This is a genomic window from Roseovarius sp. EL26 (assembly GCF_900327775.1).
Classification (GTDB): domain Bacteria; phylum Pseudomonadota; class Alphaproteobacteria; order Rhodobacterales; family Rhodobacteraceae; genus Roseovarius.
Genome location: NZ_OUMZ01000007.1, coordinates 1 through 226,360, shown reverse-complemented (window position 1 = coordinate 226,360; position 226,360 = coordinate 1). Strand labels below are relative to the sequence as shown.

Annotated in this window: 240 protein-coding genes, 2 tRNA genes, 2 rRNA genes, 2 pseudogenes and 1 riboswitch; of the genes and pseudogenes, 114 read left to right on the top strand and 132 right to left on the bottom strand. The window is 53.7% G+C overall.

The genetic code is table 11. The features are described 5' to 3' along the window. Nucleotides 1-209 precede the first annotated feature (209 nt). Both D9A02_RS08965 and D9A02_RS08960 read left to right on the top strand, forming a co-directional pair. The gene (locus D9A02_RS08965; protein ID WP_162933017.1) at nt 210-794 is read left to right on the top strand and encodes an OmpA family protein; all 585 of its coding nucleotides are present in this window, start codon (nt 210-212) and stop codon (nt 792-794) included. Then, nucleotides 785-1,546 (top strand): caspase family protein, encoded by a 762-nt coding sequence (locus D9A02_RS08960; protein WP_120500651.1) that lies wholly within the window; start codon nt 785-787, stop codon nt 1,544-1,546. Before D9A02_RS08965 ends, D9A02_RS08960 begins: the two co-directional genes overlap by 10 nt. Here the strand turns inward: D9A02_RS08960 and D9A02_RS08955 are convergent. The 3 genes from D9A02_RS08955 to D9A02_RS08945 form a co-directional block, all read right to left on the bottom strand. Beyond that, nucleotides 1,508-2,287, bottom strand: a complete 780-nt coding sequence (locus D9A02_RS08955) for a family 16 glycosylhydrolase (RefSeq protein WP_162933016.1) — start codon at nt 2,285-2,287, stop codon at nt 1,508-1,510. The two genes, D9A02_RS08960 and D9A02_RS08955, sit on opposite strands and share 39 nt — an antisense overlap. A gap of 149 nt (nt 2,288-2,436) precedes the next feature. Further along, entirely contained in the window at nt 2,437-3,909 is a 1,473-nt protein-coding gene (locus tag D9A02_RS08950; protein WP_162933015.1) for a hypothetical protein, read from the bottom strand. Nucleotides 3,910-3,956: 47 nt separating this feature from the next. Beyond that, nucleotides 3,957-5,645: a DUF3131 domain-containing protein gene (locus tag D9A02_RS08945; protein ID WP_120500648.1), complete on the bottom strand. Its 1,689-nt coding sequence runs from the start codon at nt 5,643-5,645 to the stop codon at nt 3,957-3,959. Nucleotides 5,646-5,785: 140 nt separating this feature from the next. On the opposite strand from D9A02_RS08945, the gene D9A02_RS08940 reads away from it, so the two are divergent. From D9A02_RS08940 to D9A02_RS19560, 4 genes are all read left to right on the top strand, one after another. Beyond that, on the top strand, nt 5,786-7,747 hold the full coding sequence (locus D9A02_RS08940; RefSeq protein WP_120500647.1) for an ATP-binding cassette domain-containing protein: 1,962 nt from the start codon (nt 5,786-5,788) through the stop codon (nt 7,745-7,747). 109 nt (nt 7,748-7,856) lie between these two features. Then, nucleotides 7,857-9,029 (top strand): hypothetical protein, encoded by a 1,173-nt coding sequence (locus D9A02_RS08935; protein WP_162933014.1) that lies wholly within the window; start codon nt 7,857-7,859, stop codon nt 9,027-9,029. 194 nt (nt 9,030-9,223) lie between these two features. Next, the gene (locus tag D9A02_RS08930; protein WP_120502452.1) at nt 9,224-9,586 is read left to right on the top strand and encodes a hypothetical protein; all 363 of its coding nucleotides are present in this window, start codon (nt 9,224-9,226) and stop codon (nt 9,584-9,586) included. Nucleotides 9,587-9,619: 33 nt separating this feature from the next. Beyond that, nucleotides 9,620-9,832 (top strand): hypothetical protein, encoded by a 213-nt coding sequence (locus D9A02_RS19560; protein ID WP_120500645.1) that lies wholly within the window; start codon nt 9,620-9,622, stop codon nt 9,830-9,832. Between the two features lie 417 nt (nt 9,833-10,249). Here D9A02_RS19560 and D9A02_RS08920 read toward each other — a convergent pair whose 3' ends face one another. Beyond that, complete coding sequence (locus D9A02_RS08920) at nt 10,250-12,220, bottom strand: AsmA family protein (protein ID WP_120500644.1); 1,971 nt, start codon at nt 12,218-12,220, stop codon at nt 10,250-10,252. Between the two features lie 99 nt (nt 12,221-12,319). Between D9A02_RS08920 and rimO the strand changes: the two genes are divergently transcribed. Further along, nucleotides 12,320-13,696, top strand: a complete 1,377-nt coding sequence (gene rimO / locus D9A02_RS08915; RefSeq protein WP_120500643.1) for a 30S ribosomal protein S12 methylthiotransferase RimO — start codon at nt 12,320-12,322, stop codon at nt 13,694-13,696. 338 nt (nt 13,697-14,034) lie between these two features. Here the strand turns inward: rimO and D9A02_RS19210 are convergent, their stop codons facing one another. The 3 genes from D9A02_RS19210 to D9A02_RS08900 form a co-directional block, all read right to left on the bottom strand. After that, complete coding sequence (locus D9A02_RS19210) at nt 14,035-14,295, bottom strand: DUF6455 family protein (protein WP_162933013.1); 261 nt, start codon at nt 14,293-14,295, stop codon at nt 14,035-14,037. 81 nt (nt 14,296-14,376) lie between these two features. Then, the gene (locus D9A02_RS08905; protein ID WP_120500641.1) at nt 14,377-14,733 is read right to left on the bottom strand and encodes a YigZ family protein; all 357 of its coding nucleotides are present in this window, start codon (nt 14,731-14,733) and stop codon (nt 14,377-14,379) included. Next, nucleotides 14,733-15,443: a M48 family metallopeptidase gene (locus D9A02_RS08900; protein ID WP_120500640.1), complete on the bottom strand. Its 711-nt coding sequence runs from the start codon at nt 15,441-15,443 to the stop codon at nt 14,733-14,735. Before D9A02_RS08900 ends, D9A02_RS08905 begins: the two co-directional genes overlap by 1 nt. A gap of 117 nt (nt 15,444-15,560) precedes the next feature. On the opposite strand from D9A02_RS08900, the gene D9A02_RS08895 reads away from it, so the two are divergent. After that, complete coding sequence (locus tag D9A02_RS08895) at nt 15,561-15,815, top strand: hypothetical protein (protein ID WP_120500639.1); 255 nt, start codon at nt 15,561-15,563, stop codon at nt 15,813-15,815. A gap of 16 nt (nt 15,816-15,831) precedes the next feature. Here the strand turns inward: D9A02_RS08895 and D9A02_RS08890 are convergent, their stop codons facing one another. Further along, nucleotides 15,832-16,509 carry a beta-ketoacyl synthase N-terminal-like domain-containing protein gene (locus tag D9A02_RS08890; protein WP_254054591.1) on the bottom strand — a complete coding sequence of 226 codons (678 nt, stop codon included), beginning with the start codon at nt 16,507-16,509 and terminating at the stop codon, nt 15,832-15,834. Nucleotides 16,510-16,888: 379 nt separating this feature from the next. Between D9A02_RS08890 and D9A02_RS08885 the strand changes: the two genes are divergently transcribed. From D9A02_RS08885 to D9A02_RS08875, 3 genes are read left to right on the top strand one after another with little or no spacing between them, the layout of a single operon-like run. Further along, nucleotides 16,889-17,467 carry a nitroreductase gene (locus D9A02_RS08885; protein WP_120500637.1) on the top strand — a complete coding sequence of 193 codons (579 nt, stop codon included), beginning with the start codon at nt 16,889-16,891 and terminating at the stop codon, nt 17,465-17,467. Further along, nucleotides 17,452-18,165, top strand: a complete 714-nt coding sequence (locus tag D9A02_RS08880; RefSeq protein ID WP_120500636.1) for an EI24 domain-containing protein — start codon at nt 17,452-17,454, stop codon at nt 18,163-18,165. The genes D9A02_RS08885 and D9A02_RS08880 overlap by 16 nt, the downstream gene beginning before the upstream one ends. Nucleotides 18,166-18,198: 33 nt before the next feature. Then, a complete protein-coding gene (locus D9A02_RS08875; RefSeq protein ID WP_120500635.1) occupies nt 18,199-18,867 on the top strand; it encodes a metallophosphoesterase in 669 nt (222 codons plus the stop codon). A 44-nt stretch (nt 18,868-18,911) separates the two neighbouring features. Here the strand turns inward: D9A02_RS08875 and D9A02_RS08870 are convergent, their stop codons facing one another. Then, nucleotides 18,912-19,187: a DUF1467 family protein gene (locus tag D9A02_RS08870; RefSeq protein ID WP_120500634.1), complete on the bottom strand. Its 276-nt coding sequence runs from the start codon at nt 19,185-19,187 to the stop codon at nt 18,912-18,914. Beyond that, a complete protein-coding gene (gene mce / locus D9A02_RS08865) occupies nt 19,187-19,591 on the bottom strand; it encodes a methylmalonyl-CoA epimerase (protein WP_120500633.1) in 405 nt (134 codons plus the stop codon). Before mce ends, D9A02_RS08870 begins: the two co-directional genes overlap by 1 nt. A 146-nt stretch (nt 19,592-19,737) precedes the next feature. Here mce and D9A02_RS08860 point away from each other — a divergent pair, with 146 nt between their 5' ends. Beyond that, complete coding sequence (locus D9A02_RS08860) at nt 19,738-20,445, top strand: response regulator (protein ID WP_120500632.1); 708 nt, start codon at nt 19,738-19,740, stop codon at nt 20,443-20,445. 41 nt (nt 20,446-20,486) lie between these two features. On the opposite strand, the gene aspS is transcribed toward D9A02_RS08860, so the two are convergent. The 4 genes from aspS to D9A02_RS08835 all read right to left on the bottom strand — a co-directional run bounded on the left by aspS (nt 20,487) and on the right by D9A02_RS08835 (nt 24,905). Beyond that, nucleotides 20,487-22,262, bottom strand: coding sequence for an aspartate--tRNA ligase (aspS, locus tag D9A02_RS08855; protein WP_120500631.1), 1,776 nt, complete (start codon nt 22,260-22,262; stop codon nt 20,487-20,489). A gap of 171 nt (nt 22,263-22,433) precedes the next feature. Then, nucleotides 22,434-23,078 (bottom strand): aminotransferase class IV family protein, encoded by a 645-nt coding sequence (locus D9A02_RS08845; protein WP_120502451.1) that lies wholly within the window; start codon nt 23,076-23,078, stop codon nt 22,434-22,436. Then, nucleotides 23,033-24,157, bottom strand: coding sequence for an aminodeoxychorismate synthase component I (locus D9A02_RS08840; protein ID WP_120500629.1), 1,125 nt, complete (start codon nt 24,155-24,157; stop codon nt 23,033-23,035). The genes D9A02_RS08845 and D9A02_RS08840 overlap by 46 nt, the downstream gene beginning before the upstream one ends. Before the next feature lie 85 nt (nt 24,158-24,242). Then, nucleotides 24,243-24,905 carry a CPBP family intramembrane glutamic endopeptidase gene (locus tag D9A02_RS08835; RefSeq protein ID WP_120500628.1) on the bottom strand — a complete coding sequence of 221 codons (663 nt, stop codon included), beginning with the start codon at nt 24,903-24,905 and terminating at the stop codon, nt 24,243-24,245. A gap of 128 nt (nt 24,906-25,033) precedes the next feature. Between D9A02_RS08835 and carB the strand changes: the two genes are divergently transcribed. After that, entirely contained in the window at nt 25,034-28,330 is a 3,297-nt protein-coding gene (carB, locus tag D9A02_RS08830; RefSeq protein WP_120500627.1) for a carbamoyl-phosphate synthase large subunit, read from the top strand. A gap of 397 nt (nt 28,331-28,727) precedes the next feature. Here the strand turns inward: carB and D9A02_RS08825 are convergent, their stop codons facing one another. The 15 genes from D9A02_RS08825 to D9A02_RS08755 all read right to left on the bottom strand — a co-directional run bounded on the left by D9A02_RS08825 (nt 28,728) and on the right by D9A02_RS08755 (nt 43,165). Further along, nucleotides 28,728-30,389 (bottom strand): ABC transporter ATP-binding protein, encoded by a 1,662-nt coding sequence (locus D9A02_RS08825; protein ID WP_120500626.1) that lies wholly within the window; start codon nt 30,387-30,389, stop codon nt 28,728-28,730. A gap of 3 nt (nt 30,390-30,392) precedes the next feature. Next, on the bottom strand, nt 30,393-31,457 hold the full coding sequence (locus tag D9A02_RS08820; protein WP_120500625.1) for an ABC transporter permease: 1,065 nt from the start codon (nt 31,455-31,457) through the stop codon (nt 30,393-30,395). Nucleotides 31,458-31,469: 12 nt separating this feature from the next. Next, the gene (locus D9A02_RS08815; RefSeq protein WP_120500624.1) at nt 31,470-32,426 is read right to left on the bottom strand and encodes an ABC transporter permease; all 957 of its coding nucleotides are present in this window, start codon (nt 32,424-32,426) and stop codon (nt 31,470-31,472) included. A gap of 605 nt (nt 32,427-33,031) precedes the next feature. Then, nucleotides 33,032-34,342, bottom strand: a complete 1,311-nt coding sequence (locus D9A02_RS08805) for a replication-associated recombination protein A (protein WP_120500622.1) — start codon at nt 34,340-34,342, stop codon at nt 33,032-33,034. Between the two features lie 2 nt (nt 34,343-34,344). Beyond that, nucleotides 34,345-35,724, bottom strand: a complete 1,380-nt coding sequence (locus D9A02_RS08800) for a trypsin-like peptidase domain-containing protein (protein WP_120500621.1) — start codon at nt 35,722-35,724, stop codon at nt 34,345-34,347. Between the two features lie 130 nt (nt 35,725-35,854). Continuing rightward, nucleotides 35,855-36,271 (bottom strand): 50S ribosomal protein L17, encoded by a 417-nt coding sequence (gene rplQ, locus D9A02_RS08795; protein ID WP_120500620.1) that lies wholly within the window; start codon nt 36,269-36,271, stop codon nt 35,855-35,857. 131 nt (nt 36,272-36,402) lie between these two features. Further along, on the bottom strand, nt 36,403-37,419 hold the full coding sequence (locus tag D9A02_RS08790) for a DNA-directed RNA polymerase subunit alpha (protein WP_120500619.1): 1,017 nt from the start codon (nt 37,417-37,419) through the stop codon (nt 36,403-36,405). Between the two features lie 116 nt (nt 37,420-37,535). Next, nucleotides 37,536-37,925 carry a 30S ribosomal protein S11 gene (rpsK, locus tag D9A02_RS08785; RefSeq protein WP_085807362.1) on the bottom strand — a complete coding sequence of 130 codons (390 nt, stop codon included), beginning with the start codon at nt 37,923-37,925 and terminating at the stop codon, nt 37,536-37,538. Nucleotides 37,926-37,938: 13 nt separating this feature from the next. Continuing rightward, the gene (rpsM, locus tag D9A02_RS08780) at nt 37,939-38,307 is read right to left on the bottom strand and encodes a 30S ribosomal protein S13 (protein ID WP_120500618.1); all 369 of its coding nucleotides are present in this window, start codon (nt 38,305-38,307) and stop codon (nt 37,939-37,941) included. 203 nt (nt 38,308-38,510) lie between these two features. Beyond that, nucleotides 38,511-39,155 carry an adenylate kinase gene (locus tag D9A02_RS08775; protein WP_120500617.1) on the bottom strand — a complete coding sequence of 215 codons (645 nt, stop codon included), beginning with the start codon at nt 39,153-39,155 and terminating at the stop codon, nt 38,511-38,513. Further along, entirely contained in the window at nt 39,152-40,516 is a 1,365-nt protein-coding gene (gene secY, locus D9A02_RS08770; protein ID WP_120500616.1) for a preprotein translocase subunit SecY, read from the bottom strand. Before secY ends, D9A02_RS08775 begins: the two co-directional genes overlap by 4 nt. Nucleotides 40,517-40,628: 112 nt before the next feature. After that, nucleotides 40,629-41,102 (bottom strand): 50S ribosomal protein L15, encoded by a 474-nt coding sequence (gene rplO, locus D9A02_RS08765; RefSeq protein ID WP_120500615.1) that lies wholly within the window; start codon nt 41,100-41,102, stop codon nt 40,629-40,631. 177 nt (nt 41,103-41,279) lie between these two features. Further along, nucleotides 41,280-41,423 carry a hypothetical protein gene (locus D9A02_RS19205; RefSeq protein WP_162933012.1) on the bottom strand — a complete coding sequence of 48 codons (144 nt, stop codon included), beginning with the start codon at nt 41,421-41,423 and terminating at the stop codon, nt 41,280-41,282. Nucleotides 41,424-41,538: 115 nt separating this feature from the next. Beyond that, nucleotides 41,539-41,922 (bottom strand): ectoine synthase, encoded by a 384-nt coding sequence (locus D9A02_RS08760; protein WP_120500614.1) that lies wholly within the window; start codon nt 41,920-41,922, stop codon nt 41,539-41,541. A gap of 211 nt (nt 41,923-42,133) precedes the next feature. After that, entirely contained in the window at nt 42,134-43,165 is a 1,032-nt protein-coding gene (locus tag D9A02_RS08755; protein ID WP_120500613.1) for a GlxA family transcriptional regulator, read from the bottom strand. 202 nt (nt 43,166-43,367) lie between these two features. On the opposite strand from D9A02_RS08755, the gene D9A02_RS08750 reads away from it, so the two are divergent. Then, nucleotides 43,368-44,978 carry an ABC transporter substrate-binding protein gene (locus tag D9A02_RS08750; RefSeq protein WP_120500612.1) on the top strand — a complete coding sequence of 537 codons (1,611 nt, stop codon included), beginning with the start codon at nt 43,368-43,370 and terminating at the stop codon, nt 44,976-44,978. 168 nt (nt 44,979-45,146) lie between these two features. Then, a complete protein-coding gene (locus D9A02_RS08745) occupies nt 45,147-46,205 on the top strand; it encodes a proline racemase family protein (protein WP_120500611.1) in 1,059 nt (352 codons plus the stop codon). 214 nt (nt 46,206-46,419) lie between these two features. Here the strand turns inward: D9A02_RS08745 and D9A02_RS08740 are convergent, their stop codons facing one another. Together D9A02_RS08740 and D9A02_RS08735 are read right to left on the bottom strand one after the other, a co-directional pair. Beyond that, nucleotides 46,420-46,923 carry a hypothetical protein gene (locus D9A02_RS08740; RefSeq protein WP_120500610.1) on the bottom strand — a complete coding sequence of 168 codons (504 nt, stop codon included), beginning with the start codon at nt 46,921-46,923 and terminating at the stop codon, nt 46,420-46,422. Between the two features lie 167 nt (nt 46,924-47,090). After that, a complete protein-coding gene (locus D9A02_RS08735) occupies nt 47,091-47,336 on the bottom strand; it encodes a hypothetical protein (protein ID WP_120500609.1) in 246 nt (81 codons plus the stop codon). 402 nt (nt 47,337-47,738) lie between these two features. Between D9A02_RS08735 and D9A02_RS08730 the strand changes: the two genes are divergently transcribed. Next, a complete protein-coding gene (locus tag D9A02_RS08730; RefSeq protein ID WP_120500608.1) occupies nt 47,739-48,356 on the top strand; it encodes a d(CMP) kinase in 618 nt (205 codons plus the stop codon). On the opposite strand, the gene D9A02_RS08725 is transcribed toward D9A02_RS08730, so the two are convergent. Then, nucleotides 48,353-49,726: a DUF3179 domain-containing protein gene (locus D9A02_RS08725; protein WP_120500607.1), complete on the bottom strand. Its 1,374-nt coding sequence runs from the start codon at nt 49,724-49,726 to the stop codon at nt 48,353-48,355. The two genes, D9A02_RS08730 and D9A02_RS08725, sit on opposite strands and share 4 nt — an antisense overlap. Before the next feature lie 264 nt (nt 49,727-49,990). On the opposite strand from D9A02_RS08725, the gene D9A02_RS08720 reads away from it, so the two are divergent. Both D9A02_RS08720 and D9A02_RS08715 read left to right on the top strand, forming a co-directional pair. Then, a complete protein-coding gene (locus D9A02_RS08720) occupies nt 49,991-50,308 on the top strand; it encodes a polymer-forming cytoskeletal protein (protein WP_120500606.1) in 318 nt (105 codons plus the stop codon). Between the two features lie 132 nt (nt 50,309-50,440). Further along, nucleotides 50,441-50,833, top strand: a complete 393-nt coding sequence (locus tag D9A02_RS08715; RefSeq protein WP_120500605.1) for an ankyrin repeat domain-containing protein — start codon at nt 50,441-50,443, stop codon at nt 50,831-50,833. A gap of 26 nt (nt 50,834-50,859) precedes the next feature. Here the strand turns inward: D9A02_RS08715 and D9A02_RS08710 are convergent, their stop codons facing one another. The 3 genes from D9A02_RS08710 to D9A02_RS08700 form a co-directional block, all read right to left on the bottom strand. Beyond that, nucleotides 50,860-52,083, bottom strand: a complete 1,224-nt coding sequence (locus D9A02_RS08710; protein ID WP_120500604.1) for a RidA family protein — start codon at nt 52,081-52,083, stop codon at nt 50,860-50,862. 133 nt (nt 52,084-52,216) lie between these two features. Further along, nucleotides 52,217-52,705, bottom strand: a complete 489-nt coding sequence (locus tag D9A02_RS08705; protein WP_120500603.1) for a YHS domain-containing (seleno)protein — start codon at nt 52,703-52,705, stop codon at nt 52,217-52,219. Between the two features lie 121 nt (nt 52,706-52,826). Continuing rightward, complete coding sequence (locus tag D9A02_RS08700) at nt 52,827-53,729, bottom strand: LysR substrate-binding domain-containing protein (RefSeq protein WP_120500602.1); 903 nt, start codon at nt 53,727-53,729, stop codon at nt 52,827-52,829. 156 nt (nt 53,730-53,885) lie between these two features. On the opposite strand from D9A02_RS08700, the gene D9A02_RS08695 reads away from it, so the two are divergent. The 9 genes from D9A02_RS08695 to D9A02_RS08655 all read left to right on the top strand — a co-directional run bounded on the left by D9A02_RS08695 (nt 53,886) and on the right by D9A02_RS08655 (nt 62,151). Beyond that, nucleotides 53,886-54,887 (top strand): isopenicillin N synthase family oxygenase, encoded by a 1,002-nt coding sequence (locus tag D9A02_RS08695; protein WP_120500601.1) that lies wholly within the window; start codon nt 53,886-53,888, stop codon nt 54,885-54,887. A gap of 391 nt (nt 54,888-55,278) precedes the next feature. Next, on the top strand, nt 55,279-56,961 hold the full coding sequence (rpsA, locus tag D9A02_RS08690; RefSeq protein WP_120500600.1) for a 30S ribosomal protein S1: 1,683 nt from the start codon (nt 55,279-55,281) through the stop codon (nt 56,959-56,961). A gap of 314 nt (nt 56,962-57,275) precedes the next feature. Next, nucleotides 57,276-57,557 (top strand): integration host factor subunit beta, encoded by a 282-nt coding sequence (ihfB, locus tag D9A02_RS08685; RefSeq protein ID WP_120500599.1) that lies wholly within the window; start codon nt 57,276-57,278, stop codon nt 57,555-57,557. A gap of 1 nt (nt 57,558) precedes the next feature. Beyond that, complete coding sequence (locus D9A02_RS08680; RefSeq protein ID WP_120500598.1) at nt 57,559-57,909, top strand: lipopolysaccharide assembly protein LapA domain-containing protein; 351 nt, start codon at nt 57,559-57,561, stop codon at nt 57,907-57,909. A gap of 9 nt (nt 57,910-57,918) precedes the next feature. Further along, nucleotides 57,919-58,566 (top strand): phosphoribosylanthranilate isomerase, encoded by a 648-nt coding sequence (locus D9A02_RS08675; protein WP_120500597.1) that lies wholly within the window; start codon nt 57,919-57,921, stop codon nt 58,564-58,566. Continuing rightward, entirely contained in the window at nt 58,563-59,012 is a 450-nt protein-coding gene (locus D9A02_RS08670; protein ID WP_120500596.1) for a GNAT family N-acetyltransferase, read from the top strand. The genes D9A02_RS08675 and D9A02_RS08670 overlap by 4 nt, the downstream gene beginning before the upstream one ends. A gap of 52 nt (nt 59,013-59,064) precedes the next feature. Next, nucleotides 59,065-59,694, top strand: coding sequence for a class I SAM-dependent methyltransferase (locus tag D9A02_RS08665; RefSeq protein ID WP_120500595.1), 630 nt, complete (start codon nt 59,065-59,067; stop codon nt 59,692-59,694). 83 nt (nt 59,695-59,777) lie between these two features. Further along, nucleotides 59,778-61,007, top strand: coding sequence for a tryptophan synthase subunit beta (gene trpB, locus D9A02_RS08660; protein ID WP_120500594.1), 1,230 nt, complete (start codon nt 59,778-59,780; stop codon nt 61,005-61,007). Nucleotides 61,008-61,332: 325 nt separating this feature from the next. Beyond that, nucleotides 61,333-62,151 (top strand): outer membrane protein, encoded by an 819-nt coding sequence (locus D9A02_RS08655; protein WP_120500593.1) that lies wholly within the window; start codon nt 61,333-61,335, stop codon nt 62,149-62,151. Nucleotides 62,152-62,227: 76 nt separating this feature from the next. Here D9A02_RS08655 and rpmD read toward each other — a convergent pair whose 3' ends face one another. The 11 genes from rpmD to rpmC form a co-directional block, all read right to left on the bottom strand. After that, the gene (gene rpmD, locus D9A02_RS08650) at nt 62,228-62,416 is read right to left on the bottom strand and encodes a 50S ribosomal protein L30 (RefSeq protein ID WP_085807386.1); all 189 of its coding nucleotides are present in this window, start codon (nt 62,414-62,416) and stop codon (nt 62,228-62,230) included. A 12-nt stretch (nt 62,417-62,428) separates the two neighbouring features. Beyond that, the gene (gene rpsE, locus D9A02_RS08645) at nt 62,429-62,992 is read right to left on the bottom strand and encodes a 30S ribosomal protein S5 (RefSeq protein WP_120500592.1); all 564 of its coding nucleotides are present in this window, start codon (nt 62,990-62,992) and stop codon (nt 62,429-62,431) included. A gap of 105 nt (nt 62,993-63,097) precedes the next feature. Next, nucleotides 63,098-63,457, bottom strand: a complete 360-nt coding sequence (rplR, locus tag D9A02_RS08640) for a 50S ribosomal protein L18 (protein WP_120500591.1) — start codon at nt 63,455-63,457, stop codon at nt 63,098-63,100. A 12-nt stretch (nt 63,458-63,469) separates the two neighbouring features. Next, a complete protein-coding gene (rplF, locus tag D9A02_RS08635) occupies nt 63,470-64,003 on the bottom strand; it encodes a 50S ribosomal protein L6 (protein WP_120500590.1) in 534 nt (177 codons plus the stop codon). A gap of 13 nt (nt 64,004-64,016) precedes the next feature. Then, nucleotides 64,017-64,409, bottom strand: a complete 393-nt coding sequence (gene rpsH / locus D9A02_RS08630; RefSeq protein WP_120500589.1) for a 30S ribosomal protein S8 — start codon at nt 64,407-64,409, stop codon at nt 64,017-64,019. Between the two features lie 13 nt (nt 64,410-64,422). Then, a complete protein-coding gene (gene rpsN, locus D9A02_RS08625) occupies nt 64,423-64,728 on the bottom strand; it encodes a 30S ribosomal protein S14 (protein ID WP_085807391.1) in 306 nt (101 codons plus the stop codon). A gap of 21 nt (nt 64,729-64,749) precedes the next feature. Then, nucleotides 64,750-65,313, bottom strand: a complete 564-nt coding sequence (gene rplE, locus D9A02_RS08620; RefSeq protein WP_120500588.1) for a 50S ribosomal protein L5 — start codon at nt 65,311-65,313, stop codon at nt 64,750-64,752. Continuing rightward, nucleotides 65,306-65,617 carry a 50S ribosomal protein L24 gene (gene rplX / locus D9A02_RS08615; RefSeq protein ID WP_120500587.1) on the bottom strand — a complete coding sequence of 104 codons (312 nt, stop codon included), beginning with the start codon at nt 65,615-65,617 and terminating at the stop codon, nt 65,306-65,308. The genes rplE and rplX overlap by 8 nt, the downstream gene beginning before the upstream one ends. 1 nt (nt 65,618) lies before the next feature. Further along, nucleotides 65,619-65,987 carry a 50S ribosomal protein L14 gene (gene rplN, locus D9A02_RS08610; RefSeq protein WP_085807394.1) on the bottom strand — a complete coding sequence of 123 codons (369 nt, stop codon included), beginning with the start codon at nt 65,985-65,987 and terminating at the stop codon, nt 65,619-65,621. A gap of 77 nt (nt 65,988-66,064) precedes the next feature. After that, nucleotides 66,065-66,295, bottom strand: coding sequence for a 30S ribosomal protein S17 (gene rpsQ, locus D9A02_RS08605; protein ID WP_120500586.1), 231 nt, complete (start codon nt 66,293-66,295; stop codon nt 66,065-66,067). A gap of 13 nt (nt 66,296-66,308) precedes the next feature. Continuing rightward, entirely contained in the window at nt 66,309-66,512 is a 204-nt protein-coding gene (rpmC, locus tag D9A02_RS08600) for a 50S ribosomal protein L29 (protein WP_085807396.1), read from the bottom strand. Nucleotides 66,513-66,785: 273 nt separating this feature from the next. On the opposite strand from rpmC, the gene D9A02_RS08595 reads away from it, so the two are divergent. Beyond that, complete coding sequence (locus tag D9A02_RS08595; protein ID WP_120500585.1) at nt 66,786-67,607, top strand: cyclopropane-fatty-acyl-phospholipid synthase family protein; 822 nt, start codon at nt 66,786-66,788, stop codon at nt 67,605-67,607. 241 nt (nt 67,608-67,848) lie between these two features. On the opposite strand, the gene D9A02_RS08590 is transcribed toward D9A02_RS08595, so the two are convergent. The 15 genes from D9A02_RS08590 to D9A02_RS08520 form a co-directional block, all read right to left on the bottom strand. Continuing rightward, nucleotides 67,849-68,340 (bottom strand): SHOCT domain-containing protein, encoded by a 492-nt coding sequence (locus D9A02_RS08590; protein ID WP_162933011.1) that lies wholly within the window; start codon nt 68,338-68,340, stop codon nt 67,849-67,851. Nucleotides 68,341-68,672: 332 nt separating this feature from the next. Then, complete coding sequence (locus D9A02_RS08585) at nt 68,673-69,293, bottom strand: 2OG-Fe(II) oxygenase family protein (RefSeq protein WP_120500583.1); 621 nt, start codon at nt 69,291-69,293, stop codon at nt 68,673-68,675. A gap of 43 nt (nt 69,294-69,336) precedes the next feature. Next, entirely contained in the window at nt 69,337-70,164 is an 828-nt protein-coding gene (locus D9A02_RS08580) for a phytanoyl-CoA dioxygenase family protein (RefSeq protein WP_120500582.1), read from the bottom strand. A 196-nt stretch (nt 70,165-70,360) separates the two neighbouring features. Beyond that, entirely contained in the window at nt 70,361-70,774 is a 414-nt protein-coding gene (gene rplP, locus D9A02_RS08575) for a 50S ribosomal protein L16 (protein WP_120500581.1), read from the bottom strand. Between the two features lie 13 nt (nt 70,775-70,787). Further along, nucleotides 70,788-71,510, bottom strand: a complete 723-nt coding sequence (gene rpsC / locus D9A02_RS08570) for a 30S ribosomal protein S3 (RefSeq protein WP_085807726.1) — start codon at nt 71,508-71,510, stop codon at nt 70,788-70,790. Further along, nucleotides 71,510-71,890 carry a 50S ribosomal protein L22 gene (rplV, locus tag D9A02_RS08565; protein WP_085807727.1) on the bottom strand — a complete coding sequence of 127 codons (381 nt, stop codon included), beginning with the start codon at nt 71,888-71,890 and terminating at the stop codon, nt 71,510-71,512. The genes rpsC and rplV overlap by 1 nt, the downstream gene beginning before the upstream one ends. A gap of 3 nt (nt 71,891-71,893) precedes the next feature. After that, nucleotides 71,894-72,172 carry a 30S ribosomal protein S19 gene (gene rpsS / locus D9A02_RS08560; protein ID WP_085807728.1) on the bottom strand — a complete coding sequence of 93 codons (279 nt, stop codon included), beginning with the start codon at nt 72,170-72,172 and terminating at the stop codon, nt 71,894-71,896. 3 nt (nt 72,173-72,175) lie between these two features. After that, nucleotides 72,176-73,018, bottom strand: coding sequence for a 50S ribosomal protein L2 (gene rplB / locus D9A02_RS08555; protein ID WP_120500580.1), 843 nt, complete (start codon nt 73,016-73,018; stop codon nt 72,176-72,178). A gap of 477 nt (nt 73,019-73,495) precedes the next feature. Continuing rightward, nucleotides 73,496-73,792: a 50S ribosomal protein L23 gene (locus tag D9A02_RS08550; RefSeq protein WP_120500579.1), complete on the bottom strand. Its 297-nt coding sequence runs from the start codon at nt 73,790-73,792 to the stop codon at nt 73,496-73,498. Further along, nucleotides 73,789-74,406, bottom strand: coding sequence for a 50S ribosomal protein L4 (rplD, locus tag D9A02_RS08545; protein ID WP_120500578.1), 618 nt, complete (start codon nt 74,404-74,406; stop codon nt 73,789-73,791). Before rplD ends, D9A02_RS08550 begins: the two co-directional genes overlap by 4 nt. Continuing rightward, on the bottom strand, nt 74,406-75,143 hold the full coding sequence (rplC, locus tag D9A02_RS08540) for a 50S ribosomal protein L3 (protein ID WP_120500577.1): 738 nt from the start codon (nt 75,141-75,143) through the stop codon (nt 74,406-74,408). Before rplC ends, rplD begins: the two co-directional genes overlap by 1 nt. A gap of 13 nt (nt 75,144-75,156) precedes the next feature. Beyond that, nucleotides 75,157-75,465: a 30S ribosomal protein S10 gene (gene rpsJ / locus D9A02_RS08535; protein ID WP_057795293.1), complete on the bottom strand. Its 309-nt coding sequence runs from the start codon at nt 75,463-75,465 to the stop codon at nt 75,157-75,159. A gap of 165 nt (nt 75,466-75,630) precedes the next feature. Next, the gene (locus tag D9A02_RS08530; RefSeq protein WP_120500576.1) at nt 75,631-76,179 is read right to left on the bottom strand and encodes a hypothetical protein; all 549 of its coding nucleotides are present in this window, start codon (nt 76,177-76,179) and stop codon (nt 75,631-75,633) included. Between the two features lie 309 nt (nt 76,180-76,488). Continuing rightward, the gene (gene tuf / locus D9A02_RS08525) at nt 76,489-77,664 is read right to left on the bottom strand and encodes an elongation factor Tu (protein WP_120500575.1); all 1,176 of its coding nucleotides are present in this window, start codon (nt 77,662-77,664) and stop codon (nt 76,489-76,491) included. Nucleotides 77,665-77,830: 166 nt separating this feature from the next. After that, nucleotides 77,831-78,526, bottom strand: a complete 696-nt coding sequence (locus D9A02_RS08520; RefSeq protein WP_216824956.1) for a hypothetical protein — start codon at nt 78,524-78,526, stop codon at nt 77,831-77,833. 105 nt (nt 78,527-78,631) lie between these two features. On the opposite strand from D9A02_RS08520, the gene D9A02_RS08515 reads away from it, so the two are divergent. Further along, nucleotides 78,632-79,984, top strand: a complete 1,353-nt coding sequence (locus D9A02_RS08515) for a cytochrome P450 (protein WP_120500574.1) — start codon at nt 78,632-78,634, stop codon at nt 79,982-79,984. A gap of 54 nt (nt 79,985-80,038) precedes the next feature. Here the strand turns inward: D9A02_RS08515 and D9A02_RS08510 are convergent, their stop codons facing one another. Both D9A02_RS08510 and D9A02_RS08505 read right to left on the bottom strand, forming a co-directional pair. Further along, nucleotides 80,039-80,512, bottom strand: a complete 474-nt coding sequence (locus D9A02_RS08510; RefSeq protein ID WP_120500573.1) for a tRNA (cytidine(34)-2'-O)-methyltransferase — start codon at nt 80,510-80,512, stop codon at nt 80,039-80,041. Between the two features lie 161 nt (nt 80,513-80,673). After that, entirely contained in the window at nt 80,674-82,980 is a 2,307-nt protein-coding gene (locus D9A02_RS08505; protein ID WP_120500572.1) for a DNA topoisomerase IV subunit A, read from the bottom strand. Between the two features lie 145 nt (nt 82,981-83,125). Here D9A02_RS08505 and D9A02_RS08500 point away from each other — a divergent pair, with 145 nt between their 5' ends. Together D9A02_RS08500 and D9A02_RS08495 are read left to right on the top strand one after the other, a co-directional pair. Further along, nucleotides 83,126-83,743: an SH3 domain-containing protein gene (locus tag D9A02_RS08500; protein WP_120500571.1), complete on the top strand. Its 618-nt coding sequence runs from the start codon at nt 83,126-83,128 to the stop codon at nt 83,741-83,743. Between the two features lie 136 nt (nt 83,744-83,879). Further along, nucleotides 83,880-84,710, top strand: coding sequence for an SDR family NAD(P)-dependent oxidoreductase (locus D9A02_RS08495; protein ID WP_120502450.1), 831 nt, complete (start codon nt 83,880-83,882; stop codon nt 84,708-84,710). A gap of 39 nt (nt 84,711-84,749) precedes the next feature. Here the strand turns inward: D9A02_RS08495 and D9A02_RS08490 are convergent, their stop codons facing one another. Then, complete coding sequence (locus D9A02_RS08490) at nt 84,750-85,193, bottom strand: nucleoside deaminase (RefSeq protein WP_120500570.1); 444 nt, start codon at nt 85,191-85,193, stop codon at nt 84,750-84,752. Nucleotides 85,194-85,385: 192 nt separating this feature from the next. Between D9A02_RS08490 and D9A02_RS08485 the strand changes: the two genes are divergently transcribed. The 4 genes from D9A02_RS08485 to D9A02_RS08470 all read left to right on the top strand — a co-directional run bounded on the left by D9A02_RS08485 (nt 85,386) and on the right by D9A02_RS08470 (nt 88,014). Further along, nucleotides 85,386-85,592, top strand: a complete 207-nt coding sequence (locus D9A02_RS08485) for a twin transmembrane helix small protein (RefSeq protein WP_120500569.1) — start codon at nt 85,386-85,388, stop codon at nt 85,590-85,592. Between the two features lie 4 nt (nt 85,593-85,596). After that, on the top strand, nt 85,597-86,169 hold the full coding sequence (locus D9A02_RS08480; RefSeq protein WP_120500568.1) for a cob(I)yrinic acid a,c-diamide adenosyltransferase: 573 nt from the start codon (nt 85,597-85,599) through the stop codon (nt 86,167-86,169). A gap of 160 nt (nt 86,170-86,329) precedes the next feature. Further along, nucleotides 86,330-87,088, top strand: coding sequence for an electron transfer flavoprotein subunit beta/FixA family protein (locus D9A02_RS08475; RefSeq protein ID WP_120502449.1), 759 nt, complete (start codon nt 86,330-86,332; stop codon nt 87,086-87,088). Beyond that, the gene (locus D9A02_RS08470; RefSeq protein ID WP_120500567.1) at nt 87,088-88,014 is read left to right on the top strand and encodes an electron transfer flavoprotein subunit alpha/FixB family protein; all 927 of its coding nucleotides are present in this window, start codon (nt 87,088-87,090) and stop codon (nt 88,012-88,014) included. Before D9A02_RS08475 ends, D9A02_RS08470 begins: the two co-directional genes overlap by 1 nt. Before the next feature lie 68 nt (nt 88,015-88,082). Here D9A02_RS08470 and D9A02_RS08465 read toward each other — a convergent pair whose 3' ends face one another. Both D9A02_RS08465 and D9A02_RS08460 read right to left on the bottom strand, forming a co-directional pair. Beyond that, complete coding sequence (locus D9A02_RS08465; protein ID WP_216824955.1) at nt 88,083-88,472, bottom strand: VOC family protein; 390 nt, start codon at nt 88,470-88,472, stop codon at nt 88,083-88,085. 127 nt (nt 88,473-88,599) lie between these two features. Then, a complete protein-coding gene (locus D9A02_RS08460) occupies nt 88,600-89,448 on the bottom strand; it encodes a DUF6473 family protein (protein WP_120500566.1) in 849 nt (282 codons plus the stop codon). A gap of 157 nt (nt 89,449-89,605) precedes the next feature. On the opposite strand from D9A02_RS08460, the gene D9A02_RS08455 reads away from it, so the two are divergent. After that, nucleotides 89,606-90,481: a 3-hydroxybutyryl-CoA dehydrogenase gene (locus D9A02_RS08455; protein ID WP_120502447.1), complete on the top strand. Its 876-nt coding sequence runs from the start codon at nt 89,606-89,608 to the stop codon at nt 90,479-90,481. 819 nt (nt 90,482-91,300) lie between these two features. Here the strand turns inward: D9A02_RS08455 and D9A02_RS08450 are convergent. The 4 genes from D9A02_RS08450 to D9A02_RS08435 form a co-directional block, all read right to left on the bottom strand. Further along, complete coding sequence (locus tag D9A02_RS08450) at nt 91,301-93,094, bottom strand: DUF3604 domain-containing protein (protein WP_120500565.1); 1,794 nt, start codon at nt 93,092-93,094, stop codon at nt 91,301-91,303. A 4-nt stretch (nt 93,095-93,098) separates the two neighbouring features. Beyond that, complete coding sequence (locus tag D9A02_RS08445) at nt 93,099-95,015, bottom strand: DUF3604 domain-containing protein (protein ID WP_120500564.1); 1,917 nt, start codon at nt 95,013-95,015, stop codon at nt 93,099-93,101. A 70-nt stretch (nt 95,016-95,085) separates the two neighbouring features. Next, the gene (locus D9A02_RS08440) at nt 95,086-95,853 is read right to left on the bottom strand and encodes a hypothetical protein (RefSeq protein WP_120500563.1); all 768 of its coding nucleotides are present in this window, start codon (nt 95,851-95,853) and stop codon (nt 95,086-95,088) included. Next, nucleotides 95,853-96,824, bottom strand: coding sequence for a transporter (locus D9A02_RS08435; protein ID WP_120500562.1), 972 nt, complete (start codon nt 96,822-96,824; stop codon nt 95,853-95,855). Before D9A02_RS08435 ends, D9A02_RS08440 begins: the two co-directional genes overlap by 1 nt. A gap of 141 nt (nt 96,825-96,965) precedes the next feature. On the opposite strand from D9A02_RS08435, the gene D9A02_RS08430 reads away from it, so the two are divergent. Beyond that, the gene (locus tag D9A02_RS08430; RefSeq protein ID WP_120500561.1) at nt 96,966-97,610 is read left to right on the top strand and encodes a Crp/Fnr family transcriptional regulator; all 645 of its coding nucleotides are present in this window, start codon (nt 96,966-96,968) and stop codon (nt 97,608-97,610) included. A 475-nt stretch (nt 97,611-98,085) separates the two neighbouring features. On the opposite strand, the gene D9A02_RS08425 is transcribed toward D9A02_RS08430, so the two are convergent. Next, a tRNA-Met gene (locus D9A02_RS08425) sits at nt 98,086-98,162 on the bottom strand. A gap of 268 nt (nt 98,163-98,430) precedes the next feature. Between D9A02_RS08425 and D9A02_RS08420 the strand changes: the two genes are divergently transcribed. Both D9A02_RS08420 and D9A02_RS08415 read left to right on the top strand, forming a co-directional pair. Further along, on the top strand, nt 98,431-99,390 hold the full coding sequence (locus tag D9A02_RS08420; protein WP_120500560.1) for a hydrogen peroxide-inducible genes activator: 960 nt from the start codon (nt 98,431-98,433) through the stop codon (nt 99,388-99,390). Between the two features lie 190 nt (nt 99,391-99,580). After that, nucleotides 99,581-100,048 (top strand): Hsp20 family protein, encoded by a 468-nt coding sequence (locus D9A02_RS08415; RefSeq protein ID WP_120500559.1) that lies wholly within the window; start codon nt 99,581-99,583, stop codon nt 100,046-100,048. 72 nt (nt 100,049-100,120) lie between these two features. Here D9A02_RS08415 and D9A02_RS08410 read toward each other — a convergent pair whose 3' ends face one another. Next, nucleotides 100,121-100,669 carry a helix-turn-helix domain-containing protein gene (locus D9A02_RS08410; RefSeq protein WP_120500558.1) on the bottom strand — a complete coding sequence of 183 codons (549 nt, stop codon included), beginning with the start codon at nt 100,667-100,669 and terminating at the stop codon, nt 100,121-100,123. 107 nt (nt 100,670-100,776) lie between these two features. On the opposite strand from D9A02_RS08410, the gene D9A02_RS08405 reads away from it, so the two are divergent. Continuing rightward, nucleotides 100,777-101,481, top strand: a complete 705-nt coding sequence (locus D9A02_RS08405) for an AzlC family ABC transporter permease (RefSeq protein ID WP_120500557.1) — start codon at nt 100,777-100,779, stop codon at nt 101,479-101,481. Then, a complete protein-coding gene (locus D9A02_RS08400) occupies nt 101,474-101,767 on the top strand; it encodes an AzlD family protein (protein ID WP_120500556.1) in 294 nt (97 codons plus the stop codon). The genes D9A02_RS08405 and D9A02_RS08400 overlap by 8 nt, the downstream gene beginning before the upstream one ends. Nucleotides 101,768-101,823: 56 nt before the next feature. Here D9A02_RS08400 and D9A02_RS08395 read toward each other — a convergent pair whose 3' ends face one another. Together D9A02_RS08395 and D9A02_RS08390 are read right to left on the bottom strand one after the other, a co-directional pair. Then, nucleotides 101,824-102,588, bottom strand: a complete 765-nt coding sequence (locus D9A02_RS08395; protein ID WP_120500555.1) for a class II aldolase/adducin family protein — start codon at nt 102,586-102,588, stop codon at nt 101,824-101,826. A gap of 135 nt (nt 102,589-102,723) precedes the next feature. Beyond that, nucleotides 102,724-104,196, bottom strand: coding sequence for an NAD-dependent succinate-semialdehyde dehydrogenase (locus D9A02_RS08390; protein ID WP_120500554.1), 1,473 nt, complete (start codon nt 104,194-104,196; stop codon nt 102,724-102,726). 91 nt (nt 104,197-104,287) lie between these two features. Between D9A02_RS08390 and D9A02_RS08385 the strand changes: the two genes are divergently transcribed. Continuing rightward, nucleotides 104,288-105,076 (top strand): alpha/beta hydrolase, encoded by a 789-nt coding sequence (locus D9A02_RS08385; RefSeq protein WP_120500553.1) that lies wholly within the window; start codon nt 104,288-104,290, stop codon nt 105,074-105,076. A gap of 69 nt (nt 105,077-105,145) precedes the next feature. Here D9A02_RS08385 and D9A02_RS08380 read toward each other — a convergent pair whose 3' ends face one another. Further along, nucleotides 105,146-106,093 (bottom strand): L-threonylcarbamoyladenylate synthase, encoded by a 948-nt coding sequence (locus tag D9A02_RS08380; protein WP_120500552.1) that lies wholly within the window; start codon nt 106,091-106,093, stop codon nt 105,146-105,148. 133 nt (nt 106,094-106,226) lie between these two features. On the opposite strand from D9A02_RS08380, the gene D9A02_RS08375 reads away from it, so the two are divergent. The 6 genes from D9A02_RS08375 (at nt 106,227) to D9A02_RS08350 (ending at nt 111,241) form a co-directional block, all read left to right on the top strand. Beyond that, entirely contained in the window at nt 106,227-107,945 is a 1,719-nt protein-coding gene (locus D9A02_RS08375) for an acyl-CoA dehydrogenase (protein WP_120502446.1), read from the top strand. Nucleotides 107,946-107,961: 16 nt separating this feature from the next. After that, nucleotides 107,962-108,987, top strand: coding sequence for an MBL fold metallo-hydrolase (locus D9A02_RS08370; protein WP_120500551.1), 1,026 nt, complete (start codon nt 107,962-107,964; stop codon nt 108,985-108,987). Nucleotides 108,988-108,989: 2 nt separating this feature from the next. Beyond that, nucleotides 108,990-109,439, top strand: a complete 450-nt coding sequence (locus tag D9A02_RS08365; RefSeq protein ID WP_120500550.1) for a DUF6173 family protein — start codon at nt 108,990-108,992, stop codon at nt 109,437-109,439. 92 nt (nt 109,440-109,531) lie between these two features. Next, nucleotides 109,532-109,666 (top strand): aa3-type cytochrome c oxidase subunit IV, encoded by a 135-nt coding sequence (locus D9A02_RS08360; protein ID WP_120500549.1) that lies wholly within the window; start codon nt 109,532-109,534, stop codon nt 109,664-109,666. A gap of 31 nt (nt 109,667-109,697) precedes the next feature. Continuing rightward, nucleotides 109,698-110,312, top strand: a complete 615-nt coding sequence (locus D9A02_RS08355) for a hypothetical protein (protein ID WP_120502445.1) — start codon at nt 109,698-109,700, stop codon at nt 110,310-110,312. Between the two features lie 197 nt (nt 110,313-110,509). Continuing rightward, the gene (locus tag D9A02_RS08350) at nt 110,510-111,241 is read left to right on the top strand and encodes a VPLPA-CTERM sorting domain-containing protein (RefSeq protein WP_120500548.1); all 732 of its coding nucleotides are present in this window, start codon (nt 110,510-110,512) and stop codon (nt 111,239-111,241) included. Nucleotides 111,242-111,347: 106 nt separating this feature from the next. Here the strand turns inward: D9A02_RS08350 and D9A02_RS08345 are convergent, their stop codons facing one another. Beyond that, on the bottom strand, nt 111,348-112,850 hold the full coding sequence (locus D9A02_RS08345; protein ID WP_254054683.1) for a sodium:alanine symporter family protein: 1,503 nt from the start codon (nt 112,848-112,850) through the stop codon (nt 111,348-111,350). A gap of 76 nt (nt 112,851-112,926) precedes the next feature. After that, nucleotides 112,927-113,361 (bottom strand): universal stress protein, encoded by a 435-nt coding sequence (locus D9A02_RS08340; protein ID WP_120500546.1) that lies wholly within the window; start codon nt 113,359-113,361, stop codon nt 112,927-112,929. 142 nt (nt 113,362-113,503) lie between these two features. Between D9A02_RS08340 and D9A02_RS19510 the strand changes: the two are divergent. Then, nucleotides 113,504-113,599, top strand: a pseudogene (locus D9A02_RS19510) (winged helix-turn-helix transcriptional regulator); the annotation flags it as partial. A gap of 32 nt (nt 113,600-113,631) precedes the next feature. On the opposite strand, the gene D9A02_RS08330 reads toward D9A02_RS19510, so the two are convergent. Next, nucleotides 113,632-117,207: a hydantoinase B/oxoprolinase family protein gene (locus D9A02_RS08330; RefSeq protein ID WP_120500545.1), complete on the bottom strand. Its 3,576-nt coding sequence runs from the start codon at nt 117,205-117,207 to the stop codon at nt 113,632-113,634. 147 nt (nt 117,208-117,354) lie between these two features. Between D9A02_RS08330 and D9A02_RS08325 the strand changes: the two genes are divergently transcribed. The 4 genes from D9A02_RS08325 (at nt 117,355) to D9A02_RS08310 (ending at nt 119,916) form a co-directional block, all read left to right on the top strand. Beyond that, the gene (locus D9A02_RS08325) at nt 117,355-117,771 is read left to right on the top strand and encodes a TIGR01244 family sulfur transferase (RefSeq protein ID WP_120500544.1); all 417 of its coding nucleotides are present in this window, start codon (nt 117,355-117,357) and stop codon (nt 117,769-117,771) included. Beyond that, nucleotides 117,768-118,499, top strand: coding sequence for a 2-dehydro-3-deoxygalactonokinase (locus D9A02_RS08320; RefSeq protein ID WP_120500543.1), 732 nt, complete (start codon nt 117,768-117,770; stop codon nt 118,497-118,499). The genes D9A02_RS08325 and D9A02_RS08320 overlap by 4 nt, the downstream gene beginning before the upstream one ends. A 95-nt stretch (nt 118,500-118,594) precedes the next feature. Next, complete coding sequence (locus tag D9A02_RS08315; RefSeq protein WP_120500542.1) at nt 118,595-119,671, top strand: GTP-binding protein; 1,077 nt, start codon at nt 118,595-118,597, stop codon at nt 119,669-119,671. Beyond that, a complete protein-coding gene (locus D9A02_RS08310; protein WP_120500541.1) occupies nt 119,668-119,916 on the top strand; it encodes a DUF6525 family protein in 249 nt (82 codons plus the stop codon). Before D9A02_RS08315 ends, D9A02_RS08310 begins: the two co-directional genes overlap by 4 nt. A 27-nt stretch (nt 119,917-119,943) precedes the next feature. On the opposite strand, the gene D9A02_RS08305 is transcribed toward D9A02_RS08310, so the two are convergent. The 3 genes from D9A02_RS08305 to D9A02_RS19200 are packed head-to-tail and all read right to left on the bottom strand — an operon-like array spanning nt 119,944 to nt 121,778. Beyond that, nucleotides 119,944-120,897, bottom strand: coding sequence for an ATP-binding protein (locus D9A02_RS08305; protein ID WP_120500540.1), 954 nt, complete (start codon nt 120,895-120,897; stop codon nt 119,944-119,946). After that, nucleotides 120,882-121,565, bottom strand: coding sequence for a response regulator transcription factor (locus tag D9A02_RS08300; RefSeq protein WP_120500539.1), 684 nt, complete (start codon nt 121,563-121,565; stop codon nt 120,882-120,884). Before D9A02_RS08300 ends, D9A02_RS08305 begins: the two co-directional genes overlap by 16 nt. Before the next feature lie 54 nt (nt 121,566-121,619). Then, nucleotides 121,620-121,778 (bottom strand): hypothetical protein, encoded by a 159-nt coding sequence (locus tag D9A02_RS19200; protein ID WP_162933010.1) that lies wholly within the window; start codon nt 121,776-121,778, stop codon nt 121,620-121,622. A gap of 174 nt (nt 121,779-121,952) precedes the next feature. On the opposite strand from D9A02_RS19200, the gene pncB reads away from it, so the two are divergent. From pncB to leuB, 11 genes are all read left to right on the top strand, one after another. Next, a complete protein-coding gene (gene pncB, locus D9A02_RS08295; protein WP_120500538.1) occupies nt 121,953-123,245 on the top strand; it encodes a nicotinate phosphoribosyltransferase in 1,293 nt (430 codons plus the stop codon). Nucleotides 123,246-123,313: 68 nt separating this feature from the next. After that, nucleotides 123,314-123,527: riboswitch (cobalamin riboswitch) on the top strand. Between the two features lie 101 nt (nt 123,528-123,628). Continuing rightward, nucleotides 123,629-124,036, top strand: a complete 408-nt coding sequence (locus D9A02_RS08290) for a DUF1636 domain-containing protein (RefSeq protein ID WP_120500537.1) — start codon at nt 123,629-123,631, stop codon at nt 124,034-124,036. Further along, complete coding sequence (locus tag D9A02_RS08285; RefSeq protein ID WP_120500536.1) at nt 124,033-124,842, top strand: ABC transporter ATP-binding protein; 810 nt, start codon at nt 124,033-124,035, stop codon at nt 124,840-124,842. Before D9A02_RS08290 ends, D9A02_RS08285 begins: the two co-directional genes overlap by 4 nt. Continuing rightward, nucleotides 124,839-125,774, top strand: coding sequence for an ABC transporter substrate-binding protein (locus tag D9A02_RS08280; protein ID WP_120500535.1), 936 nt, complete (start codon nt 124,839-124,841; stop codon nt 125,772-125,774). Before D9A02_RS08285 ends, D9A02_RS08280 begins: the two co-directional genes overlap by 4 nt. Further along, nucleotides 125,774-126,805 carry an iron ABC transporter permease gene (locus tag D9A02_RS08275; RefSeq protein ID WP_120500534.1) on the top strand — a complete coding sequence of 344 codons (1,032 nt, stop codon included), beginning with the start codon at nt 125,774-125,776 and terminating at the stop codon, nt 126,803-126,805. The genes D9A02_RS08280 and D9A02_RS08275 overlap by 1 nt, the downstream gene beginning before the upstream one ends. Nucleotides 126,806-127,056: 251 nt before the next feature. Further along, nucleotides 127,057-128,460: a 3-isopropylmalate dehydratase large subunit gene (leuC, locus tag D9A02_RS08265; RefSeq protein ID WP_120500532.1), complete on the top strand. Its 1,404-nt coding sequence runs from the start codon at nt 127,057-127,059 to the stop codon at nt 128,458-128,460. A 388-nt stretch (nt 128,461-128,848) separates the two neighbouring features. Then, nucleotides 128,849-130,171: a glycosyltransferase family 4 protein gene (locus D9A02_RS08260; RefSeq protein WP_120500531.1), complete on the top strand. Its 1,323-nt coding sequence runs from the start codon at nt 128,849-128,851 to the stop codon at nt 130,169-130,171. A gap of 61 nt (nt 130,172-130,232) precedes the next feature. Further along, nucleotides 130,233-130,838, top strand: a complete 606-nt coding sequence (leuD, locus tag D9A02_RS08255) for a 3-isopropylmalate dehydratase small subunit (RefSeq protein ID WP_120500530.1) — start codon at nt 130,233-130,235, stop codon at nt 130,836-130,838. 377 nt (nt 130,839-131,215) lie between these two features. Then, the gene (locus tag D9A02_RS08250) at nt 131,216-132,055 is read left to right on the top strand and encodes a hypothetical protein (protein WP_254054590.1); all 840 of its coding nucleotides are present in this window, start codon (nt 131,216-131,218) and stop codon (nt 132,053-132,055) included. Beyond that, entirely contained in the window at nt 132,055-133,119 is a 1,065-nt protein-coding gene (locus D9A02_RS08245; protein ID WP_367946763.1) for an endonuclease/exonuclease/phosphatase family protein, read from the top strand. Before D9A02_RS08250 ends, D9A02_RS08245 begins: the two co-directional genes overlap by 1 nt. A gap of 82 nt (nt 133,120-133,201) precedes the next feature. After that, nucleotides 133,202-134,308, top strand: a complete 1,107-nt coding sequence (leuB, locus tag D9A02_RS08240) for a 3-isopropylmalate dehydrogenase (protein ID WP_120500528.1) — start codon at nt 133,202-133,204, stop codon at nt 134,306-134,308. Between the two features lie 228 nt (nt 134,309-134,536). Here the strand turns inward: leuB and D9A02_RS08235 are convergent, their stop codons facing one another. Next, nucleotides 134,537-135,235, bottom strand: a complete 699-nt coding sequence (locus D9A02_RS08235) for a hypothetical protein (RefSeq protein WP_162933009.1) — start codon at nt 135,233-135,235, stop codon at nt 134,537-134,539. Between the two features lie 165 nt (nt 135,236-135,400). Further along, complete coding sequence (locus D9A02_RS19555; protein WP_367946762.1) at nt 135,401-135,475, bottom strand: hypothetical protein; 75 nt, start codon at nt 135,473-135,475, stop codon at nt 135,401-135,403. A gap of 64 nt (nt 135,476-135,539) precedes the next feature. Between D9A02_RS19555 and D9A02_RS19195 the strand changes: the two are divergent. Next, nucleotides 135,540-135,686, top strand: a pseudogene (locus D9A02_RS19195) (3-isopropylmalate dehydrogenase); the annotation flags it as partial. Between the two features lie 157 nt (nt 135,687-135,843). Continuing rightward, nucleotides 135,844-136,386 (top strand): hypothetical protein, encoded by a 543-nt coding sequence (locus D9A02_RS08225; RefSeq protein WP_162933007.1) that lies wholly within the window; start codon nt 135,844-135,846, stop codon nt 136,384-136,386. 127 nt (nt 136,387-136,513) lie between these two features. On the opposite strand, the gene D9A02_RS08220 is transcribed toward D9A02_RS08225, so the two are convergent. The 4 genes from D9A02_RS08220 to rbfA form a co-directional block, all read right to left on the bottom strand. After that, complete coding sequence (locus tag D9A02_RS08220; protein ID WP_254054588.1) at nt 136,514-137,068, bottom strand: DUF1643 domain-containing protein; 555 nt, start codon at nt 137,066-137,068, stop codon at nt 136,514-136,516. Between the two features lie 2 nt (nt 137,069-137,070). Continuing rightward, nucleotides 137,071-137,988 (bottom strand): tRNA pseudouridine(55) synthase TruB, encoded by a 918-nt coding sequence (gene truB / locus D9A02_RS08215; RefSeq protein WP_120500523.1) that lies wholly within the window; start codon nt 137,986-137,988, stop codon nt 137,071-137,073. A gap of 61 nt (nt 137,989-138,049) precedes the next feature. Beyond that, nucleotides 138,050-138,793 (bottom strand): phosphodiester glycosidase family protein, encoded by a 744-nt coding sequence (locus D9A02_RS08210; RefSeq protein ID WP_120500522.1) that lies wholly within the window; start codon nt 138,791-138,793, stop codon nt 138,050-138,052. Between the two features lie 4 nt (nt 138,794-138,797). Then, nucleotides 138,798-139,196 (bottom strand): 30S ribosome-binding factor RbfA, encoded by a 399-nt coding sequence (gene rbfA, locus D9A02_RS08205; protein ID WP_120502444.1) that lies wholly within the window; start codon nt 139,194-139,196, stop codon nt 138,798-138,800. An 84-nt stretch (nt 139,197-139,280) separates the two neighbouring features. On the opposite strand from rbfA, the gene dapB reads away from it, so the two are divergent. Continuing rightward, on the top strand, nt 139,281-140,099 hold the full coding sequence (dapB, locus tag D9A02_RS08200) for a 4-hydroxy-tetrahydrodipicolinate reductase (RefSeq protein ID WP_120500521.1): 819 nt from the start codon (nt 139,281-139,283) through the stop codon (nt 140,097-140,099). A 277-nt stretch (nt 140,100-140,376) separates the two neighbouring features. Then, nucleotides 140,377-141,042, top strand: coding sequence for a VPLPA-CTERM sorting domain-containing protein (locus D9A02_RS08195; RefSeq protein ID WP_162933006.1), 666 nt, complete (start codon nt 140,377-140,379; stop codon nt 141,040-141,042). A 117-nt stretch (nt 141,043-141,159) separates the two neighbouring features. Here D9A02_RS08195 and D9A02_RS08190 read toward each other — a convergent pair whose 3' ends face one another. Continuing rightward, nucleotides 141,160-141,339: a DUF1674 domain-containing protein gene (locus D9A02_RS08190; protein WP_120500519.1), complete on the bottom strand. Its 180-nt coding sequence runs from the start codon at nt 141,337-141,339 to the stop codon at nt 141,160-141,162. A 68-nt stretch (nt 141,340-141,407) separates the two neighbouring features. Here D9A02_RS08190 and D9A02_RS08185 point away from each other — a divergent pair, with 68 nt between their 5' ends. The 3 genes from D9A02_RS08185 (at nt 141,408) to D9A02_RS08175 (ending at nt 145,702) form a co-directional block, all read left to right on the top strand. Further along, nucleotides 141,408-142,673: an RsmB/NOP family class I SAM-dependent RNA methyltransferase gene (locus D9A02_RS08185; protein WP_120500518.1), complete on the top strand. Its 1,266-nt coding sequence runs from the start codon at nt 141,408-141,410 to the stop codon at nt 142,671-142,673. A 146-nt stretch (nt 142,674-142,819) separates the two neighbouring features. After that, on the top strand, nt 142,820-144,493 hold the full coding sequence (locus D9A02_RS08180) for an amidohydrolase (protein ID WP_120500517.1): 1,674 nt from the start codon (nt 142,820-142,822) through the stop codon (nt 144,491-144,493). A gap of 12 nt (nt 144,494-144,505) precedes the next feature. Next, nucleotides 144,506-145,702, top strand: coding sequence for a sodium:proton antiporter (locus tag D9A02_RS08175; RefSeq protein WP_120500516.1), 1,197 nt, complete (start codon nt 144,506-144,508; stop codon nt 145,700-145,702). A gap of 68 nt (nt 145,703-145,770) precedes the next feature. Here D9A02_RS08175 and D9A02_RS08170 read toward each other — a convergent pair whose 3' ends face one another. After that, nucleotides 145,771-147,177 (bottom strand): carnitine 3-dehydrogenase, encoded by a 1,407-nt coding sequence (locus D9A02_RS08170; protein ID WP_120500515.1) that lies wholly within the window; start codon nt 147,175-147,177, stop codon nt 145,771-145,773. Nucleotides 147,178-147,256: 79 nt separating this feature from the next. Between D9A02_RS08170 and D9A02_RS08165 the strand changes: the two genes are divergently transcribed. Continuing rightward, the gene (locus D9A02_RS08165) at nt 147,257-147,724 is read left to right on the top strand and encodes a DUF1203 domain-containing protein (protein WP_120500514.1); all 468 of its coding nucleotides are present in this window, start codon (nt 147,257-147,259) and stop codon (nt 147,722-147,724) included. Here the strand turns inward: D9A02_RS08165 and D9A02_RS08160 are convergent, their stop codons facing one another. From D9A02_RS08160 to D9A02_RS08150, 3 genes are read right to left on the bottom strand one after another with little or no spacing between them, the layout of a single operon-like run. Next, on the bottom strand, nt 147,725-148,255 hold the full coding sequence (locus D9A02_RS08160) for a lipocalin family protein (RefSeq protein ID WP_254054587.1): 531 nt from the start codon (nt 148,253-148,255) through the stop codon (nt 147,725-147,727). Between the two features lie 2 nt (nt 148,256-148,257). After that, a complete protein-coding gene (locus D9A02_RS08155; RefSeq protein ID WP_120500513.1) occupies nt 148,258-149,019 on the bottom strand; it encodes an SDR family oxidoreductase in 762 nt (253 codons plus the stop codon). Continuing rightward, nucleotides 149,016-149,933 (bottom strand): 3-keto-5-aminohexanoate cleavage protein, encoded by a 918-nt coding sequence (locus D9A02_RS08150; protein WP_120500512.1) that lies wholly within the window; start codon nt 149,931-149,933, stop codon nt 149,016-149,018. Before D9A02_RS08150 ends, D9A02_RS08155 begins: the two co-directional genes overlap by 4 nt. Nucleotides 149,934-150,010: 77 nt before the next feature. Between D9A02_RS08150 and D9A02_RS08145 the strand changes: the two genes are divergently transcribed. Then, on the top strand, nt 150,011-150,976 hold the full coding sequence (locus tag D9A02_RS08145) for a GlxA family transcriptional regulator (RefSeq protein WP_120500511.1): 966 nt from the start codon (nt 150,011-150,013) through the stop codon (nt 150,974-150,976). Nucleotides 150,977-150,991: 15 nt separating this feature from the next. On the opposite strand, the gene D9A02_RS08140 is transcribed toward D9A02_RS08145, so the two are convergent. Then, nucleotides 150,992-151,369 (bottom strand): MerR family DNA-binding transcriptional regulator, encoded by a 378-nt coding sequence (locus D9A02_RS08140; protein WP_120500510.1) that lies wholly within the window; start codon nt 151,367-151,369, stop codon nt 150,992-150,994. A 114-nt stretch (nt 151,370-151,483) separates the two neighbouring features. Between D9A02_RS08140 and D9A02_RS08135 the strand changes: the two genes are divergently transcribed. The 4 genes from D9A02_RS08135 to D9A02_RS08120 all read left to right on the top strand — a co-directional run bounded on the left by D9A02_RS08135 (nt 151,484) and on the right by D9A02_RS08120 (nt 154,224). Then, entirely contained in the window at nt 151,484-151,906 is a 423-nt protein-coding gene (locus D9A02_RS08135) for a PaaI family thioesterase (RefSeq protein WP_120500509.1), read from the top strand. Beyond that, nucleotides 151,906-152,415, top strand: a complete 510-nt coding sequence (locus D9A02_RS08130; RefSeq protein ID WP_120500508.1) for a PaaI family thioesterase — start codon at nt 151,906-151,908, stop codon at nt 152,413-152,415. The genes D9A02_RS08135 and D9A02_RS08130 overlap by 1 nt, the downstream gene beginning before the upstream one ends. Next, nucleotides 152,408-153,727 (top strand): MATE family efflux transporter, encoded by a 1,320-nt coding sequence (locus tag D9A02_RS08125; RefSeq protein WP_120500507.1) that lies wholly within the window; start codon nt 152,408-152,410, stop codon nt 153,725-153,727. Before D9A02_RS08130 ends, D9A02_RS08125 begins: the two co-directional genes overlap by 8 nt. Nucleotides 153,728-153,864: 137 nt before the next feature. Then, nucleotides 153,865-154,224, top strand: a complete 360-nt coding sequence (locus D9A02_RS08120) for a hypothetical protein (protein WP_254054586.1) — start codon at nt 153,865-153,867, stop codon at nt 154,222-154,224. 17 nt (nt 154,225-154,241) lie between these two features. On the opposite strand, the gene D9A02_RS08115 is transcribed toward D9A02_RS08120, so the two are convergent. Continuing rightward, on the bottom strand, nt 154,242-155,045 hold the full coding sequence (locus tag D9A02_RS08115) for an ABC transporter permease (protein WP_254054585.1): 804 nt from the start codon (nt 155,043-155,045) through the stop codon (nt 154,242-154,244). Nucleotides 155,046-155,173: 128 nt separating this feature from the next. Between D9A02_RS08115 and D9A02_RS08110 the strand changes: the two genes are divergently transcribed. Continuing rightward, a complete protein-coding gene (locus D9A02_RS08110) occupies nt 155,174-155,767 on the top strand; it encodes a GcrA family cell cycle regulator (RefSeq protein WP_120500506.1) in 594 nt (197 codons plus the stop codon). Between the two features lie 80 nt (nt 155,768-155,847). Here D9A02_RS08110 and D9A02_RS08105 read toward each other — a convergent pair whose 3' ends face one another. Genes D9A02_RS08105 through D9A02_RS08095 form a run of 3 tightly spaced genes read right to left on the bottom strand, consistent with a single transcriptional unit; the run spans nt 155,848 to nt 159,508 of the window. Beyond that, entirely contained in the window at nt 155,848-157,356 is a 1,509-nt protein-coding gene (locus D9A02_RS08105; RefSeq protein ID WP_120500505.1) for a heme biosynthesis protein HemY, read from the bottom strand. Between the two features lie 22 nt (nt 157,357-157,378). After that, nucleotides 157,379-158,728 carry a COG4223 family protein gene (locus D9A02_RS08100; protein ID WP_120500504.1) on the bottom strand — a complete coding sequence of 450 codons (1,350 nt, stop codon included), beginning with the start codon at nt 158,726-158,728 and terminating at the stop codon, nt 157,379-157,381. Nucleotides 158,729-158,788: 60 nt separating this feature from the next. Next, nucleotides 158,789-159,508 carry a uroporphyrinogen-III synthase gene (locus D9A02_RS08095; RefSeq protein WP_120500503.1) on the bottom strand — a complete coding sequence of 240 codons (720 nt, stop codon included), beginning with the start codon at nt 159,506-159,508 and terminating at the stop codon, nt 158,789-158,791. Nucleotides 159,509-159,580: 72 nt separating this feature from the next. On the opposite strand from D9A02_RS08095, the gene tsaD reads away from it, so the two are divergent. Genes tsaD through D9A02_RS08075 form a run of 4 tightly spaced genes read left to right on the top strand, consistent with a single transcriptional unit; the run spans nt 159,581 to nt 162,325 of the window. Then, the gene (tsaD, locus tag D9A02_RS08090; protein ID WP_120500502.1) at nt 159,581-160,678 is read left to right on the top strand and encodes a tRNA (adenosine(37)-N6)-threonylcarbamoyltransferase complex transferase subunit TsaD; all 1,098 of its coding nucleotides are present in this window, start codon (nt 159,581-159,583) and stop codon (nt 160,676-160,678) included. After that, nucleotides 160,675-161,634, top strand: coding sequence for an NAD(P)H-dependent glycerol-3-phosphate dehydrogenase (locus tag D9A02_RS08085; RefSeq protein WP_120500501.1), 960 nt, complete (start codon nt 160,675-160,677; stop codon nt 161,632-161,634). The genes tsaD and D9A02_RS08085 overlap by 4 nt, the downstream gene beginning before the upstream one ends. Continuing rightward, nucleotides 161,634-161,903 (top strand): YciI family protein, encoded by a 270-nt coding sequence (locus D9A02_RS08080; protein WP_120500500.1) that lies wholly within the window; start codon nt 161,634-161,636, stop codon nt 161,901-161,903. Before D9A02_RS08085 ends, D9A02_RS08080 begins: the two co-directional genes overlap by 1 nt. A 2-nt stretch (nt 161,904-161,905) precedes the next feature. Further along, nucleotides 161,906-162,325: an EVE domain-containing protein gene (locus D9A02_RS08075; protein ID WP_120500499.1), complete on the top strand. Its 420-nt coding sequence runs from the start codon at nt 161,906-161,908 to the stop codon at nt 162,323-162,325. Nucleotides 162,326-162,335: 10 nt separating this feature from the next. Here D9A02_RS08075 and D9A02_RS08070 read toward each other — a convergent pair whose 3' ends face one another. The 12 genes from D9A02_RS08070 to D9A02_RS08015 form a co-directional block, all read right to left on the bottom strand. Then, nucleotides 162,336-163,031, bottom strand: coding sequence for an ABC transporter ATP-binding protein (locus tag D9A02_RS08070; protein ID WP_120500498.1), 696 nt, complete (start codon nt 163,029-163,031; stop codon nt 162,336-162,338). Continuing rightward, nucleotides 163,024-163,740, bottom strand: a complete 717-nt coding sequence (locus tag D9A02_RS08065; RefSeq protein ID WP_174232031.1) for an ABC transporter ATP-binding protein — start codon at nt 163,738-163,740, stop codon at nt 163,024-163,026. Before D9A02_RS08065 ends, D9A02_RS08070 begins: the two co-directional genes overlap by 8 nt. Continuing rightward, nucleotides 163,737-164,669 (bottom strand): branched-chain amino acid ABC transporter permease, encoded by a 933-nt coding sequence (locus tag D9A02_RS08060; protein WP_120500497.1) that lies wholly within the window; start codon nt 164,667-164,669, stop codon nt 163,737-163,739. The genes D9A02_RS08065 and D9A02_RS08060 overlap by 4 nt, the downstream gene beginning before the upstream one ends. Further along, entirely contained in the window at nt 164,666-165,592 is a 927-nt protein-coding gene (locus D9A02_RS08055) for a branched-chain amino acid ABC transporter permease (RefSeq protein WP_120500496.1), read from the bottom strand. Before D9A02_RS08055 ends, D9A02_RS08060 begins: the two co-directional genes overlap by 4 nt. A gap of 117 nt (nt 165,593-165,709) precedes the next feature. Continuing rightward, the gene (locus D9A02_RS08050; RefSeq protein WP_174232030.1) at nt 165,710-167,011 is read right to left on the bottom strand and encodes a pitrilysin family protein; all 1,302 of its coding nucleotides are present in this window, start codon (nt 167,009-167,011) and stop codon (nt 165,710-165,712) included. Next, on the bottom strand, nt 167,008-168,342 hold the full coding sequence (locus D9A02_RS08045; protein ID WP_120500495.1) for a pitrilysin family protein: 1,335 nt from the start codon (nt 168,340-168,342) through the stop codon (nt 167,008-167,010). Before D9A02_RS08045 ends, D9A02_RS08050 begins: the two co-directional genes overlap by 4 nt. A 95-nt stretch (nt 168,343-168,437) precedes the next feature. Next, nucleotides 168,438-168,956 (bottom strand): DUF3035 domain-containing protein, encoded by a 519-nt coding sequence (locus tag D9A02_RS08040; protein WP_120500494.1) that lies wholly within the window; start codon nt 168,954-168,956, stop codon nt 168,438-168,440. Nucleotides 168,957-169,007: 51 nt separating this feature from the next. After that, nucleotides 169,008-169,478, bottom strand: a complete 471-nt coding sequence (gene lspA, locus D9A02_RS08035) for a signal peptidase II (RefSeq protein ID WP_120500493.1) — start codon at nt 169,476-169,478, stop codon at nt 169,008-169,010. A gap of 33 nt (nt 169,479-169,511) precedes the next feature. Continuing rightward, nucleotides 169,512-171,101, bottom strand: coding sequence for a bifunctional phosphoribosylaminoimidazolecarboxamide formyltransferase/IMP cyclohydrolase (gene purH / locus D9A02_RS08030; RefSeq protein ID WP_120500492.1), 1,590 nt, complete (start codon nt 171,099-171,101; stop codon nt 169,512-169,514). 33 nt (nt 171,102-171,134) lie between these two features. Next, a complete protein-coding gene (locus tag D9A02_RS08025) occupies nt 171,135-172,883 on the bottom strand; it encodes a heparinase II/III family protein (RefSeq protein ID WP_120500491.1) in 1,749 nt (582 codons plus the stop codon). Between the two features lie 273 nt (nt 172,884-173,156). Beyond that, nucleotides 173,157-173,822 (bottom strand): OmpA family protein, encoded by a 666-nt coding sequence (locus D9A02_RS08020; protein WP_120500490.1) that lies wholly within the window; start codon nt 173,820-173,822, stop codon nt 173,157-173,159. Nucleotides 173,823-173,954: 132 nt separating this feature from the next. Continuing rightward, nucleotides 173,955-174,803 (bottom strand): bifunctional helix-turn-helix domain-containing protein/methylated-DNA--[protein]-cysteine S-methyltransferase, encoded by an 849-nt coding sequence (locus tag D9A02_RS08015; RefSeq protein ID WP_120500489.1) that lies wholly within the window; start codon nt 174,801-174,803, stop codon nt 173,955-173,957. Between the two features lie 99 nt (nt 174,804-174,902). Between D9A02_RS08015 and nth the strand changes: the two genes are divergently transcribed. From nth to D9A02_RS08000, 3 genes are all read left to right on the top strand, one after another. Further along, nucleotides 174,903-175,547, top strand: coding sequence for an endonuclease III (gene nth / locus D9A02_RS08010; protein WP_120500488.1), 645 nt, complete (start codon nt 174,903-174,905; stop codon nt 175,545-175,547). Next, nucleotides 175,544-176,530 (top strand): adenosine kinase, encoded by a 987-nt coding sequence (locus D9A02_RS08005; RefSeq protein WP_120500487.1) that lies wholly within the window; start codon nt 175,544-175,546, stop codon nt 176,528-176,530. The genes nth and D9A02_RS08005 overlap by 4 nt, the downstream gene beginning before the upstream one ends. Before the next feature lie 92 nt (nt 176,531-176,622). Then, entirely contained in the window at nt 176,623-177,066 is a 444-nt protein-coding gene (locus D9A02_RS08000) for a hypothetical protein (protein ID WP_162933005.1), read from the top strand. Nucleotides 177,067-177,352: 286 nt separating this feature from the next. Here the strand turns inward: D9A02_RS08000 and D9A02_RS07995 are convergent, their stop codons facing one another. Continuing rightward, a complete protein-coding gene (locus D9A02_RS07995) occupies nt 177,353-180,304 on the bottom strand; it encodes an NAD(P)-dependent oxidoreductase (protein WP_120502438.1) in 2,952 nt (983 codons plus the stop codon). 285 nt (nt 180,305-180,589) lie between these two features. Here D9A02_RS07995 and glpD point away from each other — a divergent pair, with 285 nt between their 5' ends. Next, nucleotides 180,590-182,206, top strand: coding sequence for a glycerol-3-phosphate dehydrogenase (gene glpD / locus D9A02_RS07990; protein WP_120500485.1), 1,617 nt, complete (start codon nt 180,590-180,592; stop codon nt 182,204-182,206). Here the strand turns inward: glpD and D9A02_RS07985 are convergent. Next, entirely contained in the window at nt 182,178-183,497 is a 1,320-nt protein-coding gene (locus D9A02_RS07985) for a serine hydroxymethyltransferase (protein WP_120500484.1), read from the bottom strand. The two genes, glpD and D9A02_RS07985, sit on opposite strands and share 29 nt — an antisense overlap. A 94-nt stretch (nt 183,498-183,591) precedes the next feature. On the opposite strand from D9A02_RS07985, the gene D9A02_RS07980 reads away from it, so the two are divergent. Next, nucleotides 183,592-184,473, top strand: a complete 882-nt coding sequence (locus D9A02_RS07980; protein WP_120500483.1) for a LysR family transcriptional regulator — start codon at nt 183,592-183,594, stop codon at nt 184,471-184,473. A 287-nt stretch (nt 184,474-184,760) separates the two neighbouring features. On the opposite strand, the gene glp is transcribed toward D9A02_RS07980, so the two are convergent. From glp to fdhD, 5 genes are read right to left on the bottom strand one after another with little or no spacing between them, the layout of a single operon-like run. Next, the gene (glp, locus tag D9A02_RS07975) at nt 184,761-186,017 is read right to left on the bottom strand and encodes a gephyrin-like molybdotransferase Glp (protein WP_120500482.1); all 1,257 of its coding nucleotides are present in this window, start codon (nt 186,015-186,017) and stop codon (nt 184,761-184,763) included. Further along, complete coding sequence (mobB, locus tag D9A02_RS07970; RefSeq protein ID WP_120500481.1) at nt 186,014-186,505, bottom strand: molybdopterin-guanine dinucleotide biosynthesis protein B; 492 nt, start codon at nt 186,503-186,505, stop codon at nt 186,014-186,016. The genes glp and mobB overlap by 4 nt, the downstream gene beginning before the upstream one ends. Continuing rightward, entirely contained in the window at nt 186,502-187,158 is a 657-nt protein-coding gene (gene mobA / locus D9A02_RS07965; RefSeq protein ID WP_120500480.1) for a molybdenum cofactor guanylyltransferase MobA, read from the bottom strand. The genes mobB and mobA overlap by 4 nt, the downstream gene beginning before the upstream one ends. Then, nucleotides 187,155-187,700, bottom strand: a complete 546-nt coding sequence (locus tag D9A02_RS07960) for a hypothetical protein (RefSeq protein WP_120500479.1) — start codon at nt 187,698-187,700, stop codon at nt 187,155-187,157. Before D9A02_RS07960 ends, mobA begins: the two co-directional genes overlap by 4 nt. Next, the gene (fdhD, locus tag D9A02_RS07955) at nt 187,697-188,578 is read right to left on the bottom strand and encodes a formate dehydrogenase accessory sulfurtransferase FdhD (protein ID WP_120502437.1); all 882 of its coding nucleotides are present in this window, start codon (nt 188,576-188,578) and stop codon (nt 187,697-187,699) included. Before fdhD ends, D9A02_RS07960 begins: the two co-directional genes overlap by 4 nt. 64 nt (nt 188,579-188,642) lie before the next feature. Between fdhD and D9A02_RS07950 the strand changes: the two genes are divergently transcribed. Further along, nucleotides 188,643-189,362 carry an AzlC family ABC transporter permease gene (locus D9A02_RS07950; protein ID WP_120500478.1) on the top strand — a complete coding sequence of 240 codons (720 nt, stop codon included), beginning with the start codon at nt 188,643-188,645 and terminating at the stop codon, nt 189,360-189,362. Next, nucleotides 189,359-189,685, top strand: coding sequence for an AzlD domain-containing protein (locus D9A02_RS07945; RefSeq protein WP_120500477.1), 327 nt, complete (start codon nt 189,359-189,361; stop codon nt 189,683-189,685). The genes D9A02_RS07950 and D9A02_RS07945 overlap by 4 nt, the downstream gene beginning before the upstream one ends. A gap of 27 nt (nt 189,686-189,712) precedes the next feature. On the opposite strand, the gene D9A02_RS07940 is transcribed toward D9A02_RS07945, so the two are convergent. After that, a complete protein-coding gene (locus D9A02_RS07940) occupies nt 189,713-190,363 on the bottom strand; it encodes a peroxiredoxin (RefSeq protein ID WP_120500476.1) in 651 nt (216 codons plus the stop codon). A 437-nt stretch (nt 190,364-190,800) separates the two neighbouring features. Between D9A02_RS07940 and D9A02_RS07930 the strand changes: the two genes are divergently transcribed. Together D9A02_RS07930 and D9A02_RS07925 are read left to right on the top strand one after the other, a co-directional pair. Further along, nucleotides 190,801-192,606: an ABC transporter ATP-binding protein gene (locus D9A02_RS07930; protein WP_120500474.1), complete on the top strand. Its 1,806-nt coding sequence runs from the start codon at nt 190,801-190,803 to the stop codon at nt 192,604-192,606. Between the two features lie 313 nt (nt 192,607-192,919). Beyond that, nucleotides 192,920-193,831 carry a polysaccharide pyruvyl transferase family protein gene (locus D9A02_RS07925; RefSeq protein WP_120500473.1) on the top strand — a complete coding sequence of 304 codons (912 nt, stop codon included), beginning with the start codon at nt 192,920-192,922 and terminating at the stop codon, nt 193,829-193,831. Between the two features lie 247 nt (nt 193,832-194,078). Here the strand turns inward: D9A02_RS07925 and D9A02_RS07920 are convergent, their stop codons facing one another. Then, a complete protein-coding gene (locus tag D9A02_RS07920; protein WP_120500472.1) occupies nt 194,079-194,846 on the bottom strand; it encodes a WecB/TagA/CpsF family glycosyltransferase in 768 nt (255 codons plus the stop codon). Between the two features lie 184 nt (nt 194,847-195,030). On the opposite strand from D9A02_RS07920, the gene D9A02_RS19190 reads away from it, so the two are divergent. The 5 genes from D9A02_RS19190 (at nt 195,031) to D9A02_RS07900 (ending at nt 198,838) form a co-directional block, all read left to right on the top strand. Next, complete coding sequence (locus D9A02_RS19190) at nt 195,031-195,195, top strand: hypothetical protein (RefSeq protein WP_162933004.1); 165 nt, start codon at nt 195,031-195,033, stop codon at nt 195,193-195,195. Beyond that, complete coding sequence (locus D9A02_RS07915) at nt 195,192-196,235, top strand: DUF563 domain-containing protein (protein ID WP_120500471.1); 1,044 nt, start codon at nt 195,192-195,194, stop codon at nt 196,233-196,235. The genes D9A02_RS19190 and D9A02_RS07915 overlap by 4 nt, the downstream gene beginning before the upstream one ends. Before the next feature lie 151 nt (nt 196,236-196,386). Next, nucleotides 196,387-197,247 (top strand): glycosyltransferase family 32 protein, encoded by an 861-nt coding sequence (locus tag D9A02_RS07910; RefSeq protein ID WP_120500470.1) that lies wholly within the window; start codon nt 196,387-196,389, stop codon nt 197,245-197,247. 62 nt (nt 197,248-197,309) lie between these two features. After that, entirely contained in the window at nt 197,310-198,170 is an 861-nt protein-coding gene (locus tag D9A02_RS07905) for a glycosyltransferase family 32 protein (protein ID WP_120500469.1), read from the top strand. A 5-nt stretch (nt 198,171-198,175) separates the two neighbouring features. Continuing rightward, nucleotides 198,176-198,838, top strand: coding sequence for a DNA-3-methyladenine glycosylase I (locus tag D9A02_RS07900; protein WP_120500468.1), 663 nt, complete (start codon nt 198,176-198,178; stop codon nt 198,836-198,838). Here D9A02_RS07900 and D9A02_RS07895 read toward each other — a convergent pair. Further along, nucleotides 198,835-200,409 (bottom strand): lysine--tRNA ligase, encoded by a 1,575-nt coding sequence (locus tag D9A02_RS07895; protein WP_120500467.1) that lies wholly within the window; start codon nt 200,407-200,409, stop codon nt 198,835-198,837. The genes D9A02_RS07900 and D9A02_RS07895 overlap by 4 nt on opposite strands. 116 nt (nt 200,410-200,525) lie before the next feature. On the opposite strand from D9A02_RS07895, the gene D9A02_RS07890 reads away from it, so the two are divergent. Both D9A02_RS07890 and D9A02_RS07885 read left to right on the top strand, forming a co-directional pair. Further along, on the top strand, nt 200,526-200,951 hold the full coding sequence (locus tag D9A02_RS07890; protein ID WP_120502436.1) for a tellurite resistance TerB family protein: 426 nt from the start codon (nt 200,526-200,528) through the stop codon (nt 200,949-200,951). Between the two features lie 174 nt (nt 200,952-201,125). After that, nucleotides 201,126-201,428, top strand: coding sequence for an SH3 domain-containing protein (locus tag D9A02_RS07885; protein WP_120500466.1), 303 nt, complete (start codon nt 201,126-201,128; stop codon nt 201,426-201,428). Nucleotides 201,429-201,569: 141 nt separating this feature from the next. Here the strand turns inward: D9A02_RS07885 and D9A02_RS07880 are convergent, their stop codons facing one another. After that, nucleotides 201,570-202,085: a hypothetical protein gene (locus D9A02_RS07880; RefSeq protein ID WP_254054584.1), complete on the bottom strand. Its 516-nt coding sequence runs from the start codon at nt 202,083-202,085 to the stop codon at nt 201,570-201,572. 257 nt (nt 202,086-202,342) lie between these two features. Between D9A02_RS07880 and D9A02_RS19185 the strand changes: the two genes are divergently transcribed. Then, the gene (locus tag D9A02_RS19185) at nt 202,343-202,492 is read left to right on the top strand and encodes a hypothetical protein (RefSeq protein ID WP_162933003.1); all 150 of its coding nucleotides are present in this window, start codon (nt 202,343-202,345) and stop codon (nt 202,490-202,492) included. A 132-nt stretch (nt 202,493-202,624) separates the two neighbouring features. Here D9A02_RS19185 and D9A02_RS07870 read toward each other — a convergent pair whose 3' ends face one another. After that, nucleotides 202,625-202,954: an arsenate reductase family protein gene (locus D9A02_RS07870; protein ID WP_120500463.1), complete on the bottom strand. Its 330-nt coding sequence runs from the start codon at nt 202,952-202,954 to the stop codon at nt 202,625-202,627. Nucleotides 202,955-203,198: 244 nt separating this feature from the next. Between D9A02_RS07870 and dddP the strand changes: the two genes are divergently transcribed. Both dddP and D9A02_RS07860 read left to right on the top strand, forming a co-directional pair. After that, nucleotides 203,199-204,542 carry a dimethylsulfonioproprionate lyase DddP gene (gene dddP / locus D9A02_RS07865; RefSeq protein WP_120500462.1) on the top strand — a complete coding sequence of 448 codons (1,344 nt, stop codon included), beginning with the start codon at nt 203,199-203,201 and terminating at the stop codon, nt 204,540-204,542. Nucleotides 204,543-204,676: 134 nt separating this feature from the next. Continuing rightward, nucleotides 204,677-205,888: an alpha/beta fold hydrolase gene (locus D9A02_RS07860; RefSeq protein WP_120500461.1), complete on the top strand. Its 1,212-nt coding sequence runs from the start codon at nt 204,677-204,679 to the stop codon at nt 205,886-205,888. A 4-nt stretch (nt 205,889-205,892) separates the two neighbouring features. Here the strand turns inward: D9A02_RS07860 and D9A02_RS07855 are convergent, their stop codons facing one another. Both D9A02_RS07855 and D9A02_RS07850 read right to left on the bottom strand, forming a co-directional pair. Then, nucleotides 205,893-206,486 (bottom strand): hypothetical protein, encoded by a 594-nt coding sequence (locus D9A02_RS07855; protein WP_120500460.1) that lies wholly within the window; start codon nt 206,484-206,486, stop codon nt 205,893-205,895. A gap of 129 nt (nt 206,487-206,615) precedes the next feature. Next, complete coding sequence (locus D9A02_RS07850; protein ID WP_162933002.1) at nt 206,616-207,557, bottom strand: LysR family transcriptional regulator; 942 nt, start codon at nt 207,555-207,557, stop codon at nt 206,616-206,618. 111 nt (nt 207,558-207,668) lie between these two features. Between D9A02_RS07850 and D9A02_RS07840 the strand changes: the two genes are divergently transcribed. Continuing rightward, on the top strand, nt 207,669-210,131 hold the full coding sequence (locus D9A02_RS07840; RefSeq protein WP_120500459.1) for a CoA transferase: 2,463 nt from the start codon (nt 207,669-207,671) through the stop codon (nt 210,129-210,131). Between the two features lie 7 nt (nt 210,132-210,138). Here the strand turns inward: D9A02_RS07840 and D9A02_RS07835 are convergent, their stop codons facing one another. The 4 genes from D9A02_RS07835 to D9A02_RS07820 are packed head-to-tail and all read right to left on the bottom strand — an operon-like array spanning nt 210,139 to nt 212,655. Continuing rightward, the gene (locus D9A02_RS07835) at nt 210,139-210,915 is read right to left on the bottom strand and encodes an alpha/beta fold hydrolase (RefSeq protein ID WP_120500458.1); all 777 of its coding nucleotides are present in this window, start codon (nt 210,913-210,915) and stop codon (nt 210,139-210,141) included. A gap of 9 nt (nt 210,916-210,924) precedes the next feature. Beyond that, complete coding sequence (locus D9A02_RS07830; protein WP_120500457.1) at nt 210,925-211,119, bottom strand: 4-oxalocrotonate tautomerase; 195 nt, start codon at nt 211,117-211,119, stop codon at nt 210,925-210,927. Nucleotides 211,120-211,129: 10 nt separating this feature from the next. After that, the gene (locus D9A02_RS07825) at nt 211,130-211,621 is read right to left on the bottom strand and encodes a flavin reductase family protein (protein ID WP_120500456.1); all 492 of its coding nucleotides are present in this window, start codon (nt 211,619-211,621) and stop codon (nt 211,130-211,132) included. Beyond that, nucleotides 211,618-212,655 (bottom strand): LLM class flavin-dependent oxidoreductase, encoded by a 1,038-nt coding sequence (locus tag D9A02_RS07820; protein WP_120500455.1) that lies wholly within the window; start codon nt 212,653-212,655, stop codon nt 211,618-211,620. Before D9A02_RS07820 ends, D9A02_RS07825 begins: the two co-directional genes overlap by 4 nt. 103 nt (nt 212,656-212,758) lie before the next feature. On the opposite strand from D9A02_RS07820, the gene D9A02_RS07815 reads away from it, so the two are divergent. The 4 genes from D9A02_RS07815 (at nt 212,759) to D9A02_RS07800 (ending at nt 216,003) form a co-directional block, all read left to right on the top strand. After that, entirely contained in the window at nt 212,759-213,577 is an 819-nt protein-coding gene (locus D9A02_RS07815; RefSeq protein ID WP_120500454.1) for a LysR family transcriptional regulator, read from the top strand. Between the two features lie 75 nt (nt 213,578-213,652). After that, a complete protein-coding gene (locus D9A02_RS07810) occupies nt 213,653-214,315 on the top strand; it encodes a DUF1194 domain-containing protein (protein ID WP_162933001.1) in 663 nt (220 codons plus the stop codon). A gap of 265 nt (nt 214,316-214,580) precedes the next feature. Beyond that, entirely contained in the window at nt 214,581-215,456 is an 876-nt protein-coding gene (locus D9A02_RS07805) for a TIGR01459 family HAD-type hydrolase (protein WP_120500452.1), read from the top strand. A 103-nt stretch (nt 215,457-215,559) separates the two neighbouring features. Next, nucleotides 215,560-216,003: a MaoC family dehydratase gene (locus D9A02_RS07800; RefSeq protein WP_120500451.1), complete on the top strand. Its 444-nt coding sequence runs from the start codon at nt 215,560-215,562 to the stop codon at nt 216,001-216,003. A gap of 88 nt (nt 216,004-216,091) precedes the next feature. Here D9A02_RS07800 and D9A02_RS07795 read toward each other — a convergent pair whose 3' ends face one another. Further along, a complete protein-coding gene (locus D9A02_RS07795) occupies nt 216,092-216,979 on the bottom strand; it encodes a sulfotransferase domain-containing protein (RefSeq protein WP_162933000.1) in 888 nt (295 codons plus the stop codon). A gap of 98 nt (nt 216,980-217,077) precedes the next feature. Between D9A02_RS07795 and D9A02_RS07790 the strand changes: the two genes are divergently transcribed. The 3 genes from D9A02_RS07790 to D9A02_RS07780 are packed head-to-tail and all read left to right on the top strand — an operon-like array spanning nt 217,078 to nt 219,526. Continuing rightward, nucleotides 217,078-218,016 carry a bifunctional riboflavin kinase/FAD synthetase gene (locus D9A02_RS07790; protein WP_120500449.1) on the top strand — a complete coding sequence of 313 codons (939 nt, stop codon included), beginning with the start codon at nt 217,078-217,080 and terminating at the stop codon, nt 218,014-218,016. Continuing rightward, a complete protein-coding gene (locus D9A02_RS07785; protein ID WP_120500448.1) occupies nt 218,013-218,486 on the top strand; it encodes a YcgN family cysteine cluster protein in 474 nt (157 codons plus the stop codon). The genes D9A02_RS07790 and D9A02_RS07785 overlap by 4 nt, the downstream gene beginning before the upstream one ends. Further along, nucleotides 218,483-219,526, top strand: a complete 1,044-nt coding sequence (locus tag D9A02_RS07780; RefSeq protein WP_120500447.1) for a low specificity L-threonine aldolase — start codon at nt 218,483-218,485, stop codon at nt 219,524-219,526. The genes D9A02_RS07785 and D9A02_RS07780 overlap by 4 nt, the downstream gene beginning before the upstream one ends. 8 nt (nt 219,527-219,534) lie before the next feature. Here the strand turns inward: D9A02_RS07780 and hemE are convergent, their stop codons facing one another. Further along, entirely contained in the window at nt 219,535-220,566 is a 1,032-nt protein-coding gene (gene hemE, locus D9A02_RS07775; RefSeq protein ID WP_120502434.1) for a uroporphyrinogen decarboxylase, read from the bottom strand. 95 nt (nt 220,567-220,661) lie between these two features. On the opposite strand from hemE, the gene hemC reads away from it, so the two are divergent. The 5 genes from hemC (at nt 220,662) to D9A02_RS07750 (ending at nt 225,153) form a co-directional block, all read left to right on the top strand. Further along, nucleotides 220,662-221,621: a hydroxymethylbilane synthase gene (gene hemC, locus D9A02_RS07770; protein WP_120500446.1), complete on the top strand. Its 960-nt coding sequence runs from the start codon at nt 220,662-220,664 to the stop codon at nt 221,619-221,621. Nucleotides 221,622-221,689: 68 nt separating this feature from the next. Further along, a tRNA-Met gene (locus D9A02_RS07765) sits at nt 221,690-221,766 on the top strand. A gap of 294 nt (nt 221,767-222,060) precedes the next feature. After that, a complete protein-coding gene (locus D9A02_RS07760; RefSeq protein ID WP_120500445.1) occupies nt 222,061-222,942 on the top strand; it encodes a hypothetical protein in 882 nt (293 codons plus the stop codon). Between the two features lie 23 nt (nt 222,943-222,965). Continuing rightward, the gene (locus tag D9A02_RS07755) at nt 222,966-223,832 is read left to right on the top strand and encodes a hypothetical protein (RefSeq protein WP_120500444.1); all 867 of its coding nucleotides are present in this window, start codon (nt 222,966-222,968) and stop codon (nt 223,830-223,832) included. A 178-nt stretch (nt 223,833-224,010) separates the two neighbouring features. Then, a complete protein-coding gene (locus tag D9A02_RS07750; RefSeq protein WP_120500443.1) occupies nt 224,011-225,153 on the top strand; it encodes a DUF563 domain-containing protein in 1,143 nt (380 codons plus the stop codon). Nucleotides 225,154-225,272: 119 nt separating this feature from the next. On the opposite strand, the gene D9A02_RS07745 is transcribed toward D9A02_RS07750, so the two are convergent. The 3 genes from D9A02_RS07745 to D9A02_RS07735 form a co-directional block, all read right to left on the bottom strand. After that, nucleotides 225,273-225,809, bottom strand: a complete 537-nt coding sequence (locus D9A02_RS07745) for an acyloxyacyl hydrolase (protein WP_120500442.1) — start codon at nt 225,807-225,809, stop codon at nt 225,273-225,275. Nucleotides 225,810-226,028: 219 nt separating this feature from the next. After that, nucleotides 226,029-226,143: ribosomal RNA gene (rrf, locus tag D9A02_RS07740) — 5S ribosomal RNA — on the bottom strand. Between the two features lie 89 nt (nt 226,144-226,232). Further along, nucleotides 226,233-226,360: ribosomal RNA gene (locus D9A02_RS07735) — 23S ribosomal RNA — on the bottom strand; the annotation flags it as partial.

Here is a 226,360-nt window from a genome sequence, read left to right as displayed (position 1 = left end):
ATGAGAAAAACAGAACCTATTCGTCGGAATAACAACACCACACATACCTTTAGCCGTGATCCCGCTCAGCCTAGGGCATGAAACTTTATGGTTTATGAAGGCCAGTAATACTTTCGTTCAAAGTGTTCACAAATTTTAAGTCTGATCTGAAGGAAAAATTTACATCTGTCTTACAGACTATGGATCACATTTGGAGAAAGTCTAATCATATGAAAGTCTACCTTTCTGCTGCACTCAATTGCCTGCTGTTCGTACCCACATCTGCAATCGCTCAACAAACGGTCGAGCTGCCGGTGACTGCAGATGCTTGTGCTATACATCTGGCCTTGACCGGAGAAGTTGCGTCGCATTGCTCTCCTCCGAGTCAGTCGCTCGGCGCCGTCAGGCGTCTCCCCCCTGCCGGATTTCCTCAACATGCCGCTCCTCTAGAGACAGAAGAGCGTGGGTATTTCATCCGGTTCCCATTTAATTCCAGCAACTTAACACCGGAATATCGGGGACATTTGAGCAGGCTGGCTAAAGTCGCGAGTGCACCGAAAATGGCACAAGCTTGCATCAAACTCGTGGGTCATACAGACAGCGTAGGCGGGCCTATATTCAACAAAACCTTATCCTCAAAGCGCGCGCGCATGGTTGCCGCCTTTCTTGCAGCAGAAGGGGGCATTCCAATGGAGCGGATTATCACCGAAGCCCGAGGGGAAAAACAACCTTTGCCAAAGCTACCCGGGCCACATCCCCTTAACCGCCGTGTCGAAATCATGGCCCGACACCGGGATGGAAAAACATGCCATTAAAGGTAATACTAACCGGGGTCATTTTCGGAATTTTGGCGCAGACCTATACCGCAACACCCGAACAAGCTGGCCGCAGCCATATGTCCTTGATCATTAGTGTCGAGCAATATGACAACGTTCCCGATGTGGTAAATGCTGAACGCGATGCAAAGGCCATAGCACGGCGTCTGTCAGAGCTAGGTTACGGCGTCTTTCATTTACGAAACCCCAACCGCGATGAGCTTCTGCGCACCTTGGCAGCCATGCGTCTTGCCTCGGCAGAGGCGTCGCAAGTTGTCGTTTACCTGGCAGGGCACGGATTTCAAAACGGGGCCACTTCCTACTTCCTGACGCGCGACGTTAGACTGAACACCTCATCAGATGAATTTTCCCATGGTGCCATACCACTTCGGATGATCATCCGAGCAATTTCAGACAAACCTCGCCAAAAGATCGTTTTATTTGATGCATGCAGAACACCGCCGGAGTTAAACATCCCATCCCATCCCGCGCCTTCAACAACCATTGCGCCAGCAGGCCTCCTGTTGGCCTATGCGGCTGGAGCCGGGCAACCTGCGTTTGATGGGGTTGGGTCATTCAGCCCCTTTGCGACCGCGTTCCTCCGGCAAATGCAAACACCTGATCGCCCATTAATTGAGATCCTTCGCAATGTGCGGCTTGATGTAGTACAACAAACCGGTGGACGTCAGGTTCCATGGGTGCAATCATCATTGCTACGCCCGGCAATACTTGTGCCCCAGATACGACCTTAATCTACTTGCCTTGCAGTTCGTTTTGGACAAATAGGAAACACGGCGCACGTTTGCAGCATAGCGCTGCCGTGTATCAGCGATACCAGACCAAGAGGAAATTACTGGGTCAGAAGCCCAAAGGTTGGCGTACAAGTATCCTGGCACCTGTGGAATAGGGCCTTCTTGCGAAGTATGTTCATAAATTAACCTGCCTTCTGCATACCACCGCAGTCGGTCAGCCTCCCATTCAAAAGCGTACATTCTTGGCCGATCCGCCGCATCAAAACCCAGATCAATAAATTTGTTATATAGCTCCCCATCAACAAACCACGCCAAATGAATCTGCGTTGTATCCTTGCCAAGGAATTCGATATCAATTTCATCATGCTGAGTGCCGTAATATGGGCCAGTGTAAGTAAAAAAACCAGTGATAACCCCCGCCCCACGCGCAGGTTTGACCACGACCTCATAACGTCCAAAATGCGTTTTATCCTTACGTCTAATAGACGCCCCATCGAATTGATTTTCGGCATTATCTTTAGATGTCAGAGACAAATTAATACCATTGCCTAGCTCAACCTGATGACGACGCCAATCGGTATCAAACTTAGGATGTGTAAAATTGTAATCAGCAATCTGCCAGTTTTCTAAAACCTGGCCTTTGAAGTGATCAATAAAATTCTGTTGAGCATGGCCAACACCAATGTGGACTGTAAGACACAAAATAAACCAAACTCCAAACTTCCCCCAAACGACATTCAACGCCCCTGCCCCCTTCCCAATAACGTTAATAGTTTGTTAACGATATTGGGAAAGGGCAATCAGTTGATTAAAAATTTAAACAAATTCCCGCAAACAAAGGCATGGTTAACAGCAAACCCGCCTAAGATATTTATATCAAATATAGCCGTTTATGGGGTATGCCTGAGTTCAGGAAAGACGACAGATTTGAAATAGTTGGATAGCAATTTATACTCTCCTTCGCTAACGGGCTGCGCTCCCACGTTTCCCGCCACGGCCGCCGTCGCCGTGTTTTCGGTGGTATTAACCAGATCACCCTCTAGCTCTCTAAGGATCTCAGAAACGACATCACTTTGGTACAGCTCAGTTACGCCCTCAGTAACGTGAGGTTGCTTTATCACAACAGAGGGAGGTCCACTCGAAATACCCGTCTGTAAAACTGCAATCGCCGTTTTGGAGTCAAGTCCGACCTCTTCAATCAGATAAGCAAGTTTATGAGACAAATCTGCCCCTTTGACTTCCTCACCAGAGCTGGCCTGGTCAATCTGGGCCATTTGAGTGCCTTGCGTCAGGCCCATATTGATCTCTCCCGAATTCACTGCTGGCACTATCGGATCAGGATATGCTCCATGCCGTGCGCTCTCAATGGGGCGAACATTACCGTTAATCCTATCGATCTGAGTTCGTATCTCGTTTGCAGCATCTTGCAGTTCTTTCAAACGGCTATCCAATTCAGATGGCCTCATAGCGTCAAAATCAGTTAGCCTAGCAACGGCCGGGTAAACAGGCTCAGTTGGCACATGTGCTGTATCCATTGACATGTGGTTGGCGGGCTGTGCTGAGCGTTCCAACAAAAGTTCACGGAGAAACTTCAATTCCTCCCGAACGTCCGAAATACTAGCATCCTTCAGTTCCTCAACAATCTCATTGGTGGACCCCGATCCAAAAGCGTCAACCGCCAAAACCTGTGGTTGGGGCATTGGGGATTGCCAACTTGCCACATTCGTTACTTCAGGTTGTGACCCATCATCAAGTGAATTTGGAACTGGCCATCCCCTCGGTAAAACAGTGTAATCCTGCCGTGACATCACCCATCGCAGATATGTGACAACTGGGTGAAACCCTTCGAGGGACGCCTTGATGAGTTCGTCCTCACCGCGTCGCACAATCAACTCACCACCCGTTGCCAACAAGGCCTCGAACTGGTGATCAAGTGGTTGCAAAATACGCTCGGGCACCTGGATCTCCGACACCCCACTCGCAACAAAAAAGCGGTCTGCAGGCATGACATCTTCGAATTTTAACTGTAGCTGCCCCCGGCTTGTAAGCATCATCGACAGCCCACCCTTTCGCCCCATGCACGAATATGTGCGCGGGCGGCAGACAACCTCGAAGACATCTGAATCCAACCTGGGAGACGGTGAAAACCGCGCATACCCATCGGGATCAAAGCGAAAATACACGCCCTCGACTAGGCCTTCCTGAAAGGTGGGCCATCCGAAAGAACCACGTATGGCTTGGCGCGCTTCCTGTGCTCCAATCGCGAACAATACAGAGGTATCAAGAATGGCATTTTCAGACGCAAAGCTTTCCGATCCACGAATTTGAGATTGGCTTTGCGCCGAAAGTGGGACCGATGTCAACAAACCACCTATGGCTCCACAGATTAGACGAAGTATGCAATATCTCATCAGTAGTCGTCCCTTAATTGAACCGAATGCCGCAAGGCTGGAAGCCAGTCCTTTTCTTGTGGTGGATCCGGATAATTACGTTTTTCCCGCAAGTCTTGATCGCGGAAGGCTGTATACCAAACCTCAGTTTCCTCGACAAAAGGTGTCAAAATTTTCCCCTGAACTTTATGAAGCAAGGCAGTAAGAATGATTCCGTTGTTATTAGCCGTATAGATTGCAACACGACCTTGCCCACGCTCATATAACCCTTCAAACATTCCGTTTTCAGGGTCATAAAGTTCAATGATCGCCTCGTAGAGAACATCGGTGTATTCCGTATCCCACAACGCCCACAGGCCCAGCGCCGCCTTAGCTGCCACGGCGGCATGATCCGGGACATAATCACCGCGCGGCGTTACTGTGTTCCATGGGTAACCATCAGAAAAAATGGTGTCATACGTAAAATAAGGTGGGCCCTTTACGTTGTGCTCTGAACGCGCGGTCATGAAACCGGTGTGTCGCCAACGATTCTCCTGCACCTGATAAATCCTATCTGCGAACTCTGCGCGCCAACCATCACTATGCCGCCAATCAGGAGAGCTATCATCATGTGGCAAATCAAACCCGAGTTCCAACCCGTCCTGCAGATAAGATTCGGTCACAACATAGTTCTGAGAATGGAAAATACGTGGATCTCGCCCATCATATGGGACCTGCACCCCAAACATTGATGCTGTCAGGAACGGTTCAGCACGATGCGCCAGCAACGGCCGAAACCCCCACAAGGCAAATCCTTTGGCCGCGTATTCTTCATAACCGAGCCGACCTTCCTGCGCGTACACCGTCTCTCCGGTTTCCTTATCAACGTACGCCCCGAAAAGTAGCCCCTCGTCATCAATGATATTGCGAAAGTCCCATTTTAAGAGCACGGAATCTATGGTGTTACCAAGATAGGGATAGCGGTTGCGAACGATCCGCAACCAAACAAGAAAACGCCCGATATCCAATGCGGAAAATCCAATTTCCCCCGCCTTATTTGTATAATCCACCTTTTCACCTGTTGCCGTATTATACACTTTGTTTGGCATTTCACGGCGAAACAGCTCCAATCGCTTGATGGTGGTCAGCAAGTGAATCATACGACGGTCAAATTCAGGCTTTTCAATCAGGCACAACTCGTATGCCGCCACGATCGCCGCCATATAGGAAGCTGTATCCCACAATGTGGTTGAGGGGTAATTCCCCACGGAATTAGCCAACCCAGTCGCTTCTTGCGTGAACTTTTCGAAATAATGCCAAGCCACCTTTGCTGCTCGTATTTCCCGCTCGTTGAGGAACCCGCGACGAGCACGATGTTTTCGAACATAGCTGTTGCGCTTATCGTATCCCGAGGGAACATCATGCCCAACATCGAGTGTCGTATAATAGTTGTCAGGCATTTCACACATGCGGGGTGGCTTTTGGAGACTAGGCTCTCCGCGAGCAAGGCTGGTTGTAACAGTTGGGAGGTTGCCCCGCATCAACGCCGGAATGTCATCCAGGTTTCCACCGGCAATGATCGGAATAATTTCTTCCTCTTGCGCCAGGAAAATACTGCGCGCCGCCCAACTCACTGAATATGCAGCACCCGCCAGCATGATGGCCGCCCCCATCAACAACGTGAGGCCGAACGTCGCGGATTTACGTGTCACTCCGGGTTTCACAGGCATACTGCACTCACTAAATTACCATCAGTCCCTATCCACTTTGCCCGGTAAGCATTGAAATTGCGTAAATGCCAATCTTAATGAAAAATTAGAGACTTACAGGGATAATGCGAACCCGTTGAGTAGTAATTTTTGGGTTTCCTATGCAGCATGTACGTGATGTTAAAACGGTGGATAATGGCAGCAATCAATCGCTGACGAATACATCCGTTTCAGAAGAACAAGCCGCCCCTTTGATGCGAGACAGAACACTCCCTGCTTGGATCAAGCCGCTTGCGTTTCTTTTCACTTTTGGTACAGAAGCCTGCATCATCACGATCATACTATTGACAGTATTTTTCGATGCCCTCGTTGTAACGCAAGGGCAAACTCTGATGGCCCCCCTGCTGGTATTGCTTGGCATAGCACCACTTCTTGGTCTCGTCATCTTTGAAATTGGCTATGCCAAGGCACTGGCTGGGTACCGTCACCTGCGCCAGAAAAGCGCGGTAACTATGCGCGCTATCATTGGCGTTTTTCTGATGGCCATTCTGACTGTGATGCATCCCTTGCTGTGCCTGCCCTTCGCCACGGGCATCGCATTATGCTGGCTGGTGGTTTGGTTGGGCAATCGTACTTTATCACGTGAACCTGTTTGGGATTTTTTACCACAAGAGGCGATTTCAGTTCTTACCGGGCGAGACCAAATCGGTTTGCATTTATCGCACCGGCACGACCAAGAGCACATCTTACTGAACGCTGGTTTGCGTGGTGTCTCTTGGCTTGCATCGATAATTGGCTTTGCATGCGCAAGTTGGCTTGCCGCGGTGGGAATTCTTAACAACAGTGCGATCGTCGCCGTTGGCCTTATAAGCTTTTGGTCAGTTGAGCATTTCGGGGCCTTTTTCCTTCAACGCTCAGATGCGGACCCCGATCAAAAATACCATGCAGCAGCCGTTACACTTTTGCCTGCGCCAGAAGATATCGAAACTGCTGACGGAGATGGAGTCCAGATCCGAAACCTATCTGCATTTGCCCCTGATGGTCGCGCCTTGCTTTCTGATATCTCTCTGGATTTTGAGCCGGGCAAGGTGATTGCCCTGACCGGTGACAACTTTTCGGGTAAATCTTTGTTGATGCGCGCACTGGTAAATCCTTATGATTTAAGCAACTTGAGTGTCCGCGGTTTTGTCCGGATTGGACAGCAATATCCATGGCAAAGCCAGATACGTGATCGCAGTGTAACAGCTACATATCTTGCCCCGCGCCCATTTTTGATGCCCGGTTCAGGGTTGCAAAACCTAAGTTGCTTTGGAAATGAATTCGAACGCGAACGTGCTGAACAGATTCTAACACGGTTTGTTTTCACGTCGGACATCAGCCAACATATTTGCAAAGCACCCGATGTAAGGCTTTTAGCAGACAGCGAACAAAAAGCGCTGGGCCTCGCCCGAGCGTTTTTTTTGCGACCGCAACTTTATCTTTTTGACCGCCCGGAAGATGGTGCCTCGGAGCACGTATTGTCTGCCCTAGTTGCACGCATCAAACAAGAACAACGTTTTGGCGCAACCTTCGTGATCAGCACGGACAACAGACAGTTGCTTGATTTATGTGATGACATGGTTGTTATGTTGGGCGGGCGCGTTGTTGATTTTGGCACCGCAGACGAAATCCGCCAACAATACGCCGTCGGCTGGACACGTTTTATCGCCCCCCGTAACCAAGACAGCGAAGATGGCTTAGATAGCTGGCTACGCGCACAATTTCGCCGTGATGGCGATGATCAAAATCGTCGCAACGTCTGTGTCGTTGCCAATGAGCTTTTGGCTTTTTCATGCAAAGGGATCTCACCTGCCCTCACAACAGAAAGCCTGCGCTTTGAGTTCAAACTGTTTGAAGGGCATTGCATTTTAAGAATGCTTGACACGGACCAACCCATGTCCAGTGGAGCGCTCGAAAAGGCGCGCCACGAAATGGATACATCTTCTGACATCAAACCCTTATCCCCCCTTGCGATGGTATTGCGAGACGCCATCAGCGTTGAAACTCGCATGGAGGCAGACATGCGGGTTATCGAGGTCAAAATAGAAATTTATGATCCGCGCAAAAAGAGCATGAGAGCGTAGAATGATTGTGCGCAGACCAAATACCATACCAGTTGAAAAAGGTGGTTGGTGGCGATGGCTTTGGGCAGCATCAACTTGCCTAGCCTGCCTTTGTATATTAGGGGTCACCTTGACTTTGCTGCGCCACGTATCTGCGCCGACTGCGCATCAATATCACGCTGAACTTCGGTCATCTGACGAGACGGTTGATCTACAACTACCTGCCAGAATTCCACTCGAAGCGATAGTTGTCACCGCTGGAGAGGTTATTACCCAGGGTCAGACCATTGCAACCTTTGATCACGAATTGATGCAGCTTGAGCTCGATAATCTGAGGCGCTCTGTATTGGTTGGGTCCTCTTTACGCCACTGTCTTCTTACCCCAGACATTGCCGCACTTATGACGACGTTTCCGGCCGGTTTGGACGCTGAGAGTCAATTACAAATGCGGGCAGCTTTCAAAGATTGCAAGCTGTCACATCAGGAAAACGCGTTGCAGATACAGCGCTTACAAGATCTTCGGGATAGACAAAGTAAACGACTGATCATGCTTGGACAACGGGCCAAACTAGCCTTCGCTCTGACCTCCAAGGTCGAAGGCAAAGCCGCCACAGCCATTGAATTTTCATTAGAACAAAATCGACTGCAAAAACAGCTCACACGACTTGATTATGAGCTTCGTACTTTGTCGACAAAACAGGAGCGTGGCCTGCTGCAGCGCGCAAAAGTGATCCAACAAGACGTCAAGCAAGACCGGCAATATCAAACACTGTTGAAATCCTATCTGAATGCGCCACGGCTCCAGTCTCCTGCGACTGGAAAAGTCTTGCGCGTGCGCAGGGTGAGCAACGGTCAAAGCTTTCAACGGCCAATCACAATCGTCACCATGCAAAATTCCAGCGCGGTTTCGTACCGCGCGATATTTTACGTCCCGCAAGCGATCGCCGAATCGTTACAGGTAGATGATGAGGTCCAACTTTCCTTAACCGGACTTACCCCAGACATGAAATGGGTTACCGGAACAATTAGTCGTATAGAGTCAGCACTCCATGCATCTGTATCACTCCACGATCAGATGGTCACAGTGGATGTTGACGAAAACACAATGCGCGCCTTGGGTGGCCGTGTTGAAGGTATGGCTGCAGCGGGTGCAACAACGCACGCCGCACTCGTCGTTACGCTTGAACGACAGCGGATGAATCATGCGTTATGGCAAGCAGCTAGTGCATTAATTCTGACACGGGATTTTGAGGATTGGACGCATGCGCTATGGCCCAAAGGAAAACAGGCAGATCAGCTATAAACCTCTCAGAAGCTAACGCCTATCCTGAAGCACGACCTGTTTCGTTCCTTCAATCATATAGACCGATTCACAAATACATGTAGAATTTTCTCCAATTTTTCAGTGCATGACTACATTTAAACGCACTGACATTAACATTTGTCATCCCCTCTGCGGCAGCATCAGCCGACAAGTGACAATACCGAGGAATTTCAATGCCTGCGAAAAACTCAGAAGAAAACTTCAACAAAATCGTTGGTTCTCTGAGTGATGATGAGATCGTAACTGCAGGGAACACAGCAGATCACATCAACGGACACGCCGGTAGCGATACGCTCGCCAGCGGTGAGGGTCACGGTCTGGTCGCCGGAGATATGGTTGGCAAAGAGTGGGGCTTTGTGAACGGGCGCTGGATCTATAATCCAGAGGCCATCGTTTCGAACGGGGATGCCCAGAGCCGGGCCTATAATGATATAATTCACGCAGGCCGCGGCGACGATGTCGTCTTGGGGAACGGCGGGCATGATCAACTTTTCTCGGATTCTGGCAACGATACTGTCAACGCAGGTGTCGGCTAAGACACTGTTGACGGCGGCGACGGCAACGACCTTTTGAAACTTGAGACTGGCGATGACTTTGCCGAAGCTGGCAGAGGTGCGGACACCGTCAATGCCGGAAAGGGCAACGATGTTGTTTATGGTGACATAGCCGCGGACAATCTGCTCGCTGGCGATACAAGTACCGGCGCCTTTACACCGTCACAATTTGGCAACTCTGACGACTGGAGTACAACAATAACAGAATCCTGCCGACAAATGAGCTAGGACGTCATCGCGGGTCCTAGTGAAAGCTATACGGTGTCATTTGATCTGGAGGCAAACATGGCGGGCGGTTCGACCAGTGGTTCTGTCGAGGTACTGTGGAACGGCGATGTCATCGGACATCGTCACCACCGAAACCGGCATTTTTGAAACTCATGAATTTGAAATTCCCACAGGCTAGACTGATGGTCAGCTCACTTTCCGCGAAATCACCCCCCACTGATGGCCCAGAGATCAATACAGGCGGGCCCATTTTTCATTACAATAAAGAGGTCGCAATCGAAGGAGAGACAGTCGAAGTCGCGCATATGTCATCGGGCCGTTCACGGATTTTCTGACCAAGGCGATACAGGATTGATGACGGATATCATATCAGTTGGCGGTTGAACCGCATTTTAGGGCTCATTACCCCCATACAGATCAATCAAAAAGCTTCAGCAATTCTTTTCCTATTTCCTTTTCGATTTCCTTCTTAATCGCATCCTCAGCGGACTGACCTTCCTCAACTTTCACACCAAGTTCTTTTTCCAATGCACGGTTAATTTCCTTTTCTGCTTTGGATTTGAGCTCTTTCTTTTCCTTCTTGAAGTTCAGATCGATAGCTTTCTCTAAATCTGGCGTGATGCGTGGATTTGCCCAAGGGCCACGAATTTTGACCGGAATAGCAAAACCTCTTCGCGTCTCGCCTTCCAACAGCGTCGGGGTAAAGAGGTAATCAATATCCTGTGCGCCCAAGCCAATACGCCCTTTGCCCACGGCCTTGGCCAAAGGCAGGTTCATCAGCAGGTCATTGTTTTGCAAGTTGCCATTGTTGATATTAAAACTGGCGCTCATGCTATCAAACACTGTCGTACCGCCGGTTGCATTGCCAGATCGCATCAACTTGTCCAAATCAAAGCCACTGATCACCCCCCGGCCAGTGCTAAACGCCCCACTTCCCGACAAGCTGTTCATAATCGCATGCAGCGACGCACCAGATCCAAGAAAGTTAATATTGCCCTTGGCGGTGCCGGAAAAACGCGACACATCAATTGCATCGCTCAGGAACGTTTCCAGATTGAGGCCGGTAACATTCATTTTCCCTCCCACCGACAAGCCAGAGCGGTTGTTCATCACAAATTCGCCAGTGATGGATCCATCGTAGGCCTGTAACTCCCGCAAATCAAAGACCAGTCGTGAGCGTGTCAGGGCAATTTTGGTGCGGGTTCTTCCGAGTTTAAAATCCCCCAGATCGACACTGTCTGCGACAAGGGCAAATTCACCCTCCATCAATCCAAGAGCTCCAACATCAATCGGCTGTTTGCTCCAGCCTGAGGGCGTCTCGGCACTACCACCGCTGCCACCACTGTCAGAAGACGCAACCTCATCACCGGCACTCAATCCAGTCAGATCCAGTGCTCCAGCGCGCAGCTGCATGTTGATGTTGGGCTTTACCCCCGAGAGGTTAAGGTCAGCCGCACCCGTCAGTTGGTTTTCATCTAGTGTCAACGATGTCTCACGTAGGGCGATACGCTTGTCTTGCGTGACTGTCAGCCCCGTTTGCAGCGCCAAAGATTGGCCCAACCCCCGTGGAATATCAGCGCCAGTCCCACTCAATGATTGCAAAAAATCAGACGTGTTATTCAGATCCGCACTAAGCTGTCCAGACAGTTGCGGCGCCGTGCTAGCCCGCCCGGCAAATGAAATGCTGCCGCCGGGTGCTGTGACAGTAAAATCAAGGTTCGAAATATCACCCGCCAAGAAATCTCCCACTTTGGCAAGGTTTCCCTGCACCTCAACCGCCTTACCTTGCGGATGAAAGGCCGCCTCGAAAGTGGCGATACCATCGTAATCAGGCCAGCGAAAATCAAAATCCATCCGATCCATCTTGATCACTTCGCCTGTCGCGTGATCAGTATAAGACAAGCTGGCGTTGCTAATCAGCGCGCGGTCAAGTGTCAGGGCCAAAGGGGCAGATTCTGCAGATTCAGCCCCACCGCCAGATTGGCCAGAGGGCGCCACGCCCTCAACCCCCAACTCCCAATTGACCCGCCCATCTTTGGCACGTTCAAGATTGATCTGAGGTCGCGTCGCCTCAAGCCCGGTGATTTTTATATCACCACCCCATAACGCAGACACTGTCACGCCGATTTTCAGACTATCGGCCTGAAACATTGGCGGGCCATCAGACCAATCGGCATTTGCCACCGTAACCGCGCCAGTGCTGACACCCAAAACTGGGAAAAAACTTACTTTGGTTTCGCCGCTTAGGGTTACATTACGCCCCGTTGCACCACTGATCTGATCTGCCGCGATACGGGCAATACGGTCCCCCGGAAGCAACAGTAACGACACAAGCGCCACGATAACAACAAATACCAAAATCCCGATCAGGCGCACCACAAGCCGCATTCTGCTCTCCCTTTGTTTGTCTGAAATGTAGGGAGCCAAAGCCACGACAACAACAGGAAACCTCTTTCCGGACGGGATGGGACCGGGTATAGGCCCCCTATGAGTACAAATCCGCCTCAGCTCCGCCCCGATCTGGCCCGCGCCCGGGTTACTGAAACCCCACGCGATGGGCAGCCCTCTATTGGCATGGTATCCCTTGGGTGCCCCAAAGCGCTGGTCGACAGTGAACGTATCCTGACGCGCCTACGTGCCGAAGGTTATGGCATCTCGCCAGAATACGCCGGCGCAGATGCGGTAATCGTGAACACCTGTGGGTTTTTGGATTCCGCCAAAGCCGAGTCACTTGAGGCCATCGGCGAGGCGGTTCGCGAGAACGGAAAGGTCATTGTTACCGGATGCTTGGGAGCGGAACCGGAATACATCACCGGCACGCACCCCAAGGTATTGGCAGTAACCGGACCACATCAGTACGAACAGGTTCTTGATGCCGTGCATCAGGCGGTGCCACCAGTGCCCGACCCATTTGTTGATTTGATGCCATCTAGCGGCGTAAAACTGACGCCACGCCATTATAGTTATCTCAAGATTTCTGAGGGTTGCAATCATAAGTGCAAGTTCTGCATCATTCCTGATATGCGCGGCAGGCTGGTCAGCCGCCCAGCGCATGCGGTAGTGCGCGAGGCCGAGAAGCTGGTCGATAGCGGTGTGAAAGAATTGTTGGTCATCAGTCAGGATACCTCCGCTTATGGCGTCGATATCAAGCATGCAGAAGACCGCGATCATCGCGCCCATATCACTGATCTGGCACGTGATCTGGGACAGTTGGGGGCTTGGGTGCGCTTGCACTATGTCTATCCTTACCCTCATGTCCGCAACTTAATCCCGCTAATGGCCGAGGGGTTGATCTTGCCCTATCTGGATATCCCGTTCCAACATGCGCACCCCGATACGTTAAAGCGCATGGCCCGCCCGGCAGCCGCATCAAAAACGCTGGATGAAATTGCCGCATGGCGTCAGGATTGCCCTGACATCACCCTGCGTTCGACCTTCATTGTTGGATATCCCGGTGAAACAGAGGATGAGTTCCAAACTTTGCTCGATTGGATGGATGAGGCGCAGCTTGATCGGGTCGGGTGTTTTCAATATGAAAACGTCGATGGGGCGCGATCCAATGATCTGCTCAATCATGTCTCGGCCGAGATCAAGCAAGATCGCTGGGAACGTTTCATGGAAAAAGCGCAAGCAATATCCGAGGCCAAACTTGCGCAAAAAGTCGGTACGGTCATGGATGTCATTGTCGACGACGTCGACGAAGACGGCATAGCGACTTGCCGAACCAAAGCTGACGCACCAGAAATCGATGGCTGCCTGTTCATTGACGAGGGCACCGAGGGCATATCTGTCGGCGATATTGTTTCGGTCACCGTGGATGAAGCCAGCGATTACGACTTGTGGGGAACACTGAAACAGGGCTGACCTGTGACAATTGGGAATCAGCGGCAAAAATATTGATTTCTGTAAGGAATCTATTTACCAATTACTGTTTCAGTGCGGGGATGATTGACAAGACTATTCCCCACCCCTGCCTAACGCACAAAAAATCAGGCGTCTTTTTGAAACTTGCCCGCCTCTGTTATTTTACGGCGGGGGGAATAGCGTTGTTCACCATACAGCAATCAGAACAGGGGGATCCGCTGCACATATCAGAGTTTGGGCTCTGGCTGATTTTGATCTACCTATTGGCGGTTTTCGGCATCATATGCCAGCGTTACGGTCGCCAGAGACCCGCCATCTTGTGCCAACCCGACCTCAAATCAATCGTCGCGTCTCAACCCTGCAAATAGATTCGCATTCTGACACATTTGTGGCGGGTGTTGTGCGGGCATAAGTTGCTGTGCCAGCCATGTCTCGCAGCCATCAGGGTTTGAACATGTAGTACAGCGATGGACCGCCCTTTCGATTCTGTCGAAGGTCAGTTGGCCTTGCCTGACTTGTTCTTCCAAATCGATCTCTAGCGTATTCGCCATAGTATCGAACAATTCAACATGACGTCTGAGCTTTGCTGTATCAGTCATTATGACCTCCCTGTTGGTGCGCCCAGAAGGTTGCGCACATAGTCAGGGTAACCGGAATGGAGGGGGCAGCCTTGATCTGTGTCAAGCAACCTTGTCCTGCAGATAGGCACGGACACAGTCCTGCACATGGCGAAAGCGGTCGCCACCAAGATGTTTACCACCATACCAGCGTGTGACCACGATGATATGATCTGTGATCTCTTCGCGTTCCAGCATCCGCAAGATGATCATACCGGCACCGGATTCGCCATCATCAGCCTTCAATCCGCCTCCATCCGTCAAAAGCACGGCCCATGTGTTATGCGTTGCTTTGGCAAATTTCTTATCCCGTTTGAGGGTTTTCAAAAAGGCATCAACCTCTGCCCGACTGGCCACTGGCCCGCCGGACACCGCATATTTAGACCCGCGATCACTGATCACCCCCAACAACTGTCGCATCACAGTTGGGATGCGACCCGTCGTACCGTTTCCATACGCTGCGCGTTGGGCGGGTGCGTTCCAAGGAATTGATTGCCCGGATCCGGCAGTTGGCTAAAGAACTGTGCACCACGTACCGGGTTATAACCCGCCTTATGGGTAATAATCGTGCCCAAGGCATCAGCTTCAAGCTCGTAGTTTTTGGAATAACTACGCGCCCCGACCGAGGCACCCGCGTTTGTTGCAGCATCAATCCCCGAGGCGTTCACGCCAAGGATCGCGGCGATTCCCGCCCCGACAATAGCACCTGCCGCCGCATTTTGCTGCTGCCGACCCAGATGCCCACGAATATGGTGTGCCGCCTCGTGCCCCATCACAAACGCCAGTTCATCCTTGTTTCTGACCTGCGCAATTAGCGCTAGATTGAAAGCCAGAATCGGGCGGCCCGTTTTGTCGACCGTCTGAAAGGCATTCGGAGGCTGGTTGGGTCGGTCATCAACCACGATTTTATAGTCGCAATTTGCCCCTCTGGTACGGGCGCGACATTCGCGCTCGGCAACCGGCTCAACAGACTTAACAATTTGCACAAATTGCTGTTGTTGCGCCCGGTTCGGCTTTGTTGCCTTCGGGGCCTTTGCCGCCTGCTGTGGGGTCGGTCTTGGTTGCTGTGTCTGCACCGTAGCCCCGCAGCCTGTCAGGCCGATCATACTCACTAAAACAATCCAACGCATGTTGATCCTCACCAATTCTCTTCGCCCTATAGTAACATGCCCAAGGTCCGAGACCAGCCCCCTGATGACAAACGCGGTGTCGCTTGCAAACTTACGCCGGGCCGTTAGGATAAAACCATGTTTTCCATTGAACACGAGTTTGACTCGACCATAGTGACGCTTGTTGATGACGGTAACAGTCCTCTGCAAGAGGATGTGATCATCAACGCATTTGAAGAATGCATCACCGTAGAGCAATACGACCCGCGCACCGATCAGGTGCAAAAGGTCACGCTTTCAATCACGCAAGTCCGTGATCTGGGGGCTGCTCTGAACCTTCCCGAGGGGGTCTATGCGCTGGTCCCGCCATCGCCGGAACAGCAATCCGACTAAGCGTTCAAACACTGGATCAGGGCTTCTTTATAATAACCGATGTGTTGATGCCGCCAAATGCAAAATTGTTGAGCATCATCACATCAACATCCAAGTGCCGCCTCTGATCGGTTACATAATCCAGCTCTCCACAAAGGGGGTCACGATTTGTCAGGTTGGCAATCGGCGGAAACCAACCGCTGCGCATCATCTCTATGCCCAGCCAGGTTTCGATCACGCCGCACGCGCCAAGAGTCTGACCAAAATGCCCCTTGAGCGTATGATATGGAACGTTCTGACCAAACACAGCAGCGGTTGCTTGCGATTCAGCAACATCGCCTCGGTCTGTGGCGGTTCCGTGACCGTTAACAAAGTCGATATCGTTAGGCGAAACTCCGGCATCCTCCAACGCCAGACGCAGAGCTTTTTCCATCGTTTCCGCTGTCGGTTGTGTCACATGTTTACCATCGGAATTGGTGCCGAAACCCGCGATTTCAGCATAAATCGTCGCACCACGCGCCTTGGCGTGCTCATATTCTTCCAACACCAGTGTTCCGGCCCCTTCGCCGATGACAAGCCCGTCGCGATCCCGGTCAAACGGTCTTGGGCTCTCCATAACAACGATATGTGCGCGCACATCCAAGCGTGCCTGCAGAGTTTGCGGGCCGGTGCGCCGGATGACCCAACCACGTTTCAAGCCTGCCTGAATGATCACATATGCAATCTGATTTGTCGAAAGGCTGTTCGTTGATGAACCGATGGCATTGTTTTCAATATTTTTATGAGGAGCAGGCGTTGCGAGCGATAGTACCAACATCAAAGTGAATGTTGAAAGGGTACTAAATATTTCTTTTATAACGCGAGACCTCAGTTGATTCTTTTTCTGACAGATAACGTAATACATATACAGCCAATCAAATCGAATGCATGATCAAGCCTAAAATTGCGCCCCGCGCTTCATACAACTTGCCAAGCAACTAATTGAACTTTCCCATGTGAAGCAAAGATATTTACTAGAATTTCATCATGAGGCTTGACGACAAGCTCAAGCCCTCCGACATGTAGGGCAGTTATGATGAATAAAGGGAATGGTAATGCCTGATCTAAATCCTGCTGCACTTGATTTTTTGTTGCACCGTCGGTCACGCCCCTCAAAAACGCTAGCTTTACCTGTTCCAACACAAGAACAATTGGTTCCTATGTTGACGGCAGCAGCCCGCAGCCCTGATCACGGCAAACTGGAACCCTGGCGTTTTATCGTTCTGGAAGAGGGCGCATTGCGTCGACTGTCCAATCTTGTGCACAGCCGGGGTGAAGCTCTGGGCAAAGACAGTGCAGACATCGACAAAGCCAGCTACCAGTTCGCTAGCGCGCATCTGGTTGTTGCCGTGGTTGAATGTCAAAAATCATCAGCAAAAGTTCCTGCAATTGAACAAACCTATTCTGCTGGCGCGGTTTGTCTGGCCATGCTGAATGCCGCACTGGCATCAGGCTGGGGCGCGAACTGGCTCAGCGGTTGGGCTTCGCATGACCGTGGTTTTGTCGAGGTCGGTCTAGGCTTGAATGAGGATGAACGCATTGCAGGTTTCATTCATCTGGGCACAGAAACTACCGCCCCACCTGAACGCCCCCGCCCCAATCTGGATGAGATCACCGCATGGATGGCGGCGTAATCTTTTCGGCCTTCTTCAAGGCCATCGGACAGTTTGACGACCCTAAGTTTCGACGCGCCTTATTCATCGGCCTAGGGTTAACGTTTGCCACGCTCATTGCGATTTACGCTGTCTTTCTGACCGTGATACAGTGGTTTCTTGGCGACACAACCGCGTTGCCACTCTTGGGTGAAGTAACCTGGGTCAGTGATCTGGCAAGCTGGGGCAGTCTGTTTTTGATGCTTGGGTTGTCGGTTTTTCTGATGGTGCCTGTTGCTTCCGCCATCACGTCGTTTTTCCTCGAGGATGTCGCCAAGGCGGTCGAGGCACGGCATTACCCCAATTTACCAGAAGTCTCGCCGGTTCCGTTTTGGGAATCCATAAAAGATACAGTCAACTTTATGGGCGTTCTGGTCGGGCTGAATATCGTTGCGCTCTTTGTGTACATAATGTTTCCCCCCTTCGCGTTGTTCATTTTTTGGGGGTTGAACGGGTTTCTGTTGGGGGCAGAGTACTTCCAACTGACCGCGATGCGGCGGGTTGGACGTATCAGAGCCAAGCAACTACGCCGCAAGCATATACTGACGATCTGGGTCGCTGGAATACTTATGGCCATGCCGTTGACCATCCCCTTGGTTAACCTGATCATTCCCATTCTTGGGGCTGCCACGTTCACACACATCTTCCACATGCTGGTAAAAGATCAGACACACCCCTAGACATCAAAAGCCTGACCATGTTGAGCTGACATCATGAAAATTACTATCATCAGCGACACCCATGGCGGTCACAAAAAGTTGGGCGAGCTGAAAGGCGATGTTCTCGTTCACTGTGGTGATATTGGACATCTGATGAAGCATGATGAGGATGCCATTGAACGAATCGACACTTGGTTTGGCCAGCTGCAGTTCAACCACATCTTATGCATTGGCGGAAATCACGACTTAGCGTTGGAAAAATTCGCCCGAAATGGGAAACTACCATTTAAAAACGCAGTATTTCTTCATGATGCGGAGGCCATGATCGATGGGGTGAAGTTCTACGGATCATCTTGGGTTCCTAACCTCAGAAATCATGCGTTTTTTGCTGATTATCAAACACTTAAAGCGGCTTGGTCCAAGATCCCAAACGACACTGATGTTTTGTTCACACATACGCCACCGGCCGGGATTTTAGATGTATCCAGCCGGGGCCAAACCTTAGGATGCCAACACCTTGCTCAGCGTTTGAACACGTTAAATCTGTCACTGCACTGTTTTGGCCATGTTCATGCAAGTGCGGGCAGCTTGGTGTGCGACGGCACGACTTACGTCAATGCTTGCTCTGTTAACAGTGAATTTGAGATTGCCGCCCGCCCGTATGAGTACAGCCTTAAAACGCAAAAACTTCGACGAAAGCGACAGAGAATCTGGGGTTGGTAAGCTTTATAACGGCCCTGTTTATTCCGAGGCCACTAAAGCACCTTTCAGTTTGCCGCTCCCATTCGGTTGTATATATCCAGATCACGCACACTGATCACGCCTGAGATTATGGTCCCAGCTATGATCGCCCAAAGCACGACAGCAATACCGGTCGTGATCCAGGCCTTCTTCTTCAGGTGATGTTTCTCGGGTGATCCGGCATGGGTACCCGGCACAACATCCCCGATGTCGCCTTGCGTCTGAATGCGGATTGGGATGACTGTCAGGAACGTCATGAACCAAATCACCATATATAGAACGATACCAGAGGTGACCGCCATCAGACCTGCTCCAGCTCAACCAGGCAGCCGTTGAAATCCTTCGGATGCAGAAACAATACCGGCTTGCCATGCGCACCGATCTTAGGCTCTCCGCTTCCCAGCACACGTGCGCCGGTAGATTTCAGGTGATCACGGGCGGCGATGATATCATCGACCTCATAACACACATGGTGCATACCGCCGGATGGGTTTTTCTCAAGGAAGCCATTGATTGGGCTGTCATCGCCCAAGGGGTAAAGTAGCTCGATCTTGGTATTCGGCAGCTCGATGAAGATCACTGTGACGCCGTGATCTGGTTCATCTATTGGGGCACCAACACTGGCCCCCAGCGCATTCCGGTATTGGTCGGCGGCGGCCTCTAGATCCGGCACGGCAATTGCAACGTGGTTCAGGCGTCCAATCATGATCTGGTTCCTTGCTCATCTGTTTGACCGTCTTATGGGGGGCGTTTACCCATCTGGCAAGCGACAGAGCGCCGCAATCCCGCAGTTAACACATCATTCACCATCGCAACGTAGCGTGAGAGGGCAACCTTACGGAGGACAGGACAATGGAAGACCTGATGTTACGTCGCAATCCAACACGGGATCACCCTTTGCTGGGTTTGACGGTGCTGGTGGTCGAAGATAGTCGCTTTGCCAGTGATGCCATGCGCCTGATGTGCCTGCGCAGCGGTGCGCGTATCCGCCGGGCCGATTGCCTGTGCTCGGCCCGCAAACACCTTAAGGTTTACCGCCCATCAATCGTAGCCATTGATCTTGGCCTGCCCGATGGATCGGGGTTGGAACTGATCAGGGATCTGAGCGCGGCACGTCCACGGGTGAATGTGCTTCTCGGCATGAGCGGCGACACTAACCTGTTGAATAATGCGCTAGAGGCAGGGGCTGATGGGTTTTTGAATAAACCATTGGAGAATCTAGGCTATTTCCAGCAAACTGTACTGACACACCTTGGTGTAAATCCGCAGGCGGCAAGCCTGCGCGCCATTGAAGACCGCGGGGTTGAACCAGACCTGATCGCGTATCAGGATGACATTTCGCACGCAGCTGAGCTGTTGCAAGAACAACGGGACGAATCGTCTTTGGCCTATGCGACACAGTTTTTGCGTAGCATTGCGAAATCAGCAGGGGATACATCGTTGGAAAAAGCGGCCAAAAGCCTTTCAAAGGCAACAGCGCAAGGCTACGTGCCCAACAGTATCATCAGAGATCTGCTGTCGCTTCTCAAAAAACGTATGGCTCAGAAAGCCGCATTCTGAACCCCTACCCGCATTGCGGGCAGGGGTGGTATCAAATGTGATCAGTCCTGCGGGATAACCCGCAGGTTCAGCTCCATCAACTGATCTGGGGTCGGCTCGGATGGGGCTGCCATCATCAGGTCTTCGGCGCGTTGGTTCATCGGGAACATGATAACCTCGCGAATGTTAGCCTCGTCTGCCAACAGCATCACGATCCGATCGATACCTGCAGCACAGCCACCGTGCGGAGGGGCGCCATACTGGAAGGCGTTAACCATACCGCCAAAACGCTTTTCAACCTCATCCTTACCGTAACCCGCAATTTCAAAGGCTTTGAACATGATCTCGGGGCGGTGGTTCCGGATCGCGCCTGAGACCAACTCGTAGCCGTTGCACGACAGGTCATATTGATAACCCAACACGTCCAGCGGGTTGCCCTCGAGCGCGGCCATGCCACCCTGCGGCATCGAGAACGGGTTGTGCTCGAAGTCAATTTTACCAGATTCTTCGTCCTGCTCGTAAATCGGGAAATCCACGATCCAAGCGAATGCAAAACGATCTTTGTCGGTTAGACCTAGTTCTTCGCCGATGACGTTACGGGCTTTGCCCGCGATGGTCTCAAACGCCTTAGGCTTACCACCCAGGAAGAAGGCCGCATCGCCGACACCAAGGCCTAACTGCTGACGAATGGCCTCGGTGCGCTCTGATCCAATGTTCTTAGCCAAAGGTCCGGCTGCTTCCATACCCTCACCCTGATCACGCCAGAAGATATAACCCATGCCGGGCAGGCCTTCTTTTTGTGCAAAAGCATTCATCCGGTCGCAGAATTTGCGTGAACCGCCCTTTGGCGCCGGAATAGCGCGAATCTCAGTACCCTCTTGCTCCAGCAGCTTGGCGAAGATGGCAAAGCCCGACCCCCGGAAATGATCCGAGACCACCTGCATCTTGATCGGGTTGCGCAGGTCAGGCTTGTCAGAGCCATACCAAAGCGCCGCATCACGATACGAGATTTGCGGCCATTCCTGATCAACCGGACGACCACCGCCGAATTCTTCAAAGATCCCAGCCAGCACGGGTTGAATGGTGTCAAAAACGTCCTGCTGCTCAACAAACGACATCTCAAGATCAAGCTGATAGAAATCTGTTGGCGAGCGGTCAGCACGTGGATCTTCATCGCGGAAACACGGCGCAATTTGGAAATACTTGTCAAAGCCCGACACCATGATCAGCTGTTTGAACTGCTGTGGGGCCTGTGGCAGCGCATAGAACTTACCGGGGTGCAGACGGGAGGGCACCAGAAAGTCGCGCGCACCTTCAGGGCTGGAGGCGGTGATGATCGGCGTTTGATATTCGCGGAAATTGATATCCCACATGCGGCGGCGAATTGAGGCAACAACATCAGATCGCATAATCATGTTGCGCTGCATCACTTCGCGGCGCAGATCAAGGTAACGATAACGAAGGCGGGTTTCCTCGGGGTATTCCTGATCACCAAACACGATGAGAGGAAGCTCTTCTGAACTGCCCAAAACCTCAAGATCGCGTACGAACACTTCGACTTCGCCGGTTGGCAGTTTTGTGTTCACCAGACTTTCATCTCGGGCTTTGACCTCACCATCGATGCGAATGCACCATTCGGAACGAACGTTTTCAACGTCAGCAAATGCCGGGCTATCGGGATCACATAGAACCTGCGTTACACCATAATGATCGCGCAAATCGATAAACAGAATGCCGCCGTGGTCCCGAATGCGGTGCACCCAGCCTGACAGGCGGACAGGTTGTCCAACATTGGATTTGTTCAGTTCTGCGCATGTATGGCTGCGATATGCGTGCATGATGCCCTTTCCGGCCCCGCGTGGGGCGCTATTCCGATCGGCGTCGATACACCTTGGCCGGGGGCTAAAGTCAAGGGGGGCGGGTCAGATGACACCGCACAATTTCGAAAAAACACCGTATCTGCCAAATTCAACGCCCTAAGCCATACAAGCGGTGCTGAATATCGTGGATCAGACCATGCGGGATGGGATCAATCCGCGCAGTGAATTACCGACCCAGATCTGCCGCGCCTGATTGAGATCATCCAGCGTAATGATCTGCTCAGCGTAGCGCCCACAGGCGATCTCGCAGTGGCGGAGCACCCCCGGTAACAGTCCCGAGGTCAACGGCGGCGTGACTAATGCCCTCTTAGCTGTCTCAATAAAGATGTTTGTAATGGTTCCCTCGCACACCTCGCCGCGTTCATTCAGGAATATTAACTCGTCCACACCGGTTGGCAGATTTGCACGCGTTTGATCGTAGAGTGTTCTTTGCGTTGTCTTATAGGCCAACCAAATCGTATCGCTTTTCAGGCGTTCTGGTGCGACGGCCAGTGTCCATTTGCCCACAGGAGTCTCGCTCATCTGCGCCGTGACCAGGTCAACTTTCCCGAAGGGGTCCAGTGTCATGCGGCATCTAAGAGCGACTTCGCTGGTGATGGCGTTAGCCATGTCACAGGCCTGATCACGATCAAAAGCAATGCCAAAGGCCGCCGCCGATTTTGACAAACGTTCCAGATGCAGATCCAGCCGCATACATCCCAGCTCCGGCGCAAACCCAAAGGTTTCGATCAGTCGGAAGTTCGGGTCAGAAGGCGGGCAAAGCGGGTTTTCCATAACGCTTCCTCATATTCGCTTTCGGCGGTGCTGTCATAGACGACGCCGCCGCCCACATTCATCGTGACGTGGGTGTTCTCCATCATCAAGGTGCGGATCGCGACGTTAAACTCAGCATGTCCATCCGGTGCGGCCCAACCGATAGTACCGCAATAGATATCGCGCGCCTGATATTCCAGCTCGGCAATGATCTCCATCGCGCGCAACTTGGGGGCCCCGGTGATTGAACCACACGGGAAAAGCGCCCGGAAAATATCGGACAGTTCAGTGCCCGCATGCATCTGCCCCGCCACAAGTGAGGTCATCTGATGCACGGTCTCAAAGCTTTCAATCGCAAAGAGTTCCGGCACCTCAACACTGCCCACCTCGCAAATACGTGAAATATCATTGCGCAGCAAATCCACAATCATCAGATTTTCGGCACGGTTCTTTTCATCCGTTTGCAAAAAATAGCGGCGCCGCGCGTCTTCAGTTGCATCTTCACTGCGCGGCTGCGTACCTTTCATAGGGCGGGTTTCAACCCGGCCATCGGGTGTGGTTTTAAAGAACAGCTCGGGGGAGCGCGACAGGATATCCGGGCGGCCCGCCTCCTGTATCATCGCGCCGTAGCGCACGGGCTGAACCTCGCAAAGTGCGCGATATATTGCTTCGGCCTCACCCTGCCCCTGAACCGCAAGCGGAAAGGTCAGATTGGCCTGATAAATATCGCCCGCGCAAATATAGTCATGCACCTTTTGAAATGCTTCTGCATAGGTCTCTTGATCCCAACCTGCCGCGAATTCCGCAAACCCTGCGTCAGCTTGTGCAAGTGGATCAGCCGCCTTGGGCCCCTCATATACACCGAAGTTCAGCAAAGGCAGGCGGCGATGTTGTGGCATCAGCGCATGCAGGCGTGGCTCCAGCACATAACCCAACTCATAACTGGCATAACCTGCCAACCAATGGCCCGCCTTGCGCGCCTCATCCAGTTGTTGCAAAGCATGTGGCACATCGGCGGGTTCAGCCGCCACAATCTGCTTTATTGGCTGGGAAAAACAGCAAGGGGCCTCGGATGGGCCATGATCAAAGCGAATCTTCACGCCATGCGCTCCGTCTGGTGATGGGTGTATCTACTCGCTTGCGCGCGAAATGACAGCCATTTTTCGGTATCTGGTTTCTGAATATTCAGAAAGGCCGGGTCACGTTGCCGGAATAGAAGTAAATTCCGAGACCAAAGATGAAAACGAGGTTCCCCCCAATGGCATGTAACAGCACAGCCTGCGGAAAGTTGCGCCCAATCGCATAGGAATGCGCAAACAATAGACTGCCGCAAAAGGTCATCAATGTCACAACGATATTCCAGTACATCAGATGCGCCAGTGCAAACAACGCGCTGTTCAACACTACGGCGGCACCGGGAGATGGGAGTATGGCCTTGTACCGCTCAAAGAACAGCGCGCGATAGACAATTTCCTGTGGCAAGGCCGAAAGAACCGGATAAAGCAGCAGAATCATAAGGAGCAGTGGTAAGTTGTGCCGCGCTAGACCAAAGGCCGCATGTGGCGCAAAATATATCACCACGGCATAGCAGACCACTGCCGTCGCAGCGAAAAAGCCAAAAATCACCGCCCAGTTTATGGCCGAAAAGCCACGATATAAATCACTATAACTAAAACTCGGCGTCCGGTAGAGCAGCCAAAGCCCCAAAAGCATCAATAAAAACAACGCCGAGAACAGCCAATTTGGTGGTAAAAAGACAGCCATGATAACTGGGGAAATCACAAAAATGCCAATCATTTCCAGCCATAACAACGCATGCCGCCTCGCCTGAATTAATTGGTGGTTCATTGGTTTTGCGTCCCTCGTGGTTTCCCCTTACATAGGTGAGGCGAGATGCGCTGCCAACAAGCTCTTGCACACAGACATTTGATGTCTATAACCCGCTTCAATTTGCCAGCTGTTGACACGAGGGACCCATGCCAAAAAGAACCGATATTTCATCCATCATGATCATCGGAGCCGGCCCAATCGTCATCGGCCAGGCATGTGAATTTGATTACTCTGGCGCACAAGCCTGTAAGGCGCTGCGCGAAGAGGGTTACCGGGTCATTCTGGTAAACTCGAACCCAGCCACAATCATGACCGACCCTGAGCTGGCCGATGCCACGTATATCGAGCCGATCACGCCCGAAGTAGTTGCCAAGATCATCGAAAAAGAACGTCCCGACGCATTGCTGCCCACGATGGGTGGACAAACCGGGTTAAACACCGCACTGGCGGTGGCAGATTTGGGCGTCTTGGATGAGTTCGGCGTCGAACTGATCGGTGCCAACCGCGAAGCCATTGAGATGGCCGAAGACCGCAAATTGTTCCGCGAAGCGATGGACCGTCTGGGCATCGAAAACCCACGTGCCACAATCGCCAACACCATAGAAGAATGCATGGACGCGCTTGACGACATCGGTCTGCCTGCAATCATTCGCCCCGCATTCACATTGGGCGGCACCGGCGGTGGTGTTGCGTATAACCGCGACGATTACGAATTTTACTGCAAATCCGGGCTTGATGCCTCGCCGGTCAATCAGATCCTGATTGATGAAAGCCTGCTGGGCTGGAAAGAATTCGAGATGGAGGTCGTGCGCGACAAAGCCGACAACGCCATCATCGTCTGCGCCATCGAAAACGTTGATCCGATGGGCGTGCATACTGGCGATTCCATCACCGTGGCCCCTGCCCTCACGCTGACCGACAAAGAATATCAGGCGATGCGCAACGACTCGATTGCTGTTCTGCGCGAGATCGGCGTCGAAACGGGTGGATCGAACGTACAATGGGCAATCAATCCCGAAGATGGCCGTATGGTTGTCATTGAAATGAACCCACGCGTCAGTCGGTCTTCCGCGCTAGCCTCCAAAGCCACTGGGTTCCCGATTGCCAAGATCGCGGCGAAGCTGGCGGTTGGTTATACGCTTGATGAGTTGGACAACGACATCACCAAAGTCACCCCGGCAAGCTTTGAGCCGACAATTGACTATGTTGTCACCAAAATCCCGCGCTTTGCATTTGAAAAGTTCCAAGGCTCAGAGCCAACCCTGACCACCGCGATGAAATCCGTGGGCGAGGTCATGGCCATCGGCCGCACGATCCACGAATCTTTGCAAAAAGCGCTGGCGTCGATGGAAACGGGACTGACCGGATTTGATGAAATCATCATTGAAGGTGCGCCAGATAAGGCCGCCGTGATCAAAGCGATCAGCCGCCAAACCCCGGACCGGATGCGCACCATTGCGCAAGCCATGCGGCATGGGCTGACGGATGATGAAATTCAGAATGCGACAGCGTTTGACCCTTGGTTCCTGGCCCGCATTCGCGAAATCGTCGACGCAGAAGAAAGCGTGCGTACCAACGGCCTGCCCAACACCGAGGCCGAATTGCGCGCCCTCAAGATGTTGGGCTTTACCGACGCACGTTTGGCAACGCTGACCGGCTTTACCGAAGCGGATGTACGCCGCACACGCCAAGCGGCAGGTGTCACTGCCGTCTTCAAGCGGATCGACACCTGTGCGGCTGAATTTGAGGCGCAAACACCTTATATGTATTCCACCTATGAGGCCCCAATGATGGGCGAGGTAGAATGCGAAGCTCGCCCCAGCGAGCGCAAGAAGGTTGTCATCTTGGGCGGCGGTCCAAACCGGATCGGCCAAGGGATCGAATTTGATTATTGCTGCTGCCACGCCTGTTATTCGCTAACCAAAGCCGGTTATGAAACCATCATGATCAACTGTAATCCGGAAACGGTTTCAACCGATTATGACACCTCGGATCGTCTGTATTTTGAACCGCTGACGTTTGAACACGTGATGGAAATCCTGCGGGTAGAGCTGGAAAACGGCACCCTGCATGGTGTAATCGTACAGTTCGGTGGTCAAACTCCGCTGAAGCTGGCCAACGCACTTGAGGCCGAAGGCATTCCAATTCTGGGCACCTCGCCAGATGCGATCGATCTGGCTGAAGACCGCGAACGTTTTCAGGCACTGGTCAACCAACTGGGCCTTAAACAACCTAACAATGGCCTTGCCAGCACCGATGCGCAGGCGCTTGCGATTGCAGACGAAATTGGCTTCCCTCTGGTGATCCGCCCCTCTTACGTTCTGGGTGGCCGTGCGATGGAAATTGTTCGTGATACAGCCCAGTTGGAACGCTACATCAACGAGGCCGTAGTCGTCTCTGGCGATAGTCCGGTTTTGCTGGACAGTTATCTGTCCGGGGCTATCGAATGTGACGTTGACGCCCTGTGTGATGGCGAAAAGGTCCATGTCACGGGTATCATGCAGCACATCGAAGAGGCTGGAGTTCACTCCGGCGACAGTGCCTGCTCTTTGCCGCCGTATTCGTTGAGCGATGAAATCATCGCAGAAATCAAAAAGCAGTCCGAGGCGCTGGCTCTGGCGTTGAACGTGCGCGGCCTGATGAACGTGCAGTTTGCAGTCAAAGATGATGAGATTTACCTGATCGAGGTCAACCCACGCGCCAGCCGCACCGTGCCTTTCGTGGCCAAAGCGACAGATTCAGCAATTGCATCGATCGCGGCCCGCCTAATGGCTGGTGAGACGCTGGATGACTTTCCACACCGTGGCGATTACCCAGAAGACGCAAAACCCGGCTCCCTGCCGATGGCTGACCAGATGACATTGGCTGATCCAAATATGCCTTGGTTCTCGGTCAAAGAGGCGGTGATGCCGTTTGCCCGTTTCCCCGGCGTTGACACCATACTAGGGCCCGAGATGCGCTCTACCGGTGAGGTCATGGGTTGGGATGTCTCCTTCCCACGGGCCTTCCTCAAGGCGCAGATGGGTGCCGGTACATTCCTACCTGAAGAAGGTGCTGTATTCTGTTCGATCAAAGATTCCGATAAAACAGATCTGCTGGTTGAGACCGCGCAAACTCTGGTCGAGCTTGGCTTTACCATTGTTGCAACCCGTGGCACCGCTGCGTTTTTGGAACAGCATAGCATTGCCTGCCAGATCGTGAACAAAGTCTACGAGGGACGACCCAACATTGTTGATATGCTCAAGGATGGGCAAATTTCGTTGGTTATCAATACGACCGAAGGTGCACAAGCCGTCGAAGACAGCCGTGAAATTCGTTCCGTCGCGCTTTATGATAAGTTGCCTTACTATACGACATCTGCAGCTGCACATGCGGCAGCAATGGCAATGAAGGCCCGTCAGGAGGGTGACATCGAGGTCACACCGTTGCAGGGCACTCGTTAATCACTCGCCTCGCCTGAAATTAACTCATTGGAAAACAATGATTAATTTCAGGCCTCCGCAGCTATGCTTAACGAGCGTGGCTGCGTTGCGAAAAATGCATATATTTTGCTGCATTTTGTCATTGCGAATGCGTAAAAAAGGATTATTTGCGAGTTATCGATGCAGATGGCATCAGAATCAACAGTGCCCTTCATGTAAGGAGGCCGACATGAACCGTGACCAATTGAACCGCGAAATCCGTAACGGTGCAGGATCTTGGCAGGCACTGGCCGTTGTATACGGCCTGATCGTGCTGACGATGGTTTTATCAGCCGCATCTTAATTAGAATTTGGCCTCATAAAGAAAACGGCGGCTCCACTGGAGCCGCCGTTTTTGTTTTAAGTATCGTGTTTAGCTTTAGCTGCTGATTTTTGCAGCAGCGGCATCACCCAAATTATCAACACCGCGCTCTTCCAGAAGCGTTGTCAACCAGTTCGGATCCATTTCAGGAACCGAGCTGAGCAACAGATCGGTATAGGGGTGGTGCGGTGGCTTGAACATATCATCCTTAGGCCCCTGCTCAACCACTTTACCATGCTGCATCACAATCACTTCGTCAGCGATTGAACGCACAGTCGCCAGATCGTGGGTGATGAACATATAAGCAAGGTTCAGTTCATCCTGCAGTCGGTCCAACAGACGTAGGATACCTTCCGCAACCAGCTGATCCAGAGCACTTGTCACCTCGTCGCAGACAATAAACGTCGGCTCAGCTGCAAGTGCGCGGGCGATACCAATACGCTGTTTCTGACCGCCAGAAAGCTCTGGTGGATATCGGTTGTAGTACTTGGATGGGTCAAGTTCCATCAGGTCAAGTATCTCGTCGACCCGGTTTTTCAATGCTGCCCCGGTAAGACCAGAATAGAACTGTGCTGGTCGCCCGATGATCTCGGATATCTTCACCTTGGGATTCAAAGCTGTATCCGCCATCTGATAAATCATCTGACACTGACGTAGCTCATCCTTTGACCGGTTACGATAATCCGGTGGGAACGGTGTACCATTGAATAGAACCTCACCTTTTTGAGGGGGCAAAAGGCCCGTGATACACCGCGCGGTCGTCGATTTTCCGGAACCGGATTCACCCACGACTGCGACAGTCATACCTGCGTAGATATCGAACGAGACATCGTTCAAAATCTTCGGGCCACTGGCGTATGCCGCGTCAACGTTTTTGACCGAAATCAGTGGCGTTGTATTTTCAGGACGGTATCGTTGTGGGCTTTCAAAGCTGCGCACAGCCCAGAGGGATTTAGTGTAATCCTCTTTCGGGTTGTTAAGCATCTCTTCAGTAGAGGCTTCTTCGACTTCATTGCCTTTCAACAGAACTTTGATCGTGTCCGCCATCTGCGCCACAACAGCCAAATCGTGCGTGATATAGATTGCCGCAGTGTTGAACTGATCAACGATATCACGGATCGCGGCTAGAACCTCGATCTGCGTGGTCACGTCAAGCGCTGTGGTTGGCTCATCAAAGATGATCAGGTCAGGACGACACGACATCGCCATCGCTGTCATCGCACGCTGCAGCTGACCACCCGATACCTGGTGAGGATACCGGAAACCGATTTCATCCGGGTTAGGCAGACGCAGACGATTATAGAGGTCAATCGCGTCTTCCTGTGCTTCCATCCGCTTTTGAATACGGTATTGAATTGGCGCTTCAGTATGTTGGTCGATGATTTTGTGCGACGGGTTGAACGATGCGGCAGCAGACTGCGCCACATACGCGATACGATTACCACGCAAAGCGCGCCTTTCGTTTTCAGTCGCCGTGGTCAGCTCCATTCCATCAAACTCGATCGAGCCTTCTGAGATGCGCGTGCCATCACGGGCATAGCCCATGGCACCGGCACCAATGGTAGACTTACCAGCGCCGGATTCACCGATCAGACCCATCACCTCGCCGCGGTGGAGGGTGAGATCGACACCTTTAATGATGTCGACCCACGTTTCATCAGAATACCCCTGAATCTTCAGGTCCCTGATTTTCAGAAGAACGTCTTTGTTCTTAATCATGTCTTATTTCTCCTTCAGACCTGAGGACCGGAACAGCATCCAGTCAACAACGAAGTTGACCGCAACCGTCAGCAAAGCAATGGCCGCAGCAGGGATCAGTGGGGTAAGTTCACCAAACGAGATCAGTGTTGCGTTCTCACGCACCATTGAACCCCAGTCGGCTGTTGGCGGCTGGATACCAAGCCCAAGGAAGGACAGGCCAGCAACCAGCAGGAACACGAAGCAGAACTCCAGTCCGAATTCCGCCACCAGTGGCGCTGTCGAGTTCGGCAGGATTTCTTTGCGGATCAGATAACCTGTTCCCTCACCGCGCAGCTTGGCCGCTTCGATGTAATCCATAACCACGACATCCCCTGCGACCGCACGTGTCAAACGGAAGACACGTGGAGCATAGATGATTGCCACGGCGATGATGATCACGATCATGCTTGAGCCAAAGATTGACAGCATCAAAAGAGCAAAAATCAATGATGGGATTGACATAATCACATCGGCGAAACGCCCCATGAACTGATCAAACCATCCACCCTTTGTTGCGGCCAACATACCAGCCCCTGCTCCCATAATGAACGCAGCGATAGTTGCGGATAATGATAACCCAACAGAGTTACGTGCACCGTATACAATCCGGCTAAACATATCCCGGCCAAGCTGGTCCGCGCCCAGTAGCATGTTTTCATCTGCCGGAGCAAAAGCGGACGAGATAATCTCAGCCTCACCAAACGGTGCAATCCACGGCGCAAAGATGCCTGCGATCGCATAGGTGAAGATGATAAACATCCCGAAGGCTGCGGTCAGCGGTGCTGTCCGAAGCTCTTTGGCCGTATTGTCCGAAACCATCATGATCAGGAACTCGCGGAAGGCATAGGATACCATCGCGGCCATCGCCAGAATACCAGCAAAGATGACAACCATTTTCAGCGCACCGGTTCCGCCAACGATCCCCAAGATAAAGGAAACGAGTGTCAGCGAAAACAGCAGCAGAAAGACTGACCGCTTGTTGAAGTAGGCCGCCAGGCAGGACCCGACGAGTAGAATGGCATAGTAGCCAATTACAAAAATGCTCATGTCATCCCCTCCTTATTTCGGATGCCGCAGACGCGGGTTGGTTAGAATTGCGCCAACGTCAGCTGCAAGGTTCAGCAAGATGAAGGTCGCAGCGAAAATCAGGCAACATGCGTTCACAACGGGAACGTCGCGTTTCGCAACAGCATCTACCAATAATTGTCCGATACCGGGGTAGACGAAGACCACCTCAACCAAGACCACACCAGTGATCAGATAGGCAAGGTTCAACGCAACAACGGTGATGATCGGAGCCCAAGCATTTGGCAAAGCGTGCTTTACGATGACGCGCCATGGCGGCACACCTTTCAGGCGGGCCATTTCGATATAAGGCGAAGCCAAGAGGTTGATAATCGCGGCGCGTGTCATCCGCATCATATGGGCCGTGACCACCAGAACCATCGTCAAGGCGGGCAGGAATGTCCGGTACATCTTGTCCAAAAGTGTCATGTCATCATTCAGGCTGGCAATCGCCGGGAACATGCCCCACTTCACCGCAAAGTAAAGAATAAGGATGTAGCCGAGAAAAAACTCAGGTGATGAAATGAACGACAGTGTGACAACGTTAGCAACGCGGTCAAAGATGGAATTGCGCAGCAAGGCCACCACAACACCCAACAAGATCGAGATCGGTATAGCGATCATGGCAGCATAAGCGGCCAGGAACAGCGTATTTGCAAATCGTTCGCTGATGGCAGCAGCAACGGAATCACCCGTTACAATCGATGTACCAAAATTGAACACAACAGCCCCACGGAGCCAATCAAGGTAGCGTACGATCGCGGGTTGATCCAACCCCATCTCTTTACGCAACGCAGCAAGGTTTTCCTCGGTTGCACCTTGGCCAAGCACGGCTTGTGCAACATCTCCTGGCAGCAACTCGATCATAAAGAAAATTATGGCCGAGATCACCAACAGGATGACCAAACCTAATCCGAGCCGCTTTCCAACGAGCCCTAGTATGTCTCCCATCTGTCCCTCCTTCTGTCTGCGCAGGTCGCAAATGCCAATGATGGCCGTGCTCCGCGCCCTTACAGCGTTATTATCCTTTGCAAAGCCGAATATTCAGCCTGCTAAAGTTGGTGGCCCTGATGCTCAAATGGGATTTGCAGCACCTGGGCAATTGAAGCCTGACAAGCTCAGGCCAAACGAAATTGGCCATTCTTCACGAATGGCCAAAGAAGATTAGATTGCGTGCATTGAAGGATGTGTCCTTGCACGCTCTCCCAACACATTGGGTAGTAATTTATTGTGAAAGATTGGCATGATCCAAAACCGCGAGACGGGCCAATAGATGGTGTATCGTCTTCTTCGCTTTTTACGGCAGGATTCATGTGCACTCCCTGGTTATCTGCTGAACGCATCTCATTCTTGATGTGAGATCTCTGCCAAATCTTGTAGATCATTTAGCCCCGCGAACAGCCTGAATACGACATAGACCCAACAAAACACGAAAGGTCCGTCACATCTACCCTTTAGTTAATCAAATCATGTTTTTTTAAAATTTCCCGCTACCAAAGGCTTAAAGCATTGGTGTAACAAGGGTTTTCGCCAGAAAACACTTGACCTAAATTGGTTTACGGGTTTCGTCGAGTGCGCAATTTGGTGAAAAAATCTAACCGTTTTTTAAGCTCTCGTTCAAAACCACGCTCTACCGGGTGATAATATACGGGGCGCTTCATCGTTTCGGGAAAATAATTCTGTCCTGAAAAACCATCCTCGGCATCATGATCATAGGCATAGCCGGCTCCATAGCCCTGTTCTTTCATTAACTTGGTTGGTGCGTTCAGAATATGCTTTGGTGGTGGCTCGCTACCTGTGCGTCGGGCCTCATTTATTGCTGCCTTATAAGCCACATAGGTGGCATTCGACTTAGGTGCCAAGGCCAGATAAGTCACCGCTTGCGCCAAGGCCAGCTCTCCTTCGGGACTGCCAAGACGTTCATAAAGCTCCCAAGCGTGCATACAGATCGTTTGCGCCTGCGGGTCGGCCAAACCGATATCCTCGACAGCCATTCGTGTGATTCGCCGTGCAAGGTAGCGCGGATCCTCTCCACCGCCCAACATGCGTGCCAGCCAATAAAGCGCTGCATCCGGGTCTGAACCGCGCACAGACTTGTGCAAGGCTGAGATCAGATTGTAATGCTCATCCCCGCCTTTGTCGTACTTTGCCGCCCGTTTCATCAAACGTTTGGTCAACGCATCGGTGTTGAGCTTTCCATCAACTTTCCATGCCGCCACCTGTTCAATCAGATTTAGCAAAGCCCGACCATCACCATCGGCCATTTCCAGCAACGCTTCGCGCGCGGGCCCATCTAATGGTAAGGCACAGCTCAATTCTGATTCCGCCCGTTGCACCAACCGTTCGAGCTCAGCCAATTCCAACCGCTCCAACACCAGCACCTGCGCCCGGCTAAGCAAAGCGGCGTTGAGCTCAAACGAGGGGTTTTCCGTGGTTGCCCCGACCAGAAGAATGGTGCCATCCTCCATGTACGGCAAAAAACCGTCCTGTTGCGCTTTATTGAAGCGATGGATTTCATCCACAAACAAAAGCGTCCCCTGCCCGTTTGATCGACGCAAGCGAGCTTCCTCAAAAACTTTGCGCAGCTCAGGAACACCAGTAAAGATCGCACTGATCTGCACAAAACGCAGGTCTGTTTCATCCGCCAATAAGCGCGCGATTGTGGTTTTCCCCACTCCCGGTGGGCCCCACAATATGAGCGATGAAAGGCTGCCAGACGCCAGCATGACGCCAAGCGGCGCATCAGGGCCAAGAACCTGTTCCTGACCAATCACCTCCGCCAAACGGCGCGGGCGCAGCCGGTCGGCCAACGGATGGGGTGCGGTTTGTGGCGCGTCAGAAGTCGATGAGGAAAACAGGTCAGACATGATCAGAGCTTATAACGCAAAGACAGCCGACGCGAGCCACGCATAACATCAAGGCGCAGATACTCACGCGTCTTGCGCATCAGGGTGGCAGCCATATTGCTATTAAGGATTGGCCGCCCGTTAACTTCGGCGACTACATCCCCGTGGCGCAACCCCAAACGTGCGCCGATAGGACCGGGATCTTCGACAATCGCCCCTTCCGACATCAGCGGCAGGTTATACTCGGCAATCACCGCTGGATTGATGGTTGATAGAACCAGCTCCGGCACAGGTGATTCGCGCCCGGTTGTCATCGTGTCCCGATCTGGCGTTTCTGGTGCTGCCATCAGGGCAACCGCGATGTCCTCGCTCTGCCCATCTCGAATGCGGGTAACTAGAGATTCCTTGCCAATTCCTGCCACCGACATACGGTAAATCATCTCAGCCGGCGTATTGACCGAATAGTCATCTACTGCGGCAATGATATCACCGGATTCAAACCCGGCGTCGCGAAACGGGCTTTGCATGTGGAGTTGCGACAGGATCAAGCCACCGGGGCGATCCAACCCCAATCCATCAGCCACGTCTGAAGTGACAGTTTGGCCTGTCACCCCCGCCCAAGGGCGCTGAAACACCTCATATCCTTCGTGCATTTGAGACAGGAACTGTGCAACCAAAGCCGAGGGAATAGCGAAACCAATGCCATTCGACCCCCCTGAGCGCGACAAGATTGAGGTATTGATTCCAATAAGATGGCCTTCAATATCCACCAAGGCCCCGCCAGAGTTTCCTGGATTGATTGGCGCATCTGTCTGGATAAAATATCCCCGGCTGTTACCGGTGGCCGTGCCTGATCTGGCAAGGCCCGAGACGATCCCGCTGCTCACAGTCTGGCCCACCCCAAACGGATTGCCGATGGCCAAAACCAGCTCTCCCACTTCCACGTCATCGGAATCGCGAAGCGCTAGGTACGGTAGATTACTTGCATCTTCTAGTTTGAGAATGGCCAGGTCGCTTTCCTGATCGCCCAGCAGGACTTTGGCATCGTATTCGCGGCCATCTTGAGCGACGACACGGATTTCTGAGGCCATACCAACAACATGGTAGTTGGACACGACGATGCCATCCTCAGACAGGATAACACCGGAGCCGAGTGAGTTTTCAATACGCGGGCGCGGATTACTTAAACCTTTGAAGAAATGTTCAAAAAACGGATCGCCCTGAAACGGGCTACGCCGTCCCTGATGGATAATACGGGCATAGATGTTTACCACGGCGGGGGCCGCTTGCTTGACCACAGGCACAAAGCTCAGACTGACTTCGGCCTGCGACTTGGGCACCTGCGTTTCGGCCAAGGCAGGTGGAGCCAAAAGCATGGATAACAAAACACAAAGTCGCAGCATCAGAGCCTCTTAATTCTATGCAGGAAAGATATGAAATCTGCAGACAAAAGATACAAGGGTCTTACTCGCAAAAGAAAACCCCCGCCAAAGGCAGGGGTTCTGTTCTCAGCCGTAGCTAAAAATTCTCTTATTATTCAGCAGCTTCTTCTGCTGCAACGCGGGCTTTGTCAGCTGCGCCTTTGGCATCAACGTCGCGGTCAACGAATTCGATGATCGCCATTGGTGCCATGTCGCCATAACGGAAGCCGGCCTTCAAGACGCGGACATAGCCACCCTGACGCTCTTTGTAGCGGGGGCCAAGAATATCAAACAGTTTGCTAACGTATTGATCTTCTTTCAACTGTGCTGCGGCCTGACGACGCGCGTGCAAATCGCCGCGTTTACCCAAAGTGATCAGCTTTTCGATGATCGGGCGCAGTTCTTTTGCTTTTGGCAAAGTTGTTTTGATTTGCTCATGTTCGATGAGCGAGCCGGCCATGTTGGCCCACAGAGCCTTGCGGTGTTCGTGGGTCCGGTTCAGGCGGCGATAGCCTCGTGCGTGACGCATTGTAGTCTCCTAAGTGTTTTTTTGCTTTGTCTGGCCAGCGATGCGTGTCGCCAACTCTCCTTGGGGCGGGATTGCCCGGAATTTGCGTACAAGTTGTACAACCTGTACGCGGTTTTTGTACGTTTCTGGCTTTAGAAAGCGTCTTCGAACTTTTTCGCCAGATCTTCGATGTTGTCGGGTGGCCAGTCTTCGACGTCCATGCCGAGGTGCAGGCCCATTCCGGACAACACTTCTTTGATCTCGTTAAGCGACTTGCGGCCAAAGTTTGGCGTGCGCAGCATTTCTGCTTCGGTCTTTTGGATGAGATCGCCGATGTAAACGATGTTGTCGTTCTTGAGGCAGTTGGCCGAACGCACAGACAGTTCCAGCTCGTCCACTTTCTTGAGCAGAAGTGGGTTGAACTCGAGACCATCGTCTTCGTCCTGACGACCGGCAGCTTCTGGCTCTTCGAAGTTGACGAAGATCGACAATTGATCCTGAAGAATACGCGCAGCAAATGCCACGGCATCGTCAGGCGTCAGTGAGCCGTCTGTTTCAACTTTCATGGTCAGTTTGTCATAATCGAGAACCTGACCTTCACGTGTTGGCTGAACGTCGTAGCTGACGCGAACAACAGGCGAATAGATCGCATCAACCGGGATCAGGCCAATTGGCGCATCTTCTGGTTTGTTCTTGTCGGCGGCAACGTAGCCTTTGCCTGTATTGACGGTCAGTTCCATGAACAGATCCGCGCCGTCATCAAGGTGACAGATAACGTGCTCTTTGTTCAGGATTTCGATGCCAGCACTGTCAGTGATGTCAGCAGCCGTTACAACGCCCGGACCTTTTGCAGTGATCGACAGGCGCTTAGGCCCTTCGACTTCCATACGCAGGGCAACGCCCTTCAGGTTCAGAACCATGTCGGTGACGTCTTCACGTACACCAGCAACGGATGAGAATTCATGCAGAACGTTATCGATCTGAATGCTTGTGATGGCTGCGCCTTGCAGCGACGACAAAAGCACGCGACGCAGCGCGTTGCCAAGTGTCAGACCAAAACCGCGTTCCAGCGGCTCTGCCGTTACAACAGCTTGACGCAGCGGGTCATTGCCCGGTTTTACGTCCAACTGTGTTGGCTTGATCAGTTCTGCCCAGTTCTTATGGATCATGCTGTCCCTCCATTCTTGTTCCCGGCTCCATGTCCAAATGCCGGAAACGCCCGAGGTTACAAATTGACGGAATGGGACCGGGAAAAATCACCCAGCCCCACCCTAATAATTGCGGATTAAACCCGACGACGCTTTGGTGGGCGGCAGCCGTTGTGTGCGATTGGGGTCACATCACGGATCGAAGTGATGTTGAAACCAACTGCAGCCAGAGCACGCAGTGCTGATTCACGACCCGAACCTGGGCCTTGAACTTCGACTTCGAGAGTTTTCATGCCATGATCCTGAGCCTTGCGGCCTGCGTCTTCGGCAGCCATCTGAGCGGCGTAAGGTGTCGATTTACGCGACCCTTTGAAGCCCATGGTGCCCGCGGACGACCATGCGATAGCATTGCCCTGAACGTCAGAGATCAGGATTTTGGTGTTGTTGAAAGAAGAGTTCACGTGAGCAACGCCAGTGGCGATGTTCTTGGAGACCTTCTTTTTGGTGCGTTTGGTATCACGTGCCATTGATCAGCCCTCCTTATTTCTTCTTGCCAGCAATGGCCTTTGCAGGGCCTTTGCGTGTACGTGCGTTTGTGTGAGTACGCTGACCGCGAACCGGCAGGTTACGACGGTGGCGCAGGCCACGGTAGCAGCCGAGATCCATCAGGCGTTTGATGTTCATCTGCGTTTCGCGGCGCAGGTCACCTTCGACGTTGTATGTGGCGTCGATGTGCTCACGAACGGCCAGAACTTCAGCATCGCTGAGTTCATTTACACGACGTGAGGCGTCAATGTTGACGGCTTCGCAGATGGCTTTAGCCGAAGTGTGGCCAATTCCAGTGATATAAGTCAGGGCGATCGGGACCCGTTTGTGGGTCGGGATGTTAACGCCGGCGATACGTGCCAAGTGTCATTTTCCTTTTGCGTTGCGGGTCCGTAGTACCAGACCCTTTTTTCACAACGTAAGCCCGAAGCGTTTAAGCATCGGGCCGCAGCTGAATTCAGGTGATCGATTCTCGCCGGGGGCGACCCGGTTAAAGAATCGTATCTCTATAGAGATAGCGCTGGTTATGAGGAAATCGCGGGGCCGTCAAGACCCCGCAGAATCATTTAGCCAAGCGCGTTAGAAATCGAGGCTTTCACCTCGTCAATTTCGCCCAGACCATTGACCGACTCCAGCATGCCTTTGGCATAGTAATAGCCCAGCAGTGGTGAAGTCTTTTTGTAATATTCCATCAGGCGGTTTTTGAGGCTGTCCTCGTTATCGTCCGCGCGACGGTTAAAGCCTTTGGCCTGACCGCATTTGGTGCAGGTTTCATCGGCTGGGATCGGTTTGGTTATGTCGTTGTACACTTCACCACAGCCTGCACAGGTTGACCGTGCGGTGATGCGGCTGACCAATGCGCTGTCGTCGACTTGCATCTCAATCACGGCATCGAGTGTTTCGCCGCATTCTTCCAGCAGTTTGCCCAAAGCATCCGCCTGTGGCAGCGTGCGGGGGAAGCCATCAAAGATGAAGCCCCCACCCTTTTCGCCTTGTAGCTTTTCGCGGATCAGGCCGATCACGATCTCATCGGTGACCAGATCGCCACGCGCCATAACATCGGCAACAATTTTGCCCATCTCGGTCCCGCTATCTTTGGCTTCGCGTAACATGTCCCCAGTAGACAGTTGGGTCATGTTGCGTTCATCAACCAAGATATGTGCTTGTGTGCCTTTACCGGCACCCGGTGGTCCGAGAAGAATGATGTTCATCGACGAGCAGCTCCCTTTCTGCGAGCGCGCTTTTTACCTTTGCCGCTCAATTGTGATTTTTCGATCAGGCCCTCATATTGATGCGCCAGAAGGTGCGATTGCACTTGCTGGATTGTATCCATTGTGACCGAGACCACAATAAGAACCGACGTGCCACCAAAGTAAAACGGAATTTGGAATTGGCTACGCATAATTTCAGGTAAGAGACAAACTGCCGCAAGGTAGGCCGCACCGATGACCAGAACCCGGTTGACCACATATTCCAGATATTCGGCGGTTTTCTTGCCTGGGCGAATGCCCGGAATGAAACCGTTCTGGTTTTTGAGGTTATCCGCAACATCATCAGGCTTGAACGCCACATTGAAGGTATAGAAGTAAGCGAAGAACACGATCATCAGCGTGAAGAACGCCAGATAGAGCGGCTGACCGGGGCCAAAGTAGGCCAGAACAACCGACATGAAACCGCCAGATTGATTGCCCGAGAAGGTGCTAACGGTGATCGGCAGCAGTAGCAGTGAGCTGGCAAAGATCGCTGGGATAACACCGGCTGGGTTTACTTTAACCGGCAAGTGGCTTGAGCCGCCATCATAGACCTTCATGCCCACCTGGCGGCGGGGGTATTGAATGTGGATCTTGCGCAGGCTGCGTTCCATGAACACAACAAAGGCAATCACAGCAACAATCATCACCAAAACACTGATGATCACGGCGGGGCTAACCGCACCAGAACGACCCGAGGCAAGGAATTGCGCCAGAGCGGCAGGCACTTCGGCGATGATACCAACGAAGATGATCAGGGAAATACCGTTACCGATGCCGCGGGCGGTGATTTGCTCACCCAGCCACATCAGGAACATCGTGCCACCGACCAGTGTGATCATGCAGCTGGCAATAAAGAAGAAGCCCGGATTGGTGACCAGATCGCCCGATTGCATGCTGACGGCGAGACCGTAGGATTGCAACGTGGCCAGACCAACAGTACCGAAGCGCGTGTATTGGTTGATCTTCTTGCGGCCCTGCTCGCCTTCTTTCTTAAGCTGTTCCAATGCTGGAACCATGGCGGTCAGAAGCTGAATGATGATCGATGCAGAGATATACGGCATAATGCCCAGCGCAAAAATCCCCATACGGCCCAAGGCACCACCGGTGAACATCGACAAGATGCCGCCAATGCCGGTTGCCGCCTCTTCCATGAATTCACGCAGCGCTTGGCCATCAATACCCGGCACAGGGATGTATGTGCCCAAGCGATAGATGATCAGTACAATAAGGGTGAAAACGATGCGTTTACGGAGATCAGTTGCTTTGCCAAGCGCGGACCAGCTTGTGTTGGCCGCCATTTGTTCTGCTGCAGATACCATGAATAGGTCTCTTTCATAATCAAACGCCGCCTAAGGTCGTTTTCCGACCCAGGCGGCGTTTTAAGGAAAACTTGGGGTTTATCTAAGCGGCGCGCACGCCGCTCACAAGTTTTTATTCGGCTGCCTGCGCGGTTGTGACTGTTAGTGAGCCACCTGCTTTTTCAACTGCTTCAACAGCTGATTTCGACGCGCCGGTCACTTCGATCTTCAGTTTCGATGTCACTTCGCCTTTGGCCAGAACGCGAACACCGTCCAGCTTGCGACGGATCAGGCCGCTTTCCAGCAGCGCATCTTCAGTGATCGCAGCTTTGGCGTCGATTTTCTTGGCGTCGATGAATTTCTGGATCAGGCCCAGGTTAATAACAGCGTACTGCTTGCGGTTTGGCTTGTTGAAGCCACGCTTTGGCAGACGTTGGTACAGGGGCATCTGGCCGCCTTCGTATCCACCGATGGATACACCCGAACGGGATTTCTGACCTTTGATACCACGGCCAGCAGTTTTACCCATGCCGGAGCCGGGACCACGGCCAACGCGCTTGCGTTTTTTGGTTGCGCCAGGATTGTCGCGCAGTTCATTGAGTTTCATATCGCTTCTCCTTTGCCGGATATGCCCCCGAAGCGTGATGGGCAAACGCGGCGTTTCTTGATTAAAGGTGTGCGACCCAGTGAGGTCACCGGGCGCGTATAGACGGGATGGAGGGCGCGATCAAGACCAAAGCTGACCATTCAGCTTATAGCCAAAGCGCACGCCCGTGATGTCTGCTTATGAGTTGTCGCGTGTCTCGCGCAGATATTCTGTCCAATGTGGGATACGAGGCGGTGTCGCCGCCTTCGCCAACCGAACAATCATCAACGTCGCCGCAGAAATGACGCCCAGCGCGGGGAGAGTTTTGGTAAGAGTGGTCATAACTGTTTGCCCTGATTTTCGGCACTATGCCTTGAGGCCGCATTTAGGTGATATAGCTTTGATTCACCAACGCAATTTCAACAAAGCAGACATGCACAAATCGCATAGCAGAGACCTATTCTGGCGCGGCGTAACTTCCGTCTTTGTCATGGACTTCTTGCCCTGTCAGCGCCGGAGTGAATACGCAGACAAGACGCATATCGGTTCGGGCGCGCAGGATATGCGCCTCGTGATGATTCAGAACATAGATCGAGCCGGGCTTAAGCACGAACACCTCGCCTGTGGCGACGTTTTCAACTTCGCCCTCCCCTTCAAAGCAATAATTTGATTCGGCATGGTTTTTGTAATGCAGGTGTTGCTCAGTCCCGGCTTTGATAAATGTGTCATGCAATGAATACCCAAGCCCATCGGACGCCAATAGAATACGGCGGCTTTCGAATGTTTCACCGACCACATGTGCATCGGTTCCAAGGATCTCGGAGAGGTGTTTCACGATCATGGTATGTCCCTTCTTGATCTGGCTCTTGGAGACGCTAACAAAAAACCCAGCTTTGATGTAAGCACATTTCCAATTTCACCTGCCTCTTCGGCTGTCGAGATACGCATTGCGGAAGTGGTTGCCATTGTCCCTGCTATGACAAGTGTCAGCTTACTGTATTAATGCGGAGGATCGCCGAGAGCAGAGGCGCACTGGTGTTAAGTGCGAATAATTATCTTTGCCTTGTAAGGCGCTGTTTCCGGTATTGTTTTGGAGTTTCACCGAACCGGATTTTAAACCAGCGGGAAAAGTGGCTGCTGTCGGCAAAGCCACATTCATGGGCGATTTGGGTGACCGTGCGTTTCGAATTCATCAGCCGCCAGCGGGCGTGTTGCAGGCGCATATCGCGCCAGACCTCTTGGGGCGCAGCATGGGCATGTTCCTGGAAGGCACGGTTGAGTTGGCGAACGGTAGAGCCGAGCATTTGCGCCAGTTTCTGCGTCGTATCCGGGGCGCGCAGCTTTTGCCGCATGATTTTCACTGCCTGTGCCACCCGCCAGTTGCCGCAATCTTCGAGATCCTGATAGGGCAATCGTCCCACCTCATGTGCTGAGCGGTGCTCATCCACAATCAAGGCGGTCAGCCCCTTCATGCCGCGTGATTTGCCGCAATGCTCGATGAGAATTTCAACCGCGAGATCAATCGCCGCCGTACCACCCGGACAGGTGATGATATCATCGTCTACAACGTACAACTCATTCTCAACCGGTAAGGAATTGGGGAAACGCTCGAGAAATTCGATACGGTGGTGAACGTGTACTGCTGCGCGTTTGTTTTCTAACAATCCCGATTTAGCGATAGCAAAGCTGCCGGTACACAGGCCGATCAGTTTGACGCCGTTTTTGTGCTGTGTCTCAATAAACTTCAATGTCTCTGGGGGGATGTCATCGAGCTGATCCAATAACCCACCGACGACCACAAGATAGTCGTATTGCCCGGCCTCTGGAAAAGTCTTCCACGGAGTAATCGCCAGACCCGCACTGGAGGTGACTGGGTCAAGATTATGCGACAGCACCTCCCAATGGCAAAACACCTGCCGGCTATGATCGGCATCATCGGCTGAATGGCGCACTGCATCCACGAAGCCGGCCAGTGGCAGGATGGTAAAAGCGGGCGTCAGGATGAACCCCAATCGCAAGTCCGGGTCCCAATCCCCATGCTGCGCGAAGGGAGGCAAAGATCCCGGTTTAGGCTCTAGTGGCATCACATATGTCCGTCCTGTTCCGCTAATAGTCTAATTCATTCCTGAATATTGAGCGCAGTCCATGCTTATTCTTATCCATGGCCCCGTCAAGGTGATGGATGTCACCCAGGCCGAAACCCGGCAATCTGCGTTTTGAAAATACATTTGACTGTTCACGCCGACCGCCGGTTTCTGGGGCCCACAAAAATCAGGGAGTAAAAATATGAAACCGAAGACAAACCCAATATTAATGGACCGGCTGGCTGAAGCGGCCAAAGAGGGCAGGATTTCGCGGCGGTCATTTATGTCCACATCAATGGCGGCAGGCGTGACCGCATCCGCCGCGACCGGCCTTTGGACAACCTCGGCCAAAGCGGAACCCAAACGTGGCGGGTTATTCCGCATTGGCCAGCATGATGGCAACACATCTGATCAGCATGACCCCGGCAAGTACGTCTCGTTCGCCGATATTGCGCTGGCCCCAACGTTCCGGTCTTACCTGACAATGATCAACCCCGATCAATCCTTGGGTGGCGATCTGGCGACAGAATGGTCGGCCTCGCCAGACGCGACAGAGTGGACGTTTAAGCTCAATAAAGACGCGACATTCCATTCGGGTAAGAAGGTCACATCTGAGGATGTGATTGCCACGTTGAACCACCACCGCGGGGAAAACACTACCTCGGCTGTGGCCGCGTTCTTTACAGATGTGGCGGATATCGTGGCGGATGGTGACCACGCCGTGGTGATCAAGCTGACGGCGCCAAATGCCGATCTGCCGTGGATTATGCCGGATTATCACATGGCGATTTGCCCGGCCAATCCCGATGGGACGCTGAACTGGCAATCAGCTGATGGCAGCGGACCGTATAAGTTGGTTGAATTTGAACCCGGTGTTCAGTCCCGCCTTGTGCGTCATGACGGATGGCACGGTGAAGGCGCCTATTTCGATGAGGTGCAGTTCTTGTACATCAACGATCCGAATGCGCGTCAGACCGCGCTGGTGACTGGTGATGTTGACGCGGTCAGCCTGTTGGAAAACAAAACTATGGGCCTGCTAGAGCGCGACCCGAACCTACTGGTTGATAATGTTTCCTCGGCGCAAGCCATCACACTGGCGATGCATGTGGATCAGGCGCCGTTTGACAACAATGATGTCCGTATGGCGTTGAAGCTGGCCATCGACCGGGAGGAGATCATTGAAAAAATCACCTTTGGGGCGGCGACAATCGGCAATGACTTCCACCATGCGCCATCGATGCCGTATTTCCCGTCAGAGATCCCGCAGCGGCAGTATGATCCGGATCAGGCCGCGGCGTTGTGGAAGAAGACCGGTTTAGGCGATCAGCCGATCAACGTCTCGACCGCCGAATCCATCACGACCGGTGCAGTGGACGCGATGGTTCTTTATGCTGAGCAAGCCAAGGCGGCGGGTATCAACATCAATGTCGTGCGCGAACCAAACGATGGTTATTGGTCGGATGTCTGGCTCAAAAAACCGTTTTGCATGGTGACATGGGGCGCACGCCCAACGCCCGATGTGATGTACAGCCTGACCTACAAGAAAGGTGCACCATGGAACGAGACCCATTGGGAGAACGAGCGCTTTAATGAAGTGCTGACCCAAGCAAAAGGTGAACTGGACGATGCCAAACGCGCAGAGATGTACCACGAAATGGGCATGTTGATGCGTGACGATGGTGGGACTGTTTTGCCATATTTCCCGAACTTCGTGTCGGGCCGCCGTAAGAACGTGCAGCACATCGGTCAGCTCGCTGGAAGCTGGTCAATGGATGGTGGCCGCGCCGCCAGCCGCTGGTGGTTCGAAGGGTAATAAATTTGCCAAGGTCTGCCCAAGCGGCAGGCCTTGACCCCGCTCTTCATTCGAGGCTCAGCTTCCTTCGTCGGTATGCGTTGCCTATTCATTGCAAGTTTTAAATCTGGCTAGGGCCGGGCACGGTCCGGCATTTCCCTGATTGCCGGATAATCGTGAGGAAAGAACATGCGCTGGAACCGAGTTGTCACGGTTGTAGGGGCACATGCAGAAGGCGAGGTTGGCCGGGTGATCACCGGGGGCGTTCTGGACGTTCCCGGTGACACAATGTTGGCCAAAATGACGTACCTGCAAGCCAACGATGAATTGCGCAAATTCGTCAACCAAGAGCCACGTGGATGTGCACAAATGACCACCAATCTGTTGCTGCCGCCCTGCGCACCGGGCACGGATGCGTCGTTTATCCCAATGCAGGCGGACGGAACACATGCGATGTCGGGGTCAAACGCAATGTGCGTGGTAACGGTGCTGTTGGAAACCGGGATTTTACCAATGCATGAGCCCGAAACCGTTGTGGTGCTTGATACTGCCGTGGGCCCTGTGAAGGCGACAGCGCGCTGCGCAGACGGTAAGGTTGAACGCGTTTCTCTGGATTTTTTCCCAGCCTACGCCGAACATCTGAACGCGAATATCGAGGTTGCCGGTCTGGGGACCATTCGCGCAGATATCGCTTTTGGTGGCGTCTTTTATGTGATGCCTTCGACCGATCAACTGGGATTTAAAATCGGTCCCGATGTGGCACGGGACATGGTTGAAATAGGCGGCAAGATAAAGGCCGCTGCGCGTGAACAGATTCTTGTTCAACATCCAGAAATACCAGATTTTAATTCGATCGATTTCATCATGTTTACTGAAGTGGCAGACACTGAGAGACGGGTCATGAGAAACGCAACGATCATGCCGCCCGGACGCGTGGACCGATCACCGTGTGGTACCGGTTCAGCGGCACGACTGGCGGTGATGCATGCGAAAGGCCACGCTGGACTTGGTGAACGGTTCGATATGCGCTCGGCGATTGATTCTAGTTTTGAAGCATCCGTGCTGTCGAAAACCCGCGTGGGATCAAAACCCGCGATCATTCCGCGCATATCTGGCCGGGCCTGGATCTATGCAATGATGCAATTGGGGCGCGATCCGTCTGATCCGTTTCAGGAAGGGTATACTTTGGCAGATACTTGGGGTTCGGAAGCTGACGAGCAGAAGATGAATGGCCTTAACGATCAATGACAGGTGCTTTTGATACGTGGTGAAAATGCTTACTTCGGCTTCAGATGCAATGAAACTCTGTTACAGATTGAGGGGCTTGGGCACTCTTTTGATGCGAGTAATGTGACGTTCAGTTGTAGCTGCCAATTGTCAAAACTGACCCAATTCGTCGGCGGGTGCCGCGACGCGATCAGCAATGGCTAATTGCGCCGCATCAATTTGCCATGGCGCCGCCCTATATCAGCGCATCGTGTGCCCATTGTAGAAGTCCCTGCCGTTGGCGCGGGCGGCAAAAGATATCACCCGGATCGCAATTCGCGCGAATTTGTCCGGCATGGCGCGCAAAGGCACGCCATCGTTTGATCTGTATCGCATCCGTTTGCAGTAGGCGGCGGCCCAAATAGTAACGGCAATACCATTGAAACCACCCCCTAGGGTCCGGTCCATAGATCCACCCTTTTTCACGCCAGATCGCCAAAGGTTGCCGGCTTTTGACACCAAAATAGTTCAAAGAGGCATCTGCATGATCGGACAGTTTGGCCTCAGCAAACCACTCGGCGGGAAACTCCCCTATGCAGTCGTTGATATATTTGCCTTCAAAGACTCCCATCCTCAACATTTCAGGTGGGGTATATGCTGGGGTGAATTCAGCCGCAAACTGCTCACCCATAGGCGCATCCAATACGTAGGTATATGCGGTTTGAAAACGATCATCTACCGATATGGTTTGGAGGCTCATCTGGAAGGTCTCATACGTTGTAAATACTCTGGGGCAGAAGAATTTAATACACATTGCATGAGAAATTCATAGGGCAAGAGACAGTAATGCCTCTTGCCCCAAATACGTGTCAGCAGACAGGTCCCTGTCTGCTGGATTATTGCAACTATATAAATCCCACCAAATATTTATCCGAACGGATGAGTAATCAATAAATACAAACAGGTTAAAGCAAACACCTCAGTAACCGGCAGCCAAGACAAATCAGACATGCGCCGCCCAATCGGGCTGGTTTTGTCGTTTCGTACTGTGTCTGGCACCTCTAAAATAATAGTTGTCTCGGAAGGCTTGTTAGTTTCACGCGCACACTTGCGTCTTTCATTTGCCGGGTGGATGTTCATACAGGTCTTACTGGTTATCATGTCCCAAAACATGGGTTTCTCCTAAAAATAGAAAACTGAATATCGTACGCAGCCTATTTGAAGATGAATATCGGCACAATTTTGACGTAGTTGAACACTATTTCGCCACAATTGAACGCGCCTATCGCCATAAAGCATATAGAATACGGGATCACTGTTCCCAAATAAGCAACAGTAAAATTATGATACCATTTAAATCAATGCCTTAATTTTTTATTGTTTACATTGAATTCCCTGAAGTCATTTATCCCGGCATCAAAAATAAGGCAATCTTGACACATTTTAATTGGAGCATATTTGGAAAAAATTTGTTTTTCCGAAGACAACCAGGCGTCAAGTTTCCCTCATAGCTACTGGGTTGAGATACCGCGCCCAGTGTTCTACCCATATAGTGAGTTTGCGAGGAAGACACTGATGGCATTTACGATTGCAATAGATGGGCCAGCCGCCGCGGGTAAAGGTACCATTTCCAAGGCTTTGGCTGTGCATTTCGGATTCCCCCATATGGACACTGGTCTGCTGTATCGTGCGACCGGCCTGCAGACACTCAATGGTGCCGATCCGGTTGTCGCCGCTCAGGGGCTTGACCCCCAGGATCTGGAAGCAGACGATCTGCGCACCAGCGAGGTCGCACAAGCGGCGTCGCGCGTCGCAGCTATCCCTGAAGTTCGGCAAGCCTTGATTGACTTCCAACGCGCATTTGCCCGCCGTGATGGCGGCGCAGTTCTAGATGGGCGTGACATCGGTACTGTGATTTGTCCCGAAGCCGAAGTGAAACTGTTTGTCACTGCCAACGATGACGTGCGGGCGCGGCGGCGGTTTCAAGAATTGACATCCAAGGGACATGATCTGACGCAGGAAGATGTTCTTGCGGATCTGCAGGCACGCGATGCGCGTGACAGTGCCCGGGCCACAGCCCCGCTGAAACCCGCCGAAGATGCAACGGTATTGGATACGTCCGAGATGAGCATCGCCGATGCGATCGAGGCTGCAGCTAAGATTGCGCGGGCGCGGATGGCGCAAGGTTCCTAACCTTTGTAGATCTCGCTCTGCGTGCCGAGATAGCCATTCCAGGCAAACCAATAGGCGATATGACCAGCAACGCGCGGCAAGCGGCGGCCATCAGGGGCGATCAGCGCCTCTTCGGTGATTTGCCACTGGATTCCATCAGACGATTTTATTGCCTTGGCATTGCCTTTGAATGTTTGTCCCTTTCGTTCATAGGCACGCACCGTTCGGGTTTTGTCATCACCGATCAGAACTAAGGGGCGGCCCAACATCGTGTCGTTGATGACCTTTTTGCTGCGGAAGGCCTTGAGTGGCCAGGCCTTGGCCCCGCCAAATGCACGAATACCAAAGACATAATCCTTTTGCCGATACTGGTGCTGATCGACATTAGTGGGAAACATCAGATCGGGCGAGGAAAAGTAGTCTTGATACACAACACCTGAGCCGTAATTGCGATTGTGCCCAGTATTGACCGACAGAACCCGGGTTTGCGGGTTGCTTTGTCGCCAATCTGCCCATGTCGTAATGACGACAGGACGCTGTTGCAATTCGACCCCTTTGTTGACCAGTTTGCCCGAAACCGGCTTACCCGTGAACTGGTTCCATAAAGAGTGCGTTGCGCGGTCAAACATCAGCTTGTTGGAGCGGTAGAGAAAACCGGACGAACCAAAGACGAGCGGTTTCGAGCGGCCTTTGATGTTTGTCTCGAACAAGATGCCCGAACCGCAGAGCGTGCAATAGGCCAAGGCAACCGGCACCCCGCCGATGACCTCGTTGAACATCTCGTGCCAGCCCATGATGCGCAGAGGATAGGCCCTTGTATCGCCGTTGATAGAGACACCAAATACCAGATCATCCTGGCGCATGTAGTCGGCCTGCTTGGCGGTGATAAGGCTGGGGTTGTCGAGCGACGGAATGCCATCCTTGCGCACCCCGCCCCAAGTGATTTCCTCTAGCCGGATCGTCATCCGCTCGCGCTGCAAGTGGCGCGGTTTGAGGAAGACGTCGAAATTGGGATCAATCTGCAAGTAGATTTCACGTTTGAACGCAATCAATGACGCCTGATGCGGGATGATCTGTGGATTGGCCTCTTGCCACAGCATCCAGTCGAACCAATTGTCGCCGGGCTTGGCACCAGTGATCTCGGTCAGGGTTTCGACAAAATAGCTTTGCGGCAACTGAGCAAAGCGCATCGCCATGATCAGACCCGCAGCCAGATCGGGCTTGCCACGTTTGCGTATGGCAGTCAGCGCAGCAAAGGCCCCCTCGGGGGAGCTATTGATCGTCGCATTGAGCAGGTCAATTTCTTTGTAAACTGTTTGAGCGGTGGCGATCGTTGGAAGCAACGCTGTGCCAGCCAGGCCAGCGGTGAATTCTCGACGTGTAAACGGCATGGGGGGCTCCGGTTCTTTGTCCGGAGCATTCTGCCGGAAGTGGACATCACACGCATTAAACGTCTTAGTGAGCAGGCCTTTGCACCCGTAACATTCGGAAAAACTGCTCAATTTCTGATAAATGGGCGTATTCGTGCACCAAATGGGCAAGCTTTGGCGCAAATCAACACCTAACCCCCTGCCCTGTTGCCACTGGCCATCAAAGTCGTTCAAGCTGTCATCTCAGAAAGAATTTTAGTGCGACATTTGGAAAGGGGAGTTCAAATGACCGATTCTGTGATAGAAGAAGACCTAATCATCGAGGGCAATATTAATGCCAGCAAGGGCGATCTGGATATCAAAGGCCGGGTCACCGGGAACGTGAATGCCCATGCGGTAAAGCTGCACCTGAAAGGGTCTATAGACGGTGAACTGTCTGCAAAGGTTGTGACAATCGAAGGCAAGCACAAAGGCAGCGTTCAATGTGATGAGTTAACGCTGACCTCAACCTCGGACCTGAATGCCAAGGTTGCAGCCCAAACCATGACCACCGAAAACGGGGCTAAGATTGCGGGAACAGTGAAGGTCACCGGGAAGCAGTAGCATAACGGATCGCGCTATTGCAGTGATTACACCAACTTACCTTATTGCAAATCCCGTTCAGAAATCCTTGATGAAAGAAAGTATTCCGCTGGTACATTTAGCATTGTAACCAAATGCGGAGTTTTTTCGTGCATGCCTAAAAGAGCCAAAGAACGCGAAACGTTAGAAGAGATCTTAATCTCCTGCTCTGACACGATATTTCCCGAGGAATTGGGGGCCGCACCTGTCACTCTCAACAGTCGCGACGTTGACGGTGACACACCATTGCATGTGTTGTTATGGCGCAAAAATACATACGGCGCTCTTCTACTCATTGAGGCGGGTGCGGATGTAAACGCAGTTGGCGATATGTCTGAAACGCCTCTCCATATCGCTGTTAAAGCACAAGATGTTACTGTGATTGGCGCTTTACTGAAAGCTGGCGCAAATGTGTCATTTGTTTCTGAGTTTGGACAATCCCCCCTTGATTTAGCCAAAGACGCGGGCGGCGACATTAAAAGGGTTTTTCTGCAGTCCCGGCCCTGATGAAGTGCGGAAAAGCCAGATGGAATTCACTCAAGAATCGCAATCGCTTCGATCTCGATCACCATAGTCTCATAAACCAACGCTGGAACCGGGATGCCGGTAGTGGCGGGCCCGGGGACGGTGTAGGAGTTGGAGCGAATGAGCAGGTTTTCGTGCAACGCCTCAGCTGAGGCAGAGCCTTGGTAGAAGGTCGTGATTTTCACCACGTCATCCAGCGTTGCGCCAAATTCAGCCAGAACCCGTTTCAGATTGTCCATCGCAACGCGAGTCTGGGCGATCACATCATCTGGGTGGATCACCTTGGCTGCGCTATCAAGTGACACCTGCCCGCCGACGTGGATCACATCGTTACATAGCGTCCCGTGTTTATAGGGCAATTTGACGGTCCAGTTCCAATGCCCCTCGGGCCAGGAAAAGCGTTTCGTCAAAGGCGCCTTCCCCTCTTGCGCGCAAATGGCGGTGGCGGCGATTTTGGTCATTAACCCCTGATGCGGAAAAGACGGCACCGGTATGCCAGTTGGAGCTGGACCGGGATCGGGGAAGTAATCGGCGCGGATATTGGCGGATTTTGCCCAGTCTTCGGCAGTGCCATCACCACGGTAAAAGGTATTGACCTTAACGACATCGGACATCGTAGCCCCGGCGACGCTGAGCGCCTCGTGCAGGCGATCCATCATCAAAGCGGTCTGAGCGACGATATCATCCGGGGTATTTACCGCACCTTGTAGGGATAAGGCCGACATATCGCTGGTGAACACCATATGGCCGCAACGCAGGACGTGAGAGAAGGCTTCGGGCAGATGTGGCATATCTAGCAGATGAAATTGTTGTTTGGGAAGCCTGTCGCCGCTTTCGGCCCGCATTGCGACGCCTTCGATTTCGGTTAGCATCCCAGGGTAACACAGCTCGGGCAGGTTGATCATATTGATGACCGGCTTGGTCTTGGGGCCGATAATCTGCGCAAGGAGGTCGAATAAACGTGCCTCATCATCCGAATCACCGACATAGTAAACCACCAAGCGTACCAGATCAGAGAAGTCCGCCCCCAGATCTGTGAGTAGGTCGGACATGTAGGTCATGGAATTGTGGCATTGCTGGTCCAGATTACCAAGATTGCGCACCGTGCCGTGTGCATCCAGATCCACCTGACCGCCGGTGAAGATCAGATCCCCCGCCCGGACGGCGTGATGGTGGGTTAACTGCACTGGCCAGTTCCAGTGCCCTTTGGGAAAGCTATGTTGTTTCGCCATCTTACCACTCCATCGCTAATCTTCGATGGGATCACTCTGCTCAGAATGCCCATCTATGCAATGGTGAACTGCATGGCACGAGATAGAAACAGGGCCGCCACGGCAGCCCTGCTCTTTATTGGATTGTGACGCCTTAAGACGCGGCCAGCTCTGCTACAGAGATGCTCTCAATACGTTCCCAGCTTTCATCGGCAGTGACAGTTGTGCCTGCAACATCCTTGAGGAACAGCGCACGGGTTTGCGCATTCAGGAAGAGGAACAGCTTACCGTCGTGCACAACAAACTCACTTGGGTCGCCATCAAATTTCTTGCCGACTGACACGCCGTAGGAGCAAAAGCCGCCGTGTTGAGGCAGGTATTTTGCGGGGTTGGCCTCGAACGCCGCTTTGTTTTCAGCGCTGGCGAAGTAATAAGACGCCCCCTCATAGGCCAATCCGTGCGCCGCGGAACCATCAAGTAGTTTGCCACCATCCAGCAAAGCAACAGGGTCTGCGCCATGTACCGCCAGCGGGGCACCGGGGGCTGCGATGCCGTTGCTGACATTCAGCTCGTCTGCAGCAAAAGCAGGGCTGGCGACCAGTGGCAAAGTGGCGATAAGGGCGGTGATCATCAGGTTTTTCATAGGGTATTCCTTTCATTTCGCGCCGGTCTTCGGTGCGGTAAGATAGTAAATACGCCAGTCATCAAGAATTATTAGATCTGATAATTCCAATAATATTGCAGATCGTACAAAGCGCTGAACCTTAGGCCTTAATGCCTTCGTTGCGCGCCCGTTGCAGCAACCAGTCGCGCAGCACCTTAGCATTGGCCGGCGCATTGCGGCGGAGTTTGACATAGAAGTCCTGCGGCGTCTCAAGCCGGTGAGGCAAGATCTGCACCAATGTCCCCTGATCGATCAGGGGGCGAGTCAGACGCTCCCAGCCAAGCACGACGCCCATGTCATCCTGTGCTGCCTGCAGGGCAATGGTGTAGTTGTTGACATGCAGCCCCTCGCCCAACGCCCCATCATAGCCGAACGCCTGCGCCCACTGTGGCCAGGTGGTCCAGGTCTGGTCTTCGGCATGGAGCTGGATCAGCGGGGCATGAGCGAGGTCTGACAGGGTCTTGATCGGATATTGCTTTAAGAAGTTTGGGCTGGCCAAGGCGATGATATGATCCTTGAACAGAGATTGGCATGGCCCGGTTTCCCGGCTCATATCTGCATAACGCACGACCAAATCGCATTCCGCTGCGCTATGGGCTGTATCAGTGACCTGTTGGGTGACAACCACATGGCCATGGGTACGCCAGAATTTAGCCAAAAGCGGTGTCAACCAAAGCGATGACACTGCCGTTGTCGCCCGGATAGTGATGCCTTGTCGGGCTGATGTGGCCCGGATGTGTTGCACTGCGTCGGACATCTGGCCCAACCCGCGTTGCACAGCAAGAAACAGCGAGATGCCAGTTTCTGTCAGCTCGACCCCGCGCTGGTGACGATGGAACAGTGATTTCCCAAGCTCTTGTTCTAAAGCCTTAATTTGATGACTTACAGCAGCAGGCGTTACATTCAGTTCGGCCGCTGCCGCCTTGAAGCCTACGTGACGTGCGGCGGCTTCGAAACTGGCCAATGCGCTTAGAGAAGGTAAGCCATAGTGCTTGTCGCTCATCGTATTTTCAGCCCTGAAAATTCATATCTCTGCATAGCGCTATTTATAATCATCAATCAAGTTTTGGATTAATCTAACTAAGCCATATGGAATTTTATTGGTGTTGTCCCCTATCGGTTTTGACCGCATGTCTGCTCCATCAGAATGGAGACTGACATGACCCAATCCGCCCTAGCGCAACTTGATGACAGCCTGCGCGCCACGCGCCAATCTTTTGACAGCATCCCAGTTGTGGATGTCGCCCCCCTGCTGGATGGCAGAGATAAGATGAAAGTTGCCAAGGAAATCCGCTGGGCGCTGGCCAATGCGGGCTTCATGTATGTGAAAAATCACGGGGTTGCCGCACCAACGCTTGAGGCAGCTTTTGCACAAACCAAGAAATTCTTCGATCTTCCGCTTGAGGAAAAGATGAAGCTGCATGTCAGCAAGTCCGGCACCGCCCTGCGTGGGTATATTGAGATGTTTGGCGAAAACACCGATCCGACCAAAACCAAAGATCTGAAGGAATGCTTTGACCTGGGGCCGGAAACGCCCGGTGACACGACTCCGTTTTTTGGGGCAAACCAATGGCCTGAAAGCCTGCCAGAATTCAGCACGGCAATTTATGATTACCACGAAGAGATGAAACGCCTCTCCGGCACTTTGCTGCGCGGCATCGCGCTATCCTTGGATCTAGAGGAAACCTTCTTTGAACCCAAGATGCAAAACCCGATCAGCATTCAGCGGCTGCTGCATTATCCGCCGCAAACCGGCAAGATTGATGAAAGCGTGATGGGCATTGGCGCGCACACCGATTACGGCAACCTGACCATTCTGGCGCAGGATGATGTCGGTGGCCTGCAGGTGATGAACCGCGATGGCGATTGGGTTCAGGGCCCGCCGATTCCGGGCTGTTTTGTGATCAACATCGGCGATCTGGTGCAGCGCCTGACAAATGATGTCTATCTGGCGAACCTGCACCGGGTGGTGAACACCTCAGGCCGCGAACGCTATTCGATCCCGTTCTTTATCGATGCCGACTACGATGCAGAGTTTGCACCAATCCCCAGCTGCGTCACCGCTGACAACCCCACCAAATACGAGGCTGTCACCTGCGGCAAACACAAGTTCGGGCGTTTTGTGAAAAGCTTCCCGCATCTGGCGGCGCAGCAGGGATAACTTAGACAAAGGGTTACGCCCGACCCTGGGTGGGCGTTCGGGGTATAAAATTGGTTGGGGACGCGGGCCAGAAACAGGCCCGTTCCATGAGGAGACACATTGCAGAAACGCCCTCCTATGGGGAGGGTTGGCCATGGCCCGGGCTTAAAGCCCGGACTAAGGGCACATCACCAGCGCCAAAACCCTTATATTTCGGCTTGAAACATGGGCCGGAACCCTTTAAGTGCTTGCCTGTCGACAAGGCGGGAAACGCCGCGAAATAGAGAGATCGAGCAGGGTCGGAGCCTCCGGCCCTCTTTGTTTTGCATTCCGTCTGACCAATGAAACCCCAAGACCGGCGGAGACAACCGCACGGCCCGAAACAAAGATCTAGTTAGGAAACAGACGCCACATGGCTAATAACGTATCTATGGAGGAGTTCGAAGCCCTTCTGAACGAAAGCTTCGAAATGGACACACCCGATGAGGGTACAGTTGTCAAAGGTAAGGTCATCGCAATTGAAGCGGGCCAAGCCATCATCGACGTCGGCTACAAAATGGAAGGCCGCGTTGATCTGAAAGAATTCGCAAACCCTGGTGAAGCCCCTGAAATCGCCGTTGGCGACGAAGTTGAGGTTTTCCTGCGCTCGGCTGAAAACGCCCGCGGTGAAGCAGTCGTTTCACGCGAGATGGCCCGCCGCGAAGAAGCCTGGGATCGTCTGGAAAAAGCATACGCCGACGACCAGCGCGTCGAAGGTGCGATCTTTGGTCGTGTCAAAGGTGGCTTTACTGTTGATCTGGGTGGCGCAGTGGCGTTCTTGCCCGGCTCACAAGTTGACGTACGTCCCGTACGCGATGCCGGCCCTCTGATGGGTCTGAAGCAGCCGTTCCAAATCCTGAAAATGGACCGTCGTCGTGGCAACATCGTTGTATCACGTCGCGCCATTCTGGAAGAAAGCCGTGCCGAGCAGCGCGCCGAAGTTATCGGCAACCTGACAGAAGGTCAGGCTGTGGAAGGCGTTGTCAAGAACATCACCGAATACGGTGCGTTTGTTGACCTGGGCGGCGTTGACGGTCTATTGCACGTCACCGACATGGCATGGCGCCGTGTGAACCACCCATCTGAGATCCTGACAATTGGCGAAACCGTTAATGTTCAGGTCATCAAGATCAACAAAGAAACCCACCGCATCAGCCTGGGCATGAAACAGCTGCAAGACGATCCATGGGATCTGGTTGCTGCTAAGTATGCTCTGGAATCAGTGCACATGGGCCGCGTCACCAACATCACCGACTACGGTGCATTTGTTGAGCTGGAAGCCGGTGTTGAAGGTCTCGTACACGTGTCCGAGATGTCTTGGACCAAGAAAAACGTACATCCTGGCAAAATCGTATCGACCAGCCAAGAAGTCGAAGTCATGGTTCTGGAAATCGACGGCACCAAGCGTCGCGTATCTTTGGGTCTCAAGCAGTGCATGCGCAACCCATGGGAAGTATTCGCTGAGAACAACCCAGAAGGCGCAGAAGTTGAAGGTGAAGTCAAAAACATCACCGAATTCGGTCTGTTCATCGGTCTCGAAGGCGAGATTGACGGCATGGTTCACTTGTCCGACATCTCGTGGGACGAGCGCGGCGAAGACGCGATCCAAGGCTACAAAAAAGGCGACATGGTTTCTGCCGTTGTCTCCGAAGTTGACGTCGAAAAAGAGCGTATCTCTCTGTCGATCAAAGCCCTTGGCGGTGACAAGTTCGCTGAAGCCGTTGGCGGCGTGAAGCGTGGCTCGATCATCACTGTTGAAGTGACTGCAATCGAAGACGGTGGCGTAGAAGTTGAGTACGAAGGCATGAAGTCATTCATCCGTCGTTCCGACCTGTCGCGTGACCGTGCCGAACAGCGCCCTGAGCGTTTCAACGTCGGTGACAAAATCGACGTACGTGTGACAAACGTTGACAGCAAAACCCGTCGTTTGGGTCTGTCGATCAAAGCACGCGAAATCGCGGAAGAAAAAGAAGCTGTACAACAGTATGGTTCGTCCGATTCAGGTGCATCGCTGGGAGATATCCTTGGCGCGGCGCTGAAAGGCGACGACGAGTAAATCAACCGATTTTTCGGTTCTCAAACGGCCCTACATTTGTGGGGCCGTTTTTTTTGTGTGCTGATGGTATTTGATCGGAGAGTTGCGTCTTTTCGTACCGAATCAATGACATCGCACAACGCCATTTCCCCCAAGTGAGCGGTCAAATGGCATGCACAAATAAATATTTTCCGAAAAAATAGCCCACGGGTACAAGGAAAATCCCAATTTGCCGCCGAACTTGTGAAGCAGAGTGTTTCGATTTTTTCTTTTTTTATCTATAGTTTCTGTAATTAATAGTCGTGACATGAAACCATGCGCCTGGGGAGGAACCGATGATCCGATCGGAATTGATTGAGAAGATAGCTGAGGAAAATCCGCATCTATACCAACGAGATGTCGAGCGAATTGTGAATACCGTCTTTAACGAAATCACCACTGCTATGGCTCAGGGAAACCGGGTAGAGCTTCGCGGCTTTGGGGCCTTCTCGGTCAAGCAACGCGATGCGCGCACCGGGCGTAATCCACGCACTGGTGAATCCGTTGAAGTTGAAGAAAAACATGTTCCCTTCTTCAAAACCGGGAAACTGTTACGCGATCGGCTGAACGGGAAGTAATATGCGCTATATTCGCTACGCCTCCATCGCTATATTCGCGGTGGCCCTTATTCTTGTCGCCATGGCCAACCGCTCGATGGTCACCCTGAAGATATTCCCTGATGAGTTGGCTCATCTAGCAGCGCTAAACCCAAGCTTTCAACTGCCGCTGTTTGTTGTGATCCTTGGGGGTATTTTGCTGGGCTTGATCATCGGTTTTGTCTGGGAATGGATCCGCGAAGCGAAGGAACGCAGCGAGGCCGCGCGCCAAGCCCGTGAGATGCAACGCCTGCAAGCCGAGGTGAAGCGCCTGAAGGGCGTGCAAAGCCAGAACAAAGACGAGGTGCTGGCCATTTTGGACGAGGCCAGCTAAGACGCTTTCATGCCGTCTGATCTACGTATCAAAATCTGTGGGCTTAGCTCGCCCGAAACTGTTGCCGCAGCGGCCGCAGCTGGCGCGGCATATGTTGGCTTTGTTTTTTTTCCAAAATCTCCACGCAATATCGACATGGAAACTGCACGTCAGCTTGCTATTGGTGTGCCAGACGGGATCGCCAAAGTTGCACTGACCGTCAATGCGGACAATGCATTTCTGGATACGCTGACCGCGACTGTGCCACTAGATATGCTGCAGCTTCATGGCTCTGAAAGTGCAGAGCGCGTGTCGGAGGTTAAAACACGCTATGGTCTGCCTGTGATGAAAGCCATCGGAATAGCCGATGCTGATGACCTCCCTCAAATTGATGTCTATGCAGAGGTGGCAGATCAGCTACTGATCGATGCCAAGCCCCCCAAGGGCGCGGATTTGCCTGGCGGCAATGGCCTGACTTTTGATTGGCGCCTGTTGGCGGCGCGCAAGTACTGGCAGCGGCCTTGGATGCTGGCAGGAGGGTTAACGGCAGCCAACGTCATCGAAGCCGCCCAACGTACTGGAGCGCGACAGGTCGATATTTCCTCGGGCGTCGAAAGCGCGCCCGGTGTTAAAGACATCGATCTTATCCAAACCTTTATTAAGGCCGCACTTTCATGACCGCATTCCGCCCAGCCCGACGCGAAGATGTCCCTGCTATTGTCGAAATGCTGGCAGATGATGAACTGGGCAGCACGCGCGAACTTGAAAACCTCCAGCCGTATTATTCCGCCTTTGATGCCGTCATGTCTGAGGGTGGGAACCGCATCCTTGTGGGGGTCAACGATCAAGACCAACCGGTAGCAACCTATCAGCTGACACTGATTTCGGGGCTTTCGCTCAGCGCGGCGCGCCGGGCACAAATCGAAAGCGTGCGCGTGGCTGCCAGCCACCGGGGACAGGGCATTGGTGCGCAAGTCATTGCAGACGCGGAACATCGCGCTCGCGCGGCGGGCTGCCGTTTGGTGCAGCTGACGTCGAACCGATCCCGAGAACGCGCGCTCGACTTCTATGAGCGGGCTGGGTTTACCCCGTCTCACATCGGGTTCAAACGCTACCTCGATTGATTTCCTTGTCTCCACAATCTTTCGCTATACTGCCCAGAGGCCGGAGGAAGACATGTCAGACTATACCGCAGAACTGGGCGATGTTTACGGGGCGCAATCGCCTGCTGAAATCCAAAAGATCTATGATCAGTGGTCCAGCCGGTATGACGCCGACAATATCTCTCGTGGGTTTCGTTTACCTGCCTTGGGTGCCGGGTTGCTGGCGCAACACTTGGGGCGAACGAATGGTCCAATTTTAGATGCAGGATGCGGCACAGGCTTGGTGGCTGAAACCCTCAACCTGATGGGATATGGCCCGATCACGGGCTGCGATATATCGGCAGAGATGATTGCCGAGGCTCGTAAAACCGGGGCTTATGCGAATTTTGCACAGGCGGACATGGGCGCGGCATTGCCGTTTGAAGATGATAGCTTTGCGGGATTTGTCTGTGTTGGCTCGTTTGGCCCGGGGCATGCACCGCCTTCAACGTTGGAGCATTTGGCACGGGTGACCCGGCCTGACGGGTATGGCGTTTTTAATGTTATAGAAGCGACTTATCAGGACCAGGGGTTTCCACAGGTGATTGATCGGTTGACCGATACAGGACAGTGGGAAATCATCTATCAAAGCCCACGATTTTTGCCATTTTTGCTTGGTGAACCTGAGCTTTGGTCGCATGCCTACGTGGTGAAGATCCTGTAGCCACGTCATCTGCACCGCTTTTCGCTGGAAAATCCTGCCAGCGTCCCATATTCAAGCCAAGACCAAGATGAGAAAGAAATACTATGAATGATCTATTCAACTCGTTCATGACCGGCCCTGATGAAAAGGGCCGTTTTGGCGATTTTGGGGGGCGTTTTGTCTCTGAAACCTTGATGCCGCTGATCCTTGAACTGGAAGCGCAGTATGAAAAGGCCAAAACCGACCAAAGCTTTTGGGACGAAATGGATCATTTGTGGACGCACTATGTCGGACGCCCAAGCCCGCTTTATTTTGCGGAAGGGCTGACCGAACATCTGGGCGGCGCCAAGGTATACATGAAGCGCGACGAGCTGAACCACACCGGCGCGCATAAGATCAACAACGTTCTGGGGCAGATCCTGTTGGCGCGGCGCATGGGCAAAACCCGGATCATCGCCGAAACGGGTGCCGGCCAGCACGGTGTGGCCACGGCAACGGTTTGCGCTAAGTTTGGCCTGAAGTGCGTGGTCTATATGGGCGCACATGACGTCGAGCGCCAGAAACCAAACGTGTTCCGAATGCGCCTGTTGGGGGCCGAGGTGGTTCCAGTGACATCTGGCCGGGGCACCCTCAAAGACGCGATGAACGATGCCCTGCGAGATTGGGTCACAAACGTGCGTGACACATTCTATTGCATCGGCACAGTTGCTGGACCGCACCCCTACCCGGCCATGGTGCGTGATTTCCAAACTATCATCGGCAAAGAAGCCAAAGCACAGATGCAAGAGGCCGAGGGCCGCTTACCTGATACGATCATCGCCGCCATTGGTGGCGGGTCAAATGCCATGGGCCTGTTCTTTCCATTCCTTGACGACAAAGAGGTCAAGATCATCGGCGTTGAGGCTGGCGGCAAGGGCGTGACCAACAAGATGGAGCATTGCGCTTCATTGACGGGTGGACGCCCGGGCGTGCTGCATGGCAACCGCACCTATCTGCTGCAAGATGATGACGGGCAAATTTTGGAAGGCTATTCAATCTCCGCCGGGTTGGACTATCCCGGCATCGGGCCAGAACATTCGTGGCTGCATGAGATTGGCCGTGCAGAATATGTTGCTATCACCGACAAAGAAGCGCTGGAGGCCTTTCAGTTAAGCTGTTCAACTGAAGGTATTATTCCTGCTCTTGAGCCCTGTCATGCGCTGGCCCATGTGATGAAAATCGCACCGGAACTGCCAAAAGACCACATCATCATCATGAATATGTGCGGTCGGGGTGACAAGGATATCTTTGCTGTGGCGCGCCATCTGGGCTTTGACATGGCTGAGGCGGATTAAGCAAATACAATACCTGCAGAACGTCCGTAACGTAGAGGTGCCACGCCTTCTGCGGTGCGGCCTGCTGGTATTGTTGCACAATGCCTTTGCGAATTGCGATTGGCATGCCCTCGCATAAACAATTCCCCTCTGAACCGCTTTGAAAACTGGTAACGATGCAGCGGCAAAAGCTCTATGAGCGACCGTTGCGCTGCCCGGTAAGTGATTGATGTCACGATCTGCCCGCTCATTTGCTTGATGACATACATTCAGATACGCTTAGCATATTATTCGTATCTATTCGTTACTGGTAAGACCTTGAATTGGGACATAGGAGCATTTCAAAATGCGATTGGCAAAGGCGATCAGATCGTCCGCTGTTTTGGCGGTCACTGCTATCACTATAGTTAGTGCAAATATTCAAGCCGCGGCGGCAAATCCCCTTTCCTCGGCAGGTAACAGTTCAAATGATTGGCACTACAGCTTTACCCCCTATTTATATCTGCCAACAGCCACCGAGGGGACATCCACCATCGATGGCTCCAGCGCCGGTGTTGATTTAGACTTAGGTGATATTCTGGACATATTGCAGGGCGCGCTATCGGCGCGTTTCGAAGCATGGAAGGGGCAATTTGGGATCATTTCGGAGGGATATTTCACCTATCTGGAGGAAGATGCCACTTTGCCCGGGCCCGTTGGCGCAAATCTGGAAGTCACCGCCAAACAGGCGTTTATCAGCTTGATGGGGGCCTATCGCTTTCATGAGGGCCGCACATCCAGAGGACGCTATTCCTGGGATGTCTCTGGCGGCGTGCGCTGGAACAGCATTACACAAGACATCGATATTACTGGTACGTCACGCGCTATCAGCGTTGGTGGTACAGAAACGTGGTTTGAACCCGCTATTGGCTTACGCGCGGCCTATGAGCTTTCGGAAGATTGGACCGCTGGTGCACGTGTAGAGTTGAGTGGGTTTGGCGTGAATGGCAATGATCTGCAATACACCGTTTTGACCGGCTTCGATTGGCAGGCATGGGAAAATGTGTCACTCAAGTTCGGATATCAATGGTATGGTATCGATTTCGCGACCAACCGATCCAGCGGCAGGTTTGCCTATGACATCGATCAGCATGGCCCCTATCTGGGTGCCAGTTTCACCTGGTAGATAACAAAATAGGTCAAAAGAGAAACGCCCCGGCCATTTCTGACCGGGGCGTTCTAAATTCTACGAAGATGTGCGCTTAGTCGCGCTCTTCGATGATCTCAACCATATGCGGGATCTTGTTGATCATGCCACGCACGGCTGGTGTATCTTCCAGCTCGCGGGTTTTGTGCATCTTGTTCAGACCCAGACCGATCAGGGTCTGACGCTGTTTTTCGGGGCGACGGATCGGGCTACCGATCTGTTTGACAACGATTGTTTTAGCCATATCGAGGTCTCCTTACGCTTCCGCTTTTTCAGCGGCTGGTTTTGCATCGCGCTGCAGAATGTCTGCAACTTTCTTACCACGACGCTGGGCAACCATACGTGGGCTTGCTTCTTTTTGCAGGCCGTCGATGGTCGCACGGATCATGTTGTAAGGGTTCTGTGAACCGATCGATTTTGCAACAACGTCCTGAACGCCCAGCATTTCGAATACGGCACGCATTGGACCACCGGCGATGATACCAGTACCGGTTGGGGCTGTGCGCATAACGACTTTACCAGCGCCGTGACGGCCTTCAACATCATGGTGCAGCGTACGACCTTCGCGCAGAGGCACGCGGATCATTTGACGCTTGGCTTGCTCAGTGGCTTTGCGGATCGCTTCAGGTACTTCTTTCGCTTTACCTTTACCGAAACCTACGCGGCCTTTTTGATCGCCAACAACCACAAGAGCAGCAAAGCCAAAACGCTTACCACCTTTTACGGTTTTCGACACGCGGTTAATCGCGACTAGGCGATCCGCGAATTCTGGAGTTTCGTCGCGATCGCGACCTCCACGACGGTTGTCATCTCTTGCCATTGTGGCATCCTTTCAATCCGGCGTTCAACACGCCTATTTCTTATCGATCCCAGTGGGCGACGCCCCCGGATCATCGAGGTGGCCCTGAGCGGGCCACCTACGCTTTTAGATCTTCAGACCGCCTTCACGTGCGGCTTCGGCAACTGCCTTAACCTTACCGTGAAACAGGAAACCGCCGCGATCGAAGTAAGCTTCGGTCACACCAGCCTTCTTGGCGCGTTCCGCAATCGCTTCACCCACTTTAGTGGCTGCTGCGACATTGTTCTGACCCAGAACACCCAAATCTTTTTCAAGAGTTGAGGCTGCTGCCAGAGTTACGCCATTGACGTCATCAATCAGCTGAACGCTGATATTTTTGTTCGAGCGGTGAACACTAAGACGCGCACGTCCTGCATTAACCTTACGAAGTTTGTTCCGAACGCGCATGCGGCGTTTGATGAACAGTTGTCTTTTGCTGTTTGCCATTTTAACGCGTCCTTACTTCTTCTTGCCTTCCTTCTGGAAGATATACTCGCCTTTGTAGCGAATGCCCTTGCCTTTGTAAGGCTCTGGGCGACGCCAATCGCGGATGTTTGCCGCGACTTGTCCAACGAGCTGCTTATCTGTGCCTTCGACTACCAATTCGGTAGGCTTGGGCGCAGTAACAGTTACACCTTCCGGAACGTCAAAATCTACGTCGTGTGAGTAGCCCAGGTTCAGCTTCAGGGTGTTGCCCTGCATCTGTGCCCGGTAACCAACGCCGCGGATTTCAAGCTCTTTCTTGAAAACGTCCTTTGAACCGTGAACCATGTTGGCCACGATTGTGCGTGTCATGCCCCATTGCTGGCGAGCACGCTTTGACTTGCCGCGAGGAGTGACCACAACCACACCGTCCTGAACTTCGAGTGTAACGTCGTCAGTTGCAGTAAAGGATTTGGTTGCTTTAGGACCTTTAACTTCGATTGTCTGACCACTGACAGAGGCAGTTACGCCATCAGGCAGAGCGACAGGTTGTTTACCGATACGAGACATATCTAAAACTCCCTTAGAATACGGTGCAGAGCACTTCGCCACCAATATTGGCTGCGCGCGCTGATGCATCCGACATCACACCCTGAGAGGTGGAGACAATCGACACGCCCAGGCCCTGACGGACTGTTGGGATGTCTTTAACGCTCATGTAAACGCGACGACCAGGTTTTGAAACCCGTTTCATTTCGCGAATAGCAGGGGCGCCTTCGAAGTATTTCAGGCTGACTTCGATGGCCGGATGACCATTGGTACCCGTGGAGTCTTCGTATCCACGGATGTAGCCTTCGCCTGCCAGCACATCGAGAACGCGCACGCGCATTTTCGAGGCCGGAACCATGACGGTGGACTTGCCACGCATACCCGCGTTGCGGATACGGGTGAGCATATCGCCGATAGGATCGTTCATGTCTGTACCCTCCTTACCAGCTTGATTTTACAACGCCGGGCAACTGTCCGGCTGAACCGAGCTCGCGCAAGGCGATCCGGCTGATTTTGAGCTTACGATAATAAGCATGCGGACGACCTGTCAGTTGGCAGCGGTTGTGCAAACGAGTTGCAGAGCTGTTGCGTGGCAGTTCGGCCAGCTTCAGAGAAGCACGAAAACGCTCTTCCATCGGCTTGCTTTCATCACTGATGATCTCTTTCAGTGCAGCGCGTTTTGTAGCATATTTAGCGACCAGTTTCTGACGCTTCAGCTCACGCTCGATCATTGCTTTTTTAGCCATAATTCAATTCCTCCCGCGGCTTCAGCTGTTGAAGGGCATGTTGAAGTGCTTCAACAGTGCCTTAGCTTCAGCGTCGTTATCAGCCGTGGTTGTGATAATGATGTCCATGCCCCAGACTTCGTCGACTTTGTCGAAGTTGATCTCAGGGAATACGATGTGCTCTTTCATGCCCATGGCATAGTTGCCACGGCCGTCGAAAGATTTGCCAGATACACCGCGGAAGTCGCGGATACGAGGCATAGCAATCGTGGTCAGACGATCAAGGAATTCATACATACGGTCGCCACGCAGTGTTACCTTTGTGCCCATCGGCATGTCTTCGCGAACGCGGAAACCAGCGATAGAGTTTTTGGCACGGGTAATAACAGCGTTTTGGCCTGCGATGAGGGTCAGATCTTCCTGAGCCGATTTGGCTTTCTTGGAGTCTTTGACCGCTTCCGCACCACAACCGATGTTCAGAACGATTTTGTCCAGACGTGGGATCTGCATGTCGTTTTTATAGCCGAACTCTTCTTTCAGAGCGGCACGAATGCTGTCTTTGTACTGGGTTTTCAGACGCGGGGTGTAGTTTGCAGAATCAAGCATCGATCACGTCCCCTGTGGTTTTTGCGAAACGAACCTTTTTGCCGTCTTCAACTTTGAAGCCAACGCGGGTCGGTTTGCCGTTTTTGTCCAGGAACGCCAGGTTTGACAACTCAACAGGTACCGCTTTAGGAATGCGGCCGCCTTGGGCTGTCTGGCTTTGACGTGTGTGGCGGATCGCCATGTTGACGCCCTCCACAATTGCTTTGCCAGCAGTTGGGTCAACCGAGGAGATCATTCCCTCTTTGCCCTTATCTTTGCCAGCAATGACAACAACCTTGTCACCGGTTTTCAACTTAGCAGCCATCTTACAGCACCTCCGGGGCGAGTGAGACGATCTTCATGAAGTTCTTGGCGCGCAGCTCACGAACAACAGGTCCGAAGATCCGTGTTCCAACCGGCTCGCCTGCGGTATTCAAGATAACGGCGGCGTTACGGTCAAAGCTGATTGCTGTACCGTCAGCGCGACGGATTTCTTTTGCGGTCCGAACAACAACGGCCTTACGGACGTCGCCTTTCTTTACGCGGCCACGTGGAATGGCTTCTTTCACGGAAACGACGATGATATCACCCACCGACGCATATTTCCGTTTAGAACCACCCAGGACCTTGATGCACTGAACTCGGCGTGCGCCGGAGTTGTCAGCGACATCCAGATTGGTCTGCATCTGGATCATATGGTTTCTCCCGACCTGTGGGGGCTGTTCTCGTTAGATCCCCCAGGGTTTCGCTCAATACTGTTTGGTCTTTTGGCTTACGCCTCCAGAACCTCCCAGCGTTTCGTTTTCGATCTAGGCGCACATTCGATGATACGAACTGCATCGCCTACTTTGAAAGCGTTCTTTTCATCGTGAGCCCGGTACTTTTTGGACTTACGGATGGTTTTCTGCATCACAGGGTGTTTGAAACGACGTTCAACAGAAACAGTGATCGTTTGTTCATTGGCGTCGCTTGTCACGGTGCCGGATAGAATTCGCTTGGGCATCTGTCAGGCTCCCTTATTCTGCTGCCGCAGCAGCGGCTTTTTCGTTCAAGATGGTCAGAACACGTGCAGCTTTGCGACGTGCAGTTTTCATCTGTGCCGGGTTTTCCAGTTGGCCAGTTGCGGCCTGAAAGCGCAGGTTGAACTGCTCTTTCTTCAGGTTAACCAGTTCCTCACGGAGCTGATCCGGCGTCTTATCTCTTAGTTCAGTGGCGCTCATTCGCCTATCCTTCCTCAAAACATCAGAAGGCCCCTGTTACAGGGTCACCTTGGACCTGATGGATGAAATACAAAACACACGAATCCCGGTGACCCGGACTCCGCGCGATGTGTCCCTATAAGGGAGAGTCGTTGAGGGGGCAAGGGGTTTGTTGCGTACATGTTGTACAGGCTGTACGCGGGTTTGGTACGCAATACACTGTACCGCCCTTCTGCCCATGTAAGATGAAACAAGTCTGGACGAAACACAAGGTTTCCGTGCTAGGCTTTAGCCATGACAGACGCCATCAAATCCATGCAGCTTTATCCCCGGGCCGAGAGGCTTTTGGATGATCTGGCAGCCATCGGGATCGATGATCAGACATCCCTAGATGTAGAGACCCTCAACCGGTTTGATCAGTTGCACTATCATGGAACCGAAGCGCTGGACGTGGCAATTACCCAGACGGGAATGAAAACCGGGGAGCAGGTGCTGGAAATCGGATCAGGCTGGGGTGGATGCGCGCGCTATCTGGCGCATCGGTCCGGGGCGCATGTCACGGCGGTGGAACTGCAGGACGACTACAACCGCGTTGCGCAGGATCTGACCAACCGGACGGGGTTGGCACAAGGTGTCACCCATCTGAATGCGGATTTTCTAAAGGCGCCCCTGCCCCGGCATGGTTTTGACCATGCGGTCAGTTGGCTGGCGCTGTTTCATATTCCCGATCGAGCGCGGTATTTGGGGAAGATTTATGAGGCCTTGAAACCGGGCGGTGATTTCTATGCGGAAGATCTTTATCTGATCGCTCCACCGGATCCGGCAGAGCAAGAAGATTTTCAACGCCATCTGTTTCCAAACTCACTGATTGATATTGAGAGCTACCACGCGACGCTGCGCGATGCAGGGTTTGAGATTGCCGACAGCACTGACATGACTGAAGATTGGGCCACGTTCACGGCCACCCGCCTGAAGGCCTTTCGCGAGGGGCGCGCCGATTATGAAGCGGTCCATGGAGCCGATGGGTATCGGGTGATCGAGACGTTCTATGACAAGATGGCTGGGTATTTTGCGCGAGGATTGGTTGGCGGGATAAGATTTCGGGCGCGGCGGTAGAATTTGTCCATGCCCGGAATCAAGCGCGAAGCGCGCCGGGCAGAGCCCGACTGCCCAATGGGCGGGATCCTTTGCGAGGTTTCATTAAAAAATAATCCTAGGATCCAGGGTGCACGATAAAGTGTATTCCAAATTGCGTTGCGATGCCCACCCGCGATCGGGTATCGCCTTTTCGTTCCCAAGAGAAGCGTTGCAATGCGAGTCCTAACAGTCTTAAAACGTCAAAATTAGCTGGTCAGATCTAATTAGTCGAAGTGATAAGTGTAAATTTCCCATTAAAGTTTGTGAGCGCATTGCATTGAAACTTTATACTTCTTCTCTCGTTTTTTCCGATGAAAAAACTCCCTCGGCAATGCTTTGTTTCGGAAGGTTTCTTTAAAACGTGGTAGCTGTATTCTCTTGAAGCACCCTTATTATAGACGACTGCACTTACCGTTGTAGCCCCAAACAACGGAGAGTCAGCTGACAAATTTTCTATAATCAATTGGTTCTTGATAGACGCATACCCCAGATACAATAATACTATGACCGCGACCCACCAAAACTTTAGTATATTGAATCCTGAGTTGCCCTTTTCACTTTTGACGCTCGTGACTTCAGATGGTGACAAATCATTGCTTTGCACTGCCGTTTCAACATCACTCGATAATTCAAACTTAATCTCATCAAATTCGTCTTTGGTAATTTCACCTTTTGCAAAGCGCTCCTTTGCTATTTCTAATGCCTTAGACACAATATTTCCTTTACTGAATTCACCTACTCCACGCTATCCGCAAGATTCATTCCGATCAACATGTTCTTAAGGATTGATATTCTTCGCCTTTTCATAGGCTCATGTCTGAGTGAATGACGGATCTTTCCTACCGATTGGATCAATATTTTGCATCGACACTGATAGTGTTAGATTAGGAATCTTCAGCTAAATATAAACCCATTGAACGATCATTATGCACCGCCTGTTCGGCCCTCAATCGCTCCTTCGGAGTGTTGCCAAGATGGCCTAGGCTCCGCCTGTTCGATCCTCATTGGCTCCACAGGAGCAAATGTCGCTACGCGAACCGGATCTCACTCCCATCTATAATTAAAACTCACGCTGATGCGGTCATCTTCGGACATGTTCATTGGGACCTCGTGACGCAGCCAGCTTTCCCATAGCAGGACATCGCCGACCTCGGGTTTGACGTAGATGAAGCTTTGCAATTCGCGGCGGGCGTCTTTGACGCGCACGGGCGCAGCCATCATCATGGCGGAACGCGGATCTTCGAGCTTCAGCGCGCTGGTGTCCGCAGGCATTGACACATAGGTGGTGCCGCTGATCACGGAATGCGGATGGATGTGCGAGGCGTGCATGCCGCCCTCGGGCAGGATGTTGATCCACAGATCTTCAAGCTTTAGCGCGCGACCATCGAGATCAAACTGCAGATCTTCGGCAAAGGCGGCGACATGGGCATCTAGTGATTTCACCAAATCCGCAAAGATTGGGAACCGCCATGGCAGATCGGTCAGAGACGCATAAGAGGTATAGCCCGGATAGGCGTTGGCCTCGCACCAGTCCTGTCCGGCCTCGTCATCCTCGGCGATGGAATAGCACGATGCCTCCATCTCTTGTGGGTCAATCGGCGCGCCCTGTTCAGACAAGGCAGCGCGGTACAGGCGGGTGGCGAAGAGCGATTCAATCTGTGACATGGCGCTGTCTTAGCCCACGTTTAATGCCGTGGCGAGTGGGAGCTTAATAATCGCGCCGTTTCTTGGCCCCGTCATAGAGGATATCCGCCCAAGTCTGATTGATATGGTCGCGCATTTCCACATCCTTTGGGTCCATATCCCGTTGGGGGCGTTCAAGCCGGTCAAAATTTCCGTGCGGATCTGTGCCCCGGATCAGTTGTGCACCAGTGCGGGTGATGGTTTGGACCACATGCGGTGGCATATAGGGTTGGATCACAAAGCCGATGCGGCGGTCATTGCTTTTGTTGGGTTGCGAGGCGTGAATCACCCGGGCGCTGTGGATCGACATCTGGCCCGGGCGCAGGGTGAGCGAGACCGCTTTGCTTTCATCGACATCCTGAACCTCTTGCCCACGGGTGAGGATATTGGTCTCTCCAAAGGTGTCGTTATGATCTTTGATCTCGCCCTGAGTGCCGGGGATCATCTGCATGCAGCCACTTTCATCGTTGCTGTGCGACAGCGCGACCCAGGCGGTGACGCCTACGTGCGGCTCGAGCCCCATATAGCGGGCATCCTGATGCCAGCTGACAAAGCCGGGGTCTTTGGGTTCCTTGATAAACAGAACCGTGCCGTAGTTCAGGATATCCGGGCCGATCAGATCTTCGATGGCATCGACCAGCGTTTCGTTATGCACGATCTCATCGAGACAGGTCAGGTTCAGGTGGGCGTTGTTGCGGGCCGCTCCTTCAAAGGCTTCGGGCCATTTCTCCTCGGCTGCTTCTAGTTCCTTGCGCAAGCGCAAGGCGTCTTCTTCCGAGAACACATCGATGGGGGCGACAAAGCCATCGCGGTGAAACGCTTCGATTTGCTCAGATGTCAGCTTCTTTCCCATAAGAGACCCCTTCCCTGTTATCTGGTCAGTTCCTCTTTTGACTGTCGGAAAAATCTTGCGACATCGCAATGTCGTTTATGAAAATGTCGTTTATGAACCAGTCTCATCAGCGGCATAAACACAAAGAAAAACCCCCGCCGGTGTCCCGACGGGGGTTTCTTGATCTCAAAGGGTGGGCAGTTTGCCCACCATCCGTTTACCAGTCTTCGCGAACAACGACGCGGGTTTTCACCGGCAGTTTCATCGCAGCAAGGCGCAGGGCCTCCATGGCAATCGCTTCGCCAACACCGTCGATTTCGAACATGATGCGGCCAGGTTTGACCTTGCATGCCCAATAATCAACAGAACCTTTACCTTTACCCATCCGAACTTCGGTTGGCTTCGAGGTGACAGGTACGTCTGGGAAAATACGGATCCAGACACGGCCTTGACGTTTCATGTGACGGGTCATGGCACGACGAGCAGCCTCGATCTGACGCGCTGTAACGCGCTCAGGCTGAGTTGCCTTCAGGCCATAAGTACCGAAGTTCAGGTCAGATCCGCCTTTGGCCAGACCGTGGATACGGCCCTTATGCTGCTTGCGGAACTTAGTACGCTTTGGTTGAAGCATGTTCTATTCCTTCTCAGCGACGGCCGCCAGCGCCACGGGGCGCGGCACCACGAGGGGCAGGACCATCTTGAAGTTCTTGGGCTTTACGGTCACGGGCAGCAGGGTCGTGCTCCATGATCTCGCCTTTGAAGATCCAGACTTTGATACCGATGATGCCATAGGCAGTTTCGGCTTCGACGTTTGCGTAATCGATGTCCGCACGCAGAGTGTGCAGAGGCACGCGACCTTCGCGGTACCATTCAGTACGTGCGATTTCCGCTCCACCAAGACGACCAGCAACGTTGACACGGATGCCCAGGGCGCCCATGCGCATTGCGTTTTGCACGGCACGTTTCATCGCACGACGAAACGACACACGACGCTCAAGCTGCTGAGCGATGGATTCACCCACCAGTTCAGCGTCCAGCTCAGGCTTGCGCACTTCAACGATGTTGAGGTGCAGCTCAGAGTCGGTCATGTTCGCCAGCTTTTTACGTAGGGTTTCGATATCGGCGCCTTTTTTGCCGATGATCACGCCCGGACGTGCTGTGTGAACGGTGACGCGACACTTTTTGTGCGGGCGTTCGATGATGACACGGCTAACACCGGCTTGTTTGCACTCTTTCTTGATGAAATCGCGCATGGCCAGATCTTCCAGCAGAAGATCACCGTAGTCTTTGGTGTCGGCATACCAGCGGCTGTCCCAGGTGCGGTTGACCTGAAGGCGCATGCCAATCGGATTGACTTTGTTACCCATTAGGCTTGCTCCTCAACTTGACGAACCTTGATGGTCAGTTCTGAAAACGGCTTGCGCAGAGCGCCAAAGCGACCACGGGCCCGAGGGCGACCGCGTTTCATGACCAGGTTTTTCCCAACATAGGCTTCTGCCACGATCAGTTCATCCACATCCAAGTTGTGGTTGTTCTCAGCGTTGGCGATGGCCGACTGCAAGCACTTACGTACATCTGCCGCAATCCGCTTTTGGCTGAAGGTCAGGTCGTTAAGAGCCTTGTCTACCTTCTTGCCACGGATCATGGCCGCAACCAGGTTCAGTTTCTGCGGGCTAGTGCGAAGCATGCGCAGTTTTGCCATTGCTTCGTTGTCTGCCACGCGGCGGGGGTTCTTTTCCTTGCCCATGACTTACTTCCGCTTCGCTTTTTTATCGGCTGCGTGACCGTAATAGGTACGGGTTGGCGCATATTCACCGAATTTCTGACCAATCATGTCCTCGGAAACGTTGACCGGGATATGTTTCTTGCCGTTGTAAACGCCAAACGTCAGGCCCACGAATTGGGGCAGGATCGTCGAGCGACGCGACCAGATTTTGATAACTTCGTTGCGCCCGCTTTCGCGTGATGCTTCGGCCTTTTTCAGGACGTAGGCATCAACAAAGGGGCCTTTCCATACAGAACGTGCCATGTCTTAACGGCCCTTCTTCTTGGCGTGACGCGAGCGGATGATCAGCTTCTGCGACGCCTTGTTCTTGTTGCGGGTACGAGCACCTTTGGTTGGCTTACCCCAAGGTGTCACTGGGTGACGACCACCTGAAGTACGACCTTCACCACCACCGTGAGGGTGATCGATCGGGTTCATGACCACACCACGAACACTTGGGCGGATGCCCTTGTGACGCATACGGCCCGCTTTACCAAAGTTTTGGTTGCTGTTGTCAGGGTTTGACACGGCACCAACTGTGGCACGGCATTCCTGACGCACCATGCGCAGTTCGCCTGAGCTCAGACGGATCTGAGCGTACCCACCGTCACGACCAACAAACTGAGCATATGTACCAGCAGCACGTGCGATTTGACCGCCTTTGCCTGGTTTCAGTTCGATGTTGTGAACGATTGTACCGATTGGCATACCTGAGAATGGCATGCAGTTACCCGGCTTGATATCGGCCTTTGCAGCAGAGATGATCTGATCGCCAACCGCCAGACGCTGAGGCGCCAGAACGTAGGCTTGCTCGCCATCTGAGTACTTGACCAATGCGATGAATGCGGTCCGGTTCGGGTCATATTCGATCCGTTCAACGGTTGCCGCTACATCTACTTTGTTCCGTTTGAAATCAACGACGCGATAGAGGCGTTTCGCCCCACCCCCACGACGACGTGAGGTAATCCGCCCGGTGTTGTTCCGTCCGCCCGATTTAGTCAAACCCTCTGTGAGAGATTTGACAGGACGTCCTTTCCACAGCTCCGAACGGTCGATCAGCACCAGCCCACGCTGGCCTGGCGTCGTCGGCTTATACGACTTAAGTGCCATGCTTTCTGTCTTCCGTTAGCTAACAGCAGGCCCCTATTTGGGTGTCCCGCCTATATGTAAGGCCCCCGTAGGTGCCAAGTTTATAAGGCCCCGAAGGTCCCCGGTTCAAAATATCATGAGGCCCCGGAACGAATCCGAGGCCCTAAGACTTGGCTCGTGTAGTTCAGAGTCGCACCCGGGTCAAGCGTTTGCCCAAGAAATATTGGGGTTTCACGCCGTTTGCGGCAAAGCGCGAGCGCCAGACCGCGGGATGGCGACAGGACCTCTGTGCAGGCCCGTTTATCCCTGCCAAATCCGCGGGCTTTAGTGTGTGCCACACCCGTTGCTAAATCGCCAGCCCTCGCGGGCGGTCTGGCGATAGCGCGGCGGCCTGACGGCCTTGATTCCGCGCTAGTGTGTGGGCGGGCAAAGGCTACGCCCCAAAAGCAAAAGCCCCCGCGTGAGCGAGGGCTTTCAATCTTGTCAAAGGGATCGCAATCAGAGTCCGGTGGACACGTCGATTGTGTTGCCTTCTTCCAGTGTGACATAGGCTTTTTTCACGTCTTTACGTGTACCCATTGTCCCACGGAAGCGCTTGTTTTTACCCTTCGTGATCGTGGTGTTAACCGCTTTGACCTTGACACCAAAGAGCGATTCAACCGCCTCTTTGATCTGTGGCTTTGAGCTGGCAATGGCCACTTCGAAAACAACGGCACCATTTTCAGAGGCCATAGTTGCTTTTTCTGTGACGACCGGCTTGCGGATCACGTCGTAATGTTCTGCTTTCGCGCTCATTTCAACCGAGCCTCCAGTGCTTCGATACCCGCTTTGGTGATGACGAGTGTATCACGCTTGAGGATATCATAAACATTTGCACCCATTGATGGCAGGATATCCAGACCTTCAATGTTGCGCGATGCTTTCAGAAATTCTTCGTTGACAGATGCGCCATCGATGACCAAAGCGCGCTTCCAACCAAGGTTTTTCACCTGTTTGGCCAGAGCAGCAGTTTTGCCTTCGGTTGCCGCGTCTTCAATGACCACCAGCTCGCCTGCAGCCATTTTGGCGGACAGAGCATGCTTGAGGCCCAACTTACGGAACTTCTTGGTCAGGTCGTGGCCGTGCGAACGCACAACTGGACCTTTGTAAACCCCACCACCGCGGAAGATAGGTGCAGAACGTGCGCCGTGGCGTGCGCCGCCGGTGCCTTTCTGACGATAGATCTTCTTGGTTGAGTAGCTTACTTCGGAGCGGGTTTTAACCTTGTGCGTCCCGGCTTGCGCATTGTTGCGCTGCCAGCGAACCACGCGGTGCAGAATGTCTGCACGTGGCTCAAGACCAAAGATTTCTTCGCCCAGATCAACGGAACCGGCTTTGCCGCCGTCGAGTTTAATGACATCAAGTTTCATTATGCTTCACCTCCATCGGCGGCAACGTCTGCGGCAGGAGCCTCAGCAGCTGGAGCAGCGGCGGATTTCAGGGCAGCTGGCAGAGGTGCGTTTTCAGGGAACGGTTTCTTAACCGCATCCTTGACAGTCACCCAACCACCTTTGGAACCAGGAACAGCGCCTTTGACCATGATCAGACCACGGTCTGCATCGGTTTTCACCACTTGCAGGTTCTGTGTTGTTACACGGGCAGCACCCATGTGACCGGCCATTTTCTTACCTTTGAAAACGCGGCCCGGATCCTGACACTGACCAGTTGAACCGTGTGAACGGTGGCTGATCGAAACACCGTGTGTCGCACGAAGACCACCAAAGTTGTGGCGTTTCATGGCACCGGCGAAACCTTTACCGATCGATGTGCCGGACACGTCAACGAATTGACCGTCAGCATAGTGATCAGCAGTGATTTCTTCACCAACAGCAATCAGGTTGTCAGGCGTGACGCGGAATTCCACGACTTTACGCTTAGGCTCTACTTTGGCTGTCGCGAAGTGGCCACGCATGGCCTGGCTTACGCGCTTAACCTTGGCTGTGCCGGCACCCAGCTGAACAGCGGAATAACCGTGCTCATCTGAAGTACGCTGCGCAACAACCTGCAGAGCGTCGAGTTGAAGAACGGTCACAGGGATCTGCTTTCCGTCTTCCATGAAAAGCCGGGTCATGCCGACTTTTTTAGCGATTACACCAGAGCGCAACATTCAGGAGCCCTCCTTAAACCGAGATCTGAACGTCAACGCCAGCCGCCAGGTCGAGCTTCATCAGCGCGTCCACGGTTTGTGGTGTTGGGTCAACGATGTCGAGCAGACGCTTGTGCGTGCGGATCTCGAACTGATCACGGGATTTCTTGTTCACGTGGGGACCACGCAGAACAGTGAATTTCTCGATCTTGTTTGGAAGCGGGATCGGACCGCGAACGTCTGCACCAGTGCGCTTGGCTGTATTGACGATCTCTTGTGTGCTGGCATCCAGTACACGATAGTCAAAAGCCTTGAGACGGATGCGAATGTTTTGGCTTTGCATTTCACATGCCTTTTATTAGGCGTTGAGGTTGAGAGGAAGATCCGCGACCACCGCAAACCCTCATCGAACCCAAAAAGCGGGAAACATCCCGCCTTCATGTTCTTCTTGAGAACTCGCGCGATATACAGGGGGAAATGGGGTGTGGCAAGAGATAAAAACTAGGATCTACTCCAAGTAATATGGCTTAATCCCACACTCATCAAACCATTTGGATGGAAGAACATTGAACATGACGCTTTCCTTCAATTCATACATGCCCATCGCTCGATAGCTCCACGCATATGGAACACAATCTTTCATTGCACCTGCATGAAGATAAAACTGCCAATCTCTCGGTGCATTATGGAGCGACACCCAAAACAGGTTTTGAAACACCCTGTCAGGTTCAAACTCTGCAATAGCTTGACGGCGTAAAACCTCCGCGTAGATGCCAACGAAAGCTACGGGCAAAATTACAAATATACTGATAGAAATTGATCGCTGTGCGCACTCTCCGTATTCGGCTTTCGGAAGCCTAAGGACAATCAGGTAAACAATCAGATATGAAATCACTAAACTAAAAATGGCCAAAACAAACCAATATGGAGCGCCAAGCCGATTACCCCAAAACAATCCAAAAGCTAAAAAGCGCCCAAAACCCCCAAAGACGATGATGCTAAGAAATATTAATGTAAGAAACGGTACTACAGTTTTTATTCCCGACCTTTTCAACAAAACTCTCGGCTCCATTAGTACCGATGTTATTGGTATAAATTACGCAGAAAGTTCGTATAATTCCCTTAGACTTATTCAATATATCCCTGCCAAAGCCGCGCGCTCTTTCAATGTCATGCTTGGGGTCGCCAAATCGCCGTGCCTCGGGGCGGCGTCGTCCATTGGGCTTGAACCAATGGCGCCTCAAATGGACAACCGATGCGCGGCGGCCTGCGGCCTTGATACCGCGCGGGTTTCTAGATGCTACGGTACCAACAAAAAAGGGCTCCCTGATGGGAGCCCTTTCTGTCGTGTAATCGCTGTTGCGCGTTACGCGAGGATTTTGGCAACCACGCCGGCGCCGACGGTGCGGCCACCTTCGCGGATCGCGAAGCGCAGACCGTCTTCCATCGCAATCGGTGCGATCAGATCAACTTCGAACTTAAGGTTGTCACCAGGCATAACCATTTCTGTGCCCTCTGGCAAAGTAACAGTACCGGTCACATCCGTTGTACGGAAGTAGAACTGTGGACGGTAGTTCGCGAAGAACGGCGTGTGACGGCCACCCTCATCTTTGGTCAGAATATAGGCTTCTGCCTCGAACTTGGTGTGCGGTGTCACGCTTCCTGGCTTACACAGAACCTGACCACGCTCAACGCCGTCACGGTCGATACCGCGCAACAGGGCGCCGATGTTGTCACCAGCTTCACCACGATCCAGCAGTTTGCGGAACATTTCAACACCGGTACAGGTGGTGGTTTTGGTGTCGCGGATACCAACGATTTCGATGCTGTCGCCAACATTGATCACGCCACGCTCAACACGGCCAGTGACAACAGTACCACGACCCGAGATCGAGAATACGTCCTCAACCGGCATCAGGAATGGCTGGTCAACTGCACGTGCAGGGGTTGGGATGTATTCGTCAACCGCTGCCATCAGTTTTTTGATCGACTCTTCGCCAATCTCTGGGTTCTTGCCTTCCATCGCGGCCAGAGCCGAACCAGGAATGACAGGAATGTCGTCGCCAGGATATTCGTACGAGCTCAGAAGCTCACGGATTTCCATTTCAACCAGTTCCAGCAGTTCTTCGTCGTCAACCTGATCAACTTTGTTCATGTAAACAACCATGTGCGGGATGCCAACCTGGCGACCCAGCAGGATGTGCTCGCGGGTCTGTGGCATTGGGCCATCAGCTGCGTTCACAACCAAGATCGCGCCATCCATCTGCGCCGCACCGGTGATCATGTTTTTCACATAGTCAGCGTGACCTGGGCAGTCAACGTGCGCGTAGTGACGACCTTCGGTCTCATACTCAACGTGCGCCGTTGAAATGGTGATGCCGCGGGCTTTTTCTTCGGGCGCGCCATCGATCTGGTCATACGCTTTGAAGTCACCAAAATACTTGGTGATGGCTGCCGTCAACGTCGTCTTGCCGTGGTCAACGTGACCAATCGTGCCGATGTTTACGTGTGGTTTTGAGCGATCAAACTTTTCCTTAGCCATATCTCAGGGCACCTTGCTTTGTTGGGGGGCCAAATCGGCCCAGTGATCTTCTGTGCGCGCACATATTGAGTCGCGCACAAAAAATCAAGTAATTCAGGACATCAGGTCGCATGCCACGACCATTTTTCTGCTCTTATATTAAACTCACGCTGTGCAGAGAGGTTTATCAGCTGTCTGACACGGCCTCGGGGGCAACAGCGGTGCCATCATTCGCCGCCTCTGTCCCTGCACCAACAGGCGCTAAAGGGGTCACTTCGATTTCAGACGTCGCATCAGGTGCAGTTCCAACCAATGTCGTTTGACCTGCTTTGTCGCCACCAAACCATTCGTGTTCAAAGTTCTGCTGTGCCAACCAAACCTCAAGCAGTTTCGCGGCATTGCGGCTGAGGTTTTCCATCTGTTCCTCGGCGGTTTGTGTCAGGCCAGAGCCCAGCAATACATCCCCGTCATGGGTTTCCAGCACGGTGATCTGATGCGGTGTTTCATTCAGTTTCTTGCTGGCCTCATCATCCCAGACCGTCACTTTGAAGATCAGAACGGATTTCGGCGAGGCCACAATTGGAACGCCGGGCACGGCCAGAACATACCCTTCGATACTGATGCCCAGATGATAAAGTTTGTCGCCATCATAACGACTGTAACGTTCATCTATCGCGCCTTTAAGCGAAGCGATCCAGTCCTCGGTTTCTGCCGGACGTGAGCCGGGACCCTTGGTGATATTCGGCGCCACCACCACATTATGCCCCAGATGAAAATCGCCCAAGTTGTCCGGATCTTTATCCAGGTCATTCGGATTGGTACAGGCCACCAACAAAGAGGTCGCAAAGAACAGGCATAGCAGGCGAAGTATCGGCATTTTCATCAGGTCTCCTTACCTTTGCGATAGCGCAGGATGGGATTAGGTGCAATCATTAGCCCCAATATCAATTGCCTATTATATCTGGCCTAAGCGACCAAAAGGAGATCCATGACCAAAATCCGGCTTCCCGTCTCCGTTCCGCTTGTGTCAGAGCCGATGGGCGTTTTGACCAGCCTGGCTGCGGCGCGACGCAATATCTTATCGATCATTCCAAGTATTTCAGTAACCCAACCTATGGTTTCAGGCCGCACTGGCAAACGCTGGCATATGGTGATGGACCCGGCGGCGATCCGCCGAATGCTGTTGGAAAATCTGGATAATTACCCAAAGTCGCTTGTAACCAAGAACCTACTGAAGCCCGCGATTGGCGATTCACTGTTTATTGCTGAAGGCGCTCACTGGCGTTGGCAACGTCGCGCAGCAGCCCCTGCCTTTAGCCACCGCAACATGCTTAATCTGGCGCCCTTCATGACAGGTGCTGCCGAGCGGAGCAGTGCCCGTGTTAGGGACGCACAGGCCCAGCCGATTGATATGTTGCAAGACATGGTGAGCACCACCTTTGATGTAATCTCAGATGTGACCTTTTCGGGAGATGGGTCGTTTGATGGGGATGCCGTTCATCGCGGCATTGACGCCTACATCGAAGAGGCCGGGAAAATATCTTTGTTTGATATTCTGGGACTCCCCGATTGGGTGCCCCGACCTGGGCGAATGTTTTCTGGCCAATCTCTCAAGCAGATGAAGCACATCGCCGATGACGCGGTTGAGGCCCGGCGCAAACGCGGCCCCAAGGATGTGCCTGACCTGCTGGATCTGCTTTTGGATGGTGAGGATACAGAAACCAAACGCCGGATGAATACAGCCGAGCTGCGCGACAATCTGCTGACATTTATCGTAGCGGGGCACGAAACCACAGCGCTTACACTGGCGTGGTCGCTGTATCTGTGCGGCTTTGACCAAGATGTACAGGACCGCGCGAGGGCCGAGGCGCAAATTGTTTTGCAGGGGCGCGCGGCAACTGGTGAAGACGTGGCTAAGTTGCCGTTCATCCGTATGATCGCTGATGAAGCCCTACGGCTTTATCCGCCAGCTGGAATGATTTCGCGTACGGCGATGGCAGACGATACATTGTGTGGCCGCGAAGTGCGTAAGGGTGACACGGTGATCATTCCGATCTATGCGCTACACCGCAATCAGGTGTTATGGGAAGACGCTGATGCCTTTCGCCCGGAGCGATTTGCAGACCGCAAGGCGATTGAGCGCTATGCTTATCTGCCGTTCGGCGATGGGCCAAGGATCTGCATCGGCGCAAGTTTTGCTTTGCAAGAAGCGGTGATCATTCTGGCTACCCTTCTGTCGCGATTTAAATTCACTCCGGTCCCCGGATGCACCCCCAAACCAGTGATGATCATCACGCTAAGGCCAGAGGGAGGCGTGTGGCTAAATGCAGAGCCAGTTTGAAGTCTAGTACGCGGGCGCAGCAAGCTGTGCCGGCAAACACGCCTGCGACAGCTTTCAACCACCTAGCTGCGTACGCATAGCTTGATAAACAACTGCCGTAGCAACGTTGGCCAAGTTCAGCGACCGGACACGTTTATCAAGCATTGGTAAATTGAATACGCGGTCATCCATACCATCTAGTATAGTGGCTGGCAGACCCGCAGACTCACACCCGAAAACCAAATATGCATCACGTTGATATTCTGGGGCATAAAGGGTCTGTGCGCCGTCTTCCTCAAAGAAATACAGGCTTTCGCGCGGTGGTCTTCTGTCATCTAAAAAGCTTTGCCAGTTGTCATATTCGCACAGATCAACATGCTTCCAGTAATCCGTTCCAGCGCGCCGCACTGATTTTTCGTCAAGGGAAAACCCGTAAGGTTTTATCAGGATCAGCTCCAGATTTAATGCTACACAGGTCCGTCCGATCGCACCCGTATTGTAAGGGATTTCAGGTGTTACCAATACCATTTTCATGCGCAGGTCAGACATCAGATGTGTGGGCTTTCTAAGTCGCGGGCATAGGGTCGGCCCAACATTCGCCTCCTGTTAGCCTAACTAAGGGAACCTTAACAACGACAACTTTACTGCTGCAAGAATCGCAAGGTGCCATTCACTGTTATGGAAACGCTTTTTGTGCTCAAAGTGGATATTTAAGTAAACCTGTTGTTTCTTGGGAACCCACGCGGCGCCATGCGACCGGCGCTGGCGCGTTTGCCTTGCCATTCGGCTAGGTTTGTCTCGGTCCGGGTACGTCCGGCCGGATCAAGCCAGCTGAGACCTTCTTCCAACGCAAACGTGGTCGCGTCAGACAGGCCGCCATCTTTGTATTTCTGCAATCGCACACCTTTGCCGCGACCCATCTCGGGCAGCTCGTCCAGCGCAAAGACCAGCACCTTGCGATTTTCACCGACACAGGCGACATGATCGCCCGCTACCGGATGACAGACACTGGCGCGCACGTCGTCCTTGACGTTCAGCACCTGTTTACCCGTGCGGGTCTGGGCAATGACGTCATCCTCGGCTACGACAAACCCATCCCCCGCATCAGAGGCCACCAGCAGTTTGCGGCCAGGTGCGTGGATGAAGAGATCAACAATCTCGGCCTCGTTTGGCAGATCGACCATCAGGCGCAAGGGTTCGCCCATGCCGCGCCCGCCGGGAAGATTTGCAGCTGAAACGGTATAGAACCGCCCGTTAGAGCCAAATGCCAGCAATCTGTCGGTGGTTTCGGCGTGGAACATAAAGCGCGGACCATCACCGTCTTTGAACTTCAGCTCGCGCGTCAGATCAATGTGCCCGGTCATGGCCCGGACCCAGCCCATTTCCGAGCAAACCACTGTGATCGGCTCTTTGTCGATCATCGCTTCCAGCGGCACCTCTTCGATCTCGGTTGCCTCTGAGAAATGCGTCAGACGCTGACCACGTTCGTAATCCTTGCCAAAGGTTTTCTTAACCTCTTTCAGCTGGTCAGAAATGGCGGTCCATTGCAGATCGTCGCTTTCCAACAAATCCTCAAGCCCAGCGCGCTCTTCCATCAGGGCGTCGCGTTCCTTAGTCAGCTCGATCTCTTCGAGACGGCGCAAGGAGCGTAGGCGCATGTTGAGGATTGCCTCGGCCTGCACATCGGTCAGGCCATCGGCACCGTCGGCGCGTGGCGGCACGTAATCAGCCTCGGACGTGGCGCGGACGAAATCGCGCCCCCAGTCCTCTCGCATCAACGCATCTTTGGGGCCGTCATCATAGCGGATGATATCGATAACTCGATCCAGATTGAGAAATGCCACGATCAGACCTTCGAGCACCTCGAGCCGGTGATCGATCTTTTCCATCCGGTGTTTGGAACGGCGGACCAGAACCTCTTGCCGGAAATCGAGGAAGGCGCGCAGCACTTCCTTGAGCGAGCAGACCTTGGGTGTAACACCATCGATCAACACGTTCATGTTCAGGCTGAACCGCACCTCAAGATCCGAAGTGCGATAGAGCATGTTCATCAACACTTCGGGATCAACGTTTTTCGAGCGCGGCTCCAGAATCAGGCGCACGTCTTCGGCGCTTTCATCGCGGACATCACCCAGAATTGGGATCTTCTTGGTCTGGATTGCTTCGGCGATTTTTTCGATCAGCTTGGATTTTTGGACCTGATACGGGATCTCGGTGACAACAATCTGCCATTGACCACGGCCGAGATCTTCGACTTCCCACTTGCAGCGCAATCGGAAAGAACCGCGCCCGGTGCGATAGGCTTGTGCGATGTTTTCACGGGGCTCGACAATTACACCGCCAGTCGGAAAATCCGGGCCGGGGATATAGTTAAGCAAGGTATCATCGCGCGCATCTGGCACCTTGATGAGATGCAGGCAGGCATCAACGGTTTCCGAAATATTGTGCGGCGGGATGTTCGTCGCCATTCCCACCGCGATACCGGATGAGCCATTCGCCAACAGATTCGGAAAGGACGCGGGCAACACGACAGGTTCTGTCAGTGTGCCATCATAGTTTTCGCGAAAATCAACCGCGTTTTCATTGAGACCTGTGAGCAGCGCCTCGGCAACCACAGTCATCCGTGCCTCAGTGTAACGACTGGCAGCCGGGTTATCGCCATCGATGTTGCCAAAGTTCCCCTGCCCGTCCACGAGCGGATAGCGCACGGCAAAATCCTGAGCCAAGCGCGCCATGGCGTCATAGATCGCGGCATCGCCATGCGGGTGGTAGTTGCCCATCACATCGCCGCTGATCTTGGCCGATTTGCGGAAACCCCCATTGGAGGCCAGCTTCAGCTCGCGCATGGCATAAAGGATTCGCCGATGTACCGGCTTCAGTCCGTCACGCGCATCGGGCAAAGCCCGGTGCATGATTGTGCTGAGCGCATAGGTCAGATAGCGCTCGCCAATGGCGCGACGCAGAGGTTCAGCAACAAGTTCAGCGCCCATATTGGGGTCATCAAGTAGGTCAGTCATAGATGATGTGTAGCCCCACCAAAAGCCTTGGTAAAGCTGGTGGGGGAAAGATTTATCGAATTCCCCTGACCCTGCCCTATCGAATCATGCGATTTTGGCGTGTGGGGTAAATTGTGCTATTGTATAAAGATTGGAGGTCCACGTTATGTGGCGTTTTGTTTTAATTACTTTCGCTTTTCTTGGGTGGCTATTTTACGAACTTAGCGGTGGTGCAGATTACAAACCCCGCACTCAGTCTATTCAGGCCCGCGACAACGTTGCTGATATTCGCCCGGTTGCAAGACCGGTTCAAGTCAGTGTTGTGCGCGTTTCAACCAAAGGGAATGTCCAGCATGAGCCGGTAACGCGTTCGCTGACGTCTTTGGCCAGTCTGGCCATTGCTGAAGGAGATCGATTTGAGATCACTTTGGCCAGTGCCAGCGGTGGTACAGATGCTATGGCATCGCAAGCGGCCGCGCATGTGATCGAAACTGTTCAGGTTCCGACCGTCGCCGCTGATCCGGTCAAGATCGTTGCTGTCACGGAAACTACTGACCCGGCGGTCACACTTGAACAGGTGGTTGATGTACGCATTGTAACCGGCAGCGTCGTGAATATGCGCAGCGGCCCAGGCACTGGGTACAATCGGATCGGAAAACTGGCCAAAGGAGCTGAGGTGACCGTATTGCGTGTTCCCGGTGATGGTTGGGTTAAACTGCGTGCCCACGATACTGGCCGGGTTGGTTGGATGTCAGCACGTTTGTTGTCTGCCGCCAGCGACTGAGCACAAAGAAGCGTCTGATTGGGGTTCAGCCCCCAAACCCTGGAGGTTATTCGGGGAATTATAAAAGCTTGGCAGTTTTCATGAATTGTTAACAATGCCGATTGCATTGCACAGTGGCGCGGGCCATAGCTTTGGCATGACACAGAAATCCATTCTCATCACCGGCTGTTCCTCGGGAATTGGCTATGACGCAGCCCATGGTTTACGCGCGCGCGGCTGGCGCGTTTTTGCTTCGTGCAGAAAAAAGCTCGACTGCCAGCGTTTGCACGACGAAGGGTTTGACAGCCCGTTGATTGACTATCAGGACGAGGCCACAATCACCTCGGGACTAAATGAAGTACTGGAAGCCACAGGCGGAACTTTGGATGCCGTATTCAACAACGGTGCCTTTGCCTGTCCCGGCGCGGTCGAAGATCTGCCAAGTGATGCGTTGCGCGATATCTTTCAGGCCAATTTCTTTGGTTGGCACGAATTGTCCCGTCAGGTCATCCCTGTGATGCGGGCGCAAGGACATGGCCGGATCGTACAATGCTCCTCGGTTCTGGGCTTTGTTACACTGCCGTGGCGCGGGGCGTATAACGCGACCAAGTTTGCTGTTGAGGGGCTGACGGATACGCTGCGGGTTGAAATGCGCGACACAGATATCAAAGTAGTTTTGATTGAACCTGGCCCGGTCACTTCGGATATACGCAAGAACGCCATTCCGCATTTTGAACGCTGGATTGATTGGGAAAACTCGCCACGTAAAGCACAATATGAGGTCGGATTGCGCAAGCGTCTGTACGGGCCTGCTGGCAAAGATGCGTTTGAATTGCCAGCTTCAGCGGTGACCAAAAAGTTGGCTCATGCGATCGAATCCCCCCGCCCCCGAGCGCGATACTACGTCACCACACCGACCTATATCATGGGCACGCTGCGCCGCCTGCTGCCAACAAAGGCACTGGATTGGGTACTAGCCAAGAGTTAGAAACCTTGGAATGTATCAGCAGCTAGAATGTAGACAGGTCTATTCGGCAATGTCCTCGGCCCACAGCGCTGGCTTTTCATCAATGAAGCGCTGCATAAGGGCGATGCAATCGGCATCGTCCGCTATGATCACCTCCACACCGTTGGCACGCAAAAAATCTTCGTTCCCACCGAAGGTCTTATTTTCCCCAATGACAACCCGAGGAATGCCAAACTGGATGATCGTTCCCGTGCACATCATGCAAGGGCTAAGCGATGTGTACAGCGTCGTGTCACGGTAAGTCTTTTGACGTCCAGCTTGACGCAACGCTTCCATTTCTCCGTGCGCAATCGGATCGCCTTTTTGCACCCGCTGATTACGCCCTTGGGAGATGATTTTGCCACCACGCACAAGAACTGATCCTATCGGGCACCCTCCTTCGTCAAAACCGGCTTTGGCCTCGTCATAAGCGGTGCGGAGAAAACGCAAGTCGTCAGCTGTCATGTGGTCGCGCCCTTCAAATGGAATCCTTGGGATTAAAGCGATGCATCAACACCTGAGGTCCTGATACCATCGCGTTGCAAACTGTTTAAATTATATCATCTGCGATTTCGTTCAACGTGGCAATTTTTCCAGTTCGCTTTTTGGGCCATGCCCGCTAGATGAGAGACAGACCTGCGTTGATAGGAGCTAACCATGCGCGATGATCCTTTATTCTTTCTGGTCATAGTGGCCTGCGGGGCAGTCGCCTGCATTTTGCTATTTGGCATCGGCACCTTTGGCAAAGGTGGCGAGTTCAATCGCAAATACGCCAACAAAATCATGCGTTGGAGAATCATTGCACAATTCATTGCCATCCTGTTGATATTGGCCTTCGTCTATTTGCGCCGACAGGGAGGATAACCGCGTGGTCGTTCTGAATAAAATTTACACTAAGACCGGCGACGCCGGTGAAACCGCACTGGGTAATGGAACCCGCGTAGCCAAGCATTCAGCCCGAGTGAATGCCTATGGCACGGTGGATGAGGTTAATTCGACTGTGGGTCTTGCACGGCTGCACGCATCAGGCGAAGTAGATGAGGCGTTGGCGCGCATTCAAAATGATCTGTTTGATCTGGGCGCAGACCTGTGCCGCCCCGACATGGCAAAAGATACAGAGGCGGAGTACGCCCCCCTACGCATCAACGACACACAGGTTGCGCGTCTCGAAACTGAAATCGATGTAATGAACGAAAATCTCGAACCTCTGCGTAGCTTTATCCTACCCGGCGGGTCGGCGCTGGCCGCGCATCTTCATTTGTGCCGGACGGTTTCGCGTCGCTCTGAACGGCTGGCTGTGGAGCTGGCAGGAGAGGAGAGTGTAAATCCTGCTGCTGTTAAGTATTTGAACCGCCTGAGTGACTGGTTTTTTGTCGCCAGCCGTATGGCCAATGATGGTGGCAAAAGTGATGTACTTTGGGTGCCTGGCGCCAACCGTTAAAACCGGTTTGACGTGCGGTTATATTCAAACACGACGCCATGAGACGTAAACGTGACGATTTTACACTGTTGTCCGGGAAAACGAATCTGTATCAAGCATCCGGAGAGCTTTGAACGGGAGTCGCTTTGCGGCTTCCAATGCATATGAGGAGACCATGCAAATGAAGGTGCTCGTGCCTGTCAAGCGCGTGATTGACTACAACGTGAAAGTTCGCGTGAAAGCGGATGGATCGGGTGTTGATCTTGCCAACGTTAAAATGTCGATGAACCCATTCGACGAGATCGCCGTCGAACAGGCCATCCGCCTGAAAGAGGCCGGAAAAGCTGAAGAGGTCATCGCGGTCTCCATCGGCGTGAAACAAAACCAAGAAACGCTGCGCACCGCGCTGGCGATGGGTGCAGACCGCGCCATTCTGGTTGTTGCGGCTGAAGATGTGCATACTGACATTGAGCCACTGGCTGTTGCCAAGATCCTGGCTAAAGTCGTTGAAGAAGAACAGCCAGGTATCGTTCTGGCCGGCAAACAAGCTATCGACAACGACATGAACGCAACCGGTCAGATGCTGTCCGCCCTGCTGGGTTGGTCACAAGGTACTTTTGCTTCAGGTCTGGACATCGATGGCGACAGTGCGGTTGTCACTCGTGAAGTTGACGGCGGCCTGCAGACCATCAAAGTCAGCATGCCAACCATTATCTCGGTTGACCTGCGTTTGAACGAGCCACGCTACGCGTCTTTGCCAAACATCATGAAAGCGAAGAAAAAGCCGCTGGACGAGAAAACCGCCGCCGATTACGGCGTCGACGTCACACCGCGTCTGGAAATTGTCAAAACCGACGAACCAGAAGCACGTAAAGCAGGCGAAATCGTTGGCTCGGTAGACGAGCTGGTCGCGAAACTCAAAGAAGCGGGGGCTGTATAATGGCTGTTCTTCTTCTCGCAGAAGTCACCGAAGGCGAACTGGCGTTCGACGCAACTGCAAAGGCTGTGACCGCAGCCAAGCAATTGGGTGACATCACAGTTCTAGCCGCTGGCGCATCTGCTGCCGCTGCTGGCGAAGCTGCTGCAAAAATCGACGGCGTATCAAAAGTACTGGTTGCCGAAGATGCATCACTGGGTCACCGCTTGGCCGAACCAACTGCCGCGCTGATCGTCAGCCTGGCCGACGGTTTTGAACATATCGTTGCCCCAGCTACAACAGATGCCAAAAACGTGCTGCCACGTGTTGCGGCCCTGTTGGACGTGATGGTTATTTCAGACGCGTCCGGCGTTGTTGACGCCAACACGTTTGAGCGCCCAATCTATGCTGGCAACGCGATCCAAACTGTGAAGTCTTCTGATGGCAAGAAAGTTGTGTCCTTCCGGACCGCAACCTTTGACGCCGCTGGTGAAGGCGGTTCAGCCGCTGTTGAAACCATCTCGGCTGTTGCCAACCCTGGCCTGTCTGAGTGGGTTGAAGACAAGGTTGCAACGTCTGATCGTCCAGAACTGACCTCAGCTGGTGTTGTTGTTTCCGGGGGCCGCGGTGTTGGTTCAGAGGAAGACTTCAAACTGATCGAAGGTCTGGCAGACAAGCTAGGCGCGGCTGTTGGTGCATCACGCGCCGCGGTCGATTCAGGCTTTGCACCGAACGACTGGCAAGTTGGCCAAACCGGTAAAGTTGTTGCGCCTGATCTGTACGTTGCGATCGGTATTTCTGGCGCGATCCAGCACTTGGCCGGTATGAAAGACTCTAAGGTCATCGTTGCGATCAACAAAGACGAAGAAGCCCCAATCTTCCAGGTTGCGGACTACGGTCTGGTTGCTGACCTGTTTGCCGCTGTTCCTGAGCTGACGGACAAACTGTAAGATAATGATCGGGTGAAATTCGCCCTATGCAAAAGAGAAAGGCCCGCCGATTGGCGGGCCTTTTTTGATTATGCAGTACTGAATCCGTTGTGGATGATTTCCACCTTGTTCCCGTCGGGGTCTCGCAGAAATGCCGTAAACACGGGCATCGGATAAGCATCGCGTGGGCCGGGTGCCCCTTCATCACGTGCTCCGTTTGCCAGCCCCGCAGCATGGGCGGCTTTCACAGCCTCCTCTGAGGGCGCGGCAAAGGCCACATGTGTGCCGTTACCGCCAGTGGCAATTTCTTCATTAAAAGGCTGGAGGATCAGAAATTCTATCCGATCCTGACCGTAGGCAACAAAGCCATCACCTCCTGCGATAGCCGAAATACCAACCTCGTTGAGGACCGCATCATAAAATAATTTTGCCCGTTCTATATTGCTAGCACCAAGGCTAAGGTGATCGACCAATGCCATTGCTTATCTCCTGAGTTTTGGCGGTTTGAAACGCCTAGCATATGAATACCGTCGTGCAGTCGCTTAACGGCACCCACTTAATGTACCGATCAGTACACCATGTCAATCTTTCAACACAGATCCTACATCACGAGTCGTTGATCGGATCAGAGATCAGGCCGGAAATCACCGTTTCCAATGCCTGCGCCACTTCAACGTGCGCGGCAGGTCCCATCAGTTCTGACGCAGCGGGGGCTTCGATCTGTGAGAATACCATGCCATTCTGCCCGGATTCTTGCGCCTTCACGCTGGGTTGAAATTCAACCAGTTCTTTCACCTCAGAACGCAAACCTTCGATCATTTCGCGAGACACAAACCCCGGTTCATCTGTGATTTGCAGGCTATCATCAGCCTCCTCTGGGCTGCGCATTGAAAACCATAGCAACACAACCGGGGACTCAATACGGCTCAGCAACAAGCGCATTCGAGGTAGCCATGCCTCCGTCAACTCGTCGACCACATCTTCGAATCTCTCAGGCGACAGCGATTTAAGGTGTCGCAACATATGCCGCACAAAATGAAAGTCGGTAAAATCCACCTCTGGATAAAGCTTATGCAGTTTTTTGGAGGCCCGAACAAAACGATCATTGCGGCGTGGATGCACGCGGTAAAACCTGTTCGACATATTTTGCGCGCAAGGCAGTTGCAAAATCGTCAGCTGCGCGTTCGAGGCATATTGCAAGATCGATGGTTCATTCAGATAAACATCTGCCCCCGCATTGGACCAACCAAAATTCACACATAGCCACCCGGTCTTTTGCTCTATCAAACTCGGAAACGGCTGCGAGATGAACTTACCATAGGTATCCGTTCCGCCAAGAAAGGCCAGATAGGGCGAAATCAGTTTGCGTCTGGGCCCCCGGAACAACAATTTCGCTCCAGGATACCGGCACGGATCATAATTCAAAGTCTCCAACTCGATCTTTTCATAGGACATTTTCCCAGCACCTTTATCAACCCGGTGACAAGGATCGGGGGAACTTGTTTCGAAACTGCTAATGTGAAAATTTAATGCGAATGACAGGCTTTTACAGCGCTTGCAGCCCCCACCCGACGAGGCCTATGGTAGCGGCGAACAGCAAGAGGTCAGGGTCATGGAAATTCGTACCGTCGGTATTGTCGGGGCCGGTCAGATGGGAAACGGCATTGCCCATGTCATGGCGCTGGCAGGTTATGACGTTTTGCTCAACGACATTAGCCAGGACATGCTGGACAAAGGTCTGGCAAAGATCCACTCCAATCTGGAACGGCAGGTCAGCCGTGACAAGATTAGTGCTGATGACATGAAGGCCACCATGGCCCGGATCACGCCAACAATCAGCCTGCAAGACCTAGGACAGACCGATCTGGTCATTGAATCGGCTACTGAGCGGGAAAGCGTCAAACAAGCGATCTTTGAAAAGCTGGTCCCGTACGTACAACCCCATACGATTTTGACCTCGAACACCTCGTCAATTTCGATCACTCGACTAGCCAGCGGAACGGATCGGCCAGAAAAGTTCATGGGTTTTCACTTCATGAACCCGGTGCCTATCATGCAACTGGTGGAATTAATCCGCGGCATTGCAACCGATCAGGAAACCTATCAGGCCTGCAGCGCCGTGGTGGAAAAGCTGGGCAAAACCGCTGCATCGTCTGAGGATTTTCCGGCTTTCATTGTGAACCGCATCCTGATGCCCATGATCAACGAAGCAGTCTATACGCTCTACGAAGGGGTCGGCAATGTGACCTCGATCGATGTATCAATGAAGCTGGGCACCAATCACCCGATGGGGCCACTGGAACTGGCCGATTTCATTGGGTTAGACACCTGTTTGGCAATCATGAATGTACTGCACGACGGGTTGGCTGACACCAAGTACCGCCCCTGTCCGCTGCTGACAAAATATGTCGAAGCCGGCTGGCTTGGCCGCAAAACCGGGCGGGGATTTTATGATTATCGCGGGGAAACGCCGGTGCCAACGCGTTGATGCACAAAGTTTTAGTTGATTTATTATCAAGTCCCGCAATCCGAAGGTGCCAGATGCTGCGAGGCAAAACTTGCCCTCCAATGACAACATTTCTGAGCTTGCTGCCATTGATTCAATGATTATGTTTGGCCCAGCACCCGCAAACGGCTAGCGCATTCAAGGCCATACTGACTTACAACCTTACACGATGAACTACTCAAACATTTGGCCCCACATCGAAAGCATTCTTGTTCAAGCTAGCAATGGAATCTTGGCAAGGTTTTCGTGAAAATCAATGAAACGGTATGGTAATCCAGAAGCAATCGTTACCGGCCACCTTAAATCATGCGTCGCTGCAGTGAAAGTCATCGACAACTCTCAACGGCAGGTGACTGGACGTTGATAGAACGATCGGGCTGAGAGTTCGCACCTGCCGTTTCGACGTCGCGAGCGGGCTATGCTGCGTTTTAAGGGTTGGGACAATTGCGACCACTCGGCCCGTGCGGTGCATATGATGAATTTCTCCTCGACGCTACCACCCAAAACTCGCCAATATACTTCCAGCACCGCAGCGAAGGCGCAAAGCCTGATTAGAAAGGCGCTCGCCCTGTGTTCAAAACACTACTTCCTGCGTCAGAAATACGTTGTTTTTCAAGAGAACCGACGAGAACCGGTCGTTTGCAGCGGATGCGAACCGCATAACTAATGATCTCAAATTGAGACACTCAAATTTGCTTTTGACTTAGTATACGCGTGAAGATCGCCTACTGATACTTAATCCCCATCGTCTCGATAAGAAATCATGGTGAAACCTAGAGATTTCGTGACTAGGTTACTAACTCACCTGCCAGGAGAATACCAAATTGGTGATCCCCAGGCGCGCTCTTGTATAGTGGCAGGCACATCCTCCAATAGCGGCAATCCCGATCTTACCGCATCATAGGTCGACCAGCGGGGTGTCGGAATTTCAAGCGCACGTGCGTAATAATAAGCCCCTTCTTGTGAGTCGAACTCTGCATCTGTCCAAGATCCAATCAGTGTCGAAGCACCAATGTCATTCGTATATTTTGCCGTCTCCAGATCTACTGTATTTCCGACCGGAGCAAGTTTACCGGTGTCCAAATTAACCTCACGATCACCTGACCAAACGACGTCGACGATTTTCTCATTTGTGTCGCCAAATTTATCAACCCATCCTTTGATGATTTGAATGCGATCCAAGTTGGCCCCTATAGGGTCTTTCTCCGCATAGACCGTAAACGTCGGCTGCATGACAGCCGACTCTAATGTGCCGCCCATATGTGTCCCAGTCAAATATCCTTCTTGAGCCATTTTTATCGGATCTTCTGGGTCGCTCAATCCGTTCCCACCAAACATACGCAATTTGATGCGCGGTCCAGATGTTGCATAGGTTTCGCGTCTTTTCATGGCATCCCAGATGGCTGCACGAGTATTTTCAGTTGCCCAGACGGCCGCAAGCGACCCTATGGATAAATCCTTGCCATCAATCCAGCCAAGAACATCCCCGGTTCTGCGCCTTTCGACTGAACCATCTTCGGGGCCATGCGCACCTATGAATTGGTCCTCAGCAACAGCTGACATGAGGCCATTGTGATTGTCCGTGCCCCCAATGAAGCCATATTTAAACGGGTTAGCACCGAGTTCAAATTCACGACCCAAACCTTCGGTCAAACCACCTCTGACGAAATCTTTTTTGTGGAAAATACGGCCCGAGTTTTTTTGAATTGAATCTGCGTTTTCAAAATCTGCGAACTCATCAGCCGCCCAGAATTTACGATGAACCTCTGATCCACCTTTGACCTGCAGCATTTCAATTAAGGGTTCGAAGTGTGCTCGAGTACGTGCGTAGTCTAATGTCAGGGGGCCTCCATCACTTGTTGTATTGGGAAACATTCGTCCCTTGGACGCATTGGAATTATGTGGGATCGCAAGGAGGTGGCGCCCTTCGGCTTCTTGTTCGCGCATCCATTCCCAAAGTCCCTCTTCGGAATTCACATCGATGTAGCTCACAACTGATTTTGGCACATTCTCATCTCGGAAAATGATGTTTCGGTGAAGGTTCGCTCCATTTGGCGCTCCGGACCATTCAAAGGCGACGAAGGATGTGAATTCCCCTGGCTTATTCGCATCCTCTGCCGCTTGGACAATGATGTCCCATGCACTTTGTGCTGTGCCTGGGCCTGCGTAGAATGGTGGATGTTGTGGCGTGGTTGAGCGGTTAGATGAGATTACATATTTGAAAAACCAATTCTGCCGATCTTCGATATCTGTCATCTCGCGAAGCTCAACCAGATCATCATCGTCGTAACCCGGAGCGTCCTGGAACATAGTCGAGTACATTTCGCCAATGTACTCTGCATGATCGGTGACTGCCGCAAAGTCTAGTGGGCGCTTGTGCTGCATTACTGTCCCGTCGGGCATGGTCACGGGTTTACCCTGGGCAAAATCAAGGGCATCTGACGGCATTAGGCGCGCGCCGCCGATGTAAGCATCCAATGAAAATGCAGTATGCATATGGGTTTCACCAAAATAGGCGTTCCGGAGTGGATTCGGTTCCGCAGCGGCCGCCGTTGCTAGCAATGAAATGCAAATCGAATTCAGAAAGTGTTTCATACCGTTAGCCTTTCGGGGAATACCAAATAGGAGAAGTATAGGCGCGTTCCTGAGTGATCAATTTGACGTCAGCGGGCATATCAACTCCAAAACGCACTGCGTCATAAGCAGGCCAACGTGGTGTTGGGATTTCTATGACGCGAGCATAATAAAAAGCGTGCTGAGACGCTTCCCAATCAGGGTCTGTCCAAACCGTTCCGAGTTCAGCAGCGCCAATATCATTGGTCCAACTTGGGATGGAAAGGTCCACAGTACTACCGACCGGAGGCAGTTTGTTATCGTCACCCGGTTGACGATCACCAGCCCAGATCACGTCATGAATTTTTTCATGGGTGTCGCCTTCCTCATCGACCCATCCTTTAATGATTTGGATGCGGTCCAGATTTGCGCCGATGGGATCGCGTAGCGCATATACAAGAAATGATGGCGCATCACGACCGGCCAGATCACCCCCCATTGGCACGCCCTTGGAATAACCGATCCTCGCCAAATCCCGATGTTTGATATCATCTGAAACGAAAGCCCCGCCAAAGAATCGAACTGTTATTCGTGGGCCCGTCGTCGCGTAAACCTCGCGTCGCTCCATTGCGTCAAAGATACCAGCACGAGTGTTTTCGGTGGCCCACACTGCAGTTGGCCCGGGCGTCGCATATTGCCAGCCTTTATAACTAATACCAAGATCTTGGTTGCCTTTTGCCACTGTTGTCGCGCGAACCTCTGAGGGCTCCATCCAAGTAAAAGCACCAAAAAAGTTGTCATCAAGTTGGGTGGTTAGTCCCGTATGTATATCCGAACCACCAACAAAACCCAATTTGAAAGGGTTAACGCCATCTGACTGTTCGAATGCCAACCCATTCTTGAGCGTATTGCGAACCATTTCGGTGGCAATCATGTCGGCTGTCTTTGCCTCGGATAGGTCAAGGTTTGCCCAATCCCATCGCTCGTAATCCGCGAATTCATCAGTAGGTGACAGAACAGGGTGAGTTTCGCTATCACCCTTTGTTTGGCCAATCTCGACCAGTCTTTCCCATTGCTGCCGCGTTTTTAGGTATTCGCGGTCAAATGGGGCATTTCCATTCAAGGTATCGTTCAATGCGAACATTATGCCATTCGAAAGGTTGGGGTTGTGAGGGATGGCAAGAACATCTCCGCCTGTTTTATCTTCGTATCCTTGCATCCATTTCCAAAGGTCCCGCGGATCCGGGCTGCCCTTGGGTGGGGCCATCAGGAATGGCACGACTTGTAACGCACGCTCAGGGCCATCGCGGAAGATCACGTTGCGGTGTAGGTTGTTACCAGCCATCAGAGACGTCCATTCATACGCGATCATGGCCGTAAAGATATGCGGATCATTGAATTCTTCTGCGGCTTGCACCAAATCACGCCAAGTATTGTCGTAACCTGGCGTGCCGGGTTGATAGAGTAAGGCTTCGCTTATGGTCCCTTGGCTAAACTGCGCGATTAATTCGATACTCGCTTGTTTAGCGTCGTCACCACCTTTGGCAAAAGCATCGTGAAACTGCTTGCCCTGCGGGTCGGCCATTATGTTAGGCGCACCCTTCTTGATGTCGGTGATGACACCCATACCATCGGTGTGCTCGGTCAACATGTAAAAATCGAATGGCCGATCAAGCTTTACAGGCTGGCCTGTATTTGACGTCATTTGCTCACCTCGAGCAAAACGATACATATCGCGGGGCATCAGGTTGGTTCCGCCCCCCCCCGCATCGGCCGATAAAGCGGAATGAACGTGCGTATCCCCAAACAATACTTTGGTTGGAAAACCTCGGTTAGCATAGGGTGAGTATGGCAATCCTTTTAAATCGCCCGATGCATTGTCAACGGAGGCGGAATCTTGCGCCATAGCTGGCGAAAGATTACTGAGTAGGAAGGCCAATCCTGCCAGAAGTTGCCTGTTCATAACACTTTCCTTTCTTAAGCACGTGACGCGCGCTTTGGACCAAGTTTACGTACGGTCGCGATCAATTAGCTTAGGTTTTCGGCAAAAGAATTTTTGCCGTTAGCCCAATTGTTTCCTCCGGGCCGGTTCCGGAATCATAAAAGTTGTATTCGTAGTTGAACTGCCACTGCACTGGCACATGACTAATCGGGGTTAGCTTCGATATCTTCATTCCGACAGGAATGCTGGTGAATTCAGATTGATCCCAGTCATAGACATAGGTCATGTCAGATGTGCCTACCGACCAGCCGCTTTTTAAACTGTAGCTCATAATGGGCTGAAAAGTTGAAAGGTTTACATCTGGACGATCATCATCTCCAGTAAACGAAAAGATGTTTTGGTTGAACAAGCCAGCCAACCCCCAAGAGGGGCGAGCTACAAACCCCATTGCGGGACCGGCCCCCCATTTTTCCGCACTCACACCTGAAGATCCAGTGGGTAAAAGCGCAACGGCGCCAACGCCAATACGCCCCCAACTTTTATCAAAGGCAATTAGGTCAAACAGCGTCGCATCCCCTATCCCTGTTGACCCATTACTGTTTTGCGAAACATAGGGAAGCGTGAGACGCGCGATATGGTTTAAGTTACCTGTTTTGAACGGAACGGCGGCCCGAAATTGAACAATATTTTGAGATCCGCCCGAACTATACCTATTCGGAGTGTAGAAATTCTGAAGTTGAAATGACATGAGCGATGCGGTGGGATCGCTTGCTTTGCTGGCAAGAGACTGACCGGTTTCTTGTGCCGTAACGAAGTTCGCCAACACGCATATCGCGAAAGTCGAACCAGCAATCTTCATCAAAATACGAGTCCAATTGTCATCCAGAACTTTTCACTTTCAAAGCGCCGCTTAGCCCCAAATTCAGAGATATACTTTGTCTTGATCGACACAGGTGTTTTTCCAATGGCTGTCGAATAACTCAGGATTGGTCCAAGGCCATAGACCTCTGCTTCCAAACTACTTGCCCCCAAAAGTCGCTGGGTGTTCACAGCACCTGAACCACTATCATTCCCAATTTGGTGATAGGCGTACCCGGTAAGACCAAGCGCCAGTTTGTTTGGAAAATGACGCAGTATAGTCGCTTCCAGATGTGCCTCCGGCGCTGTCTGATAGTTGGTGGTGTCATTCTCGGCACTGAATGTCATGCCAAATGCTCCAGAATACTCCCAGCCGGTTGACGGATCAAACCATGTCATTGCTAATGTGGGATCAAATGCAAACCGGTTCTTACCCGCGTTGAGGGCATCAATGGTGCGGTTTCCAACATTGACTTGCGTCGACTGATAATGACCTGTCGGGAGAAAGAACTGCAATGCCAATGTCGTGTGAAGTTTTTTGTTTGACCAGTTGAACAAAGGCGTCACAACAAAGTCTCCGAATTCATGTTCCCCCGTATCGGTCAAGGTACCGCCAAATCCCGAAGACAGTTCTCCGGTATAATTTCCATCCGCTGATACGTAAGGTAGGTTTATATTGAGACCCAACCTCGTGTTGCCGAGTTGCGCATCAAAGACATGCGTGTAGTTCAATTTGTAAGTGAAGACATCAATATCCGGATCGGTCACAACAATGCCGCCAGCTGATAAACTTGGTGCTGTTCCGCTAAAGAAAACAAAATCGTTGTTAAGATAATCTCCGGAAGGTGGCAAAACGCCTGCCATACTATCTCTGCTACCCAGTAAATAGGTTTCAATGCCACCCTCTACCGCTTCGGCAGGCGAAGCGAAGAGTGAGAGGAATGTGGCAAAGATAGCCGCGATTAAGCGCATTGATTTAATCAATTTAATGTGCCTCTACCTGTGGTATAAAAGGATATTTGAAACGGTAACTCAATAATGTGTATCAAAATATCTAATTTTGGATATTTTGGGAAATAAACGTGCATTTTCTGGAGATGGGATAGTTGAAACTTGGAAGACTCACGATGGCTGCAAGCCTTGGACACTTCAACTGCTCAACGCATTCTTAAAGAAGTAACTAAAATCGAATTCGAAAGATCTCAAAACATCTATGCTATTGGAGATCAGAACAGAGAGCTTTATGGCCTCATCAAAGGTGTCGTAGGCGTACAAATCGACCACAGCGAAGCAGGCCTCGCACTCGGTCATATATTCGGCCCTGGTGATTGGTTTGGTGAAGCTGCTGTCATTACTGGCACAGCAAGACTTATTGGCACGATTGCACTCACGGATTGTGAGCTGTTCAGAATCACGGAAACCGGACTTCATTCCATTTTGAGAGAGCTCCCAGATTTTTGGAGGGCCTTGGGCGTCTTGTCTGCTTTAAATGGAGCGTTGGCCATTCAAGTTTCTCGTGACTTGTTGATCGCGAATACTAGGGAAAGATGCCTCACTATACTAAAACGCCTAGCAAATTCTTCTGGTCGACCCAGAGCTATTCCTCTCACGCAGGAACAATTAGCAGAAGCCTGTCGAGTATCTCGCAGCGGCTTTGCGAAATTGCTTTCAGAGCTTGAGGAAGAGGGATACGTGCGCCGAAAATACGGGCACGTAGCACTCGTTCAGAATAATAAAGATGATCAGGCTAAACATTAATGTCATCGATTTCCAATTTCTGATTTGGCAATTTTAATCGAAATTTGAACCTGCGAGTTGAAATCCCCCTGCCTGTATTAGCTCTCTGAAACACGACGCTAATTGTATCAGCCAATTGCTGCGTTGAGGGTATATTTCACCCAAGCATGAAGGATTAAGATGACAGCACTGGAAGTGTCTTAGACAGCGCTTACAAACAAACTGCGCGATGCTTTTGATGATACACCTGTTCTCATGCATCCAAGTCTCGCAGACTGCTAACAAGCGCAGGTAGAAAATCTGGCCATTGCGCTGAACGATACAGGTGCGAAAGCGGAAGCAACGACGATCATTTGGTGCCTGTTCACAGAGATACACCTGATCCCGCAGGACGGTGCACTTACAATTGAACTGGTCGGGGAATTGGCCGGTTTACTGGTATTGGAAGAGGTCAAAAACAAACAAGGCCTCCCGAAGGAGGCCTGTTCGACTAAATTGGTTGCGGGAGTAGGATTTGAACCTACGACCTTCAGGTTATGAGCCTGACGAGCTACCGGGCTGCTCCATCCCGCGCCAATTCAGGTGGCCTATGTAGCTCTGTCGTTTTAGAACTGCAATGCCAAAATGACATCTTTTTTGTAAAAATTTTCATTCCTGTACTTGGCAGTTTCCGGGTTTGTTTTTTTCGAAAAATCACCCCTAATTTCAAAGAACTTCCGCGGCTGTATGATGATGCCTTGCATCAACGAAGTACAAAATCCAGTTAACCTGCTCCAAAGTCTTTCCATCTTTTTCCATAAAATTAATTTACAAAAAGGCGCGCTTTCGACAAAAAAACCTTATGAAAATCACACTCCGCCATCTGACTTATTTTGACGCACTGTGTCAGCATGGCCATTTTGGCCTTGCTGCGGATGCCATGCATGTTTCGCAGCCCGCGCTGTCCGTCGCAATTAAAGAGCTTGAGGACATTATTGGCACAGATCTGATAGATCGAAGCCAACGCCCCTTCCTACCGACATCACATGGGCGAGAGGTCCTATTAACTGCTAAGCGCGTTTTGGCAGAACTTGACGCCCTTGAACGGGCCACAGGATTGCAGCGCGGCATTGAGGGACCGTTTGATCTTGGCGTCATTCCGACAGTTGCCCCATATTTGCTACCAATAGCGTTGGAACTGCTACAAGAACGGCTTCCAAAACTGGAAATACGCATTCGCGAGGCACAGACAGAAGTCTTACTGACCGAACTGGAAGCCAACCAACTGGACGCATGTGTTCTGGCAACGCACTCTCCTGACCCAAACCATAGGGAACACATCCTGTTTCGGGACCATTTTGTGTTGGCCTTGAGAAGTGAGCAGGCGAACGCGCTTGGCTTGGTAGATGGTAAGATCGAGCTGACAGATATGGCTCCGCTGAAGTTGTTGCTGTTATCCGAAGGGCATTGCCTGAGAGAACAGGCGCAGGACCTTTGTCGGTTCGCCACGCAGGAAGTATTGAATCAGATTGGATCAAGCTCACTGCAGACATTGGCGGGGCTGGCAACCAGCGGCTATGGGGCGACCTTACTGCCCGAGATCGCCCTTGATCAATCACTTCTATCAGGACCATTAGCCATCTTACGGCTTGCAGAGCCCGAACCCGACCGGGTCATTTCTCTGGTCAGCAAGCGCCATAATACGGCTGCGCTGGATTTGTCGGCCTTGTCCGGTGTGTTGGCAGACTCCGGGGCGCTTTGCATTTCCAAAACTCGCAAATCGCTAGCTATTCGTAGACGTCGAACAGCCGACCTGATCTGACGTTTAGCCATACTGGACCAGTGTCGATGCGATAAATCGAAAATCAGCGCCTGTTTGCATCGCAGGTCTTGAACGCCATCGTCCCCCATCCCAAGTATTCATTATCCGGTGCCGCCTAGCGGGTCGGATTACCCCGCCTGTCCCAGAAGGGAAGGCTCACATTTGGTATCGCTTTGCGAAAGGATAACCCATGCGTAATTTTGATCTTGCACCCTTGTACCGTGCCACTGTTGGTTTCGACCAGATCGCTGATATGATGGACCGCGTTTTGACCAAAGATCTGAATCAGCCCAGCTACCCCCCCTATAACATCGAAAAAACCGCCGATGATGCTTATCGCATTTCAATCGCTGTGGCCGGTTTCACCGATGCTGACTTGACTGTTGATGTCAAAGAAAGCGCATTGGTTGTCGCTGCCCGTAAGGTCGAAGACGATAGCGAGAAATCTTATCTGCATCGCGGTATTGCCACCCGCGCGTTCGAGCGCAAGTTCCAGCTTGCTGATCACGTCCGCGTCACCGGTGCCAGCCACGCCGACGGCATGCTGCACATCGATCTCGTGCGCGAAATCCCTGAAGCTCTGAAGCCACGCCGGATCGAGATCCAAAGCGGCGGCGTCACCGAAAAAGATGTCGTCGACGCCAAAGCGGTCAACTAATCCCAACTTCGCAGCAACAGGCGTCCCGGATCATGCTGGGGCGCCCTATTTCACACCGTTTGGTTAACGCACCTAGCGTGAACTCTCCATCACCAGTAGCAAAGTGGCTGTGTCCGAGGTCGCCTCATAAGAATGCGGTACATTCGACGGGTAGCGATAATAATCACCTGTCGCCAAGTCCTCGGAATGGCCAACCGGTCCAACTCGCACAGATCCATCACAAACAATCACATGTTCCACCGTGCCTGCCGGGTGCGGTTCAGCCATACGAGCAGAGCCCTTTGTCAGGTTGACCCGGTACAGGTCCCGGCGATTTGTCGGGGCGCATTTCGCCAGTAAAACCGCTGAAAATGCAGAATGATCAGACGACAGCCGCTCCCCTTCCCCCGCCCGGATCAACTGGCTGTGCGGAATGGTGTTTTCAAACAAGAAGCTAAATGGCACATCGAGCGCCGCAGCAATCGCCCACAGGGTTTCGATACTCGGATTGCCATTGCCCGCCTCCAGCTGGGAGATGGTCGACTTGGCTAAACCGGCCTTAACCGCCAGTGCCGACAGGCTGATCCCGGCGCGCTCTCGCTCTCGGGATATTGCGCTGGCAATCAGATCATTTGGGGTCATGGTCACTCCACACACCTGCGTTCGATATTTCAATTAATCGTTCGACTTGACGAACGTGTATTCGTTCGATATATCGTACAACGTTCATCTCGCAAATGGAACGCCCCATGTCATTCCTTCGATCTCAAGAGCCATTTCCAGCTTTCAAGTCCGGATTTCTAGACATCACTCCTTTGTCCTTTGGTGTGGCCCTATATGGGGCGGCCTTTGGCCTGCTCGCGGCACAGGCGGGCATTGATACGCTGCAAACCGGCGTTATGGGGTCCACCGTGTTTGCGGGGGCTTCACAGATCGTCGCAGCAGAGCGTCTGGTCTCGGGCGCCGGGGCTACCGCAGCGTTAATCGCAGGGCTGGCACTGAACGTCCGTATCCTGCTTATGACCGCCTCGCTGCGTGAAGAGTTCGCGGGCCGCCCACTCTGGCAGATCTTGCTGGGTGTCCACATGACGACCGACGAAAACTGGGCACTGATGCATGCCACCCGTGCACAGGGCCGACCCGCCGGGTACTGGTATCTGGTTGGCGGCGGCGCATCACTGTTTCTGGTCTGGATCACCTCGACACTGTTGGGCGTCAGCTTTGCTGCGATGCTGCCCGAACCCCGCGCCATTGGAATGGATTTTGCCTTTACCGCCGCATTTATCGCCATCCTGTGCAGCCTATGGCGCGGCAAAGGCGATGCGCTACCTTGGTTAGCCGCTGTCGCCAGCGCCGGCGCTCTAACGCTGTTTGCTCCAATTGAACCCTCTTGGGCCCTAATCTGTGGTGGAATAGTCGGGGCCGCCACCGCCGGGGTGTTCTGCAATGGCTGATCAATGGTTCGTTATACTGGGCCTGGCCATCGGTACATATGCCATCCGATTGGGCGGCTACGTGTTGGGCGCGCGTCTCCCCACCAGTGGGGCATGGGCCCGCGCATTCAACGCCTTGCCCGGATGCCTGATCGCGGCCTTGATGACAGTCACACTGGCGCAAGGAGGCCCGGCAGAATGGGGTGCGGCGGGTCTTGCCTTGATCATCGCTTTGCTGACCCGGAACCTCCCCTTAACCATGCTGACCGGGATTGTCGCTATATGCTCGTTACGGGCGATTATGTGATGTACAGCCGAACCGGTTAATACTGTGCCGATCAGATGCATTCTGCATAGCACTCACTATGTCTTGTAATCGGGACTGCGTTTATCCAGCAGTCGGACCAACCCGGCCCATTCAGTTTTGCCATTGTAATTGTAATGCTCTGACCGGGCCATCTGATCTTGATAGCGCGCCACTTTTTGCGGGTCGATCAGGTGCAGTTTCCGACCCATGGACAGCGTCTTGATTTGGGTCGAACATGTCTGACGCAAAAAATACGCTCTGAAAAACGCCTCAGCCGCAGTTTCACCCAGCGCATAATAGCCATGGTTTCGGCTGATCAAAATCTGATGCTGTGCCAGTGTTTGGATAAAGTGGGCACCAAACTCCTCATCCTCCTCAAACTCATATTCGATATATCCGGTGATGTTCCCCAAATATACGGCGGGTTGGCTCAGCGGTAAAATACCGTCTTCAATGGATCCCACGGCCATCACCTCTTCCTCATGTCCATGAACAAAGAAATTCGCATCGGTGCGTGATCCCAAAATCCACTGACAAAGGTTTTGCACCCCATCATTGAGCCACGGGCCTTCCGGGTCCACCGGCTGACCATCGGGGCCAATCTTGATCATCGCTGAGGCGGTCGCCTCCTCCCAAAACATACCATAAGGATGGACCAGATAGTGATCTGGTTGGTCCGGCACACGGGCTGCAATTGCCCCGTTGGCCAAATCAGACATGCCATAATGTGCAACAATACGAAACGAGGCGGCCAGATCGATGCGTGCCTGCCATTCGGCTTCTGAACAATCAAGCGAGGATTGGGACTTTGGTTGGTTCATGACAGCACTCCTCTTTCAGGTCATCCTGAGATCCAGAGCAAGGCATGTCGCGCAATTTAACGACGGGCATATGTCGTAAAGTTTGTGTCCCATTCGTAAGGTTGAATGGGACACAATTCAGGATTTGATTGTCGATCAGACCGACATGCAGATGTATTTCATCTCCAGATAGTCTTCGATGCCGTGATGGCTGCCTTCGCGACCCAGACCGGATTGTTTGACGCCACCAAACGGCGCCACCTCGGTTGAGATGATACCAGTATTCACGCCAACGATGCCGTATTCCAAAGCTTCGGCCACCTTGTAAACGCGGCTCAGGTCATTGGCGTAGAAATAGCTTGCCAGACCAAAGATCGTGTCATTGGCCATGGCTATCACATCATCCTCGTCCTCGAACTTAAAGAGCGGCGCCATCGGGCCAAAGGTCTCATCCTGCGCAACCATCATGTCTTGTGTCACGCCGGTGACAATTGTCGGTGGCAGAAAATATCCCTCACCCTCAAGCGGCTCACCACCACCCAGCAGGACCTCGGCCCCTTTGGCTTTGGCGTCTGCAACATGTTCTTGCACTTTGATGATCGCATCATTGTTGATCAACGGGCCCAAAATTGTGCCCTCTTCCAGACCATCGCCGATTTTCATCTGCGAGACTTTTTCGGCTAGTTTCTTGGCAAAGGCGTCATAAACACCCGCCTGCACATAGATCCGGTTGGCACAAACACAGGTCTGGCCGTTGTTGCGGAACTTACACAGGATAGCACCATCAACAGCAGCATCCAGATCGGCATCATCAAACACGATGAACGGCGCGTTACCACCCAGCTCCATCGAGCATTTCATCACCGTATCTGCCGCCTGGCGCATCAGGATCCGGCCCACTTCGGTCGATCCGGTAAAGGTCAGTTTGCGCACGGCGTCGTTTTCGCAGAACTCTTTGCCAACCTCGGAAGACCGCGACGATGTCACGATGCTAAAGACACCTTTCGGAATGCCAGCGCGCTCAGCCAAAACACCCATAACCGTCGCTGACAAAGGCGTTTCTGCTGCTGGACGACCAACAAAGGCACAGCCTGCCGCCAGCGCCGGGGCCGCCTTGCGGGTAATCATCGCGTTGGGAAAGTTCCAAGGCGTGATCGACGCGGCAACCCCAATCGGCTGCTTGATCACGGTAATGCGCTTGTCACGCTGGTGACCCGGAATAGTCTCGCCGTAGATCCGTTTGGCTTCTTCTGCAAAGAACTCGATGAACGACGCGCCATAGCCAATCTCGCCTTTGGCTTCGGCCAGTGGCTTGCCTTGCTCAGCAGTCAAGATGATCGCCAGATCATCGGCATTTTCCATCATCAGATCGAACCACTTGCGCATCACGCCTGCGCGTTCTTTACCGGTCCACTTGGCCCATTCTTTCTGCGCCGCTTGTGCCGTGGCGATGGTATCCGCGACCTGTGCCCGCGACATGTCGGCAACATTGGCAATCACATCGCCGCGTGCCGGGTTTTTGACCGGGTATGTACCGTTGTCACCCTCGACCCATTCGCCACCGGCATAGGCCATTTCAGCCAGCAGGCTGGGATCCTTCAACAGTGATTTCAGATTCGTCGCAGTCATGGCGCACCCCTTGCATGTCATATGTATTTTAATCTCGCAAAGCCAAAGCATCTTGCGTAAGGCTTGTCCAGTATCACTTTTGGGGAACAAAATGAACTGGGATGATGCCTATGCCAACGCCCCCTATATTCCGGGGGCTGATGCCTATCCAGAACGCTGGGCCGCGCAGGCGCGTGAATACCGCGCGGTGTTGCGTGCAAAAGGCAAGGCCGAGACCGGCATTTCCTATGGCGACAGCAAACGTCAAGCGTTTGATCTGTTTCTGCCAGACACTGAATCCAAGGGCTTGGTGATCTTTGTCCATGGCGGCTATTGGCTCAAATTCCACCGCACTTTCTGGTCCCACCTCGCCGCAGGTCCCCTTGCGCGCGGCTGGGCGGTGGCAATGCCATCTTATGATCTGTGCCCCGATGTGCGGATTTCTGACATCACCTTGCAGATCGCACGCGCTGTGCAAAAAGCAGCCGCGCTTGTTGATGGCCCAATCATCCTGACCGGCCATTCTGCCGGAGGGCATCTGGTGGCACGAATGGGGGCTGGGGGGATGCTGTCCGATGATGTCAGGGCACGCATCCAGCACATCATCCCAATCTCCCCCGTTTCAGACCTGCGCCCCCTGATGAACCTGTCGATGAACGCCGATTTCAAACTGGACATGGCAGAAGCAGAATCTGAAAGCCCGGCCTTGATGCCCGCGCCAGACATTCCGGTCACCGTCTGGGTTGGCGCCGATGAACGCCCTGTGTTTTTAGATCACGCCCGTTGGCTCACCGAAGCATGGAATGCCAAACATATCATCGATCCCGGCCTAAACCATTTCAACGTGATCGAGGGATTATCTGAAGCAAACAGCCCCCTGACAAACGCATTGCTAACGTAATTCGTAGGGTGGGTTTTCAACCCACCTTGTGACCAGGGTGGTGGGCTGAAAACCCACCCTACATGATCATCAATCCCGAGGCGCCGCCGCCCGGCGCAACCGGTCATTAATCGCCAGACCCAAACCGACCTCCGGGATGGGCGACACGGCGATGCCTGTCGCACCTTTGGCATCCAATGCATGCAAGTGGTGAAACAGATTTGCGGCGGCCTCAGTCAGATCACTTGCCGCGGACAGGTTCAGATCGCAATCAACATCGCCAAACCCGATCATCAATTCACCGGTCATTCGCACTTCAGCATTCAACCGCACCGCTGCACCGGGCGCATAATGCGATGTCATCTGCCCCGGGGCACTCAATTGTGCGCCCTCAGCATGATGGCGCAATTTCATCTGCAGTGCCGCTTCGATCACTTCAGCAGGCACCCCACCAGGGCGTAGCAAAATGGCATCATCCGCCAACCCGATGATTGTTGATTCCAACCCCACATCACAGGCCCCACCGTCCAGCACCGCCTCAATCCGACCGTTCAGCCCCGCCAGAACATGCGCCGCAGTTGTTGGGCTGATCCGCCCCGAAGGGTTGGCCGAAGGTGCCGCAACCGGGCCGCCGAACTGCTCCAGCAACTCCTGCGCCACTGGATGTGCCGGCACCCGAATCGCCAATGTCGATAAACCCGCCGATACTAAAGGTGAAATACCCGCATCGCTCCGAATCGGCAGCACCAATGTCATCGCTCCGGGCCAGAAGGCCGAGGCAAGGACTTCCGCCTCATGCGACCATTCGACATAGGTCTTAGCCACCTCAGCCGAGGGCACATGCACGATCAGCGGATTGAACTGCGGACGACCCTTAGCCTCAAAAATACGGGCTACGGCACGATCATTGCGTGCATCGCCACCCAATCCATAGACCGTTTCTGTTGGCAATGAGACCAATCCACCACTTACTAGAATGGCACACGCCCGTCCGTAACCGCCATGATCGGCTTGCAATATTTCGGTCTCTAGCTTCATTTTGAATTTCTGACGCCGCGTTTCGGTTGATGATGGCCTAGGCTGGATTAGTCTAAGGCAAGGTTAAGATTGCATATAGGCCGTCATGCTGGTTGCCAAGTCATATGCACGCTGTGAATTGCTGGAGAGCACAATGCCATACCGCGCCCCGCTTGAGGACTATCAGTTCCTGTTTGATCATGTTGTCGGCTTGAAGCAGGTATCCGAGACCGAGACATTTTCTGAGGCCAGCCCGGATCTGATCACCGCGGTTCTTTCTGAGGCTGGGAAGATGTGCGAAAACGTACTTGCTCCATTGCAGCGCAATGGCGATCTACATCCCGCACATCTGGAAAACGGCATAGTCCGCACAAGCCCAGGATTTGCTGACGGATACAAGGCCATCGCCGAGGGTGGATGGATTTCAATCAGCGCCTGCCCAGAATCGGGCGGCATGGGTTTGCCACTGGCCATCACCACCGCCGTCAATGAGATGATGAGCGGCGCCTGCCTGTCGTTGCAGCTCAACCCACTGATGTCGCAGGGCCAGATAGAAGCGTTGGAAAAACATGCCAGTAACGAGATCAAGGCGCTCTACCTACCTAAGCTAATCAGCGGCGAATGGTGCGGCACGATGAACCTGACCGAGGCGCAGGCCGGCTCGGACGTTGGCGCGCTGCAAACCAAGGCCGTCGACAATGGCGATGGCACCTATGCCATCACCGGGCAAAAGATCTTCATCAGCTGGGCCGACAACGACTTTACTGAAAACGTCTGTCACCTCGTGTTGGCTCGACTGCCCGATGGCGGCCCCGGCACCAAGGGCATCAGCCTGTTTATGGTGCCCAAATTCATCCCCGATGAAAACGGCGTACCCGGAACGGCCAATAGCCTGAATGTGGTCAGCCTTGAGCACAAAATGGGCCTGCATGGCTCGCCAACTGCAGTAATGCAATATGACGGCGCAACCGGTTGGCTGGTCGGTGAACCTCACGGTGGCATGCGCGCCATGTTCACGATGATGAACAACGCCCGACTGGGTGTTGGGGGCCAAGGGATTGGCGCAGCCGAAGGCGCCTATCAACACGCCCTAAGTTACGCATTGGAGCGTAAGCAAGGCAAAACCCCAGTTGAGAGCGGCACCGGCACCATTGCGGATCATGCCGATGTGCGCCGCATGTTGACAACCATGAAAGCCGAGGTGTTTGCTGCTCGCGCCATAGCTCTGTCTTGCGCCGTCGCCATCGACATGGAACACGCCACAGGATCTGGCGACTGGGCTGCTCGCGCAGCCTTCCTGACACCAATTGCCAAAGCCTACGGCACAAACATCGGGATGAGCGTCTCGGAAATGGGTGTACAGGTGCACGGAGGCATGGGCTTCATCGAGGAAACCGGCGCGGCGCAATATTACCGCGATGCCCGCGTCACTGCAATTTACGAGGGCACCAACGGCATTCAGGCGATGGATCTGGTCGCCCGTAAATTGATGGATGATGGAGAGGCTGCCAACGCATTGTTGGACGAAATCGAGGACTTCGCTGAGGCCGCTCGTGCCAGGTTACCTGAACTTGCTGAACCAGTCTGGGAGGCCTGTGAAACCTTGCGCGAAGCTGTAGATCAAATGGTCACCCAGTCCGAGCTGAACCAGCGCTTTGCAGGTGCCGTACCCTTCCTGCAAGCCTTTGCCCGGGTGTTGGGTGGCTATGTACATCTGCAAGCCGCAATCGCCGAAGGTGGCGAGGGGCCGCGCAGCAAGTTGGCGAAATTCTTTATCACCCGCCTCTTGCCTGAACATGCCGGCTTGCTCATACATGCGCTAGCCGGGGCCGATGATCTTTATGCGTTGTCCACCGACGAATTGGCAATGTAACAGGTCCGGATAAAAGATGCTCAAAACCCCATGGGACACTCCGCCCGCTCACGGAGAAAGCGTTACTGTTGCTGATGGGGTTCTCTGGCTGCGCTTACCCCTGCCGATGGCACTGGATCATGTCAACGTCTATGCAATTGACGAGGGTGACAGCTGGAGCATCGTTGACACCGGCGTGCGCACCCGCAAAACTATCGCCCTGTGGGAACAGATTTTGAGCGGCCCACTACAGGGGAAACCCGTAAGCCGGGTGATCCTGACCCACCATCACCCTGATCATATCGGCATGGCAGGCTGGCTGATGGAGCGGTTCGGAGCCGAACTGATAATGAGCCGCACCTCATGGCTCATGGCGCGCATGTTGCTGCTGGACATCGAAGAGCGACCAACCGCGCAAGCCGTCACCTTCTGGACCCGCGCTGGCATGGACCCTGCCATCATCGAAGCTCGCATAAACGACCGCCCATTCAATTTCAGCGATGTTTGCGCCCCGATCCCAGTGGGATATACCCGCATCAAACAGGGCGATACGTTTTCCGCTGGAGGCCGGACGTGGGATGTTCACACCGGCAATGGCCACGCGCCCGAACACCTGACACTTTGGAGCCGGGATGACAATCTGGTCATCGCAGGCGATCAGATCATCTCATCCATCAGCCCCAACATCGGCGTCTACCCAACCGAACCCGAGGCCGACCCGCTCTCGGATTGGCTCGAAAGCTGTGAGCGCCTGGCCAAGCTCGCGCGCAAAGATCATCTGGTGCTGTCCGGGCACAAGCTGCCTTTCACCGGTTTGCCTCACCGCATGGAGCAACTAAGCGAAAATCACCACGGCGCGCTAAAACGCCTGCGCCAACATCTTAGCGAACCGCGCATCGCCTCCGACTGCTTCACCCCACTCTTCAAACGCAAGGTCGACAGCGGCACATATGGGCATGCTTTGGTCGAAGCGGTTGCACATCTTAACCATCTGCATCAGGCTGGAGAGGTAACCCGTATCGCCCGCGCCGACGGGGCCTGGGTCTGGCAGATGAAGGATTGAACATGAACGAGAAAATTGAGACCTCCGCCGAACTGGCAGAAGCCGCGGCAATGCCGCGCTGCCATGAAGTACATGCCGATCCGGAACGCTGCCCGCCAGAGCAACCAGAAAATGTGGTTAAAAAACCCGTTGAGCAAAAAAGCCCGGCACAATGGGCCTATGAACGGCTGATCATGTACATCCAGAACTTTGAGAAAACACTGGATAACGAGCACGAGGTCGCGATGGGCTTTACTGGCGGAGATGCTGGCGTTCTGCGGATCGAGGGCATGGGCTATTTTGACCCCGATGTGATTACCTTTTATGGCAGCGATCCATCGGGCGCAAAAACCCAGCTTGTTCAACACGTCAGCCAACTCAGCGTCATGCTGCGCGCCTTGCCCAAGCAGGTAGAACAGGCCGAGCCAAACAGGATTGGCTTCCGTCTGGCACAGGATCTGGAAAAAGCCTGACGCTAAGATCAGCTTGGGTGGTGACAGACCGCCTGAAATACAGTATCCAGCCGAAAATCTGAAATTGTCTTCACTCAAGAAATGGATCCGACATGTCCGAACATAAACATGGTGAAATGAACATCGAAGTTCAGGAAAACGCGTTTAACGGCTTTGTAAAAGCTACGACCTATTCCTGTGTTGGGATCATCTTGTTCCTGATCTTGCTGGCGATTGTCGGCGGCTGATCACAGCATTCAATCTGTTTCAGGGGGCATCATGCGTGGTGTAACTTTTGCGCTTTGCGCGTTTGTGATGCTAACCGGCTGTGTTGGCGAATCGATCTGGGCCCCCGACGATGTGGTGGCCAAATCGATCTATCGCCACGAGGGCCCGCCCAAGCTGACCCTGTACACCATGATCAACAACCGCACCGGCAAAGGCGCGCACACATCGTTGATGATCAATGGGTCACAACGGATCATTTTTGACCCCGCCGGATCGTTCAAACACGAAACCATCCCAGAGCGAAACGATGTAATCTTTGGCGCAACGCCTGTGGTGGCCGATGTCTACACCCGCTATCACGCACGCCAGAGCTTTCACGTTGTCGTGCAGGAACTAATTGTCACCCCGCAGCAGGCGGAAAAGGCGATCAATATCGTTATGAATTACGGGGCTGTGGCCAAAGCCCAATGCGCCCACGGCACATCACGTGTGCTGGCGCAGGTGCTTCCTGGCCAAGTGTCGCCAACATGGTATCCCAAACAACTGGCCGAAGAATTCGGAACCATTCCAGGCGTTCGACAAAAAGAACTGTTTGAATACGACAGCGACGATAATAGCAAGGTGCTCGAAGCATGGGACCCTGCACGCTATAAAGCGCAGCAATAATTCATCGCCACCGCTCTAAACGTGTATGCTCATTTCGCTTACATTGTCGCTATATTCTCTAAAAACATGCCAAACGGTAAGCGCTGACACAAAAAAGCCAAAATTCCCAAAGATTTTTTTGGCTTTGCGACTGATGTTATTGTATATTTCATTCAGAAGCACTTGTTCAAAGCATATTTAAACGAATTGGGGATAGTATGAAGTTTAATCCTATTGCAACTGGCACGTTAATCGCTGCTCTTTTCGCATCAACATCCGCATGGGCCGCAACAGTCAATGTATCATATTCCGGGGACTTCGACGAAGATACCGTTCTTGCTGAAGATGGGCTGCCTGCAGGTGATTATGATACAATCGGCGGGCTGGAGGATGTCGCCCTTTTTCAATTGATCGAAGGAACCAACCTCTTCCACGGTTCTATCGAAGCCCCGCATGACACCGCTGACGTATTTAACATTGAAATCGCAGACGGCTTCCGGCTCATCGGAGCTAGCATCCTTTGGGGCATCAACCTGAGCCCCATCGATAACCCCTATCAAAGCACGCGATTGCAAGGTGCCGATGGCGCCCCGAGCTGGCATGTCGAGGAAAGTTCAGTCACACCCGAAATTTTCACCATTGATAGCCTGCTGAATGGCCCTTGGGGTGATGAAGTCGCAACCTTCAATGCACCCACGCTGGATGTGGGGCCTGGCATTTATCTCAGCACGCTTCGCGACAACGGCGGAACTTGTGCAATAAAAAATTTACCCGGAAGTGATGGCTTTTTGCATCCGACGTGCGTCGACGGCATTGATTACACAATGAGCTTTATGGTGGAACGTGTTAGCACCACCGCCCCGGTTCCGGTTCCCGCATCTTTGCCACTATTGCTGGCTGGTGTCGGCGGGATTGCAGCGATCTCTCGCCGCCGTCGTAAAATAGCCTAAAACTATCGCATACAAAAAATAGCGTCATGCGGGCAACATCAGTTGCCCGCTTTTGTTTTGGCCGATGCTCATATACCGGCCCTTACGTTTTTCAGAGTGTTGGCTCTTATTTGAACTTCTTGATCTCACCCGACTGCAGGCGCGACATGTAGCTGTGCAGCTCCCGTTTGACGATTGGCATCAGGAAGTAGAGGCCAAGAACGTTCACAACCGCCATGGCGAAGATCGCCGCATCAGAGAAGTCGATGACTGGGCCAAGGTTGGCTGCCGCACCGATGACAACGAAGATACAGAAGATGACCTTAAAGGTTAGCTCTTTGCCCTGCCCTTCGCCAAACAGATAGGTCCAAGCCTTGAGGCCGTAGTAAGACCAACTGATCATGGTTGAGAAGGCAAACAAGATCACAGCAAGCGCCAGAACATATTTGAACCACCCAAAGGCTGACGAGAACGCCGCCGAGGTCAGCGCAACACCTTTGTTGCCATCAACGGTCTGAATAGTGCTGGCACCTTCGTCCAGCAGATAAAGACCGGTGGTTGGATCCTGAACCAGCTGACCGGTGATGATGATCACCAGCGCCGTCATGGTACAGATTACAACCGTATCGATGAACGGCTCCAGCAGGGAGACAAAGCCCTCAGTGATCGGCTCTTTTGTCCGCACAGCGGAGTGCGCGATCGCGGCCGAACCAACGCCCGCCTCGTTCGAGAACGCCGCCCGCTTGAAGCCCTGGATCAACGCCCCAACCATACCGCCGGCAACGCCCGCACCAGTAAAGGCCCCGTCAAGGATCTGACCAAAGGCCCAACCGATCTTGTCGATATTCATCAGCAAGATCACAAGTGCGGCCAAAACGTACAGGACACCCATAAATGGCACGACCTTTTCTGTCACGCTGGCGATAGATTTCAATCCGCCGACAATCACGGCAAAGACGATACCGGCAAAGATCACACCGGTGATCCAACCAGGGTAGTTTCCAACAACGTTGGTGATCTGCGCATGCGCCTGATTGGCTTGGAACATGTTGCCACCACCAAAGGCCCCCAGGATACAAAAGATCGAGAACATGACCGCAAGGATCCTACCGCCCGGAATTCCGCGTTCGGCAAAGCCTTTGGTCAGGTAATACATCGGGCCACCGGAAACGGTGCCGTCTTCGTATTCGTTGCGGTATTTCACGCCCAGCGTACATTCAGTGAACTTTGACGCCATGCCCATCAGGCCCGCCATGATCATCCAGAATGTGGCACCCGGCCCACCGATTCCGACAGCCACGGCCACCCCGGCAATGTTTCCAAGGCCAACGGTGCCAGACAGCGCGGTTGCAAGCGCCTGAAAGTGGCTGACCTCGCCCGCATCGTTGGGATCAGAGTAGTCACCTTTGACCAACGATATTGCGTGCCCAACTGCACGGAACTGGATGAACGCAAAATACAATGTGAACACTGTCGCCGCGATCACCAACCAAGCCACGATCCACGGGAATGATGTCCCCGGAAATGGGCTGAAGATAAAGCTGACAAACCAGCCGGTTGAATTGGCAAAGATCTCGTTGACCTTCTCATCAATTCCACCCGTTTCTTGGGCAAATGCAGGCACTGTCATTGCGCTCGTTATCGCGGCGCCAAGACATGCCTTTTGAATATTCTTAATCATTGTCCCTATCCTGTATTATTTTTGATTAAGGTACGATTGTGCACGGCACTGGCGACGTCTGAGCCAATGTGCCCGCCACAGATCCAAAGACCCGCGAGCTCAACCCGTCAACGCCATCACGGCCAACGACCAGTTGGTTGGCGTTTGCATCTTTAGCGATTGCGCACAGAACCTCGGCGATCTTGCCATAGCGGATCTCTGTTTCAACCGTGACACCTTTATCCGAAAGCTCAGCTGTGATCGGATCCATCACTGCTTTTTTGGCGCGGCTGATCTCTTGCTGGCGACGCTTGTGTCGCTCTTCCAGCTCTGTTGGTGTCAAAAACGAATACGGTGACCATTCCAAAACATGGGCTACCACAACAGATCCACCCTGCGTTTTAGCCCGCTGAACCGCGAAATCCAACGCGCGTTTAGCAGAGTCGCTGCCGTCATATCCAACGACAAATTTATCAGACATAATTATCCCCTATAAGTGTATGTATCTTTTCGACACAGCCCTTAGTAACATATCATGAATGAGAAACTTTTCGTAACTTCCTTGAAGTTGATAAATTATTCGGAAATGGCATTACGAATTTATCATTTTGAGAAAATTTCCTGTGGATATAGTTGATCCCCACATACTTTCCATTCTTCAAAAAGATGACAAAATCTCGATGGCACGTTTGTCGGAAATGATTGGGCTGTCCATGCCAGACGTTCTGGAGAGCCATCGCATTTCAGGGACTCATGTTGCCCCCCAGCCACCCCCGCCGGGTGTTTCCATACCGAACACACTACCAGAAGGCAGGTCGATCTCATCATTGCCCGCCATTTCCCTGATCTCGCCATCCGGCAGCTCGGCCCAGTTGCGGCCAACCACACCAGCCCCGCCACCATCCACACCAAAGGGTGGGATGATCCGGTGATTGCTCAGTGTTGTGACTGTCACCGGAGACAGGAACCGCATGCGCCGCACCACACCATGACCGCCGCGCCATTCACCGGCACCACCCGATCCATCGCGCACGCCAAAATCCTCTAACCGCACGGGAAACCGTTTTTCCAACACTTCAGGATCGGTCATCCGAGTGTTGGTCATATGGCTTTGCACCGCGTCACAGCCGTTGAAACCCGGCCCGGCCCCGGTGCCGCCTGCAATGGTCTCGTAGTTCTGGAACTCATCGTTACCCCAGACAAAGTTGTTCATCGTCGCCTGCGATCCAGCAATCACGCCCAGCGCACCATAAAGCGCGTTACAAGTCGCCTGTGATACCTCGGTATTGCCCGAAATCACCGCCGCCGGATAAACCGGGTTCAGCATCGATCCTTCAGGAATAATAATCTTAAGCGGCTTCAAACACCCTTCGTTCAACGGAATATCCGCCCCCACCATTGTGCGGAACACATACAGCACCACAGCGCCGCAAATCGATTTGGGCGCATTATAATTGCCCGTGTGCTGCCCACTTGTGCCGGTGAAATCAATCACCGCCTCGCGGGCGTCGCGGTCCACACTGACCTTCACCTCAATCACCGCACCGTGGTCCATGTGATAGGTGTATTCGCCTTCCTTCATCCGGTCGATCACCCGGCGTACAGATTCCTCGGCATTATCCTGCACGTGGCTCATATAGGCACGCACCACATCAAGGCTGAAGTTATCGACCACCTTCAGCAATTCCTGTCGCCCGGTCTCATTTGCCGCAACCTGCGCTTTCAGGTCCGCCATGTTTTGCGCGATGTTCCGGCAAGGGTATTTGCAGGACGCCAGCACCGCCTCGGCCTCGACCTCCAGCAACGTGCCCTGATCCACCAGCTTGACGTTGTCGATCAACACGCCTTCTTCTTCGATATGTGTGCTATCGGGCGGCGCACTGCCCGGCGTGCGCCCACCAATATCGGCGTGATGCCCGCGTGACCCCAGCCAGAATTCTGGCTTACCCTCGACAAACACTGGCGTAATCACCGTCACATCCGGCAGGTGCGTGCCACCGTTGTAGGGCGAATTGAGCATATAGGCATCGCCTGGCTGTACATCCGGATTCAGCCGCATCACCGTCCGCACACTGTCGGACATTGACCCCAAATGCACAGGCACGTGCGGGGCATTGGCCACCAGATCGCCCGCCGCATCGAAAATCGCGCAGGAGAAATCAAACCGTTCCTTGATGTTCACCGACCAAGAGGTATTGGCCAGCGTCACCCCCATCTGATCCGCAACCGACATAAAGAGGTTGTTGAACACCTCCAACAGGACCGGATCGGCCTGCGTCCCTGCGGCCAGTTCCCGCGCCTTCGCCGTGACCCGCTCCAAAATCAAGTTGCCCATCTGATCAACTGAGGCGGCCCAACCGGGTTCAATCACATTGGTGCCGGTGGATTCTGTGATCACCGCAGGGCCTTGAACCGTCATCGACGGGTTCAGATTATCTCGTTCATAAAGCGGCACATCTTGCGCGCCACCCTCGACATGCATCGGGATCTGCGCAGTTGCAGCGCCATCGCCGTGAGGCAATGCAGGCTGCGGCGCTTGGCCTGTCTGGCCAATAGCTTCGACACTCAGCATCTCGAACAAGATCGCCCGCTCTGGCGAATGGAACCCGAAACGTTGCTGATGCACCGCCTCGAAATCAGCCTGCATCGCTGCAACTGCCCCAAACGGCACTTCCAACGCCTGATGCGAGCCGTCATAGCGCAGATGCGCCCGCCGCTCGATTCGGATTTCCGCCACACCCTGATCCGCCACTTCTTTTTTTGCCGCCTCTGCGATCTTGACCAAAGCAACCTCAGCCTGCGCCACATCCTCTAACGGCACATCCATCTGTACTTCACGCAAGGCGCGAATCTCAGCTAGCCCCATGCCGTAAGCACTCAACACCCCGGCGTGCGGGTGGATCAACACCTTGCGCATCGCCAAGGCATCCGCCACCAAACAAGCATGCTGCCCACCGGCACCGCCAAAGCATTGCAGTGTATAGCCGGTCACATCATGGCCACGCTGAACACTGATCTTCTTGATCGCATTGGCCATATTATCCACGGCAATCCGTAAAAAACCTTCGGCCATATCCTCGGGTGATCGTGCCGCTTCACCAGTCTCTTTCGCCACCTGTGCCGCAAGCGCTTCAAACTTCTCACGCACCACATCCTCATCCAATGGCTCATTGCCTTCAGGCCCGAACACATGCGGAAAATGTGACGGGTTCAGCTTGCCCAGCATCACGTTGCAATCGGTCACCGTCAGCGGCCCGCCACGGCGATAGCACGCTGGCCCCGGATCGGCCCCAGCACTTTCCGGCCCCACCTGAAAGCGCCCGTCGCGGAAGGTGCAGATCGACCCGCCCCCGGCGGCCACCGTATGAATATCCATCATCGGCGCACGCATACGCACACCTGCCACTTCGGTCTCAAAGCTGCGTTCAAACTCGCCTGCATAGTGGCTCACATCGGTCGATGTGCCACCCATATCAAAGCCAATCAACCGGTCATGGCCTGCGACCTCTCCGGTTTTCACCATGCCGACGATACCCCCGGCAGGGCCGGACAAAATTGCATCTTTGCCCTGAAACAGCCCCGCATCGGTCAGCCCGCCATTGGACTGCATAAACAGCAATGCCTCGCAGGCGCGACCTACATCCAGCGCCCCAGCCACCTGATCAACGTACCGCCGCAGAATTGGCGACAGATAGGCATCAACCACGGTTGTATCACCGCGCCCGACAAGCTTGGCCAGACGTGAGACCTGATGGCTGGCAGTAATCTGGGTGAATCCAATCTCGGCGGCAATCTCAGCCACCCGTTCCTCATGCGCGGGGTTCAGATAGGCATGCAGCCCAGCAATCGCCACGGCGCGTATGCCCTTGTCGTAGGCGGCTTGCAGCACCGCCCGCGCAGCATCTTCATCCAGCGGCTGCACCACGGCACCGTCTGCATCCAGACGTTCATCCAACTCGGCCACATCTTCATAAAGCAAATCAGGCCGCTTAATCTCCAGATCAAACAGGCGTGGGCGGGTTTGATAGCCAATCAACAACAGATCGCGAAATCCCTTGGTGATCAGCAGCGTCACCCTTTCACCCTTACGCTCCAACAGCGCATTGGTCGCCACGGTAGTGCCCATCTTCACGGCGCGGATGGAGCCATCAGCAAAATCACCGTCTTCTTGCATCAAATCCCGGATGCCCTGCACTGCCGCATCGCGATAACGTTCAGGGTTTTCGGACAACAGCTTATGCGTATGCACGCCACCCTCGGGATCAAGCGCCACGATATCGGTAAAGGTTCCACCCCGGTCGACCCAAAATTCCCAAGCGCCGCTCATTACCCCGTCCTCCGTGAAATGCTGTATGTGTGACCGGCCCACGTTTGGGTGCATGCGCTGAAATGTCAACGCTAGTGACGCCCAAATCGGCATTGAATTTCGCTAGGGTTTCTGCACATATCTTGGTTGATGGCAAAGGAGGCCCAGATGGACCTGCGCAAACTCACTGATGACGTCTCGGTATCCCCTCAGATCACGGCTGCGGACGTGCCTCATATCGCCGGGGCTGGCTTTCGCTCGATCATGTGCAACCGCCCTGATGGCGAGGAACCTGGCCAACCTGATTTGTGCGACATTGAAGCCGCCGCACAGCAAGAGGGTCTTGCATTCACCTGCGTGCCCATCGTTTCGGGTGGTGTCGGTCAAGACGACCTTAACGCTTTTGACAAGGCCCTGCGTGATCTGCCCAAACCCATTCTGGCATATTGCCGCAGCGGCACCCGTTGCACGATGATCTGGGCGATCACGCAAGCCGGACGCCTTGATGGGGATGAAATCATCAACTGCGCTGATAAGGCCGGTTATGACGTCCGTGCCGTCGTGGCCCAGATGCAGCGCAGATGACCCGCTGGATCGCTATCGGCCCAACCGGAAAAACCGTTACTGCCTACGCTTTGGAAAGTGGCACGCTCGTCACGTCCGCAACCGCGCCCACTGAATGCGCGGCACTGGCAGAGCTGGAGTTCGACGCAGAACAAACCATCCGCATCGGCGACGGTCTGCCAGCACGACTGCCGGCAAAACTGACCCCTGAAGACGGCCAAAGCCTGCCGGGTTTCGAACAGACCAGCCCACCCGACATCATTGGCGGCTGGATCCGCTTGTGGTGTGCCGGGTTCGCCGCTGACAAGCCCAACTGGGATGGCGTGATTTGTGCCATTTCAAGCGGGATTAGCCACTGGATCCACATCAGCGCGAACGAGGCGATCAGCTGCCAAAGCTTTCTCAGTCCCGGCCTGATCGATGCTTTCAACGGCGCCTTCCCACCTGCTGGCGATGCGATGTTCGACAGCCTCAGCCGCCCCGAGCGCCTTGCCGCCCATCTGCGTCAGGCGCAAGTTTCAGGCAACACTGCCGCCGTAACCGGCCACCTCATCGGGGCCGAACTGATGGCTGCCCGCCCTTATTGGCTTGGTCAAAACGTTATTTTGGTCTCAGATGAAGGAACCATCGCAGACGGTTACGCCATCGCGCTCGAGATGCAAAGCGTCCCGCACAGCACATGCAAAGCACAAGATCTGATCCCGGCAGGTCTGACCGCGCTGGGCAAGAGTCTGGGGCTTTTCGAGTGAGGCCACACCAAAGCGCACCATAAACATCCAGACTCGGTCTTGAAGTTACGCAGAATACGTAATAGTATAACATTACACAAAAACTTGCGCGACACATGACAAACACAGACCACCGTCTTCCCGTAACCTTACTCACCGGGTTCCTTGGTGCCGGGAAGACGACCCTCCTCAACTCCCTTCTCAAAGACAGCGCGGCGGGCCGCGTTGCCGTCGTCGTTAATGAATTCGGCGAGGCGGGCCTTGATCATGACCTGATCGAAACCTCGCAAGATGATATCGTGCTGATGCAATCGGGGTGCTTGTGCTGTTCAATCCGTGGCGATCTGGCGCAAACAATTGGCGACCTTCTGGCGCGGCGCAAATCAGGGAACGTGGCATTTGACCGGCTTGTGATTGAAACCACTGGTCTAGCCAACCCTGCCCCAATTTTGCAGACAATGCTGGTTGATCCGGCGCTGGCAGAAACCCTTCGGATGGATGGGGTTGTGACGATCGTAGACGCGGCGGCAGGGCCTGCGACATTAGACGTGCAGTTCGAGGCTGTTTCGCAGATCGCAATGGCGGACCTGATTGTGCTCAGCAAGGTCGATCTGGTTTCAAAACCCAAAGCGAAGTCCTTTCAGGATCGGTTGCGCAAACTGAACCAAACCGCACGCATTGTGCAGGCCACCCAAGGCAAGGTTCCTGTGAAGGCCCTGTTCGGATTGAATGGTTTACGGCGTGATGTAGCTGCCGCGCAAGCGTTAGACTGGCTGACCCCCGCCAAGGCAGACCCGCTGGCCAATCTCTCCGGTTTCGCGCCCTCCACAAAAGAACCGGCTTTTTCGCCACATGACCCACGCATACAATCGGTCTCGATGGTGTTTGAGGAGCCGCTAAAGGACGCCGCCTTTGATCTGTGGCTCGACACGTTGATTGCGCTGAAAGGCCCCGACATCCTGCGGGTTAAGGGCATTGTCTTTCTCGAAGAGATTGACCAGCCCTTCGTTTTCCACGGCGTGCAGCACATCTTTGATCCTCCAATACAGCTAAGTGATTGGCCCGCAGGTGATCAAACTTCACGCATCGTCGTGATTGCCAAAGACGTGGCCCGGGCAGAGCTGCAACGCAGTTTCGACATGCTGCGGGCAACACAAATCAGTCACAACACTCAAAGCGAGACAATGGCATGAACAGAAATTTAGGCGCGACGCGGCTCAAGCGTCGGCGGCGCGCGGGTGACCCAATGCAAGCCTATGATCGTCTGCCTCCAGAACTCCGCTCATGGCTGAGCACCGCAGCACGTCCATGGTCACCCCGGTCCTGCGCCAAGATCTGGGACAAAGCCCAGCGCGAAGGCTTGTCGCCTATGCAAATCGTGGACCGGTTGGCGCAAAGCGAAGTACGAGCCCTGACGCGCGACGCGCTTCAATTCTGATTCTGGGGATGCTTCGTCAAACCTGTTTCATTCCGGAAAACGCAACCTAAAGGCAGCCCCCTTTTGGCAGGGCACCAATTCGACATCCCCCCCAACGGTCCGCAACATCGTACGTACAATCGCCAACCCCATGCCGGTGCCACCTGCCTCGCGTCGTGTGGTAAAGTATGGGTCAAAAATCCGCTCCCGATTGCCGGGTGCAATTCCCGGCCCGTCGTCCGAGACCCGCAAAGACCGCTCTTCGCAGGTGATCATCACCTTCCCAGCCCCGTGAGCCGCTGCGTTTTGCACCAGATGCGTCAGCACCGCATGCAACGACTCGCGATCAATCGGCACCTCGCTATCACCTGCAAGCTCTATCTCGATATTCCCCGACAGCGCGGCCACCACCTCAGCGACCTGCACAGGCCCTCGGCCAACGGGTTCACGCGCGGCAGCCAAACGCCTGAGCGCTTTCAGCAGTTCATCCATTTTTTGTGACGATTGCTTGATCGTCGTCGCCAGCTGCGCCCGATCTTCGGCATCAACATCGCCTTCCAGCAACTCTGCCGCGCCAATCAAACTGGTCAGGGGGGATTTGAGCTCATGCGTCACATGATCAGTATAGGCGCGCAATCCAGCCTCGCGGTCTTGTAACGTGGTCGCCATATCCTGCATTGCGCGACCCAGCGCAGAGAATTCTGGCGTTCCAAAATGATCCGGCAGGGGTGTATCATCCCGGCCGTTTTTAAGCGCATCCGCATGGGCCGTCAGTGCATAAACCGGCCGCAAAACCAAGCGCCACAGTAAAAACCCCAGTATCAGGGTCGCAATCGCGGCCACCAATCCAAACAGCTGCGCTGTTTCCAACCAGCCCAAGATGCCGCCGGCCAAGCGCAGATATCCAATTCCGATCACCGGCAGACACAAGATCACCGCCAAGGTGCCGCCAATGACAAGCGCCAAAGGCGGGCGCCACTTTTGTCTTATCTGCTTTGACATGCACCCATCCTGATCCCGACCCCGTGTACGGTTTCAATCGCTTCATGACATCCCGCCTTGGTCAGCTTGGCTCGCAAATTGCGCAGGTGGCTGTCCAATGTCCGGTCCGAGATGTGAAACGACGGGCCGTATACAGCATCCACCAATTGCGCCTTGGTCGCCACATGTTCGGGGCGCGCCATCAGATGCGCCAACAGATCCATCTCGCGCCCCGTCAGGGCCAGGGATTCCCCGGATACCGTACACAAGTGCCGTTCGGGATCCAGCTTCAGCACGCCGCGGCTCAGTCCGCTTTTTGCTGGCTCCGGTCCAACCCGCTTCAAAATCGCCTTAATCCGGGCTGCCAGTTCACGTGGTGAAAACGGCTTTGACACATAGTCATCTCCGCCCAGCTCAAACGCCAACACCCGGTCGATCTCGTCGTCGCGTGCAGTCAAAAACAGCACCGGCGTTTCGACATCTTCACGCAAGCGGCGACAGACCTGTAGCCCATCCATCTCTGGCAGGCCAATGTCCAGCACGATCAGATCGATATTGCCATTGCGGGCCTTGGCCAATCCTTCTGCCCCATCTCCGGCCTCGCTCACCTCATGCCCTGCCTGTTTCAGCGTGATACGCAACACATCCCGAATCTGCGGGTCGTCATCGACAATCAATATTTTAGCCACAGCTGTTCCCGGCCCTTATTCTTTGGTACGCCCTGTCTGTACCATAGTCCCCATTCAACGCCCGGAAACAAACTGACGCAACCGGGAAAACATCGATACCTCAGACGTACTTGGGGTATGCGGAGAATGATCAACAGGCGCCAGATCGCCATCCATCCACCAGCCATCTTGCTGTAATTTACGGGGCACGCCACGTACGAGATAGAGTTTCATAAGTTTGTCCTTTCACTGCTCGTTTAGTTTCTTCCCCCTGAATAGCCCCCCAAACTGCAGCTCTGGCTTAGCGCTTCAGCAGTTTTTGTGCAGATCGCACAATCCTCTCCGCCTCTTGTCTCTTTCTTCCCGCTTTGCTTTAACGATCTGAACGCAAGATCCCGGAGGCCCCCAATGGTCGATATCGCCACCCGCGTGTGGAACCACAAATGGAAGATCGACCCGATTGTCAGGTCTTTGATCGACACGGATTTCTATAAACTGCTGATGTGCCAGTCGGTGTTTCGCAACAAACCCGACACGCAGGTCACATTTTCCCTGATCAACCGGAGCAAATCCATTCGTCTGGCCGAACTGGTCGACGAGGGCGAATTGCGCGAGCAGCTGGATCATATCAGGTCCCTGTCACTCAGCCGGGGCGAAAGCACTTGGCTGCGCGGCAACACGTTCTATGGCAAACGCCAGATGTTCACGCCTGAATTCATGGAGTGGTTTGAGCAACTCAGACTGCCGCCCTACCACCTTGAGAAACGCGATGGTCAGTATGAGCTCACGTTTGAAGGCTCCTGGCCCGAGGTCATGATGTGGGAAATCCCCGCCTTGGCGGTGTTGATGGAGCTGCGTTCGCGCGCTGTGCTACATGACATGAAACGTTTTGAACTGCAGGTGCTCTATGCCCGCGCCATGACCAAGCTGTGGGAAAAGGTCGATCAACTGCGCCCGATCGAGGGGTTGAACATCGCCGATTTCGGCACCCGGCGGCGGCATTCATTCCTATGGCAAGACTGGTGCGTGCAGGCAATGACCGAAGGCTTGGGGACAAAGTTCAAGGGGACATCAAACTGTCTGATTGCCAAGAACCGCGATCTTGAGGCGATCGGCACCAACGCACATGAATTGCCTATGGTTTACGCCGCATTGGCCAAAGACGATGCCACCTTAGCGCAGGCCCCCTACGATGTTCTCTCCGATTGGCACGATGAACACGACGGCAACTTGCGCATTATCCTACCCGACACCTATGGCAGTCAGGGCTTTTTTGACAATGCACCCGACTGGCTCGCTGGTTGGACTGGCATTCGCATCGACAGCGGCGATCCCGCCACCGGTGCGGAAACCGCGATCAACTGGTGGAAATCGCAGGGCGAAGACCCCAAGCAAAAACGCATCATCTTTTCCGATGGGTTGGATACAGCCAAGATCATCGAGCTACACAACCAGTTTGATGGCCGGGTCCAAACCTCGTTCGGTTGGGGTACGTTGATGACCAATGATTTCCGCGGCCTGACGACGGACGATTCCCTCTCGCCTTTCAGTCTGGTTTGCAAAGCGGTCAAAGCCAACGGGCAACCCACCGTCAAACTGTCTGACAACCCAAACAAAGCCATGGGCCCCGACGATCAGATCGCGCGTTACAAAAAGGTGTTCAAAGTCGGCGAACAGGACAAATTGGAGGTCGTGGTGTAAGACACCGCCCCTCTCTGTCTACCCGTACCACCCACACACAATTCGGTTGACATATGCAACCAATCAGCCGAATGCTCCTGCCCGATGGTTCCCGGGCGCACAGCGCAAACCGGGATGAAAAGGGAACGTGGTGCGGTGTAGCCTTTTAGGCGCCAATTCCATGACTGCCCCCGCAACTGTAAGCGGTGTGCCCCCCGAAAGACCACTGGGTGAAAACCTGGGAAGGTCGGGTGGGACTACAAGCCGCGAGTCAGGAGACCTGCCATCGAAACGCAACTTCAACCCGGGCGGGGTGCCTAGGAAGGATGCCAAGATGGCTTATTCGGCTTTTGCCGCAGATATGACAGGTTTCCATTCCTCCCCGACTGATTGTGGAGGAATTAATGTCCCAATCCTGTTCTCACCGCATTACGGTTTGCACCTCTTGCCGCCACAAAGACAAGACCAACCGCCCCGGTTATGAGTTGATCGCGCAATTGCGCGCCGCTCTCGCGGCGGCTGGTGACGATTTGCCCGCAAGTTTCGACATTGCCGAAGTGGCCTGTATGGCGGGGTGCAGCCGCCCTTGCACGGTGGCCTATCACGGTAAAAACAAAGCGACCTATCTTTTTGGCGATATAGAGCCTGACCACGACATCGCAGATCTGATCACCTTTGCGCAGCAATACGCTACGCTTGATGACGGCTGGTGTAGTTCACTGGATCGCCCTGGAAAGCTCCGCAAGTCCACACTCGCCCGCATTCCCGCTGCCTTTCAGGCTTTGCAAGACAGCTTGGAGAAAGCCTCATGAAGGCTGCATCACTCAAGATCGATCAGGTCGCGTTCGCCCCCCACCGCCGTAGCCCGCTCTTGCTGCATGAGACAAGCTTTGATCTTCAAGCCGGACAAGTCATGGGCGTAGTGGGCCCCAATGGCGCGGGCAAAACCACGTTGCTACGTCTGATCTATGGCTTCCATCGGCCCTTACGCGGGAAAATCCTGATTGACGACATATCGCTCAATGCGCTGTCCCACCGTCAGGTGGCCCGCAAGGTTGCTGCGGTTCTGCAAGAACAACCCACTGATTTCGCTCTGACCGTGCGCGAAATCGTCGCCTTGGGCCGGGTACCCCATCGCCAGGGATTTGCCCGTCCCGGACAACATGACGCTCAGGTGATCGAGAACGCGCTCGACCGGCTGGGATTGCGCAATCTGGCAGGGCGCAGCCTGTCCACACTGTCGGGCGGTGAACGTCAGCGGGTGATGGTCGCGCGCGCGCTGGCACAGGAACCCCAAATTCTGGTGCTTGATGAACCAACCAACCACCTCGACATCCGCCATCAGCTTGAGGTGCTGCAATTGATCAGCGAGCTGGACCTGACCATCATAACCTCGCTGCACGATCTGAACCTTGCCAGCGATATCTGTGACCGCATTCTCGTCCTCAAAAACGGGCAACCGCAGGGTTTTGGCCATCCTGATGACGTCCTTCAGGATGCCATCGTCGCGGACACCTTTCAGGTTCACGCCCGACGCGAAGAGCTGAGCATCAGTCGCAAGCCCTATCTGTCTTACCAACTTCCATCCACATCGACTCAACTAGAGGAACTTCAATGAAAACATCCGCTTTCGCTTTTGGCCTGTCCGTTATTGCCGGATCAGCCCTTGCCGAAACCACCGTTCAAAGCTGTGACCGCGAGGTCACTTTTAAGACTCCACCCAAGGCCGCCATTTCAAACGATGTCAACCTGACCGAAATGATGCTGGTTCTGGGCCTTGCGGATCGCATGGTCGGTTACACCGGCATTTCTGGTTGGAAAACGCTGGACGAAGAGATGCGCCATGGCATCGACGCCTTGCCAGAGCTGTCCGCTAAATACCCCTCCAAAGAGGTTCTGGTCGGTGCCGATGCCGACTTCTTCTTCGCAGGCTGGAACTATGGCATGAAAGTCGGCGGCGAGGTCACCCCCGAAACCCTCGCCCCGTTTGATATCAAGGTCTACGAGCTAACCGAAAGCTGCATCCACATCGGAGAAAAAGCCAAGGTCAGCATGAATGACATGTACAACGACCTGATGAACCTCGGCAAAATCTTTGCCGTCGAAGATAAAGCCGCAGAATTGGTTGATGGTTACAAGGCTGAGTTGGCAGACTTTACCGCATCCCTGAACACGGGCGACAACGCCCTGCGCGTCTTCGTCTACGACAGCGGCGAAGACACCCCCTTTACTGCCGGGCGCTACGCCATGCCAACCGCTCTGATCGAAGCGGCAGGCGGCCGGAACATCATGGATGACTTTGAAAAAAGCTGGGCTACCGTCACATGGGAAGAGGTGGTCGAACGCAATCCCGAGGTTGTGGTGATCGTGAACTACGGCAATGTCACTGCCGAAGAAAAGCGCGCCTTCATGATGAACAACCCGGCCTTCGCTGATATCGACGCGGTGAAAAATGACCGCTTCGTCGTTTTGGAATATGTCGAGGCCACCCCCGGCCCACGCAACATCAAGGCCGTTCAGAAACTCGCCCAAGGGTTCTGGGGCAAATAATGTCTCAGGGACAACCCCGCAAACCACTGCCTTTGTGGCTGGTCACCCTCGGGTGTCTCGTTGCCTTGGGGTTGTCCCTCTCCTTTGCCATTTCAGTGGGTGCCGTTTCCGTGCCCATTGCCACCGTTTGGGATGTGTTTTTCCATAAGATCGGTTTTGATTTGGGTGACCCAACATGGTCCAAGGGCCGCGCTGCCATCGTCTGGGAGATCCGCTTTCCCCGCGCACTGCTGGCGGTGATGGTCGGGGCCGGGCTGGCCGTCGTCGGCGCCTCCCTACAGGCCGTCACCCGCAACCCACTCGCTGATCCGCATCTTCTGGGCATTTCATCAGGCGGGGCGTTTGGCGCCATTCTGGCTCTCTTGCATACCGGACTGTTTCTGGGCCTCCTGACCGTGCCCCTGCTGGCCTTTTTTGGTGCCCTTATGGCAACTCTCTTGGTATTGGCCGTTTCGCATTTTACCGCATCAACCACGGCGGACCGGCTGGTCCTGACCGGTGTGGCCGTGTCCTTTGTCATCATGGCTGGCGCGAACGTTCTGATCTTCCTAGGCGATCCGCGCGCCACCCATACTGTGGTATTCTGGATGCTTGGCGGGCTTGGCTTGGCTCAGTGGTCGCACCTGATCTACCCACTGGTGATCCTTTTACTGTGTGGCGCATGGCTCTGGCTGCAAGCCCCGCGCCTCAACGCCATGACCGTGGGCGATGAAACCGCTTCAACCCTTGGCATTCCCGTGGCGCGCTTTCGCCTTGCGGTCTTCGTCTTTGGAGCATTGATTACAGGCGTGATGGTCGCCTTTTCCGGCCTGATCGGCTTTGTCGGCCTGATGGTACCTCATATCGTGCGCCTGTTAGTCGGCGGTGATAACGCCCGCGTCCTGCCTGTGTCAGCCCTCATAGGTGGGATTTTCTTGCTCTGGGCTGATATTGCAGCCCGTACCCTCATCGCACCCGAAGATATGCCCATCGGAATTGTCACCGGTCTGATCGGCGGGCTGTTCTTTATCGTTTTGCTAGGCCGCAGGTAGCGCTCAACGCCGGGGCTCAAACTCTATGTATAGCGTCAAAACCAACAAAACTGGCATCTGAGCCCTTGATAGACTCAGTTCTCATCTGTATCTGATCCTTATGACACAGATTATTGACATGGATGACCGCGCACGCCTGCCATGGCGCTTCTTCGGCGCTGGCCTGACCATTCTCGCCCGCCTATAGGGCGCATGTACGGCCCCGACCATCTTTGTCACACCTGAATTTCACTATACATCGGAGAGGACCCATGTCCCCCAAAACGCTCTATGATAAAATCTGGGATGCCCACGTCGTTCACGAGGCTGAAGACGGCACCTGTCTTTTGTATATTGACCGGCACCTGGTTCACGAAGTCACCAGCCCGCAGGCCTTTGAAGGGCTGCGTATGGCAGGCCGCCCCGTGCGCGCACCGGACAAAACGATTGCCGTACCCGATCACAACGTGCCGACCACGCTGGATCGCGCCAAAGGCATCGACAACGAGGAAAGCCGCATTCAAGTCGAAGCGCTGGATAAGAACGCCAAGGATTTCGGCATTCACTACTATCCGGTTTCCGACGTGCGTCAGGGCATTGTCCACATTGTTGGCCCTGAACAAGGCTGGACCCTGCCCGGCATGACCGTTGTTTGCGGCGATAGCCACACTGCTACGCATGGTGCTTTCGGCGCGCTGGCGCACGGCATCGGCACATCCGAGGTTGAACATGTTCTGGCCACGCAGACGCTGATCCAGAAGAAATCGAAAAACATGAAGGTCGAAATCACCGGGCAGTTGAACCCCGGTGTAACCGCCAAAGACATCACCCTTGCCGTGATCGGTGAAACCGGCACCGCTGGTGGCACCGGCTATGTGATCGAATACTGTGGTGAAGCCATTCAGGCCCTCAGCATGGAAGGGCGGATGACCGTCTGCAACATGGCGATTGAGGGTGGCGCACGCGCTGGCCTGATCGCACCTGACCAAACCACCTATGACTATGTCAATGGCCGGGCACATGCACCAAAGGGTGCGCAGTGGGAAGCCGCGCTAAACTGGTGGAAAACGCTCTTCACCGAAAACGGCGCACATTTCGACAAGGTCGTCACCCTCAAAGGTGAAGACATTCAGCCAGTTGTGACATGGGGCACCTCGCCCGAGGATGTTTTGCCAATCACCGCGACAGTTCCAAGCCCAGACGATTTCCAAGGTGGCAAAGTTGATGCAGCCCGCCGTTCAATCGAATACATGGGTCTGACCCCCGGTCAGAAACTGACAGATATTGCCATCGATACGGTTTTCATCGGCTCGTGCACAAACGGCCGGATCGAAGATCTGCGCGCTGCGGCTGAGATCCTGAAGGGCAAAAAGGTCAAGGACGGCATGCGTGCCATGGTCGTTCCCGGCTCTGGCCTTGTTCGGGCCCAAGCCGAGGAAGAGGGCCTTGCCGATGTCTTCCGTGACGCGGGCTTTGAATGGCGTTTGGCCGGTTGTTCCATGTGTCTGGCGATGAACCCTGATCAGCTGTCCGAGGGCGAGCGCTGTGCCTCAACTTCGAACCGCAACTTTGAGGGGCGCCAAGGCTACAAAGGTCGCACCCATTTGGTCAGCCCAGCCATGGCAGCAGCAGCAGCCCTGACTGGCCACCTGACCGACATCCGCGATCTGATTTAACGCAACGTTCTCTTCACAACCCCTGTGTAGAGCGTGAAAACATGTGTGGAGGTTAACCCTTTTGGTCGACCTCCACACTTCCCATGTCTGTATCAGCTGCAGCATCCCGCCGCGGCAAGCACCGCATCCCGGGCAACCGGAATGCAGGAAAGGAGCACAGATATGATCCGCGTTATTCTTCCAACCATTGTTGCCTTTGCCAGCCTGATGACCGTTTGGGGCATGACAGCCCTATCGTTTGCCTGACATCTTTTTCGACATTTAAAATTCCATCCGCCGGCCTAAGTTCGGCGGATGTTTGTGTATTAAGAACGGATCAGATAGTGTCTGTTTTCAATGAATTCCGGTGGAAACACCAATGCGGTTTCTTTCTAGGCTGAGTATTTAAATGACCGAAGATATCAGTGCTTCAAACAGTCCAAGACGCCCCAAAGTCCTGATCATCGCAGAAGCTGCAAATCCTGAGCGTGTCAGTGTGCCGCTCATTGGCTGGTCCCTGACCGAGGCCCTACGGCAGGTGGCCGATATTCATCTCGTAACGCAAATCAGAAATCGCGAAGCGATCTTGCGCGCGGGCTGGATTGAAGGACAGGACTTCACATGCATCGACACCGAAGCGGTTATGATACCAGTCACAAAAATCGCGGGCAAACTGCGCGGCGGAGCGAACAAAGGCTGGACCACCGTTGCAGCGGCCGCCAGCCTGGCCTACCCATATTTTGAACACCTGATCTGGAAAAAGTTTGGCGCCGACATCATGCAGGGTCAGTATGATATTGTGCACCGGGTCACGCCAGTATCGCCCACCTCAAACAGCTCGCTAGCCAAGAAATGCAAAAAACATAATGTGCCATTTGTCCTGGGGCCGCTTAATGGCGGGGTCCCTTGGCCCAAGGAATTTCGCCAAGAGCAAGTTAAAGAACGTGAATGGCTGTCCTTTGTGCGCTCAATGTACAAATTGAATCCCGCACGCCAGAGCATGCTGAAAAACACGGCCGCCATTCTTGCAGGATCAAAGTTTACCCAATCAGAGATTCCTCAGGAACACAGCGACCGCGTCATTTACCTGCCCGAGAACGCACTTGATTTGTCGCGTTTCAGTCTGGAATCAAAGGCATTCAAAGGTGGGCCATTGCAGGCCTGCTTCATCGGGCGGCTCGTGCCATACAAAGGCGCCGATATGATGTTGGAAGCGATTGTGCCGCTGTTAAAGGACAACAAATTGATCGTCGATATTATCGGCGATGGACCTGAAATGCCCCACCTCAAGGAAATCGCAAGTCAGAATGCAATTGAGGATCACGTCACATTTCATGGCTGGACCGAGCATAAGGACGTTCAGAATATCGCCTCGCAAAGCCAATTGCTTTTGTTCCCCTCCATTCGGGAATTCGGCGGAGGTGTCGTGCTGGAGGCGATGAAAATGGGGCTGGTCCCGGTTATCTGCGATTACGCAGGCCCCGGAGAGCTGGTGAACGCTGACACTGGATACAAGATCCCCATGGGCAGCCGCCAAGATATTATCCGTGACTTTGGACAAGTGGTACAGGATATTTGCGCATCACCTGAACAGCTGGCCGCAAAATCACAGGCCGGGCAGGCGTTTGTGATGGACAACTTCACCTGGAGCGCCAAGGCCCGGCAAATTTCCGAAGTTTATAAGTGGGTTTTAAACGGTGGGAAACGGCCGCAGCCCTTTACGAACGGCTGAAATGGTGGTTTTTAGCCAGCTAAGCAAACGAATCCTTAACTTCTACAGAAGGGCATAAAGGGTGGATAAATTCGAAAAATTGCACGGCATCGCCGCGCCAATGCCATTGGTCAACATCGATACCGATATGATCATTCCAAAGGTGTTTCTGAAAACCATCAAGCGCTCAGGCCTTGGTGTGAACCTGTTTGATGAAATGCGCTTTGATCGCGAAGGCAACGAGCTGCCTGATTTCGTGCTGAACAAACCGCAATACCGTGACGCTCAGATCTTAGTTGCAGGTGACAACTTTGGTTGCGGCTCTTCCCGCGAACACGCGCCATGGGCCATTGCTGATTTCGGAATCAAATGTGTCATCTCGACATCCTTTGCCGACATCTTTTTCAATAACTGCTTCAAAAACGGTATCTTGCCAATTGTTCTGCCTCAGGAACAAGTCGCTGTACTGATGGGTGACGCGGAAAAAGGTGCCAATGCACGCATGACCGTTGATCTTGAGGCCCAGGAAATCACCACATCCGAAGGGGAAACAATCGCTTTCGAAGTGGATGCATTCAAGAAACATTGCTTGCTAAATGGTCTAGATGATATCGGCCTGACGCTGGAAAAAGCCTCTTCAATTGACACCTATGAAGGTCAAAACAATACACAGCGCCCCTGGGTGTAACTCACGATGCGCGAAATAACGCCGCCTGTACAGCTTCAGGCGGTGTTATGTTGACCCCTCACACTCAGAAACAGTATGTTGCTAGGCAGCACCCTAATTTGCCACCCACATTAGGGCCGCCAATCCACGCAACCCCTACATTCAGTAGGCCAACACAAGATTGCCCAATTTCTGCACCCATTTTGATGCATTCTCGCACCAACTTGACCATCGATTCGCCTGAAAACTGAAGTCTTTGTTACCAAAGCCTTGAGATGTAAGTTGAAAGTAAGCAAAAGTTGTATGAGAACCAAAACAGCCGCCAATTGTGGCAAGCTCATCAAGGGACAGTGGTACAACAGTACTGCGCGGCAAGCCAGTTCGAAGGGAAACGGGCGGTGATTCCACGTTTAGTGAGTGCCTTGTTACGTGCCATGTTGGTGGCACTCCTGATAGCCGCCCCATCGCTGCTGTTGGTAAATACGGGCGCAGACACAGCTCAGGTTGTTGTAGTTCTCGCTATTCTTGCTTCTGTTTTGACCTTTATTGAATATTACGGTCGCTATCCCAGCTTTATCGAATTCCGCTTTGCAGCGCCGGTCAACCGGCTGAAGTTCACGGCACTGTTGATTACTATCGTATTGCTGTCACTCATTTTGCGCGGGCAAACCAACCCAACCGGTTGGACAACTGCAATCACAAATCTGGGTGATGGATTGGGCCGCGTTATGGACTTTCCTTACTCACCCGTTCGCCTTGTTCTATTGATGCTTCCTCCGGAAACAGACGCTCAGACGATCTCTTTGATCCGAACCTCAGCAGGCATTGCCTATATGGTTTCATTCACAATGATGTTCGTCTTCTTGTCCATGGTCCGCTTGTTCGATTGGCCTGTACGCAAGGGCGCGTTCAACGTCTGGATCAACTTGCCTTTGTTTGATCCGACACGTGGCGATGTTCTGGAACGCCTGAAACGTGACGCGTCTCTTAACCTTGTGTTAGGGTTTCTTCTGCCATTCTTTATCCCATTCGCGGTGAACGCGGCGTCCAGCACGATCGACCCGCTTTCGTTGAACCATCCGCAAACCCTGATCTGGACGATAACAGCATGGGCCTTTCTACCTGCAAGCCTCCTGATGCGCGGAATCGCGATCAGTCGCATTGCAGGGCTGATCGAAGAGAAACGCCGCCGCGCCTACGCCCAGCATACCGATGCCAAAGCCTTACAAAGCGCCTAATCACTGCCTGTTTAACAAGCGCAGTATTTTGCACAGCCCCTCAAGCCGATCCAGTCAGAATAGCAACCTATAACACCGGACTTTCCCGCGATGGTCCCGGTTTGTTGTTACGCGACATTGCGAGTGGCGCAGACCCACAGGTCACCGCACTCACAGCAGTGATATCAAAAGTTCAGCCAGATATTTTGTTGCTTCAAAGCATCGATTATGACCTCGACCTGCATGCTCTCACAGCCTTCAATGCAACCCTGTCTGAGGCCGGCCAACACTATCCATATATATTCTCGTCTCTCCCCAACACAGGAATGCAAACCGGGCTCGATATGGATCTTGATGGTCGTTTTATAAATGCAAAAGACGCCCAAAGTTTTGGGGCGTTCTCGGGGCAAAAAGGCATGGCCATTCTATCGCGTTACCCCATCATGACAGATGACGTTCAGGATTATTCAGACGTTCTGTGGAAGGATATTCCCGCATCTCTGCTGCTAGATATCAACGAAGCACAAGGTCTGACATCAGCAATACGCGACATTCAGCGTTTATCCTATGTCGCCCACTGGGTTGTGCCGATCAACGTTCAATCACACACCTTAACCTTGCTCGCCTTCCATGCCAGCCCACCGGTGTTTGATGGCCCCGAAGACCGCAACGGCCGACGCAACCATGATGAATTGCGCTTTTGGCAACTCTATATGGACGGCGCTTTCGACACACCCCCAGAGCATACTTTCGTCCTTTTGGGCGATGCCAACCTTGACCCGGTAGATAGCGAGGGCCGCAAAGAGGCAATCCGCGCTCTCCTGCAAGACCCGCGCCTGCAAGATCCCTCACCGCACCGTAGTTTCCCCGTCTCGGCACAGACTGGGCAACGTGGTGATCCGATGCTTGATACGGTTCATTGGCCCAAATTGGATTCCATGCGGGTGGATTACATCCTGCCCTCGTCTGACTTGCAGGTCCTTGCCTCAGGCGTCTATTGGCCCGATGACACCACCCCCAACGGCCAAACCGCAGCAATCGCCAGCCGTCACCGGCTGGTTTGGGTCGATATTGCGCTTGATTAGCCGCATAAAACCCCACATTCCTTGACCCTTCCATAGCTTCGCGTTACGCCCTGCAAAACCATCGCGATGACAAGGATTTCCCATGAGCACCAATACCCTTCTTATTCTTCCCGGTGACGGCATCGGCCCCGAGGTCATGGCCGAGGTTCGCAAAGTCATCGGCTGGTTCGACGAAAACCGTGGCCTGAGCTTTGACGTCAGCGAAGATCTGGTTGGTGGTGCGGCATATGACGCCCACGGTGTTCCCCTGCATGACGACACGATGGCGCGCGCGCAAGAAGTTGACGCCGTTCTGCTCGGTGCCGTTGGCGGGCCAAAATATGACGATCTCGACTTCTCGGTCAAACCCGAACGCGGGTTGCTGCGCCTGCGCAAGGAAATGGATCTTTATTCCAACCTGCGCCCGGCCCAATGTTTTGACGCACTGGCCGACTTCAGCAGCCTGAAAAAAGACATCGTCGCTGGTCTGGATATCATGATCCTGCGCGAGCTGACCTCGGGCGTTTATTTCGGAGAGCCGCGCGGTATCTTTGAAGAAGGCAACGAGCGCGTCGGCATCAACACGCAACGCTACACTGAATCCGAGATTGAGCGTGCCGCCCGTTCCGCGTTTGAGCTGGCCATGCGTCGCGGCAAAAAAGTCTGCTCGATGGAAAAAGCCAACGTCATGGAATCCGGCATTCTGTGGCGCGAGGTCACGACCCGTGTGGCCAAAGACTATCCCGAGGTCGAACTCAGCCATATGTACGCCGACAACGGCGCGATGCAGCTGGTGCGCGCGCCCAAGCAGTTCGACGTGATCTTCACTGACAACCTCTTTGGTGACATCCTGTCCGACTGCGCCGCAATGCTGACCGGCTCGCTTGGCATGCTGCCCTCAGCCTCGCTTGGTGCCCCAATGGAAAACGGTCGTCCCAAGGCATTGTATGAGCCCGTACACGGCTCCGCCCCAGACATCACCGGCCAAGGCAAAGCCAACCCCATCGCCTGCGTGCTCAGCTTCGCCATGGCCCTGCGCTACAGCTTTGACCAAGGCGACGAGGCCACCCGCCTGGAACAGGCCATCGAGGCCGTGCTGGCCAAAGGCCTGCGCACTGGTGATCTTTTGGGCGCCGAAGGCGGCTCCCCCATCTCCACCTCAGAAATGGGCGACGCTATCATCGAGGCGCTGCAAGAGAGCTTGGGTTAAGACATTAAGCATAGAAATGCATAGAGGCGGCCTCATCATCGGGCCGCCTCCTTCATTACATGATGAAGATCAATGAAAGTCTGCTCTGAACCCAGTATATCGAATACTGTGCCACAATCCGACGACTACTTTGCGCAGATAGCGACCTTTGCAAAGTCGCCTACAGGTCAAATGTAATATTAAATATATAAGTTGTTCTGACGTTTTACCTGATAATTTCGGCTTTGATCAGTTTAGCTCTGGCGACATCCAGTATTTTGTACCTGCGGCGCTTGCAGCAACGCGCCAGCCCTTTTTGTCGAGCACAAAAAAGGAGCGACCATCTATGAACCTGACAGCCTCTCCGGACTGATCATCGCCATGCATCGTGGAAGTCTCAGCTGTTGCATCATATCCATCAACGATGAACTTGGTGTAATCACCCGGTGTTTCGAACATGATTACAAACTGGGATTCAAATCCTCCAATGCCAAGGGCCGCTCCAACCCCACCTGTGGCCATATTCATATACGTTTTGGAGCTATCCTCTTTAGATATTGCGACGCCCCGCCCATAACCAGCAGAAACGGGAAAGATGGTCACTTTGCGACTGTCAAAAATCGCATATCCAGCGCTGATATCATACATTGCGGCAGCATCCGCACTTTGCGCTAAAAGCTGAGCAAGAATCTCATTTGACATGACATCAAGCTTGGCACGGGTTTCTTCAGGGGTAGCCTCGTTCGTTGCCATTTCCGTTGTAGACTTTACTGTGTCCCCAACAATTCCCACACCTTTGTCAATTGTGTCTCCAACACGTTCCGCCCCCTGACCTACGGCTTCCGCTGCATCCTCTGCACCTTTCTGGATTTTGCCCAGTATGCCATCTGCCATAGCCGGATTTGCAAGGCATAAGAGTGTTATAGCGGAGTAAACGAATCCATGCATTTTCTTATCTCCCGCATCGACGCTTTTCACATTGAAATTAGCATGTGTTTTGCAGGTTATAACCCGTAAAAATTTTACTGAAACTTTTAAGTCTAACTCAGCATGGACTTGCTATATCAAACACGCTTGGGCCTCTAGGAACAAACCGCATTCAGCTATTGTAGGTCAATACTGATCCTTGCGCCTGACCCAAGCCATCGGAAATTCAAGAGCGTCTTCGTTTCGGCCCTCCGGCGTCATATCGATTAAGTGATAGGTGCCGATCAATGCCATTGAGGCTATCCATCAAGAAAGAACAGCTTGGGCCACCCGCCTCGAACAAGCCATCGAAGCGGCACTCGCCAAAGGCCTGCACACAGGTGACCTGCTCGGCGCCGAAGGTGGCTCGCCGATCTCCACCTCAGAAATGGGCGACGCCATCATCGAAGCCCTGCAAGAGAGCCTGAGCTAAGCTGAACAGCATCGATTTCATAGAAGGCGGCCCCAGAGGCCACCTTTTTCATTGATTGATACCGTTCAGCGAGAGGCGAAAATAAGTCATTTTGACCGTGTATATTCTCCATAGGAAATACTAAAATATCGCCGATACTCGCATAGGAATAATTGAAATGGATTTTCTACGAGCATTGATGGTGAGTTTTTTAAGCTCAACGTTCGCTTGCGGAAGCGCCATGGCTTGTATTGCATCCATGGATCAAGATTTGAAAAACATCAAAAATGCTGATGTCGTTGTTATAGGTAAACTACGAAACTATCAGATCGTAACAGACACCATGGCTACCGACGCGGCCCGCCAACAACAACAATATTTTGAAGGCCTATCGGACGAGTCGAAGGATGACGATGTCAATGAAACCAAAATTACAATCAACTACGCACGTTTCGAGATAGACGTTGATGAGGTTTTGCTTGGCAATGTAAGCGAAACTCTAACTGCTATTTGGCCAAATTATGCATTTATTGAATCAGGAATGACACCTAATGCTCCGTTCCTGATTGCTCTTCGACGTTCTACGAAGTCAACGCCCTCACTCAGAGGGCAAACTGTTTGGATGGTACACGGGAGCTATTGCACAGGGTCGTTCTTTTTTGCAGGAGCTAGCACCGATGCCGCAACAGTTAGAGAGCTTTTGGGTTCGATGTCGGAGTGAAGTCTAAGCGACCTTGCTGTTTCCTTCTTTGTTTATAATGAAGCGCAACTCCATCCGCGTGACGAAAATTTGCCCTATTGGTGGTGAGTCGAATACCCTTGAATTATCTTTTAGGGCCACCTTTCACTCAAACATAATCAATCAATTCTGCATCTTTGCGCAGGTACAGCGGATGCTTGGCCGAACCATCTTTGTTCCGCGCAAAGCAACGCAGGGGTTTGCCAGTGCTGCGCATCCCTGCAACCACCTCATCAATCACCGGCTGATACCGCTTGTGCAGCTTGCCATAGGCCAGCACGATCAACTCGCTCTCTTCGGCCATGCCTTGCAGGTACGGGATGTTCTCAACACTGCAGGCCTCTGCCGGGTCCACCGGCAGATCCTTGGGCGAGGTTGCCCGCCAATCCAGCACGTTGCCTTTCAGGTAGCGATTGAACCCCCAGCGACGGGAAAAATCCAACTCGCGATGGCAGGTCGGGTCCGACACGCTCGCATCCGCCACAGATGGGTTCATGCCAATAAACAGAATGGTGCGGGCACTCTCGCCCTCAACCGTCCACTCCCGTGTCAGCGCCTGTCTGTATTTGCCACAATCTGAAAACCGCGCGCCGCCGATCACCCCATCAGGCAGCTTTAGCCGTACTTTTCCACCGGGATCATGCTGTTCTTCCGGCGCACTCATGCTTATTCCCCCGAGGACGTGTTGAACACGCGGCTAGGGTGCAGCTCTCCGGCTTTGTACCGGCCCACAGCCACCGCCTGCCCATCCAAAGCGCCCCAGCATTCATCGCCGTATTCAACGTCCGATGCAAACACCATCCCTGGGTTTCCATTGCGCAGCTTCGCCGCCCCTTCAGGCGTGCAATTCACCATCGGCAGATCTGCCAGACCTTCTTCCAACGGGCGCAAATACGTGTCTAATTCAGGCGACTGCGCCATTGCATCGATTTGCTCAATCGTCAAACCATCTTTGACCTCAAACGGCCCTGACCAGACCCGGCGCAACCATTGCACATGGCCATAACAGCCCAGCGCCTGCCCCAGATCCCGCGCGATGGAACGGACATATCCGCCCTTGCCACAGGTCATCTCAAGCACCGCGTGATCCGCATCCGGGCGATCCTTCAAAAGCAACTCTTCGACCCACAAAGGGCGTGCAGCCAATTCAACATCTTCGCCATCACGGGCCAGTTTATACGCCCGCTGGCCATCAACCTTAACGGCGGAAAACTTCGGCGGCACCTGCATGATATCGCCAAGAAACGCGCCCAACTCGGCCTTGATCGCCTCATCATCCGGACGCACATCGCTCTCGGCAATCACTTCGCCTTCGGTATCATCGGTATTGGTGGCCTGCCCCAACCGGACAGAAAACTCATAAGCCTTCAATGCATCGGTAATATAGGGCACGGTCTTGGTCGCCTCGCCCAAAGCCACGGCCAAAACGCCGGTTGCCTCAGGGTCCAACGTGCCCGCATGACCAGCCTTTTTCGCCTGCAATGCCCAGCGCACTTTGTTCACCACCGAGGTCGAGGTCATGCCAGCAGGTTTATCCACCACCAGCCAACCCGATATATCGCGGCCCTTGCGTTTACGTCCCATCACAGTCTTCCAGCTTTAAATATTGAACACGCGGGCTAACAACCTGAGCGCACCGCGTCAATCACTCAACCGGGGCCACAACCCCAACAATCGGCCCCATCGGAAAGCCCCCGTCATGCCGCCCCAGATCAGGCGCATAGAGCTTTGAGATATTGCCGTCGAAATAGAGCGCCTGCGGCGTCTTCAGTTCATCACGAAACAGCACGCCAAATTCATGAAACGTCACCGGCGCATGGGACATCACAAACCATGCGGTTGTCCCATCCTCCGAGGTACCAACCCCATTGCGCACAAAGCGGCTGTCACTGTCGGGCAAAAACCGCGGATGCAACTTGCCATCAATCACCAGCATCGGCCCGGACTGCGTGGCAAAGCGACACTCGGGTTGCTCAGCCTGAAACCGCTTGGTTTCAGACACTAGCGCGGCCCCCTCCTGAATGCAGAGAACCCCGTTTGGCAACAGACCAAAATTTCCCGGCCCGGCCGAGGCGATGACGCGCATCTGCTCCTCGCCCTCTTCGACATAATGTCCCACCGGACTACGATCCTGATGGTACATCCCTGCATTCATCGCAAACCGCAGCGCTTTGCCTTGATCCGACACAAGCGCATCAACATTGCCAAAACTGCCTAACACATCACCGGTTTCAGGGTGATTGAGGAACAGACGCAACTCTTCCGCTTCAACATCGACCTTGCAAACGCTGTAATCGCGGCCATCGTGCTGCAGCACGTTACATTCAACGGCCATAGCCGGCCCAGCAATCAAGCCCGCCAACGCCGCCGCTGCAACCCGCCAGCGCATTGCGCTACTCTTCCTCGGTATCGCGACGTACATCGTCTTGCGAAAACAGGCGGCGGGTCTCATCCATCTGGTCAAAAGTCGTATCAACCCGAAACCGCAGATCAGGCGCATATTTCAACGCCAGTTTTTTGCCGATCATCCGGCGCAGCTCGCCTTTGTTGCGCGCCAGCAAGGCAACCACATCTTCCTGCCCGGTTCCCCCCAATGGCAAAACATAAGCTGTTGCCACTTTTAGGTCCGGTGAAATTCGCACTTCGCCCACAGTCACAGACATCCGGTTCAAATCCGGGTCATGGACATCCCCACGCGCCAACACATCGGACAATGTCCGGCGGATCAATTCCCCCACCCGCAGCTGACGCTGCGACGGTCCGGGGCCATCATGAAACTTGTTCTTTCCCATGCGCTGCATTTAGTGCCTAACTCGACCTTTGCCAAGCGATGATCGGCACGCTAAGAGAGGCACAAAGCGTAAAGGAGACCCCCAATGACCGATTTGCCAGGGATTGTGGTTACAGGCGCCTCAGGCCGTATGGGCCAGATGCTGATCCAGACCATCACCCAAAGCGACCGCGCCCGCCTTGTCGGCGCTGTTGAACGCACCGGCCATGACTGGGTTGGTCGCGATGTGGGCGAGTGCATGAATGCCGGACATTTGGGTGTCACCGTCACAGATGACCCGCTGGAAGCCTTTGCCAAAGCGCAGGTTGTGATCGATTTCACCGCCCCCGCCGCAACAATCGAGTTTGCCAATCTGGCCGCACAGGCCCGTGCCGTTCACGTCATCGGCACCACCGGCATGACCGATGAGGACCTCGCAGCTCTCAAACCTGCCGCGCGCCATGCGATCATCGTACGTGCCGGCAACATGAGCCTCGGCGTCAACCTGCTCACCTTGCTGACCAAAAAGGTCGCCGCCGCGCTGGACGAAGATTTCGATATCGAGATTATCGAATCACATCACAATCAAAAGGTCGACGCGCCATCCGGCACGGCCCTCATGCTGGGCGAAGCCGCCGCAGAAGGGCGCGGCGTTAACCTTGATGACGCCTCAGATCGCGGCCGCGACGGCATCACCGGTGCCCGCATCCCCGGTCAAATCGGATTTCACGCCATTCGTGGGGGTGACATTGTCGGCGAACACGATGTCCTGTTTGCCGCCGCTGGTGAACGCATCACCCTACGCCACGTCGCCAGTGACCGCGCGGTTTTTGCCCGTGGAGCCCTTAAAGCTGCCCTTTGGGGATTGGGCAAAAAACCCGGTGAATACAATATGTTAGATGTTCTTGGGCTGAACGACGACTGACCTACAGAAAATATCAGTCAGAACATTCAAATCGCTTCGGGCTACTCGCTGCCTGACTGCGCCCCTGCAACCAGATCTGTATTTACAAAGGCTCAACCGCGTCTGGATGTATTGTACATCAACCCACAAGACGGGCCGGTGTATACGTAACGCGAACAAAATATGACGCTACGGCAATATTGTCCTAAATATGGCGCTTTTTAGGCAAAATCATTGCCAAGGCCGCCAGCGTCCATTAAGTTCTCGCCAATATTTACGAGTATACTGGAGAGTTACAATGTATAAGACCATTGCAGCCATTGCGGTTGCCACAGCTACATTTGCAAGCGCCGCCAGCGCAGCAACATTAAGCGGCACATTTTCAATTGATATCTATCAGCGGACAAACGTAGACGCCGCAGGCGCCTCTGCTACGTTAGCAAATGTCGCCGCAGCCGGTGCCAAGCTGGATACAATCACCTATACGGGTGACATCGATTTCGGAACGTTTAACGGCAGCGACTCCACCACAATTGGGCAGTGGCTCGCCACTGGTGTAAACGGCAGTGTTCTTGGGTTGAGCGCCGCGACCTCCATCCTGCAGCTCAGCAAGCCTGATATTGGTTCGAACTCAGCAACCGCAACGTTCTTCGATATCACCGCAACATTTGCATCAGCATTCGATTCGGTTATTCGCCACGATGACGGGATTACCCTGTTCGATGACGGTGTCCAGCGCGTGACGTCCTCAGCTCCGACAGTTGTAAAAAACACCTTTGCCGATGGCGTAAATGCCTTTGACGGCGGCGAATGGCGTCTGCTTTACGTTGCAACAAACGGTGATCCATCAGTTTTGAAAGTCACCGGTGACAATGTTCCAACGATTCCACTGCCTGCAGGCTTGCCTTTGATGTTTGCTGGTCTGGGTGGTTTGGCCCTGCTGCGTCGCCGCAGCAACAGCTGAAATCAGAAAATCTGATTTAACGATTAAAAGCGGCGTTATCGCCGCTTTTTTCATTTGATCGGGCTGCTATCTTACTTCGGCGCAACGGTTCATTTAACGGCGCATTTAAAACGTCGCTCAAAAATCAACGGCAATGCCCTTTTTCTCCCAATCCCCATAACGCACGGGTTCGGGCCCATCTTTGCGTCCGCCCAATTCCTTGGGCATCTCGGCGGCTTCCGCTTGTTTGCGTCGTTCTTCAGCTTCAGCCAGCGCACGAATGGCAGCAGGCGGCAGATCTGTTTTCTCAGGCTCCATAGGCGGGCTTCCTTTGTCTATGTCCCCCTGATATATGCCACGCCTGACCAGACGCCAAGGACCATACCATGACATCACACCGGCCTTCTGCCCGACGCAGCGCAGTTTACCTGCTGGACCAGATCATTGGCGAAGGTCGCCTGATGTCCGAAATCGCAAACGATCGCACGTTCAAAGGCCTTAATGCCGCTGAACGCGCCACCGCGCAACGCCTCGCGACCGAAACTCTTCGCGGATTGGACCGGGCTGACCGTCTGCTCAATCGCCAACTGCGCAAGCCACCTGCTCTGCATGTGATGAACGCCCTGCGTCTTGGCACGGTTGAATTGTGCAATGGCGGCGACGCCCACGGCGTGGTCAGCGAATTAGTTGGCCTGGTCAGTCGCAATCCCCGCTATGGCAAGCAAAAGGGTCTGGTCAACGCCGTCCTACGCAAAATGGCGGGCGACGCCGGTAAGCCATGGAAAGACCTGCGCATCCCCCGGATGCCAAGCTGGCTTCGTGATCCACTGGTTGAGGGGTATGGGAACGGCGCTATCAATGCGATTGAAAGAGTTCAATTTGCAAGCCCGCCTCTGGACCTGACCCCAAAATCCGACCCTGCCGCCGTTGCAAAAGCCATCGGTGGCACGTTGCTGCCCAGCGGATCCGTTCGCCTGTCCGATGCGGGTCAAGTGTCGGCCCTGCCCGGATATAAGACCGGAGATTGGTGGGTGCAAGATGCTGCCGCAGCCCTGCCTGCACAGGTCCTGAACCCGCAAAATGGCGAGCAAATCCTCGACCTTTGCGCCGCACCGGGCGGCAAAACCATGCAACTGGCCGCCGCCGGGGCCGAGATCACCGCTTTGGACGTTTCCGAACGCCGTCTGGAGCGCGTACAGGAAAACCTCACCCGCACTGGCCTTTCTGCCACGCTTATCGCAGGCGACGCGCTGGAACACGAAGGCACGTACGATGCCATTCTGCTCGATGCCCCCTGCTCCGCCACCGGCACCATCCGCCGCCATCCCGACCTGCCCTATGCCAAAGACGGATCAGAATTTGGCGAACTCATCGGGTTGCAATCGGCCATGCTGGATCACGCCCTAACCCTGCTCAAACCCGGCGGGCGGCTGGTCTATTGCACGTGCTCGTTGCTGCCAGACGAGGGTGAATGCCAGATCGAAGAGCTGCTGGAACGCACGCCGAACCTAAAAATCGACCGCGATGCCCTCAGCCAACCCGGCATTGACCCGGCTTGGGTTACCCCAGAAGGCGGCTTGCGCCTGCGTCCAGACTATTGGGCTGATCAGGGCGGCATGGACGGGTTCTACATCGCCTGCATTCGCACCTGACCGGCAAAGCTCTCGAGCGGAATCACGGCCGCAGGCCACCGCTCGACCACTATCCCGCGGCCAGGCTTTCGGCACCTAACCCGCATTGACAGCTAACCCCCTGACGTTCCATGCTTTGATCCTAGAAATCATCGAAGGATCGCCCCATGCCGTCACCCGATCTGATCATTATCAATGCCCAACTCCTGACGATGAATTCTAACAGGCCCCGGGCACAGGCCATCGCCATCACGCGTGGGAAAATCACCGAGGTGGGCTCAGACGATCAGATCAGATCCCTGATGACGCCGAACACCGAGGTCATCGATGCAAAGGGTGGCACGGTCCTTCCCGGTTTCATCGACAGCCACGTGCACCTGTTCCAAGGCTCGGCTGAGCTGGATTTCCTGCCCGTAGGCGGCAAAACACACCTATCAGAAATCCGCCAAGATGTCCTCGACTACGCCACTGCCCGCCCAGACGAACCCCTCGTGCTGGGCACCGGGGCCTTCTATGATCTGTTCATCGGCGTCGACAAAGACCCCCGTAACCTACTGGATGAGATCCTGCCTGACCGGCCGTTCGCCCTTTTGGGTGCAGACCTGCACACCGTCTGGGCCAACACTGCCGCATTGGGAAAAGCCGGGTTACTGAACGGGGCTGACATGCCCGAGGGCAGCACTGTAGTCATGGGTGACGATGGCCTTGCCAACGGCATTCTGCACGAAACCGGTGCCTTCGGCCCTGTCCTCGCGCTGTCGCGCACTGGCGGGCGCGACATGCTCGGCTATGTCACCGGGGCCGATCCCATTCCGCCCGCCACGCCCGAAGAGCGCGCCGCCGACAAGGCGCTTCTGCTCAAAGGCTTGGATCACTGTGCTGCCCACGGCATCACCACGCTCCACAATATGGATGGCAACAATTATCAACTGGAACTGCTGAGCGAGCTGGAGAAAGAGGGCAAACTCAAATGCAGGGTTCAGGTTCCGTTTCACCTCAAAAACTTCGATCCCATTGAACGGCTCGATGAAGCCGCCGAGATGCACCGCAAATACAGTTCTGACATGGTCTGGTCCGGCCGGGTCAAGATGTTCATGGACGGCGTTTTTGAATCGCGCACAGCGTTGGTCACCCGCCCATTCCCGGATGCCCCAGAGAGCATCGGCGAAGCCGCGTTTGAGCCCGACCACTTCAACGCTGCCTGCATCAAGGTCGACGCCATGGGCCTGCAGCTTAGTACCCACGCCGTCGGAGATCTGGCGGTACGAAGGGTCATTGACGGCTATGAGGCCGCCGCCAAAGCCAACGGCACGCGCGACGCCCGCCACCGGGTCGAACATATCGAACTAATCACCGATCAGGATATACCGCGCCTCAAAGAGCTTGCAATCGTCGCCTCAATGCAACCGCGCCATGCGCCTTTCGCCGGTTTTTTTGAGCCGGTAGAGCCGGATACTACACTGTTCTCCCATGAATACGGCCATTGCTGCCCATGGCGACGCATTCGCGACGCTGGTATTGCCCTGACCTTTTCCACCGACTGGCCCGTGGTGCCAGTGGATGTGATGGCCAACATTCAATGTGCGGTCACCCCTCTCGATCTGGGTGACGACTGGATGGACCAAAGCCAAACCTTGATGGAGACATTAGAATCCTACACCGCCAAAAATGCTTGGCTCGGCTTCAAAGAAAATCAGCAAGGCAAGCTTGCGCCGGGCTACGATGCGGATATCGTGATGCTCAAAGGTGATATTGAAACAACGCAACCAAACGATTTAGGCGGGCTTGGTATCGCCATGACAATATGTGCAGGACGAATTACCTATGACATTAGACACTAAAGTGATCCGACCATGATTGGTGGCATCCTCATCTGCCTTGCCGCCGTTACCTACGGTCTTTTGGCCAACCGACTATCGCAAACCCCCATTACAGCTCCAATAATCTTTATCTCACTCGGTGCGATGTTGGCGACAAGCGGCGCGCTCTCCACGACAGAGATCAATCACTTTCTGCACCCACTTGCAGAATTTGCATTGGTCGTGGTTCTCTTTCTGGACGCCGCAAAAACAGATTTCAAAGCTCTTGAGCGCCGCCATATCTGGCCGCAGCGTATGCTGCTTCTCGGTCTACCCCTCGCAATCATTTTCGGGACCTTGGCCTTCTACGCCATTCTGCCCGGATGGCCGCTGGCAATGGTCGCCTTGGCTGCCGCTGTTTTGTCGCCCACCGATGCCGCATTGGGTCAGGCTGTGGTCTCAAACACAGCCGTGCCAGAACGCGAACGCCGCGCCCTGACAGTCGAAAGCGGGTTGAACGATGGTATGGCCCTTCCCATCATTTTGATGCTGACCTCTCTGGTCGCCATCGAAGTCAGCTCCGAAGGAGGCGGGCAGTGGTTGTTGTTCGGCCTCAAACAAATCACGCTCGGCCCTCTTGTCGGGGCGATTGTCGGAACCGTGGCCGGAATCGCGCTCCTCAAGGCCAAAGCCAATGGCACCACGTCCGAGGCTTATGAGGGCGCAGCCGCACTGGCCATTGCCGGCGGTGCATATCTGTTGGCGAATTACGTTGGCGGCAACGGCTTCATCGCAACATTTGTTGCCGGACTCTGCTTTGGCCACAAGATTCAAGGGCAATGCCCCTTTGTCTACGAATTCGCCGAGGGTGATGGTCAAATTCTTACTTGGACGGCCTTCTTGTTCATCGGTGCGGGTCTGGTGCCCGACGCGATTTCTCATCTGACATGGCCAATGTTCATCGCCATCATCGTCAGCCTGTTCATCGTCCGCCCACTGGCGATCTGGATCTCTTTGATTGGCACCGATGCCCCACCAGTAACACGGTTATTTTTCGGCTGGTTCGGACCACGCGGTCTGGCCACCGCACTCTTCGCACTTTTGGTGTTACATGAACTCCCCGAGGACGCCGGACACGGCTTGCTGATGCTCGCTGCCAACGCCGTCTGGATCAGCGCATTGCTGCACGGCATCACCTCGGCCCCCGCCGCCCGATGGTACGGAAAGATCAGCCAACTCAAGGATGGCTGATCTCTGGTTTTGACCAAAACCGATTTGTGTACATAACCCGCGTACAGGCTGTACAACCTGTACGCAAATTACGCCTCAGCGTGTTGCTTTGCCAAGCCCTCGACCATGTCGCGGACATGCTCCAACGGTGGGCAGGACCGGCGGCTTTCCAGATTGACATGCAGCATGAACTGATCACAGGTCGCCAGCAATTCGCCATCGCTTTCGCGCTTCATTTCGTGGAAACAGCGCAGTTTCTTGCCCTCGCCCAATGTGATCTTGCTTTCAACAGTCACCTGCTCTCCAGCGTGGCTTTCAACCAGATATTTTACCGTGGTCTCGGCTGTGAAATAACTATTTCCAGCCTCGATATACTCTGCATTTGCACCAACGTGATTCATCACAGCATCGGCCGCATCACTGAAAATCTGACCGTAGCGCCCCTCGTTCATATGGCCATTGTAATCGGTCCAATCCACTGGAATTGAACGCTTCACTGTGATCAACGGCCCGGAATCATCCAGCTTGGGGCGTAGGCTTTCCTGGTGATCATTGATCAACCGGCCCGCAGCATTCCCCTGCTGTTTCAACGCGCGCATCATCGCAATCAAGTTGTTGTCGCGCTTACGCTCCAGCTCGCGAATTGTCAGATGACCAGACTGCGCATCAGACTGATCCGCGATCATATCAACCAGCTCATCCGTGAAATCAGGCACATCCATCAGTTTGGTCCATGGCCATTTCAGCGCCGGGCCAAACTGCGCCATAAAGTGACGCATGCCGGCCTCGCCACCCGCCACGCGGTAGGTTTCAAACAGGCCCATCTGCGCCCAGCGGATACCAAAACCATACCGAATTGCGTTGTCGATTTCCTCGGTTGTAGCAATGCCATCCTTGACCAACCACAATGCCTCGCGCCAGACCGCTTCAAGGAACCGGTCCGCGATATGTGCGTCGATTTCCTTTTGAACTCGCAAGGGATAAAGGCCAATAGAAGTCAGTATTTCTATTGCATTTTCAACAGCTTGTCCTGATGTCGCCTCCGACGGAACAACCTCGATCAACGGCAAAAGATAGACCGGGTTGAACGGGTGCGTGACCATGATCTGCCCGGGAATTTGCGCGCCTTCTTGTAGCTCCGATGGCTTGAACCCGCTGGTGGATGAACCAATTGGCACAGCCGCATTAGCACTTTGCACCTCGGTCAGAACCTTGTGCTTAAGCTCCAACCTTTCGCTGACACTTTCCTGCACCCACTGTGCATCTGCCACGGCATCAGAAATGCTACTGCAGAACCGCAAATTACCCTCGGCGGGCAGCGCATAATCATAAAGCATTGGCAGGGCATGGCGCGCATTTGCCATCACTTCGGCGATCTTGCGTTCTGCCTCGGGGTCCGGATCAAAGACATTCACGTCCCAACCATTAAGCAAGAATCGTGCCGCCCATCCGCCGCCGATCACACCGCCGCCTATAATTGCTGCTGTTTTGGTCATCGCATCATCCTTTGCGCATGTTTCGGATCGCCTGCTGCCATGGGCCGCGCCATGCTGACTAAAAAACAGGAGATCGCAAATGAAAATTCAATTCGTTGGGTTGCCCACTGATCGGGTCCGCGCCGCCAAGGCCACTGGGCTAGATGCCTATGGTCTGCCGTTTGAACGCGCCGTTTCTGATGGTGGGGCTTGGCCTTGCCGTCATTGTCTGGGGGAAACCCCGATTGGCGAGGAATACCTGGCCCTTGCTTGGCGCCCGTTTGAAGGGCTGAATGCCTACACCGAAACCGGGCCGTTGTTCCTTTGTGCCGAAGACTGCGCGCCCGCCACCCCGTCCGAGCGGCCCCCAAAGATCCTACGTTCGCCGCAATATCTTGTGAGAGGCTACACTGCAGATGAGCGTATCTTGTATGGCACAGGCCATGTCGTCGAGACGCCCAATATTGCCCGCTACGCGCAGGAGCTTCTTGAAAATCCAGAAATTGCCTTTGTGGATGTACGCAGTGCTGCAAACAACTGCTATCAATGCCGGATTGAACGTGCTTGATCATCGCGCCACCAATTGGGCCGTGTCATAACCATTGAAATCTAGGATTTCACGCGCGGCCTCAATTCTGTCTGATCCTCCATTGGAAGCGCGATCCAGAATCCAACCATAGCTGCCGTCGGGTGTCCCTATGGCAGCTGTGCGGAACCCTTCATCGACCCAAATCACCCACAACTCTCGTGTGGCATCCCCGTGTGGGCTTTGGATGCGCCAGCGATGCTGCCCCAGTGGTTTGGCCTTCCAGATCTCACCAACCTCTTCGCAATCGCCGTTGCTTTCGCAAGTGCGGCTAACCAGTTCGACTGCCTGCATCCCTTGCCAATCCGGCAAAATGCTAACCTTCTGAAGGTCTTCATTTCCAGGGGTCCCCGCGCGCACATACCACGCGCCGGACACATCCCCCGCTGTGCCCCGCGTCGTCACACTCAATGGCACGTTGGGGTCGCGATATCCGGTTGCACCATCACCGCACCCTGCCAAAAACGCCAGAGTGACCCAAGTGAGCAGAATTTTGAGGTGACGGCACATCATCATTAGACCAGCGATTCTGTATGACCATCCACGGTCATCACCTGACCCGAGATTTTGCTGGCTGCAGGTGATGCCAAGAACAATGCCATATCGGCCAGATCATCCACGCTGACCCAACTACGCAAGCTGACACCTTTGACATATTGCTGGCGCACCTCTTCGATGTCCTTACCCGAAGCGGCAGCCTCGTTGGCCAGAACCCGCTCCATCCGGTCCCCCTCAACCGCACCTGGTGCAATCGCATTAACCCGAATGCCTGCGGGCCCCAGTTCCATCGCAAGGGTCTTGGTCAACCCAACCAGTGCCCATTTCGCTGATGAGTAGGGCGAACGATAAGGATAGCCCCATTGCCCAGCCGTCGAGGTGGTGATGATGATCGACCCATTGCCCTGCGCCCGCATCACCCGCGCTGCCCAGCGGCAGGTCAGAAAGCTACCAAACAGATTCACACCGACGCAGGCTTTCCATGCGTCATAATCCAGATCCTCGATAAGGCCAGCTGGACCACCGGTTCCGGCATTCGCGCAAACCACATCCGCGCCACCCCATTCAGTTTCGACCTGACCGAGGAAGGCATTCATCTGGGCCTCATCCGTCACATCCGCCTGAACGGCAATGAAATCCGGAAACCTCGCTTTCACCGCTTCAATCGCAGCCGCATCTGCATCGCAAACTGCTATGCGATCCCCACTTTCCGCAAACCGGCGGGCAAGCCCCAGACCAATGCCCGAGGCCCCGCCGGTGATTACGACACGTCGACTCATTTCGCGACCGGCGCGCGTTTTGTGAGGCTCAGTTTTTCACGTACAGCGTCAGGGCCGATGATCTTGGCACCAAGGTTTTCGATCACGGTCACAGCACGATCAACCAACTGCGCGTTGGTGGCCAGAACACCTTTTTCGAGAAACAGGTTGTCTTCCAGACCCACGCGAACGTTGCCGCCAGCGATGACCGACTGCGCAGCATAGGGCATCTGATCGCGGCCCAAGCTGAACGCCGACCAGTTCCAATCATCCGGCACATTGTTGACCATCGCCATGAAGGTATTCAAATCATTCGGCGCACCCCAAGGCACACCCATGCAGAGCTGCACCAGCGCAGGGTTTTCAAGAATACCTTCTTTGACCAATTGCTTGGCAAACCAGAGATGACCAGTGTCAAATGCCTCGATCTCAGGCTTCACGCCCAGATCTGTCATCATCTGCCCCATTGCACGCAGCATGCCGGGCGTGTTGGTCATCACATAGTCGGCCTCGGCAAAGTTCATCGTACCACAGTCCAGCGTACAAATCTCGGGCAGGCATTCGGCGATATGCGCCATACGCTCGGTCGCGCCAATCATGTCAGTACCGGCTTCGTTCACAGGCAGTGGGCTTTCGACATCGCCAAAAACCATATCGCCACCCATGCCAGCAGTGAGGTTTAAAACAACGTCCACTTCGGCATCACGAATACGGTCCGTCACTTCGCGATAGAGCCCAAGATCACGCGATGGCGCGCCCGTTTCAGGGTCGCGCACGTGGCAATGCACCACCGCGGCACCCGCCTTGGCCGCGTCAATCGCGGATGTGGCGATCTGCTCGGGGCTACGCGGCACATGCGGTGACTTATCCTGCGTGCCGCCCGATCCGGTGACAGCACAGGTGATGAAAACTTCTCGGTTCATTGCTAAAGGCATGACAGATTCTCCAGTGGATTTAACAACAGAGTAGCGCGCTGGCACTTGCAACAAGTTTGCACTAAAAGACAAAAACAATGCAGAAATGGACAAAACCAGATCAACCGCCCATACGGATTGCGCTCATACTCTTTGATCGCTTTTCAAACCTGTGCATGGCCAATTGCATTGAACCCCTGCGCGCCGCAAACACCCAAACCCTGCGCGAAAGTTTTATCTGGACGATTTATACGCCAGACAGTGCACCAGCGCAGTCCTCCAGCGGGATTGATGTGATGGCTCATGCCACTTTGGCACAACTGAAACAGGTCGATTATCTGTTTGTTCTTGCCAGTTATGATCATGACCGACACGACACATCAGACACTCGACGGATCCTACGCGCAGCCGCATCCAAGGCGGAAACGGTGGTCGGTTTGGATGCGGGGCCGTGGCTTCTGGCCTCAGCAGGATTTTTGGACAATCGGCGCGCCACTGTGCACTGGGATTTGCTTGATACCTTTTCTGAACGGTTTTTGGATATCCGAGCTGAGCGCGAACATGTGCTGCAAGATGGCCCATTCGTGACCTGCGCCGGAGCAATGTCCGCACTTGAAATGACTCTGGGCCTGATAGATCATCACTTAGGCACAGCCGCGCGTCTAGATGTTGAGGCCCTCTTTATGCACGATACGCCGTCATTTGAGCCGAATACAGAGCACCGGCCGGTTTCAGATCCAATCATACGGCGGGCACTTCAAATGATGCGTGAAAACATCGAGAAACCGCTCAACCTTACAGAATTGTCGAAACGCCTGTCTTGCCAGCCGCGCACATTGGACCGCCGGTTTCGGAGCCGCCTTGGGGCGCCACCAGGTACGGTATATCGCCACATGCGCTTGTCATCCGCGCGCAAATTACTAGAGTCCAGCACTCTGAGCATTTCCGAAATCGCATTGCGCTGTGGTTACGACTCACCAGCGGCCATGGCACGAGCGATCCGGCAAAACTACGGTATCAGCCCGTCGATTCTACGTAAGCAAGCCACACATTCAGCACGCTAACATCATTGTCTTCGATTAAGAGGTTTCTCCAAGGTCCTTAGCAGTCGCATCGCGCATGGTTTGCAACTCTTCGAGAGCTTCATCCAGCTGCAAACGCTGCTCTTGTAACTCAACCAATTGTTTATCAGCAAGCTCCAACAGGTTTTGCATTTGGGCGTCCGTGCCTTCGCTCTCGTATATCAATAACCATTGGCGGATATCCTCAAGTGGGAAACCCCATTTGCGGCCCCGCAAGATCAGGGTCATACGAGCAATTTCACGGGATTCGTAATATCGTGATCGACCTTCACGATCAGGCTGCAACAGTTCAATATACTCGTAATATCGAAGTGTCCGTGGGGTCACATCGAATTTGGCGCACATTTCTTTGAACGTCAGGCGAGTATCTGACATCGGACTATCCTATACCGTTACGCCATCAGTTTACCGCAGTCTGTAGCAAGAGCAACCTCCCGCTTGCGCCAATCTTGATTTCAGGCGCATATAGGTCATGCGCAAGGAGACATGATGAGTACCGACAGAGCGAATATTGCCAAACAGTTTATCGAGGCCATACCGCATTCCCGAACCCTTGGCATGAAGCTTGCCAATATCGGCGAAGGTTCAGCAGAAATGACGATGGAATACGACAAGCGTTTCATTGGTGATCCCGCTACCGGCGTCATCCATGGAGGAGCTGTGTCTGCCTTGATGGATACTTGTTGCGGTACAGCCGTCATGAGCCATCCCACCTCCCCAACAAGTACAGCTACCATCGACTTGCGGATCGATTACATGCGCCCAGCAACCCCCGGTCAACGTATCACGGCAATTGCAGAATGTTACCACATCACCCGCTCGGTCGCTTTTGTACGTGCGCGGGCAATGGACGAAGATGCAAGCCGCCCCGTTGCCACCGCCACGGGCACCTTTACGGTAGAGGGAAAGTAATGGCCCGCCCAAGACCAGAACCGATGCAAGTCATCAAGCAACGTCGCGATGCCGCGTTGAATGCGCTCGTGACCGGCGTTCCCTATGTTCAGTTTCTGGGCATTCAGTTCGATCGACGCGGAGATGAATTGACAGGCATCATGCCGTTTGAGGAAAAACTGATCGGCAATCCGATGCTGCCCGCTCTGCATGGCGGGGCAACTGCGGCCTTTCTGGAGGTCACCGCTATCATCGGATTGAGTTGGTCGATGCTCTGGCAAGACATTGAATCAGGCGATCTGGACGCCGAAGAAATGGCCGCTGGCAATATGCCGCGCCTGCCTAAGACCATCAGCTTTACTGTCGACTACCTGCGTTCGGGCCTGCCCCGCGACGCCTACGCCCGTGCCCATGTGACCCGTTCTGGACGCCGCTACGCGACCGTGCATACCGAAGCATGGCAAGACAATCGAGCACGCCCCATTGCACAGGCCACTGCGCATTTTCTGATGCCTCGTCGGGATGACTGACGCCGCCAAGCCCGTCACCCACAAACGGGTCTTCAAAATCGCCGCACCAATTGTGCTATCAAATGCGACGGTTCCGATTTTGGGGGCCGTTGATACCGGGGTTGTCGGGCAATTAGGTCAAGCGGCGCCCATTGCTGCCGTAGGCGTGGGTGCGATCATTCTGACCGCTGTCTACTGGATGTTCGGTTTTTTGCGTATGGGCACCAGTGGCCTGACCAGTCAGGCCTATGGCGCAGGCCGATTTGGCGAAGTGTCTGCGCTTTGGATGCGGGCGTTGATGATTGGCATTACTGCAGGGCTTGCAATCATCATCTTACAACGCCCGATATTTGCCGGTGCATTTGTTGTTTCACCAGCCAGCGCCGAGGTGGAATCCCTCGCACGCGAATACATGTCAATCCGGGTCTGGAGCGCGCCAGCGCTAATTGGCCTTTACGGCATCACCGGCTGGCTGGTGGCGCTGGAGCGCACCCGCTCGGTCTTAGTGCTTCAACTATGGATGAATGGCTTGAACATCGTGCTCGACCTTTGGTTCGTGCTCAGTCTGGGCTGGGGCGTTGCAGGTGTGGCACAGGCCACATTCATCGCAGAATGGACCGGTCTGGCCCTTGGTCTTTGGCTCTGTCGTGATGTCTTTGCCAATCCTGCATGGCGCGATTGGCCTCGTGTATTTGACCCTGTACAGCTACGCCATATGGCCAGCGTGAACATTGATATTCTGCTGCGATCCTTGATGCTGCAGGTGATGTTCGTTTCGTTCCTGTTGTTGGGTGGTAAATTCGGCGATGTGACCCTAGCCGCCAATCAGGTGTTGCTGCAATTTCTTCATATCACCGCCTATGCCATGGATGGATTTGCCTTTGCTGTTGAGGCACTTGTCGGGCAGGCTGTCGGCGCACGCAACCATATCCGGCTCAGGCGCAGTGTCGTCATCGCCTGCCAATGGGGACTGATCACCAATATTCTACTGGCGCTTGGATTTGCGCTATTTGGAGGCCTGCTTATTGATCTCATGGCCAAAGCACCTGAGGTCCAGTCCGAGGCGCGCCACTATCTGGGCTATATGGTTCTGGCACCCTTACTGGGGCTAGCCGCATGGATGCTGGATGGTATTTTTATCGGTGCCACAAAAACCCGCGACATGCGCAACATGATGGCGCTTAGCCTGGTGGTCTACTTGGTTTCATTGGCGCTATTGATGCCCGCCTTTGGCAATCACGGCCTGTGGATTGCCCTTCTGATCAGTTTCGTTGCCCGCGGCGTCACCCTTGGCCTGCGCTATCCCGCACTCGAGGCGAGCGCCGCAAAATAACAGTATTTCACCAACATCCGGCCTGATTCTGGGGTAATAGCGGTCTTAAGAATTGAAAAATGCACGCAAGTCGGGCATTAATTCTGTAATTCATAAGGCGTTGAGAAAAAATAACGCCAAAAATCGAGGCAAGAGTAATGAAAAACAGTCTTTTATTGGGTGTTGCCGTGCTACTCACGGCATGTGGTGGTGGGCGTGAAAACAGCCGCCCGACCAGCTATGCATCATCTGTATCGCGCGCAGCGCCTTTGGTAAATGGCCCGATCAACAAGGCCTGTCTGGCCTCGGATCGCAAAGCACGGTCCCGGCAGCTGTGTGGTTGCATTCAGGCAGTCGCCAATCAGACGCTGACCATTCCAGAACAACGCCGCGCCATTTTGTTCTACCAAAACCCACATCTAGCACAGGAAGTCAGACAATCAGACCGCACCAGCGATGAACAGTTCTGGAAAACCTACGTGAACTACGGCGAACGCGCGAAAGCGACCTGCACCTAAGTTGCAACCCATAGATCTCAGGCCTTCAGCCGGTACCCCCGGCTGAACATTGCCCAAGCAACCAGACATATTGCCAGTGTTGAGCAGCTTGCGACAGCAAGCCCTAGCCATGGCGACGCATCAGAAATTCCCAATACACCGAATCGCACGCCGTCGATCAGATAAAAGATCGGATTAAACTGCGTTAACGTCCGCAGTACCGGCGGCAAAGCCTGAACCGAATAAAACGTGCCCGACAGAAACGCCAAAGGCGTCACAATGAAGTTCGTAATTGCAGCCATTTGGTCAAACTTATTAGCGAAGATCCCCGCAACAATGCCCAGACCACCCAAAAAAGCCGCGCCGAGAATCACAAAGATCAACGCCCACAGCGGATGCTGAATTCCTATGCCCAAAAACATCAGCAGGCCCAGGCCGATGGCCAGCGCCACCAGCAGGCCACGACCAACCGCGCCAGCCAGATACCCCAGTACCAGCTCTGCCGGGCTGAGTGGTGGCATCAGTGTATCAACGATATTGCCCTGAACCTTGGAAATCACGATTGACGACGACGTGTTGGCAAATGCGTTTTGAATGACCGTCATCATCAGAATGCCCGGTGCAATAAAAGTGGTGAAATCCACCCCCATCACATCGCCCCGACGTGGGCCAATGGCGATGGAGAAGATCATCAAAAACAGGCCAGCCGTGACCAGTGGTGCCATCAATGTTTGGGTCCAGACCGCCAGAAACCGCTGCACTTCTCTTGAGGCGAGCGTGTACAATCCCAGCCAGTTGATCGCGCCAAAACGACGAGCGCCCATATCGGATTTACCAGTCATGATTTTAGATTCCATCAGATGCGATTCGATGCCTTGTAACTTAATGCACAGTGACTAGAATAGGGGCTTCGATGGAATTTACGGGCGGTCTGTGAAATTGACCCCCAAGAGGATGAGGAAGCAGGCCAATGTCCTGGAACGACGAGCGCGTTGAACTTCTGAAAAAGATGTGGGGCGAAGGCCAATCCGCAAGCCAGATCGCGAAAGAGCTGGGTGGGGTCACACGTAACGCTGTGATCGGCAAGGTCCACCGTTTGGGGTTGTCCAACCGGAATGGAACGGGTGGCAGCTCTGATGCGTCTGCCAAAGCGAAACCAGCAAAAGCCGCAGCAAAGCCCAAGGCAGCCCCCAAGGCACCGGCCGCGGCACCAACTGCCGCACCCAAGGCCGAGATCAAGACGCAGCCCGCGCGCGATACTTCTGTGGCCCCGATCAGCCGGGCCAAGCAGATCATTCCTGCAGGTCAACCCCTGCCGCCGCAACCTTCGGCCAATGAAATTGACCCTGCCGCTTTGGCAAAGGTGAACGAGATTGAAAAAAAGGCCAAAAAGTTGAGCCTGATGGAGCTGACAGAGCGCACCTGCAAATGGCCTGTTGGCGATCCGGCCACACCAGACTTCTGGTTCTGTGGCCTTCCGGTGCAATCTGGCAAGCCGTACTGCGAAGCCCACGTCGGCGTGGCGTTCCAACCAATGAGCAGCCGCCGCGACCGGAAACGGTAATACAACCGAAACTCACCAATTTAAAAAAGGCCTCGAAAATTCGAGGCCTTTTCTTTTGAAGGGGCTAAATCGCGACACGTTCACTTGTTGTTTTGATCTTCGGCAGCGGTCTTATCCGTGCCCTCCTCAGAGGCATCAAGCACTTCGGCATCTTCGATGTCATCCGAGCCGGTATCGCTGTCTGCTTCATCGTGTACTTCACCGGTATCAGCCCTACCACCTACCAGCAAAGGCAGCATTTCAAAACCAATCGGGCCAGTTGTGGCACTCACTGGTGGGGCACGCCAGCTGAGCGTATCAAATGATTCGCAGTTTTCACACGATGGGACCCAATCGGTATGAATGTGTTGGCAACTATCACAGACCCATTGCGGGCCACGTGGTGCCGCTAGTGCGCGGGCCAACCAGGCACGAACGACCGCATCATCCGCCCCTTCTCCGCGCTCAATCGCGGCCATCAGAGTCAAGATACGGGTGTCAGGCTCGGTTTCGACCAGATCCCCCATGGCACGGCGTGCGGCGGGAAAATCCTCAGCTGCGATCTGCAATTCGGCACCCAGAAGTTTGGTTTCACGATGGTCAGAGTGCAGCTTCAGCAATTTACCAAACCGCTTAAGACGAGCGGCAGGGGTTTCATCAGGCTCGATTTCAGCAAAAACCGCGGCCAGATCCGGATGAGGTTGAGCGTTCCATGCTTTCACGATCAGACGGGTCGCGTTACGTTTTGATCCCTGCGCGATGTAGCTTTGAGCGGCCATCGCCGCAGCGGGAACCAGATCTGGCGACATTTTGTTCGCTTCGATCGCGGTTTCACGGGCGGCAATATCGTTGCCATCGTCCCAGACGCCACGCGCCTCGGACAGGGCCAGAACTGCATCGCGACGTTTATGAACGTCACGCGGCAAAGCGCCATGCTTCAACTTGGCCCTCAGGGTGCCGCGCGCACCACTCCAATCCTCGTTCTTGGCCTGCAGGGACAACAATGCGTCCTGCACCTCGGTGTGCTTTGGCTTCAGCGCAAAGGCGGTTTCCGCCAGCTTCAGCGCTGTTTGCGTGTCACCAGCTTCCAGCTTTTGCTGCATCAAACCGCGCACCCCGACAAAACGGGTTTTTTCGTTCTTTAGAAGTTTCTTGTAAACTTCTTCAGCCTTTTTGTGGTCGCCTTTGATTTCAGCTGCCTGTGCCGTGATCAGATTGGTCAATGCCGGCTTGTTAAGGTATTTGTCCGCCTTGGCCGCTTTGGCCATAGCAACATCACCTTCACCCGAAGCCAGAGCCAGAATGCCATCGGCCAAAGCCTTGTAACCTTTTTCCTGACGGTTCTTGTTGAAATACCGCGAGATCGCAGTTTCATCGCCATTGATGAATTTTAGAAGCGCCACAAGGAAAGCCACCACTTTGAGCGCCAACCAAACCGCAACGACCAATAAGATAAGTGCAATTACCGCCGTCAGCAGCGTCAGGTTATATTCCTGCCCTGCCATTTCGATGCGCACACCACCTTCGAGCGACAGCAGGACAATTGCACCGTAAGCCGCCGCGGCAATCAGGGCGATAAAAACGACGATCTTTGTAATGGACCACAACATGTTAAACGCCCCTAGTTCCGTATCAATTTAAATTATCATTCAGCGTCTGAAGCGCTGATATCGCCGCCAATCTTTGTGCGACATCCCCTGACCAATCGGTCAAAACGGCAAGGGCAGGTTCAGGCAGAGCCTGTAATTCCGACAACACGTCATGCAAACGCTCTTCACGCAGCGCAGCCTCCGCACGTGACAGCACCGCGTCAGCGTCATTGCCTTCTTTTGGCTCTAGTGACCGCGCGCCCAGCGCGCTGCGCAACAGGGCCCCAACACCCTGGCTGCCATTATCTTCCCCGGCGTTGCTGCGCGCGATTTGCAGGGCATCACGTGCCAAATCTGGAAAACTCTCTTGCAGCTCAGCAAGGGACTTGACGCCATCGCCGGCAGCGCCTGACAAATCCTGCGGAATAGTTACACCATCCGCAGTGAGTTCAGACAGAGATGCGGTAAATGCCGTGCCGGTATCCATAGCGATCTGGATCTGCCCAAGCGCTGCTCGTTGTGCCGCCAGCTGGGCTTGGGCTTCGACATCTTGTGCTTGACCCAGCATGGCTTCAATTTCTGAGCGCTGCTGCGTGATCTGATCCTGCAAGGCCAAAAGCGCATCCGCATCTGCCCCAGTGCCACTGGCCAGTGATGCCAGACCTTCAACATTTGATTCGATTTGCTCCAGACGTCCTGCCAAACTGCCAACCGCAGCCCCAAGATCATCCTGCGCGCTGCGCAGATCTGTCAAGTCACTCAGATCAGGTGCCACTGTATCCGCCCCTTGCGTTTGCAATGCATCAATCGCCGCTGAATGCTTTGCAATAAGGGCCTCTAGTTGCGGCACCCGGTCATCAGTCATCTGCGTTGTACGTCCCCAATCAGGAAACAGATAAAGCGACGTAGCAAATCCAATTCCAGCGGCGATAACGCCACCAAGCACGCTCGGAACAAACCCACCGCTACGTGCCTGTGTTGCCTGCTGTGGCATCGGTTCTGGCTCCGGCTCTGGCGTGGATAGTTCCTCCGCGACGGGCTCGGGCGTGACAGGATCGTCCAGCTGAATTGAATCTTCTGTGGTGACCGCTGTGTCGATATCTTCCAGTGCTTCTCTGTTATCTTCGGATCGGTCCTCAGTATCACTTGCCGTGACTGTCTCCTCGCTCTCCGTCGTCACTGCGTCGGATGTCGCATCGGACGCGTCATCATCTACGGGCTTCGACGCGGTATCTGTATCTTCGGCAAGGGCCTGTACCTCAGCCTCTAGGCTTTGCTCTAATATCTCTTCATTGGCCTGTTGCGCTGCGGATGCGTCCACATCGACCTCTTCAGGCTTAGCAACATCTTTCTTAGGTTTCGCTGCCTTACGAGATTTCGAAGTTTTAGCCACGTTTTATCACCTTTTCGAATCTTGAGCCGCGGTCGGCTTAATTTGACCTTACTTTGCGGATTACAGACCCTCAAGTCGCTTAACAGCACTGATTTGTTTGGCAACTTCGTCAAAAACCGCATTTTGACTTGGTTTTACAGCTACCCGCAAGGTCCCGACACAGGCCTCAGGCACCGCTGTGGCCACTTTCGCGCTGATCGCAACTGGAAAGATCGGCGCGGTCGGATGCAGCTGATCAAACAGGAGTACAGCACTGCGCCGCGACATCAGCGGCAAAATTACCGGCGTTTCACCATTCAGCAATGTCAATGCCTCTGACGTCAGCGCAACGGCATGCTGTTCGTAGGCAACCACACTCTGGATCGTGACCCCGGAACGGGTCAGCGATGCAGCAATATCATCTGATATGTGTTCGCCGCGCATATACAGAAGTGGCCCCGCCGCCTTGTCCGCCAGCACCCGATTGACCAGATCGGCAGCTGTTCCATCACAATCGACTACGCTGAGACCAATATCACGCGCGGCCTTGGCGGTTGCTCCCCCGACGGCATAACATTCAAAATGTCTATCATCTGTCAGCAACGCAAACGCCTGTACCGCAACATGAGAGGTAAAGAGCAGCGTAGTAACCCCGCGCCAATCAATTGAGGGGGTCAAATGCTCAATCTGCATAACTGGCGCACGCAACACTGGCAAATCAGAGCCAAAGCGCGCATGCAGTTCTCGTTCGAACCTTATGGCCGCCGCATCAGGCCGTATGATCAGAATTGTCGGATGCATTTGAGAACCAGAGTTGTTTGCGCCTTCCCCCGGTGTTACCTGTCCTGAAAGGGTCACGCAACGGACAGGCGCATGAACGACGATTTAACAGTGCTTGGTTTGGAAAGCAGTTGTGATGACACAGCGGCAGCGATAGTGCGCGTTTCCAAAGGTAAAGCCCCTGAAATTCTGTCATCTGTCGTGTTTGGCCAAAATGATCTGCACGCCCAATTTGGTGGCGTTGTGCCTGAAATTGCCGCACGCGCCCATGCCGAAAAACTGGACCACTGTGTTCGGGACGCGTTGCAGGCAGCCGATAGCACGCTTGATGCCATCGACTTGATTGCCGTTACCGCAGGCCCCGGCCTTATCGGTGGGGTACTGTCCGGAGTCATGTGCGCCAAAGGCATCGCCGCCGGGACTGGCCTGCCCTTGATCGGCGTCAACCATTTGTCAGGGCATGCCCTGACCCCCCGGCTAACGGATCAGTTGACCTATCCCTACTTGATGCTGCTGGTATCTGGTGGACACTGCCAGTTCCTGATTGCCCGGGGTTGCGATGACTTCACCCGTCTGGGCGGCACCATTGATGATGCGCCCGGCGAAGCTTTTGATAAAACCGCGCGTTTACTGGGCCTGCCGCAGCCCGGCGGCCCCAGCGTTGAAGCTCGCGCTAAGCTGGGCGATGCAAAACGTTTCCGCTTCCCTCGTCCGCTATTGGACCGGGATGATTGCAATCTATCGTTCTCCGGCTTGAAAACAGCACTGCTGCGCACCCGTGATCAGGTGATCGCCGACCAAGGCGGTTTGAAACAAAAAGACGTCAATGATCTCTGCGCCGGATTTCAGGCCGCCGTGTCCGAGGTTCTGGCCATCAAAACCCGGCGCGCTCTTGCACTTTATCTTCAAGAAGCCCCGCAGTTTCCCGCCATTGCCGTTGCCGGCGGTGTGGCTGCCAACCAATCCATCCGCACAGCTCTTGAGGCAGCTGCCGATGAAAATGGGGTCGACTTTGTGGCGCCACCTCTGACACTTTGCACTGATAATGCCGCGATGATCGCCTATGCCGGGGCTGAACTATTTCAAGCGGGCAAACGCAGCGATATGACACTGGCCGCGAGGCCACGTTGGCCACTGGATCAAACCAGTCCATCCATGCTGGGCAGTGGTAAGAAGGGAGCCAAAGCATGATCTTTATAATGGGTGCCGGCGCCTTTGGCACTGCTTTGGCGATATCCTTGGCACAAGATGGAAATGTGACCATTTGGGCACGTGATGCGCTTCATGCCGAAGACATGGGACGACACCGCGAAAACCGCAAACGTCTTCCCGGGGTCCCTTTGCCAGATCAGATCGAAGTCACGTCTGATTTGCACCGCCTTTCCCCTGCAAACACTGTTTTGCTGGCGATACCCACGCAAAAACTGCGCGCGGCCCTACATACGCATGCCTCAAAGCTCGCTGGTGCAACGTTGGTTGCCTGCTGCAAAGGGATTGAACTGTCGACCGGAAAAGGCCCAGTACAGATCATCAATGAAGTCCTTCCCAACGCCAAGGCAGCCATTTTGACCGGCCCGTCCTTTGCCGACGACATTGCCCGTAATCTGCCCACTGCGCTTACACTGGCTTGCGCTGATGACGCCATTGGCGAGGCGCTGCAACAAGAGCTGACAACACCCAATCTCAGACTGTATCGCACCACTGATGTGATCGGGGCCGAACTGGGCAGCGCGCTAAAGAACGTCATGGCCGTAGGTTGCGGCACTGTTATTGGGGCCGGTTTGGGGGAAAGCGCGCGTGCTGCATTGGTAACCCGCGGCTTTGCCGAGATGGGCCGGATGGCGACCGCTTTGGGGGCAAGTGCAGAGACACTCTCTGGGTTGTCGGGTTTCGGCGATCTGGTCTTGACTTGCGGATCACAGCAATCACGTAATTTCCGCTACGGATTCAGCATCGGCCAAGGTGAAGTTTTCGATAGCGCAGTCACCGTTGAAGGTGCTGCAACCGCCAGGGCAGTACGGGATATCGCGCACGCCCAATCACTGGATATGCCAATCACAAACGTAATCGCCAGCTTGATTGATCAGGAATTGCGAGTTGATCAGGCGATGGATATGTTACTCTCAAGACCACTAAAGGAAGAATGATGCTGATTGCTCTCATAGGCCAAGACAAAGCGGGTGCCCTACAAACCCGTCTTGATAATCGCGACGCACATGTCGCCTATCTTAAAGAAACCGGAGTGGTCAGTCAGGCTGGCCCATTGCTTGATGAAGACGGACAGATGTCCGGATCTTTAGTCATTCTAGATGTGCAGGACATGGCGGTCGCGCAAGCCTGGGCCGATAATGACCCTTATGCCAAGGCCGGACTGTTTGCTGAAGTCAAACTGATCGCTTGGAAAAAGGTGATCTAATTATGCGGTACTGGCTGTTCAAATCCGAACCATCAACCTGGAGCTGGGACAATCAAGTCGCCAAAGGGAATGACGGCGAGGAATGGGACGGCGTACGCAATTATCAGGCGCGCAATTTCATGCGCGAGATGAAGATCGGAGATCGCGGATTTTTCTATCACAGCCAAAAAGAAAAGGCTGTGGTAGGCATCGTCGAGGTGATCAATGAGGCCCATCCCGACAGCACCACAGATGATGAACGGTGGGAATGCGTCGACATCAAAGCCATCGGTCCGGTGCAAACCCCCGTCACGCTGGCAATGATCAAGGATGATCCGCGACTGGCCGATATGGCGCTGGTACGCACTTCTCGTTTGTCGGTTCAACCAGTAACCGAGAGTGAATGGGCGATGGTCTGCGAAATGGCAGGCGTAACGCCATAACACGCGTCATTTACACACCCATATAACGTGCCGCGATACTGGGGTCCGCACGCAAAGCCTCAGCCGCTATTGTCTCTCTATTGCGGCCGTTTTCGATAAAGGCCACCCGGTCTGCCACCGGCAATACGGCGTCAATGCGTTGTTCGATCAGCAGAACGGCAATCCCATCCGCGCGCATTTTCACGATAACCTGCCGGATCGCGTCAATCATCGAGGGCTGCAAACCTTCGGTCGGCTCGTCCAACAAAAGCACCTTGGGTCGCAAACACAACGCCCGGGCTGTAGCCAGCATTTGCTGTTCCCCTCCTGATAAGGTTTGCGCCGGTTGCCGATAGCGTTCGCGCAGACGTGGAAACAGATCAAGTACGTCTTCAAGAGTGTCTGACCCGCTTTTGCGCGCCCGCAAACCAATCTCCAGATTTTCCGCAACGCTTAACCCTGCAAATAAACGCCGACCTTGTGGCACATAGCCAATCCCGGAACGTGGGATTTCATAAGCAGGTAGCTGGCTGATGATCTGCTCATCCAATGCAACCTCGCCGGACATCAAAGGCAATAAACCCATGATTGCCTTCATCGTGGTGGTCTTACCCGCACCGTTTCTACCCAGCAGGCATAGAATTTCACCGCCCTCAACCGATAACGACAGGTCACGCAACACCTGCACCTGACCGTATCCGGCATTGATCCCGCGCAATTCAAGCATCAGTACGCCCAAGATAGGCTGTTTGGACCGCTAAATTGTTTTGGATTTCCTCGGGTGTGCCTTCGGCCAGCATCTGGCCCGCCTCCAACACGCTGATCTGATCCGCCGCGGCCATGACAACATTCATGTTGTGTTCAATCAAAAGGATTGTGGCCTGCTGGGAGAGATCACGGATAAGGGTTTTGAAGTCACTGATTTCACCATCGGACAAACCTTGTGTAGGTTCATCAAGGATCAAAAGCCGTGGGCTTTGTGCAAGCCCCATCGCGATCTCAAGCAATCTTTGATGACCATAGGCAAGATCCCCAGCCAATTGCTCGACACGATCCAACAAACCTATCTTATCCAGCGCTGATTCAATTTTCAGAACAACGTCAGCCCCTTTCAAATACCGGCGCGCTGCTAAGGCAACATTTTCCCTCACGCTCAGGCCCGGAAAGATCGACGTAATCTGGAATGTATAGGCCATGCCCATCTGGATACGCCGATGTGCAGGCAAGTGCGTGATATCCTGCCCGTCGAACGTTACAGTGCCAGCCGTTGGAGCAATGCGCCCGCAGATCAGGCTGACAAAGGTGGTTTTACCCGCACCATTGGGGCCGATCAGAGCCCGCACCTGCCCAATGGGCAATTCAAAATCAATGTCCCTTACGGCATCTAAACCATCAAAGCTTTTGCTCAGCGCTTTTGTGGACAACAGCAGCGTCATGGCAGCCCTTTCCAGAACCGGCGACGCAATTCACCCATCAAACCCTGTGGTGCAAACAGCGTCAGCAAAACCAAAACCACGCCCGCGATCAACATGTAAGCGCTGGTGATCCCACTTGAGAGGTCAATCAGATAAAACATGAAAAAAGCTCCAACGAAGGGACCAAGTACGGTACCCGCTCCGCCAAGAAGCACCCACAACAGCGGAAAGATCGAATACTGAACCGAGGCAAAACTTGCCCCGGCATAACCGAACAGCAGGCCATATGTGGCCCCCGCCGAGCCCGAGATTATACCAGACGCCACCATCGCGCCCAGCTTATGAGCAAAGGTACTATAGCCCAGCATGGTCACGCGCTCTTCGTTTTCGCGAATGGCGATCAGGGTTTTGCCAAAAGGCGATCGAACCAGCCACAGGCAAATCAACAGGCAAATCGCAAACAGGATCAACGCCGCGAAATAGCGATTAGTGGGGTCGCTCAGATCAAAGCCTGCGATCATGCGCGCGCTTTGGGCGATCACGAAGCCTTCGTCTCCACGGGTCCATTCACCAAAGTACAAAATCGTCAGGTATCCAGCTTGCGCGAACATCAACGTCACTATCATGAAAGCCACGCCAGTTGTGCGCAGCGCCAACAAGGCCAGTCCCGCCGAAACCACAGCTGCTGAGAAAAGCCCGACAGCAAGTGCCGGAACTGCAGATAAGTCAAAATGTTGAATGCTCAGCCCCATGCCATACATACCCGCTGCAAAAAACAACGCGTGCCCAAGACTTAGCAGCCCGGTGTAACCAAACAGGATGTTGTAACCGACGGCATAGCTGGCCAGCACCATTATCCGTGCCAGATTACCGTGATGATAAGCGGGCAAGATGAATTGCAGTGCAAACAGCAGCGCCAACAGGCCAATATGCAACCCTATCACCTTCATACGCTGCGGGTTCCAAACAGGCCCTGCGGGCGGAACACCAGCACCAGCCCCACCAGCAACGTTGCCAGAATTTTCGCCAATGTGGGGGAAAAGAACACTGATATGATGCCGTCACTTAACCCGATCAAGATCGCGGCCAATACTGTGCCCGGCAAACTGCCCAAGCCACCGATTATGACAACAATGAACGACAACAAGAGCGGATCCGCCCCCATCAGGTAATGTGCCTGCTGAATTGGCACCACCAGCACGGCAGCCATCGCGGCCAGCCCCGCGCCAATTCCAAAGACCAGCGCATAAATCCGCTCGACCGGGATGCCAAAGGCCAAGGCCATCTCACGATCGGCCTGTGTCGCGCGCATCAAAAGACCGATCTTAGTGCGTGTCATCATCAACCGCACCGCCAACAACAACGCAGCGGCAGCACCGATCACAGCCAGTTTATAGGTGGTTGTCCCCAGACCCCAGGGCCAGATCATTTTCCATCCTTCTGCGCCCATCTCAAACCATGGAAGGGCGATACGGGTGTTGAAGGGCGGCTGCACGGGTCTCGCCTCGGGGCCGAAACTCATCAAAGTCAGCTGTTGAATAATGTAGAGTAGTCCGATGGTGGCGACGATGGTGCGTTCAGGATCGTAATCCAACCGTTTCAAAATCGTCATATCTGCCGCAATCGCTAGGCTTCCAACCAGCAAGGGCGCAATCACCAAAGCCGCAGCAAAGCCCACTGCCGGATGCCCCCCCAGCATCTGCGCCACCCACCATGCGATGACTGCGCCCAGCATGAAAAACTCGCCATGCGCGATATTCACCACGCGCATCACGCCAAACACCAGCGACAGACCAACGGCCGTCAGAGCCAGTACTGAAGCTGTTATCATGCCTTCAAGCGTGGCAAGTAGTATGTAAGGGCCCAGATCCATTGGCTTTCAGCCATGCATGGTTGCGCACTGCAGAGCAAGGGGAAGGATGCAGAAAGGCGATCATTTAACAGTAAAAAGAACGCCCCGCTCACACAAGCAAGGCGTTCTTTGGCTTTTCTATTTCAGGCCTTCGGGTTGCCCAACAACCACAAAGGTCAGCTTATCAGGGTTCAAAAATTCACGGGCGACGCGGTTGACATCTTCCAGCGTCACGGCATTCACCCGGTCATTTCGGCTGGCGATGTAATCCGTAGGCCTGCCCTGCATTTGCATGCCTGCTGCGATATTAGCGATGGTTCCATTGCCATCAAAACGCAAAGGATACGCCCCGGTCAAATAGGTTTTGGCATCCTCAAGCTCGGCCTCCGTTACACCCTCATCTCGGATGCGTACCCATTCGTTCTGGATAACCTCGATTGCCTCAGCCACGCGGTCATTGGCTGACGCGACAGAACCCATCATAATCTCGGCACCATCGCGGTCAGATAAAAAGCTGTAAACCCCATAGGTCAGGCCTCTCTTTTCGCGCACTTCCTCCATCAGGCGGCTTTCAAAGCCACCACCTCCCAAAATGTGGTTCAGGACAAATGCGGCAAAAAAATCGTCATCATCACGGTCGATGCCGGGTTGGCCAAAGGTCACAACCGATTGCGGTGTAGGGAAATCGATCACCTGCACATTTCCGGGCAGATTGAGAGTGGCTGCGCCCGGCAAATCGACGCTTGCCTCGGGCAGCTCAGACAGTAGGTCGTCCAAAATCAAGCCCAATTCTTCACTGGTAATGTCACCAACGGCACTGACAAACAGACGGTCGCGGGTCATTGTCGCCTGATGCGCGGCAACGATATCATCACGCGTCAGGCTGGCAACGCTTTCGAGCGTGCCATCTTGCAGGGTGCCGTAAGGGTGGTCGCCATAAACCAGCTTGCGAAATTCAGATTGGGCGATGGAGTTGGGGTCTTTGGCATCTGACTGAATGCCAGATTCAACCTGCGCCCGCACCCGATCCACCGCATCTTGATCAAAGCGCGGGTTGATCAAGCTGTCGCGCAGCAAGTCAATCGCCTGATCCCGGTTTTCGGTCAGAAAACGGGCCGATACGCTGACGGTGTCATCGCTAACACCATAAGAGAACGACACAGCTAGCTCTTCGGCCCGGCGGGCAAAAGCTTGTGAATTAAGATCACCAGCACCCTCTTCAAGCAGGGCTCCCATCAGATTAGTTGCCCCACGTTTGCCTGCGGCATCCAAAGACGCACCCCCACGGAACCGCAGTTCTAACGCGACAAAGGGGATTTCATGGCTTTCAACCAACCAGGCATCAATGCCGCCGGGGCTGGTCAGTTCTTGAATGTCGACATCGGCTCGCGCAGGCAATGCGGCGAAGATCGCAACACATGCGAATATAAAGCGGATCATTGTGTAGCCTCCGTTCCTGTCAGCCAGCCGGTTACGGCTTGTTTGCGGTCAAACACATCTGCGGCAGCTTGCATGATATCTTCCTCGGTCACAGCCTGCAGAACCTCAGGCCAGGCCTGCACATCCTCAACTGTCAGCCCCTGCGCCAAGGCGCGACCATAGCGGTTGGCCAAAGACCTGACACTATCGCGCGCGTAGATCTGCGAGGCACGTAACTGCATCTTGATCCGGTCCAACTGCGCGGCGTCTACACCGGTTTCCATAAACTCGGCCAAAACCTCATCCATTGCGGCCTCAGCTTGTTCAAGCGTAACACCCGGCGCGGGCACAACGCCAAGTTCAAATGTGGTTTCGTCCAAAGACCCACCACCGTAATAGGCATAGGTATAGATCGATTGCTGCGTGTCGAACTGCAGCTTTTGCGCCAGTACCGATGTTGTGCCACCGCCCAAAATCTCGGACAGCATCACCAAGGCAGCCGCCTCTTCCTGGTCATTATGATTACGCTCAGGCGCAAGATAAGAGCGGCTGACAAAGGGCTGTGCTACGCGGGCATCCTCAAACACCAAACGACGTTCAGCCGTTTGTGGGGGTTCTTGCGTGCGCTCACGTTCGGGCAAGTCAGCATTGGCAGGGATCACACCGTAATAGATTTCAGCCAAGGCTTTGACCTCGTCAGGTTCAACATCACCGGCCACTACAAGAACGGCGTTATTGGGTGCATAGTGGATTTCGTAAAACCCCAGCGCATCTTCCAAGTCCAAGGCATGCATTTCATGCTTCCAGCCAATGATCGGTACGCCGTAGCGGTGGTTCAGGTACTGTGCCGCGTTCTTTTGCTCACGAAACAATGCTGACGGGTCATTTTCGGTACGTTGGTTACGCTCTTCGATGATCACATCACGTTCGGTCAGAATATCGTCTTGACCCAGTTGGATATTGACCATCCGGTCGCTTTCCATCTGCATCATCAGCTCTAGCCGGTCGGCGGCGATGCGTTGAAAATACGCGGTGTAGTCATAGCTGGTAAAGGCATTGTCACTGCCGCCGTTGCTAGCCACGGTTGCTGAAAACTCTCCCGGCTCCAGCTTTTCGGTGCCTTTGAACAGCAAATGTTCCAGAAAATGCGCGACACCCGAGGCGCCTGCGGGTTCATCCGCAGAGCCGGCTTTGTACCAGACCATGTGAACCACAACTGGGGCGCGGTGATCTTCGATCACGACGACCTCCATCCCGTTATCAAGGGTGAAGTTAGTGACTTGTTCGTTCGCCTGCACCGGCAAGGAAGCCGCCGCAAACAATGCAGAACAGAGTGCCAGAATGCGCATCATGCACCTCCGCTAATGAAATCAATTGACTGATTAGTTACGGTGCTTTCCTAAGACTTCAAGAAAGCTTAACTATAATTGATAATTTATTCGCTGACTTACTCGCCGGGAGGGGCGCTTGGTGTGCTGACACCACGAGCGCGCAGGCGGTCGCGTTCCGCCTGAGAGTTCAGCCACTCTTTCTTATAGGCCAGCGTGTAATCATCATCCGGCCCGATGCCGAGGATATTCACCCGTCCACGTTTTTTGCGCACATCAGCATCCTCTTTCGCCACGGTGTTGCGAATGTTCGCATCCGCGCCGTAGCGACGAGAATGATTGACCAATGCAGCTTCGCTTGAGGCAATCTTAGTGCTCCCCAACGCTGCTGGATTGCCACCCAAAGCTGCGATACCGTCGGCTTTGGGTGTAAGGTCTGTCAAATTAGCTGTACCCGGCGCAGGCGCAGGAAGGTTGGAGTAGCTTTCAGGCTCCTGCAGCGGCTTTGACGGAATAATAGCAAATTCATCCGGGCCACTGCCGGTATGTTTTATCCGGGTCAGTGGCTTGTCCTTGCCAGAACACGCCGCAATAGCTGTCAAAACCATCGCCATAATCACTACACGTGACATTGCCATTGCCAATCTCCTGCCATTTTCCAAGGCTTTTATCCTATTCCTGCCCGCAGGTCACGCGGGCTTTTTCGACGGGGTAAAAAAGATCAACCCTATTGCCCCTGCAAAGACGGCAATATCGGCCACATTGAATGAATACGGGTTGTTGAAGCCGCAACAAGACATGTTCAAAAAATCTGCAACAGCACCATACAGCACCCGATCAACCACATTGCCCAGCGCACCGCCGATCAACAAGCCAGTGGCAGCTTTTTGCCAAAAGCCACCCTCTTCGCGTTTCACCCACCATAAGACAGCCGCACAGATCACCACGGCCACCGCGATCAGGATCCACCGAGTCATCGGGCTATCTTGTGCCAACAGGCCAAAATTCACGCCATAGTTCCACGCCATACGAAAATTCAGCACAGGCGGGAGCACGTCGATTGAATATTTGTTGATCAGATCCATCTGATGCACGACCAGATACTTGCTCAGCTGATCAAGCACAAAGGTCAGCAACCCTGTCCAGAAAATGATACGCATTCGTGCCTCCTGCCCGATCTTGCCAATAGGTATTTAGTGCCGGAAGTGGCGCATACCGGTTAGAACCATGGCAAGGCCTGCCTCGTCCGCGGCGGCGATCACATCTTCATCACGCATTGAGCCACCGGGATGAATAACGGCTGTTGCACCGGCTTCTGCCGCTGTCAGCAAACCATCGGCGAAAGGGAAGAACGCATCTGACGCCACAACGCTGCCTTGTGTAAGCGGTGCGCTCAAACCCAGCTCGGCAGCCATGTCTTCGGACTTGCGGGCGGCGATCCGGCAGCTGTCAACGCGGCTCATCTGGCCCGCGCCAACTCCAACGGTTGCGCCATCCTTCACATAGACGATCGCATTGGATTTTACGTGTTTCGCAACCTTCCAGGCAAACAGCATATCCGCCATCTCCTGCTCAGTCGGAGCACGCTTGGTAACAATTTTCAGGTCATCAGCAGCCAGAATACCACTATCTTTGTCCTGCACCAGAAAGCCGCCAGAGACTTGCTTGATCATCAAAGCCGCCTCAGCTGGATCAGCCAAACCATCGGTGGTCAACAAGCGCAGGTTTTTCTTGGCGGCAAAGATCGCTTTGGCTTCATCATCTGCGCCGGGTGCAATGACCACTTCGGTGAAAATCTGACAGATCTCCTGCGCCGTCGCACCATCAAGGGGTTGGTTCAATGCAATGATACCACCAAAAGCCGATGTCCGGTCGCAATCAAATGCACGTGAATACGCCTCAAGCAAGGACGCCCCGCGCGCAACACCACAAGGATTGGCGTGTTTGATGATCGCACAGGTCGGGCCGTTTTCAGGGCCAAATTCGCTGACCAGTTCAAACGCCGCATCAGTATCGTTGATGTTGTTATAGCTCAACTCTTTGCCCTGATGCTGGGTTGCCGTTGCCACGCCTGAGCGCGTACTGCCATCTTTGTAAAACGCCGCCTGCTGATGTGGGTTTTCACCGTAACGCAGAGTTTGCGCCAAAGTCCCTGCCACAGCACGGCGACGCGGGGCTTGCTCTTCCAGAGCCTTGGCCATCCATGCAGATACGGCGGCATCATAAGCACCGGTGCGCGAATAGGCCGTCAGCGCCAGACGTTGACGAAAGGCATATGTTGTCTGACCATCATTGGTCTTTAGTTCATCCAACAGCGGCTGATAGTCTTCGACATCGACCACAACGTTTACAAAGCTATGGTTCTTGGACGCCGCACGGATCATGGCTGGGCCGCCGATGTCGATGTTTTCGATGCAGGTGTCATAATCGGCGCCTTTGGCAACGGTTTCCTCAAACGGATAAAGATTCACCACCAACAGATCGATTGCAGCAATGCCGTGGGTATCCATCGCCGCGACGTGGTCATCATTGTCACGCAACGCCAGCAAGCCGCCATGTACCATCGGGTGCAGGGTTTTCACCCGACCATCCATCATTTCCGGGAAACCCGTCACATCCGCCACATCGCGCACATCCAAGCCAGCCTCACGCAGGGTTTTGGCGCTGCCACCCGTCGACAACAATTCAACACCCATCTCAGATAGGGCACGGCCCAAATCGATTAATCCGGTTTTATCGGACACGGACAAAAGGGCACGGCGAACAGGGGCGAGGTTTGTCATGGGCAGCAGATCCTTAGCAGCTCGGTCAGCAGGTCAATTTTCGAGATTGGTCAGACCATCCAAATCATCCTGCACCAGATCGCGAATGCCAACTGGTGAGTCCTCGGGCTTGGCCAATGACCATCGTATGCGGGTCGCATACTCCATTGCGCGGCCAGATAGAATAACCTGTTTCGTCGCACGCGGCTTTAATCGGTGTTTTTCGAGATAAACACTGGGTTCAAGTCGCAATTGACAGGCGCTATCAGTCCGAAACAGCCAGATCTCACCACTTTTGAGCACCATCGAGACCATTGTACCGCCCATATCAAGGGACGCTTCGACATCCGGATGCAGGTGAAACCGGACGTCAAAACCGATTCCCAAAAGATCTCGCGCATCCATTGCAGCATCAAACATACGCTTGTCTTGATCAGTTGGAATGAAGAGATGTTCTTCCCCGACCACGCCGCTACCATCAAAAACCATTTCCAATGTACGTCGATGAACCAACCCATGCGTACGCCGATAACCATCGTGTTGGCCCTCAAAGCTGATACCATCTGGGGCCGGGTTGATCGCCACTGGCACGCGCTGCGGAATTTGGATCAGCCAATCGCGGTTTTCCGGGGTTGTACCAAGGCGAGAACTAGAATGACCATCCAGCACCAGCACCGAATGCGACGGTGTTGCCCGGCCTGCACGCTGCCATTGGCGACCAAAGCTATGGCCCGAACCGCAACTCACTATCAACGGCCTGCGGCCAGACGTAAGCTCAAACGCCAATGTCGAGGCATGCGCCCCGGTCGAGGCCTTGCCCTTAGGCGGGGCGGCGGCGTCAATAACTATACTGGTGCGCCCGGCTGAAAGCCGTGCAAAACCCATCGACAACCCCATGGGCTGTTTGTGCTTGATCCCGCTTTCCGCCAAGGCATGATCCAACCGCCCGGTCAGGCCGCGCCCGCCGCCATGAAACCGCGCCAATCCCCCGTCGGCGTGGCGCAGGGTCCGCAGGGTTGGGGCAATGCGTTCAATCGCGGCCCAATGCGCATCACTGGGGGTTTTCCCTGCCTCGCGCAGGGCCATCGCGGTCCAATTCAGCAAGGTAAAGACTTCAAGCAATTCTTCGGGATTACGGGTTGGAATACCGCCTTGCGCGCTGATCTGGGCGTTGCATTCCTTGGCCAGCGCTTTCAGAGCGGCGGGTAATTGGCTCTCCATACCCTCCAAAGACAAGCCAGCATAAATCAAACCAATCAGGGCCTCGAATCGGGGTAACCCCGGAGGAGAGGCCCGCCAGCGGCGCTCCAGAAACAGCGTTTGCTGCCCAAGCGAGCGGTAAAACTGGTTTGAGCGTTCAGCCTCCTGCCCCATCAACAGAAATATCGCGTGATTGATCCAGCGGATCAAACGGCGGCCAGTTAGTTCTGGCGTCCAGCCTGGTCCAGCCCCATGGCCGTACAGTTTGATCCATTGCCACAGCCAATCCTGCCCAGATTTACGCGCTTGCGCATCCCCGACGGCGGCCAGATCATCAAGCCACATGAACCCATGCAGTTCGTTTGAAAAATTCGCATCCGGCGGCGCAACATCCCAGATGCCTTGCCCCGCACCCTGCAGTAAATGCCCAGCGAACAGATAATTACCCGACACCAGCTGCCTGCCTTTGGCGTAGCTGCCGATGGTGCGCGGTTCAGGTTGAGACACAAATGCCGTCGCGGGACGAGAGAGCGCCACCCGACGCGCAGCGAAGCGGTTCATCAAGCGTGTCCAACGTATGGACAGATTTTCGGAATATGTCATAGACCCGACCCCTGCACGCTCTTTCCGGCGTTCCAGATAACAGCATATCCGGGAGGGAAACCCAAGTCACGGAATGATGCTGGTCTGAACGAGATATGTTTGTACAGGTTGTACAGGCTGTACGTGGCTTATGTACACAAATCGAAACAGAGCCGCGTAAAGTGGGCAATGCCTGCCCACCATTCACCCAACATGTTTCACAAAAAGCGTTTGCGCCCATGGTTGGGGCGACGGTGGGCAGAAATTGCCCACCCTACAAATTGTGGAGTGTTATCAAGTCGCGTTTGGCAAGATCACGATATCAACCCGACGGTTTTGTGCGCGGCCTTCATCGGTCAGGTTGGACGCAACGGGCTGATCTTCACCACGACCAAAGCTTTGCACCCGGTTATAAGGCACGCCACCCTCATGCAGCACATCAGAAACCGCGTTGGCGCGGCGCTCTGACAGGTTTTGGTTGTGATCTGCACTGCCGGTGTTGTCAGTATGTCCAATCACCTGAACCGAGCTGTCGGGATAATCTTGCAGGCTACGCGCAACCGTTGTCAGGTCGCCGCGCAACACCGGGCTGACAGTGGCGCTATCGACGTTGAACAGAACATCCTCTGGCATGGTCAGGATCAGTCGATCACCGGTGTTGGTGATCTGGATATCCTGACTATCAAGGTTCTGGCGTAGTTCCGCCTCTTGTTTGTCAAGGTAGTTGCCATAAACAGCGCCACCTGCAGCACCCAAAACGCCGCCAATGATCGCGCCTTTGGCTTTGTCATCACTCAAAACCGCACCGGCGCCGGCTCCGACGAGACCGCCCAGAATTGCGCCTGTTTGCGCTTTCTGATTGGGATTGGTTCCACCCAGTTGGCCGGGGTCGGTACAGCCGGCCACCAACAATGCGGAGATGCCAGCCACGATGGTCATGGAATTACGTGCTCGGGTCATTTTATGCCTCGTTACTCTTTGCCCATATACATGGGATCATATGAAATATACGCAATACACCGCCGATCCCCAAGCCTGTTTGATGGGGAAATCGGCGGCATCTTGCGCATAATTTCGTGATCTACAGGCTTCTCAGGCCTCTTGCCGGGCAGATTCCCAAGCCAAAATGGCGCGTTTGACGGGCAACCCCCAGTGGTAGCCACCCAAACCGCCGCTTTTGCGCAGCGCACGGTGACATGGGATCAACAGGCTGATCGGGTTACGCCCCACAGCGGTGCCCACCGCTCGCACGGCACGTGGCCGATTTATAACGCGCGCAATCTCGGAATAGGTCGTGACATGGCCAGAGGGGATTGTCAGCAACGCCTCCCACACTTTGATCTGCAAGGCAGAACCAATCAAATAGAGCGGCGCTTTCTCAGAGATTTGGTCACCCGCGCCATATGCGGTCAACACCCAAGGACGCAGCATCATCGGATCCTCGATAAATTCTGCATTTGGCCAACGCGAGGTCAGATCTTCCATCGTTGCCTCTTCGCCCATTTCCTCAGCAAAACCGATGCCACAGATGCCCTTTTCCGTCCCCATCACCAGTGACAGACCAAAGGGGCTATCAAACCATCCCCAGTAGATTTTCAGCCCATTGCCTTTGCGGGCATATTCGCCCGGGCTCATCGCCTCCCACCGCAAAAAGAGATCATGCAAACGACCTGATCCCGACAGGCCCAGCTCATGTGCAGTATCCAGCGTTGTAAATCGCTGCTCCAGCAGGGATTTCGCATGACCCAACGCCAGATACTGCTGATATCGTTTAGGCGAAACACCGACCCATGTAGTGAATAGCCGCTGAAAATGTGCGGGACTCATGTTCATTTCCGCAGCCAGATCATTCAACGATTGCCCTGGGTCCCCTTGATCGATCAGATCAATCGCCCGGCGCATGACTTGAAAATGATAACCTTCTTGTGTTTGTGCATTCATCTGTTGCGCTCCTGTCTGTTGTCTGCAGGATAAGCCCGGCAATTCAACCACGCGACCCGAATATTGCGCATAGCGTAAATTCACGGCATAGGGACAGCCATGGCCAGACAGCTAGATTATCATACCATTCGCGAAATCTTTACCCGGTTTCATGCGCAAGAGGCCGAACCTAAAGGTGAGCTGGAGCATGTGAACGTCTATACTTTGGTGGTCGCTGTCGCACTAAGTGCGCAAGCCACCGATGCTGGCGTTAACAAAGCTACGCGCGAATTATTCAAAATTGCCGATACGCCGCAAAAGATGCTGGATTTGGGTGAAGAGGCTTTGATCGATCATATCAAAACCATTGGCCTATTTCGCAATAAGGCCAAAAACGTGATCAAACTGTCGCGTATTCTGGTCGATGACTATGGTGGTGAGGTGCCCAACTCTCGGGCAGCGCTAGAATCATTGCCGGGTGTGGGTCGCAAAACGGCCAACGTGGTGTTGAACATGTGGTGGGGCATGCCCACGCAAGCGGTAGACACGCACATCTTTCGCGTTGGCAATCGCTCTGGCATTTGCCCCGGTAAAGATGTTAACGCGGTGGAGCGCGCAGTTGAAGACAACATTCCGGCTGATTTTCAGCATCACGCCCATCACTGGCTGATCCTGCACGGCCGATATCATTGTAAGGCACGTAAACCGCTATGCGGCACCTGCCTGATCCGAGACCTATGTGAATTTGAGGACAAGAACCTATGAGCAAGTACCAAGTTGTCGGCATCGGAAATGCCGTTGTTGATGTGATCAGCCAAAGTGATGACGCATTCTTGTCCCGAATGGGGATCGACAAGGGCATCATGCAACTGACCGATCAAGAGCGTGGTGAATTCCTGTACAGCCAAATGGAAAACCGCAAACAAATGGCCGGCGGATCAGTCGCAAACACAATCGCGGGTCTTGGCGCATTGGGTTTGAGCACCGGCTTCATTGGTCGCGTGAATGACGATGAGCTTGGTCAATTCTATTCCAAAGAAATGGCGGATGCAGGCACTGATTTTGTCAATCCACCAGTGACAGGTGATATGCCAACATCGCGTTGCATGATCTTTGTCTCGCCAGATGGCGAGCGGTCGATGAATACCTATCTGGGAATCTCGACCGAACTGGGGCCAGAGGATGTGCAAGAAGAGGTCGCCGGTCAGGCGAAGCTGCTGTTCCTTGAAGGCTATCTGTTTGACAAAGCCAAGGGCAAAGCGGCGTTTCAGGCGGCTGCAAAAGCTTGCCGTGACGGTGGTGGCAAGGCCGGGATTTCGCTGTCTGATCCGTTTTGTGTCGACCGTCACCGCGATGATTTCCGCGCATTGGTCAAAGATCTGGATTTTGTGCTGGGGAACGAGCATGAATGGAAATCGCTCTATCAAACCGAAGATCTGGGTACCGCACTGGAGCAAGCAGCCTCTGAAAGCGGTCTGATTGTCTGCACGCGCTCAGGACAAGAGGTAGTCGTTGCCCAGGGTGGCGAGACCATCACCGTACCTGTCCGTGCCGTTGTGCCCACCGACACCACTGGCGCAGGCGATCAATTTGCCACCGGGTTCATCTATGGCATGGCCACCGGACAAAGCCTTGAAGTGTCCGGTCGTATGGGCTGTATTGCTGCAGCTGAGGTCATCGGCCATTACGGCGCCCGCCCCGAGGCGGATGTGATGACGTTGTTCAAGAATGAGGGGTTGGTAGAGTAGCTCCGCCACTATAAATTTTCGACCGTGCCTCTCTTAAGGCGCGGTCATAGGATTTCAAAGCGCCAGAGTTTTCCAATGCAGATAGATTCAGCTTGAACAGAGATCAGATCACGCAAACAGATTTTGGCTTTTCAACTTGCATGGGGCCAAATCTGCGGATGTTCGTTGAAAACAAATTGGTAGACGATTTAAACGAATACGTTTTATCCGGCCAAAAATTTCAACGGGGTGACGTTAAGTTCGATTGGTCTGAAAGTTGCATAGAAGGCCGTAGAACATCTTATCTTGATGGAAAGCTAGAGAATTTTTCCGGCATTCAAGTATTAGATAGATCTAGCGAAACCATCGTAGACGGTTGGATGGAATTCATCGAAACCGAAGGCACATTGCATGTATTCTGGTGGTTCTTAAGCTCCTCAGGCAAGTACGACCTACGAAACAAGCGGACTAATCAGGTTCCTGCACACGTATGGAAGCTACTATCCACTGAAGAGCAAACAGCATGGGAGCGCCATGCACCTCAATCGGAATGCTAGGACCTTTGCGGGCCAAATGTTCTGAAGAACATGCCCGGAATCAAGCGCGAAGCGCGCCGGGCAGAGCCCGACCGCCCCATGGGCGGGCTCTTTTGCTACGGCTCGGATTTAATATTCGTTGGATGTGGGTTGACAGATAAAGTGCTTTTCTACTGACCTTTCGACGCCCACCCACGGTCGGGCGCTGCCCGTTTCAAACGGTGCCCACAGCAAACTGAATAGCCAACAAAAAAACCCGGCAGTCGGAACTGCCGGGTTTCTTAATTCTTAACCTAAGTCTCTGGCCTTATGCATAGCCACCGTTCAGACCCAGCGCGTCGCAATCGGTGCGCAGGGTGTTGGCGGCCAAAGTCAGGGCTTCGCCGTGGCTGGCGATCAGCTCGGCGCGGCGGATTGGGTCGCGGGTGGATTCAATCGCGCCCCAGATCGCGGCCAGTGTTTCCGACGCATCACGCAGACGGCCAAGGGCATCTGTATCGGCTGCCGCATTGGCGATGACCGAACCGGATACCTTGCCAACACCTGGCACGGTTTGTGCGCCGCCGCTGGTGTAGCCGGCTGGCACGTCGCCCTTGCAGTTGATGACGTGGCGATAGCGGATGCACGACAGGATCTGATCAACCGCTTGCTTGGCACCATCCACACGCGAGGTGTGCTCGGTATCAGCTGCGGCGTGTGGCAGCAGTTCCAGACGGCCAGGGAAGGCTTCGATCAGTGGGCGGTACGGCACCATTGGGCCAAACAGGCTACCGTCGTCGTTGACGAACAGGTCCGCATCGATGGCTGCATAGGCGACCTTGCCGCTGTCCATGGCAGCGTGCAGCGCGTCAGCGTCGATCACTTCACCACGGTCGTAGTTCACGATGATTGCACCATCATTGAGCGCGTTCAGAACCGATGCGCCAACCAGACCAGCGTTGGCGAATGTGCCGTCGGCACCCTTTGCACCCAGACCAGTGTGGGGCGACAGAACGTCGGCACCAGCGGCGGCTTCTTCTGGGGTTGCGGCAAAGGTGTAACCTTCGGATTCGATCCACTTGCGGTGGTTTTCACGGGCAAAGATCGAAACGCTCATGCCGAACGCTTTGGCCAGTTTGGCCACTTCGCGGCCGATGTTGCCATAGCTGATCACGGCCATGCGCTTGCCTTCCAACTTTTCGGTTGGATAGTCACGCAGGTGCTTGCCGGTATCAAAGTCGCCTTTGACAACCCGGTCGTGCATGTCAGCCACGTCGAGGTTTGGCATAACCTTCAGCAGGGCCTTCATTGCCATCTGTGCAGTCGCACGGCTGTTGAAGCTTGGGGTGTTCATCAGCGGGGCAGAACCGCCCGCGCCGTCACCGCCGCCCCAGCAAGCGCAGGCCATATTACCGGTGCCGGCACCGATACGCACGCCGCCTTCGGGGAAGGTTGCGCCGTCTGGGAAGAAGGTCGCCGCTGCGATCACCGCGTCATACTGGTTGCCACAGCAGGCGGCTGTCAGTTCTTCATTGGTGCTGAGGTCAGGCTGATAGAAGAAGTGCTGACCGGCTGGCAGGTCGGAACCGTCCCATGCGCCAACGGTGAAGGTACCGCCATTGGCCTCAATATGGGCTTGAACCTCGGAAGGGTCAGGCTCGCCATCAGCACCGAACTTCAGGCCAACCAGATCGGCGATCAGAATACGGTAAGCGCGGTTTGGATCGTCCTTGCGGACATTTGCACCGGATTCTTCTGGCGCATCAAAGGTTGTGCCATCTGCGGCCAGCAACTCTTCCAGAACAACAATTTTGGCGCGGAGGTAGGCGTAGCTGATGTTCTCAAGCAGCGCGACGATATCGTCTTGCTCACGAATACCACCCATCCATGCGCGGTAATCACCGGGCGTGCCAGGGAATGCGTTGACGTAACGCGCAGCATCAAGGCCAGCCTCGTGCCAGCCATTTGGATGGGTCAGGCCTTCGTAGCCCAGCAACTGCTTGGAGCGTGCGATGATACGAGCGTGCACATCTGCATCGGTGATGTCGGGGTCATTGACCGCCAGCAGGGTCACAGCAGCACCCCGTTTGTCTGCATTTGCAACACCGGCACGCAGCAGGTCCTGACCCGCCAGCCAGTCATTGATGCGTTGACGGTTATCAGCAGAACGCTGGTTCATCACGCTGGAGGCGCCGAACTTTTTCTCAACCCGCAGCAAGCCAAATGTAGTTTCAGCAAAGGCAAGCGAAGAGAACGTGTTGATCACACCACCGATCATTTTGTTTGCGGCTGGATCATAGAACGGGCCCAAGCCAACGGTTTTTTCACCGCTCAATGGTTTTTTGGCATCTTTTGGCACAACCAGCTTCAACTGACGCGCGATGGCCCATGCCGGGTTTTTTTGGTTGTCTTCGATCAGCTGGATTGCCGCTGGCGTGAACGACGCCAAGAAATAGCCAGAGATCCCACCGATCGCCTTTTGGAACGGGGTGAAGATGTTACATTTGGTCAGAAACCCGTCAACAACGTCTTGTGACCATGGCATCGCACCCAGCATTGATGTCGCATCGATCATCGCGTGGCGGTTTTCTGGATCACGGTCCAGCCATTCGAGCAGGCCTTTGACTTCTTCCTCGGTGTAGGTGGTGGCACCTGTCGTTTCGTGGCCAACACCCACAAACAAGGTGATGCCCATTGCGTCCAGCTCATCCGCGCTTGGGATTGAGCCTTCGTCACCGGCAAAGACCACTTTGTCGTCGTGGCCATTTTGTGCAAAGCGCTGCATCTCAACGATCTGCGTGCCCCAGCTCTGGCGGAAGAAACCACCGGCCTTGGCCGCTTCAGTTTCTGGTGCAGGTGTATCAACGAACAGTTTTTGTCCATCAAGATTGGGGTTCATCAGGTGCATGATCGCCACGGTAAAACCACTGTGACCACCGCCCAGACCAACCGCCATCTGGTTGGACATCGGGAAACCGAAATAACGGTGAATATGGTGCATCATGTCTAGCAAGATTGCGTCTGCCGGGTAACCGCGGTGCATCGAGCGACCGATCTCTGCCGTGGTGAAAGGACCCAGATCCTTGCCGGTATCGTCCAACTTGCGGTAGGTGGTTTCCAACCAACGATCAAAGTCGTAACGGTTTTGACGTCCTTCGGCTTCGTCCTTGACCACATCGGTGATCGGACCAACACCGAAGAACGGGTTGGCAGTACGGGCTGGGGGGCCATTGCGCGTTGCTTCGAGAGAGGCAAGTCTTTGGGCGGCGAGGTCAGTCATAGGCAGTCTCGTTTCAGCTGAATCTTTCGGGAATAATCGCGTTAGCGATAGCGCAAACTTATATTCAGCACCCTCTGGAAATGCGAACATAAAGTTACTGTATGCGTCGCATTTCATGATTTCACGGTCGTGCTGGGTATAAAATGAGCCCAAAAGCGACCTTGTGACCATCCGTCATGACCAAATTGGCATGCCTCATGGTTGCGTTAACATGTTCAGAGTGCGATCAGTGATGCGAATCGGTACAGAGCAAAGCTGTACACCTGCAGATGCTGGATCATTGAAATGCCAAATCCCCTTGAGAACAGCTCCGAGCAACACGTCTACGACCTCTTTGTCATTGGCGGTGGCATCAATGGTTGCGGCATCGCCCGTGATGCAGCCGGTCGCGGGTATAGCGTAGCGTTGGCGGAAATGAACGATCTGGCCTCGGCAACATCTTCGGCCTCAACCAAGTTGTTCCATGGCGGGCTGCGCTATCTTGAATATTTCGAAATTCGTCTGGTGCGCGAGGCGCTGAAAGAACGCGAAGTTCTGTTGCGCAACATGCCGCACATCAGCTGGCCGATGCGGTTTGTTCTGCCCTACCACAAGGATATGAGGTTTGAGAGTAGCACGCCAGCCGCAAAGCTATTGTCATTCTTCATGCCGTGGATGAAGGGACGTCGCCCCGCATGGATGATCCGGCTTGGATTGTTCATGTATGACCATCTGGGGGGGCGCGAAATTCTACCCGCCACAAAGACGCTTGATCTGCACCGCACCATTGAAGGCGTGCCGTTACAGGACAAATACCAACAGGCCTATGAATATTCCGACTGCTGGATTCAGGATTCGCGGCTGGTTGTTCTGAATGCCCGCGATGCCGCAGCGCGTGGCGCAGCGATCATGACACGGACGCGGGTTGTATCGGCGGTAGTCGAAGGTGACCTCTGGGTCGTCACATTGCTAGACGAGGCTACAGGCGAAGAGCGCGTGGTGCGCTCGCGTATGGTCGTCAATGCTAGCGGGCCATGGGTGATGGATGTGATTCAAAACACCACCCACAGCAAATCCAACGATAATATCCGGCTGGTGCGGGGCAGCCATATCGTTACCCGTAAGCTGTTTGAGCATGACAAGTGCTATTTCTTTCAAGGCAGCGATGGCCGGATCATATTTGCCATCCCCTATGAGCAGGATTTCACCTTGATCGGCACAACTGACAGTGACCATCCTGATCCTGATACGTCGCCCGAATGCAGCGCCGAGGAACAACAATACCTGATTGATTTTGCATCAAAGTATTTTGAGCAACCTCTCTCAGACGATGATGTCATCTGGACCTATTCCGGGGTGCGGCCACTTTACAATGATGGGGCAAGTTCTGCCTCGGCAGTAACACGTGAATATGTTTTGAAAGTCGAAGATCAAGCCGGTGCACCGCTGTTGAATGTCTTTGGTGGCAAGATCACTACCTATCGAAAGCTGGCCGAGGCCGCGCTTGAGCACATCAAGGGCGCGCTACCCGATAGCAACGCTGGAGCGGAATGGACGCAAATCGCACCCCTGCCCGGGGGTGATTTTCCGGTTGGTGATGTTGCAAAGTTGCGGGCCAATTTACGTGCAGATTATCGGTTTTTGGATGACGTATGGGCGCACCGCCTGATCCGCCACTATGGAACAGAGGCGTGGGAGGTTCTGGGCGATGCCACTGACATCTCTGACCTTGGGCAAAACTTTGGCGGCACTATCACGGAACGTGAGGTGCGTTGGTCCATTTCGCATGAATGGACGCAAAGTGCCGAGGATTTTTTGTGGCGGCGCACCCGGCTCGGCCTGTGTTTGGACAAGACCGAGATTGATGCGCTCACCACTGCCATCGCTGATATTATCAGCTCACAACATAGTGCAATTGCGTAAACTCCTGCCGCCAGGCTGAAACTTCCGGCAAAAGCGCCTCGGGCGCATCAGAGTGAAGCGCTTGTGAAATGAGCCCGGCTAATTGTTTCGCGTGGGCAGTTGTCATACCCCAACGGGTCAATTCCGGCGTGCCAATCCGCAAGCCATTCATGTCCCCCGCGACCTCGGCAATTGGCAGGCCAATACCACAGGCCAGAAGTCCCGCCTTGCGCAGTTTTTTGGAAGCAGCCTGACCACCGCCATAAGCGGCCGCTTCAAGCGCGAACTGATGCGAATGTGTGAAGCCCTGCGGTGCAGTAAATACCGGCTCGCCCAGATCCGCCAACGCCTGAGCCAAGGCCTGCGCCAGTTGGATCATCGATTGCGCATAGTCTTCGCCGTGTTCACGCCAATCTAGCATCGACACAGCAAGCGCCGCTGATTTGGCCGCATCAAAGTTTGCCGTCATCCCAGGAAAGGCGATTTCATCCAAACGCTGCGCCAGATCCGCTTCATTGGTGACGATCAACCCGCCTGCTGGTCCACCAAGGCTTTTATAGGTGCTCATCGTCATCAGATGCGCGCCCTCAGCCAACGGGTTTTTCCATGCCTTACCAGCGATGATCCCGCATTGATGTGCCGCATCGAACAGCAGCTTTGCACCAACGCTATCTGCGATCTCGCGAATCTCTCGCACGGGATGTTCAAACAGGTTCAGGCTACCGCCGATGGTGATCAGCTTGGGCTTGGTCTGCTGCGCCAGATCCCGTAGAGCATCGACATCAACTGTATAGCCATCAGCACTGACCGGAGCCGGAATGGCATTCAGCCCATAAAGACCGGCACAACCCGCCCCGTGGTGAGTGACATGCCCGCCAATGGCCGCGGGTGGCGCGATAATCGTATCACCAGGTTTACAGACCGTCATAAAAGCATAGAGGTTCGCAATCGCGCCTGAGGGCACGCGGATCTCTGCATATTTGGCATCGAACACTTCAGCGCAAAGCTCTGCGGCCATCACTTCGATTTCTTCGATCGCCTCTAGCCCCATTTCATACTTGTCGCCGGGGTAGCCCAGCGAGGGACGTGATCCGATACCTGAAGACAGCAAAGCCTCAGCCCGTGGGTTCATCACGTTGGTGGCTGGATTGAGGTTGAAACACTCACGTTCGTGGATCTCTTTGTTGCGCACGGCCAGCGCATCAATTCGGTTCAATGTCTCAGAACCGGTCAGGACCGCAGTCGCGTTAGCAATGTCTTGTACACGCGTCTCGCAATGCTCGGGCACCCAGTTTCGCTTGGATAATGTCATGATGGATCTCCTTTGCAGCGACACTGAAGTGTCTCGACCTGTGGCGCAAACCAGATTATCTTAGATCTGAGTTTAGAAAAACTAAGGCTAGAAAATGTCTATTATCCCACCCCGCCCCAAAGGCCCGCCCCTCAATGCCCTGCGCGCGTTTGAGGCGGCGGCCCGATTGGGCGGGTTTGCCCAAGCCAGCGAGGAACTCTGCGTCACGCCCGGTGCGATCTCACAACATATCAAAGCGCTGGAGGACTGGACCGGCACACCTTTGTTTCAACGCAAGGCGCACGGGGTGATGTTAACCGAAGCCGGTCAACAACTGCAGCCACATTTCACCCATGCATTTGATGCGATGAGCGATGCCACCCGTGCCCTGCGGTCCACGATGGCACAGCCAACTGTAACAATCGCCGCCTTGCCCAGTGTCGCGCAGCTTTGGCTTTCGCCGCGCCTACCTGCCCTGCGGGCAGCAATGCCCGGCACTCGGCTTACCGTTTTGGCGATGGAAACCCCTCCCAATCTGAACCGCGAGATGATTGATATCAGCCTGTTCATTCGCGCACCCTCCGGGGCTACAAACGAACATATCCTTACAGACGATCAGATTTTTCCTGTGTGCACACCCGAACTGGCGGCGCAAATTACCCGACCAGCAGATCTGGCGCAGCAAATGTTGCTCCATGACGAAAGCTGGTCTGGCGATTGGGATCTTTGGGCGCGGAACCATGGCCAAGGGTTTATCCCTGAACAGATGGGGTCAAAGTATTCTCTCTATAGTCTGGCGCTGGAAGAGGCACGCGCTGGCGCAGGCATATTGATCGGTCATGCACCACTTGTGCATCGGGATCTGGAAAAGGGAAATCTTGTGCGCCCTATAGGCGGTGCCGTTGCAACCAGCCAAGCGCTGATCATGGAAATATCTCCACCTCAGAACGTTGCTGAAGAGGTGTCAAATTGCGCTCAACACCTGTTGGAAAATTAGAGCATAAGATACAATTAGGATAGTGCTACTCATTTGAATTTGTCCTTTAAAATAAGAAGGTTCCAGCCCGCGAACAGGCTAGAACCCACGCCTACAAATGACAGCAATGAGACCATCGGACTCTTTAAAAAATGCCACCCAGCGAACACTCGTAAAGTAGTACAGTTATGAGTATGTGGATTATGCTGCTTTCCCTCAAGTCAGGTTTCCCTGACCTTTTCCCGGCTTACGGGTGGAAAACACCTTCAAAGACTCCTCTAAGGGCGAATTTGAGGCCAAAGTACCGTTTAAAAGCACTCAAAAGGGATATATCTGACCAGATCGTTTTCACGAATCTCAACCGGACCATCCGGCAGTTCGACCAATCCTTCGGCCCAGCTTAACCCGCTGACCCGGCCAGAACCTTCGGATTTGAACACCTCCACTCGGCCTTCGCGAAGGCGGGCACGCAGGTATTCACGGCGACCGGGCTTCTTGTTTTTAGTAAAGCCAGCAGGAAGGTCAAAGCCTCGTGGTGTCTTCCAGCCATGACCTGACAATAGGCTCATTGCCGGACGTGCAAAAATCAGCGTGCATACCAATGCCGCCACCGGATTTCCGGGCAAGCCGAAGACCGGTGTACCTTGCCAAAGACCCAATGCCAGCGGGCGTCCGGGTTTCAGCGCAATCCGCCATTCGGCCATTGCGCCAGCCTCGTTAAGTAGCGCTGAGACGTGATCCTCATCTCCGGCCGAAGCCCCGCCAGAAGTCAGGATCACATCGGCCTCGGCAGCGGCGCGATCAAATGCCGTCCGCAGGTCAGCGCGGTCATCGGCAATTCGCCCCAGATCAATGCCGACATAACCAAACTGATGCAGCAATCCATGTAGCATCGGGCGGTTGGCATCATAGATCTGTCCCGGTGCCGCCTCTGTCCCCGCCTCCACCAGTTCATCTCCGGTAGAAACGATCGCCACCTTGAGCCGCTTGTAGGTATCAACCTGTGACACGCCCGCAGATGCGAGCAAGGCCAGATCTGCCGGGGTAAGCCTGCGCCCCATGTCTAAAATGACATCCCCCGCCTGTACGTCCTCGCCCGCCTTGCGAGTATTGGCTCCAAGTTTGATGCCCCCGCGAAAGGCAACCTCACCCCCGCCCAATGTGACATCTTCCTGCAAAACCACCGTATCAACGCCATCTGGCAAAGCCGCGCCCGTCAAAATACGGATCGCATAGCCAGCGGGTACATTTCCATCAAAGCGCAAACCAGCTGCTGCGCGACCATCGACCAAGGGCAGAACCTGGTCTCCTTCACCTAGACTTGCAAAGGCAAAGCCGTATCCATCTACGGCCGTGTTTGGGTGTGGTGGGTTGGCCCGATTGGCGACTACGGGGGCCGCTAGAATACGACCCAAGGCCTGATCAAGGTCCACTCGCTCTGCTCCAACCACCGGGGTCAAGCGTTCTTGCAGCAGGGCCAGCGCCTCATCAACCGGGGTCCAGTCCACCCCGGCAGGCAAGGCGAAGCAGTCATTGCGTAATGGCGGCGGTTTGAGCGTGGTCACAAGCCCACCTCGCGCAGGATGAAATCAGCAATCGACACAGTATCATTCAAATCGAATACAGGACGATCAATATCCAGCGGCACATCACTGGCGACGGCGCGTATGGTTGGATCATCCGGAGCAATAAGGGAGTTACCAGTCTCAGCACGATGCGCCTCGACCTTGGGGTGCTGGTCGCGTTTGTAGCCTTCGACCAAGATCAGATCGACTGGCGCGAGTTTAGATAGTAACTCTTCAAGCGTGGGTTCATCTTCATTCCGCAGCTCGTGCATCAGAGCGAAGCGGTTTCTGGAGGCCAACAACACCTCGGTCGCGCCGGCGACGCGGTGACGGTGACTGTCTTTGCCAGGATGATCGACATCAAAGGTATGGTGCGCGTGCTTGACGGTAGAGACGGTGAAGCCCCGCGCGGTGATCTCGCTCACCAACCGTTCCATCAGCCCAGTTTTTCCAGCGTTCTTCCAGCCCGCGACGCCATAAATTCTCATCTCATATCCCCAGCATCGCCCGTGAACTTGGCCTGTGCTTGTTTTAGGTCTTCGGGCGTATTGACGTTGAAAAACGGATCACCCGCATCATTGAACACGGTCTCGCGTCCATGGTGTTTATCGGTCCAGATCACCACCTTGCGCAAGCCATCATTCAAAGCGGCGCGCAGGTCGTCCCGCAAAGCCACAGGCCAGATGCCAAAGGTCGGGTGACGGATCAGGCCAGAACGGCTCATCGATTTGGTCTTTTCGCCCTCAGCGCGAGGCGTGGCGGCCAAGGCGAGGCGGTGGTCCATGCCTTCGGAGGCCAGCAAGAGCTGCGGCACCAGATCGCAGGGAAAGAACGGCGTGTCGGCGGCGACGGTGACAATGGTGTCCACCCCCTGCTCTGCTGCCCAATCAAGCCCGGCAAGGACACCGACCAGAGGTCCGGCGTAGCCCACGATACTGTCGGGTAGAACGGGAAGCTTGAGGTGCGTAAACCGCGTGGCATCCCCATTAGCGTTCAACGCCAGACCCGCCACCTGCGGTTCTAACCTATCAATCACATGATCCAGAATGGTGCTGTCTCCAAGGGGCAACAGCCCCTTGTCCCCGCCGCCCATGCGCGTGGCCTGCCCCCCTGCGAGGATGATGCCGAGAGGCTGAGTCATTGGCTATCTCCACTGGCCGCCTGATGCCAGCTTTTCAGTTGATTAACAGCCTGTGTTTCTGGAAGCGGCAACGCAAATAGCTGTGAGGGCATGGTGGCAAAAGCAGTTTCAAGAATGAGAGTTTTTTTGATGGCATCAATTTTATCTACCACGTGCCATTCAGTATACCACCTCCGCCCAGCGCAACTCATTTCAAAACCTTTGGAATCAAATTCATAAGACACTTCTGAACCTAGGGGATATATTCTGTCTTCATTCGGCTCTGTTCTGTTGACGAAATTGCGCAACCACAAACAGCTTATGGCGGCTCCCAAAAACAGTGAAACGGTAGGCCCATAGCCGGAGAACATATCTGGATTACGAATAATAATCGCACCACCAAATGTGATGATCGCAAAAATCACGCAGGCAAATACACCAGTGAACATGGCGAAGTAAGCAATGATCAGAAAGAAGAATTTATGTTGATTCTTCGCAAGTTTCCTCTGCTCCCGTCGCCATTCTTTCGTGATGTCATAGGTTATCGAAATACTCTCTGTCATTCAGCACCCTTCCGCCCGGAGCGCTTGTCCTCATCCGCCACCTGTGACGGGTCGGCGTCGCGCAGGAGGCGTTCCTCACCGCTGAGGCAGACAAAGCGTTTACCGCGCATGCGGCCAATCAAGGTCAGGCCAACCTGGCGTGCGATTTCCACGCCCCAGGCGGTAAAGCCCGAGCGCGAGGCCAGAACCGGGATGCCCATCAGTGCGGTTTTGATCACCATTTCCGAGGTCAGTCGCCCGGTGGTGTACATCACCTTGTCGGCGGCACTGACCTGTTCGGCGAACATCCAGCCCGCAATTTTGTCGACGGCGTTATGGCGACCCACATCCTCCATATAGACCAGTGGACGATTTCCCTGACACAGCACTGAGCCGTGGATAGCCCCGGCCTCAAGATAGAGCGACGGGGTGCGGTTGATCTTGGCAGCCAGCGCGTAGAGGTCAGAGGTTTTCACTTGCAGGTTTGGCAAAGCAACATCCTCCAAACCCTCCATCATGTCGCCAAAGACAGTGCCAACCGCGCAGCCCGAGGTACGGGTCTTTTTCTTGAGCTTCTCTTCATAAGTCGTCTGGCTATCGGTCCGGACCACTACGATTTCAAGATCATCGTCATAGTCGATCTTGGTGACGGTTTCCCCGTCGCGCAACATGCCCTGATTGCGCAGGAAACCCAGCGCAAGATATTCAGGATAATCGCCTATGGTCATGGCCGTCACGATTTCCTGACCGTTGAGGAAAATCGTCAAAGGGCGCTCTTCGACCACCGCGATCCGGGTGATCTGGCCATCGTGATCAACGCCCTCGACCGCACGGGTCAGGCCACCCGCATTTGGGTTGGGGGCGATCAGATAATCGCTTTGATCCTCAGAAACAGCCAATTGATCCTCCTGCAATAAAGCGTTACGCCGGTGCGTAGATTATTTGCCAATCTAGGGCCGAACTGTGCCAACGGAAACCACGAAATCGATCTTCTTCAGGGGTGTACGCGATGCGGCCCCGTTTTTGCTGGTTGTGGGCCCTTTTGCCCTGCTTTTTGGCGTGGTCGCGACCGAGGCGGGACTTTCTGTCTTTGAAACGCTGAGCTTTTCGGTGGCCGTGATTGCTGGGGCAGCACAGTTTACCGCACTGGCCCTGATGGAAGATCAAGTGCCAACCATCATTGTGCTGATTTCTGCGCTGGCGGTGAACCTGCGGATGGCGATGTATTCGGCCTCATTAACCCCCTATCTGGGTAGCGCAACTTTGGGCCAGCGGGCCGTGGCGGCCTATTTTCTGGTCGATCAATCCTATGCCCTGTCGATCCTGAAGTTTGAAACCAACCCAGACATGACCATGCCGCAAAAGCTGGCGTATTTCTCAGGCACCGTCGCCGCGGTGTGCCCATTTTGGTATATCTTCACGCTAGTCGGTGCTTTGATTGGCGAATCCATCCCAGACAGTCTTGCGTTGGATTTCGCGGTGCCGATCACATTTCTTGCGCTGATCACGCCTATGCTGCGCAGCCGCGCGCATGTGGCCGCCGCGTTTGTTTCTATAGTGATGGCATTGCTGTTTGCATGGCTGCCCTTCAATCTGGGCCTACTGGTGGCAGGCATCACCGCAATGGTGACCGGGGCCGAGATTGAACGCCGTACCACCCTGCGTAGCGAGGGCGGCGCATGATCGACAAAGGCACACTTTGGCTGGTGATCATCGGGTTGGGTGTCGGCAGCTACACTATGCGGTTTCTGTTTCTGGGGCTGATAGGTGGCCGCGCCTTGCCGGAATGGGTATTGCGGCATCTACGTTATACAGCAGTCGCTGTCTTGCCGGGGCTGGTGGCGCCGTTGGTCGTCTGGCCCGAAGCGACGGGAGGCAATCTGGATGCACCACGTATGATTGCGGCCGTTGTCACGATTGTGGCCAGCCTTGTGACCCGCAATGTGGTCTTGTCAATTATATTGGGCGCGCTCAGCCTTTATGGCGGGCTGTATCTGCTGGGATAGGACACCCCATCCCAGCAGCAAATTTGCTTAGCTTGGTGCTTTGGTTTTGCGCAGGTAGGGGAAGATGGTTTCGAACTCGCCAAATTTCGCTTTTGCATCCTCGTTGGATACTGTCGGAGGGATGATCACATCTTCACCTGGCACCCAGTTGGCGGGCGTGGCAACACCTTTGCCTGACATCTGCAACCCGTCGAGCGCCCGCAGGATTTCAGCAAAGTTACGACCGACTGTCATCGGGTAGGTCATTGACAGTTTGAGTTGCTTATCTGGCCCAATAATGAAAACCGAGCGAACCGTCGCACTATCAGCCGGGGTGCGGCCATCAGGCAGGTATGCCTCGGCCGGCAACATGTCATAGGCCTTGGAAACGTCAAGCGCACCATCCGCAATAATCGGAAAACCAGCCGAAGTGCCCGCATAGCTTTCGATGTCTTTTTTCCAGCCCTTATGCTCTTCCACACCATCGACGGATACGCCGATCACCTTGGTATTGCGCTTGGCCCATTCGTCATTGAGCTGTGCAACCGCACTGAATTCAGTAGTGCAGACGGGTGTGAAATCTTTGGGGTGGGAAAACAAAATTGCCCAGCTGTCTCCGATCCAGTCGTGGAAATTAATCTCACCCTGATCGGTCTGCGCGGTGAAGTTTGGAACTGTATCATTAATCCGAAGGGCCATTTTGGCTTTCCTTTCCAGGCGATTATGGTTGTTTCAATTCAAGATGATCCATGTTCTGATAGACTGGACAATTTTCAAAGCCCATTGGCAACCCGGAATGCAATATCAAGCGGCGTATCTGCACCAGATCATTTGCGGCGCATCGTCCGTCATTTCCCTCCAAAAAGCAATGCTGGCAGTTTTTCATGAAATGTTACCACCTAGGACCTATGGATCGGACTAAAACCTTCAGCGGCACGAGGATAAATCACGATCTTCTATCAGTTGAGTCGTGACATTATTGCTCTGAACCGGTAAATCAGCACGGGCCGACATAACCAATCAACGCAGCGTTGGCACATTTTGTTGGGTATATAGAGACACGGACCTGTCACCAATCTGCCTTAACGGAGACAGAAAGCCATTTTAATTCATGGCAGGAAATTTTTGGGCTCCACATGATTGACGTATTTAAAAAGCTCTTCATCCTGCTGAGCCCACGCGAGCGAAGCAGATTTTATGTTTTAACTATATTGTTGATTGTGGTCGCCTTTGCAGAAGTGTTCGGCGTTTCAACCGTTCTGGTATTGCTCAAAGTCTACTCTGAACCGCAAATTCTGCTAGATAACGGGGCTTTGGCCTGGGCCTACGAAACATTCGGCTTCACAACGCTATTTGCCTTTCAGTTGTTTATCTCATTCGCAGCTTTGTTGATCGTCTTGATAGCACAAATCATTAAAGCCGGCGGCAACTACGCTATTATCCGGTATTCCGAGATGCGCGGACATGCCATTTCGGTCAGATTGTTGCGCTCATACCTGCACCTGCCCTATTCGTGGTTCTTAGAACACAACAGCGCAGACATCAGCAAAAGCGTTTTGGCAGAGGTACACCGTCTAGTTGGATCGGTGTTGATCCCTTGCCTGCAACTGATGGCAAATGGCTTGCTTGCCCTCGCGATCGTCACCTTTTTGGTAGTGCTTGATCCGGCTATCTCGATCACAGCTGCGGGGCTTTTAGGTGGCAGCTATGTGATGATCTACCTCGGGCTGCACAAATTGCAGCACCGTCTTGGCCAACGGACATTAAAGGCCAACAAAGACCGGTTTCGCGTCGCGAATGAAGCGACCGGAGGTATTAAAGAAGTCAAGCTCATGGATCTGGAGCAACACTATATCCAACGTTTTAGCGAACCTTCGTTTGAATTTGCCAGCGCGAATTCATTGGCTGTGGTATTGCGACAGCTGCCGCGCTACGCGCTGGAAGCACTGACATTTGCAATGCTGTTGGCGATCATGTTGTTCATGCTCACACGCCATGGCGGCGATCTGACGGCTGCAATTCCAATCTTGGGCACATTTGCCTTTGCCGTTATGCGCTTGCTGCCCGCGATGCAGCAGATTTACTATAACCTTTCTTCGATCCGCAACAGCAAGCCGCTTCTGGATCAAATTTCCCAAGAGTTCACCAGCGCCAAAGAGAGCCATCCAGCCCAGGCCGGCGCAGGACATCAACAGAAACGGATGGTGTTCAAAAAATCGCTGGAAGCGCGTGGCTTGTGCTTTTCCTATCCCAACACCTCGCGCCCATCGTTAAACGATGTCAACTTTTCCATACAGGCCAAAACAACAATTGGGGTGATCGGCGGCACCGGGGCTGGTAAAACTACATTGGTGGATTCTCTGCTTGGGCTATTGATTCCAGAAACCGGACAGTTCCTTATAGATGGCACCGCCATCACCCCCGAGACAGTTAGCAGCTGGCGTCGCTGCATCGGATATGTTCCGCAAGTTATTTATCTGACGGATAGCACCGTAGCAGAGAACATTGCCTTTGGCATAGAACCCGAAAACATTGACATGGCTGCAATCGAACGTGCCGCCAAGGCAGCCTCGTTACATGACTTCGTCATGGATGAATTGCCTCAACACTATCAGACAATTGTTGGCGAACGCGGTGTTCGTCTTTCCGGCGGTCAACGGCAGCGCATTGGGATCGCACGTGCCCTATATCATGATCCTGAATTGTTAATTTTGGATGAGGCGACCTCGGCACTGGATAATCTGACAGAGCGGGCTGTGATGGATGCGGTACGCAATATTGGTCATGAGAAAACAATCATCATGATTGCTCACCGCTTAAGCACAGTGAAAGCCTGCGACCTCATTTTCTTGATGGATAAAGGGCAAATTATTGCCAAGGGCACATTCGATGAATTGTTATCAGAGAACAGTCATTTCAAAGAACTTGCCTCAGCTGGATAATCGTGGTCGCTGGATAACACGACTGTACCGCCACCAACTCAAGCTGGCGAGATCAACAGAAACAGTTGAAACTGTTCTTTTTTAGATGAGTGACCTCTGGCGCACTTTTTGATTTTCTTTTTCCGTCTGGAAGACGGAGAGTTTAAACCAAATGGTGGAAGCTAAAAGGCATTTCACCCCTATATGGTCTGCGCAACCAATTAGCCTCTAAATACATGCCTACCAGCCACGCAACTTAACTTTGTTTACAAATTCTTAATGAATCAATTTTAGCGATAGTATCCACTGAAGATAACACCCAAGGGTATTCGCTATGAAAAAGAGTGCGGATTATAAGTTCCCCAACCGGATCATGCGCTATATGCAACGCACTGGATTTTACAACGATCGAAATCTGTTCTGGTCATTTTATGAACCTCGCAATTTCGGCGACTGGATTGGCCCATATCTGTTCGAAGCCTACACAGGGCAGACCCCGATGCATTTTGCGCCGCAATTGGGGGGATGGGCAAAAGCCACCTTTTCAGCAGGTAGCATTCTTAGAAATTCACTCATCCCAAACACCGCCACAATTTGGGGATCTGGAATTATCAGTGCTGCAGATACATTTCCCCGACCTAAAAATGTACTGGCCGTCAGAGGGCCCCGCTCCAAAGCACGGTTGGAAGAGTTGAACTATCCTACGACCAACACCTTCGGGGATCCCGGAATTCTAATACCGCAAATATACAATCCCCAAGTTGCACCCAAATTCAGAGTGGGCCTGATTCCGCACTATGTTGATTATGAGGCTATGCACGCAACTTATGCAGATTTGTCCGGCCTCAGGGTCATTGATGTCAGGCGTGATTTGGAAAGTGTCATTGATCAAATCTTGTCGTGTGAAATGACCCTGTCGTCATCATTACATGGGATCATCTTATCCCATAGCTATGGACGGCCTTGCCTATGGATCGAGTCCTGGAAAGGTTTGATTGGGGACGGTGTTAAATTTCTCGATTACTACGAAGGAGCAAATGTTTTCGGCGTGACCGCTAAAACGTTACCGCGACATGCCTCACTCTCACATTTGGAAGCCATGGTATCAGATTCTGTCATGACGGACCTGGAGGCCTTACGAACCCCATTGCGTAGGGCTTGTCCGTTTGGGCAACCGAACCTAGTCGCGAAAAATGAAATCATCCGTCTGAAGGGATTGATCCCGTTCATGTTTCAACGAACCTGAGGGGGCACGAAGTACGGCAGTGTCCTGTTGGGTTGGGTGCGACATCGCCTCGCCCTTTGGTGTAAGGAGAAGGTGGAAGAGTCCCGCGCGCGTACCGATCAGTTGATCAGGAACCAATCGCGCCCGCAGCGATTTCTGGGTGTTCCGCATGTTTTTGCCTGTTGTATTATTTTTTTGCTCTGGCAGCATCATACATTTTTGACGCAAAAAGTTAACGTTTATTAACTTTTAAAACTCAAAATGGGCTTTATTGCACTTTAGCCTGTTTGGCAGATCGATAAAGTCCCGGAAGAATCCGAAAACAAGCCGCATACCTTTTTGCCAGGCGGGCAGGGTTGGTCATCATCCGCCACAGCCATTCCAGAGCCAACTTGCGCACCCACATCGGTGCACGACGCTGGGTACCTGCGATAAAATCAAGCCCCGCACCAATGGAGACAAAGCCACACTTTGGTGCAAAATCAGCAGCAAAGGGAGCAAAAACTTCCTGTTTTGGCGCACCAAGCGCGAGGAAACATAAGCCTACCTCACTGTCACAAAGATCTTGAGCGATTTTATATGCCTCGTCGCCCGTCGGATCGAAACCAAACCTTGGGGCAATTTTGATACGAACCTCTAACCCTGGAATCTGTGCCTCAAGTCGTTCCGCTGCAGTTGCAAGCGTCTGCGATGTTGCCCCGACCAAAGCAATCGGCACATTCGCTTTGGCGGCGACCTCAGCGATAGGCGCGATCAGGCTTGATCCAGGCACCAGATCGACCGACTGACCCATGACCCCCCGGAGCCAGACAATCGGATTGCCATCTGCCACAACAAGATCATGCCTTTCATAGGCCGTTTTGAATGCATCATCTTGCCCCAGTTTGACGATATGATCGAGGTTAAGTGTCGCAACGGTAAAGCCTTTCGAAGACGCGAAGTTCCGTGCAACCTGATCAAGCAAAGCCTGCTGGTCAGGGGTATTCACCAAGGAAAGGAATTTTATATTCTGGTCAATATCGCAATCGCGGCCCATGTGCGGTCCTGTTTAAGGTACGGTCTATACACCGGAGGTATCAGTGAGCAAATCGAGGAGCAAGTGGGTGTCATTTGTCTTAATTAGCCTTACCTCAGCTTCGACGCATAAATATTGAGTATCCTCTTAACAATGAAGCCAACCATGCGCACCCTTCCTTACCAACGACGCTCAGGACTAGACCTTGAACCCTCATGACGATGTGACCCTGCTCAACTCTGCTCAATCCACCCTTTCAATTCCTATTAAAGGCTGGCAGGCATTGCGCCAAATGCAGCGTCCGGATTATGTTGGCATGAGAACAAATACGCCTGCAGTCTTCTTTATCACTTGTGACAAAAACGAATGAAACAAAGCGGTCAACAGATAGTGCCTGAATGGCATTCCGAGCAGCTCCCTGCGGCAACGGTTCCCAGCGGAACCTTGATCTCAGCGCGCTCATATCTTGTCGACCGAATCGTTCCCGGATGCGAAGTCATTCACTTACCAGAAAGTGTGGCCGAAGGCGGTAAGTTGAAATACAGGCGCACAAATACGATTTTCCAATCGCAGACCCGCCCACGGCGCAATTCATTTTTTCCCACCCGCACTCAACCCGTTCCTCAAAATCGTATCGTTTTTGATTTTCGGCATCACAGCCCACATAACTGGGCGCATTTGCTGAACATGCACCTGCCGATTTTTTTCCACGTCACCGAACGGCTTGGTATTCCGTGGAACATTGCCCTGATTCTGCTGCCGCAAAAAACGCCCGGCTACATTTGCAACGCGCTTACCATGTTCGGTCTTGAACCTTGGCTAACGGATGACACCATTCAGGGGGACGGCGTTGAGATCGATATTGATCCTTGGGACAGTATTCGCCCGAGCAGATCAAATTGGTCTACCACGTCAACTGTTTTAACTGCAGTGAAATCGGCCACAGATCAACTTTCAGAATCGATGCCGCGACGGATCTTGCTTTTGCGCCGCAATACGCGAGCCATAAGCAACCCAGACGCAATTAAGACTCTGGTGAAACACTTAGGCTTTGAAACAATCTATCCCGAAGACCTGACCCCGGCAGAACAATTTGCCATCTTCATGAAAGCGGAGATGGTCATCGCAGTTCACGGTGCGGGACTGGCACCACTGCTTTATCGCAGCGACGACGCCCCACCGATGAAGCTGATCGAGCTGTTTCCATGTGGTCATATCACCAATGTGTACCGCTTAATGGCATCACAGGCCAATATGTCTTGGGTCGGTGTGCGCGGAAAAATGAAACCACAATATGTGGAACCGGCCTATACATTTACTAAGCCATTCAGAGCATTCTCTCTCGATAACTTTGAAGTCGATCCAATTTCTCTTAAGCTTGCATTAGAGACGCTGAAGGTAGCGACATAATGCGCAAATCTATCGCAAAACAGGGTGATTTCTCCCCAAGGTATTTGCAGGTCAAACTTGGCATATTTTTGTTTGCAACGGAGATCAGCAGCCAAATCATCACCCGAAAACGCTGCGGGAAACACCAAAAACACACACTTCAGAGGTGCATATGATTATCCCTAAAATCATTCCACCACGCAAAGCCCCCCCCGGCGACAAGGCGACCTTTGGTATTCCCTTTATCATTCATCAGACATTCATGACCAATGATGTCACCGAAAACATGTACAATGCGGCAATGCGGTGGGTCGAACTGAACCCCGAATTTGAATATCGGTTTTATGACAATGATGATTGCCGAGAATTGATCGAAACCAAATTTGACCGTGACATGCTGGCTGCCTTTGACAAGATTACACATGGCGCATTCAAAGCTGATTTCTGGCGCTACTGTATTTTGTATCTTCATGGGGGTGTTTACGCTGATATAGATACATTCACCCTGACCCCCCTGCTGGACCTGATCCAACCTAGCGATCATTTCGTTGCACCCCGTGAGCCCGTATTACAATACGGCATCACGAACAGTTTCATGTGCGTACGTCCCGGGCATCCATTTATGAAAGCGGCCTTTGAACGCGCCACTCGCGTTATTCATGCCAATACCGGGCCTTTCGATGGTTTCATGCTGACCGGTCCTGCGAATCTGGGGATGGCCGTTAATTCGCACTTCGGACAGGATGAAAAGGCCGTTTTCGAACTTGGCCAGCATTCTTACGATAGCAGTTCGCCATATCGCCTGCTTGAGATGCTTCCGCCCTTACCCGATCGCCCTCGGTGCATAATGGATGGAGAAACGATGATCATGTTCACTGAGTACCCTGAGTACCGGGACGAGCTCCGAGAATTCGGGATCCAGCACTGGTTGAATGATCCAGTATATAACGGCATTATTCCCCGCTTACGCCAAAGCACGGCGGGGCGGTTTTTACGCAAGTATGTGCGTAAAATCATCCCAAAGAAGATCTGAGCAATATTTCAACATTTGATAAAAAAATCACGACGGGCCACAAAGGCGGCACAGAGACAAGCATGATTATTCCCAAACACATTGCCCCACGCACCGCACCTGCCAATGCGGGCGTGTCCCATGCCATACCTTTCATCATTCACCAAACCTTTGAAACCAACGATGTCACCGAAAACATGTACAATGCGGCAGCGCGCTGGATCGATGGTAACCCCGATTTCGAATATCGCTTTTATGACAAAGATGATCGCCGCGCATTGATTGAGGCGCACTTTGGCAGCGAACAACTTGCCGCCTATGATAAGATCCGACATGGCGCGTTCAAAGCTGATTACTGGCGGTATTGCGCTTTGTATCTCCATGGTGGTGTATATGCAGATGTTGATATGTATGCACAGACGCCACTTCTGGATCTGATCGAACCGGAAGACCATTTCATTGCCGCGCGAGAACCCACTTTACGCCATGCGGTGGCCAATGGATTTATCTGCGTTACCCCAAAGCATCCTTTTATCAAAGCCGCTATGGAACGCGCGACGAAGCGCACGTTGGCGCAGACCGGCAACTTTGACGGCTATATGATAACCGGGCCTGGAAATCTGGGCATGGCCATAAATTTCGCTCAGGGCCGGAACGAAAATACAGTGCACGAAATCGGCGTAAACCAGATTGATGCGAGATCATCATATCGCCTGATCACAATGCTACCCCCCTTACCTGATCGTCCAAGGTGCATGGTCGATGGGGATACGGTGATTTTGCTGACTGAGTACCCCGAATATCGTGCAGAACTTGACCAATTCGGGCTGAAACACTGGCTGAATGATCCAATGTATAACGGGTTTATTCCCCGGATGCTTCAAAGCAAGGTCGGAAGATTTCTGCGCAAATATGTCCGAAAAATCATCCCAAAGAAGACATGAAGCACATGCGGGCATTTGATGAAATCTACCAGATCGCGGTGACCCGCAAAGGCAGCGTAGATGCCGTTGAAGCTAAGCTGTCCAAACCGCTTTCAGCCGAAGCGCTCGCAGCTGTATCAGATGATAGATGGTTGGCGATGATGGCAAAATGCATCTTTCAGGCTGGATTCAGCTGGAAAGTGATCGAAAACAAATGGGACGGGTTTGAGGCAGCTTTTGATGGTTTCGATATTGGGCGCTGTGCATTTATGGATGACGAAAAATTCGACGCCCTGATCAGTGATACCCGAATTGTTCGCAATGGCACCAAAATCGCTGCTGTCCGTGACAATGCCGCTTTTTTGCTGGAATTGCGTGCCGAAGGAGGGATTGACAACACATTGGGCAACTGGCCCTCAAGTGATTTCATCGGCTTGCTAGACATGTTGAAAAAACGTGGCTCACGTCTTGGCGGCAATACCGGGTCGCTTGCCATGCGCTTTGTCGGTCGCGACGGCTTCATGCTTTCAGGCGATGTGACCGCCCGGCTGATCGCCGAGGGGGTGATCGATAAACCTGCCACTTCGAAAACAGCGATGAAGGCGGTGCAATCCGCCTTCAACATCTGGATGAATCAATCTGGTCGCTCCTTGACCGAGATCAGCAAGGTTCTTGCCCTGTCGATTTAACCCAGCTTGCCAGCCAGCCCATCATCGATCAACTGCACACTTTCCTCGACACCGTACAACGCGATGAAGCTGCCAAATCGTGGGCCTTGCGAGGCCCCCAGTAGAACCTCATAAAGCGCCTTGAACCAGTCGCGCATCGGGTCAAACCGTTCGCGACCACAGGCAAAGACCAGCCCTTGCAATTCCTCTGCATCTGCCGGGCCATCCCAGTCGGCCAGCTTATCGCGCAGGTCCTGCAGTGCTTCACGCTCCAACTCATTTGGCGCGCGATAGGTTTTGTTGGGTTTGACGAAATCGTTGTAATACCGCACAGCAAAGCCCGCTGCGGCATCCAGATCCGGATGTGTCTCAGCCGCGGCCTCAGGCGCATAACGCTTGATATAGCCCCACAGCTGGTCTTTCTCTTCCGCACCCGCAACCGAGGCCAGATTGAGCAGCATCGAAAACGGCACAACCATTTTGCTTTCAGGTACATCGCCGCCATGGATATGCCACACCGGATTGTTGAGCTGCGCTTTGGTATCCTGTGTTAGATAGGCGCGCAGTTGCTGATGGTATTCATCCACGGCCTTAGGGATCACATCAAAATGCATCCGCTTGGCGGTTTTGGGCTTTTGATACATAAAGTACGACAGGCTTTCGGCGCTGGCATAGGTCAGCCATTCATCGATTGATACACCGTTGCCCGAGGTCTTGGAAATCTTCTGACCATTCTCATCAAGGAAGAGCTCATAGGTGAAATGCTCTGGCGCTTTTTCACCCAACACCCGGCAGATCCCGTCATAGATCGGCGTGTTGGTGGAATGGTCCTTGCCGTACATCTCAAAATCGACGCCCAGCGCAGCCCAACGAGCCCCGAAATCAGGTTTCCACTGCAGCTTGACGTTGCCACCAGTGACCGGCAGCGTCCATTCCTTGCCATCTTCGTCGTCAAAGGTGATCGTGTGGTCGGCAACATTCACAGATTTCATCGGCACATACAAAACCCGGCCGGTTTCAGGGTGGATCGGTAAGAAGATCGAATAAGTTTGACGGCGTTCTTCGCGCAGGCTTTTGAGCATGATCGCCATGATATCATCATAGCGCTCAACGCAACGGCGCAGGATCTCATCAAACTGGCCTGAAGCATAAAACTCGGTCGAGCTAATGAATTCATAATCGAATCCAAAGGTGTCCAGGAACCGGCACAGCATCGCATTATTATGCGCGCCAAAACTGTCATGCGTGCCAAACGGATCGGGCACCGAGGTCAAAGGCTTTTGCAGATGCTCACTCAACGATTCTGAATTAGGAACATTGCCCGGCACCTTACGCATGCCGTCCAGGTCATCCGAGAATGACACCAGTTTAGTAGGAATATCGCTGATCTCTTCGAATGCACGCTTGACCATCGCGGTGCGTGCCACCTCACCAAAGGTGCCGATATGCGGCAAGCCCGATGGGCCGTAGCCGGTTTCAAACAGGACATATCCCTTTTCTGGCGGGGTCTTTGCATAGCGTTTGAGCACCCGGCGGGCTTCTTCAAAAGGCCAGGCTTTGGATTGAAGGGCGGCGTCGCGCAGCTCAGACATAGGGAATCTCCGGTTTTTCTTGGCGTATTGTCGCGCACAAGATCGCACGCTTCCTATTGCTCATGGCCCACACAGTCAATATTCTGCACCGCAACATTGATGCGAAAGGAATTTCAATGACCGATCAGATCCCTCACCCTCTCAGCCCACAGGACTGCCTTGTCGTGGTGATGATCGCCGTTTCGGCCTCGGATGAAACCATTCGCACCTCGGAACTGGTCAAAATCGAGGTTGCGATCAACAACCTACCAATCTTCGCAAAATACGATCTGGATCGCATGCGGGTCATGGCACAAACCGTGTTCGATCTGTTCAGTGTCGAAGAAGGGCTTGATGCGCTGTTTGGCTTGGTTCGTGACAACCTGCCCGAAGCCCTGTTTGAAACCGCCTACGCGCTGGCTTGTGATGTCGCCGCCGCTGATGGCACGCTGGACGAGGCAGAGCTGCGCATTTTGGAAGAGATCCGCTATGAGCTCAACATCGATCGCCTGCACGCCGCCGCGATTGAACGCGGGTCACGCGCACGACATATGACGATGTGAAACGCGCTGGGAACCGCCGCTACATCATCGCGCAGCATTTCCGTACCATCAATCGGCGGGCCCATCATTTAGCACTGAGGCCTAAACTAAGTCGCGTTCAATTATCGTGTGACTGTTCCTTTCATCGCTTTGGCAGACTACAATGATAGTCGAGGCAACAAGCAGGAGATATCGATGCATACAACCACCTTTGTCACACTAGCAGCGCTATTTCTGGGGGCCATTTTACATGTAGCACCAGCACAGGCCGCCTCGCTTGGGCAACACGAGGTATATGGCGTCGAAGATGATGATATGCTTAAAATGCGCGGTGGGCCTGGAACCGGCTACAGCGTGATCGTTGGCCTACCGAATGGAACCGTCTTACGTGTTCACAGCTGCGAGCGGACCGGTAGCACCCGTTGGTGCCACGTTTCTTTGGACCGGGCGCGCGGGTTAAAGGGGTACGTTTCCTGGGCGTATCTGCGAAAAATGTAACTGTTGGGTGGCGCACGTTCGATGCGCCGGTAAATTTCAGGTACCGACAGACAGCGCTTTTCCACCTGGGTGGTATCGTTCATTTATAGCCTTGGCCGTACTTCGCGCCGCATGCCCACTCTTGTGGGTTCAATTAAACAGCTACCTGCTTTCAAGAAACTGGTGCGCCTCAAGAATGGTCTTAGTCAGCCCGTCAAAAAAACCTGACACACTGACATCGATAAGGCCTGCGGCTGGACGCGTTTCATCGGCAATGACGTCTTCGGCCGATGTCACAACAAAAGGCCAGCTTGGACCATTGAGCAACTCTCTATAACTCGCGCCTTTCCCATGCTTCAAAACGTTGACCGTCAAATAATATTGCTGAACCCTACCCGCTAGGTCAATTTCCCCAGCCTCCAATAGCAATGATTTTAGTTTGCGCGAAAATGGGCCCCGTTTAAAATGGTGCTGCATACGCGCCTCAAAAAGAGAGAAGATATCAACCGCAGCTAATTCGATTGCAACAGTTGCAGTGCGAAGTTCTTCGATTTGGGCGTCAGACGCGTTCTGGCCATCCATGAGTTTCAAAATTTCTGAAACATGTTCTTCTGATACTTTTACACTGGCCTGCGCTGCAGCAACCAGTTCAGGCACACTCTGCGAAGCTTCCATCATTCATTCTCCATAAGGTGCCACCTCCCTTAAACTATGCAGTTCGGGATGATAATGGCGGATTGGATTAATTCGATTGGGAAAGCTCGGTTCATAAAGTAGGTTCGAGGCGTTGGAACACGTTTTTTTTCGAGACTAATGTCCGCTTTGCCGTCTTTTGCGTCCTGATCTGGCCAAATGTCTGACCCAAATTCAGATTAGGCGGTGTCAATCCAGCCACAAACCATCTATGACAGATTGAAATCTGGAAAGGATCCACCGTGCCTAAATCAAAAAAACCTAAGGCAAAACGTGCAGGCGCAAACCCTGTCCAGAAACCTGGTTGGTATCAAGCGCTTAACGGCGCGGCAGGACAGCATGCTGAAAAACCAAGTAAGACAGGCAAGAAGGCAAAAAATAAATCAGCCTAAGCCTGCTGTGGTGTTCAACCAAATTGACGTGATGACAGCATTGACAGCCTGAGCTACTGAAAATGGATATTCACAGGTTTTCATACATCACACAGCATTTCGAAGGCCTAACTTGAACGTCAGCTCAGGGAATTATTCCTGAAGCACAGCTGTTTGAATAGCATCATCCCAACCGAGATAAAGCACATCTCGATCACGGATGACCGGGCGCGCCATCACCTTGGGTTGGGCCGCGATCTGCGCCTCTGCCTCTGAGTTTTTCAACCAATTATTGAGCCCCCGGTAGTCATTCGACGTCCGGTCCACGAGCCGATCTCCGAACTCGGTAATCAGCTCAGACAGCTCTGATTCACTCAGTGGGTCAGCTCGGATATCGCGAAAGATGATATCCTTGCCCTCTGCTTCCAGTGCCTTTTGGGCCTTTTTACAAATCGCGCAGGTGCTCAATCCATAGATTATCATGTCGCAATCTCCCTTAGCGATGTTCTGGCAATCTCGTGCATTAGGGCAGCCAAATCAACAAGCTTGCGGCTACTACTGTTCGAGTACAGCGTATATCACACGCTTTCGACCTTAAACTGTCGTTGGAACAACTCTCAGTTCCCTCCGGTCCATTCAAAAACACGACACATTCCCATGTCGCATTCCGACGCGCGCGAATGAAATCCACCATGCAGGTTACTTTCAAACAGCTAGGACGCCAGCCATGAACACCCACTACCGTGACGCACGCAAAATCGACCCAACCAAAGGGGACACTCTTGGTGACAACACCCCGAACGACAAAAACCGCGTCGAGATTGGCCCGACGCAACTGGCATTCACGGAATGGGAAGCTGCCGGGCTACTATTGCCTGACCTGCAGAAAATGCGCCGCCATCGCTGGGAGCGGCTGACGAAGTTCGTCAATGATCGTGGTTATGCCGGCGTTTTGGTGTTCGACCCGCTGAACATCCGCTATGCCACTGACAGTACCAACATGCAGTTGTGGAACACACATAACCCGTTTCGCGCGCTGCTGGTTTGCGCTGATGGCTACATGGTGATGTGGGATTATAAAAACTCGCCCTTCCTTAGCGAGTTTAACCCGCTGGTACGCGAGCAACGCTCAGGCGCGGATTTGTTCTATTTTGATCGCGGTGATAAAATTGACGTCGCGGCGGACATCTTCTCAAACGAGGTACGCATTCTGCTTGAGGAACACAGCCCCGGCAACAAACGTCTGGCTGTCGACAAAATCATGCTGCACGGGCTACGCGCGCTTGAGGCCCAGGGTATCGAGATCATGGACGGCGAAGAGCTGACCGAGAAATGCCGTGCAGTCAAAGGCCCCGATGAGATCTTGGCCATGCGCTGTGCCAGTCATGCCTGCGAAACAGCCGTGACCCAGATGGAACGTTTTGCACGCGAAAACGTCCCCGGCGGGGGAGTTTCCGAGGATGACATCTGGGCTATTCTACACGCCGAAAACATCCGTCGTGGCGGCGAATGGATCGAAACACGCCTGCTGGCATCAGGCCCGCGCAGCAACCCTTGGTTTCAGGAATGCGGCCCACGCATCGTGCAAAACAACGAGATTGTCAGCTTTGATACAGATCTGGTTGGTAGCTACGGCATTTGCGTCGACATCAGTCGTAGCTGGTGGATTGGCGATGAAAAGCCACCAGCCGATATGATCTATGCGATGCAGCACGGGCATGAACATATCATGCAGAACATGGAAATGCTCAAACCCGGAGTGATGATTCCGGAGTTGACAGCGGGCACCCATGTTCTGGACGATCAGTTCCAGAAGCAAAAATACGGCTGCCTGATGCACGGCGTCGGCCTATGTGATGAATGGCCGTTGGTCTCTTATCCTGATCAGGCAGTACCCGGAGCGTATGATTACCCACTAGAAGCGGGTATGGTTTTGTGTGTTGAGGCACTGGTCAGCCCTGAGGGCGGTGATTTCTCGATCAAACTGGAAGATCAGGTTCTGATCACCGAAGATGGTTATGAGAACCTGACCAAATACCCGTTTGATCCAGCATTGATGGGCGAGGCCTAAGCCGCGCGTCCACAAAGTTTGGCGAAGGTGAGATTATTACATACTTCACCTTCGCGTGACGGCAGGGTCATAATACTGGTTGTTCGCGAGGCACTTGCCTAGGTTCAGTGGGTCTTTCCGTGAAAGGGTCCAACATGCCAACCGAACGCTTTACCTTTACCGGCCATGCTGGCCACGAGCTTGCTGCCCGCCTTGACCTACCCGAGGGGCAGCCTCTGGCCACAGCGCTATTTGCCCATTGCTTTACCTGCTCCAAGGATATTCCAGCCGCGCGCCGGGTGTCGGCCCGTTTAGCAGGTGCCGGCATCGCCGTATTGCGATTTGATTTCACCGGCCTGGGCCACTCAAAGGGAGAATTTGAAAACACATCCTTTGCCACAAATATCAATGACCTATTGCTGGCCGCCGAGGCGCTCAGTGCACGTGGCATGGCACCGGGTATGTTGATTGGTCATTCACTGGGTGGTGCCGCCGTGTTGGGAGCAGCCCGTAAAATCGACAGCGTTAAGGCCGTGGCAACTATCGGCGCACCATTTGATCCGGGCCACGTCACCCATAATTTTGGTGACGCATTGAAGAAAATCGAAGCGGATGGCGCAGCAGAGGTCATCTTAGGTGGTCGCCCAATCCGTATAGGGCAAGGATTCGTAGAAAACGTGAAAGCCGAAAACCTGACCGATGACATCGCCAATCTTGATCGCGCGTTACTGGTTCTACACGCCCCGCTTGACGCAACTGTTAGCATTGAAAACGCGGCAGAGATTTTCAAAACAGCTAAACATCCCAAAAGCTTTGTCACCCTCGACAACGCCGACCATCTGATCACGGATGCCGCTGATGCCGAATATGCCGCCGAAGTGATTGCGGCGTGGGGTGCGCGCTATTTGCAATTGCTCCCCCCGGCACCGCCGCCAGGCGCACCCGAAGGCATTGTCCGCGTCTCTGAAGCTGACCCCAAAGGATTTCTGCATGATGTCAATTCAGGACCAAAGCACCATGCACTGGCGGATGAACCTGTGGCTTATGGTGGAACTGACCAAGGGATGACCCCCTATGGGTTTCTGTCTGCAGGGTTAGGGGCTTGCACATCAATGACCATCCGGATGTATGCCCGCCGCAAAGGTTGGCCACTGGAGCACGTCAGCGTTGAGGTGAACCACAACAAGGTCCATGCTCAGGACGCCAATGCCCGCAATGATGCTCAAGCTGACAAATTCACCCGGGTGATCCACCTCAAAGGTCCGCTGAGTAAGGATCAACGCACCAAGCTGCTGGAAATTGCGGACAAATGTCCGGTACACCGCACGCTAGAGCGTAGCTCTGTTGTGGAAACCCGAATGGGCTGAACTGTTACGCCTTGACCAGATCCGGCGCGGGGGCCTGAGCCCCCATTTTTTGTGCAACGGCAATCGAGCTGCACATCTCCTGATGTAGGCGCTCGATCTCGTCCTGCTGCCCCCCAATCACGAAAAACGGTGTGCCCGATGTCTGCGTGCGAACATACAACTTGGCATTGCCTTTCGGGGTTGTTGGGCGAACAACATAGAAGCTCTCAATGTCATCAATGCTGATCGTCCGAGAGACCCGCCCCTGATCATTGATGTTGATGCGGGTCAATTCCAACGTCCGCTGCATGATATTCAACCGCATTTGGTGGCGAAACCCACGGGTGCCATAGGCAAAAATGATCAATCCCAGCGCCACGGAAATCAAGGAAAGTGAACGACTTGAACTCACCAGCTGAGCCGAGGCATTGTCTGGCAACAAGGCTTGCAGCATGATGGCGCCCACGATAAAAAACACCCCAGCCAAACGCAGGGTGACTTCGGTCATGGCCTCAAGGCGGAAACGCTCTGGTCGTTCCCGCGCTGTCACTCCAAGGGCCGAAGGGAACATCATGACGGACCGCCAGTCCAGATCTCCCAAAACTTCAGATTGCTGCATCGCCGACTCCGTGTCCTTATCCCCGGTTGCAATCTCAGGGTTGAAAACGGCAAGAATACGGCTGAGGTGAATTTATGTTGAAACTTTTGCACGCACTTGCATTCAAGAGGCATTAAAAAGCGCTATTTCTCAGGTTTTGCAGCGAAATTTAGCGGCCTCGGCCTCAAACCAACCCACCAAACACACAACCGCAGGTGATGATTCTGTTATGGCACGGTGTTGTAAGTAATAAGATGTCTCACGACTGGACAGGCTTGGCCCGACGCGCAAAATATCGCCCCTATCCAAGAGATCGTCCACCAACCCATGCCAACCCAACGCGATACCTTCACCGTTCAATACCGCACGCATCAAAAATGGATAAGCGTCATAGGGTGACGGTTGACCAAATACAGGCATCGTCAGACCAGCCCGTGTGAAATAACTGCGCCACGTCAGAAACCCTGAATCCCCGACAGAAAAATGTAAAAAATCATTCGGATCCAGTTGAGACAGGTCAATTTGGCCTTCCTCTGACATTGAAACCTTATGACGCGCCAGAAAATCAGGACTGCACACTGGAAAGGTTTCGTCCCGGATCAAGGGCACAAAAGGCCGATCTGCAATCCGCGTGACATCCCAAACAACCGCCGCATCAATGCGCCGGAAATCCAGATAACTCATCTGATCCGTAGTAATCACCCGCACTGGAATGCCATCCATGGCTTTGCGTAACTCTGAGAACCGGGGCATCAGCCACTGGTCTGCAAAACCGTAACTACAGGCCAGAACCACGCCAGGCTCATCCTCTTGCGTCATGACCTCCTGCCAGACAGACGCGACATGACCAATACCCAACGCCACCGCATCTGCCAGCTTCTGCCCGGCCTCTGTCGGGCTGATTTTATTGTGATCCCGGTGGAATAACGCACAGCCCAACCGGCTTTCTAAGGTCGCGATATGGCGTGACACAGCAGGCTGGCTGAGGTTCAGCTCTTTAGCTGCCAGTGAAAACCCCTGATGCCGTACAGCGGCCTCCATCACCAACAAGGCATTAAGTGATCCGGTCAATGTGCGGGTATGCGTTTCCATAACAAAATGTAATCCAATGCATAGAATTATGTCCAGTTTATTGCTTACGTCCCGATGGCTAAACTGAGCGATGCAATTACCAAAATTCGAACAATGATTGGAAGCTCCGACATGAACCGCCCCCTCTCTCATATACGCGTTCTGGACTTTGGCCAGTATCTGGCCGCACCGCTGGTTGGCATGATGCTTGCCGATATGGGAGCTGAGGTCATCAGGATAGATCCGCCCAACGGGCCCGCCTTCGACGATCCGGCCTTTGATATGCTATCGCGCGGCAAAAAGCCTCTGACCCTGAATTTAAAATCAGAAGAAGGCCACTCAACCGCAATCGAACTGGTCAAACGCGCAGATGTCGTGCTTGAAAACTTCCGTCCTGGCGTAATGGATCGATTAGGCCTGGGGCCTGAAGCTCTGCGCGCCCTCAACAACCAACTGATCTATCTCTCCATGCCCGGTTTTGCCTCAACTGATACTGAGTTGGCCGACATTCCCGCATGGGAGGCGGTGATTGCCGCTTATACCGGGCAATTCACCGACATGGGATTGAATCGCCGCCTGATGGGCATCAACCCGTCGTTCACGCCGCTGACGCTCGCTTCGGCATACGGGTCCAGTTTCGGCGCAATGGCGGTGTTGTTCGCGCTGAATGCGCGCGAGACAAATGGCGGCGACCACATAGAGGTACCGCTGGCAGCTGCTTTGCTGGAAGGATTGATATACAATTGCGAGCAGATCGAAGACTATCCAGAACGTTACAAATCTCCACGCGAGGTGGAGCTGGATCGCCGCGCGGCCGAAGGGTTGCCGATGAACCTGAAGTTCGAGGAACTCTCTGAATTCCTTGATCCTTTCTATCGCACCTATACCTGTGCCGATGGACGCGGATTCTATGTAGTTAGCGGCTCAGTCGCGACGCACCCACACCGTGTTCTGGAAACTTTGGGGCTTAAGGATCTAGCCGATGAGCTGCCCGATTTTTCGGCCTACCTGGACACCGCAGATTGGCCTGCAGAATGGTCTATGCGTAATTATCCCGTCGGCGCATCTGATCGCGCGCGTGTGTCGTCGGCAATGAAAGCCGCGTTTCTGACCAAACCGGCCCACGTATGGGAGGAGCTGTTCGGCACAGCCAAGGCCCCAGCGACCGCCCAGCGCTTCACCAAGGAATGGCTCAATGATCCACACGCTCTCGCCTCTGGCCTGATCTTGGAAGTTGAAACCACCCGTCACGGCATCATGCGCCAAATGGGCAATGTGGCTTGGATTTCGGAAGATGGTGCCGCAGCTCAAAAAGCGGATATCAGACCTGCAAATCTTGCGGCGCTCCTTTCCGAACCAGAGCGGCCCTCTGGCTCCACACAGACCGGCAAAGGCTGGCTCGATGGCCTCAATGTATTGGACTTGACCAATGTGATCGCCGGCCCAACGATTGGCTCAACTCTGGCGCGTTACGGCGCCGATGTTACACTGGTGCAGCCAGTTGAGCCTTCGGTTGATCCATGGAATACAGTTGTGTTCGGCATTCATGCGCAGCGCGGCAAGGAAAGCATTCTGCTCAATCTGCGCACTGACGAAGGTCAAGAGGCTCTGAGCAAGCTAATTGCCGAGACCGACGTCATCACCATGAACGGCACGGATGAGCAACGTGATAAATTGGGGCTATCGCCTGAGCGGCTAGAGGTCCTCAATCCGCGCCTTATTCTGGTGCAGCTTGATGCCTTTGGCGGGCCATTGCGCGGGCCTAAATCTGACCACCTGGGTTATGATGATCTGGCGCAGGCTGCGACGGGTGTCATGACCCGCTTTGGTGGCAGCATGAAAACACCCGAAGAGCACGCCCACTTTGGCACGATTGATGTGTTAACCGGGTTTTGCGCCTGTATTGCCTTGGGCGGCGCGCTATTACGGCTGCGCGAAACCGGCAAAGGCAGCATTGCGCGCGCTTCGCTTGCGGGGGCGGGCAACCTGATACAGACACAATTTATGTATGACTATGAAACCCGCGCCCCATTTGATGAGCCATCAGGGCGCGAGGCTCTGGGCTGGGGGCCATTCTACCACTGCTATGAGGCCGCGGATCAATGGATGTTTTTTGCCGCCCCAACGGAGCGATTTGCAGCTTTAGCGCAATGCCCTGACACCGCAGATCTGGTAAATGTGCCCGAGGATGAACTGCAACCTGCCTTGGCAGCACGTTTCAAAACCAAGCCATTGATCCATTGGCGTGCGGCCTTTGCACAAGGGTCCAGCACAGTTGTGCCATTGGCCTCACTGCATCAAACGCGCGACGCGTCTTTGCAATTGGAAAGTGGCGGCAACATCGATCTCACGCAGTCCACATTCCGGGTCATTCGACACGATCAACACCCGATGGGACGTTGGTGTGATCTAGTTGCGCCCAACGCGGTGCGATCACAATCCGGACACATCACCATCCCTGGCCCGATGCCAAAATACGGCCAGCACACGCACGATATTCTAATACGGCTGGGGTATTCATCCGACCAGATCAACGAAATGATCGAAACCGGTGCTGCCGGGGAAAACTGGTCAGAAAATTACCTGCCGGAATAATCCCCGATCAGGATATCTCATTGATAAAGGCATGCAGATGCCGGGCAACCTGATCCCCGGCCTCCAGCAACAGCGAATGTTTATAACCGTCCATGATCACCAAGTCGGAATCTGGCAGGGCGGCCTCAATCTGGCGGTTTAGGCGCGGATTGCAGCCGCCATCATTTTCACCAGTTAAAACCAAAGATGGCGCCATCACCTCGTGCAACCAAGGGGCCATTTCGGTGCCCGCGTAGATGCGGAAGACGTTCATGAAAATATCTGGGTCAGTTCCAATCACCTGTTGCAGGCGACGTTCGACCACATCGCCATGGTTGGCGATAAAATCATCGGTAAACCAGCGATCCGTAAGCGTGGGCAGAATTTGGGGGATACCCTTATCTTCCATTGCCTTGACCACTCCCCAGACCTTGGCACTGTCATCTTCGGTGCGAAAGGCCGCAGTAGATAAGAGGCCCAGCGACAGCACCCGATCAGGATAGCGCAACGCATAGGCCGGGCCGATCATTCCACCCAAAGAATGACCCGCGAAATGCGCATCTTCAAACCCGGTGCGTTCGCGTAGCCGCTCCAAATCATTGACCAGCTCATCAAGGCCAAATTCGCCCTTGGGCAAAGGTGACGCCCCGTGCCCACGCAGATCATAGGTGATGACCGTGTAATGCGGCGTCAGCTCAGGTAGTGCCTTGGCCCATGTGTTGCGCGCGGCCCCAATGCCGTGGATCAGAAACAGCGGCGGGCCATCGCCCTGAACCGTATATTCGCAGTCTATGATATCGCTCATCACATCACCTCAGTCTGGAAATTTGTCCGAGCACAGCGCGCCACCGGATCCCCAATCGCCCTTATCGACATCGGTGATCACCACATGCACGCTTTCGGGTGTGCCGCCTGTGGCATTTACAAACGCCTCAGTCAGTTCCTGCACCAAAGCGCGTTTTTGATCGACGCTACGGCCTTTGAACATTTCCACTCGGATGATCGGCATTCGGCTCTCCTTACTCGGTCTCGTGTGGGCGCACGATATGAAATGCACCGCTCATATAGGTCAAGGGCTTCTCTCCGGCGTTCGAGATACCGGTGACATTGCCGATGCAAATCGCGTGGCTGCCGTGGATGTGCCGATGGTTCAACGAACAGGTAAAGGCGGTAGCGCGCGGCAGCATGGGACCGAACTCGGTCTCGGTGATCTCAACCCCCTCAAACCGATTGGGGTTCGAGACATCCAAGGCCCCGGCAAACCGCGTGGCCAATCCTGCGGCATCTTCGGGCAGGATATTTACGCAAAACGCACCGTTTTCAGAAACAGTCTGGGCAATCCGGCTGTCGGCCTTGAGGCAAACCAAAACCGATGGCGGATCGGCGGAAAGCGAGGAAAAGGCACTAACCGTCGCCCCCATCTTGCCCGCAGGGCCATCGGTGGTGACAACGGTGACGGTGGACGCCACATGGCGCATGGCGGTGATAAACGCGTCGCGGGCAGCATTCATTGGGCAGCGACCCTGGCTATACGGCCTGTGAAGTGTGGCATAACCTCTTCAGCGAAACACTGGATCGAGTCCATTGTCTGGCTGAGCTCCAGTCCGAAATTCATGTTCAGGATGACGCGATCGATCCCCAGCTCGGCGTATGGCCCAAGCTTGTCGATCATTTCCTGTGGTGTGCAGATCAAAAGACTTTCCCCCAGTTCTTCGACCGTCTGGTCGCGTAGCAGTTCTCTGATCATACCATTGTCAACAATTCCGGGGCCGGTAAAGACATTATCGAAGCGGCTGTAATAACTATAAGCGGCTTCGATCTTGCGCTGGCGCTCGGCCGCGCTATGGGCAACGTGGGCCACCCGGCTAAGCGAGAGGGTCAGATGCGCGCCCTCCTGTCCCATTTCATCCTTGGCGCGGGTAAAGCCCCCAACCTGATCCATCAGCAATTGATGGTTACCCGACAGGGGTGTCGTCTGGATGTGAAAGCCGCGTTTGGTGCAGTGATAGATCCCTTCGGGATTCATCACCGCCATCATCATCGCAATAGGGCGGACCGGGCGCGGCATGACGGTAAGAGGATCAAATTGGTAGTATTTACCATCCCAACTGACTTCTTCCTTGCTCAGCAATGCCTGCAGAATATCGAGGGATTCATCAAATCGCTCGCGGGTTTCATCCATCTGGACACCCAACCGCCCCATTTCATAGGCAAACGCCCCACGCCCCACGCCCAGCATCAGGCGACCTTCGGTGAAGATGTCAGCGACCACCACCTCACCCGCATAGATCCGCATATCGTGCAGCGGCAGCACGACAACCGAAGTCATGATTTTCACCCGTTCGGTCATCGACGCAATTTTTGTAGCAAAGGTTAGCGGCGCCGGCATCATCAGAACATTGATAAGATGGTGCTCTGTCAAAGACACCGCATCATAACCCAACCGGTCGGCCAGTTGCGCCTGATCCAACATGTCGCGATACACACGGTCCCCGCCATAGGATTTATCCGGGTAATCGGCTGATAACTGTAGGCTGAATTCCATGTCTCACACTCCCTGATCGTTTGCTCAGAGTGACAGAGTTTTTAAAATCTGGAAAACGGATTTATTCTATTCATTAATTCAAAAATATTGCATTATGTAGTGTATGAACTTGGCAGCAATAGAAACTTTTCTGGCGGTCACCCGTGTTGGCAACCTTAACCGCGCGGCGGATGAGATGAACGTGACCCAATCCGCTGTCACGGCCCGGCTGGATGCATTAGAGCAGGCATTGGGTGCCAAACTGCTCAATCGCTCGCGCAAGGGCGCAACATTGACCAAGGCCGGCTATGCCTTTCTGGAACAGGCGGAGTTAATCGCCAGCACATGGTCCAACGCCAAAGCGCAGGCCAACCTGCCGCGTGGGGTAACGCAGCTATTTAGCTTTGTTTGCGCGCCATCGCTCTGGCCCAAGCTTAGCGAGAGTTGGATCGAAGGCTTGCGTCGGGATCATCCCGACACGGCCATTGAGATATGGACAGGGTTAAAGGACGACGCCCAGCGCTGGTTGCAAAGCGGGGTGAGCGACGCTGCTCTGTTGCCTGAGCCAATCACCGGGCCCGACTATGACCACAGGATATTTTCCACCGAAACATTGATACAGGTATCGACAGTAGAGCGTGAAGCGGTGCGGTGGGATCCGGCCTATATCTTTGTCGATTACGGACCAGCCTTTCGCGCCCAACACGCAGCCGCCTGGCCCAGTGGGGAAACGGCCTCGCTTTCTTTCAGCAACCCAAGCTGGGCACATGAATATCTATTAAAGCATGGTGGATCGGCCTACCTGCCCGAACGAATGGTGCGTGAGGATCTGGCGGCGGGTCGGTTTTTTGCCGTCAAAGGCAGCACCACTTTCACCCAGCGCAGTGTTCTAAGCTGGCGCAAGGCAAGCGAGGCCGCGTTTTCGTGGTTGGCGTCGAATTAATAAAGATATCCCGGTGCACCTTGAAGTGATTTGCTGATTGTTGTGCGGACCGTTATTCTTCCAACTGTGAAAGCCATGATCCTATCGCTACTCCTCGCGCTCGCCCCGGCGAATGCGCGTGCTTGTGAGCTTGCGCTGGTTATTGCCCTCGACGTGTCGCGCTCTGTCGACAAATCCGAGTATGTGTTGATGCGAAACGGTATCGGTCACGCGCTCTTAGATGATGAAGTCACCAATTTGATTGCCTGGATGCCTGGCGGCGTGAAAGTAACCGTAACCCAATGGGGCGGCGCAGGTCAGCAGCGCCAGCCGATCGCTTGGCGCCGCCTCTCGAATAAGCAAAGCGTCATAGAGTTTGTTGAAGATCTGATCGAGATCGATCGCGGTTTCTGGTATGCTGATACCTCGGTCTCAGAGGCCCTGCTACACGCTGATCTAATGTTCCGCCAACTCGGGTCCCCCTGTCGTCGTCAGGTGATTGATGTGTCGGGCGATGGCATTTCGAATGCAGGGCCAGAGGTCAACCCGATCTCAAATGCTGTCGCTGCGAGGGGCGTCACCATCAATGGTTTGGTGGTCGCAGGTGCCCGCCCTGATCCGGTTGTTTACTATCTTTCGGAGGTGATCCGCGGACCCTTGGCCTTTGTCGAAGTCACACACGGCTATGACGATTATGCTCACGCAATGAAACGGAAACTGCTGCGCGAACTGGCACCAAACCTTTCTCTCCTCGACTAAAGAAACCCACCGAACACATTAGTTAAAACTCTTAACGAAACACCCCAGTCATCTTGCGTTTCGCTGCAACAATCAATGTCAGTCAAACTAGCGGGCAAATAACAGCATATCGCAATGATCCTAGATGTATGCCAAGCGCGAGCATCGTTGCTCGTTTCAGTATCGATCTCTTTGCACTCAAACCAGATATCCGACAGCACTGGCCAAAGATGCTTGTGCCTGTCATATCATTCCCAAACATTCATACGTCATGACAAGGTCCAACATGTCCCAGATCATCGAACACTTCGCTGAAATTTCTGATCGCTATCGCGCATTGTTTGTTGATCTGTGGGGCTGCATGCACAATGGCATAAATGCCTTTCCCGAGGCGGTGGCCGCGATGCAGGCTTATCGCGCCAAAGGCGGCATTGTGGTGCTGGTCACCAATTCGCCCAAGCCCCGCGCGGGTGTGGCAGCGCAGTTGGGGCAGTTCGGCGTGCCTGATGATGCCTATGACACCATCGCCACCTCGGGTGATTCAGCGCGGTCAGCGATGTACACTGGCGCGGTTGGGGAAAAGGTGTTCTTCATGGGCGAGTGGGCGCGCGACGAGGGGTTTTTTGAACCACTGGAAGTGATCGAAAGACCGATCACCATCAGCCGCGTGCCGCTAGATCAGGCCGAGGGCATCGTCTGTTGCGGTCCGTTTGACACCATGGCGGACCCGGATGTGAACCGGCCTGATTTTCTCTATGCCAAGCAAAAAGGCATGAAACTGCTCTGCGCCAATCCGGATATGGTGGTAGATCGCGGCGAGCGGCGCGAATGGTGTGCCGGTGCCTTGGCCAAGCTTTATACCGAGATGGGCGGTGAAAGTTTGTATTTCGGCAAGCCCCATCCGCCGATCTATGACTTGGCCCGCCGTCGTCTGGCGGCCATGGGTGAAAATATCGAATCATCTGACATTTTGGCCATCGGCGACGGAATCCACACCGACATTCGCGGCGCAGTGGGTGAGGATATCGATTCTCTTTTCATCTCTGGCGGGCTTGCTGCAGGTGAAACCAAGACCGATTACCAGCCCGATCCAGAGGCCCTAAGTGCCTATCTGGAAAAGGAAATGATGGCCCCAACCTACACAATTGGCCGGTTGCGGTAGGTAAAAATAACACTTGATTTTCTGCACCTGCAAAGTAATAAAGTTCCAACATCAGTCATAATATGATCTGAAAGTTACTCACCCGACTGCATCGGAGGGCCGGATGTTGGACAATTTGCCTCGTGGAACCATCACCATTGAAGAGATCGAGATGGGTATGGTGCGCAGCCTGCGCAAAGTGGTTACCGATGAAGACATTGAAATGTTTGCGCAGATCTCAACCGACCGCAATCCGGTACATCTGGATGATGATTATGCCCGCGATACAATATTTGAGGGACGCATCGCCCACGGCATGCTAACCGCTGGATTGATCTCGGCCGTAATTGGTGAGCAACTGCCCGGTCATGGCACAGTCTATATGGGTCAATCCCTGAAGTTTCTGGCCCCTGTGCGCCCTGGCGACATGGTTCTGGCCGAGGTCGAAGTCATTGGTATCGACCACGCTAAACGCCGGGTTCAGCTGGATTGCCGCTGCAAGGTCAATGGCAAAAAGGTTCTGATCGGTGAAGCCACCGTTCTGGCACCGTCTGGCAAGTTCGACTAATTTTGAACGGGCGTGAGGGGCACTGCCCCTCTTGGCCTTTGACCAATTCACCCCGGAGTATTTTCACAAAGGTGAAAACGGATTGCCCTTATGGTGTTTTCAACACCTGTCGGAGCGCCGCATAGTCCGCAAGGCCAAAACTCTGACCCATGGTTCCGTGCCAGCGATCCGCAAAGGCCGCGCGAATGTGATCGCTGATCATATGTTTACCTTGTCCCGCCTGCCCCTGATTAACCTTGGTTGAAACGCCATCCGTGGGCAGGTTGCACGCGGCGTCCCGTGCATGGCGTAGCAGATGATCATCAAACTGGTCACTATGCGCCTTCATGAATGCAAAGCCTGCCTGATGTGTTGCGAGCTCAATCACCTTAGGGTCAGACACGCCCATGAAAGCGGCCACCTGCCGTACTGCGGCGGGTAAATCAAGCTTCATCTCCTCAAACGCCAGTAACAGAACATCTGCGTGCGCGCGTTGCGCCCACCAGCTTTGAGCATGGTGCCAGTAACTGTTGGAGGGGTCCCGTTCTAGAAAGTATGCTGCAAAATCTTCCAGCGTGATTGACCCAGCCTCGAATTGCCAACCATCAAAGAATTTGTACAATGAGACCATCGCATCCACCGGATCGCGCAGAACCACGATATAGCGCCCGCCTTTGGGGATCTCATCCCAGCTGAGATGGCTTTTGAAGGCACGAGGATGGGCAACCTGTGGCGCATCCACATCCATACCCATATCATGCGCCAACTCTAACCAGGGCACCACCTCTGTGATCTCATCAAATTCCATCGCGCCGCCGGTGCGCAGCCCATGCACGATCTGCTGCATCCATGTGGTGCCGCATTTGGCAAAGGGGCTGATGAATATATCAGAGGCTGCGGGCTGGTAAGACAACCCTTGCTGCACGCCAGTCTCCGTCGCGAAACCCTTCAAGTTCTGTCGGACACCATCCATATCTGTAGGGCGTGCTCTGGTCATCACTGTCTCCGACATTGTTTTGCCATGCCTACAATATTGCCTCGCAGTTCACCAGCATCCCGCTTGCACCTGACAGGTGATATCGCTACCCCTGCGCCATGCGCATTATTCGTGATTATAACTATATCGAGCCTGAAGACCGGGGTGCCAGTGTGGCGATCGGAAATTTCGATGGCGTGCACTTGGGCCATCAGTCCGTGATCGACCTTGCCCGTGCCGCCGGATCACAGATTGGCGCGCCACTGGGCATCATGACGTTTGAGCCACATCCAAGGCAGTTCTTTGCCCCAGAAAGCCCGCCCTTTCGCCTGATGAGCGCTGAGGCTCGCGCCAGTCGTCTGGAAAAATTGGGCGTTCAGCGGCTCTATGAGTTGAACTTCAGCGCCACGCTGTCAGCGCTTACGCCTGAGGAATTCGCCCGTGATGTAATTTGCGAGGGGCTAGGCCTGCGCCATGTTGTTGTGGGGGCTGATTTTTGTTTCGGAAAGGGTCGCGCTGGCAATGCGCAGGATCTTATCGACTTTGGCAAACAGTTGGGTTTTGGTGTCACCATTGCAGAGCTGATCGAAGGCGACCGAGGCGAGGTATCATCGACCGCAATCCGCAACGCGCTAAGCGAGGGTCGTCCCCGGGATGCCGCCAGCATGCTGGGCCATTGGCACCGCATTGAGGGCACGATCATCGGCGGTGAGCAACGTGGGCGCACCTTGGGCTACCCAACCGCCAATATGTCGATCGAGGGCCTCCACCCGGCCAAATTTGGCGTCTACGCCGTTCTGGTGGATGTACTAGATGGCCCGCATAAGGGCCTGTATCATGGTGCCGCCAGTATCGGCACCCGCCCGATGTTTAATGGTGAGATGCCCAATCTGGAAACCTTCCTGTTTGATTTCTCAGGTGATCTTTACGGCAGTCACATGTCGGTTGCTTTGGTCGATTACCTGCGCCCTGAAGAAACCTTTGATGGGCTCGAGGCCTTTGTCACCCAGATGGGTAACGATTGTACTCGCGCCCGCAGCATTCTGGATGCCCTATGACCGATCCAATTGACCGCACTGACCTGCGCGCGCGTTTTTGGGAAAAAACACCGCTGAACAAGATGACCCCGAAAGAGTGGGAGGCTTTGTGTGATGGCTGCGGCAAGTGTTGCATGAACAAGCTGGAAGACGAAGACACTGGTGAAGTGGCCCTGACCCGCGTCGCTTGCCGCCTGTTTGACGATAGCAGCTGCCATTGCGCGCAATATCCGATCCGGCATCAGTTCATCCCAGAATGTATCACCCTTAGCCCCGACAACATGGAGGAAAACCTCTATTGGATGCCGGAAACCTGCGCGTACAAACTTTTGTGGAAGGGCGAGCCGCTTTACAATTGGCACCCGCTGATTTCCGGTGATCCGAATGCGGTGCACACAGCAGGTGTCTCAATGCAGGATCGTACTGTACCAGAGTTCGAAATTGACGAAGACGACTGGGAAGACCACGTGATCGAGGAGCCATTGGGATGAATTTCGGATCAGACAACTGTGGACCAGCACACCCGGCAGTTCTGGACGCTGTGATCAAAGCCAACAGTGGCTATCAGGCCTCCTATGGCGCAGACACGGTCATGGATGGCGTGCGCGCCCAAATCCGCGAGATTTTCGAAGCCCCTGAAGCGGCAGTTTACCTTGTTGCCACCGGCACCGCCGCCAATTCATTGGCACTTTCATGTATGGCTCAGCCCTGGGATACTGTGTTTTGTTCAGAGATGGCACATATCCAACGCGACGAATGCAACGCCCCAGAATTTTACACGGGCGGGGCCAAACTAACGCTCGCTGGCGAAGGCGATAAGCTGACCCCCGAAGGGTTGAAAACTGCGATCACAAGCTGGGTCAAGGGCGACGTCCATGTCTCCCAGCGCGGCCCACTGGCCTTGACCCAAGCCACAGAAAACGGTCGCATCTACACAGTGGCCGAAATCGAGGCGCTGACCACGGTCGCAAAGCAATACAGCCTGCCCACATACATGGACGGCGCGCGGTTCACCAATGCGCTAGTTGCACTGGGCTGCACACCTGCCGAGATGACGTGGAAGGCCGGGGTTGACGCCGTTTCACTTGGCGGGAGTAAAAATGGCTGCATGGGTGTGGAGGCAGTTATTTTCTTTGACCCTTCCAAAGCATGGGAATTTGAACTGCGCCGCAAACGCGGGGCGCATCTGTTTTCCAAGCACCGGTATCTGTCGGCCCAGATGCAAGGGTACCTGACTGATGATCTGTGGCTAGCAACGGCCCGGATGGCGAATGCCCGTGGTGCCTATCTCTCTAACCGTCTGGCCGAGGTAGAGGGTGCCAATATTCTCTATGAACCACAGGTTAACATGATCTTTGCCACATTGCCCCGCGCGACCCACCAAAAGCTGCACGCGGCCGGCGCTGTCTATGGCTTATTCGAAGGGCCGCTGGATGATGGTGATCCAAATGAACCGCTTCTCATGCGTCTGGTTTGTGATTGGTCAATTTCAGAAGCGGAGATTGACCAGTTTATTGCGGCGGCAAAGTAAGGGCGCCCTTACCCGCGAACCGCATCAATCATACGCTGCACATTGTCGGGATCAGCGTCTGGCGTGATACCGTGGCCAAGATTGAAAATATGTGGACCAGCTTTGAACGCCTCAACGATGCGACGCGTGTCCTGCACCAGCTCATCTCCACCCGTGACCATATGTCGTGAGGCCAGATTGCCCTGAACACAGCCCGCTGTTTGCACATACTCGGCCGCCCACTCGGGACTGACGGAATTATCCAACGCCACGCAGTCTGCCCCGGTTTTTTCATGGAAGCCGATGTAGCCGTCACCCGCTTCGCGCGGGAAGGCTATGATCGGCGTGTCAGGGTGACGAGCCTTGAGTGCTGCAATGATCTTGCGGGTTGGTTCAACCGCGTAGGCCTCAAAATCATCGCCTTTAAGGGACCCTGCCCAGCTGTCGAACAGTTTAACGACTTCGGCCCCAGCTTCGATCTGGGCGGACAGGTATTCGATGGTCGATTCGGTCAGTCGGTCGATGATGCCTTCAAACACTGGCTTATTTTCTGCCTTTAGCGCATGGGCGGGCCCCTGATCGGGTGTTCCACGTCCGGCAATCATATAGGTGGCGACGGTCCACGGCGCGCCAGCAAAGCCGATCAGTGTGGTTTCCTTGGGCAAGGCCTGCGACAGATTTCGTACAGTCTGATAGATCGGGGCGAGTGTTTCGTGAATATCCGCCGTAGGCTTCAGCTGATCCAGTTCGGGCTGACTGGTAATGGTCGACAAGCGCGGCCCTTCGCCGGTGACAAACCACAGATCTGCACCCAATGCCTGTGGCAACAGCAAAATGTCTGCAAACAAAATTGACGCATCAAAACCGTAGCGTCGGATCGGCTGCAGGGTCACCTCGGTTGCAAGATCGCTGTTATAACACAACGAGAGGAAATCTCCAGCCTCGGCCCGTGTGGCGCGATATTCGGGCAGATAACGCCCAGCCTGGCGCATCATCCAGATCGGTGGCACAGCTTGAGTTTCCCCCGCCAGCGCCTTCAGGATCGTTTTTTCTGCAGTCATGCCACCCTCCGTTTGCATGCGTGGTCACCTTATGGCGACAAGATGTCAAGCGCAGGTCTCTTGTAATGTCATTTTGCCGCGTCTAGACCGCTGGTATGACAATTACACTCCCTTCCCCGATCGCCCCTCTGAAACTTGGCACTCGCGGCTCGCCACTTGCCTTGGCGCAGGCCCATGAAACCCGTGAACGGTTGATGCAGGAATTCGACCTGCCCGATGCCGCATTTGAGATCGTGGTGATCAAAACCACTGGCGACAATCGCCAGATGATTGACGCGGATCGCCCGCTCAAGGAAATCGGCGGCAAGGGATTGTTCACCAAAGAGATCGAAGAGGCGCTGCTGAACGGCTCCATCGACATCGCTATCCATTCAATGAAAGACATGCCTGTGGCCCAACCCGATGGGTTGCTGCTGGATTGCTACCTGCCACGCGAAGATGTGCGCGATGCCTTTGTGTCACCGCATGTGGGCGCACTGGCTGACCTGCCCGCGGGCGCAAAGGTCGGCACCTCATCGCTACGGCGCAAAGCACAGGTGCTGGTGGCGTATCCGCATCTGCAGGTCGTTGAGTTTCGCGGCAACGTACAGACGCGTCTCAGAAAACTTGATGACGGCGTAGCAGATTGCACATTTCTCGCCATGGCCGGGTTGCGGCGTTTGGGGCGGGCTGAGGTGGCCCGCTCTGCGATTGAACCTGATGTTATGCTGCCTGCCGTTGCACAGGGCGCGATCGGAATTGAACGGCGCGCAAATGACAGCCGCGTGGCAGAAATGCTCAGCGCCATCCACGACACGCACACAGCGCAACGCTTGAATTCCGAACGCGCCTTTTTAACCGCACTTGACGGCTCGTGCGAGACGCCCATTGCGGGCCTTGCGGAACTGGACAGTGGCACCCTGCGCCTGCGCGGTGAAATCCTGCGCCCGGATGGAAGTGAATGCCTGAAAGACGATCAAACCGCCTCGATTGAAGACGGCGCTGAACTGGGCCGTGAAATGGCCGCGCGGTTACTGACGCAGGCTGGATCAGGGTTTTTCGACTGGCGCAAATAATCTGTTATACTTGAGTGTACTTTGCACTTGACGCAGCATTAGTGGTGGACTACCTAGCGCCACGGTTTGGCGGAGTAGCTCAGTTGGTTAGAGCAGCGGAATCATAATCCGCGTGTCGGGGGTTCAAGTCCCTCCTCCGCTACCATAGCACCCCCATTTTCATCAAAACATGAGATCAGCGCGGCCATATCGCCAACGATTTCGACAAGTATGCAATCATCCACCTTGGGAAAAACGATGATTTGTGAACCCAACACTCGCAAAGCCTCAAGAGTTTCGTTTTCAAACCAAGTTGATCAGATGCATCGACACGTGAATAGATAAACTGAATTTGCAAAACCCTCATTAGGGGCACCATACACGGCTCTAGCCTTGATATTGTCGCCGTGTATCGCTAGTCAAATGTGATCTAATTCATATAAGTATCGGTATGCACTCAATGGTCAAAGTGTCATTCATTTTTGTTGTAGATGGGCAAAAACACGAAGTGATGGCCACTTTGTTGGTGGCGTCTATTAGGGCACATCACGGTAATAACGTTGATATTATCGCCTACTCTCCGGCGAACAACATCGACACTCAGTCCGAGATGTTTATCCAAATGATGGCTCGGTATGATGTCAAGCGCAGCTTGTTTGACAATGCGGCACCTGGCTGGGCCACAGATTACCCTCATGGCAATAAAATCTTGGCCTGCTGTGAACCCCGCGACACTCCTTGGTCTGTGTTTCTTGACACTGACATGATTTTATCTGGCCCTTGCAACCTTGACCAAATATGCCAGGACAGAACAGTATCCGGAGTGCCCGAAGGCGTGCCGACGTGGGGGCGTGCGGATGAAGACTGGGTACCGCTGTACAGCTATTTTGATCTTCCCTTACCCTCTGAGAAAATACGCCTTACACGGGGCCGGCGCATCGCGATGATGCCCTATTTTAATGGCGGTTTAGTTGGGTTCTCAGAAACCGCAGGACCGGATGGGCTTCGATTTCCTGAGGTTTGGCTTGATACCGCGAAAACCGTCGACAACAGCATTAACATTGAAAACAAAAGACCTTGGCTGGATCAAATAAGCCTGCCTGTCGCGATATCCCGCGCTGGTGCGACACTTCATGTCCTGGATGAATTTCACAACTTTTCATTGTATCGTCGAAAAAAGGAACTGCCCGACGACATCAAGGTAATGCATTACCATATGCCTGCGCATTTTAGGGGAAACGACACGTGCCAAAACCTCTTGCAATCAGTAATATCTCAAACACCGGCGAGCGAAAAAGCGGCCGTTGAACACTGGTTAAAACATTTCACACGAACGCAATAAACGCTTCTCAAAAGGAGATTGGTTTGGCAAAATTACCGATTTGCGCCACAACACACGTCAAACATGACGCATTCTATTTGCAGAAATGGATTGATCATTATTCGTCAATTGTTGGGCGGGAAAATCTCTTTGTTCATTTGGATGGCAATGACTGGGAAACTGATGTCGACCTTAGTGGCATCACAGTCGAGTACATCGAAGGGTCGCCGCATCGTCGCATCAAAAATGATCGTTTCATCGCAGGCTATATGTCAGGTAAAGCAAACGCGCTTCGCAGAAAATACCAATATGTACTGCGCACCGATGTGGACGAATATGTTATACGCAGCCCAAAATCAGAACAGGATTTTGTAACCGCTCTTCGAAAACACAGTGACCGGGGATATATTTATGCCTTGGGGCTTGATGTGGTGCAACGAGGTTCGACTGAACCTGAACTTGTACGGAGCGAACCTATCTTAGGCCAACGCCGTTATGCTTACGTCTCGGATAAATACAGTAAACCTTTTGCAATTTGGCGCTGGAACAATTGGACCGGCGGCGCCCACCGGTTGATAAATCGACCTGTGGAAATAGATCCTGAATTCTATCTCGTTCACCTAGCGCTGAGTGATCAGAAGCTTGCGTATGAGCGCCACCTGACACGTGGCGGACCAGACGGCTTGCATGTATCGCACTTATCGCATCAACAAGGCAGGCTGTCGCAGATATCCGAGGCCGCCACACGGCCACTGTTGGAATTCGAAGAGGCCAAAAGTATCGGATTACGTGACTTTCCCTTTGAAGAAGACGGCAGCCCCGCAAAACGTTGCCGCAACAGCAAAGACCCGCGCGGGTCGTTTGAAGGGCTTTACACCACCATTCCACCCGAGCTTGCAGGCATTGTCTGAAAGTACGGAGAAACCGCGTTGTTTGTGCATTAAACACAGTGCAACATCCAAGCTGTTAGGATTTTCCCTTACTTTCGATTCTGACCCTGTTTAACATTCGCATTATCAGGGTCTTATCAGATACCTAAATCCGATCTTTTCGCTAACGAACATCAGTAAGATTTTGGAACTTCACGCTATGTCAGCACCCGCTTTACCCCCCTCTCTGGACTTTGATTCTAACCAACCTTTGAAGGGGCAGATCCAAGTCCTGAAGGATGCTGTTGTCATGTCTTGGGCAGAGGGCTCAGCACGCGGGGCATCACGCCCCGGGGGGGTCTATACAGCAAGCGGAGAATGGTCTGACGTTGCTAGCCTTTGGCGCAATCCAAACCATCGAATTATGCTACCCGCCCACCTTCCAAATGAGGATGAAATAGAAACACTACGAGGAACCTGGATGTTTGGTGGCATGATGTATGGCCATTTCGGGCATTTCCTATGTGAATCCACCAGCCGTCTTTGGGGGCTCGCACACAGTCCACTTCCCTTGGACGGCATCATTTATATTCCAAAAAAGAAAATGACTTGGCCTAAGCGGTTGCTCCACGGCCACGAAGGCTTTTTTGACGCCTTAGGTGTGTCAGATCTCAGTTTTATGCTATCGAATGCACCTTTGCGTGTCGAACACTTGGTTATACCTCCGCAAGGGTTTGGCATGCACGCGATGATCGCTGGTGCCCCAGAGTACAGGGATTTCATCCATGCTAATCTGGGCAAAAACATCTCTCCCGAAGGCTCCAAAATGTTATACATTTCTCGGAGCAGGTTGTTTGTGAAACGTGGCTCTATTTTGGGTGAAGCACAGCTTGAGCAACATTTGGCAGCTGAGGGCTACGAGATATTTCATCCGCAGGAGCATCCCATTGAAGTCCAAATCGCACGATACAAAGCTGCGCAGAAAATCATATCCTTAGATGGCTCCGCCTTACATCTCGCTGCCTTTTTTGCGAATAAAAACAGCTGTATCGCCATCTTGAACCGCCGGCCCGGCACTTTGATTAGTGACTTCAAAACGCAGCTTGAAAAATTTGCAGATGTCACCCCACTTTTGATCAACGAAGTTCACCGGTTTTGGGGGATCAACGGCAAAACGCAGCACAACGAATTATATAGTTTGATGAGCTTCCCGTGCATACAAAAAAACCTGAAACAAAACGGGTTCATTTCAGGCGGTGATACTTGGGCAAATCTAAACAGTGTGGAACTTGCCCAAGCTTTAGCTGACATCGACAAACGTCTAGAAGGTACGAGCGCCTTAGAAGAAGTCTTTGTCCGCTAAATTGGCATCACCTCCAACATGAAGCTGTCGCGTATTCGTACCAGCCCAGTGCCCATTTAATTCATCCTAGATTTGAAGGCCGCGATATTGAATTGCCTACTGTGGGTAAACGACAGGGATTAGTTTGTCGGTATTGAAACCCGAAATTGTACTGTCTCGAGACCGGGGTTATCGCTATAAAGACCAGCGTTCGAACGGTGATCTATGCTGAGCCCCATCCGCACACCCTTTTTGTTTTGATAGCCAATCTCAATGCCAGAGCGGAACTCAATCGGCCCTCCTAGGTCAGCACCGTCGCCGTCTTCATAAAGACCCGCCATGGCATGCAGCTGTGTATAGAGCCTATCATTTGCGATCGAATAGGTTACCGCCTGCCCAACACCAGCCCAAAGCTCACCATCACTGGTGGCTGAAACACCATAGATCCATTGGAATGGGCCTGTCGCAAAACCTGTATCGCGGCGATAGTAAACTTCTTCACCGACACTATCTTCTTGGAAGACAGTCTCGCCAACGGACAGGGTGTTGTAGGCCTGAACATCGTTTTTAGCGATACAGCCTTCATTCGGGCAGTGGTTAATCCCAGCGTCGATCAAGCCCGCGATCAGGAATACGACGCCAAACGTCCCGTCTGTAATGAATGCTAAATCTGACATATCTGTCTCCCCGTTTCTTTGCAGAATAAATGGAACAGATGTCTATCGGAGTCTAGTCACGGGTTTGTTGATTTTTTGAGTTGTCTTTGATTGGTCACATGTCGTGCGCGCAATGCATGCGGTTACGGATACCCAAGGCATTAAAATTTTCTGATTGTATTTTTTTTGGATGATTTTGTTGATCGCATTGAGAGATACAAAGATAGAGGATTTTACTAGGTTTGGCGGTGACCTACTCTCCCACGTCTTAAGACGCAGTACCATCGGCGCAAAGGCACTTAACTGCCGGGTTCGGGATGGGACCGGGTGTTTTGCTCTCGCTATGACCACCAAACCAAGAAAAATCCTCTGATGTCCAAGTCACGTACATTGTGTTGTGTATGCTTTTGATTTCGATTTGTAATAGTCTGGCTATTACTGGATCAAATCAAGCCTATSGGGCAATTAGTACCAGTCAACTGAACATGTTACCATGCTTACATCTCTGGCCTATCGACGAGGTGGTCTACCTCGGCCCTCAGGGATACCTTGTTTTGAGGGGGGCTTCCCGC

Bases quoted from the DNA above. Each gene is read 5' to 3' on its own strand.
- D9A02_RS08965 (WP_162933017.1), top strand. From the start codon at position 210: ATGAAAGTCTACCTTTCTGCTGCACTCAATTGCCTGCTGTTCGTACCC.
- D9A02_RS08960 (WP_120500651.1), top strand. From the start codon at position 785: ATGCCATTAAAGGTAATACTAACCGGGGTCATTTTCGGAATTTTGGCG.
- D9A02_RS08945 (WP_120500648.1), bottom strand. From the start codon at position 5,645: ATGCCTGTGAAACCCGGAGTGACACGTAAATCCGCGACGTTCGGCCTC.
- D9A02_RS08940 (WP_120500647.1), top strand. From the start codon at position 5,786: ATGCAGCATGTACGTGATGTTAAAACGGTGGATAATGGCAGCAATCAA.
- D9A02_RS08930 (WP_120502452.1), top strand. From the start codon at position 9,224: ATGCCTGCGAAAAACTCAGAAGAAAACTTCAACAAAATCGTTGGTTCT.
- D9A02_RS08920 (WP_120500644.1), bottom strand. From the start codon at position 12,220: ATGCGGCTTGTGGTGCGCCTGATCGGGATTTTGGTATTTGTTGTTATC.
- rimO (WP_120500643.1), top strand. From the start codon at position 12,320: ATGAGTACAAATCCGCCTCAGCTCCGCCCCGATCTGGCCCGCGCCCGG.
- D9A02_RS19210 (WP_162933013.1), bottom strand. From the start codon at position 14,295: ATGACTGATACAGCAAAGCTCAGACGTCATGTTGAATTGTTCGATACT.
- D9A02_RS08905 (WP_120500641.1), bottom strand. From the start codon at position 14,733: ATGCGACAGTTGTTGGGGGTGATCAGTGATCGCGGGTCTAAATATGCG.
- D9A02_RS08900 (WP_120500640.1), bottom strand. From the start codon at position 15,443: ATGCGTTGGATTGTTTTAGTGAGTATGATCGGCCTGACAGGCTGCGGG.
- D9A02_RS08895 (WP_120500639.1), top strand. From the start codon at position 15,561: ATGTTTTCCATTGAACACGAGTTTGACTCGACCATAGTGACGCTTGTT.
- D9A02_RS08885 (WP_120500637.1), top strand. From the start codon at position 16,889: ATGCCTGATCTAAATCCTGCTGCACTTGATTTTTTGTTGCACCGTCGG.
- D9A02_RS08880 (WP_120500636.1), top strand. From the start codon at position 17,452: ATGGATGGCGGCGTAATCTTTTCGGCCTTCTTCAAGGCCATCGGACAG.
- D9A02_RS08875 (WP_120500635.1), top strand. From the start codon at position 18,199: ATGAAAATTACTATCATCAGCGACACCCATGGCGGTCACAAAAAGTTG.
- D9A02_RS08870 (WP_120500634.1), bottom strand. From the start codon at position 19,187: ATGGCGGTCACCTCTGGTATCGTTCTATATATGGTGATTTGGTTCATG.
- mce (WP_120500633.1), bottom strand. From the start codon at position 19,591: ATGATTGGACGCCTGAACCACGTTGCAATTGCCGTGCCGGATCTAGAG.
- D9A02_RS08860 (WP_120500632.1), top strand. From the start codon at position 19,738: ATGGAAGACCTGATGTTACGTCGCAATCCAACACGGGATCACCCTTTG.
- aspS (WP_120500631.1), bottom strand. From the start codon at position 22,262: ATGCACGCATATCGCAGCCATACATGCGCAGAACTGAACAAATCCAAT.
- D9A02_RS08845 (WP_120502451.1), bottom strand. From the start codon at position 23,078: ATGGAAAACCCGCTTTGCCCGCCTTCTGACCCGAACTTCCGACTGATC.
- D9A02_RS08835 (WP_120500628.1), bottom strand. From the start codon at position 24,905: ATGAACCACCAATTAATTCAGGCGAGGCGGCATGCGTTGTTATGGCTG.
- carB (WP_120500627.1), top strand. From the start codon at position 25,034: ATGCCAAAAAGAACCGATATTTCATCCATCATGATCATCGGAGCCGGC.
- D9A02_RS08825 (WP_120500626.1), bottom strand. From the start codon at position 30,389: ATGATTAAGAACAAAGACGTTCTTCTGAAAATCAGGGACCTGAAGATT.
- D9A02_RS08820 (WP_120500625.1), bottom strand. From the start codon at position 31,457: ATGAGCATTTTTGTAATTGGCTACTATGCCATTCTACTCGTCGGGTCC.
- D9A02_RS08815 (WP_120500624.1), bottom strand. From the start codon at position 32,426: ATGGGAGACATACTAGGGCTCGTTGGAAAGCGGCTCGGATTAGGTTTG.
- D9A02_RS08805 (WP_120500622.1), bottom strand. From the start codon at position 34,342: ATGTCTGACCTGTTTTCCTCATCGACTTCTGACGCGCCACAAACCGCA.
- D9A02_RS08800 (WP_120500621.1), bottom strand. From the start codon at position 35,724: ATGCTGCGACTTTGTGTTTTGTTATCCATGCTTTTGGCTCCACCTGCC.
- rplQ (WP_120500620.1), bottom strand. From the start codon at position 36,271: ATGCGTCACGCACGAGGCTATCGCCGCCTGAACCGGACCCACGAACAC.
- D9A02_RS08790 (WP_120500619.1), bottom strand. From the start codon at position 37,419: ATGATCCATAAGAACTGGGCAGAACTGATCAAGCCAACACAGTTGGAC.
- rpsK (WP_085807362.1), bottom strand. From the start codon at position 37,925: ATGGCACGTGATACCAAACGCACCAAAAAGAAGGTCTCCAAGAACATC.
- D9A02_RS08775 (WP_120500617.1), bottom strand. From the start codon at position 39,155: ATGAACATCATTCTTCTCGGACCACCGGGTGCCGGTAAAGGCACACAA.
- secY (WP_120500616.1), bottom strand. From the start codon at position 40,516: ATGGTATCTGCAGCAGAACAAATGGCGGCCAACACAAGCTGGTCCGCG.
- rplO (WP_120500615.1), bottom strand. From the start codon at position 41,102: ATGAAACTCAATGAACTGCGCGACAATCCTGGCGCAACCAAAAAACGC.
- D9A02_RS19205 (WP_162933012.1), bottom strand. From the start codon at position 41,423: ATGACCACTCTTACCAAAACTCTCCCCGCGCTGGGCGTCATTTCTGCG.
- D9A02_RS08760 (WP_120500614.1), bottom strand. From the start codon at position 41,922: ATGATCGTGAAACACCTCTCCGAGATCCTTGGAACCGATGCACATGTG.
- D9A02_RS08755 (WP_120500613.1), bottom strand. From the start codon at position 43,165: ATGCCACTAGAGCCTAAACCGGGATCTTTGCCTCCCTTCGCGCAGCAT.
- D9A02_RS08750 (WP_120500612.1), top strand. From the start codon at position 43,368: ATGAAACCGAAGACAAACCCAATATTAATGGACCGGCTGGCTGAAGCG.
- D9A02_RS08745 (WP_120500611.1), top strand. From the start codon at position 45,147: ATGCGCTGGAACCGAGTTGTCACGGTTGTAGGGGCACATGCAGAAGGC.
- D9A02_RS08740 (WP_120500610.1), bottom strand. From the start codon at position 46,923: ATGAGCCTCCAAACCATATCGGTAGATGATCGTTTTCAAACCGCATAT.
- D9A02_RS08735 (WP_120500609.1), bottom strand. From the start codon at position 47,336: ATGTTTTGGGACATGATAACCAGTAAGACCTGTATGAACATCCACCCG.
- D9A02_RS08730 (WP_120500608.1), top strand. From the start codon at position 47,739: ATGGCATTTACGATTGCAATAGATGGGCCAGCCGCCGCGGGTAAAGGT.
- D9A02_RS08725 (WP_120500607.1), bottom strand. From the start codon at position 49,726: ATGCCGTTTACACGTCGAGAATTCACCGCTGGCCTGGCTGGCACAGCG.
- D9A02_RS08720 (WP_120500606.1), top strand. From the start codon at position 49,991: ATGACCGATTCTGTGATAGAAGAAGACCTAATCATCGAGGGCAATATT.
- D9A02_RS08715 (WP_120500605.1), top strand. From the start codon at position 50,441: ATGCCTAAAAGAGCCAAAGAACGCGAAACGTTAGAAGAGATCTTAATC.
- D9A02_RS08710 (WP_120500604.1), bottom strand. From the start codon at position 52,083: ATGGCGAAACAACATAGCTTTCCCAAAGGGCACTGGAACTGGCCAGTG.
- D9A02_RS08705 (WP_120500603.1), bottom strand. From the start codon at position 52,705: ATGAAAAACCTGATGATCACCGCCCTTATCGCCACTTTGCCACTGGTC.
- D9A02_RS08700 (WP_120500602.1), bottom strand. From the start codon at position 53,729: ATGAGCGACAAGCACTATGGCTTACCTTCTCTAAGCGCATTGGCCAGT.
- D9A02_RS08695 (WP_120500601.1), top strand. From the start codon at position 53,886: ATGACCCAATCCGCCCTAGCGCAACTTGATGACAGCCTGCGCGCCACG.
- rpsA (WP_120500600.1), top strand. From the start codon at position 55,279: ATGGCTAATAACGTATCTATGGAGGAGTTCGAAGCCCTTCTGAACGAA.
- ihfB (WP_120500599.1), top strand. From the start codon at position 57,276: ATGATCCGATCGGAATTGATTGAGAAGATAGCTGAGGAAAATCCGCAT.
- D9A02_RS08680 (WP_120500598.1), top strand. From the start codon at position 57,559: ATGCGCTATATTCGCTACGCCTCCATCGCTATATTCGCGGTGGCCCTT.
- D9A02_RS08675 (WP_120500597.1), top strand. From the start codon at position 57,919: ATGCCGTCTGATCTACGTATCAAAATCTGTGGGCTTAGCTCGCCCGAA.
- D9A02_RS08670 (WP_120500596.1), top strand. From the start codon at position 58,563: ATGACCGCATTCCGCCCAGCCCGACGCGAAGATGTCCCTGCTATTGTC.
- D9A02_RS08665 (WP_120500595.1), top strand. From the start codon at position 59,065: ATGTCAGACTATACCGCAGAACTGGGCGATGTTTACGGGGCGCAATCG.
- trpB (WP_120500594.1), top strand. From the start codon at position 59,778: ATGAATGATCTATTCAACTCGTTCATGACCGGCCCTGATGAAAAGGGC.
- D9A02_RS08655 (WP_120500593.1), top strand. From the start codon at position 61,333: ATGCGATTGGCAAAGGCGATCAGATCGTCCGCTGTTTTGGCGGTCACT.
- rpmD (WP_085807386.1), bottom strand. From the start codon at position 62,416: ATGGCTAAAACAATCGTTGTCAAACAGATCGGTAGCCCGATCCGTCGC.
- rpsE (WP_120500592.1), bottom strand. From the start codon at position 62,992: ATGGCAAGAGATGACAACCGTCGTGGAGGTCGCGATCGCGACGAAACT.
- rplR (WP_120500591.1), bottom strand. From the start codon at position 63,457: ATGGCAAACAGCAAAAGACAACTGTTCATCAAACGCCGCATGCGCGTT.
- rplF (WP_120500590.1), bottom strand. From the start codon at position 64,003: ATGTCTCGTATCGGTAAACAACCTGTCGCTCTGCCTGATGGCGTAACT.
- rpsH (WP_120500589.1), bottom strand. From the start codon at position 64,409: ATGAACGATCCTATCGGCGATATGCTCACCCGTATCCGCAACGCGGGT.
- rpsN (WP_085807391.1), bottom strand. From the start codon at position 64,728: ATGGCTAAAAAAGCAATGATCGAGCGTGAGCTGAAGCGTCAGAAACTG.
- rplE (WP_120500588.1), bottom strand. From the start codon at position 65,313: ATGCTTGATTCTGCAAACTACACCCCGCGTCTGAAAACCCAGTACAAA.
- rplX (WP_120500587.1), bottom strand. From the start codon at position 65,617: ATGGCTGCTAAGTTGAAAACCGGTGACAAGGTTGTTGTCATTGCTGGC.
- rplN (WP_085807394.1), bottom strand. From the start codon at position 65,987: ATGATCCAGATGCAGACCAATCTGGATGTCGCTGACAACTCCGGCGCA.
- rpsQ (WP_120500586.1), bottom strand. From the start codon at position 66,295: ATGCCCAAGCGAATTCTATCCGGCACCGTGACAAGCGACGCCAATGAA.
- rpmC (WP_085807396.1), bottom strand. From the start codon at position 66,512: ATGAGCGCCACTGAACTAAGAGATAAGACGCCGGATCAGCTCCGTGAG.
- D9A02_RS08595 (WP_120500585.1), top strand. From the start codon at position 66,786: ATGACAGACGCCATCAAATCCATGCAGCTTTATCCCCGGGCCGAGAGG.
- D9A02_RS08585 (WP_120500583.1), bottom strand. From the start codon at position 69,293: ATGTCACAGATTGAATCGCTCTTCGCCACCCGCCTGTACCGCGCTGCC.
- D9A02_RS08580 (WP_120500582.1), bottom strand. From the start codon at position 70,164: ATGGGAAAGAAGCTGACATCTGAGCAAATCGAAGCGTTTCACCGCGAT.
- rplP (WP_120500581.1), bottom strand. From the start codon at position 70,774: ATGCTTCAACCAAAGCGTACTAAGTTCCGCAAGCAGCATAAGGGCCGT.
- rpsC (WP_085807726.1), bottom strand. From the start codon at position 71,510: ATGGGTAACAAAGTCAATCCGATTGGCATGCGCCTTCAGGTCAACCGC.
- rplV (WP_085807727.1), bottom strand. From the start codon at position 71,890: ATGGGCAAGGAAAAGAACCCCCGCCGCGTGGCAGACAACGAAGCAATG.
- rpsS (WP_085807728.1), bottom strand. From the start codon at position 72,172: ATGGCACGTTCTGTATGGAAAGGCCCCTTTGTTGATGCCTACGTCCTG.
- rplB (WP_120500580.1), bottom strand. From the start codon at position 73,018: ATGGCACTTAAGTCGTATAAGCCGACGACGCCAGGCCAGCGTGGGCTG.
- D9A02_RS08550 (WP_120500579.1), bottom strand. From the start codon at position 73,792: ATGAGCGCGAAAGCAGAACATTACGACGTGATCCGCAAGCCGGTCGTC.
- rplD (WP_120500578.1), bottom strand. From the start codon at position 74,406: ATGAAACTTGATGTCATTAAACTCGACGGCGGCAAAGCCGGTTCCGTT.
- rplC (WP_120500577.1), bottom strand. From the start codon at position 75,143: ATGTTGCGCTCTGGTGTAATCGCTAAAAAAGTCGGCATGACCCGGCTT.
- rpsJ (WP_057795293.1), bottom strand. From the start codon at position 75,465: ATGCAAAGCCAAAACATTCGCATCCGTCTCAAGGCTTTTGACTATCGT.
- tuf (WP_120500575.1), bottom strand. From the start codon at position 77,664: ATGGCTAAGGAAAAGTTTGATCGCTCAAAACCACACGTAAACATCGGC.
- D9A02_RS08520 (WP_216824956.1), bottom strand. From the start codon at position 78,526: ATGAAAATGCCGATACTTCGCCTGCTATGCCTGTTCTTTGCGACCTCT.
- D9A02_RS08515 (WP_120500574.1), top strand. From the start codon at position 78,632: ATGACCAAAATCCGGCTTCCCGTCTCCGTTCCGCTTGTGTCAGAGCCG.
- D9A02_RS08510 (WP_120500573.1), bottom strand. From the start codon at position 80,512: ATGTCTGACCTGCGCATGAAAATGGTATTGGTAACACCTGAAATCCCT.
- D9A02_RS08505 (WP_120500572.1), bottom strand. From the start codon at position 82,980: ATGACTGACCTACTTGATGACCCCAATATGGGCGCTGAACTTGTTGCT.
- D9A02_RS08500 (WP_120500571.1), top strand. From the start codon at position 83,126: ATGTGGCGTTTTGTTTTAATTACTTTCGCTTTTCTTGGGTGGCTATTT.
- D9A02_RS08495 (WP_120502450.1), top strand. From the start codon at position 83,880: ATGACACAGAAATCCATTCTCATCACCGGCTGTTCCTCGGGAATTGGC.
- D9A02_RS08490 (WP_120500570.1), bottom strand. From the start codon at position 85,193: ATGACAGCTGACGACTTGCGTTTTCTCCGCACCGCTTATGACGAGGCC.
- D9A02_RS08485 (WP_120500569.1), top strand. From the start codon at position 85,386: ATGCGCGATGATCCTTTATTCTTTCTGGTCATAGTGGCCTGCGGGGCA.
- D9A02_RS08475 (WP_120502449.1), top strand. From the start codon at position 86,330: ATGAAGGTGCTCGTGCCTGTCAAGCGCGTGATTGACTACAACGTGAAA.
- D9A02_RS08470 (WP_120500567.1), top strand. From the start codon at position 87,088: ATGGCTGTTCTTCTTCTCGCAGAAGTCACCGAAGGCGAACTGGCGTTC.
- D9A02_RS08465 (WP_216824955.1), bottom strand. From the start codon at position 88,472: ATGGCATTGGTCGATCACCTTAGCCTTGGTGCTAGCAATATAGAACGG.
- D9A02_RS08460 (WP_120500566.1), bottom strand. From the start codon at position 89,448: ATGTCCTATGAAAAGATCGAGTTGGAGACTTTGAATTATGATCCGTGC.
- D9A02_RS08455 (WP_120502447.1), top strand. From the start codon at position 89,606: ATGGAAATTCGTACCGTCGGTATTGTCGGGGCCGGTCAGATGGGAAAC.
- D9A02_RS08450 (WP_120500565.1), bottom strand. From the start codon at position 93,094: ATGAAACACTTTCTGAATTCGATTTGCATTTCATTGCTAGCAACGGCG.
- D9A02_RS08445 (WP_120500564.1), bottom strand. From the start codon at position 95,015: ATGAACAGGCAACTTCTGGCAGGATTGGCCTTCCTACTCAGTAATCTT.
- D9A02_RS08440 (WP_120500563.1), bottom strand. From the start codon at position 95,853: ATGAAGATTGCTGGTTCGACTTTCGCGATATGCGTGTTGGCGAACTTC.
- D9A02_RS08435 (WP_120500562.1), bottom strand. From the start codon at position 96,824: ATGCGCTTAATCGCGGCTATCTTTGCCACATTCCTCTCACTCTTCGCT.
- D9A02_RS08420 (WP_120500560.1), top strand. From the start codon at position 98,431: ATGAAAATCACACTCCGCCATCTGACTTATTTTGACGCACTGTGTCAG.
- D9A02_RS08415 (WP_120500559.1), top strand. From the start codon at position 99,581: ATGCGTAATTTTGATCTTGCACCCTTGTACCGTGCCACTGTTGGTTTC.
- D9A02_RS08410 (WP_120500558.1), bottom strand. From the start codon at position 100,669: ATGACCCCAAATGATCTGATTGCCAGCGCAATATCCCGAGAGCGAGAG.
- D9A02_RS08405 (WP_120500557.1), top strand. From the start codon at position 100,777: ATGTCATTCCTTCGATCTCAAGAGCCATTTCCAGCTTTCAAGTCCGGA.
- D9A02_RS08400 (WP_120500556.1), top strand. From the start codon at position 101,474: ATGGCTGATCAATGGTTCGTTATACTGGGCCTGGCCATCGGTACATAT.
- D9A02_RS08395 (WP_120500555.1), bottom strand. From the start codon at position 102,588: ATGAACCAACCAAAGTCCCAATCCTCGCTTGATTGTTCAGAAGCCGAA.
- D9A02_RS08390 (WP_120500554.1), bottom strand. From the start codon at position 104,196: ATGACTGCGACGAATCTGAAATCACTGTTGAAGGATCCCAGCCTGCTG.
- D9A02_RS08385 (WP_120500553.1), top strand. From the start codon at position 104,288: ATGAACTGGGATGATGCCTATGCCAACGCCCCCTATATTCCGGGGGCT.
- D9A02_RS08380 (WP_120500552.1), bottom strand. From the start codon at position 106,093: ATGAAGCTAGAGACCGAAATATTGCAAGCCGATCATGGCGGTTACGGA.
- D9A02_RS08375 (WP_120502446.1), top strand. From the start codon at position 106,227: ATGCCATACCGCGCCCCGCTTGAGGACTATCAGTTCCTGTTTGATCAT.
- D9A02_RS08370 (WP_120500551.1), top strand. From the start codon at position 107,962: ATGCTCAAAACCCCATGGGACACTCCGCCCGCTCACGGAGAAAGCGTT.
- D9A02_RS08365 (WP_120500550.1), top strand. From the start codon at position 108,990: ATGAACGAGAAAATTGAGACCTCCGCCGAACTGGCAGAAGCCGCGGCA.
- D9A02_RS08360 (WP_120500549.1), top strand. From the start codon at position 109,532: ATGTCCGAACATAAACATGGTGAAATGAACATCGAAGTTCAGGAAAAC.
- D9A02_RS08355 (WP_120502445.1), top strand. From the start codon at position 109,698: ATGCGTGGTGTAACTTTTGCGCTTTGCGCGTTTGTGATGCTAACCGGC.
- D9A02_RS08350 (WP_120500548.1), top strand. From the start codon at position 110,510: ATGAAGTTTAATCCTATTGCAACTGGCACGTTAATCGCTGCTCTTTTC.
- D9A02_RS08345 (WP_254054683.1), bottom strand. From the start codon at position 112,850: ATGACAGTGCCTGCATTTGCCCAAGAAACGGGTGGAATTGATGAGAAG.
- D9A02_RS08340 (WP_120500546.1), bottom strand. From the start codon at position 113,361: ATGTCTGATAAATTTGTCGTTGGATATGACGGCAGCGACTCTGCTAAA.
- D9A02_RS08330 (WP_120500545.1), bottom strand. From the start codon at position 117,207: ATGAGCGGCGCTTGGGAATTTTGGGTCGACCGGGGTGGAACCTTTACC.
- D9A02_RS08325 (WP_120500544.1), top strand. From the start codon at position 117,355: ATGGACCTGCGCAAACTCACTGATGACGTCTCGGTATCCCCTCAGATC.
- D9A02_RS08320 (WP_120500543.1), top strand. From the start codon at position 117,768: ATGACCCGCTGGATCGCTATCGGCCCAACCGGAAAAACCGTTACTGCC.
- D9A02_RS08315 (WP_120500542.1), top strand. From the start codon at position 118,595: ATGACAAACACAGACCACCGTCTTCCCGTAACCTTACTCACCGGGTTC.
- D9A02_RS08310 (WP_120500541.1), top strand. From the start codon at position 119,668: ATGAACAGAAATTTAGGCGCGACGCGGCTCAAGCGTCGGCGGCGCGCG.
- D9A02_RS08305 (WP_120500540.1), bottom strand. From the start codon at position 120,897: ATGTCAAAGCAGATAAGACAAAAGTGGCGCCCGCCTTTGGCGCTTGTC.
- D9A02_RS19200 (WP_162933010.1), bottom strand. From the start codon at position 121,778: ATGAAACTCTATCTCGTACGTGGCGTGCCCCGTAAATTACAGCAAGAT.
- pncB (WP_120500538.1), top strand. From the start codon at position 121,953: ATGGTCGATATCGCCACCCGCGTGTGGAACCACAAATGGAAGATCGAC.
- D9A02_RS08290 (WP_120500537.1), top strand. From the start codon at position 123,629: ATGTCCCAATCCTGTTCTCACCGCATTACGGTTTGCACCTCTTGCCGC.
- D9A02_RS08285 (WP_120500536.1), top strand. From the start codon at position 124,033: ATGAAGGCTGCATCACTCAAGATCGATCAGGTCGCGTTCGCCCCCCAC.
- D9A02_RS08280 (WP_120500535.1), top strand. From the start codon at position 124,839: ATGAAAACATCCGCTTTCGCTTTTGGCCTGTCCGTTATTGCCGGATCA.
- D9A02_RS08275 (WP_120500534.1), top strand. From the start codon at position 125,774: ATGTCTCAGGGACAACCCCGCAAACCACTGCCTTTGTGGCTGGTCACC.
- leuC (WP_120500532.1), top strand. From the start codon at position 127,057: ATGTCCCCCAAAACGCTCTATGATAAAATCTGGGATGCCCACGTCGTT.
- D9A02_RS08260 (WP_120500531.1), top strand. From the start codon at position 128,849: ATGACCGAAGATATCAGTGCTTCAAACAGTCCAAGACGCCCCAAAGTC.
- leuB (WP_120500528.1), top strand. From the start codon at position 133,202: ATGAGCACCAATACCCTTCTTATTCTTCCCGGTGACGGCATCGGCCCC.
- D9A02_RS08235 (WP_162933009.1), bottom strand. From the start codon at position 135,235: ATGCATGGATTCGTTTACTCCGCTATAACACTCTTATGCCTTGCAAAT.
- D9A02_RS08225 (WP_162933007.1), top strand. From the start codon at position 135,844: ATGGATTTTCTACGAGCATTGATGGTGAGTTTTTTAAGCTCAACGTTC.
- D9A02_RS08220 (WP_254054588.1), bottom strand. From the start codon at position 137,068: ATGAGTGCGCCGGAAGAACAGCATGATCCCGGTGGAAAAGTACGGCTA.
- truB (WP_120500523.1), bottom strand. From the start codon at position 137,988: ATGGGACGTAAACGCAAGGGCCGCGATATATCGGGTTGGCTGGTGGTG.
- D9A02_RS08210 (WP_120500522.1), bottom strand. From the start codon at position 138,793: ATGCGCTGGCGGGTTGCAGCGGCGGCGTTGGCGGGCTTGATTGCTGGG.
- rbfA (WP_120502444.1), bottom strand. From the start codon at position 139,196: ATGGGAAAGAACAAGTTTCATGATGGCCCCGGACCGTCGCAGCGTCAG.
- dapB (WP_120500521.1), top strand. From the start codon at position 139,281: ATGACCGATTTGCCAGGGATTGTGGTTACAGGCGCCTCAGGCCGTATG.
- D9A02_RS08195 (WP_162933006.1), top strand. From the start codon at position 140,377: ATGTATAAGACCATTGCAGCCATTGCGGTTGCCACAGCTACATTTGCA.
- D9A02_RS08190 (WP_120500519.1), bottom strand. From the start codon at position 141,339: ATGGAGCCTGAGAAAACAGATCTGCCGCCTGCTGCCATTCGTGCGCTG.
- D9A02_RS08185 (WP_120500518.1), top strand. From the start codon at position 141,408: ATGACATCACACCGGCCTTCTGCCCGACGCAGCGCAGTTTACCTGCTG.
- D9A02_RS08180 (WP_120500517.1), top strand. From the start codon at position 142,820: ATGCCGTCACCCGATCTGATCATTATCAATGCCCAACTCCTGACGATG.
- D9A02_RS08175 (WP_120500516.1), top strand. From the start codon at position 144,506: ATGATTGGTGGCATCCTCATCTGCCTTGCCGCCGTTACCTACGGTCTT.
- D9A02_RS08170 (WP_120500515.1), bottom strand. From the start codon at position 147,177: ATGACCAAAACAGCAGCAATTATAGGCGGCGGTGTGATCGGCGGCGGA.
- D9A02_RS08165 (WP_120500514.1), top strand. From the start codon at position 147,257: ATGAAAATTCAATTCGTTGGGTTGCCCACTGATCGGGTCCGCGCCGCC.
- D9A02_RS08160 (WP_254054587.1), bottom strand. From the start codon at position 148,255: ATGATGTGCCGTCACCTCAAAATTCTGCTCACTTGGGTCACTCTGGCG.
- D9A02_RS08155 (WP_120500513.1), bottom strand. From the start codon at position 149,019: ATGAGTCGACGTGTCGTAATCACCGGCGGGGCCTCGGGCATTGGTCTG.
- D9A02_RS08150 (WP_120500512.1), bottom strand. From the start codon at position 149,933: ATGCCTTTAGCAATGAACCGAGAAGTTTTCATCACCTGTGCTGTCACC.
- D9A02_RS08145 (WP_120500511.1), top strand. From the start codon at position 150,011: ATGCAGAAATGGACAAAACCAGATCAACCGCCCATACGGATTGCGCTC.
- D9A02_RS08140 (WP_120500510.1), bottom strand. From the start codon at position 151,369: ATGTCAGATACTCGCCTGACGTTCAAAGAAATGTGCGCCAAATTCGAT.
- D9A02_RS08135 (WP_120500509.1), top strand. From the start codon at position 151,484: ATGAGTACCGACAGAGCGAATATTGCCAAACAGTTTATCGAGGCCATA.
- D9A02_RS08130 (WP_120500508.1), top strand. From the start codon at position 151,906: ATGGCCCGCCCAAGACCAGAACCGATGCAAGTCATCAAGCAACGTCGC.
- D9A02_RS08125 (WP_120500507.1), top strand. From the start codon at position 152,408: ATGACTGACGCCGCCAAGCCCGTCACCCACAAACGGGTCTTCAAAATC.
- D9A02_RS08120 (WP_254054586.1), top strand. From the start codon at position 153,865: ATGAAAAACAGTCTTTTATTGGGTGTTGCCGTGCTACTCACGGCATGT.
- D9A02_RS08115 (WP_254054585.1), bottom strand. From the start codon at position 155,045: ATGACTGGTAAATCCGATATGGGCGCTCGTCGTTTTGGCGCGATCAAC.
- D9A02_RS08110 (WP_120500506.1), top strand. From the start codon at position 155,174: ATGTCCTGGAACGACGAGCGCGTTGAACTTCTGAAAAAGATGTGGGGC.
- D9A02_RS08105 (WP_120500505.1), bottom strand. From the start codon at position 157,356: ATGTTGTGGTCCATTACAAAGATCGTCGTTTTTATCGCCCTGATTGCC.
- D9A02_RS08095 (WP_120500503.1), bottom strand. From the start codon at position 159,508: ATGCATCCGACAATTCTGATCATACGGCCTGATGCGGCGGCCATAAGG.
- tsaD (WP_120500502.1), top strand. From the start codon at position 159,581: ATGAACGACGATTTAACAGTGCTTGGTTTGGAAAGCAGTTGTGATGAC.
- D9A02_RS08085 (WP_120500501.1), top strand. From the start codon at position 160,675: ATGATCTTTATAATGGGTGCCGGCGCCTTTGGCACTGCTTTGGCGATA.
- D9A02_RS08080 (WP_120500500.1), top strand. From the start codon at position 161,634: ATGCTGATTGCTCTCATAGGCCAAGACAAAGCGGGTGCCCTACAAACC.
- D9A02_RS08075 (WP_120500499.1), top strand. From the start codon at position 161,906: ATGCGGTACTGGCTGTTCAAATCCGAACCATCAACCTGGAGCTGGGAC.
- D9A02_RS08070 (WP_120500498.1), bottom strand. From the start codon at position 163,031: ATGCTTGAATTGCGCGGGATCAATGCCGGATACGGTCAGGTGCAGGTG.
- D9A02_RS08065 (WP_174232031.1), bottom strand. From the start codon at position 163,740: ATGACGCTGCTGTTGTCCACAAAAGCGCTGAGCAAAAGCTTTGATGGT.
- D9A02_RS08060 (WP_120500497.1), bottom strand. From the start codon at position 164,669: ATGAAGGTGATAGGGTTGCATATTGGCCTGTTGGCGCTGCTGTTTGCA.
- D9A02_RS08055 (WP_120500496.1), bottom strand. From the start codon at position 165,592: ATGGATCTGGGCCCTTACATACTACTTGCCACGCTTGAAGGCATGATA.
- D9A02_RS08050 (WP_174232030.1), bottom strand. From the start codon at position 167,011: ATGATCCGCTTTATATTCGCATGTGTTGCGATCTTCGCCGCATTGCCT.
- D9A02_RS08045 (WP_120500495.1), bottom strand. From the start codon at position 168,342: ATGATGCGCATTCTGGCACTCTGTTCTGCATTGTTTGCGGCGGCTTCC.
- D9A02_RS08040 (WP_120500494.1), bottom strand. From the start codon at position 168,956: ATGGCAATGTCACGTGTAGTGATTATGGCGATGGTTTTGACAGCTATT.
- lspA (WP_120500493.1), bottom strand. From the start codon at position 169,478: ATGCGTATCATTTTCTGGACAGGGTTGCTGACCTTTGTGCTTGATCAG.
- purH (WP_120500492.1), bottom strand. From the start codon at position 171,101: ATGACAAACCTCGCCCCTGTTCGCCGTGCCCTTTTGTCCGTGTCCGAT.
- D9A02_RS08025 (WP_120500491.1), bottom strand. From the start codon at position 172,883: ATGACATATTCCGAAAATCTGTCCATACGTTGGACACGCTTGATGAAC.
- D9A02_RS08020 (WP_120500490.1), bottom strand. From the start codon at position 173,822: ATGACCCGAGCACGTAATTCCATGACCATCGTGGCTGGCATCTCCGCA.
- D9A02_RS08015 (WP_120500489.1), bottom strand. From the start codon at position 174,803: ATGAATGCACAAACACAAGAAGGTTATCATTTTCAAGTCATGCGCCGG.
- nth (WP_120500488.1), top strand. From the start codon at position 174,903: ATGGCCAGACAGCTAGATTATCATACCATTCGCGAAATCTTTACCCGG.
- D9A02_RS08005 (WP_120500487.1), top strand. From the start codon at position 175,544: ATGAGCAAGTACCAAGTTGTCGGCATCGGAAATGCCGTTGTTGATGTG.
- D9A02_RS07995 (WP_120502438.1), bottom strand. From the start codon at position 180,304: ATGACTGACCTCGCCGCCCAAAGACTTGCCTCTCTCGAAGCAACGCGC.
- glpD (WP_120500485.1), top strand. From the start codon at position 180,590: ATGCCAAATCCCCTTGAGAACAGCTCCGAGCAACACGTCTACGACCTC.
- D9A02_RS07985 (WP_120500484.1), bottom strand. From the start codon at position 183,497: ATGACATTATCCAAGCGAAACTGGGTGCCCGAGCATTGCGAGACGCGT.
- D9A02_RS07980 (WP_120500483.1), top strand. From the start codon at position 183,592: ATGTCTATTATCCCACCCCGCCCCAAAGGCCCGCCCCTCAATGCCCTG.
- mobB (WP_120500481.1), bottom strand. From the start codon at position 186,505: ATGAGAATTTATGGCGTCGCGGGCTGGAAGAACGCTGGAAAAACTGGG.
- mobA (WP_120500480.1), bottom strand. From the start codon at position 187,158: ATGACTCAGCCTCTCGGCATCATCCTCGCAGGGGGGCAGGCCACGCGC.
- D9A02_RS07960 (WP_120500479.1), bottom strand. From the start codon at position 187,700: ATGACAGAGAGTATTTCGATAACCTATGACATCACGAAAGAATGGCGA.
- D9A02_RS07945 (WP_120500477.1), top strand. From the start codon at position 189,359: ATGATCGACAAAGGCACACTTTGGCTGGTGATCATCGGGTTGGGTGTC.
- D9A02_RS07940 (WP_120500476.1), bottom strand. From the start codon at position 190,363: ATGGCCCTTCGGATTAATGATACAGTTCCAAACTTCACCGCGCAGACC.
- D9A02_RS07930 (WP_120500474.1), top strand. From the start codon at position 190,801: ATGATTGACGTATTTAAAAAGCTCTTCATCCTGCTGAGCCCACGCGAG.
- D9A02_RS07925 (WP_120500473.1), top strand. From the start codon at position 192,920: ATGAAAAAGAGTGCGGATTATAAGTTCCCCAACCGGATCATGCGCTAT.
- D9A02_RS07920 (WP_120500472.1), bottom strand. From the start codon at position 194,846: ATGGGCCGCGATTGCGATATTGACCAGAATATAAAATTCCTTTCCTTG.
- D9A02_RS07915 (WP_120500471.1), top strand. From the start codon at position 195,192: ATGAAACAAAGCGGTCAACAGATAGTGCCTGAATGGCATTCCGAGCAG.
- D9A02_RS07910 (WP_120500470.1), top strand. From the start codon at position 196,387: ATGATTATCCCTAAAATCATTCCACCACGCAAAGCCCCCCCCGGCGAC.
- D9A02_RS07905 (WP_120500469.1), top strand. From the start codon at position 197,310: ATGATTATTCCCAAACACATTGCCCCACGCACCGCACCTGCCAATGCG.
- D9A02_RS07900 (WP_120500468.1), top strand. From the start codon at position 198,176: ATGCGGGCATTTGATGAAATCTACCAGATCGCGGTGACCCGCAAAGGC.
- D9A02_RS07895 (WP_120500467.1), bottom strand. From the start codon at position 200,409: ATGTCTGAGCTGCGCGACGCCGCCCTTCAATCCAAAGCCTGGCCTTTT.
- D9A02_RS07890 (WP_120502436.1), top strand. From the start codon at position 200,526: ATGACCGATCAGATCCCTCACCCTCTCAGCCCACAGGACTGCCTTGTC.
- D9A02_RS07885 (WP_120500466.1), top strand. From the start codon at position 201,126: ATGCATACAACCACCTTTGTCACACTAGCAGCGCTATTTCTGGGGGCC.
- D9A02_RS07880 (WP_254054584.1), bottom strand. From the start codon at position 202,085: ATGATGGAAGCTTCGCAGAGTGTGCCTGAACTGGTTGCTGCAGCGCAG.
- D9A02_RS07870 (WP_120500463.1), bottom strand. From the start codon at position 202,954: ATGATAATCTATGGATTGAGCACCTGCGCGATTTGTAAAAAGGCCCAA.
- dddP (WP_120500462.1), top strand. From the start codon at position 203,199: ATGAACACCCACTACCGTGACGCACGCAAAATCGACCCAACCAAAGGG.
- D9A02_RS07860 (WP_120500461.1), top strand. From the start codon at position 204,677: ATGCCAACCGAACGCTTTACCTTTACCGGCCATGCTGGCCACGAGCTT.
- D9A02_RS07855 (WP_120500460.1), bottom strand. From the start codon at position 206,486: ATGCAGCAATCTGAAGTTTTGGGAGATCTGGACTGGCGGTCCGTCATG.
- D9A02_RS07850 (WP_162933002.1), bottom strand. From the start codon at position 207,557: ATGGAAACGCATACCCGCACATTGACCGGATCACTTAATGCCTTGTTG.
- D9A02_RS07840 (WP_120500459.1), top strand. From the start codon at position 207,669: ATGAACCGCCCCCTCTCTCATATACGCGTTCTGGACTTTGGCCAGTAT.
- D9A02_RS07835 (WP_120500458.1), bottom strand. From the start codon at position 210,915: ATGAGCGATATCATAGACTGCGAATATACGGTTCAGGGCGATGGCCCG.
- D9A02_RS07830 (WP_120500457.1), bottom strand. From the start codon at position 211,119: ATGCCGATCATCCGAGTGGAAATGTTCAAAGGCCGTAGCGTCGATCAA.
- D9A02_RS07825 (WP_120500456.1), bottom strand. From the start codon at position 211,621: ATGAATGCTGCCCGCGACGCGTTTATCACCGCCATGCGCCATGTGGCG.
- D9A02_RS07820 (WP_120500455.1), bottom strand. From the start codon at position 212,655: ATGGAATTCAGCCTACAGTTATCAGCCGATTACCCGGATAAATCCTAT.
- D9A02_RS07815 (WP_120500454.1), top strand. From the start codon at position 212,759: ATGAACTTGGCAGCAATAGAAACTTTTCTGGCGGTCACCCGTGTTGGC.
- D9A02_RS07810 (WP_162933001.1), top strand. From the start codon at position 213,653: ATGATCCTATCGCTACTCCTCGCGCTCGCCCCGGCGAATGCGCGTGCT.
- D9A02_RS07805 (WP_120500452.1), top strand. From the start codon at position 214,581: ATGTCCCAGATCATCGAACACTTCGCTGAAATTTCTGATCGCTATCGC.
- D9A02_RS07800 (WP_120500451.1), top strand. From the start codon at position 215,560: ATGTTGGACAATTTGCCTCGTGGAACCATCACCATTGAAGAGATCGAG.
- D9A02_RS07795 (WP_162933000.1), bottom strand. From the start codon at position 216,979: ATGACCAGAGCACGCCCTACAGATATGGATGGTGTCCGACAGAACTTG.
- D9A02_RS07790 (WP_120500449.1), top strand. From the start codon at position 217,078: ATGCGCATTATTCGTGATTATAACTATATCGAGCCTGAAGACCGGGGT.
- D9A02_RS07785 (WP_120500448.1), top strand. From the start codon at position 218,013: ATGACCGATCCAATTGACCGCACTGACCTGCGCGCGCGTTTTTGGGAA.
- D9A02_RS07780 (WP_120500447.1), top strand. From the start codon at position 218,483: ATGAATTTCGGATCAGACAACTGTGGACCAGCACACCCGGCAGTTCTG.
- hemE (WP_120502434.1), bottom strand. From the start codon at position 220,566: ATGACTGCAGAAAAAACGATCCTGAAGGCGCTGGCGGGGGAAACTCAA.
- hemC (WP_120500446.1), top strand. From the start codon at position 220,662: ATGACAATTACACTCCCTTCCCCGATCGCCCCTCTGAAACTTGGCACT.
- D9A02_RS07760 (WP_120500445.1), top strand. From the start codon at position 222,061: ATGGTCAAAGTGTCATTCATTTTTGTTGTAGATGGGCAAAAACACGAA.
- D9A02_RS07750 (WP_120500443.1), top strand. From the start codon at position 224,011: ATGTCAGCACCCGCTTTACCCCCCTCTCTGGACTTTGATTCTAACCAA.
- D9A02_RS07745 (WP_120500442.1), bottom strand. From the start codon at position 225,809: ATGTCAGATTTAGCATTCATTACAGACGGGACGTTTGGCGTCGTATTC.